Source organism: Bradyrhizobium sp. USDA 3240, assembly GCF_054063295.1.
Window position 1 is genome coordinate 6,232,682 of record NZ_JBSSGD010000002.1, and the last position, 228,786, is coordinate 6,461,467.

Consider the following 228,786-nt stretch of genomic DNA (forward strand, 5'->3'; position numbering starts at 1 on the left):
CGCGAGCGTCACGTTCTCCCGGATCGGCAGCTCCAGCACCAGTCCGGATTTCTTGCGATCCTCCGGTACGAGGTAAATCCCTTGCCTGATCGCATCGCGCGGCGAGGCGACGCCGACCGGCGTGTTGTCGATCCTGATCTCGCCACCCAGCAGCGGGTCGACGCCGAACACCGCGCGGGCAAGCGAGGTGCGGCCCGCGCCGACGAGCCCGGCGAGGCCGAGGATCTCGCCGCGCCGCACGGAAAGGTCGATCTGCCGGTCGGGAAAGGCCGTCGTCACAACGCCGGCGATATCGCAGCCGCCCGGCTGCGGCGTGTGCGCCGGCGGCGTGTACAGCGCCTTCAGGTCGCGGCCGATCATCAGGCGGATCATTGCCGCATGGCTCAGCTCGCTGCGCGACAGCTCGCCCACGGTGCGCCCGTCGCGCAGCACCACGACGCGATCGGCGCAGCTCATGATCTCGCCGAGCCGGTGAGTGATGTAGATCACCGAGATCCCGTGCGCCTTCAGGTCGGCAATCACCTCGAGCAGCCGTTCCGTCTCCGAAATCGTCAGGCTGGAGGTCGGCTCGTCCATGATGATCACGCGGGCATCGATCGAGAGCGCCTTGGCGATCTCAACCATCTGGCGCTCGGCGATCGACAAATTGTCGACCAGCGTGTTCGGCGTGAAATCGGCACCCAGCCGTTCCAGCAGCGGCTTCACGCGGGCGCGCATCTCAGCATTGTCGACCAGCTTCAGCGGGCCGCCGGCGAGCTTCTCGCGCCCGATGAAGACATTGGCCGCGACGTCGAGATTCTCGAACAGGTTCAGCTCCTGGTGCACAAAGGCGATGCCGGCGAGGGTCGCCTCGTTCACCGTCATCCGAGCGTGCTCGTTGCCGCCGATGCGGATCACGCCCGCGCTCGGCGCGATCACGCCGGCCAGCACGCGCATCAGCGTCGATTTGCCGGCGCCGTTCTCGCCGATCAGGCCCAGCACCTCGCCGCGGCAGACGCGCAAATTGACGTCGTCGAGCGCCCGGACTCCGGGATAGGTCTTGCTGATTCCGCTGAGTTCGAGCAGCGTTTCCGCCATTCGACATGTCCTCCTGCAGCCCGCCCGGCGGCCTGTGGCGGCCGGGCGGTGAAGCCGACTGAAGTTACTTTTTCAGCAGTTCCTTCAATTGCCCGGCGAACTCCGCGACGTTGGTCTTGCTGATCACCTTGGTCGGCACGATCAGCTTGCTGTCCTTCGGAATCCAGGATTTGTCGCCGTTCAGCGTCTTGACGATGTTGGTGGCGGAGAGATAGCCGAACTCGTAGGGCTGCTGCACGACCGTGGATTCGATCGTGCCGTCGGAAATGCCCCGGAGCGTCCGCTGGTCCTCGTCGAAGCCGACGATCTTCACCTTGCCGGCCTTGCCCGCGGCCTTCACCGCATCATAGATCAGCGGGGTCTCGTAGCTCCATAGGCCGGAGAGCAGCGCGATGTCGGGATATTTGACGAGCACGTTCTCCATGTTCGCCTTGGCCTTGGCGAAGTCCACCTGGTCGGTGAACACGTCGACCAGCTCGATCTTGGTGCCGGCGATCGATTCCTTGATGCCCTGTACGCGCTCGCGGGCGTTGTCGGCATCCATCGTTCCGACGAACAGCGCGATCTTGCCGCCGTTCGGCAGCGCCTTCTTGATCTCCTCGCCGGCCTGTCGCCCGGCTGCGACGTTATCGGTGCCGATGTAAGCGAGACGGTTGCTCTGCGGCGCGTCGCTGTCCGTCGTGATCAGCACGGTCTTGGCCGCGACCTTGTTGAGCTCTTCGGTTGCATGCGGCGCATCGTCGACCGAGATCGAGATGCCGGCGACGCCGCGCACCAAGAGGTCGTCCAACTCGCGCCGCTGGCCGGCCGCGGTGCCTTCGTTGGTGACGATCAACTCGATATTGTATTCCGGGTGCTCTTTCTGCGCCTTCTCAAGCCCGCGGCCCGCGATGGTCCAGAAGTCGGCGGCAACATTGGTCACCAGCGCGATGGTCTTTTTCTGCTGCGCCTGTGCTATCCCCGTTACCATCGCGAGCGAAGCTGCGCCCGCCAACAGCGGCACGATCAATCTTTTCATTGAGTCATTCATATGCACCTCCCTGTCGACACCCCCGGTGAGGGGATTTCACGCCCGGCGCTTTTCACGCCTTATTTTATTCACGTAACTAATAAATTAGCGCGACAAAATGTCCAGTCAAGGATGTTCATGTCTAGGACTTCACGCAATAATAGTGAGAAGGTGATGTATTTCCGCCGCTATCGACGCTTTTTGGCCAACATCTGAGTTGTATCCGTTGAATAATTTCATAAAGCGAATTAAAAAAGCCGGCATGAATGAGCAGTCCGAACCGCTGAGACGTGCTTCAAGTCTGGCCCGCGGATCGAACCGCGGCCGTCTCGTCGAAGTCTTGCGGCGTCAGGGGCCATTGCCGCGCGTCGAACTTGCCCGCAGCACCGGGCTGAGCTTCCCGGCCATTTCGGCCATCACGTCGAAGCTGATGGCGGAAGACCTGCTGTGCGAAGCCGAGACGGATGCCGCGACGTCGTTGCCGGACGATGCCGACGACGAGGATGCGGATGGGCTGAGCGGCCGCCGCCGCGGCCGGCCGGCGGTCCTGCTGACCCTGAACCCCGAGTTTGGCCGCATCATTGCCATCTCGCTCCGCATGAACCTGATCGAGACCTTGATCGCCGACTTCAGCGGCGCTGCCCTGGCGCAATCGCGGCTCGAGCTCACGACGCGTGGGCTCGATGCAGGCGCGTTGTGCGATCTCGTGATCGCGCAGATCGAGGCCATGCTCGATGAGACGGCCACGCCGCGGCATCGGCTGTTGGGAATCGGGATTGCGCTGCAGGGCATCGTCGATGCCGACGCCGGCCGGCATCTGTGGAGCCCGGCGCTGTCGATCACCGACGTCGATCTGGCGACCCCGGTCCGCGAGGCATTCGGCGTCGAAGTCGTGATGGCGAACGACGCGGTCGCGGTGGCGCTGGCCCTCGTGGCGGCCGAGCCGGCGCTGGCGCAGGGCCTCACGGCCACGCTCATGGTCGGTCACGGCATTGGCATGGGCATCGTCGTCGATGGTGAAGCGCGCTGGGGTGCCGGCGCGGGCAGCGAGATCGGCCACGTCAAGTTGACGCCGAACGGTCCGCAATGCCGCTGCGGTCAGCGCGGCTGCATCGAGGCCCATCTCGCCGACTATGCGCTCTACCGCGACGCCCGCACCTTTCTCGATCTGCCGCCGGCGGTGTCGCAGCAACCGTCCGAGGCGCAGATGGCTCTGTTGCGCGCGCGGGCACGCGCCGGCGATCCCCGTCTCGAACAGCTATTCCGGCAGGCTGGCTACGCGCTTGCTGAGGCGGTGGCCACGACGATCTCGGTGTTGCGCCCGCACCATGTGATCCTTGCAGGTCCCGGCCTGGAGGCGTTTGACATGATGCGCAGTGCCTATGAGGAGCGGCTCGAGCAGGCGGTGTTGCCGTGGCTGCTCAAGTCCACCGCCATCCATGTGCGTCCAAGCGAGTCGGCGACGATTGTCGACGGCATGGTGCGGCGGACGCTGCGGGTCGTGGACCGAAACCACATGGAGACGACCGAGTGAACCTCGGGAGCCGTGGCTCTTGCCTTGAGCCGCAGCAACGCAACCGACGCGCTTCAGGCGCCAAAGCGAGAGAATGCCAATGCAGGGTGCCATCTATCCAAGCCTCAAGGACCGGACCGTCCTGGTAACCGGTGGCGGTTCCGGCATCGGCGAGGCCATCGTCCGCCAGTTCATCAGCCAGGGCGCGCGGGTCGGATTCATCGATATCGATGTGACGTCCTCGGAGCAGCTGCTGTCCGATTTGGGAGCGCATGCCCGCGTGCACTTCGAGCACGCCGATCTGCGTGACATCGCCGCGCTGCGACGCGCGGTTGCCGGCATCCGCGAGGCGCTCGGGCCGATTACCATCCTGGTCAACAATGCTGCGCGCGACGACCGTCACGCGATCGAGGACGTGACGCCGGAATTCTGGGACGAGCGGATCGCCGTCAACCTGAAGCACCAGTTCTTCAGCGCGCAGGCGGTCGCACCCGACATGAAACAGGCAGGGGGCGGTTCGATCGTCAACATCGGCTCGGTGAGCTGGGTGATCGGTCAGGGCAACATGCCTTGCTACACCACTGCCAAATCAGCGGTTCAGGGCCTCACCCGCGCGCTGGCCCGCGATCTCGGGCCGCACAACGTGCGGGTCAACTCTATCCTGCCTGGATGGATCATGACCCGGCGGCAGCAGGATCTGTGGCTGACGCCCGAAGGCGTGGCCGAGCTGATGCAGCGGCAATGCCTGAAGCGCAAGCTCGTGCCTGACGACATCGCCCGTGTCGTCCTGTTTTTCGCCGCCGACGACAGCGGGGCCTGCACCAACCAGAGCCATATCGTCGACGGCGGCTGGGTCTAGCGACACCGTCCGCCGGCTTGTTGCTATGTCTTGGGAGCGGTCTGATGCGAACGCGTCAGATTGTCGGCCCACGCGTCGGCAATGTGGGGAAAGGTCAGATCCTGCTTGCGATCGAGCAGAAGTTCGAGCACGCGTGGCGGGGTCAATGGAAGTTCTTGGATGCGCTTGCCTGTGGCGTTTGCAACCGCGCATGCGACGGCCGCTCCGACATTCAGGATCGGCACCTCGCCGGCACCCTTGGTGCCGAGCGGTCCGATTGACGGCGCACCCTCGTAAAGGCTGATCTCCACCGGCACGACATCGAGCGCCAGCGGCACGCGGTAGGTCTCGAAACCGCTCTGGCAGACACGGCCGTTGCTGCCGATCGTGACTTCCTCGTGCAACGCGTAACCCAGCCCCTGCACGACACCGCCCTGGATCTGGCCATGGATGGCGCGCGGGTTCAGCGCGCGGCCGACGTCCTGCACCACGCGATAGCTGAGCACCTCGACATGTCCGGTTTCCGGATCGACGGCGACCTCGCAGTCGTGGACCGCGAAGACGGGGATGTCGATCGCGTCGATGAAATGTCCGGCGACGCAGCCCGGCATCGCCGGTACGCCGGCGCCGGTGAACGCGCCGGTGCCGGACACCGGGCCAGCCAGCGCCTGGGCACGGGTCGCGACCTCCGCGACCGTACGGCCGGAGCCCGGCGCGCCGGCGATCTCGATTCGGCCGTCGCGCATGACGAGATCATCGGGCGCAGCCTCGATCATCTCGCAGGCGACCTTCAAGAGTTTCGTGCGTACCTCCTGCGCTGCCGACAGGCTGGCCGCGCCGAGCGAAACGGTGGTGCGGCCGCCGCCGACGCCGACGTCATAACCGGCTGCATCGGTATCAGCGGCGCGGACGATCACATGCTCGGGCGCAATGCCGAGCGTGCTGGCCACGATCTGCGGCAGGCTCTGCATCATCGAGCCGGATCCGATCTCCACACCGGACGTGACCAGCGTCGCCGTGCCGTCGGCATTCATGTTCACCGTCGCCGCCGATGGTCCGACGAAGACAAACCAGGTGCCGACGGTGGTCGCGCGTCCATGGAGCCGGCCGTCGGTGCGCGCCGGCGGCGGCGCTGCCGCATCGCGCAGCGTATCCATCCGCTCGAGCATCGGGCCGAGCACGTCGCCTTCGAACGCCTGGCCGGTGGCGCCGAGATCCTTGTCGCCGAGCACGTTGCGGCGGCGGAAGGCGAGCGGATCCATTCCGATCCTTGCCGCGATCTCGTCGGTGTGGCGCTCCAGCGCAAAGGTGTTGTAGACCCCGTTGCAGCAGCGGAACGCGCCGTTCGGCGCCGTGTTGGTATAGACCGCACGCGACACCATGCGTACGCTTCCAAGCCTGTAGTTTCCGCCGAGCGTGTGCGCGGTCATGGTGGTCAGGAAGATCTGTTCGCCGCCATAGGCGCCGCAGTCCATCAGGACGACGGCCTCGCGCCCCACGATATCGCCCGCGCGCGTCACCGCCGAGCGGATGCGGATATCGGCGTTCTCGCGGAACAGGCAGGTCAGCATCTCCTCCTCGCGCGAATTGACGAGGCGCACCGGCTGGCCGCTGGCGCGGGCGAGCAGGGCGGCGAAAGGCTCAACGGCCAGATCGAACTTGAGACCGAAGCCGCCGCCGACCGGCGGCACCGTGACGCGGACTTGTGATGCCGGTACGCCCAGCAGGCGCGCGGTCGCATTGCGGACGCTCCAGGGAACCTGCGTTGACGTCTCGATGTGGAAGCGCCCATCCTCGTAGCTCGCGACGACTGCGCGCGGCTCGAAGGCTACGTGGTTCTGTCGGCCGACGCGAAAGCAGCTTTCGACGATCTCGACGTCGGGCCGGGCAAAGGCGGCATCGACGTCGCCGCGAACGACGGTCGCCTCCCAGGCGACGTTGCCGCCGCGCGCGCTGCCTTCGAGCAAGACCTCATAGCTGCGCCAGTCCGGATGAACCAGTGGCGCGCCCGATGCCAGCGCATCCGCCATAGTCAAGACTGCGGGGAATGGCTCGATCTCCACCTCGATCGCCGCGAGTGCGGCCTGCGCCTGCGCCAATGTGGCGGCTGCGACCGCGGCGAGCGGCTCGCCGTCGTAGCGGATGACGTCGCGGGCAAACAGCGGGTGATCGGCGATGCCGATCCCGATCATGCCGGGCGCATCGGCCGCCGTCACGATCGCACGCACGCCCGGCATGCGGGCCGCTCTGGACGTATCGAGACGAATGATCCGCCCCGCCGGCACGCCGGCGCGCAGCACCGCAGCATGCAGCATGCCCGGCAGGTACCGGTCGATGGTGTAGCGGGTGCGGCCACGCAGCTTGTCGGCGGCGTCACGCCGGCGCAGATCCATCGTCGCGGAAACGTCTGACATCCTTGCGCCCCCGATCATGCCGTGGCCAAGGCGAGCAGTGTCGCCTCGACGATGCGTTCATAGCCCGTGCAGCGGCAGATATTTCCGGTCAGCGCCATCAGGATGTCGTCACGGGTGGCATCCGGCCGGGTCGTCAGCAAATGCGTCAAGCTCACCACCATGCCGGGAAAGCACATGCCGCACTGGACGGCATCGCTGGCCTCGAGCGCGGCCTGAATGCGGTTCAGCATTCCCAGAGGTGCAAGGCCTTCGACGGTGCGGATCTCGCGGCCATCGGCCAGCGCAGCAGGCAGCAGGCACGAAGGCGTGGGCTCGCCGTCGATCAGCACCATGCAGGCGCCACAAAAGCCCTCGCGGCAGACAGGCTTTGCGCCGGTCAGATGCATCTCTTCGCGCAGGATATCGACCAGCGGGGTGGCAGGATCGGCCGCGCAGGATAGGCGATCGCCGTTGACGGTCAGGCTGAGTCCCATGTCATCTCCGCGCGTTCATGAGCCAAGTGCAGCGATCGCGGCGCGGCGGACGAGGCCGGGCAGCACGCTGACGCGATACCAGGCCGGCGCATCGACGCTGTCGCGGCCGACGAACTCGTCGGTCAGTTCGGCCGCACGACGCGCCGCTGCTGCGGCGTCGAGTGGATGTCCGATCAGCGCCGCTTCAAGGCGAGGCCAGCGGCGCGCGCTCGGTTCGACCGATCCGACCGCGATCCGCGCCGCCTGGACGCGGTTCGCCGCATCGACGCTGACCGAAAGACTGACGATGGCGACTGGATAGTCGCCGGCTCGACGCAGCGGCAGGCGGGCATGGGCCGTCTTGCGAGCCGCCCGCGTCACGATGATCCGTGTCACCAGGCGGCCGGGCGCGAGCGTTGATCGGACCGCGAGGAAATCCACCAGGCCGATGCGCTCGCGACCGTCGCGGTCGGAGATCTCGACATCGGCATCGAGACAAAGCAGCGCCGGCACGCAATCCGCCGCGGAAAATTCCGACGTCGCGAGATTGCCGCCGATCGTCGCCATTGCGCGGATCGCGGGGTTGGCGGAGCCTCCGGCGGCTGCTGCGAGGCCGGCAAATTCCGGAAGGTCGGCCAAGGCCGTCGCAAGCGCCGCGTGCGTGACCGCCGCGCCGATCTCGATGGCATCGCTGCCGATCCGAACCGCGGTCAGCTCGCCGATCCTTCCGATGGCGACATAATGGGTCCTGAGCGGCTCGTGCCGGATCGGCGATCGCATGATCCATGTGCCGCCGGCCAAGGGAGCGCCAGCGGCACCGTATTCGCTCAGCGCACCGAGTGCGGTGGCGAGCGATGGCGCGAGATAGATCGATGCCGGCGCATCGCGCGACGAGACCGGGATGTTCTCGATGGGAGAGCCTGACATCATTGCCGCCGCTCCTGCCGCAGGCGATCCAGCAGCACGCCTATGATGACGATCGCGCCGAGCACGACCATCTGGACGTATCCGTCGATCCGGGTGAGGTTCATGCCGTTGGAGAGAATGGTGATGAACAGGGCGCCGAGCACGGCGGTGCCGACACCGCCGCGGCCGCCCGCTAGGCTGGTTCCGCCGACCACGGCACCGGCGATCGCCTGCAGCGAGAGCGCGCCGCCGAGGTTCGGCTCACCCGATCCGGCTCGCGCCGTCATCATGATCGCACCGAGCGCGGCAAGTCCCGAGCACAGCACATAGGTCGCGACCAAAATGCGCTTGACCGGCATGCCGGCGACCGCCGCGGCACGCGGGTTGGTGCCGATCAGATAGAGCGACCGGCCGAACACGGTGCGGCCCAGCAGCAAATGAAGCGCGATGCCGACCGCGACGGTGATCACAATCGCCGCCGGCACGCCGAAGATGCTGCCGCTGTAGAAGATCTGCGAGAACGGTGCCGGCACGCCTTGCACCGGCCGCCCGGCTGAAAGCGTGGTCGCGATCCCGATCGCGATATTGTAGCTGCCCAGCGTCGCGACAAATGGATTGACCCCGAGCAGTGCGACGACCACGCCGTTGAAGAGACCGCACGTGATGCCGAGGGCGAAGCCGGCGCCGAGCCCGGCGAGCAGCACAGCCCCCGCGCCGTGGCCGGACGCCGTGGCGCCGGCCATCGCGAGCGCGCTGCCGACGCTGACCATCGACACCGTCGGGCCAAGGGCAAGATCGAAGCCGCGCGTCAGGATGACTACGGTCTGCGCCATCGCGAACAGCGCCAGATAGCTGGTCTGCTGTGCGATGTTGAGCAGATTGGCCGGCGACAGCACCCCGTGGTCGACCGCGGCGAAGCCGAGCAGCAGCACCACCAATGCAACCGGCAGGACCACGCTCCAGAGCCTATGGCCGAGCGTCAGCTTCGGTCGGTCGGTGTCCTTGGCGGCAACGGTCAACTCGAGGTCAGACACGCGGCTTGCTCCGTCGGCTGAGTTCGTCGAGCGCCACGGCTGCGACCATGATCACGCCGAGGAAGACCGGCTGGAGCCGCGAGTCGACGTGCAGGAGGTTGAGCGCGTTGCCCAGAATCGTGAGGAACAGTGCGCTGATGGCGACGATCTCGATGCGCCCGACGCCACCGCGCAGACTGACGCCGCCGATCACGGCGGCGGCGATCGATTGCAGCATCATGCGGTCGCCGCCAAAGCTTGCCTGACCGGAGCCGACCTGTGCCGTCAGCAGGATGCCGGTCAATGCTGCAAGAACGCTCGAGACCACGTAAGTGCCCACGATATGGCGCTGGATCGTCACGCCCGACACCACGGCGGCATCGACATTGCCGCCGATCGCGTAGACGTAGCGGCCGAACAGCGTGCGCCGCTGTGCAAACACCATCACCAGGATCACGATCAGCGCGACGTGGGCGGCGGTCGGCAGACCGAATGCCTGGGCGCGTCCGAAGCTTTTCACGAATACCTCCGGCATGCCGTAAACGGGGATGCCGTTGGTGATCATGAGGCCGACGCCGGCGGTGGCGGACATCGTGCCCAGCGTCACCACGAAGCCGGAGACCTTGAGCTTTGCCACGCAGAAGCCGTTGACGAGCCCGACCGCGACGCCGCAACCGAGCCCGGCCGCGACCCCGCTTGCGATGATGAGGACGTTGGAGCCGGGAAATGCGGCCGCGGCGGCCGCCATGGTCTTGGCGGTGACGACGCTCGCCAGGGCGACCACTGCGCCAACCGAAAGATCGAAGCCGCCCGCGATGATGACCAGCGCCTGGCCGCAGGCGACGATCGCCAGCAGCGAGGCGTTGCGCAGGATGTTGAGGACGTTGATGATGCCATAGAACTGTGCATCGACCGACGACATGCCGGCCACGAGCAGCACAAGCAGGGCCGGCAGCAACCCGATCCGGCCTGCGATCGATCGAAGGCTGACCAAGCCCCTCGGCGCTGCGGCGGCCAGGGCCGTGTTCATGCGACCTCCGCGGCGAGATGATCGCGGAAGAAGCTCGAAAGCACATTCTGCTCGGTCTTCGCGGCACCCGTCAGCTCGGCGGCGATGCGGCCCTGATGCATGACGTAGAGCCGGTTCGACAGCGCCAGCACCTCGGGCAGTTCGGACGACACCACGATCACGGCGGCGCCAGCCTCGACGAGACGCTTCATGAACTCGTAGACCTCGAGCTTGGCGCCGACGTCGATGCCGACGCTCGGCTCGTCGAACAGGAACACGGTCAGCTCGCGCGTCAGCGCGCGTCCCAGCATCACCTTCTGACGATTGCCGCCCGACAGGGCGCCGGCGCTCCGTTCGATGTTCGGCGGCCTCAGCTGCAGCTGCGTCATGATGCCCGCGATCGTCACGCGTTCGGCGGCCTGCCGTATGACGCCGAAGCGGGCGAAGGCGGGTAGGTCGAGCCCGGTCATCGATGCGTTCTCGCGGATCGGACGGGACAGCGCGAGCCCCTCGGCGATCCGGTTGGCGGGGAAGTAGGCAACGCCGCGCTTGAGGCTATGACTTGGCCTTGGAGATTCGTAAGGCGCGCCGTCGATCCGGATCGCGCCCGCTGACGCGCGCTCGATGCCGTAGATGGCGCGGATCAGCTCCGACTTGCCGCAGCCGACGAGGCCCGCGATGCCGGTGATCTCGCCGGCCCGGGCATGGAAATTGACCTCCCGGACGCTGCCGTCGGCGAGCGTCAGGTTCTCGACGTCGACCATCACCTTGTCCGGCTGATGGGCGATGGTGGGAAACAGCAGGTCGATGGTGCGGCCGGTCATCAGTTCCACGAGTTCGCCGTCAGTCGACTTCGCGGCATCGAGAGTCCGGATGTGACGGCCATCGCGCAGCACGGTCACACGGTCGGCAAGGGCGCGGATTTCGCGCATGCGATGCGAGACGTAGATCAGTCCGACATTCTGGCTCTTCAGGCGCGCGATCAGCTCGAACAGCCGCCCGGTTTCGCGTTCGGTCAACGACGCGGTCGGCTCATCGAGGATCAAGAGACGCGCGCGGCCGAGCAGCGCCTTGGCGATTTCGGCCATCTGCTGATGCGCGCGGGACAGATCGTCGATCCGTTGCGCGGGGTTGAGATCGAAGCCGAGCTCGTCGATAAGCGCCCTGGCGCGTTTGCGCATCTCGCGCGCACGCAACATTACGCCGCGCGTGATTTCGCGGCCAAGGAACAGGTTCTCTTCCACGGTGAGGCTCGGGATCAGCGAGAACTCCTGGAACACCGGACTGATGCCGATCTCTCGCGCGCGCTGCGGCGTCAGATGCCGGATTTCCTCGCCGCCGAAACGGAACGTGCCTTCGTCGGGGGGAAACGTGCCGGATACGACATTGATCAGGGTCGACTTGCCGGCGCCGTTCTCGCCGAACAGGACGTGAAGCTCGCCGGCACGGACATCGAGGTCGACGCGATCGAGCGCACGGACGCCGGTGAATCGCTTCGATATCCCTCGCAACTGAAGCAAGGGTTCGGCCGGCCTCGGGTCGATCTCGACGTTCATCCGCTTCTCCGTTGGCCGCGAGCCAGCAGGCGGGAGCACGCTCCCGCCTCGACCGTTCAGGCCGGCTGCTTGACCATGCCTACTTGGCCTTGACCGAATAGACCGGCGTCCAGCTTGCGGGCGCCAGCACGAGATCCATCTGCAATTTCGGCACAGTGGTCTTGTCGATCACCGTGGCCACCGGCTGGACCAGGCTCATGACCGGCTTCTTCTCGATCAGACGCACCGCCTGGTCGATCGCGATCGCGCCTTCGCCGACGGGATATTGGGTCGCGAAGGCGAGAATGTCGCCGCGGTTCAGCGCGTCGAGCATGGCCTGGTTTTCGTAGGACGACACGATCTTCAGGTCGCTTCGGCCGGCCTCGGCAACCGCGCCGATGGCAGCTTCGGCGGTGGGGGCGGTGCCCCAGATCACGTTCATGGCGGGATAGGCTTGCAATGCGTCCTGGATCAGCTGGAGTTGCACCGCGACACCGGAGTCGCCGAACTTCTCGGCCAGAATCTTGGCATTCGAATTCTTGGCGATGGCCTTCTTGAACCCTTCATTGAACGATTCCGCCCAGCCCGAGCCGGCCGGACCGGGGAATGTTACGATGTTGAGCTTGTCGCCGGGCTTGGTCTGCGCCAGCAGGCCGTCGCCGGTGACTTCGCCCATGGCGACGAAATCGACATAGTTGGCCGCGGGCAGTGCGTTCGGCGGCAGCGGATTGGTGACGCCGACCACCGGCACGCCCTTGGCCTTGGCCTCCTCGAACTTCTTGCTGAGGCCCGCGCCGGAGATCGCGCCGACGATGATCGCGTCCGGTCCGCTCGCCATGCAGTCATCGAATTGCGAAAGCTGCTTGGGCAGATTTTCGTAACCGCCGGCCTCGTAGAGGTTCATGTTGACGTTCATCGCTTCGGCCTGTTTCACGATGCCGTAGGCGACCGCGACCCAGAAACTATCCTTCATGTGCGGAAACAGCACGCACAGCCTGTAGGGCTTCTCGGCCTTCGGCAGCGGCGTGTAGTCCGCCGGTTTCGGCGTGCCGGATGACGCGTCGTAGACCTTCATGGGAAACCACGGTGTCTCGGTCCCGGCCGTCGCCGGCGTGGCGGTGCTGGCAAGGGCGAGGGCCGTGGCGATGCCGAGCACGGAGCGGATCGGCCACAGTCGATTGGAAGAAAGGCACGTCGTGATCGTCATAGCGCTATCCTCATGGTTTGAATGAAAGTGCAGGCGATGCAGGGGGACGGCTCGAATCCTCTTTGATGGTTAGACCGCGCCGTCTGCCGACGGCGCGGCTGCCGGTAACGATCAGCCCACCTTCCACATCGCGACCGAGCGCCGCTCGAACGCTTCGCGGAATTGACGGGTGGATTCGGGAAGCAGCGCGCCGGTGCCCCAGTCGAGGATCACCGCGTGCTTTCGGATCACGTCGAACGTGTTGATCTCTCCGCTGCGGTAACGCTGCGCCACCGTCTCCGGGTCGAGCCGGGCATTGGCGACGCGCTCCGAGCGGATCTTGGTCCGGAGCGAAGCGGTCGCGACCTTGTCGACCTCGTAATTGCAAAGCTCGGCGTCGATGGTGTGCACCACGACGCCATAGTCCTTGGCGGCACGCTCGACCGAGACATAGTCGTCCTTGATGTCCTCGATCACGAGGTTCGGATCGCGCTCCAGCGGATCGCCGAACCCGCCGCCGCCGGCGGTCGGACGCGAAAAGACGTCGCCTTCACCGATCGGCACGTCGGAGAAGATCGAGCCCAATCGCTCCTCGGCCGCGCTGCCGGCGCGCTTCAAGGTCAGGCCGTGCGGCATCGACGGCAGGCCGCCCTCGATGCCCCACACGATCGCGCGCTCGCGGTCGCAGATATAGGAGATCACGGTCTTCTCGGCCTGCAGCATCCGCGACGTCTTCACCACGCCGGCGCCGCCGCGCCATTTGCCGGGGCCGGGCGAGTCCTTGAGGATCTCGCATTCGGTGGTCAGGATCGGGTTGGCGCGCTCCTGGCCTTCGACCGGCTGCGACATCAGTCCGGTGCCGAAGCAGGCGGTGGTGACATTGCTGCCGTCCTTGCCGTTGCGGCCGCCCCAGCCGCCGGGCAGCCAGTCGTAGAACATGAAGATCGGCTTGTCGGCGCTGCGGGCGTCGAGACCGCCGGTGAGCAGATATTCGAGATTGAAGGCGCAGGCGAGCGCGCGCTCCGGCATCAGCTTCGACCACATTTCGTAGATCGAGTTCATGATCTTCTCGAACGGCATCAGGAAGCCGGTGACCGCGATCGGCCATTTGGCATCGACGATCGAACCTTCGGGAGCGATGATCTCGAAGCAGCGGTAGAAGCCGGAATTGAGCGGAAGATCGGGAAAGAAGGTCTTCATGCCGGCGGCGACCGCGGAAAAGGTCGCGCCGAACGCCGAGTTGTAGATCGAGCCGATGGTCGGATGGCTGCCGGTGAAGTCGTAGATCGCGCGGTCGCCCTTGATCGTCATCTTGATGCGGATCGGGATCATGCCTTCGCCGCCGGCCGGATCGCGGTCGATGTAGTCGACGGTTTCCCATTCGCCGTCAGGCAACGCTGCGATGCGCTGGCGGGCCGAGCGCTCGACATAGTCCTGCACGGCGGCAAGCCCGGTCTCGACGGTATCGCGGCCGTATTTGCCGACCAGACGCAGGATCTCGCGTTCACAGACTGCAGTTGCTTCGGCCTGTGCCTGAATGTCGCCGATGATCGAGGCCGGATCGCGGGTGTTGGAGGCAATCAGATGCGCGACGTCCTTGCGCAGGCCGTTCTTGTCGAACAGGCGGACCGGCGTGATGCGCAGGCCTTCGCGGAACATCTCGCGGGCGGCGACGTCGAACGACCCCGGCACGCTGCCGCCGACGTCCGACCAGTGCCCGTTGGACTGGCTGAAGGCGATGATCTTGCCGTCGGCGAAGATCGGACGGATCAGCCGCACGTCGGAAAAATGCGTGCCGCCGGCATAGGGATCGTTGATCGCGAAGACGTCGCCCTCATGCATGTCGCCTTCGAAATGGCGCATCACATCCTTGCAGGTAAAATGCAGCGTACCGACGTGGACGGCGATATCCTGGTTGCCTTGCGCCGCGCATTCGCCGTTGGCATCATGCAGCGCGCTGGAGAAGTCGCGATTGTAGATGACGAAGGAGTAGCAGGTCCGCAGCACCTGCTCGCCCATCTGGTCGACGCTGGTGATGAAGGAATTCTTCAGAACCTCGAAGGTCACGGGGTCGAGCGGGAGAGCTCCGGCCATGGTTCACTCCTTCACGCGGATGATGATGTTGAGATACTTGTCGACCTCGGCGGCGGCGCCGGGCGGCACCACGGTGGTCGCATCGAGCTGCTCGATGATTGCGGGGCCGTGAAAGGAGAAGCCGCAGGGCAGGTCGTCGCGCTGATAGACGGGCGTATCGAGCCCGCTGCCCTCGAACCAGACCCTGCGGCGGCCAATCGGCTCGGGGCTAGCGCCGGTCGGCTGGTGAACGGCAAATTCGGCCTTGGGAACCACGCCGACTGCCTTCAGATTGAGACGGAAGAAGCTGACCGGCGCGCTGTCGCGGCGGAAATTGTATTCGCGCTGGTGCTCGGCGTGGAAGCTGTGCACCAGGTCGGCGATTGCGCCGATCGGCAGCGGTGCGTTCACCGCGAGCGAACGCCACTGGCCACGGTACATCATGTCGATCGACCGCTGCAGCACGATGTCCTGCTGCGCGACGCCCTCATGGGTCAGCCGTGCGAGCGCGGCTTTCTCAAGTTCGGCGAACTGCGCTTCGATCTCGTCGGCATCGGCGTCGACCGCGTCGACCATGCAGCTCTGCGAGAAATCGTGCTGCATGTCGACGAGCAGGCATCCGAGCGCGGAGGTCACGCCGGGATTGGGCGGCACGATCACGACGGGAATCGCCAGCTCGCGCGCGACGTCGACGCCATGCAGCGCGCCGGCGCCGCCGAACGCCACCAGCGCGAAGTCGCGCGGGTCGTAGCCGCGACTGATCGAGATCAGCCGCACCGCATCCGACATGTTGGCATTGGCGACCTTGACGATGGCGTCCGCGGCCTCGTGCAGGCCGAGGCCGAACGGCTTGGCGGCGCCGCTCTCGACGGCCTTCCGCGCCAGCTCGGGGTCGAGCTTCACTTTGCCGCCGGCGAGGTCGGTGCCGAGCCGGCCCAGCGTCACGTTGGCGTCGGTGTTGGTCGGCTGGGTGTTGCCGTTGCCGTAGCAGGCCGGTCCCGGATGGGCACCGGCCGATTGCGGGCCGTTGCGCAGGGAGCCGGCCGGGTCGGTCCAGGCCAGTGAGCCGCCGCCGGCGCCGATGGTAAGCACCTCGATCGAGGCGAAGCGGATCGGGTAGCCGAATTCGATGTGCCAGTCCTTGGTGACGCGCGAGCGGCCCTCATAGGCGAGCGATACGTCGGTGGACGTGCCGCCCATGTCGAGGCCGATCGAATTGGGAAAACCGCACAGGCCGGCGATATAGCGGCTGGCGATAGCGCCGGCGGCGATGCCGGAGCCGGCGAGGCGCGCCGCGAAGTCCTTGACGCTTGCCGGCGTCATCACCCCGCCGCCGGTGTGCAGCAGCAGGAGATCGCGGGTGTAGCCCTCGTGGGCGAGGCGTTCGCCGAGCCGGCTCGTGTAGTTGACGACCACCGGGCTCACGACGGCGTTGGCGACCGTGGTCGAGAACCGCTCGTGCTCGAATATCTCGGGAAGCACCTGCGAGGAGATCGACACCGGAATGTCGGGCATCTCCGCCAGCAGGATGTCACGCATCGCGCGTTCATTGGCGCCGTTGAGATAGGCATTCATGAAGCAGACCGCGACCGCGGCGACGCCGCGACGCTTGAGAATACGGGCGACGTCGCGCGCAGCCTCGACGTCGAGCGGTTCGATCATCTTGCCGCCGGCATCGACGCGCTCGGGCACGGTCAGGCGATCGCGCCGCGGCACGTAGGGCCGGACAACGTCCTTGTAGGTGTCCCAGAGGTCTTCCTTGTTGGCGCGCCTGATCTCGATGACGTCGCGGAACCCCTTGGTCGTGACCACGGCGGTGCGGGGCAGGCGGCGGGTGATCAGCGCGTTGGTGGCAACCGTCGTGCCGTGCGAGAACAGCGCCACCCTGGCAAGATCGATGCCGGCCTTGGACACGCCGCCCATGATGCCATCGATCGGATCGCGCGTGGAGGAGGTCTTCTCGATGCGGATGAGACCGGTCGTCTCGTCCATAATGCAGATGTCGGTGAACGTGCCCCCGACATCGACAGCCACACGAAGGTCCTGCACCATGCGTCTTCCTTTCGAACAAGCGTTTCGCCGATCTTAGGCAGAGCGGCGGCCCGCCTTCTTGACGCTGAGCGCAGGAAGACTTGTGCGAGAGAGCGAACCGCATGGCGGGCCATGCGTGCCCGGACCGGCGGCGGGTTGCCCGGGAGGCGGTCAGGTTAACCGGTCAGGTGGGTGCGGTTGCGACGCCGTGTTCAGGCGTTGGCGGCGCGCGAGGTGGCGCGCGCCTCGCTCGGGGTGCAGCCGAACCGGCCGCGATAGTTGCGGCTGAATTGCGCCTGGTCGGCAAAGCCCCATTGGTAGGCGATTTCGGAGATGCTCTTGCGGCAGCTCGCATCGCGAAGCAGGGCGTCGCACATCGATAGCCGCTGATTGCGGATGTAGGCGCAGACGGTCAAGCCCTCGCCCTCGAAGATCTGGTGCAGATAGCGCAGCGAAATGCCGCAGCCGTCGGCGACCATCTGCGGCGTGAGCCGCATGTCGTCGAGGCGAGCGCGGATGAACTGCTCGCAGCGCAGCAGGTGACCATTGCGCACCGAAGACGAGTGGCCGGTCAGCACGCGGTCGTCGGATTCGATGGCCATCGCAAGCAGCTCGATGAGGTGCTTGCCCATCATCGCGCGCGCCGTCTCGTCCATTTCCTCGATCCGTTCACCGGAGAGGCGCAGCGTGTCGACGAACAGCGCGCCGACGCTGCGGCTGGCGTCGAATTGCAGCGTGGCGAGGCGCTCGGGCCGCGAAATCCGGCTGCGCAGCACCGCGCTCGGGATCTTCAGGCACCACAACGCCGTCGGATCCTGATGGCTGAACTCGTAGGGGAGGTGGCTGCGCTCGATCAGGAACGCGCCCGGTCGGCAGTGCACCACCTTGCCATCTTGCTCGAAGCGGATTTCGGCGAGCTCGGGCACCGTGATCAGGAAGGATTCCTCGCGCTCGCTCAGGAGGTGCCGTTCATGGCGCTTGTACAGCAGGCCGTTGGCGATGTTTCGCGAGACCGAGAGGGGGCCCATCGACCAGGCGCCGAGGCGCGCATTGAAGTCGCGGGTGCTCGGAAAGCGCAGGTCGAGCGAGTAATAAGTCTTCGAGACGACCTCCTGCCAGTATTGGCGGCGGGTCTGCAACGGGATGTTGTTGGTCGTGTAGGTGACTTGCATGTCTCACTCCCCGCCGCCGGCTGTGCCTCCGGTCGTCGTGTCCCGGCCAAAGTTTGGCGACGACTGCCGGACGGCGTCAAGTCGAATAAAACGGAAACAGATAGTCTAGATTTCGATCGCCTCCTCGGCCTGGTGCCGCTGATCCATGCTGACCGGGGGCCGGGCCGGCCCGACGCCCGCCACTGCAAAGCGCATGAAATCGCGGAACGCCATTGCGGCTTCGGACGGCTTGATGTCGCGCCGCCAGGCAAGACCTATGTCCATGCTGGGCACCTCGTCCTCGATGACGCGGGTCTCGATCCGCTGGCCCTCCAGCGACCAGGGCCGGTAGATCAGGTCGGAGAGAATGGCGATGCCCATGCCGCCCGCGACCATTGAGCGCACAGCTTCGACCGAGGAGGTGCGGAAGATCGTGTTCGGTTCGAGCGAGGCGTTGCTCCAATAGCGCATCGAGGTGTGCTTGGCCTCGTCGACGGTGAGCATGACGTAAGGATAGGTGGCGATGTCGGCGAGATGGACCCGCTCGGCGCGGGTCAACGGATGCTCGGGCGCAAGCCACAGGCGGCGCGGCGATCGCAGCAGCGTCTCGCTGGTCAGCTTGGCGTTGTCGCGCAGGTTCGAGACCAGCATCACCGCGAGATCGAGCGCGCCGTCGACGAGCGCACGTTCGAGCACGTCGCGCGGCGCCTCGAACAGCTCGATCGTGATGCCGGGAAAACTTGCCTGGAAGCGTTTCTGATGGCGCGGCAGGAAATAGCCCGACACGGTGTAGGTGACGCCGACGCGGACCGTGCCGAACAGCGGTCCCGCGGATATCTGGGTGTTCCGCACGGCTTCGGCGACGGCGGCGAGGATTTGACGGCCCTGGGACAGGAAGCGGCTGCCCTCCATGGTGACCGTCACGCCGTTCGGCGCACGCTCCAGCAGGCGGGCGCAGACGGTCGCTTCGAGCTGCTGAATGGCCGCGGTGACCGCGGATTGCGAGACGTTGAGGTCGATCGCCGCCTGGCTGATGCGCCCGGTTTCGGCGGCGGCGACGAAGTAGCGGATCTGTTTCAGAGAAACGGACATCGCGGTTGTTCCGATGTTGCCTAACTCATGAGCGGTGTTTCTCAGCCCGGCTGCATTCGTTGCAACTCTCGTGCCGACAGGTGCAGAGCGCGCGGTGACGTCGATATCAGGCGCGAGAGGCCGCAACCGTCGGCCTGGAGCCTGGAATACGCGCAGTCACCCCCGATCGGTGGCCGCGGTCTTTGGCGGATAGGCGAACGGCTGCCGGCGGCTACGCCAGCGCGCTGTGCAGCTTGCCCAGCAATTCCGACCGGCTCTTGCGGGCCGCAAGCGCCTGGTTCATGTCGACCTTGACGAACTTCACCGGCGTGTTGGGCTGCAGCTGGCCGATCAGATCCATGTCCGCGGCGATCACGGTCCCGACCATGAAGTAGCCGCCACCGGAGACTGCATCACGATGCAACACGATCGGTTCGGTGCCGCCGGGAACCTGGATCGAGCCGTAGGGATAGCAGGCATCGGTGATGTTGGACGGGTCGGAGCCGGCGCCGAACGGCGGTTCGCGCGGAACGAATTCGAGCGGCTTGCCGCCCTTGAAGCGGTAGCCGATCCGGTCGGCTTCTGGCGCCACCTTCCAGGTGTCGGAGAAGAAGCCGTTGCCGGCCGCCTCGGTGATGCGGTGCCAGTAGAGACCGGGCATGGCGCGTAGTTCCGTCGGCATCCCTGCCGGTTGCCCGCGCAGATCCCTGGCAACGCTGCGTCCATCCTTGCCCGTCGCGGCGGCAGTGCCGATTGGCAGTTCGTCGCCGGCCTCGAGCTTGCGGCCCTTGAAGCCACCGAGCGCGCCGAGCGCGTAGGTCGAGCGCGAGCCGAGCACAGTGGGCACGTCGATTCCGCCGGCGACTGCGATGTAGCCGCGCGCACCCTGCTTGAGGAAATCGAAGGAGAGGATCTGGCCGCGCTTCACCCTGAAGCTGGTCCAGGTTTCGCGCGGCTCGCCGTCGAGTTTCGGCGGCAGCTCGGCGCCGGTGATCGCGACGGTCGTGTCTGCGGTGAATTCGAGTTCGGGTCCCATGAACACGGCCTCGAGCACGGCAGCACCCGCGTCGTTGCCGACCAGCAAATTGGCCGCGACCAGCGCGTGACGGTCCATGGCGCCGGAGAGCGGGATGCCGATGTGATAATAGCCCGGACGTCCGAGGTCCTGGACGGTGGTCGCAAGACCCGGCTTCAAAACCTTAACGGCCATGGAGGACTCCATCGAGCTTGGCGTTGTAGGCATCAACGTCGCGGTTGAATTCGGTCAGCGAGAACGAGACGTCGCGGATCACAGGCGCAAAGCGGCCGGCGTCGACGTCGGCGACCGCCGCGTCATAGGCCGCCCGGTCGATCGGCTTCCACTTCACGATGTCGCCCGGCTTGAACAGGCACATGAAGTCGCGCAAATAGCTGATGTTCTGGTTGGGGTCATAGATCGGCATCGGCGTGATGCCGAACATCTGGTAGCCGCCGGCGCCGCGCACCGAGTAGATGCAGCTGAAGCAGCCGCCATGTCCGACGGTGAGCTTCGGCGTGTCGGTGCGCGGGCGCAGATATTTCGGCGCCTGAAGCTGCCGCTTGCGCTCGACCATCTGGTAGAGGAAGGGCAGGCCGGCGACGAAGCCGACCATCGAGACGAACCAGGGCGCGCTGGAATGCGCCTTGATGAAGGCGTCGACGCTATCGAGGCCGTTGATGCGCGCGGCGTATTCGAGGTCGGTCCCGTTCGGGTCCTGGTGACGCTCGCGGAAGCGCATCAGGGTCTCATGCGTCCAGGGATCGTTGTAGAGCACGGGAATCTCGATGATCCGCGTTTTGATCACCGGTTCCGATTTCTCGGATGCGGAATCCAGCCGCTTCAGCTCGGTCAGGAGATCGTCCGGCTTGATCTGATCCGGATCGAACTTGACCTGATAGGACGCGTTGGCGGGGCAGATCTCCGTGACACCCCTGATCTTGGCGTCGCGCACCGCATTGGTGATGAAGAGGCTCTTGAAAAAGGCCTCGAGCGACATCGCTTCGCCGACCTCGGCGAAAATGTGCTCGTCGCCGCCGAAGGAAAATCGAGTTTGCATGACTAGCGGCCTCCTGTTGCTGACGGGGCGGATTCTCTCGCCATCATGGCGCGACCTTCACGGCCGATGGCGGTTGAGCGGTGGCAAGGCCGGCGGCATGGGACTCCAGCCACGGTTCGAGCCATGCCGTATGGAAGCGTCCGGCCTTGACGTCGGCGTCGCGCGCCAGCGCCTGATGCAGGGGCTTTGTCGTGAAGATGCCTTCGACGCTGAGTTCGGCGAGCGCGCGCTCGAGCTTTCTGATCGCGCTCGGGCGATCCTTGTCGTGCACGATCAGCTTACCGAGCAGGCTGTCGTAGAAGGGAGGCACCGTGTAGCCCGCATAGAGCATGCTGTCGAAGCGCACACCGTCGCCGCCGGGAACGCTGAGCGCGCTCACCGTACCCGGATTGGGCAGGAAATTCCTGGCGGGGTCCTCGGCGTTGATGCGGACCTCGATCGAATGACCGCTGACGCGCACTTCGTTCTGACGAATGCGCAAGGGCTCGCCGCCGGCGATCCGGATCATCTCGCGCACGAGGTCGATGCCGGTGACCATTTCGGTGACGGGATGCTCGACCTGGATGCGGGTGTTCATCTCGAGGAAGTAGAATTCGCCGGTCCTGTCGTCGTAGAGATATTCGAGCGTCCCGGCGCCACGGTAGTTGACGGCCTTGGCCAGCGCCACGGCGGACGTGCAGAGCTTTTCACGCACCGCCTGGGTGAGCGAGGGCGAAGGGGCTTCTTCCCAGACCTTCTGACGGCGCCGCTGCAACGAGCATTCGCGTTCGAAGCAATGGATCACGTCGCGTCCATCGCCGAGCACCTGGACCTCGATGTGCCGTGCGCCTTCGATCAGCTTCTCGACATAGAGCCCGCCGTCGCCGAAGGCGGCGAGCGCCTCGGCCTGCGCCTGCGGCATCAGATGATGAAATTCCTCGGCGGAGCGCGCGATGCGAATGCCGCGTCCGCCGCCGCCGGCGGCGGCCTTGATCATGACCGGGAAACCGGTTTTCTCGACCAGCGCGAAGGCCGCCTCCGCCGACTCCAGCCGCCCCTGGCTGCCGGGCACGGTCGGCACGCCGGCCGAGGCGGCGGCCTCGCGCGCTGCGACCTTGTCGCCCATCAGCCGGATCGATTGCGCGGTCGGGCCGACGAAGATCAATCCGGCCGCTTCGACGGCGGCCGCGAACTCCGCATTCTCGGCCAGGAAGCCGTAGCCGGGGTGGATGGCGTCGGCACCGGCACCCTGCGCCGCAGCGAGGATTGTCGCCTGGTTGAGATAGGATTTTGACGCCTGCGGCGGACCGATATCGACCGACTCGTCGGCGAGCCTCACCGCGAGCGAATCCTTGTCGGCCTTGCTGTAGACTTGGACGGTCGCAATGCCGAGATCGCGCGCTGCGCGGATGATGCGCACCGCGATCTCGCCGCGGTTGGCTATGAGGAGCTTCTTGATCGCCATGGCTGGTCAGGGCTCAAACGTCGATTTCGGCGATTGGCTGGCCGGCCATCACGGCATCCTCATTCTCGGCCAGGAAGCGCACGATCTTGCCGGCGGCGCCGGCCTTCACCTCATTGAACGATTTCATCACCTCGATGAGCCCGATCGTGTCGCTCTCCGTGACGACGTCGCCGTCGTTCTTGTAGAACGGCTTGTCGGGGGCGGGCTTGCGGTAAAAGATGCCCGGGAGCGGCGAGAAGATCTGCTGCGTTGCCATGGTTTCCTCGTGGGTAATTGGTTTTCTTGCCGCGACGGCTCAGCGCGCGGTGAGATAGGGACGAACCGCTTCGCGGACGGCCTCCGCGATGGCGACGGCGTTCGGCGTGTCGGAGTGAATGCAGATCGAATCGGCGCCGACCACGATGTCGTTTCCCGCCACCGTGCGCGTCTTGCCCTCGTTGACGGCTCTCGCGCAGCGGGTGGCGGCCTCGGCCGGGTCCTTCGCCTCGTGCTCGCGCGTGATGATCAGGCTGCCATCGGCATTATAGTCGAGGTCGGCGTAGTATTCGGCGACGAAGGCGTGGCCGCGGCGCTCATAGACCTGCTGGTGCAGCGTTCCCTTCATGCCGAGCAGCGGCACCTTGTAGACATCGGCGGCGTCAGCCACGGCTTCGGCGATGTCCTCGTTGCGCGAGGCCATGCCGTAGAGCGCGCCGTGCGGCTTGATATGATTGAGCGCCAAGCCTTCGGCATCCAGGAACGCCTTGAGTGCGCCGATCTGGTAGAGCAGGCAGTTGGTCAGCTCCTCGCGGCTGATCTTCATCTCCCTGCGGCCAAATCCCTGCAGATCCGGCAGCGAGGGGTGCGCGCCGACCTTGACGCCGAACTGCTTGGCGAGCTGCACCGTCTTGCGCATGTGGTTGAAGTCGGAGGCATGAAAGCCGCAGGCGACGTTGGCGACGTCGATATGGGGCATCAATGCCTTGTCGTCGCCCATCTTGTAGAGGCCGTAGGCCTCGCCCATGTCGCAGTTGATCACGACCATCTCCTGATTTCCTTCCAACTGGCTTTGCATACGACCGTCGCGGCCGCCTGGGGTGCGTCCGGCGCACCCGGGGCGGCGCGTTGCCGGGTTACTTGGACACCAGATAATCGAGCGGGATCTTTTCCGAGATCGTCCACTGGTCGATCACCTTCGGCTTGCCGGCCTCGGTGTCGACGATCAGGTAACGGCCTTGGTTCTGGTGGTGGATGTCCTTGCTGAAGGTGCGCGGCCCGAACAGCGTGGACTCGTCTTTCATCTTCTCGAGCTCGGCCACGACGGGCGCCGCATCGGTCGATTTGGCGCGCTCGACCGCCTTGGCCCAGACATCGATCAGGACGTAGCCGGGATAGACGTATTGGCTGGACGGGTCGCCGCCGGTGACTTCCTTGTACTTCTTGTTGAACTCGTTGACTTTCGGGTTCGGATCGTCGCCGTAGACCGAGCCCTGCACGGGAACATAGAAGTTCGAGAGATCAGGAACGGCGTTCAACCAGTAGCTGCCGTCGACGCCCGAGCCGTTGAGGATCATCGACTTGATGCCGGCGGCGCGGATCTGCTTGATGGCGGAGACGGCGCCCGGCATCATCGTGCAGAGCATGATGGCGTCAGGTTCCTTCGGCAGGCTCTTGATCCGCGTGATCTGCGACGCGATCGAGGCATCGTCGTTCTTGAACGTGTCGCTGCCGACCAGCTTGGCCTCCTTCAGGCGCGGCAGCATCCAGTCGAAGCCGTCGCAAATGCCCTTGTTGTAGACGGTCCAGCTGTCGAGCAGCCGATAGAAGCTGCGCGCGTTCTTCTTGGTGTACGCCCATTCCGACATGGTTGCGCCCTGCACCGGTGCCAGCACCGAGGCCGAGAACGAGAACGGACCGACGCCGGGAATGCCGGCCTTGATCGATTCGGCGCAGAGGAAGAAGGAAACCTTGCCGGCCGCCTGCGCCTGCAGCGCCGCGGGCGCACCGTAATCGTAGTCGCAGGAGACGATCACGAGATCGGCGCCCTGGTCGAGCACCGCAAGGCCGGCTTTGGCACCTTCGGCCTGATCGGTCTTGGTGTCGGCAAACACCGGCTTGATCTTCTTGCCGAGCAGGCCGCCGGCCTTGTTGATCTCATCGATCCGGATCAGCGCCGCGTCCTGCGCCGGCTTGTCATAGGCCTGCATGAATCCGGATGCCGCGGTCGCAAAACCAACGACGATCTCGTCGGCCGCCTGGGCCGGCGTGAACCAGAGCGTGGATGCTCCGGCCAGAATGCCGAGTAATGTCGTAAAGCGCATATCCCACTCCTCCAATTTTACAAACGAGCGTCAGTGCAGTTCCTTCAGTGCGGTCTGGACGGGCCGGGTCAGGCGCCGCTGCAACGGCCATCGGCGCCAGGAGAACTCCCGGTTGCGGGTCAATCCCGTCGGCAGGTACATCAGGATCACGATGGTGATGATCCCGATCGCGATCTCTTGCACGCCGTTCGGCAGGCCGACGGTGTGCCCGCCCAGGCTGATGCCCTTCTCGAGATCGCGGAACAGCTCGATCAGCCCCGATATTGCGACCACGCCCGAGACGGCGCCGCTGAGGCTGTACATGCCGCCGACGACCAGCATCGACAGCGTGATGAAGGTGGTCCGCAGATAGAATGCGCCGGGATTGACGATGCTCAGGAAATGCGCGTACAGCGCGCCGGCGAGCCCGATGATGAAGGCGCTGACGACGAAGGCGATCAGCCGTTCGCGGACGATGTCGATGCCGGAGGCGCTGGCGGCGACCGCTTCGTCGCGCGTGGCGCGCAGCGCGAGCCCCGAGCGCGAGATCGAGTAGAGATAGGCGATCGCGATGGCCACGGCGCCGCCGATCCATGCGGTCCAGACATTCATGGTGGGCGGAATGCCGACGATCGAGCCTTGTCCGCCCGTCACCGAATCCCAGTTCGAATAGACGTTGTTGATGACGCCGAGCAGGCCGAAGGTCGCAATCGAGGCGGCAATGCCCGACAGACGCATGATGACGCGCCCGACGATCAGCGCGAACAGCGCGGCAAACAGGCCGGAAATCGGCGTCGCCACCCACATCGGCAGTTGCGCATGGAGCAGCCATGTCGGCAGGCCCTTGAGCGTGATCGACTTCATCACCGGCGGAATGGTGAGCCAGGCGGTCATGTAGGCGCCGAGGCACACGAAGCTGATATGGCCGAACGACAGCAGGCCCGAATTGCCGACGAAGACGTAGAGGCCGACCACCACCATGATGTTGATGAACATCTCGACCACGGTGCGGTTGAAGGCCCGGCTGCCGAACTGATAGGAGAGGGCGGCCATGATGAGCAGCGCCACGATCAGCACGATCGGCGTGATGATCGTTTGCCGGATGACGGACGGCCGCTGCGACATCGATCAGACCCTCTGCTTGGCGGATTTCGGTGCGAACAGGCCCTGCGGCCGCACCAGAAGGACGACGATGACGGCGCCGTAGACGAAAGCGTCGCGGAACACGCGGGCGTCGTGCGGCAGGGTCGCCTGGAACACGACGCTGGCCGCACCGATCAGGAAGCCGGCGGCAACGGCGCCGGGAATGCTGCCGAGGCCGCCGATAACGGTTGCGATGAACGCGATCAGCATCACGTTGGCGCCCATGCCGATGTCGGCGGTGCCGGAATTGGTCGCCAGGATCAGGCCGATCGCCGCCGCCAGGATGCCGCTGATGGCGAAGGCCAGCAGGATCACGCCGTTGGCGCGGACCCCGAGCATGCGCGCCATGGTGAAATTATCGGCCGCCGCGCGCATCTCGAGGCCGTAGCGCGTGCGCTTCAGGAACAGGACGAGGATCACAAGCACGGCCAGCGTGATGATGATGGTCACGACCTGGAGCATCGGGATGTGCGCGCCGAAGACTTCGACCGGCAGGCCGAGGCTCGGCCACAGCGTGATCGACTTCGGCCGGCTGGAAAACAGCATCAGCAGGACATGGCGGATGACGAAGCCGAGCGCGAAGGACGCGATCATCATCGTCGCCGGATTGGCGTTGCGGAAGCGGCGGAAGACGACGACCTCCGACAGGATGGACAGCGCAGCGCCGATCAGCAGCAGCAGCGGGATCAAAAGATAGAACGGCAACTGGCCGGCAAACACGATCGCCGCCGCATCGATCGACGGCCACAGCATGGCGAAGACGCAGAAGGCGATGAAATCGCCGTGGGCGAAATTGACGAGCCGCATGACGCCGAAGATCAGGGCGATGCCGAGCGCACCCAGCGCATAGAGGCTGCCGAGGCTCAGCGCGTCGAAGATGATCTGGAGCAGCTCGCGCATCTCAGTGATCTCCGAAGCCGAAATAGGTCTGCTTCAGGCGATCATCCCTGACCATATCGGCCGCGGGGCCCTCGAGCACGATGCGCCCGCCGCGGATCAGGACCATCCGTCCGCCCGTCATCATGGCGCGCGTCGAGCTCTGCTCGACGATCAAGAGCGTGAGTTTGCGCTGTGCTCGCAGCCGCAGCAGGATCTCGTAGACCTGGTCGATGATCTTCGGCGCGAGACCCAGCGACGGCTCGTCGATCGCCATGATGCGGGGCGCGGCCATCAGCGCGCGGCCGATGACCAGCATCTGCTGCTGGCCGCCGGACAGCATGCCGGCCGGGCTGTGGCGGCGCTCGGCCAGCATCGGGAATTCCTGGTAGACCCGATCCAGGTCGCCGGCGATTGCCTTGCGATCGGTGCGCATGCCGGTGCCGACCTTCAGATTCTCCTCAATCGTCAGCGCGCCGAAGACGTTGCGTCCTTCCGGCACCAGCGAAAACCCGCGCCGCGCGATGTCTTCGGGCGCGGCACCGGTGATCCTTGCTCCGTCGATCATGATGGAGCCGGAGCCCGGCGGCACGACGCCTGCGATGGCGTTGAGCAGCGTCGACTTGCCGGCGCCGTTGGGGCCGGTCACGAACAGGATTTCGCCTTCGTCGACCGTCAATGTTACGCCGCGGAGCGCCGTGAGGCGCCCGTAGCTGACCGTGATGTCGTCGACGACGAGTGCGGTCATGACGCCACGGCCGCTTCGGCTGCGACCGGTGGAATCAGTTCGTCGCGCTGCGTGCCCATATAGGCATGCCGCACGGCATCGCTGTTGCGGATCTGGGCGGGCGGGCCGACTTCGATGATCTCGCCGGAATCGAGCACGAAGATGCGCTCGCAGAGCTCCAGCACGAGGCCGATATTGTGCTCGATCAGCAGCACGCCGACATTGAGCTCGGATGCGATCCTGCGGATGATGCCGGCGAGCTCGTGGCTCTCATGCTCCGACATGCCTGCCGCCGGTTCATCGAGCAGCAGATATCGCGGCGTGCCCATGATGGCGCGACCGATGGCAACGCGGCGCTCGTCGGTATAGGGCAATGCGCCGGCAATGCTGTTGGCGAGATGCGAAATGCCGAGCCAGGCCATCACCCGCTCGGCCTCGCTGATCGCGTCGGGACGGCCCTGACCGAGGCCGACGCCGGTCACTTCCAGGTTGTCCATGACAGGCAGGTCGCGGAAAAGGCGGCCCGACTGGAAGGTCCGCGCCACGCCTTTGCGTCGCAGCATGTGCGCTGCAATGCCGTTGAGTGCTTCGCCCTCCAGCTCCACGGTGCCGGCGCCGACCGGCTGGAAACCGGTCAATACATTAATAAGGGTGGTTTTGCCGGCCCCATTGGGCCCAATCAGTCCGGCGATATGCCCCCGCGGCACAGCCAGTGTAACGTCGGACAGTGCCTTCAGGCCTTCGAATTGGACGCTGACACCGCGAGCGACCAATTCCAAACCTTCGGACATCATCTCAACGCCTTCTCACCCGGAACCGACGGATTGATCTTTTCGTTCCGTCGCGGGATTGTAAAATTCGAAATATCGTTCGCTGATATCGGAAATTTTTATGTCTCTGACGTTCCGTCAGGTTCGGCACTTCATCGCGACGGCGGAGAGCGGCCGCGTTTCCGCGGCCGCGGCGGCTCTGAACGTGACGCAATCGGCGGTCACGTCGTCCATCAAGGCGCTCGAGGCCGAGCTCGGCCTCGAATTGTTCGACCGCCATTCCAACGGCGTGACGCTGACGTTCGACGGCCACGAGTTCTTGCAGCGCGCCCGCGCGATCGAAGCGAGCGTGTCAGATGCGACACGGGGGCCGCATCGCTGGGGAACACAGGTTGACGGCACCGTGGACGTGGCCGTGAGCTATACCGTGGCCGGATATTTCCTGCCGCCATTGCTGACGCGGTTCTGGCGGTCCTTCCCGGGCATCACGGTCCGGCTGCACGAGTTTCAACGCGATGCGATCGAGCAGAGCCTGATCAGCGGCAGCGTCGATGCGGCCATCATGCTGATCGCGAACCTGCATGACCGGCACTCCATTCGCTCGCGGCTGCTGTTGCGCTCGGCGCGTCGCTTGTGGACATGCGTCAATCATCCGCTGCTGCGCAAGGACAACATCAAGCTGACCGACCTCGCGAGCGAGCCTTATCTCATGTTGACCGTCGATGAAGCCGAGCGCTCCGCAATGCGCTACTGGCAGCACACCGCGCACGTGCCCAACGTCATCTTCCGCACCCTGTCGGTGGAGGCCGTCCGCAGCATGGTCGCGACCGGGATGGGGATCACCATCCTGTCGGACATGGTCTACCGTCCCTGGTCGCTCGAGGGACATCGCATCGAGCTCAAGACGCTTGATGACGATGTCCATACCATGGATGTCGGGCTGGCCTGGAAGGGCAATGCGGCGCTTTCGCCGGCGGCCCGCGCCTTCTGCGAGTTCGTCGCCCATTCCTATCCCGGATCGGAGCCGTTCAAGCTGGACTAGCGGCCCGGAGAGGCGACACTCCAATTCAGCCATGGAATTATTCGACCGGATGGTCAATAAATGCTGGTTCGGACGCGGCCCCGCGCAAGTAGGGCGGTGGTCCCGGAATTTTGCCGTTGATTGACATTTCCTGCGATGGCCAGACGGCGGCCGATGGAACGGAAAGACATGGCCCGATCGCGCGCCAAGGATTACGACGACAAGCGCCTCTCGATGTTGCATCGCTCGGCCGAGCTGTTTGCCGCATCGGGCTATGTCGGCACGTCGATGAACACGATCGCGGATACGTGCGGCGTGTCGAAGGCGCTGCTCTATCACTATTACCCCGACAAGGAGGCGATCCTGTTCGACATCCTGTCGTCGCATCTCAAGACGCTCGTGGCGGCGGTTCGGAAGGCGAGCGCACAGGCCGGCGATCCGGTCGAGCGCTTCAGGACGATCGTGGCGACGTTGCTTGAGCTCTACCGGCATGCCGACGCCGAGCATCAGGTCCAGATTGCGAGCCTCAAGCTGCTGCCGAAGGACAAGCAGCAGCCGCTGCTTGCGAGCGAGCGCATCCTGGTCGGGATCATGTCGGATGCGCTCGCCGCGGCCGTGCCGGCGGCCAAGCAGAAGCGCGTCCTCAAGCCGCTGACGATGAGCGTCTTCGGCATGCTGAACTGGCACTATATGTGGTTTCGCGACGGCGGGCCGATGACCCGCGCCGAATACGCCGACTTCGTCGCGCAACTGGTGCTGGCCGGTGCCGCGGACGCCGCCCGGCCGCGCAACAAGGCAAAGCCCGCCGGCCGAAGCCGGCAGGCCGAGTTGCTCTGAGCTGCGCGTTATGCCCGCATCGCGTTCATCGTCAGAAGCTCGTAGGTCGCCGCGGTCTCACCGGTCCCTGTCGTGATCTCGACGTCCCAGCGCACCTCGCCATACTGCTTGTTGCGTGGCGTCTTCTCCTTCGCGGTCAGCCGCACCTGGATCTGCTCGCCCGGCTGCACGGGCTTGACGAAGCGCAGCGAGTCGAGACCGTAATTCGCCAGCACCGGTCCGTAGTCGGGATCGACGAACAGGCCGGCCGCGAACGACAGCAGCAGGTAGCCATGCGCGACGCGGCCGGGGAAGAACGGGTGCCCCTTGGTGGCTTCCTCGTCCATATGGGCGTAGAAGGTGTCGCCCGTGAAATGCGCGAAGTGCTCGATGTCGTCCAGTGTGATCTGCCGCGACTTCGAGACCAGCGTGCGGCCGATCTCGAGATCGTCGTAGTGATAGCGGAACGGGTGCAGATCACCTTCGAGCACCGGGCTGCCCTTGAACCAGCGGCCGGTGACGCCGCTCAGCATCGCCGGCGAGCCCTGCAACGCGGTGCGCTGCATGTAGTGCTGGAGACTGCGGACGCCGCCCAGTTCCTCGCCACCGCCGGCCCGGCCCGGTCCGCCGTGAACCATCTGCGGCATCGGCGAGCCATGTCCGGTGTGTTCGGTCGCGCAATCGCGATCGATGATTGCGACACGGCCGTGAAAACTGCCGATGCCGAACGCGAGCTCGGTCGCGGCCGGGATGTCGTGGGTGTAGACCGATGCGACCAGGCTGCCGCCGCCGCGATTGGTCAGCGCGATGGCCTGGTCGAGATCGTCATAGCCCATCACGGTGCAGACCGGCCCGAACGCCTCGATCTCGTGCACCGCAGTCGCGGCGAGCGGCTTGGAACAGTGCAGCAGCAGCGGCGGGACGAACGCGCCGCGTTTGGCGTCAGCGTCGACCAGCGCGAAATTGTCGGGATCGCCGGCCACCAGTTCGGCTTCGGTGCGAAGCTTCGCGACATGGGCAAGCACATCGCTGCGTTGGGCGAGGCCGACCAGCGGACCCATCCTGACCTTCTCGTTCTCGGGATTGCCGATCGTGACCTTGGCGAGACGCTCGCGCAGCGCCGTGACGACCGCGTCGATCTGCGCCGACGGCGCCAATGCACGGCGGATCGCGGTGCATTTCTGCCCGGCCTTGACCGTCATCTCCTTCGCCACTTCCTTGATGAAGAGGTCGAACTCCGGGGTTCCCGGCACGGCGTCCGGCGCCAGGATCGCGGCGTTGAGCGAATCCCGCTCGGCGATGAAGCGGACCGCTTCGCGCGCGACGACGGGATGCCGCTGCAGCTTTTGCGATGTGTCGGCGGAGCCGGTGAAGGACACCACGTCCTGGCAGGTGAGATGGTCGAACAGGTCGCCGGTCGATCCGACGATGAATTGCAGGACGCCTTCCGGCAGTGCGCCGGACTCTATGATCATCCGCACAAGTTCGTAGGCGATATAGGAGGTAACGGTCGCGGGCTTGGTGACGACGGGAACGCCGGCGAGCAGCGCGGGCGCCAGCTTCTCCAGCATGCCCCAGCACGGGAAGTTGAACGCGTTGATATGCACGGCCACGCCGTGCAATGGCGTGACGATGTGCTGACCGGCGAATGCGCCGCCCTTGGAGAGACCCTCGACGTTGCCGTCGAGCACGTACCTGGTGTTCGGAAGCTCGCGGCGGCCCTTGCTGGCATAGGCGAACAGCGTGCCGATGCCGCCATCGACGTCGATCATGGCGTCGGTGCGGGTTGCGCCCGCATGGAGCGACAGTCTGTAGAGCCGGTCCTTGTGCTGGCTCAGATAGTCGGCCAGCGTCTTCAGCAGGCCGGCACGCTGGTGGAACGACAGCTTGCGGAGATTCTTGCCGCCGACCGTGCGGCCATAGCCAAGGATCTCGCGCATGTCGAGATCGGTTCTGGTTGCGAGCGCCACCACGTCGCCGGTGACGGCGCTGCGAATCTCGGTAGCCGGTTCGGCTGTGCCGGACCACTTTCCGCGAACGAAGCTGTCGAGTTTCATGACGGTGTCTGCCGTCCGTACGCCGCTGGATTGAGGCTGTGTCATCGAAATCGAACCCTCTGACTTTGTGATCAATGATGCGTCTTGCCTTGCGGGCGGAACGTTCAATTCTAGGCGCGCCCGACAAAGCGCGGCGTGCGCTTTTCGAGGAACGCGGTGACGCCTTCGGCATAGTCCGCCGACCGGCCCGCGCGGCCCTGCAGGTCGCGCTCGAGATCAAGTTGCGCGTCGAGCGTGTTGGTCTCGGAGGCATCGAGCGCCTGCTTGATCAGCGCAAGACCATCGGTCGGCTGCGTCGCGAGAGAGGCGGCGAGGGCGTGGGCCTCCGCCATCAGGTCGGAATCCTCGACCACTCTCCAGATCATGCCCCATGTCTCCGCCCGCTCCGCGGAGATCGGTTCGGCGAGCATGGTCAACGCACGAGCCCGCGCTCCGCCGACGAGCCGCGGCAGGAACCAGGTGCCACCGGAATCCGGGACGAGGCCGAGCTTCGCGAAGGCCTGAATGAACTTGGCCGATCGTGCGGCGATCACGATATCGCAGGCAAGGGCCACATTCGCGCCAGCGCCCGCGGCCACGCCGTTGACGGCGCACACGACCGGCATCGGAACGCTGCGCAGCTTGCGCACCAGCGGGTTGTAGCATTTTTCGATCGGCATTGAGAGATCAGGCGTTTCGCCCGGCGTGAACACGCCGTCCGAAAGATCCTGCCCGGCGCAGAACCCGCGTCCGGCCCCGGTCAGGATCAGCGCGCGGCAGGACTTGTCCTGTTCGGCTGCAATCAGCGCGGCCATCAATGCGGCGTGCAGATCGGCGCTGAATGAATTCAGGCGGTCGGGCCTGTTGAGCGTCAGGACGCGATATCCGGCGCGGATATCGGTCAACACCAAATCGCTGACCATGATTGCCTCCCGTTGCGGCTTCTGATGACCGAGGTCGCATGACCTGCGACCGGATTTACTATTGACCGTCCGGTCAGTCAATTATAATTTATCCGCGCTCCGATGCGGACGGCGTGTTCGGGCTTATCGGAGCGAGGACAATTTTAGTCCCGGTCGCGAATTCGGGCGCGACAAAATCCATCAAGGTCGAAGGAATTTCGCGCGCGCTGTACCAGGCTGCGCATTTGCGAAGCTTAATGCGCGATGCTTGACACTTGTCAGATCGAGTCATCGGGGGAACCGGCGAAAGGTTCACGTTCAACGTGGCGTTGCATGGCCCCCATGCTCGGGTGTGGGCTGCCACAAATCAGCCGCATATGAACGGCGACTTCCGCCACCATGAGGGCGAGCCGATGACAATGCAGTCGGGCGATATCACAGGGTTTCGATTCTCGACCGCGCATTTCGGCGAGCGCGATCGCTTGCCGATCTTTCGCGAGCAGATCGGGCGGATGATCGTCAAGCTCGATCCGGAGCCGCTCGACGACGGCGCGTTTCATGCCGAAGCCAATGTGCGCGAATTGTCCGGGCTCGGCATCGGGTCCTGGGCATGCAGCAATCTCAAGATCGCAAGACCACGCGAACTGCTCGACGGCACCGACGATTTGGTGCTGACGATCGTCACGAGCGGCAGCACCCGCGCCTCGCAGCGCGGTCGCGATATCGAGCTCAGCCCGGGCCAGGCCGTGCTGCAGTCGAGCGCGGAAGCCGGCAACATAGTGGTGCCGGTGTCGCCGAGCCGCTTCGTCGGTCTCCGGCTGCCGCGCAACGCGCTCGCCTCGCTGGTCAACGATCCCGAAGACATGCTGATCCGCCCTCTGCCGGCGAACACCGAGGCGATGCGCCTCCTGGCGCTTTACATCAGGGAGCTCGACGACAGCTACCAGCTTTCGACTGCCGAGCTGCGCGGTGCCGTCGTCAAGCATCTGATCGATCTCGGCGCGCTGATCATCGGCGCCAACCGTGACGCGGCGGTTGCCGCGGAAGACGGCGGACTGGCGGCGGCCCGGCTTGCCGCGATCAAGGCCGACATCAGTGACAATCTCGGCTATGGCGACCTCACGCTGCCCGCGGTGGCTGCCCGGCTGAGGCTCACGCCGCGCCATATCCAGAGGCTGTTCGAGAGCGTGGGTTCAACTTTCTCGGAATTCGTGCTCGGCCAGCGCTTGGCGCGCGCGCATCATCTGCTGACCGATCCGCGCCACAGCCGCAGCGCCATCGGCACGATTGCGTTCGAAGTCGGGTTCGGCGACCTGTCCTACTTCAACCGCACCTTCCGCCGGCAGTACGGCGTGACGCCGTCGGATATCCGCGCGGTGCCGCGGCGTTCCTGACCGAACGTCTGAATTCCCGTTGTGCCGCCCGACCGCTCCTTACGGCTCTCCACAACCCGGCACCCGCCGGATCTGCTCGATCAGCCGCCGGTGACGCTCCGCGGTTAGCGTGCGCTCATTCGCGCACATCAGCATCGCAACGCATGCTGCCTGCGGCGCGGAGGGCCAAGCGATGGTGCCGTCGATCGCGCCGTCGCATTTGAGGTAGGCGTTCTTCGCATCCCAACGGATCGCGCTTTCCGGTGCTGGCGTTGCGGCGGCTGTCACGATCAGTGCCGTTCCGATCAACACGACCGATCGGGATATCCGCCGATATGATCCGCGCATGTCGCGTGTCCAATCCTTTTGAAGGTTGCTGACGATACAGGAGCGTCCAAGGCGGGCAATCATTAGCGGGCGGCCGATCTGCATACAATTCCGCCGTCGGGCAGCCATGCAGCGACAAATTCGATTCTCGTCGTCAACCGATGTCGCATATGTCCAAATCGCTGTCGCATCGGTCCGTGCGACATAACCCCTAAGCGCATAAAAGGCAGCTTCCGCGCGATCTTGCCTACGGGACGATCCGCTCAGGCCGGCGCCGGCATCGCGTGCATCGGCTCAAATTTCAGGACGTATCATGGCTCCGCCTCGCTTGATCGCCCGCCATCTCGCTCATCCGCGCGGCGTCTTCGGTCGTTTCGTTGGCGGCCTGATGAACCGGCACAACAGCCGGATGAACCGCTTTGCGCTGGAGTTGCTCGATGTGAAGTCCTCCGACCGCGTCGCCGAGATCGGGTTCGGCGGCGGCGTGACGCTCGCGCCTTTGCTCGACTGCGCTGCTCATCTGACGGCGGTCGATCGCTCCCAGGACGTGGTGGCATGGGCGACAGCGCGATATCGGACTGCGATTGACGCCGGGCGCGCCGACTTTCGGATCGGAGAAATCGAGGCCTTGCCGCTGGAGAGTGATCAATTCGACAAGGTGTGCAGCGTCAACACCGTGTACTTCTGGCGATCGCTGTCCATAGGTGCCAGCGAGATCAGGCGGGTGCTCAAGGCAGATGGCGTGCTCGCGCTCGGCTTCCTGCCGGGTGATGTGATGGAGCACCTGGGATTTCCCAAGGACATCTTCACTTTTCGAGCCGTCGACGATGTCAGGCATGCCTTGCGGGAAGCTGGATTTGGAACCGTCGAGATCCATCGTCCCGAGCCTGGCACGACGTGGAACGTGATCGTTGCGCAATAGGAAGAGTATGCTTGCCCTTCAACACCGTTCGCAGCGAAGGCCTCGGCTGCGCATGTATCGACATCGGATTCGAGGGAAAGATCACGATGCAGCGAACTTGTTCGGCTCCTGGCGCACTCATTCAGGAAGGATTGGGCTCATGTCGGCTTCACTCATTCGATCAGCATCAGTGATTCTCTGCCTTCTAGCGGGAATAGCGCCGATCGCCACCGAGGCCGCGAGTGCGAAACCTGTGCTCAGTATCGAGAACGGGTTCCAACAGACCGTTGCGGTCACGGCCGGGAGCGAACTCTCGTTCGGATCACCGCGGCAATCGCCGATCCGACCTGGCGGCACCGGCGCCGGCGAAATCACGATCTCGCTTGCGGCCGGCGCTGCCGCCGGTATTGCCAAGCTGCATGTTTTCGAGCGCAGTGCTGTCCCGATCGGTTTCACGGTGACGGCCTGGCAGGACCGGAAATCGATCGCGGTCGTCAAGCTTTGCGGTCACCTCGAGATGGACAGTTGGGTCGTGCTGCCGATCGAGACGACGCACGTCGACGTCTCCGATTTCTTCACGGTCAAGGACGGATGCGACTGACTGCCGCGAGTTTGCTTCCCCAATCAAGCGAGAAGGAATGACCATGCCTCCGATAGCCAAAGGGGTCCTTCTGGTCCTGCTTGCCGGGCTGCTGCCCTGGTGCGCGCGGGCGAATGACACGTCCGCTGCGCTCGAAACCGGGGGACTTCGCTTCAAGCAGGACCCCGATATCGTGATGCGTTCCGAGGATCTGTTCATCTCCGAGAAGCAGATCCGGATCGTCTACCGGTTCTTCAACACCTCGGCTGCCGACAAGACGATCATGATCGCGTTCCCGATGCCCGACATCGTCGGCAGGGAGGGGGACGAGAATATCGGGCTCCCGACCGACGATCCCGAGAACATCTTTGATTTCCACGTCACCGTCGAGGGCAGGGCGGCCGCGCCGCATCTCGAACAGACGGCGCTCGCGAACGATGTGGACCAGGCGGCGCTGCTGCGGAAGCTCGGAATTCCGCTGATGCCGATCAGGGGGCCTGCGGGCGAGCTGCTCGATAGGGTGCCGAAATCGAACTGGCCGGAGCTCGTCAAGCTCGGCGTCGGCGCAATCGAGACCTATGGGTCGGGTGGTCCGATGCAGGATCATCTGGTGCCGACCTGGACGTTGCGCTCGGCCTATACCTGGACGCAGACCTTCACTGCGGGTCGGGAGATCATGTTCGAGCAGACCTATCGTCCGAGCGTCGGCGGCTCGGTGCAGACGATCGTCGGCGCCGACAACTGGCGCAGCAATCCGGAAGCGCGGGAGTTTCTCGCGTCATATTGCATCGACGACGACTTGATCCGCACCATCGAGCGGGCGCGCGCGACCAGGCACGCTCCCTATCCCCCATTCAGTGAACGCTCGATTGCCTATGTGCTCTCGACCGGCGCCAACTGGGCGGCGCCGATCGGCGACTTTCACCTCACCATCGACAAGGGTGAGCCCAACAATTTCGTCAGCTTCTGCGCGGATGGCGTCAAGAAGACCGGATCGACCCGCTTCGAGGTCCGGCACACGAACTTCACCCCGTCGCGAGATCTGAAGATTGTCATCTTTGTTCCGAACCCGAACTAGCGCCGGCGGCGTTTCAACCATGACGAACACGCCCTGGATGGTCGTGATGCCGAGCCTGCGCCTGCTTCTCTGTATCGGTGGGTTGGCCGGCCCGGCATCGGCGCAGTCCACCGATCCGCATCATCCGACAGTGCTCGGCGTCGGCGTCAATCGCGCCAACATCACAAACGATGTCCGCGGTCATTACTACAGCTTCATGGCGGGGCCGGGCCATGTCGATGCCGAACTCGCCTTCAAGGAGATGGGCGTGTTCGGCCGTCCGCTGCCGCAGCATCTCAACTTCGACTTCTGGAATGCGGACGGCGTTCGGCTGTCTCACATCGAGGTCCTGTCCCAGGGCAGCGTTGCCCACCGGCACACCGATGCCGATCTGCCGGCGCGACAACGGATTAATGTGGCGGTCTCGACGCAATGGGGCGCGATCAAGGTCGGCGGCTACTACGAGATCGAGCTGAAAGGCGCCGTGGAGGCGGCAGCACCGGTCGGAGCCGACGTCAAGCCGGCAGAGCCCGAGCCGCTGGTGCGGCCGTGATCGAGCTATCACCAGCCATGTGCTGTCGCGCACACAGGACGATTCCAGGCGCCAATGCACGGCAACGTGTTTCACATTGTTGCCTAATGTCGCATATGTCCAATCCCCCGTCGCCTCAGTCCGAGCCTGCTGCTCATCGCGCGCATACAAGGCAGCCCCCGATGATCGTTGCGGCCGGCGATACCAGTCGATTGCGATGCATTGAGGCGACTTGAGACCATCGAGGAGAATATGATGAAGTTTGCACTTCGAGGATACTTTCTTGCGGTTGGTGCGAGCCTGGCATTGTCCAGCGCGGCCATGGCCCAGGATATCAGTGTTGCCGTGGTTGGGCCGATGACCGGCTCGGAGGCGAGCTTCGGTCAGCAGTTCAAGAACGGTGCTGACCTTGCCATCGCCGACATCAATGCGGCGGGCGGCGTGCTCGGCAAGAAGCTGAAGCTGGAGGTCGGCGACGACGCCTGTGATCCGAAGCAGGCGGTGTCGGTTGCCGAGAAGATGGCGGGTGCGAAGATTCCGTTCGTCGTCGGGCACTTCTGCTCGTCGACCTCGATCCCCGCCTCGGACGCCTATGCCGAGGGCAATGTGCTGCAGATCACGCCGGGCTCGACCAACCCGCTCTTCACCGAGCGCGGATTGTGGAACACGTTCCGCGTCTGCGGCCCGGATGACCAGCAAGGCATGGTCGCGGCCGCCTACATCATCAAGAACTACAAGACCAAGAACGTCGCGATCATCCACGACAAGACGACCTACGGCAAAGGCCTTGCCGACGAAACCAAGAACGCCATCAACGCGGCGGGCGTGAAGGAAAAGCTCTATGAAGCTTACACCAAGGGCGACAAGGATTTTGCCGCGCTGGTGTCGCGCTTCAAGAGGGAATCGATCGATTTCGTCTATGTCGGTGGCTACTACGCCGAGGCGGCCTTGATCCTGCGCCAGATGCGCGAGCAGGGCGTCAATGCCGTGCTGATGGGCGGCGACGCCTTGGTCGACAAGCAGTTCGCCGCGATTGCGGGTCCGCTTGCCGAGGGCTCGCTGTTCACCTTCTCGCCAGATCCGCGCAAGAAGGTGACCGCGGCCGCGACCTTGAAGAAGTTCAAGGACAAGGGCATCGATCCGGACGGCTACACGCTCTACAGCTATGCCGCGTTCCAGATCTGGAGCCAGGCCGTCACCCGCGCCCAGACCACGGACGCCAAGAAGATCGCAGCGACCATCAAGGGTGGACACTGGGACACCGTGCTCGGCAACATCAGCTACACGCCGAAGGGTGACATCACCCTGATCGACTACGTCGTGTACCGCCGCGACAAGGACGGCAACTACGCCGAGCTGCCGGCCGCCGGTCAATGATCGCTGGCCGCGACATCGGCGCTCCTCCCTGATCGATGTCGCGGCTGTGCCGGCTCACAGCGCCAACGGACCAACCCTCTGCCAGCCCCGAGGTGTTGGCGCTGTGATGCCTGGTCTGCGGCGGACAAGCTGCCCTAGGGCGGTTGCCGCATCAGTCACCGCATCGAGCTGATCCCGCAACAGCAATCCCGTTGAATCCAATCTCGATCGATCACGGCAACCCAAGAGCCAACAAGAGGCAACACGTGTCTGACATAAGCCTGAGCAATGGCGGCGGCCGCGGCGGTTCAGCCGATTGGCACGCCGCGGGACAATCCCAGGGGGTGTCCCATTCCTATCCGTTGCTGGTTCGCGATCATGGTTTGGCGACGGCGCTCAAGCTATTGGTCGAGACTTTGCCCTATGCGCTGGCGCGCTGGGGTGTGCTGCTGGCCTTTGCCGTAGCGTGCGCCATCTGGGCCGTGGTCGCGGTCGGCGGCGCGGTCTGGCTCGGTACCCATGTCGCCAGCGTGTTCGGCTATTGCTGGCTGCTTGGCATCCTGCTGCTCGGCGGATGGATCTGGGGCGCCATCCTTCGCTACACGCTTCACATGATCGCCTGCGGCCATGTCGCCGTGCTGACCGAGCTGATCACACGCGGCAGCATCGGCAACGGCACCGAAGGGCAGTTCGCCTACGGTCGCCGGATCGTGATGGACCGCTTCGGCGAGGTCGCGGTCCTGTTCGGGCTCAACGCGCTGATCCGCGCCGTGCTGCGCGCGTTTCACAATGCGCTCGATACGCTCGGCGATTGGCTGCCGGGACCCGGCATGAAGGCGATCGTCGGTCTGCTCAACACCATCCTGTCGGCCGCGACGCGCTATCTGGACAAGGTGGTGCTGTCCTACGATCTGGCGCGCGGCGGCGACGATCCGAGGCGCAACATCCAGGATGGACTGGTCTATTATTGCCAGAACGCCAAGCCGATCTTGGCGACGTCGGTCTGGATGGTCATCGTCGAGCGGATCCTGAGCATCCTGCTTTGCCTGCTGCTGCTGGTCCCCGCAGGGGTGGTGACGGTCTGGCTGCCTGAGGCCGTCAGGGAATATGGCGCCGTGGTCACCGTCTTCATCGCGGCCCTGCTGGCGGTGACGGTGCGCGCGGCATTCATCCAGCCGCTGTTCCTGATCTGCATGATGATCCGCTTTCACGCGCTGATCGAGAACCAGCCGATCAATTCGACCTGGGTCGGTTATCTCGACGGCCTCACAGACAAGTTCCGGCAGATCGGGCGCTGAGATCGGCGCGGGTGGTGCCGAAGTGCAATCCGGCCGACGCCTGATGCTGGCGGCATTTCGCAACGGAGATGTTCGGTGACCGACATTACGCTCGACAATAACGGCGTCAGGCTGGCTGCTTCGGTCGATGGCCCGCCGGACGGTGAACCGATCCTGTTTCTGCACGGCCTGTCGCTCAGCCGCGACACATGGCAGGAAACCGGCGGTCGGCTCAGGGATCGACACCGGGTCTGGACTATGGATTTCCGGGGGCACGGGCACTCGGATCGGGCCCCGAGCTACGCGCTCGCCGACTATGTTTCGGACGCGGAGACCGCATTGGCCGCAATCGGGCGTCCGGCGGTGATCGTCGGGCACTCGCTCGGCGGCTGTGTTGCCGGGGTGCTGGCACAGCGCGGCGATGCCGATGTGCGCGCCGCCTTCCTCGAGGATCCGCCATGGTATCTTGGCCAGCCGGGGGAGTGGGAGAAATCGGCTTTCCCAAGGCTGTTTTCGATCGTCAGCGCGCGTCAGGCCGCGTGGCAGCAGGCGCGCGCGCCACTCGGCACTTATCTGGCATTCCTTGCAGACTCTCCGACCCCCATGGGCGGGATCGGCCGCGATCATTTCGGCCCCCGTCACCTGTTGAGCCATGCGTCAGCGCTGCAGCGGCAAGACGGGCGCTACTGGGCGGACGGAAACGTTGCGACCTCCGTTCTTGCGGCGATTCCGACCGGGCGGGAATTCCTCTGTCCCGTCAGGATCATTCAGGCCGATCCTGGATGTGGGGCGGCATTGCTGGAAGACCACGACGCGCGCTTCGCGCACGACAATCCGCGTGCCGACATCGTTCGCTATGAGGGATGCGGCCATTCACCCCACCGCGCCATCGCGTTCGAGCAGCGCTTCGCGGCGGATCTGCAGGCATTCCTGTCGGGCCTGCGGCCGGCGTGAGCACGGGCGCGGCCGCCTCCATTCACGAACCGAAGACGGGTAGATCCATGCAAGAGACGTGCGGTTACGATCCGAACTATGTGATGGGGCGTTCGACCGCGGAGACCGACAGGCTCAAGCGCCAGTCGCAGCTCTACGATGCGTCCACATGGCAGCTCCTGAAGGAGGCCGGGCTCTCGCGGGGCATGAAGGTGCTCGATGTCGGAAGCGGCGCCGGCAACGTGTCCTTCATCGCCGCCGGCCTGGTCGGCGAGAGCGGGGCGGTCGTCGGGGTCGACAGCAACCCCGCCATCGTCGAGGAAGCCGCGGGCACGGCACGCTCGCTCGGCCTCGGCCAGGTCTCGTTCCGGGTCGGCGACATCAGCACGATCGAGCTCGACCGGGATTTCGATGCGGTCGTTGGCCGGCTCGTGTTGATCTATGTGAAGGATCCCGCGGCGCTCATTCGGCACTTGCTCGGGCACGTCAAGCCCGACGGCATCGTGGCGTTTCAGGATCTCGACTGGGGCGAGGGGCCGATCGCCAATCCGCCGTCGCCGCTGCTGTCGCAGGCGTGGGGCACCGTGAAGGAGATGTTCGCCCGGGCGGGCCTGAACAACCGCATGGGATTGTCGTTGCACGGCGCCTTCGTCGCGGCCGGGCTTGCCGCGCCGCGCATGAGCCTGTTTGCGCCGGCCGGAGGCGGGGAGGATTTCGACGGTTACGACTACATGGCGAGCGGCCTGCGCAGCAACCTGCCGCATATCGTCAAGCTCGGCGTCGCCACCGAAGCGGATCTGGCGCTGGACAGTTTTGCCGAGCGCTTGCGCACCGAGGTCGTCGCCATGCAGGGCGTCTTTGCGCTGCCGACCTTCGTCGGCGCATGGTCGCGCAGGCAGCCGGGCTGACCTCAGGCATGGCCAACGACCGCGTCGATGAACGTCGCGGCCAATTCCCTCAACTGCTTGCGGCTGTATCCGGCGCGTTCCATCACGGCCAGCCCGCGCGTGTACGTCACGATGACGCGCGCCAGCCGCTTCGCATCGGCCGCGCTGCGCTTGCCCAGCGCCGTGCCGAGGGCCTTGCCGATCAGCTGCTCGAGCCGCGTGAGCACATCCTGCACGCGCTGACGCACATCCGCGCTTGAGATGGCCGCGTCGAGCGCCGTGCGCGTAGTCAGGCAGCCGCGCGGCGGCGAGCCGTCCGTCATGTTGACGATGATCATGTCGAAGAAGTGCCTCAGCCCCGCCGCAGTGTCGCCCTGAGCCAGCGCGTTGCCGGCCGCCTCCAGGAATTGCCCGGTATACCGATCGAAGGCGCGCAGGAACATCGCTTCCTTGTCGCCATAGGCGTTGTAGAGGCTGCCGCGCTGTACGCCGGTCGCCTCCGCGAGGTCCTGCATGGTCGCGTCGTGCAGGCCCTTGCGCCAGAACACGTCGAGTGCGGTCGCGATCACCGCGTCCTCGTCAAACTGACGCACACCTACCATGCGATTCGCTCCACCGGATCATTCTTGACATACTTGTCAAGTTTGACGATCATGTCAAGAATGGTCTCTCGGGAGGTTCTCATGATCACCGCCGTCACGACGTTCAAATTGCCGAAGCCGGTCACGCGCGAGGAAGCGCGCAGCATCTTCCTGAGCACCGCACCGCTCTATCGCGACGTGCCGGGGTTGTTTCGCAAGACCTATGTGCTGTCCGAGGACGGCATGACAGCCGGAGGCATCTATTTCTGGAACTCGAGGGGTGAGGCGGAAGCGCTGTACACCGCTGCGTGGCGCGCCCGCGCCCGGGACAAATACGGCGCCGATCCGACGGTGACTTATTTCGAGAGCCCCGTGGTGGTCGACAATGTGGCCAAGGAGATTGTCACCGACAGGTAGCACCTGCGCAGCAACGGCGGAGGTGCTTCACAGCGCATTGAGCGCTCTGCGCGACGGGGCGAGCGGCAGCCATTCCGGAATCCGCCGCTTGGCGAGCCAGTATGGCCGCCAGATCGCGCGCCAGGTTGGGCGGTCGAGAGATGCTGTGCCCCATTTGCGTTGCGCCATGTCGATCCGCAACAGGTCGTGCGCATGCAGCCATTGGCGCGCTGCCCACCAAACCTCGCGCGGCACGGCGGTGTTTCGGATGCCCCTGAGCTCGGCGATCGCGGGTAGTGGATCGTCGAAGCGGACTGCAACCTTTAGGGTGGCGATGCGCCGTCCGCATCGCTGGACGCTCCAGAGCCGCGAGCGATTGTGTGCAAGATTGGCGCCGTAGGTGCGCAGGCAGTTCTGCATGACGTCGGCTTCCTCCGAGATACCCATGGTCGAATTCAGCGGGATGAAGTCGTAACCCTCGACGCGACCCGGCTGCAGCCACATATCTGTGATCTCCTGCGCGCCAAGGCTGACGTGCAGGGAGATCATTGTGTGCCACGCGTCGGCGGCCGCGAGCGCCGAACCGATCTGCATGTTCGGTGTCCATGTCCGGTCGATCAGCGCATGTCCCAGCGTGGTCGGTTGGCGGGAGAACCACGCCCACAGACTGAGGAGGCGCAGTCGCCCAGGATCGGTCCGCGGCGGCACCCGGACCAACTCGCGCGCGATCCAGACGGCGGCCTGCGCGTGCGCGACTTCGGCGACCGTAGCGACGGATTGCAGCCAGATCGGCGCGAGCTTCGGCAATTGCGGCAGATGGTTCGCGATCTGCCGGCGAAACAGCTCGTCATCGGGAAGTGCCGCGAGCGGACGTGTGAGCGCCTCCGGGGGCAGCCTTCGCAGCCACAGCGGAATGCCCGCCGCGGCTGCGGCATCCGGGAGGGAATGACCATCGATGACGCGCGCGAGCGCAGGCGCAGGATCGAGCCCGGTGCGCGGCACGGCCAGCGCAAACAGCAGTGCAGGAAAGCTTGTGGCAAGGTCGGCAAGACGCGTGTGTCGCACGGCAAGCGCGCGGATTCTTCCCTGAGCGTGTGGGTGATATCTCCGCAGCTGTCGTTCGAGCAGCGCAGAGCGTGTGGCCGCTCGACGAGAGGCCAGCAGATGCGGCAAGGTCATGACAATGGTTCCGCAGGCGCGGAGCCGTAAGGCCCGCGGCAGACTGGATTGCGTGTGGGTGTTGCGATTTCACCCGGGATTGATCCCGGGACGCGCGTCAAAAATCGCGCGGCGAACCCGGGAAGCGTGCAGACCTGAACATCGTCGCCTCCTGCATTGGAATTGCGGAGCGCTCCCATAGCCCATTTCCAACTGATAGGCAACGTGAAGTTGTCGATCGCATTTTAGCGATGCGTCGTGTGTGCAATGAGTCTCACCGCGCAGTTTGCGACCAAGGTCCCTTCACGATCCCGGTCAACGACGCTAGTCTTGCGGGAGGGGTTAACAAGAAACGTAGGTGGGAGACTCCAATGACCCAACAACAACCCTCCGGTTCCGCGCCGCTGACGCGCCGCAGGCTCGGCCGCACCGGCCTCGACGTTTCCATCCTCGGCTTCGGCACCGCGCCGCTCGGCGACCTCTTCGCGCGGCTCGACGACGCCACAGCGATCGCAGCCGCGGAGCGGGCGTTTGCGCTGGGCGTGAACCTGCTCGATTCCTCACCGCTCTACGGGCATGGTCTCGCCGAGCATCGCTGCGGCACCGCGCTGCGCCGCGTGGCGCGTGACGATATCGTGGTCTGCACCAAGGTCGGGCGCTGGATGGACGCGTTCCACGGCCGCGGCGACGGCTCGAACTTCGTCGGCGGCGCGCCACATCGCGCGGTGGTCGACTATTCCTATGACGGCACCATGCGCTCGGTCGAGCAGTCGCTGCTGCGGCTCGGCACCGATCATATCGACTTGCTGTTGATCCACGACGTCGACGTCTGGACCCATGGTACGGATGCGATCGAAGCCAGGTTCCGCGAGGCGATGGAGGGAGCCTATGTAGCGCTCGACAAAATGCGCGCCGAGGGCGTGGTCAAGGGGATCGGGATCGGCGTCAACGAGGCCGAGATGTGCGTGCGCTTCGCCAGGGCCGGTACATTCGACACCATGCTGCTCGCCGGCCGCTACTCGCTGCTGGAGCAGCCGGCGCTCGCCGAGTTCCTGCCGCTCGCGCAAGCCCAGGGCATCGGCGTGATGCTCGGCGGCGTGTTCAACTCCGGCATCCTGGCAACCGGCGCGGTTGCCGGCGCCAAGTACAATTACAAGGACGCGCCGCCCGACGTGATGCAGAGGGTGGCGGCGATCGAGCGCGTTTGCCGTGCGCGCGACGTGGCGCTGCCGACCGCCGCGCTGCATTTCGCGCTGGGTCATCCGGCGGTCGCGAGCGTCGTGCTCGGCGCACAGACGCCGCAGGAGGTCGAGCGCAACGCCGCCGCATTGTCGTCGCCCCTCCCCACCGCGCTGTGGCGGGATTTGAAGAATGAGGGGCTGCTCGACCAGCACGCGCCGGTGCCGGCATGATGCGGATCGATGCCCACCACCATGTATGGACCCTGGCGCGCGCCGATTACGGCTGGCTGACGTCCGAACGCGGGCCGATCTACCGCGACTTCGGCCTGCCCGATTTGATGCCGCATCTGGCCGCGGCCGGGATCGAAGGCACGATCCTGGTGCAGGCGGCGCCGACCGAGGCGGAGACGGCGTTCATGCTTGACGTCGCCAAAGGCACGGAGCTGGTGCGCGGCGTGGTCGGCTGGATCGACTTCGATGCTGACGACGCCGCGACGCGGGTCGACGCGATCGCCGGGCGCGAACTGCTGGTTGGCCTGCGGCCGATGGTGCAGGACATTGCCGACGACGACTGGCTGCTGCGGCCGGAACTGGCCGCACCGCTCGAGGCCATGGCGCAGTACGGCCTCGTGTTCGACACGCTGATATTGCCGCGCCATTTGCCGCGGCTCGTTCAGGTGGTCGATGGCCATCCGGACCTGCAATTCGTGCTCGACCATTTCGGCAAGCCGCAACTCGCAACCGGCGACATCGCGGCATGGAAGGACGACATCGCAAGCCTTGCCGCGCGGTCCAACGTCGTCTGCAAGCTGTCGGGCTTGGCGACGGAAGCAGCGCCGAACTGGCAGGTCGCCGATTTGCGCGAGGCCGTGGATCATGCACTGGCATGCTTCGGGCCGCAGCGGCTGCTGTGGGGTAGCGATTGGCCCGTCGTCAACCTCGCCGGCGGCTATGCGCACTGGTTCGCCGCCGCCGAGAGCCTGCTTGCTGATTTGTCAAGTGAGGCAAGAGCTGCGATTTTCGGCGGCAATGCGGCGCGGGTCTATTTGTCAAGCCGCGGGCGGCCAACATCCCGGAAATAGAGCGTGCGGCGCGCCAAATTTGATCCACAGCGCGCCTTGATGAATCATTCCGGGATGGTCCATAAGCGGCGTCCGCGCCATCGGTGATTTGGCGGCGCAACGGGGTGAGAGAGACAGGCGTGGCAAAGATCCATCATCAGATTGCGCAGGAGCTGGGCGTTCGCGACGAGCAGGTCGAGGCGGCGGTGACGCTGCTCGACGGCGGCGCCACGGTGCCGTTCATTGCGCGATACCGCAAGGAGCTCACCGGCGCGCTCGATGACGCCCAGCTCCGCACGCTGGAAGAGCGGCTGACCTATTTGCGCGAGCTCGAGGAGCGCCGCACCGCGGTGCTCAACTCGATCCGCGAGCAGGGCAAGCTCGACGCCGCGCTGGAAGCCCAGATCATGGCCGCCGACAGCAAGGGCCGCTTGGAAGACATCTATCTGCCGTACAAGCCGAAGCGTCGCACCAAGGCCGAGATCGCCAAGGAGGCCGGCCTCGAGCCGCTCGCCGACATGCTGCTGACGCAGCCGCAGAACGATCCGAACGAGGCCGCTGCGCCCTTCGTCAATGCAGAGAAGCAGGTCGCCGACGTCGCCGCGGCGCTGGACGGCGCGCGCGCGATCCTGGTCGAGCGCTTCGCCGAGGATGCCGACCTGATCGGCGCGCTGCGCGAGGAGATGTGGTCGAACGGCATCATGGCCTCGACCGTCCGCACCGGCAAGAAGACCGAAGGCGAGAAGTTCAAGGACTATTTCGATTTCTCCGAGCCGCTGCCGAAGCTGCCGTCGCACCGCATCCTGGCGCTGTTCCGCGGCGAGAAGGAAGAGATCCTCGACCTCGCGATCAAGCCGGAGGCCGAGGCGCCGGCGGTCGGCGTGCCCGGCCTCTACGAGCTCAGGATCATGAACCGCTTTGCGATCTCGAGCCAGGGCCGCAAGGGCGACAAATGGCTGAGCGAGACGGTGCGCTGGGCCTGGCGCACCAAGATCCAGATCCATCTCAACATCGACCTGCGGATGCGGCTGTGGACCGCGGCCGAGACCGAGGCGGTGCGTGTGTTCGCCTCGAATCTGCGCGACCTGCTGTTGGCGGCGCCGGCCGGCCCGCGCGCCACCATGGGGCTCGACCCCGGCTATCGCACCGGCGTCAAGGTCGCGGTGATCGATGCCACCGGCAAGGTGGTGGCGCATACGGCAATCTTTCCGCACGAGCCGCAACGGCGCTGGGACGAGGCGCTGGCCATTCTCGGCAAGCTCGCGATCGAGCATGGCATCGAGCTGATCGCCATCGGCAACGGCACCGCCTCGCGCGAGACCGACAAGCTCGCCGCCGAGCTCGTGAAGCGGCTGCCCGAGCGCAAGATGACCAAGATCGTGGTCTCCGAAGCCGGCGCGTCGGTCTACTCGGCTTCCGCCTTCGCCTCGAGCGAATTGCCCGACCTCGACGTCACCATTCGCGGCGCGGTCTCGATCGCGCGGCGCCTGCAGGATCCGCTGGCTGAGCTGGTCAAGATCGAACCGAAGGCGATCGGCGTCGGCCAGTACCAGCACGATCTCGGCGAGGCCAAGCTCGCGCGCTCGCTCGATGCAGTGGTGGAAGACTGCGTGAACGCCGTCGGCGTCGATGCCAACACCGCCTCGGTGCCGCTGCTTTCGCGGGTGTCGGGCATCGGCGCGGGGCTGGCGCAGAGCATCGTGCAGCACCGCGACGCCAACGGCCCGTTCAAGTCGCGCAAGGCACTGAAGGAGGTGCCGCGGCTCGGGCCGAAGGCGTTCGAGCAATGCGCCGGCTTCCTGCGCATCAGCAACGGCGAGGACCCGCTTGATTCATCCGGCGTGCATCCGGAAGCCTATCCGGTGGTGCGCCGTATCCTCGAAGCGACCAAGAGCGACATCAAGGCGCTGATCGGGAACGCCGACGTGGTGCGCGGGCTGAGGCCGCAATCCTTCGTCGACGACACTTTCGGTCTGCCGACAGTCACCGACATTCTGCGCGAACTGGAGAAGCCCGGCCGTGATCCGCGTCCGGCGTTCAAGGCGGCGGTGTTCAAGGACGGCGTCGAGGAGGTCAAGGATCTCAAACAGGGCATGATCCTCGAGGGCACCGTGACCAACGTCGCCGCCTTCGGCGCTTTCGTCGATATCGGCGTGCACCAGGATGGGCTGGTGCACATCTCGGCAATGTCGCGGAATTTCATCAAGGACCCGCGCGAGGTGGTGAAGCCGGGTGACATCGTCAAGGTCAAGGTGCTGGATGTCGAGGTCGCGCGCAAGCGCATCGCGCTGACCCTGCGGCTCGACGACGAGGTCGGACCGAAGAAGGACAATGCCGGACCGTCACGCGATTTCTCGCGCGGTTCGGCCAAGATGACGTCGTCGGCTCCGCGCAAGCCGCAGGAGCAGTCCGGCGGCGGCGCGCTCGCCGAGGCCCTGCGCCGCGCAGCCGAGAAGAGCGGACGCGGCAAGCCGACCTAGGCAGCGGCAAAGAGGCGGCGAGCCGAGCTCGCCGCCCTGTTTCAAATCGACCGCGTGACGCGTCTCGCCGAGTCGCCCGAGCTGACCCGTCATCCTGAGGTGCGAACTCTTGCGAGCCTCGAAGGATGCACGGCCCCATCTCTGGCTGATTCATCCTTCGAGGCCCGCTCCGCGGGCACCTCAGGATGACGGGGCGGAAGGGGCCGTCCTGGCTACAGCTTGCCGTCGGCAAGCCGCGCCAGCGCATCCGCGACACCCTTGCCGTAGGTCGGATCGGCCTTGCTGCAGTTCGCGACGTGCCGTTCCTGGACGTGCTTCGACGCCTGACCTACCTGGCGGGCGGTGTTGTCGAACAGCGCCTGCTTTTGTCCAGCATTCATCTTGCGGAATAGATCCCCCGGCTGTTGCCAGTGATCGTCGTCCACGCGGTGATCCCAATGTGCCGCGGCGCCGACAATCTCAAGCGGCGGCTCGTTCAGCTGCGGCTGGTCGGTCCACTCGCCATGGCTGTTCGGCCAATAGGTCAATGTCGCGCCCAGATTGCCGTCGGTGCGCATCGCGCCGTCGCGGTGATAACTGTGAAACGGGCATTTTGGCGCGTTGACCGGGATCTGGTGGTGGTTGACGCCGAGCCGGTAGCGTTGCGCGTCGCCATAGGAGAACAGGCGGGCCTGCAGCATCCTGTCCGGCGAATAGCCGATGCCGGGCACGACATTGGCCGGCGTGAACGCCGCCTGCTCGACCTCGGCGAAGAAGTTCTCCGGGTTGCGGTTGAGCTCGAAATACCCGACCTCGATCAGGGGATAATCCGCCTTCGGCCACACCTTGGTCAGATCGAACGGGTTGAACTTGAATGCGTTGGCCTGCGCGTCCGTCATCACCTGGATGAACAGCGTCCAGCGTGGGAAGTCGCCGCGCTCGATGCTGTTGAACAGGTCGCGCTGGTGGCTTTCGCGGTCCTTGCCGACCAGTGCCTCGGCCTCGGCGTCGGTCAGGTTCTGGACACCCTGGCGGGTGCGGAAGTGGAATTTCACCCAGACCCGCTCGTTGTTGGCGTTGATCATGCTGTAGGTGTGGCTGCCGAAACCGTGCTGATGCCGGAAGCTCTTCGGGATACCGCGCTCGCTCATGACGATGGTGACCTTGTGCAGCGCTTCCGGCAGCAGCGTCCAGAAATCCCAGTTCATGTCGGGGTCGCGCACGCCGGTGCGCGGATGCCGCTTGATCGCATGGTTGAGGTCGATGAAGCGCAGGGGATCGCGGAAGAAGAACACCGGCGTGTTGTTGCCCACCACGTCCCAATTGCCTTCATCGGTGTAGAATTTCAGCGCGAAGCCGCGGATGTCGCGCTCGGCGTCCGCCGCGCCGCGCTCGCCGGCAACGGTCGAGAACCGCGCGAACATCGGCGTCTGCTTGCCGGTTTTCGAGAAGATGCTGGCCTTGGTGTAGCGCGTGATGTCGTGGGTGACGGTGAAGGTGCCGTGCGCGCCGGCGCCCTTGGCGTGCATCCGGCGCTCCGGGATCACTTCACGGTGAAAGTGCGCCAGCTTTTCGATCAACCAGACATCCTGCAAAAGCGCCGGCCCGCGCGGACCCGCGGTCATGATGTTCACATTGTCGGCAACGGGCGCGCCGGAGGCGTGGGTCAGAAACGGTCTCTTGATCTCGTCGCTCATCGAAAGCTCCTTGCTGAGGTCAGCAATCGGCGTCCCGGCGCTGAGAGGAGCCGGGGTCAAAGACGATTGCATCGCAGGTGGGTTACGGCCGGCGCGACGGGGAGACCCGGTGATCGACAAATTGTGAACCAGATCCGCGATCCCGCCGCGACGACGTCGCTCCTTGGATGGGCGCAGGATTAAGAAACCCGGCGGATCGATTCAACGCGCGCCACCCGCTGATTCCAGCCAAATGTCCGTCGATCCCGGCCAACGCAGTCGCGGCCCGTGATCCAGCCATTTGCTGTATGTGCCGGCGCGTTCGCCAATCCTAAATCCGGCGTCAGAATCTGGCGCATTTGTCAGTTGAAGTCGGCCTCACGCTTGCGTCTTCTGATCATGCTCTGCATGCGGCGACACGAGGTTCGCTGCGGTCCCAATCAGGGAGGATTTCATGACGAACAGGCTCTTCACGGTTCTCACGGCGGCGACGCTCGCCATCAGTGTTGCGCTTGCACCCGTAGCCTTCGCCAGAGGTGGCGGCGGTGGCGGTGGCTTCGGCGGCGGCCATGGCGGCGGTTTTGGTGGCGCCATGGGCGGCGGCATGCACGGTGGCGGATTTGGCGGCGGAATGCATGGCGGTGGTTTCGGCGGCGGCATGCGCGGTGGAGGTATGGCCTTCGCCGCCATGGGCGGCGGCGGACATTTTGCCGGTGGGCATTTTGGCAGCGCGCGCTTCGTCGGCGCACCGGCGTTCGGCCCGCGATTCGCCGGCGCCGGATTCCACGGCTCGCACTTCTTCCATCATGGCGGCTTCTTCCACCACCATCACCGCTTCCATCGCTTCGCCTTCTTCGGCGGGCCTGGCGTCTATGCCGATTACTATGACGGCTGCTACCGCAGGGTATGGACGTCGTACGGGCTGCAATGGGTCAATGTGTGCGGGGACTATTGGTGATCGCCCAACGAACCGCACCGTTGTCGCGGCCGTCGCCAGGCGTTCCATCCAGCCCCGGAATGGGATAGTCTGGCGGCGACCGTTGCGGGGCACTCGGAGAGTTTGAGAACTCGGGGAGTTCAGGACAACTCGGAGAGTTCAAGAACATGACCGGAGCTCACCGCCGCATTCTCGTCGTCGAGGACGATCCGGAGACCGCCGGTCAGCTGGTCGAGGAGCTGACCACCAGCGGCTATGACGTGGATCTGGCTGCGAACGGCCGCGAGGCGCTGAGCCAGGGGGCGTCGCGGGACTATGCCGTGATCACGATCGATCGCATGCTGCCCGACATCGACGGCATCACGGTGATGCGCCAGATGCGCGACGACGGCATCGCGGTGCCGTTCCTGATCATCAGCGCGCTCGGCGAGGTCGATGATCGCGTGCGCGGCCTGCGCGCCGGCGGCGACGACTATCTGGTCAAGCCGTTTTCCTTTGTCGAACTGCTGGCGCGGCTGGAGGCGCTCGGCCGCCGCAGCGAGACCGTTGCCAAGGAGACCATCCTGCGGGTCGGCGATCTCGCGGTCGATCTGATCGCGCGGACGGCAAGCCGCCGCGGCCGCAAGATTCCGCTGCTGCCGAAGGAATTTCAGCTGCTCGAATACCTCGTGCGCAACGAAGGCCGCGTGGTGTCGCGCGCCATGCTGCTGCAGCACGTGTGGGATCTGCACTTCGATCCCTCGACCAACATCATCGACGTCTATGTCGGCCGGGTGCGCCGCAAGGTCGACGACCAGCAAGCCTATCCGCTGATCCACACGATCCGCGGCATCGGGTACTGCCTCCGTGCTCCTGGCTAAGACCCTCAGGTCGTCGACGTTTCGCCTGGCGTTGATCGCCATCGGTACGTTCGGCCTCATCGTGTCCGTGATCTTCGCCTATGTCTACTGGTCGACACTGTCCTATGTGCGCGACAGGTCCGACCGCGCAATCATGACCGAGCAGGCAAACCTCGACGATGCCTATGCGCGATCCGGCCGCGATGGCCTGATCGCGTTGATCGCGCAACGCGTCGCGAACAAGGGTCTCGCCGATCAGGTTTATCTGCTGGTCGGCCCCGGATCCGTCGTGCTCGCGGGAAATCTCACGCAATGGCCGGCAGATACCATTGGAGATGGATGGACGAAATTTCGAACCTCGCTGCCAGCGCTGCCTTCGGAAGCCGCGCTCGTGCGCGCCGTGACGAAGACCCTACCAGGCGGCGATCGGTTGCTGGTCGGCCGCGACATCAGCGATCTCGACGGCTTCATGGCGCAGATCAGGGCCGCGGGCATCGCGGTCGTCGTGCTGATCATCGGCCTTGCGGCTGCCGCCAGCATCGGGGTCACACGGCGAACGGTCGGCCGGATCGAGTCGATCAATGCGACCAGCCGCGCCATCATGCTCTCCGGCCTCGACCAGCGCATCCCGCTCCATGGCAGTCATGACGAATGGGATCGCGTCGCCGAGAATCTCAATCTGATGCTGGACCGGATCCAGACCCTGATGGGCGACGTCAAGCAGGTCAGCGAGAATATCGCGCACGACCTGCGCACTCCGCTGACCCGGATGCGCGGCCGGCTCGAGAAGGCCTATCACGCCCCGCGCAACGGGGAGGGCGATGCGGCGCTGATCGGCGACACCATCGCCGATCTCGACGCAGTGCTCGGGATGTTCGCATCGATCACGCGGATCTCCGAGATCGAGACGCGGGCGCGCAAGGGCGCGTTCCGTACCGTCAATCTGGTCGAGATCGCCGGCGAGGTGGTCGAGCTCTACGACGCCGCCGCCGAGGAGGTCACCACCCATCTCGATCTAGCGGGCGATCCGGCGGTATTGGTCACCGGCGATCGCGACCTCCTGTTCGACGCCATCGCCAATCTCGTCGACAACGCCATCAAGCACGGCCGTCCGGGCGGACGGGTGACCGTGACCTGCGACAACGACGAGGGTGAAGCGGTGATTTCAGTTGCCGATGACGGCCCCGGCATTCCGGCCGAGCAGCACGATCGCGTCTTCAAGCGCTTCTACCGGCTCGAGCAAAGCCGCTACACGCCAGGCAACGGCCTCGGCCTCAGCTTGGTCGCGGCGGTCGCGAGCCTGCACGGCGCGCGCATCGAATTGCGCGACAACGCGCCCGGACTGTTGTGCAGGCTCGTGTTTCCGTCGACGGAAGCCTAGGGTGGGTTAGCGCTGTCGCGAGAATGCGGACACACGGCTCACGACTCCGTTCACACACTCGCCGTCGTCCTGGCGAAGGCCAGGACCCATTACCCCGCGCTGGGGCCACGATCTCATTCACAATCAAATGCGGTGGTTATGGGTCCTGGCTTTCGCAGGGACGACGATGTGGTGAGAGCAGGTCAAAACCGCCCCGCCATCTCCGCGAGCCGGTGGTGCGCGGCCTCGCGGGCGGCATGGATCGGCTCCGCAGGTCCGGTGGTCGGACCGATCGGCACGAAGCGGACGTCGCTGATGCCGATGAAGCGCAGCGCTTCGCGCAGATAGGGCGTTGCCATGTCGATGCGGCCGCGGTTCATGCCGGTGACGAAGTCGCTGCCGCTGGCGACGATCACGACCGTCGGGCGGTCCTTGAGCAGCGGCAGATAGCCTAACGCCGAATCAAAGCGGAAGGTCAGGCCGGGCTGGATGATGACGTCGAGCCACTGCTTGAGCTTGTAGGGAATGGAAAAATTCCACATCGGCGTCGAGATCAGTACGCGGTCGGCCAGCGACAGCCGCAGCGCCAGCCGCTCCGCCATCGCAAAGGCGTCGTGTTGCGAATTGGTGAAGGTCTTGCCGCCGATCCGGGCGTATTTTGCCTCGAGCAGATAGCCCTCGAACTCCGGCAACGGCTCGCGCCAGAGATTCATCGCGTCGATTTCCCAATCCGGCCGCATCTCGCGGAAGCGATCGAGAAAGACGCGCGCGCCGGCTGCCGATTCCGAATCGGCGCGGGGAGAGCAGGCGACGTGAAGCAGCTTTGGCAATGTGTCCGCCTCTCAGCCGAGCGCCTTGATGACGGTGTCGGCGTTGGTCACGACGGAGACGTTCTGCAGGGCAAAATTGATCGCGGCGCTGTGCCAGTCGGCATTCATGGTCGAGCAGCAATCCTCCGGCACGATCATGAAATAGCCCTTGTCGGCGCCGGTGCGCGCGGTGTGCTCGACCGACATGTTGGTCCAGGCCCCGGTGTTGATGATCATGTCGCGGCCGGTTGCTTTCAGGATGGTCTCGAGCCGCGTGCCTTCCCAGGCGCTCATCCGCATCTTCTCGACCACGAAGTCGCCCGGACGCGGTTCGAGACCGGAGACCGGCGCCGCGCCCCAGCTGCCGCGCACCATTGCCTTGCTGTCGACCAGCCCTTCGAACAGCGGCGCGTTCAGTGTCACGCCCGGCGCGCCCGGCTCGACCACGAACCAGACATGGATGATGGCGACGCCGCGTGCCCGTGCGGCCTCGGCGACGCGGCGGACATTCTCGACGACATGCTGCTGTCGCGCGTGCGCAGGCGCACCGGACTCGGCGAACGCGCCGCCGTCCATGATAACGTCGTTCTGCATGTCCTGGATGATCATCGCGCAGCGCTGCGGATCGATCTGCATCTCGCCGGCGGCGAGATTGGGTGCAGGTGCGGACGATGCGGCATTCGTCGCGCCACGCTTGCCGCTCATATAGGGTTCATGGCGCGGCCCGACCTTGGCCGGGATCGCGTAGACCGAGTGGGTCGCGGTCAGATAGAGCGTGCGGAAATCGGCACCGCCCCAGGCGAGGTTGGCGACGAGCTCGGGCAGGCGGACCTTGCCGAGCAGGTCGCCAGCGGGTGAATAGACCCAAACGCCGCCCGGCGCGGTGACCCAGACATTGCCGCGCTGGTCGCACTTCATGCCGTCGGGCAGGCCCGGCTCGAGCTCGGAGCGGATGCCGGAGGCGAACACGCGCGGATTGCCGAGCGAGCCGTCGGCGCTGACGTCGAAGGCGCGGATCAGCGCCTGCACGGTGTCGTTGACATAGAGGATGCGCTCGTCGGGCGAGAAGCATAGTCCGTTCGGCTGCTCGAACAGATAGCGGTCGACCAGCAGTTTCGGCGCGCCGCCGCCGGGCGGCACGCGATAGACGCCCTGGAAGCCGAGCTGGCGCGGCCGCTCGACGCCATAGACCGGCATCCGGCCATACCAGGGGTCGGAGAAATAGATCGCGCCGGAGGAATGGACGCAGACGTCGTTCGGACTGTTGAGCTCCTGGTTCTCATAATGCGAGGCCAGCACCTCGCGTCGCCCGTCGGGCCGCTCGCGGATCAGCGAAGAGGTCGCATGCTCGCAGACAATCAGGTTGAGATCGGCATCATAGGTCATGCCGTTGCATTTGTTCGACGGACGCTTGATCTCGACCACGCCGCGCCGCGCATCCCACCGCCGTCGTACGTCGCCGGGCATGTCGGAGAACAGCAGGAAGTGATCGACCGGATGCCAGATCGGTCCCTCCGTGAAATCGAAGCCGGTGCCGACCTGGCCGACCGGTGCATACGGATCGATCAGGTCTTCGAACTCCGCGCGTAGCGTGACATGCGTCATCGCATCCGTCCTCGCTGTTACGCTGGAAACCAGCTGCGTTGCGGCAGGCTTTGCAGGACGGGCCCGGGCACCTGGTCGTGCAGGCGGCCGACCACCATGCCGCCCTCGATCTTCGCCGGGCGATCGTGCACCGGCAGCAGATAGCGCGAGCTCGACAGCAGCTTCTTGATCGCGGCCTTCTCGGCGCGCTTGCTGGTCCCATGGTTGCCAGTGGTGCGCGGCTCGGCGTCCTGGATCTCGTTGAAGGGAGTGACGATCTGGTCGTTGAAATCATAGATCACGTCGCCGCAGATCGTGGCGATGCCGTCGGCGGTGTGGACGTGGATGTTCATCGAGCCCTCGGTATGAGCGTTGGCGGCATCGCAATAGACGCCGGGCATCAGCTCGACCGGACCGGTGATTTCGAGGTCGAGGAAACGCAGCGCGCTCTTGGTGTGCAGGCGGTCGATCAAATGCTTGATGTCGGGTGCGGGATATTGCGGGTGCATCAGGCCGGAGACGGAATATTCCAGCTCCTTGCGGTTGACCACGACGGTCGTGTTCATCGGGAATAGATCGTCCTTGCCGGCATGGTCGATATGCAGATGGGTGTGGCAGACGAAGCGGACGTCGCCCATCCGCACGCCGTGACGGGCGAGCTGGTTCTCGATCATGTTCTCGTGGAACTGGAGACCGCGCATGCCGAGCGTCTCCATGATCTGGTTGGATCGGTAGCCGGTATCAACCAGCACGGGGTAGGGGCCGCCGAGGATCAGGAAACCGAGCGTCAGCACGCGGCGGGTGCGGCCGCAATTGTGCCCGAGCACGAGGAAGCTCGATTCCAGCTCGATATCGCCATAGTCCAGGATCTTGATCTCCAACGGCATCTTTCTCCCTCCCAATTCGTGTTCGTCGTTGTGTCCGTGCTCGCGGCGCTGTTATGGCCCGAGCCGATAGACCCGCGCCGCCGTCGTGCTGAAGATCGCCTCGCGCTGCTCGCGGCTGAGCCGCTCGGCGGCTGCCTTGAAGGCGTCGATGAGATCTCGGTAGCTGGTCCACAGCTTCTCGATCGGAAAGTTCGAGCCGAACAGGCAGCGGGCGGCGCCGAAGATCGCGACGGTGTCGATCACGACGCCGGCGATATGCGCGGCATCGTTGCGATGGATGAAGGTACCGAGCCCGGACAGCTTGGACACGACGTTGGGGCACTGCGCGAGCCGCGCCATGCCGGCGCGCCAGCCAGCGCGGCCCTGCGGCGACAGATCCTCCAGCATGCCAGCGTGTTGCAGGATGAAGGTCACGTCGGGGCAGGCTGCGGCGAGACCGGCGGCATCGGCCATCTGCGGCGCGAACACCTGCAGGTCGAAGCTCCAGCCGTAATCGGCGAGATGGCCGACATTGCGCCGGATGACCGGATCGGTGCAGAGATCGGGACGGGCCGCGAAGCGACAGAGCGGGTTTTCGTGCCAGTGCAGCTGCATGCGCACGCCGCGCACCAGCGGATAACGCTTCAGCCGATCGAGCTGCGGACGGACGTCGTCGACGGAGAAGTCGGCATAGGCGACGAGGGCGTGCGGCCAGCCGTGCTGGTCAGCGGTCTGCTGCACCCAGGCCGCCTCGTCCTCGAATTGACCGTTCGGCCAGTTGGTCTGGACATAGACCGAGCGGGTAACGCCGGTGCCCTTGAGGTCGTCGAGATATTCCTCGATCGGATAGTCGCGGCGGATAGGCTCGTAGGGGCCGAAGATACGCGGCTGCATCGGGCCGGACAGCCAGGCGAGATCGGCCTGACGCCAGATGTGATGATGCCCGTCGACAATACCGGTCACGCAGCTCTCCTTGTTGCAAGCGACAGCAGATGAGCGACGACTGCCGCGCTCGATCCGCCGTCCACGAGATCATCGACGAAGCGCTGGATCGCGATCAGCGCCTCGGTTTGCGGCTTGAAGCCGGGCGAGGTCGCCAGCGGCGTCAGCCAGCTCACCCGCCAGGCCCGGCGCGACAGTTTTGCGACGGCATCGCGTAGCGCGGCCGGATCGCCGCGTTCGAGGCCGTCGGAGACGATCACGACCGCGGCGCCGCGGGCATATCCACCGAACCGAGGCACAGCAAGAAACGCCTGCAGCGCGTCGCCGATGCGGGTGCCGCCGTCCCAGTCGCTGACCAGGAAGGAGGCCGCGTTCAGCGCCTGCTCGCGTCGCTTCAGCCGCAGCGCCGGCGTGACGCGGGTCAGCCTTGTGCCGAAGGTGAACACCTCCACATTGCCGGCCGCCTGCACCAGCACATGCGCCAGTCGCATGTTCTCCTCGGTGCGCGCCTTCATCGAGCCGGAGACGTCGATCAGGAACAGGATCTTGCGCGGACGCTGGCGGCGGCGCATCCGTCCGAGCCGCAGCACCTCGCCGTCATTGCGCACGCTGTCGCGTAAGGTACGACGCAGGTCGGCGAATGGGCCGCTGCGCGCACGCCGTCGTCGGTGGCCGCGGCGCCGCGGCAGCCGTTTTGCCGCCTCGCGCGCCAACCGGCGCAGCGGATCGCTGGTTGTGATCTGGGCAAAGCGGCGCTCGACCAGCGCCTCGGCGCGCGCCGCGGCGAGGCCGGATTCATTGGCCTCGTCGGCGAGTGGCGGCTCGTCCTCGCCGCGGCCTTGCTCCTGCAGGCGGACGGTCTCCTCGTCTTCGCCCTCGGCCTGCTCGATGGCATCAGCGCCCCGGAAATGGATGTCGAACAGCCGGTCATAGGTCGCGCGGCGCTCCGGCGGCGGCGCCAGCGTCGCGAGCCCGGCCCGGCGGATGTGCTCCAGGCTACGCGGTCCGAGCAGTTCGATCGCGGCGAGGAAGCTCGTCGTCTGCTCCGGCGCGACCAGGAAGCCGTTGGCACGCAGCAGCGCGACAAAGGTGACGAAGACCTGCGCGGCGCGGGGCAGCTTGAGATCGTCGCTCACGCGGCTGCCTCCGCAATGATCGCATCGAGCCGGGGTGAGATGAAATGCAGGTCCTCCTCGTCCTTCAGCGCGACGCCGATCGAGCGCCTGAAGGCATCAGGCCAGCGCGCGCCGCCCTTGTTGAGCAGGGTCGCGGCCTCGGCCCAGTCGACCGCCTCGGCAATGCCCGGCGCCTTGCTCAGCGGCTCGCGGCGCAGCCGGCCCACCGCCGCGACGACGGCGCGGGCGGTCGCCTCGGCGACGCTGGAGGCGCGCATCATCACGATGCGGGCCTCGCGCTCGGCGTTGGGATAGTCGATCCAGTGATAGACGCAGCGCCGCCGCAGCGCCTCGTGCAGGTCGCGCGTGCGGTTTGAGGTCAGCACGACCACGGGATGTTCGGCGGCGCGGATCGTGCCGCGCTCGGGGATCGAGATCTGGAAGTCGGAGAGGAATTCGAGCAGGAACGCCTCAAACTCCTGGTCAGCGCGGTCGATTTCGTCGATCAGCAGCACAGTCGCGTCGGGCGCGCGCAGCGCCGCCAGCATCGGGCGCTCGATCAGGAACGACTCGCCGTAGATGTCGATGCTCTCTTCGCCGGCTTGCCGGATCGCCAGCATCTGGCGCGGATAGTTCCACTCGTACAGCGCGGCCGATGCGTCGATGCCTTCATAGCATTGCAGGCGGATCAGCCGCCGGCCGAGCACGGCGGCGATCGCCTTCGCCGCCTCGGTTTTGCCGACACCCGGCGCGCCCTCCAGCAGCAGGGGCTTGCCGAGCGCGAGCGAGAGATAGGACGCCGTCGCGATGCCGTCGTCGGCGAGGTAATAGGCGGCGCGCAGCGCTTTCTCCAGCGCCTCGGGGCTGTCGATGCCGACGATGTTGCTGCGGACCGGCATGAAGTGACCTCAGCGCCGCGGTTGCGGCCGCGCGCCGCCCTGCGCCCGAATCGCGCGCAGCACCTTCTCCGGCGTGATCGGCAGATCGTCGATCCGGACGCCGACCGCATTGAAGATCGCGTTCGCGACGGCAGGCAGTACCGGATTGGCGCACATCTCGCCCGGTCCCTTGGCGCCGAACGGGCCGTCGGGTGCCGGGCGTTCCAGCACCGCGATGTCGTGCGGGCAGATGTCGCCGGGACCCGGCATCAGATATTCGACGAAATCGCGCGGGCCATGCACTGGCTCCGGATAATAGGGCTCCGGCGTCTCGTAGAGCGCGTGGCTGACGCCCATCCAGGCGCCGCCGACCAGCTGCTGCTCGACCAGCCGCGGATTGAGTGCGCGGCCGAGCTCATAGGCCGAGTCCATCCGGACCATGTCGACCTCGCCGGTCTCGTCGTCGACCTCGACCTCGGCGACGAGGCAGGCATGCGCATAACATGTCGCCGGCGACATCTCGCCCGTTTCAGGATCGACGTCGGACAGCGGCACCAGGAAGATGCCACGGCCGGAGATCGTCTTGCCCTGCTTGAACTGTGCGGCGATCGCGACGTCCTTGGTCGAGATCGAGCGGTGCGGTGCGCCCTTGACGTGGATATTTCCGCGGCCATCGGTCTCGAGATCGGCGGCGTTCACCTCCAGCTCCTCGGCGGCGGCCTCCATCATCACGCCGCGCGCTTCCCGCGCCGCCGCCATCACGGCGTTGCCGACGCGATGGGTGCCGCGCGAGGCGAACGAGCCCATGCAGTGCGGGCCGGTGTCGGAATCAGCAGTGTCGACATAGACGTCCTCGACCGGCACGCCGAGCGTCTCGGCGCAGATCTGCCGCGTCACCGACTTCATGCCCTGACCGAGATCGATCGAGGACAGTGCCACGGTGAACTTGCCGCTCGGGTTGGAATGCACCAACGCCTGGCTCGGATCGCCGCCGAGATTCATGCCGATGGGATAGTTGACCGACGCGATGCCGCGTCCGCGGTGCCTTGTCATGGTCAGCGCCTCCTGGTGCCGAAGACGGAAGAGAAGCGGGTGGCGCCGTGCGACGGCGCGCTCGGCCGCGGTGGCGGAGGTGATGTTGGCGGTGAGGGAGGCGGCGGAGGCGGCTCGCGGGTCGCGGCCGGCGCGCGGTCATACGTCGTGCGCTGCTGGGCCGGTGCGGCCACCGGTGCATGCGATTCCCGCGGCGTCAGCGTCACGGCGGCGCGGATCCCGCCACCATCCTTGCGCGACGACATCCGCTTGAACTCCTCGCGGAGCGGCCATTTCGCCTTCTCCGCGGCGACCTGCACGCATTCGATCAGCGCGGTGTTCTTGGCCTCGCGGCGGTGCGCCTTCATGTCGCCGTCGCGATACGCATTGAGAATCCGGAACTCCATCGGGTCCATGCCGACGAGATGGGCGAGCTTGTCCATCTGGCATTCGATGGCGAAATCCATCGCCGTGACGCCGAAGCCGCGCATCGCCGTCGCGGGCGTGCGGTTGGTGAAGACGCAGTAGACGTCGCCATGGACGTTCGGGATCGTGTAAGGGCCTGGCAGGTGCGCGGCGCATTTCACCGCCGCGTAGCTCGACAGCCGCGTATAGGCGCCGCTGTCGAAATAGGCCCGCAACTTGCGGGCGACGACGCGGCCGTCGCGCATCACGCCGTCCTTGATGTAGATGCGCTCGGCGCCGCGCGGCGGGCCGTATTGCATCTCCTCCTCGCGCCCGAACACGTAGCGCACCGGGCGCCCGGTCAGCATCGCGCCGAGGATGCAGAGCGGCTCGGTCAGGGTATCGACCTTGCCGCCGAAGCCGCCGCCGACAGTGCCGCCAATGAAGTGGAAGGTGTTGGAGGGCACATCGAGGATCTTGGCGCAGGTGTCGACCGAGAAGAACAGCGCCTGCGTCGAGGTGTAGACGATGTAGCGGCCGTTGGTGTCGGGCGCGGCGATCGAACCGTTGGTTTCGGTCGGCGCATGCTCGATCGGTGACATCTGGTAGCGCTGCTCCAGCACATGGTCGGCCGTGGCGAGCGCGCGGTCGGCGTCGCCGAAGCGCAACTGCTGGCGATCATAGGTCTCGTGATAAGTGAAGGTGTTCTTCGGATAGGTCTCGTTGACCACGGGCGCGCCGGGCTTCAGGGCATCCTCGACATCGAACACCGCCGGCAGCGGCTCATAGTCGATCTTCACCTTGGCAATGGCCTCAAAGGCCTCGCGCGGGCTGTCGGCGACGATCGCGACGATCGGCTCGCCCTTGTAGCGCACCTTGTCGACCGCGAGCGATGGCTCGTCGTCCTTGCCGAAATTGATCAGGCTGAGCAGCGTGTTCAAATTGTGCGGCACGTCGGAGGCGCGGATCACGCGCCGCACGCCCTGCGACCGCTCGGCTTCGGAGGTATCGATGCGGCGCAGTCGTGCATGAGAGTGGGCGCTGCGGACCACCTTCAGGTGCAGCATGCCCTGTAGCTTGTGGTCGTCGAAATAGGGCGAGGTGCCGGTGACATGGCCGAGCATGTCCTGGCGCTGCGTGCCCTTGCCGATTTCTTTCAGATTGTCGTCGCGCTCGTCGGCGAAGAGGTCCTTGCGCAATTCCAGCATGGCACTGTTTCCTTACGCGCGGGCCCGGCCGCCGGATGCGGCTGCCAGCACGGCGTTGATGATCGGCTCATAGCCGGTGCAGCGGCAGATATTGCCGGAGATCGCCTCGACGACCTCGGCGCGGCTCGGCTGCGGATTGCGGTCGAGCAGTGCTTTCGCGGCCATCAGCATGCCCGGCGTGCAATAGCCGCACTGCGCGGCGAAATTGTCGGCGAAGGCGCGTTGCAGCGGGTGGAGATTGGGGCCGTCCTTGATGCCGTCGAGCGTCTCGACCGAACGGCCGGCGACCGTTTCGGCAAGCGTCAGACAGGAGAGATGCAATTCGCCGTCGATCAGCACGCTGCAGGTGCCGCAGCCACCCTGGCCGCAGCCGAATTTCGGCGTCATGTCACCGATCAGCTCGCGCAGCGCGACCAGAAGGTTGGTGCCGCCGTCGACGAAGATCGCGACGTCACGACCGTTATGCTGGAATTGCAGAGGGGTCTTGGTCATGACGATCTATTCCTGACCGGACAACAGGCGCCGGAGGTGCACGCCGACGATCTCGCGACGATACCAGGCGCTGGCGAGCGCATTGTCGCCGGGCGAAGTTCCTTCGACCGCTGCCGCGGCGGCTGCGCTGATCGCGGAGGCGTCGAGCGCGCGGCCTTCCAGCGCGCGCTCGGCGGCGCGGGCGCGGATTGGCGTCGGCGCCATCGAGCCGAGCGCGACGCGGGCGCCGACGATTCGGCTGCCGTTGACCGGTAGATGGGCAGCGAGCGTGATCACTGCGCCGCCCTTGGGCTTGATCCGCGCGATCTTGCGGTAGCGGAAGGCCTCAGCGCTGCCGGGCTTGGCAAAGGAGATCGCGAGCACCAGCGTGCCGGCCTGCCGGTCGCGCGATTGCAAAAATTCCTCGATTGCGATCTCGCGGCCGCCGAGCCCCCCCTGCACCGACACGACGGCGTCGAGCGCGAGCATCGCGACCGTGAAGTCGCCGTACGGCACCGGCGCGAACAGATTGCCGCCGACCGTGCCCATGTTGCGCACCGCCGGTCCACCGATCGAGCGTGCAGGGGCGTGCAGGAAGCCGAGATCGCGCTCGGCCAGGATGCGCGCGAAGGTGACGCCGGCGCCGAGCACGATGCGCGAGCCGGCCGCGTCGATCCTTGTCAGCGCCTGGTCGCTGGCGCGCACGACGGTCGAGATCGAGATGTCGCCCTCGTTCAGCGCTCGCATCACCAACGTGCCGCCGCCGAGATAGCGCGCGCTGCGATCCGACGACAGCGCCGCCGCGGCGTCTTGGGTGCTGGTGAAGGTCTTCACCGTGACTGGCATGATGTCCTACCCCGCTTACGCGGCCTCCTTCAGATGTCGGCGGATGGCGTCGAAGCCGGCCTGGTAGATGTCTTCCGAAACCATCTGCGTGATGCGATCCCTGTCTTCGGTCCGCGTCACGAAGCGCGATTCCCAGTGCCAGAAGGTGCGGTCGCCGTCGGTGACCGGCAACAGGCGAACATGCGCTACGTAGTTGAACATCGGGACTGGCGTATCGAGCAGGCAGTAGCTGAAGCTCTGCTCCAGGTCGGACAGCGCCAGCAACTGTTCGCGCAGCTCGGAGCCGTCCTTCAGCTTGAAGCGCCTGACACAGCCGATCTTGTCGGACGGCTGCGCCCGCTCGATGCCGCTGGTCGCGACCGCCGGGTGCCAGCGGTCATGGCCGTTGAAATCGCGCAGCACGGCCCACACCGTATCGGTCGGTGCATCCAGGATCGTGCTTTTGACGATGTGCGGCACGGCCTATCCCCCGAACGCCCGCTTCAGCGCGTCGAACCCGCCCTGGAACACCCCGCCGCCGATATTGTTGACAAGCTCCGCCTCGCGCTCCGGCGCGCAGTCGAACTCGGCCGTCCATTCCATGAACGTCTGGTCGCCGTCGGTGACCGGCGTCAGCCGCAGCGTCGCGACGTAGTTCTCGACGCCCATCGGCGATTCCAGGATCGAGTAGGTGCAGAACATGTCGTAGTCGGACAGGCCAAGAAGCTTCTCGCGGATGCGATCGCCGTTGCGCAGGCGGAAATCCCTGACGCAGCCGATCTTGTCGGAGGGTTCGCCGCCCTCGATCCGGCTCTCCGCGATCGCGGGATGCCAGTTCGGCAGCCCGTTGAAATCGCGGACGCGAGCCCACACCCGGTCGTTGCGGGCGTTGACGACGGTGGAGACGTAAACCCGTGCCATGTTGCGAGCTCAGTCCTTCTTGCGCGGCGTGCGTTCGGGGCGCGGCTCGCCGCCGCCCTCGGGCGCTGCCGGTTTGGCGTCGCCGCCGCTCTTGCGTGCGGACTCCTTGATGCCTTGCATGTCTCGGGCCTCGCGGATCAGGCCGGGCATCTTGGCGAGGCTGCCGCCCTCGACGCCGATGTCGGAGAGGATCGAGTCGATCAGCGGCGCCTGCACCCGGTAACGCAGCGCCGAGTCGATCACCTCGTCGGTGGCGCTGCGGCCGGAGCCGTTGCCATTGCCATTGAGCCCGTCGACCTGGAGGATCCGAATGCCCTCGATCTTCTCCATCGGCTTGACGCTCTCGCGCACGATGCCCTCGATCCGGTCGAGCAGCTTGCGGCGGAACAGTGAGTAGCGGGCCTGGTCGGTCAGCACGTTCTCGGCCTCGTTGAGCAGGCGCTGCGCCTCGGCCTCGACCGTAGCACGGACCCGTTCGGCGCCGGCCGCGATCCTGGTTTCCTCGGCCTGCTTCTCGGCAAGCAGCACCTCGACGGTCTTGCGCCGCTTGGCAATCTCGCTCTCGCGCGCGGTGACGACACGCTCGGCCGCCTCGGTGGCGTGGACCCTGGCGTCCTCGGCGGCGGCGCGCGCCGCGGATTCCTCCAGCGACTTCTGGTGCAGCGCGATCGCCTTCTCCATCAAGGCGGTCTCGACGTCCTTCTCCCTGTTGACCTCGAGCTTGCGCAGCTCGCGTTCGCGGCCGACCCTCGCCTCGTCGAGACCGCGGTCGGAGGCGATGCGGGCGCGCTCGACCTCTTCACGCGCCGCGATCTCGGCCTCCTGCAGCGATTGATTGCGGGCGACTTCGAGCTGCTCGATCGAGCGGCGCCGTTCGATCCGCGCCGCCTCCAGTGCCTGCTCGCGGGTCACATCAGTGGTCTCGACCTCCTTGCGGGCCGTGATCTCGGCCTGCTTGACCTGCCGGTCGGCATCGATCCGCTCCGAGCGCTTGGCGGCGAGCGCGATCACGCGCTCCTCGTCGGCGAGCTCGATCGCTCGCTTCTGGTCGATGTTGAGCACTTCGCGGGTCCTGGAGGAGGTGATCCGCTCGCTCTCCAGTGCCAGCTCGACATCGATCCGCTGCCGTTCGACCGCGTCGCGGCGCTTCAGCTCGGCGGCCTCGATCGCTCCGGTGCGCTCGATCTCGAGCGCGCGGGTCTCGCGTTCGGCACGGATGCGCTGCGCGGCGACCGACTTCTCTTGCGAAATGCGTGCCGCCTCGATCGATTCGCGCGAGGCGATGTCGGCTTCCTCGATCGCGCGGGTACGTGCGATCTCGAGTGCCCGGACGTGCTCCTCCTGCGCGATCCGCGACGCCTCGGTGGCGTCGCGCGCGGTGATCCCGGCGATCTCGATCGCCTGGTTGCGCTCGATCTCGAGCTTGCGGGTGGTGTGGTCGGCGGCGATGCGCTCGGCGGCCAGCGTTTTCTCTCTGGTGATCCGGGCGGCCTCGACCGACTTCTGCGCCTCGATCTCGGCTTCCTGGATGGTTCGCACCTGCTGGATCTCCAGCGCGCGGGTCCGCTCGTCGGAGGCGATGCGCTCGACGTTGACCGTCATGGTCTGGGCGATGCGCGCCTTCTCGGTGGCCTCGCGGGCCGCTATCTCGGCTTCCTCGACCGCGCGGGTGCGCTCGATCTCGCGCCGGCGGGTCTCTTCCTCATTGGCAATGCGGGCGTCGGTGACGACACGGTCCTGCTGAATGCGGGCCTTTTCAATCGATTCTCGGGCGGCGATCTCGGCTTCCTCGACGGTACGCATCCGCTCGATCTCGCGCTGGCGCACCTCACGCTCTGATGCGATACGTGTGGTGTCGACCGAGCGCTGATTGGCGATCCGGGCCTTCTCGATCTCCTCACGCGCCAGCAATTCGCGTTCTTCGACCGCGCGGGTGCGCTCGATCTCCCGGTGCCGGGTCTCGCGCTCGGACGCGATCCGGGCTTCGGTGATGGCCTGCTCGTTGGCAATGCGCGCCTTTTCGATGGCTTCGCGCGCGGTGATCTGGGCCTGCTCGGCCTCGGTCTCGCGCAGCGCGCGCTCACGCGCGACCTCGGTGCGCTGCAGGGCGCGGCGCATCTCGATGTCGCGTTCCTGCTCGAGGCGGGCGGTCTCGCTCTCGCGCTCGATGTCCAGCGCCTGCCGCTCGGCCTCCAGGTTGCGGGAACGGATCTTGATCATCGAGTCCTGCTCGATGTCGTTGCGCAGCTTGCGCTTGGCCTCGATGTCCTCCATCAGGCGGGTGAGGCCTTCGGCGTCGAAGCGGTTCGAGGGGTTGAAATATTCGAGGTCGGTCTGGTCGAGATCGGTGATCGCGACCGACTCGAGCTCGAGGCCGTTTTGCGCCAGCGCTTCCGCGGCATTGGCCTTGACGCGGGCGACATAGTCGCCGCGCTGCTCGTGCATCTGCTCCATCGTCATCTCTGACGCAACCGAGCGGATCGCGGAGATGAACTTGCCGGAGAGCAGGGTGTGCAGCTGTTCGGGTTCCATGGTGCGGCGGCCGAGCGTGGCGGCGGCGATCGAGACGGCTTCGCGGGTCGCCTGCACCCGGACGTAGAAATCGGCCTCGATGTCGACGCGCATGCGGTCGCGGGTAATGACGGCATCCTGCCTGGAGCGCACGATCCCCATCGGCAGCACGTTCATGTTGACAGGCGTGTAGTCGTGGATGAACGGCAGCACGAAGGCGCCGCCATTGATCACCACACGTTCGCCGAGGAAACCGGTCCGGACGAAGGAGGTTTCCTTCGATGAGCGGTGGTAGAGCCAGTTCACCACATAGACGACGATGACGATCGCGACGATTGCGACGATGAGCCAGAGGATCAATTCACCGACCAGCATCCCCGACATCTCTTCCTCCCTTGGTCACGGCGCGTTAGCGCGCGCCGATCGCCTTGAACTTGCGAACCTGATCCGTCAGCGCCCGCTCGACCGGCAAGCGCTCCATCGAGGAGGCGCCGTAGAAGCCGTGGCAATTGCGGGTCTGCTTCATGATGAAATCGGCATCTTCGGGGTCCGCGATCGGGCCGCCATGCGCGAGCACGATGATGTTCGAATTGACGCTGAGCGCGGCCTCGGCCCAGGCTTCGATCCGGGCGGGGCAGTCGGCAAGCTTTGGCGCAGTCTGCGCGCCGATCGTCCCGCCCGTGGTCAGCCCCATATGGCAGACGATGATGTCGGCGCCCGCGATCGCCATCGCGGTCGCTTCCTGCTCGCTGAATACATAGGGCGTAGTCAGCATGTTCTTGTCATGCGCCTTCGCGATCATGTCGATCTCGAGCGCGTAGGACATCCCGGTCTCTTCGAGATTGGCGCGGAAGGTGCCGTCGATCAGGCCGACGGTCGGGAAGTTCTGCACGCCGGAGAAGCCGAGCGCCTTGAGCTGGTCGAGGAATAGATCCATGTCACGGAACGGATCGGTACCGTTGACGCCGGCGAGCACCGGCGTCCTCGTCACGACCGGCAGCACCTCGCCGGCCATCTCGACGACGATGGCGTTGGCATCGCCATACGGCATCAGCCCGGCGAGCGAGCCGCGCCCGGCCATGCGGTAGCGGCCGGAATTGTAGATCACGATCAGGTCGACGCCGCCGACCTCCTCGCATTTTGCCGACAGGCCTGTGCCGGCGCCGCCGCCGACGATCGGCTCGCCGCGTGCGATCATGGCGTGAAACTTCTTCAACAGCGCCGCGCGTTCAAACCTGGGCATGGGTCACCTCGCCACTCTCCGCCGGCCACCGGCGCGTCCGAGCAGCGGACGGAACGCGCTGACGATGGCGGCGGTGAACTCGGGATCGTTGATGTTGCGCTTGATGTGGATGATCTGCCGGTTGCCGGTCTGGCGCACGGTGCGTTCCAGCGCGCGAAACAACGCGGCGTCGGCATCGGGGTCCCAGAACGGCTGGCCGGGCGCATCGAGCGCGGAGACGCCGCCTTCGGCCAGAAAGAAACGCACCGGCCCGTCCATCTGGTTGAGGCGCTCGCCGATCCAGCGGCCCATGCGCTCGTTCTCTTCCGGCGTGGTCCGCATCAAGGTGACCTGCGGATTGTGGACATGGAATTTGCGCTGCCGGTAGCGCTCCGGAATGGAGTCGGGCGCGCCGAAATTCACCATATCAAGCGCGCCGACCGAGCCGACATAGGGCACGCGGCTCCGGATGATGGCGCCGAAGCGATCGTCGGTCGCCGGGAACACGCCGCCCATCAGCAGGTCGCAGACCTCGGTCGTGGTGAGATCGATGACGCCGGCGAGCTGGCCGGACTCGACCAGCTTCTCCATCGAGCGGCCGCCGACGCCGGTGGCATGGAACACGAGGCACTCGAAATCCTCACGGAGGTCAGCTGCGATCTTCTGCACGGCCGGCGTGGTGACGCCGAACATGGTGATGCCGATGGCGGGAAGGTGAGCGCCGGTATCGCGCGGCTTGCCGGCCTGCTCCTCGAGCCGCGCCTTGACCATGCCGACCACGGCATGGGCGCCGTTGCCGAGCACCGTGCGTGAGATCGAGTTGAGGCCCTGAACGTCGGTCACCGAATACATCATGGTGATATCGGCGGGGCCGACATAGGGACCGACGTCACCGGAGGCGACCGAGGAGATGATGAGTTTCGGCACGCCGACCGGAAGCGCCCGCATGCCTGGGGCGACCAGCGACGCGCCACCTGACCCGCCAGCGGAGATGATGCCGGCGACATTGCCCTGGCGGCGCAGCCATCGCTCGAACGCCTCCGCCATCGCCGTCACCGAGGCGCCGCGATCGGCGCCGAACACGCTCGCGCCGCCGCGGCCATGGTTCAACGCGATCTCTTGCGCGGTGACATCGCAGCTCGCCGCCTTGCCACTGGTCGAGACGTCGACCAGCCGAGTGCGCAGACCGCTGCCCGCGATGATGTCGCGGATGAAGCGCAGCTCCGCACCCTTGGTGTCGAGCGTGCCGACGACCAGCACGACGGGAGGCCCCGATGTCCTCGACGTCGCCGGTTCGCGCCGCGTGCGGGTCGTCTCCTCGAGACGCGTGACGGCGGCGGATTGTGTCCGCGCGGCGGCCTCGATGCGCGCGATCGGCACCGGCTGCGACCAGCGCGTCGGCAGCACGGGATTGGAGATGTAGATGCGAACCGGACCCTTGCGTTCCGGCTGTGGCGTGCCGGCCGCCTCAGCTTTTGTCGGCGCCGTCTCGGCATCGATGTCATCAGCGCCGTGGGTGCCGACACCGAGCAGCCGCTGCTGCAACTCGCGGTCGGTTGCGAGGCGAGCGGAGTCGATGATGCGGTTGATGCGGCCGTTGACCATGATGGCGACGTTCTGCGACACCGCGGTCGCCACGCCGATGTTCTGCTCGATGACCAGAATGGACATGTCGCCTTCATCGCCAAGGCGCAGCAGCATCTCCTCGACTTGCGCGACGATGACGGGCGCAAGACCCTCGGTCGGCTCGTCCATGATCAGGAGCTGCGGGTTGGTCAGCAGCGCGCGGGAGATCGCGAGCATCTGCTGCTCGCCGCCGGAGAGCTGGTTGCCGCCGTTGTTCTTGCGCTCGGCGAGGCGTGGGAAGGTGTCGTAGATGCGCTCGATGGTCCAGGCGCCGCGGCGCAGGCCGCCGGCGAGCGCAAGGTGTTCGTCGACCGTCAGCGAGCGCCACAGCCGCCGGCCCTGCGGCACGTAGCCGACGCCGAGCCGGGCGATCCGCGCCGGGTTCAACCGCGTGACTTCCTCGCCGCGAATCCGGATCGAGCCACCGCTGGCGCGGACCAACCCCATGATCGCCTTGCACAGCGTGGTCTTGCCCATGCCGTTGCGGCCGACCACCGAGAACACGCCCGAGTCGAGCGTGAGATCGACGCCCTGCAGCGCATGCGAATGGCCGTAATAGACGTCGAGGCCTTTGACTTCGAGCGCGGGCGCGGCGCGGCGGTCATTCATGGCCGCCTCCGAGATAGAGTTGCTGCACCTCGGGATCGGACTCGATCTCGCGCGGCAGGCCTTCCTTGAAGATGCGACCGTTGTGCATCATCGTCACGCTCTCGACGACGCGCAGCGCGACGTCCATGTCGTGCTCGATGATGATGTAGCCGATATGCGCGGGCAGCGAGGTCAGGATCTCGATCAGCTCGCGTCGCTCTGTCGGCGACAGTCCCGCCGCCGGCTCGTCGAACAGGATGAAGCGCGGTGCGCCGGCCAGCGCCAGCGCGATCTCGAGCTGCCGCTGCTGGCCATGCGCGAGCTCGGCGACGCGCTGGTCCTTGACGCCGGCAAGGTGCACGGCCTGCACCAGCGTCTCGGTCGCGTGCATCAGCGCATCGTTGTGCCCCGGGCGCAGCAACGAGAAGCGGCCGCGCGAGACGCCGCGGCAGGCGAGATAGACGTTGTCCTGCACGGTGAGGCCGGGGAATAGCGCCGAGATCTGGTAGGTGCGGCGCAGCCCGCGGCGGATGCGCTCGTAGGGCGGGAACTGGGTGATGTCCTCGCCGAAGAAGCGGATCGTGCCGGAGGAGGGCGGGAAGTCGCCGGTGATGCAGTTGAACAGCGTGGTCTTGCCGGCGCCATTCGAGCCGAGCACGGCGCGCCGTTCGCCGGGCCGTACGGTGATGGTAACGTCGGTCAGCGCCGCCAGTGCGCCGAACAGCCGGGTCACGCCGCGCAGCTCCAGCGCGGCGCCGGCGCCGACCACCGACAGCCGTTGCGCGACGCTATCCATGGCGGCCTCCGCCCGAACGTTGCGTCGGCGATGTGCTGCGGCGCCGCCAGCGTTCCCAGAGGCCGATCACGCCGTCGGACGACCAGAACACGATGGCGAGGAAGCCGAGCCCGATCAGCAGGCGGAACCGGTTGCCGTCGAGCCCGAACTTGATCAGCACGTCGAGCGCGAAAGTGCGTAGCAGCACGAAAATGAGCGCGCCGATGAACGGGCCGATCGGCCGCGTGATGCCGCCGACCACGGCGATGATCAGGACGTCGATGCAGGCGCCGACGCTGACCGAGCCGGGCGAGATCTGCCGGTAGTTCCAGACCTGCAGCACGCCGCCAAGTGCTGCGATGAAGGCCGCGAAGGCGTAGGCCGCGATGCGGTGGGCATTGGGGTTGAAGCCGAGGGCCGCCATACGGCGGGGGTTGTCGCGGACGCCCTGCAACGCGAGGCCGAACGGCGCGCGCGAGACGTACTGGACGGCGAAGTAGCAGATCGCGGCGACGCCGAGCGTCACATAGTAGAACGCGATATCGGCGCGCCAGTCGACGCCCCAGAAATGTGGCGTCGCGACGGTGTTGATGCCGGTATGGCCGTTGAAGATCGCCCAGTTCTGGTTGGTGAAGTAGTAGAACGCCGCGCCGATCGCCAGCGTGATCATGATGGTGTAGATGCCCTCGGTGCGCACTGCGAGCGCGCCGCCGAGCGTGCCGAACAGCGTCGCCAGCGCCAGGGCCATCGGCGTCGCCAGCCACCACGGCCAGCCGAGGCTGATATTGGCGTTGCCGCTCATGCCGAACACCGCGACCATGTAGCCGGCGAAGCCCGCGATGGTGAGCTGCATCAGGCTGACCATGCCGCCATAGCCGGCGAGGAACATCAGGCTCAGCGCGATGACGCCGAGGATCAGCGTGGTGGCGAAGATTTCGATCAGGAAGAATCCGTTGGCGATCAGCGGCATGATGACGAGGATCAGCGCGACCAGCCAGGCTGCCGGATTCTGGAATTCCGGCCAGGTGCGGATCAGGGCGCGGCGGGTCGCGTTAGCGGATGGGTCGGGGCGGAACTGGGTGCTCTGGAGCAACGACATCTCATCGCCTCGCGAGCAGGCCCTGCGGCCGCAGCGCCAGCACCACGACCATGATCAGGAAGGTGACGACGATGGCATAGGTCGGGATGTAGACCGAGCCGAGCTGCTCGGCGAGCCCGATGATGACGGCGCCGAGCGCAGCGCCCGGGATCGAGCCCATGCCGCCGACGATCACGACCACGAGCGAAGCCAGCAGGAAGCGCGTGTCCTCGCCCGGCGACAGCGACTGGAAGGTGCCGCCGACGACGCCGGCGATGCCGGCCAGTCCTGCGCCGAGTGCGAACACCAGTACGAACACCAGCTGGATCCGCACCCCGGTCGCGGCCAGGATGTCGCGGTCGTCGACCCCGGCGCGCACGATCATGCCGATCCGCGTACGATTCAGCGCCAGCCACATCGCGACGCCGATCACGACGGACGCCGCGAAGATCACCAGCCGCACCAGCGGATATTGCAGATAGACCGGCTCGCCCGATGATTTGATTGCGGTGAGCAGCGGCAGCTGCACCGGCCCGATCAGCCAGCTCGGGGTCTGGACCTGGTAGAAGTCGCCGCCGAACACCCAGAGCATCAAATCCGCGAACACGATCGAGAGCCCGATCGTCACCATGGTCTGCCTGAGGTCCTGACCCTCCATGCGGCGGAAGACGGCGAGCTGCAGGATCACGCCGACCAGCGCCGCCGCGATGAAGGCGACGATGAAGGAGAGGATCCACGATCCGGTCCAGGTGCTGATGGCGTAGCCGATATAGCCGCCGAACAGATAGAGCGAGCCGTGCGCGAGGTTGACATTGCGCATCAGGCCGAAGATCAGCGTGAAGCCGCTGGCCACCAGGAAATACAGCCCGCCGAGCGTGACGCCGTTCAGCACCGCGTTGAGGAACACGCGCTTGCGGCCGATCGCGGCCTCCAGCCCCGGCGGCCAGATTGCGAACACCAGCCACAGCAGCACCGCGACCGCGATGATCACGATCAGCGCCCAGGCCGGATGGCGTTCGATGAACCTGGCCATCTCCGTCGCGTTCCCTCTGGCGTCGCGACCGTCTGCCGGATCGCGTGTCCTTGCATCCTACCGAGGGCGAAAGCGGCGGATTTGATCGACAGTATCTTTTATCGTCTAGGTGGAACCTCCGTTACGGCCGCAACACCTTGGCGGCGCGGCGATAGTCGGTCGGGGCCATGCCGACATTGGCGGCGAAGAAGCGGGTGAAACCGCTCTGCGAGGAGAAGCCGAGATCGAAGCCGATATCGGCGATCGGCGCCTCGGTCGCGACCAGCGCATCCAGCGCCTGCTCCATGATCAGCGTGTTCATGTAGAGGTGAGGGGTGACGCCGGTTTGCGTCCGGAACAGCCTGTAGAAATGCGGCCGCGACAGGCCGGCTTCGCGTGCGATCGCATCGAGCTCGATCTCGGCGCCGGGGCTTTCCGACATCAGCCTGATCGATTTGCGGACCCGGAAATCGGTCACCGCGGCGGCGGCACGCGCGTCCTGCGCCGCCTGCCAGCTCTCCTCGTAGCAGGAGTCGATCAGCTGCCGGAGCTCGCAGTCGAGGCTGCGCAGCGATGGCGCGCCGCACACCAGTGCTGCGGTGCGGCGGATCAGCCGGTCGAGCGTCTCTGTGCGCGGAAAGAAGGTGCGGCCGAACCGCAGGCCCTGCGCACTCGCGGGCTGCGGCGCGAACCATTCGGCATTGACATAGAGCACGAAGAAGATCGCGCCGTGGTCCATGTCGGTCGGCAGAAAATTGTGCGGTTCCCACGGGTTGACCGCGACCACGGTGTCGTCCTTGAGCAGCAGGCGCTGCTCGGACACATCGATCTGCGCCGGCGTGCCGCCGACATGAAAGATCAGGTGCCCTTCGCGGTGCGCATGCACGTTGAAGGGACGGTTCAACTGATAGACCGTCGCGCGACCGAACCGGCCGTGGAAGACGGCAAGCGCCCTGCTCATGCCTCCCCTCCCGCGGGATGTTCTTGTCTTTTCGACAAGCGTTCATCATCCGCCCGCGGAAAGCAAGGGCGAGCAGGGCTCCTCGTGCAACCGCGCGCCTTGGTCACGGCTGGCTTGCTCGCACCTGCAACAAATACGTCAGTACTTCTTGCACTCCGGGATCGTGCGGCTCGGCAGGCCGATCTTGGCGAAAACCGCCGGATCGTAGCCCAGCGTCTGGTTGACGTTCGGGATCACCTTCACGACCTTGCTGAACAGCGCGCCCTTGCCGTCGTCGACCACCTCGGTGACAAAATTGGTGCCGATCGCCTGGCGGTTGGCGTCGAGCTTGATCTTGCCGTTCGGGGCGTCGATCTCGATCTTCGCCAGCGCATCCTTGAGCTTGGCCTGGTTGTTGGAGAGATCGCCATTGACCTGCCGCAGCGCCAGGATCAGCGCCATGGTCGAGCCGTAATAGTTGGTGGCGAGCAGCGACGGGCTCGGGAAGCGTTTGTTCTCCGGGAACGAGTCCTGATAGGCCTTCACGAATTTCTGCCAGGCGGGATCCTCCCAGGTATCGGCCTGGCCGCTGGCGGCGATGGTGCCGATCAGGGCGTTCTTGGCGCTGCCCTTCGACGACAGGATGGTCTGGTCGATCATGATCGAGCCGCCCATCAGATGCGCCTTGCCGCCGGCCTGCTGATACTGGTTGAGGAAATTGACGGCGTCGGCGCCGCCGAGACCGAGATAGATCGCATCGACATCGTCGGGAAGTGCTGCGATGACAGAGGCGAAGTCCTTGGTGCCGAGCGGCACCCATTGCCGGTTGGTGACCTGACCGCCGGCGCCGCAGAATTCGAGCACCAGGCCGAACACCTGGGTGTAGATGAAGGAGTAATCTTCACCGACGGTCGCGATCTTGCGATAGCCCTTGGTCTCGTAGGCGTATTTGCCGAGACCGACCTGCCACTGCGCGCCATCCATGTTGTAGCGGAAGAAGTTCGGTGCCGGATCGACATAGGTCGTCTCCTGCGCGCCGGAGGCGGCGTTGACGAAGGTCAGCTCCGGATGGGTCTTGGCAAAATTCTTCACCGCGATGCCTTCGTCGCCGGACAGCGGCGACAGCAGGATCTGCACCTTGTCCTGCTCGATCAGCTTGCGCACCGCGCGCACCGCGGAGTCCGGCGTCGCATCGGTCGAGGCCACGATGAATTCGAGCTCCTTGTCGCCGATCTTCTTGCCGAGCACGTTGAGCGCGGTCTGGTGGCCGCGCATGCCATCCTCACCGAGCACCGTGTAGGTGCCTTCGAGCGTCGCGGTGACGCCGACCTTGATCTTCTCCTGGGCGAATGCCGTGCCCGAAAGCAACAGGCTGCTCAACGCAATCAGTCCCAAACTGCCTTTCAACATCGCTCTCCTCCCTCTGTGTTGTCGCCGGCGTCCACATCGCCTGACGAAGGCCGATGGGTGTCCGGTTGTTGCCGGCAAAGCTAGCCGAAGGCAGGCACGGCGCGGATGTCGTCGCGGCGGGGGTGCTTAACGGGCAGTCTCATTTTGATTGTTGCGCCGCAGCGCGGTTCGCGGCGCAATGCCGCGGTTACTTGCTCGGTGTCATCACCCGCGCATGCGCATCCGGGTGATCCAGCATTCCAGAGGCGGCTGTGCTTGAGCCGAGAGGCCGCGGCTTCTCCGGTGTCGTCCCTGCGAAAGCAGGGACCCATAACCACCGCCTTGTGTGATGGAATTCGCTGGGGCCCCAGCATCGCACAATAACTGTACCCTGTGGTTATGGGTCCCGGGTCGCGCTTCGCTTGCCCGGGACGACACTGAATTTGCAGCAGCGTTCGAAACGTGACCCATACATCCGCTGCCGCGGGCGCGGAGCAGCAACGTGGTCCGAGCGTTCGCCTTGCTACAGCATGTGGTGGCCGGCGGCCTGTCCGCCGTCGACGTGGAGTACCTCTCCGGTCACAAAGCCTGCGCCATCGAGGTAGAGCACGGCGTCGACGATGTCGGAGATCTCTCCCATCCGGCCGACCGGGTGGAGCGCTGCCATCGCCGGATGCGCCTCCGCCGGGTGCATCGGGGTCTTGATGATCCCGGGCGACACTGCGTTGACGCGAATTCCGGTCCTTGCATATTCGATCGCGAGCGCGCGGGTTGCGGCGTTCAAGGCGCCCTTGGTCAGCGAGGCGAGGGCGGCCGGAACGCTGCTCATCGGCTGGTCGACGAGACTGGTCGTGATGGTGACGACGTGGCCGTGGCCCTGCTTGCTCATCAGCTCCAGCGCGCGCCGGGTCATGTTGAAGAAGCCCGTCACGTTGGTCGAGATGTAGCTCGCGTAGTCATCTTGCGTGTAGGCGGTGAAGGGCTTGGCCATGAAGATGCCGGCGTTGTTGACCAGCGTGTCGACACGGCCGAAGCGCTCCAGCGCCGCCTTGAACACGTGCTCCGCCGTCTCAGTTGCGCCGACGTCGCCCGCCACCGTGACGATATCCGCGTCAGTGGCCGGCTTGATCGAGCGCGAGGTCGCGACGACCCGGCAGTTGCGATCCCTGAAGGCCTGAACGATGCCGGCGCCGATCCCCTGCGATGCGCCGGTGATCACTGCGACTTTCCGCTCTGTGCTCATGATTGCGCTCCTTCAAAATTTCGCGCTACGCCGCGCCGCCTGCGGCGAGCGGGTTGTAGTCGCGGCTCTTGAACATCGTGTGGAGCTGCCGCCGCCTGATGCCGAGATTGCCGCCGTCGAAGATCGGCAGCGCGAGCGCGTCCTGCAGCAGGCCGCCGAACGGCGCCTCATGATCGTAGCTGTCGATCCCGACCACCCGCATCAGATCGGTGATGACCCGCACGGCGGCCTCGGAGCCGAAAATCTTGGCCTGCACCGCCAGCTCCTCGGCCGCCGGCGACTGGGTGTCGAGGGCGTGGCAGGCGCGCCAGCTCAGATAGCGCGCCGCCTCGATCGTGGTCTTGGCATCGGCGAGCGCGTATCCGACCGCCTGATGCTCGATGATGGGATGGACGCCGCCGCGTTTTTCGGTGCGGGCAAAATTGAGCGCGAACGCGAAGGCTGAGCGCATCAGCGCGACGCCGAAGATTCCGACCAGGGCCGCAGTGCCGGTGAATGCGGCCGCGGTCAGCGCCAGGCCGGCACCTTGCTGTCCGAGCAGATTGCGGTGTGGCGCCGCGACATTCTGCAAAGCAAACTGCGGCACGAGATGCGCGCGATGACCGATGCTGTCGATTGCACGTTCGAACACGAGGCCGTTCACCGGTCCTTGCACGGCAATGATCGAGATAGCGGCGTCCGGCGCTGCAGCCGAGTCGGTCCGGCACACGATGGTCAGAAGATCGGCACCCTCGCGATTCCAGCCGGTCGCCGAGGACACCCATTTCTTGCGACCGTTGATCAGCCAATTGTCGCCTTCGCGCCGGGCCGTGGTGCGGACGCCCTCGCCGGGCGGCGGCGAGGCGGCGTTGGCGCTGCCGCCCGGTTCGCTGGAGCAGAAGGCTGCGAGCGGCGCGCCGCTGGTCTTCAGGAACGGCGCGAGCAGCCGCTGACATTGCTCCGGCGTGCCGCCGAGCAGCAGTGGCAGCAGGCCGAGCACGCTGCCGAGCATGGTCAGCGTCACGCTCGGGTTCACGCTATAGAATTCCTCGGCCAGGATCGCCATGTCGATCATGCCGGCATTGTCGCCGCCCGCCGGCGCCGGAATGCACTTGCGCAGATAGCCGGCCGCCACCATCGCCTCGTAGGTCGGTTTGGTGGCGAGGAAGCGCTGCTCCGGCGTTGCCAGCTTTTCGGCGGCCCTGGCCTCGGCCAGCACCTCTCTGGCAAATTTGCGGGAGGCGAGTTGCAACTCGCGCTGCTGTGCCGTGAGCGTGAAATCGATTGCCATGCCAATGCCCTCCGTGTCGGCGGTTCGGGCTATGGCTATCGCGGCGTGGTCGGGAAATCTTGGACGGCAGTGCCCGATTTCTTGGCGGGGAGTGAACCTAATCTCGCCGCGCCTCAATGCGCGGCGGCGCGGCGGAATTCGCGCGGGGCGAGGCCATTGTGGCGCTTGAACAGGCGGTTGAAATGCGAGATGTCGCGGAAGCCCGCGGCAAAGGCGATTTCGGCAATAGTCTTGTGCGCTGAGGCCCGATCGAGCAGGGCGCGCGTGCAGGCGGCGATCCGCTGTTCGTTGACGTGTTCGCCGACGGAGCGGCCGGTGCTCGCAAACAGGCGGTGGACATAACGCTCGGAGCAGCGGAATTTCGTGGCCAGCGCGGGCGCACCGAGCTCGGGGTCGTCGTTGTGACGCGCAATATGGTCAAGCATCATCGACAGCAGGACGGGCGTATGCACGCGCTCCGCCGCCGTGTCGGCGAGGATGTCGGGTACGTGCGCGATCAGCTCGGCGATGTGCGTGCCGAGCATCGCCGGGGTTGTTGCGAGGCGACCGCCGCTCAGGCAGAGCTCGGCGTAGCTCGCCAGCGTCCGCGACAGCGCGCGGCCGGTTTCGGTCGCAGACAGGCCGAGCCGCGGGTGGTCGAACAGCGCGTCCGGCAACAGACGCCGCGGCACCGCAAAGCAGAACAGCTTGAAGTCATGCCGGTGGGCGATCTCGAACGGCTGCGTCGTATCGGCAACCGCGAGATCGCCGGGGGCGCTGATTTGCTCGTGGCCGCGCTGCGAGGTGCGCCCCAGCCCTTCGAGTTGGAGGTTGACGAAGCAAAGGTCGTCGGTGCTTGCAGCGATGTGCGAGGCGAGCCGGTGCACGATGTGCCCGCTCGCCGTGACCCGCGAAATCTGCAGCGGCGCGGCGTCGACTTTGCAGATCGCGCCGGCAAACGATTCCTCGGCAATCCGGCGCGGCTCGAGGCGCACGAAGGCAGCTGCGAGGTCGTCTGCCCAACTGCCGAAGGGTTGATCCGGACGGGCCGGCCTGGTCGACCATTCCATGTGCGCCTCGAATAGACCGTCACTGCGAAGGGCCCAGCGAGGCGAACGATATCGCCGGCCAAACCGGCGGTCAAATTCCGCCGGCGGCCTGTTTTCCCCGCAAAGTATGGCGCATGCATGCAGAGAACGACGGTTTCACTTCGTGGTGTAGCCGCCGTTGACCAAAATGGTCTGGCCGGTCATCCACCAACCGTCCGACACCAGGAGGCGAATCCAGGGCACGATATCCTTGATGTCGGTGAGACCGGTCTTCGAGAAACCGGACAGCGCCGCTGCCGATTTGTGATAGGCGACCGCATCCGCGCCTTCGGCCGGATAGAAGAACGGTGTGTCCATCGGGCCGGGGCCGATCGCGGTCACCGAGATGCCGCGTGCGCCGAATTCCTTCGATGCCGCGCGGGTGAAATGCTCGACCGGCGCCTTGGTGCCGGCATAGGCGGCATAGAACGGCGTGTAGGCACCGAGCAGCGACGTTACCAGCGTGCAGATCTTGCCGTTGTCGTTCACATGCCGGCCGGCCTCCTTGAGGAAGAAGAACGCGGACTTGGCGTTGACCGCGCTCATCGCGTCGTATTCGGCCTCCGAGATCTCGACCATCGGCTTCTTCAGCACCTTGCCGACGGTGTTGATGGCGATGTCGGCACGGCCGATCGCAGCGACGGCATCGGTGAACAGTTTTTCCATCGCGCCCGATGTCGTGAGGTTGGCCTGGAAGGCGACCGCATTGGCGCCGGCAGCCTTGATCGCGGCGACGGTTGCGTCGGCGTCAGCCTTGGTCGCGGCGCTGTTGTAGTGGATCGCGATCGCCTTCGCGCCGCGGGCCGCGAGATCGCGTGCGATCAGGCCGCCGAGGTTCTTGGCGCCGCCGGCGATGATGACGGTCTTTCCCTTGATGCTGTGGTCGGTCATGGCGTTCGCCTCTCCAGATCTCGCGGCCGCGCCGTGCGGCTGCTTTCTGGAGGCAACGATATCGTCTAGGATTTGCCGATAAAGCCGTGCATTCTGACCTCACTTGTCAGGAATAGCGAACAATCGGGGCGTTAATCGTGGACCGCATCGATCTCTTCCGCATTTTCGCCCGCGTCGTCGAGTGCGCGAGCTTTACGCGGGCGGCCGACATGCTGGGAATGCCGCGCTCGTCGGTGTCCTCAGCGGTCGCGGAGCTGGAGCAGCGTATCGGCGCCCGGCTGCTGCACCGGACGACGCGAAAAGTGTCGCCCACTCACGACGGCTCGGCATTCTACGAACGCTGCCTGCGCGTCGTCGCCGATGTCGAGGAGGCCGAGACCCTGTTCCGCCATGCCGCCGCCGAACCGTCGGGGCGGCTCAGGGTCGACGTGCCCGGGCGGATCGGACGCCTGATCGTCGCGCCGGCGCTCCCCGCTTTCCTTGATCGCTATCCGCAGATCGACATCGATCTCGGCGTCACCGATCGCGCCATCAACCTGATCGCGGACTCCGCCGATTGCGTCGTGCGCGTCGGCCCGCTCGGCGATTCCGGCCTGATCGCGCGGCCGCTCGGCAATCTCGTGCTGATCAATGTCGCGAGCGCGGGATATCTCGCGCGCCACGGCACGCCGCAGACGCCGGACGATCTCGGCGCGCATTGGGCGGTCAACTACGCCTCGCCCTCCACCGGTCGCATCGAGGAATGGGAATGGCGCGAGCAGGGCGCGTCGCGCGCCATCGCGATGCGCGGCCGCGTCACCGTCAACAGTGCGGAAGCCTATATCGCCTGCTGCCTGGCCGGCCTCGGCCTGATCCAGATTCCCGCCTACGACGTGAAGCGGCATCTCGATCGTGGAGAACTCGTTGAGGTCATGCCGCAGCATCGCGCCACGCCAATGCCGATGACCTTGCTCTATCCGCACCGCCAGCATCTGTCGCGGCGGCTGCAGGTGTTTGCCGATTGGCTGACGGCACTGCTGAAAGAGCAGCTGCTGGTCGCGGGTTAGAACTTCAGCGTGATGCGGGCCCGGAAGCCGCGGCGCGTTATCGCCTGCTGTTGCCGGCGCGGGACGAGGTCGTCCTTGTCGCGCGCTTCACCTCGGCCTTGGGCTGGAAAAACAGGCCGGGCATCACCGAGACCAGTCCGAAGGTCATTCCGAGGAATGCCAGGAACGTATCGAGGTAATTGATCTCCATTTCAGTTGTCTCCATTCGGCTTGCACCGGGCTGGCCCGGTGCAATGCGTGCGTTGAACCTAGATATGGTCCGGTACATTTCTCGGTACAATAGAAACATTGATCTCGGAGCAATACTTTCATTGCTCCGCGCCTAGGCCGCAATCCGGGCCTGCTGCGGGTGCCGCTGCTCTATGGCCTTGACGGAGTTTTCGAATGCCTTTTCGAGGACGCTTCTGCCGATCGACCCGAGCACGAGACCGAGGATCCATCCCTTCAGATTCTTGCCCTCGCGCACCACGACCACGTCAATGTCGGTCGTGCCATCGGACTGCCGCGCGGAGTTGTAGGAGTGGCCCGACCTGCCGCCCCACACATTGGAGTCGGTCGTCGTCAGGATAACATGGTCTGGGTCGGACCAGTCGTAATGCAAGCGCTCCCAGATGCCGTTCGAGCCCTCGGTCACGTCAGCATCCGTGGGGCCGCGATGATGCACCTTGAGATAGGCGTCGGCACTGTTGCCGAACAGCTTGGAGCGGCCAGGCCCGAAGTCGGTGAGGCCTGCGACGTACTGCTCCGGCGTCAACCTGGTCGTCCGATGAAGGTGGATCGTGGACATCTGTGGCTCCTGCACCTTTGATGGAAGGCTCCGACCGCTGTGCCCACTAGTTGGAGAGCGTGCCCGACTTGCGGACAGTCACGCTGTCGCCGTTCCGGCTGATCTCCACTGCGCCTGCCTGGTTCGGCGTCGAGAGCAGGGCACGCTGACCGGGCGCCAGCACCGAGACGAAGCGGACCGGCGTGCCGGCCTCGCCCTGTGAGAGGGTGGTCACGACGCGATATCCGTCGGGCTCGACCGTGTAGTAGGCGACGCCGGACACGTCGCCCAGATGGATGCTTTGGGCCTCGATCGGCCGGAGCCCGCGCGCCTCTGCGGCGCCAAGCGAGGCGCCAAGTGCGGCGAAGGTGATGGCTGTGGCGAGAATTGTGCTGCGGATCGACATGGGATCCTCCGTTGGCTTGAGTGTCAGAACCTGGGCGGCGAGCGATTGCCCGTCTGCTCCCTTGCCGGAGGAGATGGTGAGGCTATGATCATCGATCAAACAGATAGGATCGATAATGGCCATCGATGCCGTCAATTTGGGTCGAATCGACCTGAATCTGCTTGTTCATCTCAATGCGCTGCTCACCGAACGGAGCGTCACCCGGGCGGCAGGCTCCGTCGGCATTGGCCAATCCGCGATGAGCCACAATCTCGCCCGCCTGCGCGAACTGTTCGATGACGAGCTGCTCACGCGGGGCGCCGATGGCATGCGCCTCACCCCGCGCGCGATGACCTTGCTCGATCCGGTGCGGACCGCGCTCGCACAGGTCGAGGCGGTGCTGCTGCGCGAGAAGACCTTCGATCCGGCCACCGCGGTGCGAACGTTCAGGCTCGGCCTGTCGGACAGTATGGAAATCCTGATCGTGCCGCGCCTTCTGGCGCGCATGCGCGAAATCGCGCCGGGCATTCACCTGCGGCTCTACAACGTTGATACGTCCCGGCTGCTCGATGATCTCGACGCCGACGAAGTGGATCTCGCGCTCTCCTACGGGCCGATCCAGCAAGGACAATTGCATCACAAACAGCGCGTGCTGTTCACCGAGAGCTTCCTTTGCATGTTCAATGCGGAGAAGACGGGTATCACGCCGCCCATCTCGCTCGAGGACTACATCCGGCTTCCGCACGTGCTGACCAGCCTGCGGCCGGGGCGCACCGTGCGCGGCTCTGTCGATGAGGCGCTCGAAGAGCTCGGCCTGCAGCGGTCCGTTGCGCTGACCACGCCGCGTTTCCTCACCGTGCCGTATCTGGTGGCGCAGGCGCCCGTGATCGTCACCATGGGCGCGCGGCTGGCCCGCCGCTTCGCGGCCGATCTCGGGCTCAGCCTCAGTCCGCCGCCGGTGAAGGTGAAAGACGTCACGGTGTCACTGCTGTGGCATGCGTCCTACCATCACGACCCGGCCCATGTCTGGTTACGGGACCAGTTGGTCCAACTGGTCGCCGAACTGTGAGCCGGCACGGCGGGCGCGCCTGGAGCAGCGCGCCCCGGCCTCGTCAGAACTTCTGCGTGATGCCGGCATAGAAGCCGCGGCGCGGGCCGTATTGCGGCGCGAACACGCCGATGCCGGAGCCGTCGCGGATCTGGTAGACGGTGTCGAACAGGTTGACGACGTCGAAGCGCAGCGTGGTCGGTTTGTTCGGCGCGACGATGTTGAAGTCGTGCGAGACGCCGAGGTTGACCTGCGCGTAGGGCGGCACGGTGCCCGTATTGGCGAAGCCGTCGCGCAAGCCTGAGCCGTAGATCACCGACGCGCTGAATTTCGTGTCGCGCCATTGGTACCAGCCGCCGACCGATGCGGTTAGCGTCTGAGCATGGTCGGTGTTGACGTAATTGTTGGCGATGTAGGCCAGCTCGTCAGGATCGAACAGATATTGGTTGGAGACGACCTGGGTGGCGACCTGCCTTGCGATCGCGACGTTGCCGTAGAGATGCAGATTGTCGTGATCGTAGCGCGCGGTCAGCTCGACGCCTTCGTTGGTGCCTTTCGCATAGTTAAAGGCGGTCAGGACGTAGGCCTGGCCGAACTGGCCGTCGTCGAGCAGATCGGTCGCGATCTTGTAATAGGCGTCCATGCCGACCTCGAGGCCGGGGATCGCATAGACTTTCTGCGTCACGCCGACGTCGAACACGTGCGAGCGCTCCGGCAGCACGGGGTCATTGGCGGTAGTCGCCGGCTGCGCGGTCGTGTTCTGCACCAGCGCGAGGTTGGTCGGCGCCGCCAGCACCTGCTCGGGCGGCGTGAAGTTGCGGGCATAGCCGGCATGGAAGGTCGTGCCGTCATAGGACTTCCATGTCAGGCTGATCCGCGGGCTCAGCTGGTTGGCATCGACATATTGCCACATCTGGTCGAAGCGCAGGCCGGCATTGAGCGTGAGCTGGTTGGTAATCTTCCACTCGTCGGCGATGTAGGTGGAGAACAAATATCCGGTCTTGGCGCTGGAATCGAACACCGAGAGCGGCGCATCGATCGGGTTGCCGAAATCGTCGAGCGGCAGCACGGTCGAGCCGTTGTTGACCAGCGAGCGTTCGGCGCTGACCGCGATGCCGAACTTCAGCGTATGCGCGAAGCCCAGCCTGTAGGAGGTGTCCTCCTGGATGCCGTTGATGAAGCTCTGGCGATACACGTCGGACGCGACGCCGTTGAAGACGAGATCGCCGACTGGATCCGGCATGAAGTGCAGCTGGCTGTAGCGATTGAAATAGGCGACCTGATAGTCGAACCCGTCGCCCGACTTCTGATAGGCCACGACGTTGAACTGGTTGAATTCGCGTTGCCGTTCGTTGAGCAGCGCGGAATCGAAGTTCGAGACGCCGAAGGCGGTGAAAGCCGGAGCCTGGCCGGGATTGTTGGGGATCTGATAGGCGCCGTTGGAGACGCCGCCGATATAGGTCAGCCGGCTGGTCGGATCGATCGCGGTCGAGACATAGGCAAAACCCTTCTCCTGGTCGGTCCGGTCGTGGATGGCGTTATAGGCCGGCGTCGGGTTCTCGATGCCGACGTCGCTGCCGAAATAGCGGCCGGAGACGTAATACTGCGTCTGTCCAATCGTGCCGCCGTAGTCGACGCTGGTGGTGAAGGTGCCGTGGCTGCCGCCATACACGCTGACGCTGCCGGAATTGTTGAAAGCATCGGTCTTGGTCTGGATGTCGAGCACGCCGGCGGTGCGCAGGCCATACTGCGCCGGCAGCGCGCCCGTGATCAGCGCCATGCTGCCGACAATCCCGGTGTCGATGATCTGGCCGAAGGCACCGACGCCGTCCGGCAGCATGATCCCGTTGATGCGGTATTGCAGGTTGGCATGCTCGTTGCGCACGTGCAGCTCGCCGCTTGCGGCGGAGTCCTGCGAAACCCCGGGCGCCTGCAGCAGCGCCTTGTCGAGCGTGGTGTTGGTCCCCTGTGGCAATGCCTCGAGGGCTTGCCGGCTCATCTGATAGCTGTTGGCGCCGCTGGGTGCCAGCAGCGCGGCGCGGGCCTGGTCGAGCCGCGTGTTCTGGCTTGCGACGGCTTGCGCCTGGGTCTGTTCCGGAGATTCCGGCGTCGCCGATACCGCGCCGGTTCTGCGCGCGCGGTGGCCGCCGCCGCTCGCAACGCGCGTCTTCGGCTTGTTCGGTCCGGACGGCGCGGTGTGGCGTTGCGGCGCCGTCACCGTGATGTCGGGAAGTGTCGTTGTCGGCGCGGTCGTCTGCCCGAATGCGGCGCCGTTGATCCCGCAGATCAAGAGCGATGCTGCTCCGGCAGCGGCGCGTCGTTTCATAATTCCTGACATGTTGGTTCTCGATCTCACGAGGCTGCGATCCGGATCCTCACTGAAGGACGCGGTCGAGCCCGCCGTCGATGCGCGACGGCGAAATTTCCCATTGATCAAACGGCAGCCGAATGGTGGCCGCGTTCGACGTTCAGTCGTGCAGGGAGTTCAGGAGATCGGAGGCGCGCGCGGCTGATAGTGCAGCCGGCCGATGTCGAGCGGCGCCGCATAATTGTCGATCTGCCAGGAGAGCAGAGCGACGGCATCGGGCAATTGGAGTGGTGGCAACGCCTGCGTCGACGTCGCCGTGCTCGTCATCGCTACGACGGCGCAGATCGCGCAGAGATCTACGGCCTGATCGGAATCAGGATTCGAACGAGGCTCGTCGCGCGAGGCGTTCTCGATATGCGCCGCGAACGACGCTGTCGCCTGTGCCGGCGCAATGGCATGGAAATGGCCGAACGACAGCACGAACTGGATCGACAGCGCCAACAGCGCCAGCCGAGCCCCGTGCCTGATGTTCGAACGAAACCACTTCATGACGACGCCATTTCCGCGTCGAGAGGTCAGAAGGCCGATAGACGGCGCCTGCGACGCGGTGTCGCACAGTTTCGAAAACGTGCCAGCCTGTCAATCCGCATTGCCGGGCAATGCGATCAATTTCCAGGCGATCGGGCGATCTTGCAACATCGCGACGTTGGCAAATGGGGGCCCGGCTTGCGCCGCGCCCCCATTCCTCACTCCACGATCGCGGTCACCACGCCGGCACCGACGGTGCGGTTGCCTTCACGGATCGCGAAGCGCGACCGCGCTTCGAGCGCGATCGGCTTGTTGAGCTCGATCGTGAACTCGGCGCTGTCGCCCGGCATCACCATCTCGGCGCCGTCGGCGAGCTGGACGGTGCCGGTGACGTCGGCGGTTCGGAAGTAGAACTGCGGACGATAGTTGGCGAAGAACGGCGTGTGCCGGCCGCCTTCGTCCTTCGTCAGCACATATACTTCCGCGCGGAAGGTCCGGTGCGGCGACGCACCACCCGGATGCGACAGCACCTGACCCCGCTGCACGAGAGCCTTGTCGACCCCGCGCAGCAGGCAGCCGACATTGTCGCCGGCCTGCCCCTGGTCGAGGATCTTCCGGTAGCTCTCGATGCTGGTCACGACCGACTTGCGGGTCTCGCCGAGGCCGACGATCTCGACCTCGTCGCCGATCCTGATCGTGCCGCGCTCGACGAGCCCGGTCACCACGGTGCCGCGGCCCGCGATCGACTGCACGCCCTCGATCGGCATCAGGAACGGGCGATCCTTCGGCCGCTCGGGCAGCTCGATAAAGCTGTCGAGCGCCTCGAACAGTTCGAGGATCGCCTGATCCGCCAGCGGACCGTGCTCGCCGCGCAGCGCGGCCATCGCCGCACCGCGCACGACCGGCGCGTTGTCGCCGTCGTACTGGTACTTCGACAGCAGGTCGCGCACCTCGATCTCGACGAGATCGACCAGCTCCGGATCGTCAGCGACATCGCACTTGTTCAGGAACACCACGATGCGCGGCACGCCGATCTGGCGCGCCAGCAGAATGTGCTCGCGCGTCTGCGGCATCGGTCCGTCGACGGCGGAGACGACCAGGATCGCGCCGTCCATCTGCGCCGCGCCGGTGATCATGTTCTTCACATAATCGGCGTGGCCCGGGCAGTCGACGTGCGAGTAGTGGCGCGCCGCCGTCGAGAACTCGACGTGGCTCGTCGCAATGGTCAGGATCTTCGTATCGTCACGCGTACCTTGCGCTGCCGACGCCTTGGCAACGTCCTGGTAGGAGACGAACGCGCCCCAGCCGTGATCGGCTGAAACCTTCGTCATCGCTGCCGTCAGCGTCGTCTTGCCATGATCCACGTGGCCGATCGTGCCAACATTGCAGTTGGGCTTGAGGCGGATGAACTTCTCTTTGGCCATGGGACACCTGTGGTGTTCGAGCTCCCGTGCTGGGTTTGCACGACTCGTGGCACCGCGAGAGCCCGTTCGGCGCCAGGAGCCGCTTCCGCTCCGGGCTGCCTTCCAATGTCAGGTGTGACGTGAGGTCAGGTCCAAAGCAGAATGGCGGCGGACGAGGGCATTAGCCCTCCCGTCATCAGCATCGATGCTCGCTGTGACTGCCGCATGTTGGAAACCTGGGTCGCTCTTTCTACAAAAGGAGGCGAGTACATAAGGGGTGACCGCGCGATTGGCAAGAGGTGGGGTCGTCGCAGCCAAGAGCCGCGCTGGCATTGTCGACCTCCGACGAGTATAGTTCGCGGGCACAAGTGACGGTCTCCCGAATGTCGATCTTCGCAAGCAAATCCGGTCTCGCCATCACCGCCGCAGTGCTCTGTCTCGGCGCCCAGCAGGCCAATGCCCAGGCCGGCCCGGTGCGCTACTGGACGCCGGGCTCGCTGTTCGGCTTCGGCGGCAGCCTGGCCGATGGCCAGAAGGCGGACACCTACGGCAACTTTCCAGGTTTTGACGCCACCGCCCCGCAAGGCGGCGACTTCGCGTATCTGAACGGCCGTCCGGATGGCTGGTTCATCGGCGGCGAAGGCGGCCGTGTCGGCTGGAACACGCTCGGTCAATCGGCGGCGTTCGGCTCGCTCGAATATCAGGGCGCGCTGGTCGGCTACAATTTCAAGGGCGTCGGCGATACGCCGGTGACGTTCTTCGCCGGCTTCGACTCGTTGAAATACAATCCCCCCGGCGCCGGTGGTCCGCTGGCGCCGTTCAGCGGCAATCCCGGCGTCAACGCCGGATATACCGCACGTGCGGGACTGGAGTTCCGCCCGACCTCGAATGTCACCCTGTCGTTCGGGGCTGGTTTTACCCAGCAAGGGGCGGAGCGCATGGACAGCGACATCCATTCGCAGCTGCTGCCCGGCCAGTCTCCGGTTCTGTTCGGCGGCCGCTAGCGCGAAGCCCGCAGCCTGACGGTAGCGCGTCAGCGCAAGACCACAGGGTTGCGATCCTGATCCAACCAGAACTTCAATCAGAACCAAGAAGGCTCGAGCTCGCGAGCACAGTCAGGATCGTACCATGGACATGCAAGGCAAGATCGCACTCGTCACCGCCGCGGCATCGGGTGCCGGCCGCGCCGGCGCGCTCATTCTCGCACGCGAGGGTGCCGCGGTCGCGGTGGTCGACCAGAACGAGGCCGGCGCGAAGGCGGTGGTCGAGAAGATCAAAAAGGGCGGTGGACGTGCGCTGGCGCTGGCCGGCGATCTGCGCGACGACAAGTTTTCGCGCGATATCGTTGCTGCGACCGTGAAGGAGTTCGGCGCGCTCGATTGTGTCTGGAATCACCTCGGCATTCCCGGTCCGTCTGTGATCGACGATCTGGAAGGCTGGGATCTCAGCGTCGATCTCAATCTGCGCTCGCAACTGATCACCACCAATGCAGCGCTCGGGCAGATGACGACGCGGCGCAAGGGCAGCATCCTGTTCACCGCATCGACCTCGGGCCTGGTCGGCTCGCCATGGAGCCCGACCTATTCGGCGGCCAAGGCCGGCGTGATCGGTCTCGCGCGGGCGCTCGCCAAGCGTCACGCCAAGGACGGCGTGCGCGTCAATGCGATCTGCCCGGGCGCGATCGATACGCCGATGCTGCGGGTGTTCGTCAACCGGCCCGACCAGCCGGGCCACAACGAGGCCGATCCTGAGGAATTGATCAAGGCCGCGGTCACCCGCAATCCGATGGGCCGTGCGGCGCGCCCGGAGGAGATCGCCGAGGTTGCGGTGTTCCTGCTGTCGGACAAGGCCTCGTTCGTCACCGGCATCGCGATGCCGGTCGACGGCGGGACGGTGGCGTAGCGTCGCTTCTCAGAAAACCGTCCTAGAACTTCGCCCTGATGCCGGCATAGGCGGCGAGCGGCATGCCGGGCACGAAGGTGCGGGGATCGCTCAGCTGCGCCATCAAATTGGGCAGACCGCCAGCGCTGGCAAAGCCGCCCGTTTGGTAGAACGCGCCGCTCAGATAGTAGTGCTGGTTGAATACGTTGTTGATCAGGCCGAACACCTCGATGTTCTTCGTGAGCTGATACGACGTGTGCAGATTGACGACGGAGTAGGCCGGCACCTTCGGGCTCTGGTTGGTGTCGTCGTGGATGATCCACTGGCTACCCACGACGTTGAGGTCGGCGCCGACCTTCCACGCATCGGTCACGTTGTAGTCGACGCCGGCCTTGAAGCGGTGCGCGGGAATGCCCGGAATGTGGTCGCCCGGCATGACGTTGACGAATTGTGCGCCGGCGTCGTTGGTCAGGGCATTCGGATTGTTCGGCGAAGACAGTGTAACCGCGCTTCGATAGGTGGCGTCGACATAGGTGTAGTTGGCATAGGCGTTCCAGCGATCGATGCGATAGTCGAGCTTGGCCTCGATGCCCTGCCGCAAGGTCTGCCCAGCATTCTGGAAGAAGCCGAAATTGTTGACGCCGAGCGGGCTCGTCACCTGGATGATGTCGTCGTCGGACAGGGTGTGGAACACGCCGAGGCCCCAGCTCAGCATGCCGGTCCTGGCGTCGCGGCCCCAGCTACCGCGCAGGCCGGCCTCGACGGTGTGCGACACCACCTGCTTGAGCGGCGGATCGGCCACCAGGAAGGTGTCGATCATGCAGGGATGGTTGGGATCGGAGCAGCCGAGTTCCAGCGGCGTCGGTGCGCGGTTGGCCTCCGAATAGCCGGCATAGGCGGTGAGGTTGGGAGTGATCTTGAAGGTGCCGCCGATCACCGGGTTGAAGCGCTGGAAGTGGTTGCTGCTGTTGAGCAGATCGTTGGTCCCGGTCTGGTCCTTCAGGTCGATCTGGGCATAATTGAACCGTCCACCGGCCGTGACCGAGAACCGGTTCGTCACATCGAACGTGTCGGTGAGATAGACGCCGGTGTAGGTGTTGGTGGCGCGCAGGTCGACCGGGCTGAGACCGGCGTCTGGCTGATTGATGAAGACCCCGGTGCCGGTCACGAACAGGTTGTTCGGGTCGACCGTTCCGAGTTCGCTGGACGCCGTGAACTTGGTGTTGCCATGGTCGACGCTGACGCCCATCACGACGTGGTTGTCGTGCCCGAACAGCCTGTCCGCGTTGGTCAATTGGGCCGTGCCACCATAGCTGTTGGTCGCAACCTGGTTACGGTCGATCTCGCCGAGGAAAGCGTTGCCCAGCGTGTTCGGAGTTGCGGGACCGTCTGCCGGACCGAAAACCGGGAGGCCGTCGCCGATGCACAAAGTGGTGGGGTCGTCGCATGGCGCAACGTCGGTGCCGTTGCCGTCGACATGGGACTGTCGGAAGCCGCGGAAGTAGGCGTTGCCCTGGAACGACCAGGTGTCCGAGAAATTATGGCTCAGCGTGGCGTTGACGAAGGCCAGCTGCAGCAGCGTCGACTGCGGCCAGGTGTAGACGCTGGACCAGCGCTGGTTGAGCATCTCGACCGGCGTTGCGGCGACGTTGCCGAGCAGATTGCTGGCGCCGGTGAAATTGACGTGGAATTCGGTGTCGTCGTTGCGCGCGCCGATGTCGACATACATCCGGTTGACGTGAGACTGATTGGCGTAATCGCGCCATCCGCGGTCATAGGCGGATTCGAACGCCGCATAGGCGGAGATGTTGTCCCTCTGGCCGCCGGCCTGCACGCTGCCCTGCACGCGCCCGTAAGAGCCGCCGAACAGTTCCGCCTCGGAGCCCTGATAGGTGAAGCCGTTCTTCATCTGGATGCTGAGCGCACCGCCGATTGCGTTCAGGCCGAAGATTGGGTTGTTGGGCACCAGCGACACCCGGTCGATGGCCTTTTCCGGGATGAAATCCCAGTTGACCACGTCGCCCCAGGATTCGTTGATGCGGACGCCGTTCTGATAGACCGCGATGCCCTGCGGCGTTCCCTGGACCGGCGAGGCGACGAAGCCGCGGTAGTCGAGATTGCGCTGGAACGGGTTGCCGGTCTGGTCGGTCAGCGTGACGCCGGGCAGCTTGCGATTCACCGAGTCGAGAAAGTTGGTCGAATAGTTGCGGCTGAAATCCGCCGAGGTCAGCACCTCGGTGTTGGACGGGATCTTGTCGCGGTCAAGCAGGCTCGAGTCGCGGTCGGAGGGGCTCGGGACGCCGGCGCCGCCCTCGGGCGCCGCCGCGGTTTGGGCCGGTGCGGCCCGGGTTCGGGCGGATCGCGAGGTCCGCGCCACCGGCCGGGAGGCGGGCTTGATGCTGCGCGTCCCCGAAAGCGGCGAAGGGGCAATCACGGTGACGGGCGGCAGTTCGGTCGGGGCGGAGGTTTGGGCCTGCACCATCGTCAGCGGCGCTGCGGCTCCGATGGCGGTGAGCACGGCCGCAGCGCCGCGCGTCGTGACCGAACCAGACAAAAATCGTGTTGCCGTACGCAACAACGCACCAGCCATAACGCCCACCCTGTTGTCCCGGTTCGACTTTTATCCCCGACGAACCTTGGCTTCGAGACTGCGGGAGCGCTTTGGCTTTGGCAAACAAGATGTGTCCCGGAGGTTCGGGATTCTTTTCCATCTGCAATCGGGAAAAATTCCCGATGCCGGTCGACGGACGCGCCAGCCGTTCGCGCGGCGGCGATTTTCGCCGGTGGTGTGGACACTTATGCCCAAGAGGCAGGCATTCCGCCTCCTGGGCAGCGGCGGCAGGTCAGTCCTTGAACTCGCAGCCGAGCCGGTGCAGGGCCTCATCGACCCAGCGGCGGTCGCTGGTACCGGCGAGGATTTGCTGGATGGCCTTCTCCTCGGTTGCCTTCTTGGCCTCGGTCAGCTTGCAGACGGCCTCGGCGTCGTCATGCGGCACGCAGAGCACGCCGTCATCGTCGGCCACGATGAGATCGCCGGGCTCGACGATCATGCCGTCCATCGAGATCGTGCAATTGATCTCGCCCGGGCCGTCCTTGTAGGGGCCGCGATGGGCGACGCCGGCGGCGAACACCGGGAACGATCCGGCGCGGATCGCGCCGGCATCGCGGATCGAGCCGTCGATCACGAAGCCCGCGACGCCCTTCTTCTCCGCCAGCGTCGACATGATCTCGCCGATGATGGCGTTGACCAGGACACCGCCGGCGTCGACCACGATCACGTCGCCCGGCTGGGCCAGGTCGATCGCCTTGTGCACCATCAGATTGTCGCCGGGCCGGGTCTTCACCGTCAGCGCCGGGCCGCCGAGCCAGCCGCCCGCATGCATCGGCCGCAGCCGGTTGGTGCCCGCGATCCGCGACATCACATCGCTGATATTGGCGACCGGCAGCGTGCGGTAGCGCGCGACGAGGTCGGGCGACACTTTCCGCTTCGCCTTGTGAATTGCAAATCCTATGGCCATCGGTGTTCTCCGGTGTGTTGTCGGCGCGGGCGTTCAATGTGCGCGGCGGTCGAGATGGGCGTTGAGGCGGGGATAGACGCGGCGGGCGTTGCCCTCGAAGATCTTGGCCTTGTCCGCAGCGCTCAGCGGCAGCGCATCGATGTAGCGGCGGGTATCGTCGAAGTGATGTCCCGTTTCAGGGTCGATGCCGCGCACCGCGCCGACCATCTCGGAAGCAAACAGGATGTTCTCGACCGGGATCACACGGGTCAACAGCTCGATGCCGGGGAGATGATAGACGCAGGTGTCGAAGAACACGTTCTTCAACAGATGCTCCGACAGCGGCGGCAGCTTCATGTCCTGTGCGAGGCCGCGGTAGCGGCCCCAGTGATAGGGCACCGCGCCGCCGCCATGCGGGATGATGAACCGCAGGGTCGGGAAGCGCTTGAACAGGTCAGAGGTCAGGAACTGCATGAAGGCGGTGGTGTCGCCGTTGAGGTAGTGCGCGCCGGTGCCATGGAAGCACGGATTGCAGGACGAAGAGACATGGACCATCGCCGGTACGTCGAGCTCGACCATCTTCTCATACAGAGGATACCACCATTCATCTGATAGCGGCGGATCGCACCAATAGCCGCCGGCGGGATCGGGATTGAGGTTGCAGCCGACGAAGCCGAGCTGGGTCACGCAACGCTCGAGCTCCTCGATGCAGTTTTTGGGCTGCACGCCCGGGCTCTGCGGCAGCTGGCAGACGGGGACGAAGTTCTGCGGAAACAGCGTGCAGACCCGGTGCACCAGGTCGTTGCAGATCGTGGTCCATTCGCGGCTGGTTGCTTCCTTGCCGACATGATGCGCCATGCCGGCGGCGCGCGGCGAGAAGATGGTGACGTCGGTGCCGCGCTCCTTCTGCAGGCGGAGCTGCGCACCCTCGACGCTGGTGCGGATCTCGTCGTCGGTGATGCCGAGATTGGTGGTGAGCGGCCGGCGTGATTTATCGGCGAGGCCGGCGAGCTGCTTGTCGCGGAAGATCTGCAGCTTGGCCGGCTCGGTGGTGTAATGGCCGTGACAGTCGATGATCATGGTTGCGTCCTTAGTAGGTTTTTCAGTGTGCGGCGGATGACGGGATCGCGCCCGTCAATTCCGTCTCGCGCGGTTTGACGCGCATGGTGGCGGCGATGGCGGAAGCGACGAACAGGAAGCCGGCGATGCCGACCAGCGCCCAGGAGAAGCTTCCGGTGGAGTCCTTGATCAGCCCGATGCACCACGGGCCGATCAGCCCGCCGAACTGCGCCAGCGTGTTGACCATGGCGATCGCGGCGGCGCCGGCCGCGCCGGTCAGCAGCGAGGCGTTGATGCTCCAGAACAGCGGATTGCCGGCGTTCAGGCTGAAGCCGACGATGCAGAGGAACACGAAGGCCAGCACCGGGCTCGCGACATAGGCGCTGCCGAGCATGGCGACGGCGGCGAGCAGATAGACGGCCGCGAGATGAAACTTGCGGTCGCCGGTCTTGTCCGAGCTGCGGTTGACCACGATGGTGCCGACGACGCCGAGCAGCGGCGGGATCGCCGACAGGAAGCCGACCTCGATGTTGCTGAGATTGCCCATGCCCTTGATGATCTGCGGCAGCCACAGCAGCAGGCCATAGATCCCGACCAGCGCGCAGCCGAACAGCGCCGCCAGCAGCCAGACCCTGATATCGAGCACGCATTCGATCAACCTGTGCTGCCCCTGTTGTTCGATCTCGGCCCGCTCGGCGGCGAGCTCGCCTTCCAGCCAGGCGGCCTGCTCTTTGGTGAGCCAGTTCGCCTTGGCGGGACGGTCGGTCAGATAATAGAGCGTGAACAGGCCGAGCAGAATGGTCGGCACGCCCTCGGCGATGAACATCCATTGCCAGCCATGCAGGCCGGACGCGCCGTCGAGGAAGGTCATGATGCTGGTCGAGATCGGCCCGCCCAGCACCGCGGAGAACGAGCCGGCGATGATGTAGCCGGCGACCGCGCGGGCGCGATAGCGCGCGGGGAACCAATAGGTCAGATAAAGCACCACGCCGGGCATGAAGCCGGCTTCCGCGACGCCGAGGCCGAACCGCATCACATAGAGGCTGAGCGGATTCCAGACAAAGGCGGTCAGCGTAGCGACGAGGCCCCAGGTGACCAGGATCCGCGCCAGCCAAATCCGGGCCCCGAGCCAGTGCAGCATCAAATTGCTCGGCACCTCGAGCACCATGTAGCCGAGGAAGAAGATGCTGGCGGCAAAGCCGAAGATCGCGGGGCTGAGGCCGAGATCCTTGTTCATCGTCAGGCCGGCGTAGCCGAGATTGATGCGGTCGAGATAGTTGAAGAACATCATGGCGAAGAGGATCGGGATCAGCCGCCAATAGACCCGGCGGATGGTTTGCTGTTCGAGCTCGCTGACGGACGCTTGGCCCATTGGAATCCTCCTTGCTTCTTGTTATCGCGCTTGTGATCCGAACCGGGCGGAGCGCCTGTTATTCGCGGCGATTTCGCATGGCTGACCGGCTGCGCGTGTTGCCCCTTGGAGCATCGGCGTTTTGCCGCCAAGATCGGGAAACGGCCGTGGGAGGTCAAATACCGCTTTGACCCATCACTTATAGGGAAACGGAATAAGCGATGGATTACAGGCAGCTTCGCTACTTCATCGCGGTCGCCGAAGAGCTCAGCTTCAGCCGCGCCGCCAAGCGGCTGCATGTCAGCCAGCCGCCGCTGAGCACGCAGATCAAGGCGATGGAGGAGGAGCTCGGCACCCAGCTGTTGTCGCGGACGCGGCGTGCGGTCGAACTCACCCAGGCCGGCCAATTGCTGCTGGAGCACGCACGGCGTGCCGTCAGCGAGCTCGACCTCGCGTCGGAGACCGTGCGCCGCGCAGCGCGCGGGGAAGCCGGTGCGGTCCGTGTCGGCTTCACCGACTCGGTTCCGATGCTCGAGATGTTCGCCGAACTGTTCCGCGGTTTCCGCGGCAGCTATCCGCGGGTGAAGATCGAACTCAGGCACATGTCGACGGCGAAACAGCTGCAGGCGCTCGCCGACGCCGAGCTCGACGTCGCGATCATGCGGCCGCCGCTGGATTTCCGGCCGGCGGCCGATCTTCAGGTTCACGTCGTCTGGCGCGACCGCTTGATGGTGTTCCTGCCGATCGATCATCCGCTGGCTGCAGCGCCCGGCAAGCTTAGCGTTGCCGACCTTGCCGAGCACGAATTCGTCGGCATGGCGGAGAGCGGCTGCGGCGTCGGCGACCAGGCGGCGATGCTGTGCCGGCGCGCCGGCTTTGCGCCGCGGATCGCGCAGGAGGCGCATGAACTGCGCACGGTGCTCAGCCTCGTGGCGGCCGGGATCGGACTTTCGATCTTGCCATCATGCTACCAGCAGGCCGGCGTCATGAACGTGGTCGCGAAAGCGCTGGACACGCCGGATGCGGAGAGCCGCATGCTGGTGGCGATGCGTTCGAACGCCTCGCTCTTGCCGCGACGCTTCGTCGAATGCGCGCTGCAGGCGGCGTCGCGAAGCGCACCGCCGCTGGTCCCCGAGGTCGCTGCGGCGATCCGCTGATCGAGCCGTGCCGAAGGCGATCGCGCGTGCCTGAGAAGGCGACCTGCCGTGCGTGGCACGAGGCGGTCCGCGCCCCATACTTTCGTCGGCCGTAGTCTCCCGGAATGCAGTCTGGCGTCGCTCTTGCATACTTCAATGCAAGGTGCTGGGGCGCCGATTCGTGGTGTTTCGCCGGCAACGGCAATGTCGCCGGCGAACGGCAAGTGATGCGCGCCCGCAGCTGGATCGACACTTGCGGAGACTACACCATGCACGCCATCACGCGTGCGGCACTGCTTGGGACGATGTGGTTGACATCGCCGACCCTGGCGCGCGACGACGGCCGCTACGCCAATTCACCTCTGAAACCCTGGTTTGAAAGCCTGCACAGCGGTTACGGACAATGCTGTTCCGACGCCGACGGATCTGTGGTCGCCGATCCGGACTGGGAATCGGACCACGGCCATTATCGCGTGCACATCGACGACGAATGGGTCGTGGTGCCGGACGAGGCCTTGATCACCGAGCCGAACAAGATCGGCCGAACCATGGTGTGGAAGCACTATATCGACGGCCACCCGCGCGTGCGCTGCTTCATGCCGGGCAGCATGACTTGAGGGGTCTCACTCAGGCCCGCGGCGCATGAGGAAGCGCGTCACCACGCCGCCGAGCGTGGTGTGGTCGAGCGGTGCGGTGAGCGATGCCTTGGCGGTTTCGACCACGGCGTCGGGCGCGAGGCCGCGGCGCAGGTCGCACAGCGCGTCGGCGTAATCGGCGCTGAATTCCGGATGCGGCTGCACCGACAGCGTCGTGCCGTTGGCATAGAGCAGCCCGGCATGCGGGGTGAACTCGGACGCCATGATGGTGCGCGCGGAAGCGGGCGGGGTGATCACCTGGTCCTGATGCGAGGCGGCCGCCGCGATCGTCTCGCCCGCGAGCAGCCCGTTGTCCGGCGCCAGCTGGTAGACGTGGCGGCCGATGCCCCAGCCCTTCTCGGATTTGCGCACGGTGCCGCCGAGCGCCTGCGCGATCAGCTGATGGCCGAAGCAGACACCGACCATCGGAACGCGCGTGTCGTGGGCTGTGCGCACGAAGGCTTCGAGCGGCGCGATCCAGGCGACATCGTCATAGACGCCGGCTGCCGATCCCGTGATCAGGATGGCATCCAACGTGGCTGGATCCGGAAGCGGCTCACCGTTGGCGACGCTGACGACGTCGCAGGCGATCGATGGATCTGAAGTCGCCACCATCCGCCGGAACATCTGCGGATAGCTGCCGTGGCGCTCGCGGAATTGCGGACTGACGAGCCCGGTTTCGATGATGGTGATGCGGGGCATGGAACGCGCAGATGAATGAGCGGGGATGATCCAGCCTTTACTCCGAAAGCGCTGACGGCCACAAGCCGCGCGCGGCGACCGCCGTTCAATTCCGTGACGGCGCCGCCGCGTCGATCGTTGCGGTGTGCTGCGCCGCCGGCGTCGTGCTTTCGATCGCCGGCGTGGTCGCGAGGATCGCAGGCTCGGTGCGGTAGCGCGGCAGTTGGTCCTCGAGCGAGTAGCCGACGCAGAGCGCAAGGCTCGACCATACCGCCATGCTGAAATACAGCGACATCCAGGCGATCTCCTCGCGCCACTCAGCGATGTCATGGGTCACGACCCACCGCCTGCTGACGTCGCGCAGGCCCTCGAGCGGATGCAGCAGGGTGCCGCCGGCGGCGAGATTGGCGCGCCAGCGGTTCAGATACATCGGGACGTCGACGGTCATCAGGAAGGCGAGGAAGGCGGCGATGCCGACGATCGCGACGATGAGGGCCCAGCGCACCGGGCCGTGAAACTCGGGCAGCAGCCGGCACAGCGCGATCCCGACCAGGAAGAACACCACCGCCCAGATCGAGTTCTCGATCGCGTTGCAGAGATAATGGGTGGTCAGCACCGCATACCAGGAGAAGCATTCCGCGATCACGATCAGCGGCACGATGATCCAGGCGATGTTGATGGTAGTCTCGGCGCCGGTCATGGTGCCGAGTTGATACAGGATGATCGCCCATTGCGCGGCGAAGCAGACCTCGGCGACGGTGGCGACGGTGCGGCCGACCACGACGCTCGACAGCCAGGTGTCGAACAGGCAGATGCGCTGCACGTCGGCGCGCGGCAGCACCGAGCGGAACGCGCAGCCGAACACATAGGCCGCGCAGAGCAGCAGCATCAGGCCGATGCCGGACGTGTTGCTGAAGCTGCCGCTCGACTGCTCATGGAACTGGCGGTACAGCGCGAACCAGATCGCGATGTTGGCGGCGCTCACGAGGCTCAGGAAGCCCCACCACCGGACCACTGGATTCGACCAAGCCAGCGAAACCGGCCGCGCCCGCCACTCCATGCTCATTCACCGCTCCGCGTGTAACCGAACTGATATTGAATTGTAGTAATTCTGTCATAGAAGGCAGCGAATCACGACTAAAAAATGCGTGTGGCCCCGGGGGCCGGGCGGCTCCGATTGTGACAGCGTTTGTGACAGCGCGGCGTTTGTGACAGTGAGCGGCCCACGAAACCTCCTCTCGTCATTCCGGGGCGCGCGAAGCGCGAGCCCGGAATCCATTCAACCGCAGCACGGCGGCCCGATGGATTCCGGGCCTGCGCCTTCGGCGCATCCCGGAATGACGATGGGAGAGACCAGACCCTCCAGCCTTCGCGATAGTGATCGAAGTCAACGCCCGCGCCGGGTAGGCAGGCGTCGCGCGATCATCTATTGAACGGCCTTCCTTTTTCGGGCCGAACCCGCACGGGCTGGCTTCAACCGAAGGCGCCTCGTGACGACGGACATGACGGCCAGCTACGATCCGCTGTTGCGCCGGATTCACTGGGCGACGGCGGTGCTGTTCATCGCGGCAATGCTGATCGGGCTCTATTGCGGGCTGCAGCCGGCGGGGACGTCGCCGCGGCGCGAACTGCTCGAGGTGCACAAGTCGCTCGGCGTCACGCTGTTCTTCCTTGCGATCCTACGGCTGATGGTGCGGGCCGCGACCACGGCGCCGCCGGAGCCGGGCTCGTTCTCACCGCTGGTCAGGATCGCGGCACGGCTCAATCACTGGGCGCTCCACGCCATCCTGTTCGTGATGCCGGTGACCGGATACATGTTCTCGTCGGCCGGCGGCTATTCGCTGCGCTATTTCTGGACCTTCAGTTGGCCGCGCCTGTTCGCCGACAACAAGGCGGTCGCGGAGGCCGGCGAGCTCACGCATGGCCTGCTTGCCTACTTCGTTTATGCGGTGGTCGCGCTGCATATCGCCGCGACGCTCTGGCATGTCGTCGTCAAGAAGGACGAGACGCTGGCGCGGATGTGGCCGCGCGCGAGCCGCCATCCGTCCTGACGCGGCGATCGGCCTTCAGCCGCGCAGCGCGGTCTCCGGAATGGTGCGGCGGACCACCTCGCGCATCGCGAAGCTGGAATGGATGCGGGCGACGCCCGGCATCCGCGACAGATGCTGCTTGTGGATGCGCTCGAAGTCGGCGATGTCGCGGGCGATGACCTGCAAATGATAATCGTCGCTGCCCGACATCAGATGGCAGGACACGACGTCGGGGCAGCGCGCGATCGCGGCCTCGAAGGCTGCGAGATAATCCTCGCTCTGCTTCTCCAGCGTGATGGTGACGACGACGGTGGTCACCAGGCCAAGCGCTGTCGGCTCGAGGTCGACACGGTAGCCGCGGATCACGCCGATCTCCTCGAGATGACGGATGCGCCGCGCGCAGGCGGTCGGCGACAGCCCGACCTTCTCGGCGAGCTCGATCTGGCTGGCGCGCGCATCGGCGACCAGCTCGGCAAGGATTCTGAGATCGATACGATCGAGACCGTCCACGCAGTTTTCCTTCGAAGGCTGAGCTGGAAACGAAGGATATGGGCGTATCCGCATGTGCACAAGCCGGAATTCGCTGAGAAACACCGTGTGACGAGGAATAGCCTTGAGGCTAAGGGAAACGAATCCTTCAAGGAGCGGACCATGCGCATCGGCGTGCCCAAGGAAATCAAGGTCGAGGAATATCGGGTCGGGCTGACGCCTGCCTCGGTGCGGGAATATGTGGCGCACGGCCACGAGGTCGTGGTCCAGCGCGGCGCCGGTGACGGCATCGGTGCCGGCGATGACGTCTACACCCAGGCCGGCGCACGGATTGCCGACACCGCCGAGGAGGTGTTCGCGGTCGCCGAGATGGTCGTCAAGGTGAAGGAGCCGCAGCCGTCCGAATGGAGCAGGCTGCGCGAGGGCCAGATCCTCTTCACCTATCTGCATCTCGCGCCCGACGTGCCGCAGACCACGGGGCTGATCGCCTCCGGCTGCACGGCGGTCGCCTATGAGACTGTGACCGATGCACATGGCGGGCTGCCGCTGCTCGCGCCAATGAGCGAAGTCGCGGGCCGGCTCGCGATCGAGGCCGCCGGCGCTGCGCTGCGCAAATCCGCCGACGGCATGGGCAAGCTGCTCGGTGGCGTGCCAGGCGTTCCGCCGGCGCGCGTTGCGATCATCGGCGGCGGCGTGGTCGGCACCCACGCGGCACGGATGGCAGCAGGCCTCGGCAGCGACGTCACCATCCTCGACCGCTCATTGCCGCGGCTCCGCGCGCTCGACGACCTCTTCCTCGGCCGCGTCCGCACCCGCTACGCCACGCTGGAAGCGATCGAGCAGGAGGTTTTCGCGGCTGACGTTGTGATCGGCGCGGTGCTGGTGCCCGGCGCCAGCGCGCCGAAACTTGTCTCGCGCGCACAGCTCGCAGGCATGAAGCGCCGTGCGGTGCTGGTCGACGTCGCGATCGACCAGGGCGGCTGCTTCGAGACCTCGAAGGCGACCACGCACCAGGCGCCGACCTACCTGGTCGACGACATCGTGCATTATTGCGTCGCCAACATGCCGGGTGCGGTGCCGGTGACCTCGAGCCACGCGCTCAACCACGCCACCTTGCCATTTGGCCTGGCGCTGGCCTCGAAGGGACTGCGCGCGCTGGTCGAGGATCCGCATCTGCGCGCCGGCCTCAACGTCCATCGCGGCCGCATCACCAACCGCGCCGTGGCCGAGAGCCAGCATCTGTCGGCCGTCATGCCGGAGGAAGCGCTGGCGTCGTAGGAATTTCGACCCGCATTTGTAGCCCGGATTGCGCGGAGCCTGTGATCGGGCGCGCGTTCGCGCGACCCGTTGGCTCCATCCGGGCTACGGCGCCACATCCGTCAGTTCTTTCAGCCGGCTCTGCATGACTTCAATGATCTGCGCGCGCTTGGCCGCGATTCGTTCGATTGGCCCGCCGATGCCGATCGCGAGCGGCGCGCGTCGCTTCGGCAGGGGAACGAGCATGCCGATTGTGTTTGCGCCCGGCGTCGTGCGGCCGCTCGACTCGGAAAAGCCGCGGCGGCGGATGCGCTCGACCTCTTCCAGAAAGGCCGCTTCGCGAACGCGCGCCGACTGACTGGGCTCCTCGGCGTTATTGCGACGGATGATGCCGCGAATTTTGGTGTTCGGCATCTGGCTCAGCAGCACGTGTCCGAGCGCGGTGCGAACCATCGGTCGGATTTGACCGGCATTTGCAATGAACTGAAGCTGATTGCCGCCGGGGACAACGTGCAGATACCGCATCCCGGCGGCGCCAGCCTGTTGTCCAAGCATGACGGTTTCGCCGCCCGTCGCGGTCCAGAGTTCCTCCATCAGATCGGTGAGCTTTGTGTCACGGAACGGAGAACGACGGATCCAATCGCCAAGCAGATTGACCCGGTAGCTGGGGATGAAACGCCGGGTTCGTCGGTCGTATTCAAGGTAGTTCAGTTCGACGAGACTGCGAAGCAGCACTGACGTGCTCGATTGAGGCATCTCCAGCGCGGCAGCTATCTCGGTCACGGAAGCAGCCCGCTTTCTTTCCCGAAAGAACTCCAGAACCGCAAACGACCGCATGGCCGATTTGACGATGGCCGTCTTGTTCGCGTTCGGCATGGCTGTCTCCGCGGCGGGGCAACGACCGCGCCTCCATCACATATGTGATGTTAGGGCAAAACTGCTTCACTTGACGACAACTTTGGCACAGATTGGCGCCAATTCGATCAAGCCGCATGGAAACGCGGAGAGCAGGGGAAGGCGGATGCCCGGACGGAGTTTGCTCGAGAAGATCTGGGACCAGCATGTCATCGCCCGCCTCAGCGAGGACACGGACCTCCTTCATATCGACCGCCATCTGCTGCACGATCTCGGCGGCTCGCGCGGCCTGCTCGATCTCAAGAGCCGTGGCCTCAAGGTTCACAATCCCGAACTGACGTTTGCGACGCCGGATCATGCGTTGTCGACGGCGCCCGGCCGCGCCGGAACCAGCAAGATCGGACAGGAATTGCTGGCCGCGCTGCGGACCGAGACGGCGGCGAGCGGCATCACGCTGTTCGATGTCGATCAGCCCGGCCAGGGCATCGTCCATGTCATCGGGCCGGAGCTCGGCTTGAGCCTGCCGGGCGCGACGATCGTCTGCGGCGACAGCCACACCTGCACCCATGGCGGCCTCGGCGCGCTCGCCTTCGGCATCGGGTCGAGCGAGCTCACCCACGTGCTGGCGACGCAGGCGCTGATCCAGAAGCGTCCGAAGACGCTGCGCGCGCGCTTCGAGGGCAAGCTGCCGCTCGGCGTCACCGCCAAGGACATGATCCTCGCACTGATCGGGCATATCGGTGCGGCCGGCGGCACCGGCTACGCGGTCGAATATGCCGGCAGTGCGATCCGCGAACTGCCGATCGAAGGACGGCTGACGATCTGCAACCTCTCGATCGAGCTCGGCGCCAAGATGGGCATGGTGGCGCCCGACGAGAAGACATTCGAATTCCTGTGCGGCCGTCCCTATGCGCCGCAGGGCGGGATGTGGGATCTCGCGGTCAAGGCGTGGCGCGAACTGCCGAGCGATCCCGATGCGGTGTTCGACCGCGAGGTCGTGATCGATGTCGAAAAGATCATCCCGCAGGTGACCTGGGGCATCAGCCCCGAGCACGTCGTCGGCGTCGATGGCCTCATTCCCGATCCGCAGTCGGTCGACGATCCGGCGCGGCGCGCCGCGATCGAGACCGCGCTCGAGTATATGGGCCTGCAAGGCGGTGCGCCGATCGCCGGCACGCCGGTCGACTGGGTGTTCATTGGCTCCTGCACCAACAGCCGGCTCAGCGATCTGCGTGCCGCGGCCGAGGTCGCGCGCGGCCGCAAGGTTGCCGCCGGGGTCCGCGCCTGGGTGGTGCCGGGCTCGGAGAACGTCAAGCGCGAGGCGGTCGCCGAAGGGCTCGACAAGATCTTCATCGAGGCCGGCTTCGAATGGCGCGAGCCGGGCTGCTCGATGTGCCTTGCCGCCAATGGCGAGGTGGTGGCGCCCGGGCAGCGCTCGGTCTCGACCTCGAACCGCAACTTCGTCGGCAGGCAGGGGCCACGGGCACGCACGCACCTGGCGAGCCCCGCGAGTGCGGCGGCCTCGGCCATTGCCGGTGCGATCGCCGATGTCAGGATGCTGGGGCGCTAGACGATGCCGAAACCGTTCAACAAGCTCACCGCGACCGCTGCGCCGATCATGCGCGCCAATATCGATACCGATGTGATCATCCGGATCGAGCGCCTGGTCGGCAATTCGATCCGCGGCACGCTCGACAAATGGGCGTTCGGCTCGCTGCGCTATCTCGCCGACGGCTCGGAGAATCCGGATTTCATCCTCAACCGCGAGCCGTACCGGGAGGCCGAGATCCTGGTAACCGGACCGAATTTCGGCTGCGGCTCGTCGCGCGAGGGCGCGGTGTGGTCGCTGCAGGAGCGCGGCATCCGCGCCGTCATCGGCTCCGGCTTCGGCGACATCTTCTTCGCCAACTGCTTCCAGAATGGAATCCTGCCCGTCATCGTCGACAAGGCGGTGGTCGATCAGCTCGCCGCCGACATCGAGGCGACGCAGGGCGCCGGCAAGGTCTCGATCGACCTCGAGGCACAGACCATCGTCTCGCCGTCGGGCGCGCGGCATTCCTTCGAGATCGACCCGCGGCGGCGCGAAGGACTGTTGAAGGGGCTCGACGAGGTGGCGCTGACGTTGCAGCGCGACGACGAGATCCACGCCTTCCAGGCTTCCGACCGCACGGCGCGGCCCTGGATTCATTTTCAGAGAACACCCGCTTCAAGGACATCGGCATGAGCACGCAATCCAACATGGTCAAGGTCGCCGTCGTCGGCGGCGAGGGCATCGGTCCCGAGGTCACCGCGCAGTCGCGCCGCGTGCTCGAGTGGTTCGCGGCCAAACGGAACGTGCCGATGACCTTGCGCGAGGCGCAATACGGCCTGATCCCGTATCTGGCGACCGGCAAGGTGCTGCCCGAGGACACCGCTGAGGCGATGGACGAGGCCGACGCCATCCTGTGGGGCGCGACCGGTGGTCCCGAGACCACCGAAGTGCCGGCGGCCGCGCGCAAAGCCGGCAGTCTCTTGGGCCTGCGCAGCAAGTACGACCTCTACGCCAATCTGCGGCCGATCGTGGCGAGCCCGGCGCTGTCGGCGTCGGCGCCGCTCAAGCCCGAGGTGCTCGACGGCGTCGATTTCGTCATCATCCGCGAATTGACCAGCGGCATCTATTTCGGCGAGCCGCGCGGCATCGAGACCTTGCCGGACGGCCAGCGCCGCGGCTTCAACACCGAGCAATACACCACGAACCAGATCCGCCGCGTGGCGCGCTCGGCGTTCGAGCTGGCGCGAACCCGGCGCAACAAGGTCTGCTCGGTCGACAAGGCCAATGTGCTGGAGACCAGCGTGGTCTGGCGCGAGGAGGTGATCAGGCTGCACAAGGAGGAATTCTCCGACGTCGAGCTGACCCATCTCTATGTCGACAACGCCGCGATGCAGATCGTGCGCGAGCCGCGGCAGTTCGACGTCATGGTGACCGGCAACATCTTCGGCGACATCCTGTCCGACTGCGCGGCGATGGCGTCCGGCTCGCTCGGCATGCTGCCGTCGGCCTCGCTCGGCCCGGTCGATCGCTTCGGCCGGCGCAAGGCGCTGTATGAGCCTGTACATGGCAGCGCCCCCGATATCGCGGGCAAGGGCGTCGCCAATCCGCTCGGATCGATCCTCAGCGTTGCGATGCTGCTGCGCCTGACGCTGAATCGCCCCGAGGATGCCGACCTGGTGGAAAAGGCGGTGCAGAGTGCGCTTGCCTCCGGCGCACGAACGGCCGACATTGCGGAAGCGGGTGCGAAGAAGCTGTCGACCGTCCAGATGGGCGACGCGGTGCTCAGCGCGCTGGACAAGATCTCGGCCAAGGAGCACGCGTGATGCCTGATGTCGCCATGCCCCACATTTCGCGGCGGTCGGCCCTGACGGTGATCGCCGCGGGTGGCGCGGCGCTGGCGACCGGGCGTGCATGGGCGCAGGCGGCCACCGGCCGCGCGATCTATCCGGTCGCGGTGCCGGTCTATCAGACGCAGTTCGTTGCTGACCGCATCGGTTACTTCAAGGAAGCCGGGCTCGACTGCAAGCTGGTGCAGGGCGGCAGCGGTGTGAAGACCCGCGAGATCATCGCCTCCTCGCAGGGCGATATCGGGATCGGCGACGTCACCCATCCGATGCAGCTGACCAATCACGGCCGTGCTGCGCGCGTGCTGCTGCCGGTCGACACACGGTCGAACTCGGTGATGTTCATCCTGCGCAAGGATCTGAAGGACCAGGGCATCAACTCGCTAGAGGCCTTCACGCAATGGAAGCGGCCCGACGGCCGCAAGCCGATCGTCTCGGTCTCTTCGCTCGGCGGCACCAACCACGTCTGGGCGTCCTACTACATGGAAACCATGGGGCTCGACGACAAGGTGACCTGGATCGGCACCGGCAATGTCGACACCATGCTGGGGTCGCTGAAATCGAAGCAGGTCGATATCCTGGTTTCTTCGCTGTCGCTGCTCAACGAGGCGCAGCAGCAGGGCTGGGGCGAATTGCTGTTCGACGGCACTGATGAAGCGATCTGGAACAAGCATATCGGCGGCAAGGTGCCGGTGACCGCGCATTTCACCCTGCAGGCGACCATCGACAAGGATCCGGCCAAAATGCAGGCCTATGTCACCGCGCTGTGGCGCGCCTCGCAATGGATCAAGACCCACAAGGCGACCGAGGTCTACGATGCCATCGAGCCTTATGTCGGCAGCACCTCGCGCGACGCCAATCTGCTGGAGATCACTGCGATCCAGAAGGTCGCGGACTATGAGGGCTCGATCGACGCGGCGAGTTTCGCGCGCGGCGAGAAGGTCTGGTTCCGCGAGATGACCGGCATCAAGCCGCTCAAGATCGCCGACGTGGTCAACGCCAATCTCATCGACGCGGCGCGAAAGGCCTATCCGGGTTGAGCGCGCTCGAGACGAGCGCAACCGTATCGCCGCGCGCCTCGGCCGACCGCCGCGTCGAGGTCAAGGGCCTGAGCAAGTCGTTCCAGCTTGCGAAGACCACGATCGAGGCGGTGCGCGACGTCAGCTTCGACGTCCGCCGCGGTGAGTTCGTTGCGCTGCTCGGCCCGTCCGGCTCCGGCAAGAGCACGGTGCTCAACATGATCGCCTCGCTGATCCGCCCGACCGGCGGCGAGATCCTGATTGATGGCAAGCGCGTCGTCCCCGGCAAGGCGACGCCGGATGTCGGTTACGTGTTCCAGCGCGACACGCTGTTCCCGTGGCGGACCGTCGCCGACAATATCGGCTATGGGCTGGAGCTATCGGGCGTGCCGGCGCAGGAACGGAAAGAGCGCATCGCGCAATGCGTCGCGCAGGCCGGGCTGAAGGGATTCGAGAGCGCGTATCCGTCGGCGCTGTCGGGTGGCATGCGGCAGCGCGCGGCGCTGATGCGGACCCTGATCGTCGAGCCGCAGATCCTCCTGATGGACGAGCCGTTCGGCGCGCTCGACACCCACACCAAGATTGACATGCACGAGGTGCTGCTCCGGATCTGGGAGCGCGAGCAGCAGACCGTGCTGTTCGTGACCCACGATCTCGGCGAGGCGCTGACCTTGGCCGACCGCATCATCCTGTTCTCGGCGCGGCCGGGCCGCATCAATGACATGTTCGAGGTCGACTTCGCGCGCCCGCGCGACGCGGTGAAGGTGCGCGAGACCCCACGCTATGCCGAACTGTTCCAGCACATCTGGCACTCGCTCGGCGAGGAATTCGTCAGGGGTCGCAGCGCATGAGACGATACAGCACGCTCGGCACCATCGGCTGGCAGGTCCTGATCTGCGCAATCGTGCTGTCGATCTGGCAATGGGGCTATGATCTGCGCACCAAACTGCCGTGGCTGGTGCCCGATCTGCTCGACCCCTACTTCATCTCGAAGCCGTCGATGATCTTCGACAACTTCCTGATCCAGAGCTGCCTGACCTCGAAGCTCGGCGTCGTCAACGGCTGGTTCAACGGCGAGTTCGCGAAGTGCCTGGCGCGCAACGAGAACAATCTCTGGGCCGCGACGGCGATCACCCTGAAGAACACCTTCTACGGCTTCGTCGCCGGCGTGGTCTCTGGCTTCGTCGCCGGGCTGATCCTCGGGCGATCCGATCGTCTCAGCGCGATCTTCCAGCCCTTCATCACGGCGGTGAATTCGATCCCGCGGATCGCGCTGGCGCCGATCATCGTGCTGGCGTTCGGGATCGGCGACATGTCGAAGATAGTCACCTCCTGGATCGTCGTGGTGTTCCTGGTGTTCTTCAACACCTTCGAGGGCGCGCGTTCGATCGACGAGGGTTTCACCAATGCGGCGCGCCTGCTCGGCGCCAGCGAGTGGCAGATCACGCGCACCGTGGTGATCCCCTCGACCATGGCCTGGGTGTTCGCCTCGCTGACGCCCGCTATCTCGTTCGCACTGATCGGCGTGATCGTCGGCGAGTTCATCGGCGCCGAGCGCGGCATCGGCCGCCTCATCATCGAGTCCGAGGCGCGTGGGGAAGCGTCGGGCATGATGGTCGCGGTCGTGGTCTTGATGCTGGTCGGCGTCGGGCTGTCGGCGATCATCTGGCGGCTGCAGGCCTATCTGTTGCGCTGGCAGCGGCACCGCAGCGCCGAATAGGTCTGCGGCACGGCGTTTTGGCATGTGGGGCTACCGGCCATCGGGTGGCTGAGCCGGGGGCGGCGGTATAAAAGCGCGTGGTGGCCGGCGCCGTAAGCTCCGGCCGATCCATGGAGAGCCGTCTCTTGGCCCTGATCTCGAGCCTCGATGCCCACAAATATCTGCGCGCGTCGCTGACCGCGTGCAGCTGGAAGGTCGGCTGGCGCTCGCTGCTGTTGCGGGCCTATGACGATCCCACCGAGGCCAACGAATTCGTGACCCCCGCGACGCGTGACCTTCTGATCGTGCTGGTCACCGGCGGCGCCTGCGATGTCGAGGTGCGTTATCGCGGCAACTGGCAGCGGTTTCGCTCCGAGGTCGGCCATATCGGCATGACGGCGCCGGGCGAGGCCGCGTCGCTGCGCTGGCGCGGCGACACCACCCACAGCACGTTGCAGCTTCATCTGCCCGTGGCGACGCTCGACCGTGTCGCGCAGGACCTGCCGCAGCGGCGGCCGACGGGGCCGGTATTGCCGAGCGGCCTCGGCACCGTCGATCCGCTGGTCAGCCAGATCATGCTCAGTCTTGACCAAGCGTTCAGGGCCGGCGCACCCGATCTCTACGCCGAGACCGCGGCCGAGATGCTCGCCGCGCATCTGCTGGTCCGTCACGGCCGGTTCGATACCCAACCGCAGACCTGTGGCAACAGCGGTCGGCTGCGCCAGGTCGATGCGTTCATGCGCGACAACCTCGCCGCTTCGGTCAGCCTTGAGATGCTGGCACAGGAGGCCGGCGTCAGCCGCTTCCATCTGCTGCGGCTCTACAAGAAGCAGTTCGGACAGACGCCGCTGCGGCGGCTCACTGAACTGCGGATGGAGGAAGCGAAGCGGCTGCTGAAGCACGGCGACGAGCCGGTGACGGCGATCGCCGCCAAATGCGGCTATGAGAACCCGTCGCATTTCGCCACCGCGTTTAGGCGGGTCGTCGGCGTGTCGCCGGCCGCCTACCGGCGATAATCCGCCATTCAGCGGAATGTGAGCGGTCGCGGCAATTGCGCGGGCGCCACGGCAATCCCGCGAGAGACGATCGAGCCCAGCGCTGTCATATGCCGTTCCGCCGGACGGAATCTCGCTGGGTGCAGAATGGCCTATGTTCTCAAGATAAATGGCGCGTCGCATACGGTCGACGCGGACGGCGACACGCCGCTGTTGTGGGTGCTGCGCGACGTGCTGCAGATGACCGGCACCAAGTTCGGCTGCGGCATGGCGTTGTGCGGCGCCTGCACCGTGCATCTTGACGGCGCCGCGACACGTGCCTGCATCACCACGATCGACAGCGTCGGCGATGCCGTGATCACGACGATTGAGGCGATCGGCCAGAGCGACGCCGGCCGCAAGGTGCAGCAGGCCTGGCTCGATCTTGACGTCGTGCAGTGCGGCTATTGCCAGTCCGGCCAGATCATGTCGGCGACCGCGCTCTTGATGTCCAATGCGCACCCGAGCGACAGCGACATCAATGATGCGATGTCGGGCAATGTCTGCCGCTGCGGCACCTACAACCGGATTCGCGACGCGATCAAGCTTGCCGCCGGAGCAAAGCCATGACGCTGACCTTTGCTCACCGCGTGGACACCGCAGCGCTCTCGCGCCGCACATTCCTGACGGCAAGCGCGACTGCGGCCGGAGGCCTGGCGCTGGCGTTCATCGTGCCTAATCGGTCCGAGGCTGCGAGTCCGGTTGCCGAGGGCGGAGCACTGAACGGCTTCGTCCGGATCGAGCCGGACGGACGCATCCATCTCACCATTCCAATGGTTGAGATGGGGCAGGGCACCTACACTTCGCTTGCGATGCTGCTCGCCGAGGAACTCGAGGTGAAGCTCGACAGCATCGTGCCCGAGCACGCACCGCCGAATGACGCGCTCTATGCCAATCCGATCCTGCATGAGCAGTCGACCGGACTGTCGGCCTCGACCCGCGGCTTCTGGCTGCCGCTGCGCCAGACGGGCGCGGCGGCGCGCATCATGCTGGTGACCGCGGCGGCGCAGCGCTGGAAGGTCGATCCGGCCCAATGCACCGCCGCGGACGGCGTGATCCGCGATCCCTCAGGCCAGCGTTCGCTGGCCTATCGCGAGGTCGCTCTGGCGGCGGCGCAAATCAAGCCGCCGGCGCCCGACCAGATCAAGCTGAAGGCGCCCGGTCAGTTCACGCTGATCGGCACCTCGCCGAAGCGGCTCGAGGCCGCTGGCAAGGTCAGCGGCCGCACGCAATTTGGCATCGATGCGATCGTGCCGGGGATGAAGTTTGCTGCGATTGCGATCTCGCCGGTCGGTGGCGGCAAGCCGAAGCAGGTGAACCAGGCCGCCGCGCTGGCGGTCAAGGGCGTCCGCCAGGTCGTCGTGATCGATGAGGCCGTCGCCGTCGTTGCCGACCACACCGGTGCGGCGAAGAAAGGATTGGAGGCCGCGGCGATCCAGTGGGACGACGGTCCGAATGCGCAGATCAATAGCCAGGGCATCGTCGCGCAGCTCAAGGCTGGATCGCAGACGTCGGGCGTCATCGCGCGGAACGACGGCAATGTCGAGCAGGCCTTCGCCAATGCCAGCAAGCGGTTCGATGCCGTCTACGAGCTGCCGTTCCTGGCGCATGCGGCGATGGAGCCGATGAACTGCACGGTCCACCTCCGCAAGGACACCTGCGAGATCTGGGTCGGCACCCAGGTGCCGACGACGACGCAGAGCAGGGTGGCTGCATTGACCGGACTGCCGAAGGACGCGGTCATTCTGCACAACCAGTTTCTCGGCGGCGGTTTTGGGCGGCGGCTCGAGCCCGACGGCACGCTGCTCGCCGTCAAGATCGCCAAGCATGTCGACGGCCCGGTCAAGGTGATCTGGAGCCGCGAGGAGGATATCCAGCACGATATCTACCGGCCCTATTACTACGACCGGATATCGGCTGCGGTCGACATATCAGGCAATCCGGTCGCGTGGCACCATCGGGTCTGCGGCTCGTCGGTGGTGGCGCGCTTTGCGCCGCCGCTGTTCAAGAACGGGCTGGACTTCGACGCGGTAGAGGGCGCCGCCGAGCCGCCCTATGCGTTTCCCAACATCCTGGTCGACTATGTGCGCGTGGAGCCGGCCGGCATCACGACCGGCTTCTGGCGCGGCGTCGGTCCGGTCCACAACGTGTTCATTATCGAGAGCTTCATCGACGAGCTGGCGTTCGCGGCCAGGCAGGACCCCGTCGACTACCGGCGCCGCCTCTTGTCAAACAATCCGCGCGCGCTCGCGGTGCTCAACCTCGCCGCGGAGAAGGCCGGCTGGGGGCAGACGATGCCGGCCGGCAAGGCGCGCGGCATCTCGCTGCAGTTCGCGTTCGGCAGCTATCTGTCGCAGGTCGCCGAAGTCGCGGTCGATGCAAACGGCAAGGTCAAGGTCGAGCGGATTGTCTGCGCGGTGGACTGCGGTATCGCCGTGACCCCGAGCATGATCGAGGCACAGGTGCAGAGCGGCACGATCTTCGGGCTGACCGCGGCGCTGCGCGGCGCGATCACCATCAAGGACGGCCGAGTCCAACAGTCCAATTTCGACAGCTATCCGCCGATGCGGATCGACGAAGTTCCGCGGATCGAGACGCACATTGTGCCGAGCAGCGAAAATCCCGGAGGCCTCGGCGAAGCCGCCACGGCAATCGTCGCGCCGGCGGTAACCAATGCGATCTTCGCGGCGACCGGGCGGCGCATCAGAAAACTGCCGATCGAGGAGGTCTGAGCATCGCGGCCACGCGGGCCGCGATGCATCGGTGAGAGTTCACGGCCAAGGGTTCATGGTCGAGGGGGCACGGCGGAGAGTTCGCGCTGCGGTTCCGACGGCGAGGTCTCGCCGTCGAGCCAATCCTGCTCCTTGGCCAGCGCGCGCCAGGCCGCTTCCATGCGCTTGAAGCGGTTGTAGGTCGGCTCGTCGTCGGCGCGCTCGGCAAGCTGCGCGCAGTTCTCCGCATTGTCGAGGAAGTGCTGCGATTGCTTCATGGAACGTCCTCCTGTTGATGAGGACGTGGGCCATCAAATCGGGCTATTCAACGCGTGGAACATGAGCATTTCGCCACACAGGTGAATGTCTGTTCAGCGAGGTTCCCTGTGCGATGTTCCGCATCAGCGCCGGAGCGTGCGGCATAGGAACGGTTTGTCGCACCCGACGTTCCTCCTCCACATCGCCACTCGAGGAGGAGAGACGTTATGAGAAAGTATCTGTTTGCCGCGGCCATGGTGACCGCGATCGCATCGCCTGCATTCGCCGATGAAATCGGTGTTCGTGCCGGCCCCGTCGGCGCCGGCGTGACCGTCGGCGAGTCGCATGAATATCGCGACCGCGATCGTGACCGCACCACCGTGATCAAGGAGCGTGAGCCGCGCAGTGACCGGACCACGGTGATCAAGAAGCAGGACGAGTTCGGCAATCGCAGCAAGACCGTGATTCATCACGACGACGATTGATCGCGCTTGCTTGACGTGAAGATGAAAGTCTGCCGCTGACTTCGTCGCGGCAGACTTTCATTTGCCGCGAGTCTTCTGCCGTCATTCCGGGGCGACGCATAAGCGTCGAGCCCGGAATCCATCGAACCGCATCTCGAGCTGATAAATGGATTCCGGGCTCGCGCCAAGCGGCGCGCCCTCAGGTGCGCAATTGCGCACCGGGGAATGACAGGGTGGCCTATGTCACCGGCGCCGGGTTGAACAGCGTGAGATCGTTGTGGATGCCCCAGCGGTCCGACCACGGTTTGGTCCGCCCGCTCGCGACGTCGAGGATCAGGCGGAACAGGTCCCAGCCGGTTTCCTCGATGGTCTTCTCGCCGGTCGCGATGCAGCCGGCGTCGAAATCGATCAGGTCCTTCCAGCGCCGCGCCAGCTCGCTGCGGGTCGCGACCTTGATGACGGGCGCGGCGGCAAGGCCATAGGGCGTGCCGCGGCCTGTCGTGAAGACCTGCAAGGTCATGCCGGAGGCGAGCTGCAAGGTGCCGCAGATGAAGTCGCTCGCCGGTGTCGCGGCGAACAGCATGCCCTTCTGCCGCGCCTTCTCGCCCGGCGACAGCACGCCCGCGATCGGGCCGGAGCCAGATTTCACGATCGAGCCGAGTGATTTCTCGACGATGTTGGCGAGCCCGCCCTTCTTGTTGCCCGGCGTGGTGTTGGCGCTGCGGTCGGCGCCGCCGCGGGCGAGATAGGCGTCGTACCACGCCATCTCGCGGATCAGCGCGCGGCCGACATCCTCGTTGACGGCGCGGCGGGTCAGAAGCTGGATCGCGTCGCGCACCTCGGTTACTTCCGAGAACATCACGGTCGCGCCGGCGCGAACCAGCAGGTCGGCGGCGAAGCCGACCGCGGGGTTCGCGGTAACGCCGGAGAACGCATCGCTGCCGCCGCATTGCAGGCCGATCACAAGATCGGCGGCCGGGCAGGTCTCGCGCGTGCGGGCGTTGAGCACCTTCAGGCGGGTCTCCGCCTGCGTCATGATGGCATCGACGATTGCGCCAAAGCCGTCAAAGGCTTCGTCCTGCATCCGCACGATGGCGTCGCTGACGCCTTCCGGCACCAGTCGTTCCGGCGCGAGCTTCTCGCAGCCGAGGCCAATGACCAGGATCTCGCCGCCGAAATTCGGATTGAGCGCGAGGTTCTGCAGGGTGCGGATCGGCACCACGGCGTCGGGTGCCGTGATCGCGACGCCGCAGCCATAGGCGTGGGTCAGCGGCACGACGTCGTCGACGTTGGGATATTTCGGCAGCAGCTCGGCGCGGATGCGCTTCACCGCGTATTCCATCGTGCCCTTGACGCATTGCACGGAGGAGGAGATGCCGAGGATGTTCTTGGTGCCGACCGAGCCATCGCAATTGCGAAAGCCCTCGAACGTAAAGCCTTCGAGCGGCGGCAGCGTCGGCGGCACCGCGGTTGCGATCTCGAGCTGATCGAGCGGCGGCGCGTCGGGCATGCGGATGCGCGCCTCGTCGACCCATTCGCCGGCCAGGATCGGCGACAACGCATGGCCGATCACCTCGCCATAGCGGATGATCGCTGCGCCCTCGGCGATGTCTTCCAGCGCCGTCTTGTGGCCCTGCGGCACGAAGGCGCGCAGCGTCAGGCCGCAGGGGAAGCGGGAGCCGGCCGGCAAGCCGAAATCATTCACGACGATCGCGACATTGTCGCGCGCGTTGAGCTTGATGTAGCGGGGCTGTGCCTTCGCGCCGATCGACTGGTCCATGACGCTCTCCTGAAATTACGGAACCGTAGGGTGGGTTGGGCGAAGCCGTAACCCACCTTGCTTGTTCGGTCGTCAACATGGCGGGTTACGCTGACGCTAATCCACCCTACGAACCTCAACCCGGGAACGTATAGGCCGTCTTCACCGTGGTGTAGAACTCGCGGGCATAGGCGCCCTGTTCGCGCGCGCCGTAGCTCGAGCCTTTGCGGCCGCCGAACGGCACGTGGTAATCGACGCCGGCGGTCGGCAGGTTGACCATCACCATGCCGGCCTCGCTGTTGCGCTTGTAGTGCGAAGCGTATTTCAGGCTTGACGTGCAGATGCCCGAGGCGAGACCGAACTCGGTGTCGTTGGAGATCGCCAGCGCTTCCTCGTAATCCTTGGCGCGGATCACGCAGGCGACCGGGCCGAAAATCTCCTCACGGGCGATCCGCATCTGGTTGGTCGCCTCGGTGAACAGCGCGGGCTGCAGATAGAAGCCGGGCGTCTCGCGGTTCAGCAACTCGCCGCCCCAGTGCAGGCGGGCGCCTTCGTCCTGGCCGATCTTGATGTAGCGCAGGTCCTGGTCGAGCTGGCTCTGGTCGACGACAGGGCCGACATGCACGCCGCTCTTCAGCGCGTCATCCACCGAAAGGCCCTTCATCCGCTCGGTCATCGCGGCGACGAAGCGGTCGTGAATCCCCGCGGTGACGATCAGGCGCGATGAGGCCGTGCAGCGCTGGCCGGTCGAGAAATAGGCGCCGTTGACGGCGACCTCGACCGCGACCTTGACGTCGGCATCGTCGAGCACGACCAGCGGATTCTTGCCGCCCATCTCGAGCTGGAACTTCTTCATCGGATTGGAGAGCACGCAGGCCTGCGCGATCTTGCGGCCGGTCTGCACCGAGCCGGTGAACGAGATCGCGGCAACATCGGGATGATCGAGCAGGGTCTGGCCGACCACCGAGCCCGAGCCGACCACGAGATTGAACACCCCGGTCGGAATACCGGAGCGCGCGATGATCTCGGACAGCGCGTGCGCGGAGCCTGGCACCAGCTCGGCCGGCTTGAATACCACCGAATTGCCGTAGCAGAGCGCGGGCGCGATCTTCCAGGCCGGGATTGCGATCGGGAAATTCCACGGCGTGATCATGCCGATGACGCCCACCGGCTCGCGGGTGATCTCGACATCGAGACCGGGGCGCACCGATGCACCCTTCTCGCCCATCAGCCGCAGCGCCTCGCCGGCGAAGAACGCAAAGATCTGCCCGGCGCGCGCCACCTCGCCGATGCCTTCGGGGAGCGTCTTGCCTTCCTCGCGCGCCAGCAGGCGGCCGAGTTCTTCCTTGCGGGCGAGGATTTCGACGGAGATTTTGGTCAGCGCGTCAAAGCGCTCCTGCGGTGTCGAGCGCGCCCAGGCCGGGAAGGCGGCCTTCGCCGCGGCGATCGCCTTCTCGGTCTGCGCCTTGTCGGCCTTGGCGTATTCGCCGACCACGTCCTTGGTGTTGGAGGGGTTGATGTCCCGCGTAATGCTTGTTCCGTCGATCCATTCGCCGGCGATGAAGTTCTTCTGGTGAGCGGTCATGTTTCCAACCTTTCTTGTTAGCGTACGAGGCAGGGACGCTTGTCGTCGAAGGTCCACCCCTGGATCAGGAACTGCATAGCCAGCGCGTCGTCGCGGGCGCCGAGGCCATGCTGCTTGTATAGCGCGTTCGCCGCCTCGATGGCACCGCGATCGAGCTCGATGCCGAGGCCGGGCCGGTCCGGGATCGCGATCTTGCCGCCCTTGATCTGCAGCGGCTCTTTGGTCAACGCCTGGCCGTCCTGCCAGATCCAGTGGGTGTCGATCGCGGTCACCTTGCCGGGCGCGGCAGCGCCGACATGGGTGAACATCGCCAGCGAGATGTCGAAATGGTTGTTGGAGTGCGAGCCCCAGGTCAGGCCGTTGTCGCGGCAGGTCTGCGCCACCCGCACCGAGCCCTGCATGGTCCAGAAATGCGGATCGGCCAGCGGAATGTCGACCGCCCCGAGCCGCAGCGCGTGGCTGAGCTGGCGCCAGTCGGTCGCGATCATGTTGGTTGCGGTCGGTAGTCCGGTGGCGCGGCGGAACTCGGCCATGATCTCGCGGCCGGAGAAGCCGGCCTCCGCGCCGCAGGGGTCCTCGGCATAGGCCAGTACGCCATGCATGTTGCTGCAAAGCCGGATCGCCTCATCGAGCGACCAGGCGCCGTTCGGGTCGAGCGTGACGCGCGCGTTCGGAAAGCGTTTTGCAATTGCGGTGACGGCCTCGATCTCGTCTTCGCCCTTGAGCACGCCGCCCTTGAGCTTGAAATCGGCAAAGCCGTAATGCGCCTGCGTGGCTTCGGCGAGGCGCACGATCGCCTCCGGCGTCATCGCTGCCTGATGGCGCAGGTTGAACCAGTCCGCCTTGCCGGTCTCACCTTCCACATAAGGCAGGCTGGTCTTCCTGCGATCGCCGACGAAGAAGAGATAGCCGAGCGTCTCGACGCTTGCGCGCTGCTGGCCTTCGCCGAGCAATGCCGCGACCGGGAGATTGAGATGCTGGCCGAGCAGATCGAGCAGCGCGGATTCCACCGCCGTCACTGCATGAATGGTGACGCGCAGGTCGAAGGTCTGCTTGCCGCGGCCGCCGGCATCGCGGTCGGCGAAGGTCTGGCGCATCGACGCCAGGATGTTGTTGCACGCGCCGATGGTCTGGCCGACGACGAGGTCGCGGGCGTCCTCGAGCGTCTTGCGGATCTTCTCGCCGCCCGGCACCTCGCCGACGCCGGTGTGGCCGGAATTGTCGGTGAGGATGACGAGATTGCGGGTGAAGAACGGCGCATGTGCGCCGCTCAGATTGAGGAGCATGCCGTCGCGGCCGGCGACCGGGATCACCTCCATCGCCGTGACGACGGGGGCGCCGGCAAAGCCGGTGCGGATCGTGTCTTGAATCATCTGCTCCTCCCTTGGTCGTTGGCCGTTCGGCCTATTCCGCCGCCTGCTGGGTCGCGGCCTGCGGCAGCTTTGCCACCAGCGCCGCGAGCTCGGCGATCTCCTGTTCGGTGAGATCGGTCAGCGGCGGCCGCACCGGGCCGGAATCGCGGCCGATCACTTTCATGCCGGCCTTGATGATCGACACTGCATAGCCCTTCTTGCGGTTGCGGATCGCGATCAGCGGCAGGATGAAATCCTTCAGGCCTGCATGGATGGTCTGATGATCGCGCCGGCGAACCGCGGCGTAGAACTCGGTGGCGAATTCCGGCACGAAGTTGAACACCGCCGACGAATAGGTCGTGACGCCCATGTCGAGATAGGGCAGCGCAAAGGTTTCCGCGGTCGGCAGGCCGCCGATATAGGTCAGGCGATCGCCGAGCCTGGTGTAGACGCGGGTCATCAGCTCGATGTCGCCGATGCCGTCCTTGTAGCCGACGAGGTTCGGGCAGCGCTCGCAGAGGCGCGCCAGCGTATCGGGCTGCAGGATCGCATTGTCGCGGTTGTAGACGATGACGCCGATCTTGACCGACGCACACACCGCCTCGACATGCGCCGCGAGGCCGTCTTGCTCGGCATGGGTGAGATAGGGCGGCAGCAACAGCAGGCCGTCGGCGCCGGCCTTCTCGGCGCCGACAGCGATCTCGCGGGCGATTGCGGTGCCGTAGCCGGTGCCGGCCAGCACGGGAACGCGGCCCTTGGTCTCTTCGACCGCGATCTTCACGACATGCGGAACTTCAGACGGCGTCAGCGAGAAGAATTCGCCCGGTGCCGCCGGCCGCGAACAGGCCGGCGACGTCATAGCCGCACAGCCAGTCCATGTTGGCGCGATAGGTCGCTTCTTCGAACGAATAGTCCGGCTTGAACGGGGTTACGGGAAAAGACAGGAGGCCGCCACCGATTCTCGCGGCCATTTCCCGAGGGGTCATCTTGCTCATGGCGCCACTCCTTGAATGATGTTGGGATAAGGGATGCGCGAGCAGCGCGCGTCCATGGTCGAATTCTTAGGGAATGCTTCGATGCGCGTCCAAGCCAAACGCGGTATCGAGCGATACACAATCTGCATCAATCGCCGCGCAGGTGCGGGGCGGCGATTTCGGTTGCGATCTCGATCAAGGACGGCAGCAACTGGTTCTCATGATCGCGCCGCCACACCATGAACAGCTCGACCGGCACCGGCGTGCGCAGCTTCAGTGGCTTCAGCTTGACGTCCGCGATCTTCAGGCTAGCGGCGGCCTCCGGCACGATGGCGACGCCGAGCCCGGCGCGAACCATCGCGAGGATCGAGTGGATCTGGCTGAGATGTTGCACATAGCGCGGCAGCACGTCGGCGCGCGTGAACAGCGACACCAGCAGATCGTGGAAGTAGCGCGCCTCATAGGGCGAATACATCACGAAGGGCTGGTCGTCGAAATCCTTGATGCTGACGGTGTCGGCTGTGGCCAGCGGATGCTTCTTCGGGATCGCAGCGAGCAGCGGCTCGGCCACGACGCGCCGGCTGGCGAACTCCGGCCGCGCGATCGGCGGGCGCAGCAGGCCGGCATCGATCTGTCCGGTGGTGAGCGCCTCGAACTGATCGCCGGACACCATCTCCTTCAGCGAAAAATCGACCTCGGGCAGGCGGGAGCGGGCGGCTGCGATCAGATCGGGCAGGAATCCATAGGCGGCCGCGGCCGTGAAGCCGATCTTGAGCGAGCCGGTCTTGCCGAGCGCGATGCGGCGGGCGACCTGCGCGGCGGACTCCGCGAGCTTGAGGATGCGCCGCGCCTCCGGCAGGAAGCTGCGTCCCGCCGGGGTCAGTCGCACCGAACGGCTGGTGCGTTCCAAGAGCGGCGCGTCGATGATGTGCTCGAGAACCTGGATCTGCCGGCTCAGCGGCGGCTGCGTCATGTTGAGCCGCGCCGCGGCGCGGCCGAAGTGCAATTCCTCGGCCACCGTGACGAAACAGCGGAGCTGGTTCAGGTCGAACATCGATGCTAGCCTGGAATGGATCGGTCGAGGATTTGTACGTTCTAGCATCGATGCCTCCCGCTGGCCAAGAAGACAAAAAAGCAGACAAACAAGAAGACAAAGACGGCGGCCGAAGCCGCCGTTTTGGGTTTGTGCCCAACTCCATCCCCGTCTTTGCGAGCGAAGCGAAGCAATCCATCGCGCGGCATATGCGGAACCATGGATTGCTTCGTCGCTGTCGCTCCTCGCAATGACGGGCGATAGACGTCGGCGGCCCGGTCAGGCCGCCTTTAGCTGCACCCGCTTGATCTCGCCGACGATGAACAGATAGGCGATCGCCGCGACCAGAGCGTTGGCGCCGACGAACACCAGCGCGCCGTTGAATGAGCCGGTGGCGGCGAGGATGTAGCCGATGATGATCGGCGTGGTGATCGAGGACAGATTGCCGAAGGTATTGAACAACCCGCCGGAGACGCCGCCGGCTTCCTTCGGCGAGGTGTCGGAGACGACCGCCCAGCCAAGCGCGCCGATGCCCTTGCCGAAGAAGGCGAGCGCCATGAAGCCGATCACCAGCGCCTGGCTGTCGACGTAGTTGCAGGCGATGATCACCATCGACAGCAGCATGCCGCCGACGATCGGGATCTTGCGCGCGATGGTCAGCGAGCCGGTGCGGCGCAGGAGGTAGTCCGAGATCACGCCGCCGAGCACGCCGCCGACGAAGCCGCACAGCGCCGGCAATGTCGCGACGAAGCCGGCCTGCAGGATCGAGAGCCCGCGCTCCTTCACCAGGTAGACCGGGAACCAGGTCAGGAAGAAGTAGGTCAGCGTGTTGATGCAGTACTGGCCGATATAGACGCCGAGCATCATGCGGTTGGCGAGCAACTGGCGGATGTGGTCCCAGCCGGGGCCGCTGTCGTGTGCCTTGCCGGCCTTCGCCGCATCCATGTCGACCAGCGCGCCGCCCTGCTTGATGTAGTCGAATTCGGCCTCGTTGATCCCAGGATGGTCCTTCGGCTCGTAGATCGTCTTGATCCAGGCGATGCCCATGATGATGCCGAGCCCGCCCATCACGTAGAACACGTGGCGCCAGCCGTATTCGTGCGCGATCCAGCCCATCAGCGGTGCGAAGATCACGGTCGCGAAATACTGTCCGGAGTTGAAGAACGCCGATGCGGTGCCGCGCTCATTGCCGGGGAACCAGGCCGCGACGATGCGGGCATTGGCCGGGAACGATGGCGCTTCAGCGAAGCCGACCAGGAAGCGCAACCCGAACAGCAGCACCACGGCGGCGCCCGCGGAGAGGAACCCGGTCAGTCCCTGCATCGCGGTGAAGATCGACCAGACGATGATGCTGATCGCATAGACCCATTTGGAGCCGTAGCGATCGAGCAGCCAGCCGCATGGTACCTGCGCGATCACATAGGACCAGCCGAAGGCCGAAAACACGTAACCCATCGCGACGGGGTCGAGATGCAGTTCCTTGGAGAGGGCAGGGCCGGCGATCGAGAGCGTGGCGCGATCGGCATAGTTCACGGTGGTGACGAGAAACAGCATCGTCACGATCAACAGCCGGACGCGGGATCGCCGCGCGTCCGTGGCGGACACAATTGCGCTCATTCGCGCCTCCTTAAGATTTCCTCGGGGTCTGTCCTAGAGAGATGACGGCAATGGGTCCAAGCCAAACGGGTATTGATCGATGCCGATTTTGAATGGATCGACCCGGTGTCATTCCACCTTCGCCGCTCTTGCTTCGGTTCCTAATTAGTGTACTATAAGTACAGTTATTGAGGGAGCGAAGCGTCGCGCCCTGCCGATCGAGGTCGAATGCGCATGACCACGCTACGCGACTATGAGGTGTTGGAGGCAGGCAGGGTGACCTTGCAGGACGGCGCGGTGTTTCCGCAGCTTGCGCTCGCCTACAAGACCTACGGCACGCTGAACGCGGCCAAAGACAACGTCATCCTCTATCCGACGTCGTTCGCCGCGCAGCATTACGACATCGAATGGCTGGTGCAGCCGGGCGGGGCACTCGATCCCGAGCGCTACTTCATCATCATCGCGAACCTGTTCGGCAATGGCCTGTCGTCTTCGCCGTCGAATTCGAGCGAGCTGCTCGGCGACGCACCGTTCCCGGCCTTCACCTATCATGACGCCGTCGCCATCCAGCGTCGGCTGCTGGTCGAGCGGTTTGGCGTGACCAAGCTCGTGCTGGTCTACGGCTGGTCGATGGGCGGCATGCAGGCCTATCACTGGGCCGCGCGCTATCCCGACATGGTGGAGCGTGCAGCGGTGGTCTGCGGCAGCGCGCGGTGCTCGCCTTACAATCATGTCTTCCTCGAAGGTGTGAAGGCTGCGTTGACCACCGACCCGGCCTACCAGGATGGCCGCTTCGTCACCAAGCCGACAGCGGGCCTTCGCGCGATGGGGCGTGTCTATGCCGGCTGGGCGATGTCGCATGAGTTCTATCGCGAGGAAGTCTGGCGCGAGGCCGGCTTCAACTCGCTGGAAGACTACCTCGCGGGATCGTGGGACGGTGCCTTCGCGCGGCGCGATGCGAACAATCTGCTGGCGCAGATTGCGATCTGGCAGGCCGGCGACATCAGCCGTTGCGACGAATTCGGCGGCGATCTCGACCGGGCGCTGGCCGCGATCAAGGCCCACGTGCTGCTGATGCCCGGGCGCACCGACCGCTATTTTGACCCGCGCGACAACGAGGATGAGCTCGGCCGCCTGGTCAATGCCCGCTCCGCGGCGCTGCACGCAATCCCTTCGATCCACGGGCACCGCGCCGGCAATCCGGTCAACAACGCCGAAGACCGCGCCTTCATCAACGCCGAAATCTCGGCGCTCCTGCAACGCTGACAGGTGAGACGACCATGAGCACCGCAGAGACCAGTGATACCGGACCTCGCCTCAAGCCGCTCAACCCGCTGACCTTGCGCGATCTGTCGACCAAGTCGAACCTTGCCGGTGCGGTGCGCGCGGCAAGCCATTACGGGATGATCGCTGTGGTCGGCGCGCTGATCTGGTTGGTCTCGTCGCATTACGGCTTGCTATGGGCGTTGCCGCTGATTGCGATCCAAGGCTATTTCGTCGCGTTCTTGTTCATGGTCGTGCACGAGACCGCGCACAAGACGGCGTTTCGCAGTCACGCACTCAATCTTGTGGTCGGCAACCTGTCGGCCTTCATGATCGGATTGCCCTACCAATATTACTGCCTGTTTCACTGGGACCATCATCGCTACACTCAGGATCCGGAGAAGGACCCGGAGCTGATCGTTGGTCCCAAGCCCGCGTCGGACACCCAGCTCGCAATCGCCTATTCGGGACTATTGCAGGTGCTGGTCCGGATTCGGCTGATGTTTCGGCATGCCCTCACCGGGAAGGTGATCGTGCCGTGGATTCCGCAGCACAAGCGCACCGCGATCGTGCTTGAAGCCCGGCTTTATCTTGCAGGCTACCTGCTGTTGCTCGCGGCATCGCTCGCACTGCACAGCGCGATCCTGCTCTTTGTGTGGATCGTGCCGCTGCTGGCCGGTCAGCTCATCCTGCGCCCGTATCTTTATGCAGAGCACACCGGTTGCGAGCGGACGCGGAGCGCGTTCGAGAACACGCGCACCACGATGACAGGCCGGATCATGAAATGGTTCGCCTGGAACATGCCCTATCATGTCGAGCATCATGCCTATCCGACGGTGCCGTTCCATGCGTTACCGAAGCTGAATGCCATCGTCGATGGCCACATCATGTATCGCGGCAGCAACTACCGCGCCGTGACGCGTGAGACCTGGGCCTGGTTCCGCCGTCAGCGGCAGCGCTCTGCGTGATATTCACGCGTCGGCGTGCGGCCGCAGCACCAGATTGACGAGGTTGCGGGCATAGGCCGGCGTCAGCGGCTTGATGCCGAAGACATAGCGGTAGAACAGACTGCCGTAGATCGCGTCATAGATATCGCCGGGCACGCCCGGCGCGCTGATACTGCCGTCCTTCTGGCCGGTGGCGATGATTTCCAGCATCCTGGCGCGGCGAAGGCCGAGGTAGCGCTCATAGAACAGTTCGGCCGTGCCGGTCTGCGAGATGCATTCCGAGATCACCGCGAGCTGTACCCGCCCGAACTCACCTTGCAAGGCCTCGACATAGGTCGCGACATGTCGGCGGATGCGGGCCACCGGATTGCCCGCTTCGGGCAGCGGCACCGCGCGCGAGGCCTGGTCGAGGAATGCATCGATCAGCAAGGCCTCGCGCGACGGCCACCATTTGTAGATCGTCATCTTCGAGACGTTGGAGTGTCTCGCGATCGCGTCGATGGTGGTGGCGGCAAGGCCGGTGGTCGCCATCAGCGCATAGGCGCTGTGCAGGATCGCGGCCGTGGTCGCGGCGGAACGTGGCCGGCCGCGCCGCCCCGTTGTCGTATCCTCCGTCTTCGCCCTGCTTCCCGCCATGGCCGGGATTGGTATCCTGCTTGAATCATTGCGCTGCCTGCGGGCATAGCATGAAATCGCGCGCTGTTTCAGATCATCGCCGCCGCTGATACGGTACAATTCGCCAGCGAAGGCTCAGCCCAACTGCTCATTGAACAGGAGTATCCCGTGAAGGCCGTCTACAGTGATCTGCACCGCAGCCATGATCCGCAATTCTTCCTGGTCCGCGGTGTGGTCCAACGCACCACCGAGCAGCCCGAGCGCGCCGACCGCCTGTTGGCGGGCCTGAAGGCCGGCAAGCACACGCTGATCGAGCCGACCAAATTCGGGCGGGGGCCGCGGGCGCGGGTGCACAGTCCGGAATATCTGAGCTTTCTCGCCGATGCCTGGGACGAATGGTCGGCGCTCGGCAATGCCGAGCCGGAGATGATCGCGAACATGCATCCGGTGCGCAACGCCGGTACGTATCCCACCCACATTGTCGGCAAGCTCGGCTGGCATACGGTCGACACCGCGGCGCCGATCGGCCCCGGCACCTGGGCCGGTGCCTGCGCCTCGAGCGACGTCGCGGTCACCGCCGCGCAGATGGTGCTCGATGGCGAGGACGCTGTCTACGCGCTGTGTCGTCCGCCCGGCCACCACGCCTATCGCGATCTTGCCGGCGGCTTCTGCTTCCTCAACAACAGCGCGATCGCGGCCGAGCATCTGCGCCAGAAGCACGAGCGTGTCGCGATCCTCGATGTCGACGTGCATCACGGCAACGGCACGCAGGGCATCTTCTACGAGCGGGGAGATGTCTTCACCGTCTCGATCCATGCTGATCCGTCGTTCTTCTATCCGTTCGTCTGGGGCTATGCGCATGAGCGCGGCGCCGGGCCCGGCCTCGGCACCAATCTCAACATTCCCCTCGCCAAGGGCACTGGCGACGACGACTACATCAAGGCGCTCGCGGCCGCGGAGAAGGCGATCCGCTCCTTCGCGCCGACCGCGCTCGTGGTCGCGCTCGGTCTCGACGCCTCCGAGAAGGACCCGCTCGCGGGCCTCGCCGTCACCACCGACGGCTTCCGCCGGATCGGCGAAGCGCTGGCCCGGTTCGGCCTGCCGACGGTGCTGGTGCAGGAGGGCGGCTATCTCTCCGACATCCTCGGTGCCAATCTGACGGCGGTGCTCGGCGGATTCGAAGCCGCGCGCTAGCCCGGTTTCGAACGATGCGGCCACCGGTTCGCGTGAAGAAAGCCCGTCAAATCAACGGTCTGGAGCATCGATTGTGATGGATCAGAACCGATGCCCCCGCCGTGCGCCGCACAACAAGGCGTCGTGGAGTTGCACGTTTGCAACCAAAGGCGGATCATGCCGTTGGTATCCGGCGGTGGCCTATGATCCTGCCTGGCGGCATCTGCCGTCCGGGCGGGCAGCAACGCGAGGACGGCCATGAGCGATCTGCTCCGCATCGCCATCGTCGGGTTCGGGGAGATCGCGTGCCGGCAGCACGTGCCTGCGATCGCCAAGACATCAGGCGCTGCACTCGTCGCCGTGGCCGATCCGGCCAAGAGCCCATCCGGCCTGCCGCATTTCCGCGATCTGCAGGAGTTGTTGCGCGACGGGCCGGAGATCGATGCGGTTGCGCTGTGCACGCCGCCGCAGGCGCGTCACGCGCAGGCCGCTACGGCGCTCGCCGCCGGCAAGCATGTGCTGCTGGAGAAACCGCCCGGGTCTACGCTCAGCGAACTCACGCCGTTGATCGCGGCCGCGCATGAGGCGGGCCGGACATTGTTTGCGACATGGCACTCGCGCTACGCACCCGCGGTTGGACCGGCGCGGAAACTGCTCGCCGGCCGCACGATCAACAAGGTGACGATCATCTGGAAGGAAGACGTCCGCGTCTGGCATCCGGGCCAGACCTGGATCTTCGAGGCCGGGGGCTTCGGCGTGTTCGATCCCGGCATCAACGCGCTGTCGATCCTGACCGAGATCCTGCCGCGCCAAGTCTTCGTCAGGAGCGCGATGTTGGACGTTCCTACCAACCGGGAGGCGCCGATTGCCGCGGCAATCGAGCTGTCCGATGAGAACGGCCTGCCGATCCACGCCGAATTCGATTTCCGCCAGACCGGTCCGCCGAGCTGGGACATCCTGTGCGAGACCGAGGCCGGGCCTGTGACGCTGTCGAAAGGCGGACGGCAGCTGCGCGACGGCAACAGGTTGGTGGTCGATGCCACGGACGAAGAGTATCCCGCGCTGTATCGCCGCTTTGTCGCGCTGACGTTGGATGGAAAATCCGACGTCGACCTCGCGCCCTTGCGGCTCGTCGCCGATAGCTTCATGCTGGGGCGACGGCGCCTTGTCGAGGCGTTCGGGGACTGACGATGACATCAGCCAGCATCGCTCGCGTGCCCTTCGGCACATTGCCTGACGGCACCGTGGTCGAGCGCGTGACGCTGCACGGCGAACACGGCTTCGAGGCCAGCATCCTCACCTTCGGCGCCACGCTGCAAGCGCTGCTCGTGCCCGATCGCGGCGGGCATTGCGACGACGTCGTGCTGGGCCATGACGAATTCGACGGCTATCTCGCGCAGCGCAAATTCTTCGGCGCGACCATCGGGCGCTACGCCAACCGGATCGCCGCCGCGCGCTTCGTGCTCGATGGCGAGACGGTGAATCTCGCCGCCAACAACGGCCCCAACGCGCTGCATGGCGGCCTGCAGGGCTTTGATCGCAAGCTGTGGCGGGTTGTCGAGCTCACCGATGAACCGGAGCCAACGCTGGTGCTGGAGCGCGAAAGCCTGCATGGCGAAGAGGGCTATCCGGGCAATCTTCAGACCCGGGTCACCTATCGGGTGCGCGCCCCGATGGAACTCGCGGTCACCTACGAGGCGACCACCGACCGGCCGACTTACGTCAACCTCACCAATCACAGCTTCTTCAATCTCGACGGCGCGCGCTCGGGTACGCAGATCCTCGATCACAGGCTGACGATCGCCTCAGATCAATACCTTGCGGTAGACGCCACGGCGATCCCGTTGCCAGAGCCGCCGCGGCCGGTTGACGGCACGCCGTTCGACTTCCGCAAGCCGACCGCGATCGGCGCACGGATCAGGATGAATGATGAGCAGCTGCGGCTCGGGCGCGGCTATGACCACAATTTCTGCCTGGCCTCGGGGACAGGCGCTCGCCTCGCGGCGCGCCTCGAGGCGCCGCACAGCGGCCGCGTGATGGAGCTGTTCACCGATCAGGCGGGGTTGCAGTTCTATTCCGGCAATTTCCTCGACGGCTCGAGCGCCGGCAAGGGCGATCGGCTGTATCGCCAATCCGACGCGCTCTGTCTGGAGCCGCACGCCTGGCCGGATACGCCGAACCGGCCCGACTTCCCGTCGGCGCGGCTCGATCCCGGGCAGATCTATCGCCGTACCGCGATCTATCGATTCTCGACCATGTGAGTGACGCCATGACCGACCGTGCCGCCGAGCCGCTGATCGAACAGGTGCCGACATCGGTGCTATCAGCCGAGCGCTGTCATCTCGGCGAGGGCCCGACCTATGACGCGGCGACCGACACCGCATGGTGGTTCGACATCCGCGAGCGCCGCCTGTTCGAGCATCGCTTCGCAAGCGGCGCCACCGTGATTCACGAGCTGCCGAAGATGGCGAGCGCGTTGGCGCGGATCGATGGCGAGCGGCAGCTCATCCTCGCCGAGGATGGGCTTTACGTCCGGCAGGTCGCCGGCGGCCGGCTGGAGCTGTTCGCCGCACTCGAAGCCGATAATCCGGTGACGCGCTCCAACGATGCGCGCGTGCATCCGTCGGGGACGTTCTGGCTCGGTACGATGGGGCGTCAGGCCGAGCACGGCGCCGGCGCGATCTACGCGCTGCATCACGGCCGCATCACGCGGCTCTATCCCGGGATCACGATCCCCAATGCGATCTGCTTCTCGCCCGCAGGCGATGTCGGCTATTTCGCGGATACTGCGACCAATGTGCTGCATCGCGTCCCGCTCGATCCATCGACGGGACTGCCGACCGGCGAGCCGGTCGACCTGATCAGACATCAAGGCACCGGCGGGCTCGACGGCGCGATCGTCGATGCCGATGGGATGATCTGGAACGCGCGCTGGGGCGGTGGCTGCGTCGATGTCTACAACCCCAGCGGCCGGCATTTGCGCTCGCTGAAGGTGCCGGCGAAGCAGTCGAGCTGCCCGGCCTTTGTCGGCCGCGATTTTGCGCGCGTGCTCGTTACGTCGGCGTGGCAGGATATGGATGAGGCCCAGCGCGCGGCCGATCCCGGCCACGGCCAAACCTTTCTGCTCAATGCCACGGCACGCGGTCGTGCCGAGCCCGACGTCAGACTGACCTGAATGCGGGTTTGGCGCCGCGTTGTTGACGCGACCTGAATATTTGGACGATAGTACAAATATGGTCCGCAAACCTGCCAAGTCCGGCGCGAAAGCCGACGCCAAGGTCGCCAGCACCCGCAAGCCGAACATGCGCGAGGCGATCCTCGCCGCGGCGGAGGAATTGTTCTCGACCTACGGCTTCAACGCCGTCTCGGTCCGCGACATCGCGCAGGCGGCCGGCGCCAATCCCGGCAGCGTGACCTATCACTTCAAGACCAAGGACGGCCTGCTGCTGGAGATCTATCGGCGGCATTGCGGCCCGATGAACCGGCGGCGCTCGGAGCTGTTGGCGGCGGCGCGGCGGGTGCGCGACCTGCAAGACCGGCTGGAGGCGATCGTGCGCGCCTATGTGCTGCCGGCCTTCACCTCAGGCAGCGATCTTGGCGGCGGCGGGACGCGATTCACGCGATTGCGCGCGATCATGTCGGCCGAGGGCAACGAGGTCGTGCGCAAGATCATCGCGCAGACCTTCGACGACACCAGCCATGCCTTCATCGACGCGATCCATGAAAGCCTGCCGAACATTCCACGTACCGATCTGGTCTGGCGCGGCCACTTCCTGCTCGGCGCGCTCTACTACACGCTGGTGACGCCGGAGCGCGTCTCGCGCCTGTCGCGCGGCAGCGCCGACGGCACCGATGCCGGCCATGCCATCGAGGAACTGGTGCGCGCGACGGTTGCCGCGCTGCAGGCCACACCGGTCGATCAACCAGCGCCCGTGCCGCGCAAGGCCGCAAGCGTGAATCCAGGGCGCGCGCTGACCTGACCCCCGCGGAGTTCGTCGCCATGGAGAAATTTCGGCTGCGCACGGTGCTTGGCAATCACCCGCACGTGCGGGCGGTGAAGCGCGGTGAGCTGCGCTCGGAGCTGTTCTATCTCGACTTCACCGAGTTCACGCCGACCAACGCCGCGTTCAAGCCAATGGTGCGCGAGCAGGCGTTTGACGTCTGCGAGATGGCGATCGTGACCTATCTGATGGCGAGGGCGCACGGCAAGCCGCTGGTGCTGCTGCCGGCTGCGATGGTCGGTCGCTTCCAACATGGCCATGCGCTCTATCGCGCCGACCGCGGCACGCTCATGCCTGCCGAACTCGAAGGCAAGCGGGTCGGCATCCGCTCGTTCACCACGACGACCGGCGCATGGATGCGCGGCATCCTTGCCAACGATCATGGCGTCAACCTCGACCGGATCGACTGGGTCACCTTCGAGGACCCGCATGTCGCCGAATATCTCGACAGCACCGAACGCGCCCCGAAGGGCAGAACCATCATCCAGATGCTGAAGGACGGCGAGCTCGATGCCGTGCTGGGCGAGACCTCGGGCGATCCGGCGCTCAAGCCGTTGTTCGCCGATCCGGCCGCAGAGGCTGAGCGGTGGTACGCACGGCATGGCGTTGTGCCGGTCAATCATCTGGTGGTGGTGACGAGGCAGCTTGCGACGTCGCGCCCGGACGTGGTGCGTAGCCTCTATGAACTGCTCAAGCGCGCCAAGGTGAACGCCGGTCCGGCCGATGTGCCGGACCTGCTGCCGTTCGGCGTCGAGGCGAACCGCAAGCCGCTCGAACGGATGATCGACTATTGCGTCCAGCAGGCGCTGATACCCCGGCGCGTCGCGGTCGACGAGTTGTTCGACGACACAACATGGGACTTGAACTGATGACAATCTCCAGCGATCCGCGGCAGTGGCGGGTCGGCATGCTCGGCTATGGCGAGGTCGGACGCATCCTCGCCGAAGACCTGCGCAAACAGGGCGTCAAGGTCGTGGCCTACGACATCAAGCTCGACCGCGAGGCGGGCGCGCCGCTGCGTGCGCATGCGGCGGAGACCGGCGTGGCGCTTGCGCAGTCCCATGCCGATCTCGCGTCGCGGGCCGATTTCATCATCTCGGCGGTGACGGCGAGCCAGGCAGTGCCAGTGGCCGAGGCCTGCGCGCCCGCTATCCGGAACGGCACCTGGTTTCTCGATTTCAATTCGGCCTCGCCCGGCGCCAAGCAGCGCGCGGCGGCCCACATCGATGGCGCCGGCGGCCGTTATGTCGAGGGCGCGGTGATGACCTCGCTGCCGCCGTACCGGATCAAGGTGCCGCTGCTGCTCGGCGGCGAAGGCGCGCGCGAGCTGGCGCCGCTTTTGGTCGAGCTCGGCTTCGCGGCAAAGGTCGCGAGCGACGAGCTTGGCGTGTCCTCGGCGGTCAAGATGTGCCGCAGCATCATGATCAAGAGCCTTGAGGCCATGGTGATCGAGAGCTTTACCACCGCACGCGCCTATGGCGTCGAGGACGCGGTGCTCGCCTCGCTCAAGGAGACCTTTCCGGGCATCGATTGGGAGAAGCAGGGCGCCTATTTCTTCCAGCGGGTGATCGAGCATGGCCGGCGGCGTGCCGAGGAGGTGCGCGAGGTGGCGGAGACCGTGCGTGAGGCCCACCTGACGCCATGGTCCGCGTCCGGCACCGCCGAGCGGCAGGGCTGGATCGCCGATCTCGCCGACGAAGGCGTGTTCGGGCCGAAGGGAACGCCGGACTTCGCCCGCAGCGCCGACTGGCGCACCGAGGCCGACCGGATTCTCGCACGCATCAAGCCCTGAAATATCGCCCGGAGAATCCGCCGCGTTCCCTGCCGACGCGCAATGCGCTATTGCTCCGTGAACAGTTTTGGTCTGGAGCAATCCCATGAAGAATTCCGGCAAGGTCGTCGCCATCACCGGGGCGGCGCGCGGCATCGGCAAGGCCTGCGCAGCGCGCTTCCTGTCCGATGGCGCCAGGGTCGTGATCTCGGATGTCGACCCTGCGGGGCTGGTCCACGCCGCCCAGGAGCTCGGACATGAGGATCGGTTGCGGGCCGTCGAGGCCGATGTCAGCAAGCGCGCCGATGTCGATCGTATCGTGGCTCACGCGGTGAAGGAGTTCGGCCGGCTCGACGTCATGGTCAACAATGCCGGCGTCGCGCGCAACCGCGACTTCCTCGACATCAGCGAGGCCGAATTCGACGACGTGATGGGGATCAACCTCAAGGGCGCGTTCTTCGGCGTCCAGGCTGCGGCGCGTCAGATGATCGCGCAGGGCGGTGGCGGCGTCGTCGTCAACATGTCCTCGGTCAACGCGTTGCTCGCGATCCCCTCGCTTGCGACCTATGCGATGTCGAAGGGCGCGATGAAGCAGCTCACGTCGGTGGCCGCCGTGGCGCTGGCGCCGCACGGCATTCGCGTCGTGGCGGTCGGGCCCGGCACGATCCTGACCGAGATGGTGGCGACGGCGATCTTCTCGTCGGAGGACGCGCGGCGCAGCGTGCTGTCGCGCACCCCGGCCGGGCGCTGCGGCGAGCCGAGCGAGGTTGCCTCGGTCGTGGCGTTCCTCGCCAGCGACGATGCCTCCTACATCACCGGCCAGACCATCTATCCCGACGGCGGTCGGTTGATCCTCAACTACACGGTGCCGGTCAACGAGAAGAAGTAGGCGGCAGGTTCGATCGCGAGCGCATCGCCAAAATATCGAAAACAACCCCATGCAAAGTAGCCGGCGGCTGCCCGGCGTTCGACACGGCAACTTGACATGTCGGGCAAATCGGCGGTATTATTCTATTATTCAGAAATAGCGTGAGCGGCATCCCATCCTCACCTGTCATCGCCCGGTTTAACCGGGCGATCCAGTACGCCGCGGCCCATCGGCTCAAGAACGACCGCCTCTGGAATACTGGATCGCCGGTCGAGCCGGGCGATGACAGCGTGTTGCGTGGCAACGACGACGGGGGATGGACCACCGCTGTTACCGCACTCTCAGCTGTCATTATCCGCGAAGGCATGCGTGGGTGATGACACCGGCTGGCTACCGGCCCTGGAACCGCGGCTTGCGCTTTTCCATGAAGGCGTTGCGGCCTTCGCGGAAATCCGCGCTGTCCATGCAGTCGATGCCGATCTGCTTGATCGCGGCCATGTCGCGATCGGCGGGATCCTTCAGCACCTGTGCGATAGTGATCTTGGCGGCCTTGATCGCCAGCGGCGCGTTGCCCGAGATCGTGCGCGCGATCTCCATGGTCGCATCCCACAACTCGGCCTCCGGCAGCACGCGATCGACGAGGCCGATCCGCAGCGCTTCGGCGGAGTCGATCCGCATGCCGGTATACATGATCAGCCGCGCCCAGGACGGGCCGACCAGCGACACCAGATGGCGCGCAGCCCGTCATAGCCATAGGCGATGCCGAGCTTGGCGGCGGGAATGCCGAACTGGCCGCTCGTGCCGGAGATGCGGATATCGGTCAGCATCGCGACCTGCATGCCGCCGCCGAGGCAGAAGCCGCGGATGCAGGCGATGGTCGGCTTCGGGTAGTCGGCGAGCAGGGCGCGCTGGGCGGCGCTGCGCCGTGAATATTCCTCGGAAGCTTCCGCGTTGTGCCTGGTCTTCTCGAACTGGCTGATGTCGGCGCCGGACACGAACGCCTTGTCGCCGGCGCCGACCAGGATCACGACACGGACAGCCGGATCGTCGCGCAACGCGGTCAGCGCCTCGCCGAGCCCTTCCCACATCTCCAGCGACATCGCGTTGCGCTTGTCGGGATTGTTGAAGGTGATGACGCCGACGCCGTCGACCACGCTTTGCAGGATCTTGCCGTCGGCAAGCGACTTGTCTGAGATGGTTGGCATATGAGGATCCGGTCTGATTTCGGCCAAGGCTGGTTTCAAGGTTGAGGCTACGATCAAGGCTAGCACCCGGTTGCGAGCCGAGGCAGGCCGTTTCGAGCACGGCGCGATTGCATCGGCGTGCGGCAGCTCTCCCGGTAGTTGTACGGCTTGCAAAATAAACTGCCGCGTAAGGGTTGCGCCATAGAGTGCGCCGCCCGCGCTCTGTCCCGGCTTAACTTTTCCCTAGTGTTTCGACGGTACGACTGTACGCACCTGCGCGCCAGGACGATGCGCGACGCGCTGGGACGCAACCCGCAGCCTTCCCGCTGGTATCGCGTCGGTAACGGATGTCCCCGCCACCAGACCGACCACGAATGTCGGTCAACCCCAGACCTCCGTGCACTCAGATCGCCTCGGGCGAGGTCCAGTCGTGTCTGTCGAAAAGTTTCTCAAGCAACGCGCGGTGAGGATCATCGTCAACGGCAGTTACACGCTGCCGAACTGGTACGATGCGCAGGGCAAGCTGCGCACCTTCGCCTGCCGCACCACGCGCGTCTCGCCGTTCCGGATGATCGTGGACGTGCCTGTCGTCGGCAAGGTCGGCGACCGGCTGACGTCGTATTTCGAGGAGTTCGGCAAGTTCGAAGGCTGCATCACCGACACGATGAGCGGCAGCTTCCTGGTCGAGCTCGAGATGACGCATGCCAGGCGCGAGAAGTTCGCCGACAAGCTGACCTGGATCGAGAAGAAGCAGAAGGATCCGAGCGTCCGCGAGGCGCGCAACAATCCGCGTTTCGTGCCCGTCGCGCCGCATGCCATGCTGACGCTGGCGGACGGCACCATGCAGAGCTGCTTCATCATCGACATGTCGCTGTCGGGCGCGGCGGTGTCCTCCGAACTGCAGCCGCCGATCGGCATGCCGCTGGCGATCGGCGCCTGCGTCGGCCGCGTGGTCCGGCATCTGCCGAACGGCTTCGCCATCAAGTTCGTCGAGACCTACAAGCAGGGCGATCTCGGCCGCCTGATCGCGCGCAAATCCAAGGACCTGCTGGTGGTGTCCGCCGACGCGGATCCTGTTGCCTAGGGCGTGTAATCATAAATCTGGTACGCGCGTCCAGAGATCGCGAGGTCCGAGTTGTCCTCCAAAGCAGACATCGACGGACGCCTAAGTGATGTCCGCTCAGGGCCAGAAGCCGACATCGCAGCAATTGGAATAGCACCGCGCATGAGACGGGCCTCAATTTCAAGTTTCCTGCCGTGTGATCGGGATCGAAGAGGCCGGGATTGCTTCTATTGAGGCGTCCCTTTGGGACATACAGTCTGACTTACAGAGGGAGCCGTCTGAGCTGCAATGGCACAAAGTACATATCCTTCTTGGGTCTCTCTCGCAGCCTGACAACCAGGGACGAGGAGGAGTGGATGGTAAAATGTTGGTTCGGGGTCTAATCTAGTGAGCAATTGGCCTTGCTAATCGGGTTCTCGACTGCACCATGAGCTGCATACCCCGGCGGGGGTGCCATGAAGTCAATTGCTCACGCGGCTCCGGCCGTCGACGTCCAGGCAGCACCGAAGCTCCACAAGCGCAATGTCGCGCTGGACCGTGCGCGCACCTTCCTGACGCTGGTCGTGCTGCTGCATCACGCCGTGATCCCCTACACCTATTTCGGGCACACCGACCCGACATCGTGGATCGGCTTCGACTGCGTGGTGCTCGCCACCGACAGCTTCTTTATGGCGATGTTCTTCTTCCTGTCCGGGTTGTTCGTCTGGCCGGGGCTCGGCCACAAGCCGTGGCTGACCTTCCTACGCGACCGGCTGCTGCGGCTCGGCCTGCCGTTTGTGATCTGTGCGGTCACCGTCATTCCCATCGCCTATTACGCGATCGCGCTGCGCGAGACGCCGGAGCTGACCTTCTCCGAGTTCTGGTGGAAGACCATGATTTTCGGGCCCTGGCCGAGCGGGCCGATCTGGTTCGTCTATGTCCTGATGACCTTCGACCTGACGGCAAGCCTGCTATACCGGGTGTCGTCGCGTCTGCTCGATCCAATCAACCGGCTGTCGATCAAGGGATTTGATCATCCTTGGAAGTTCGGGCTGTTTCTCGTCGTCGTCAGTGCCATCGTCTACGTGCCGTTGCTGGTCCGTTACGGTCCGTACTATTGGTTCGAGTTCGGACCGTTTTCGGTGCAGGCCAGCCGCGTGCTGCTGTATGCGGCCTATTTCTTCGTCGGCGCAGGCATCGGTGCCGCAAACTTCGAGAGCGGCCTGCTCAGCGCGCACGGACGGCTGACCGAGCGGCGCTGGTTCTGGACCGGCATCACCGTGATCCCCTACGGCCTGATGTGGGTGATGATCTACATCAAGCGCGAGATCATCGGTAACCCCAATCCGCTGCCGGGCTGGTATCTTTCGATCTATGGCACCTTCTTCGTTCTGTTCAGTGCCTCGATCCTGTTCGCGATCCTGGCCTACTTCCTGCAATCGAAATCGTCGGGCCCGACGCTGCTCGACCGCATACAGAGCGACGCCTACGGCATGTTCCTCGTGCACTATCCGATCGTGCTGTGGCTGCAATACTGGCTGTTCGATTTCGACCTGCCGGCGACCGCCAAGGCCGCGATCGTGTTCTTCGGCACCGTTGCGTTGAGCTGGGCCGCCACGGCCATGCTGCGCAAGCTGCCGGGCGCCAAATACGTGCTGTAGCGACGCCGCGATCTTCGGGTCAAAAGACGACGTGGGCCAACGTCGCCCGGAACGTCCGCTCTGGGCCATTTACAGATATGAGCCGCCGTTCTTCGATCACGTCGTTAGCGCGACCAACGACCCCGCTGAATTCCGATGAAAGCGTATTTTGCGCTGTAACTAAGTGGCTCGTCGAGCTAGGTTGTGCGCGAGAATACAATGCGAAGGTCATTCCCTCTCCTCAATTTAGGGATTTAACGACCATGCCATCATCCAAATCATCCAGCAGCCCAAGCCGCCGCCTCGTACTCCAAACGCTCGCTGCGCTGCCCATGATTTCTATGCCGCTAGTCGCCAGTGTGCGGACGGCCGTCGCGCAGACAACAATCGCCACCGGGGCCGGGTTTTCGTTCGCGGCGGTCGGGGATACCCGACCGATGATGTACCTTCCATTGAAAGAGGGGCAGCCGGACCTGAACAAATTCTTCGTCGAAATGTTCGGGTTGGTCATGCCGGAAAAGGTCGCTGAAGCGGTGGTGGCGAGGGATGTGAAGATGATCTTCGATCCGGTTACCAAAGAGCTGATTAAGGTAATCATGCCGTTCGCGTCGAAGACGGAAGTCATGACACTGACAGTGGATAACGGTTGGGTCACCGAGGCGTCTGTTGAGGACACTAAACTGCTTCCCGGGGTGCATCGGACGATGTTCCGGCTTCAGGGCGGCGAATGGGTGACACGTGAAATCGTGAAGGACGTTCAGTCCGGGCGCGCCAAATTCGTGGTCAATAGTGGCGACGCGGTCTGGTGGGGCAATCAGGGCCTAACCGTCAACGACAGCCCATACTGGAAGCGGGTGAACGACACGATGTTGAAGAAGCTGCCCGTGCCAGACGACGAGATGCGCGCAGCCGGGTTGGACGGGCGCTTTTTCATGAGTGTGGGCAATCACGAGGTATGGGCGGACCCCAAGATTGAGGGCGTTCTCTCGGCCGTGCCGTATTTGAAGAAATTCGGCGTAACGCCCGAAAACCTCATTTACAAATTCGACTTCAAAGGTACCCGCTTTATCTATCTTTGGAGCGGCAAGTACGACTACCGTTCGCCTTCGCTTTGGGACGCCGATCGGCCAAAGTATGCCGAACAGATGATGCAGCTTCAGAAGTGGATGGACGAAGCCAAGGCCAATGGCATTCGTAAGGTCTTTATTGTCTTCCACTATCCTGTGTTTGCGCGGTCTGGCTTAGGTCCAATCCCGGCCCCCGACAATCCGCACAAGGTGATCGCGTCGTATGCCAAGGACATGGAGGTGGTCGTGTTGAACGGGCACGTCCACACCACCGAAATCTACGAGGTAGATGGCGTAAAGTATCTGATGCTGGGCGGTGGCGGCGCGGAACAGGACCCAATCCTTCCCGGTCGCACGAGCATCAAGGTACCCGCTGACTATCCACCGGACCTCTACTGGAAGGGACAGGCACCGAAAGAGGAGTACAATTACGTGCTTCTCGATGTCCAACCCGGCCAGAAGACGAAATTCACCCTCAATCGGTTCAGGCCGTGGTCGGCAGAGCCATTCGGGGCTGAGGAACTCTTCAAGTGAGCCGGAAGCAGGCGTTAACGGGAGTGAGGTTCTGGCGACAGCTCTTCTGATCATTCACGGATTGATCGCAGTCGCACTACTTGGCGCGATAACTCACCAGACTTTGGCAGCATGGGCATCGGCGGATAAGCGACCGCCTTCATTCTTTGGCCGCTTTCGTTCCGTGCCGTCCGCCTTGTTTGCAAACGCTGTGGTCGCTCTGTATGTGGCCACAACGCTGCTGGGTGGGATCATCTACCTTTATTTCCGTGTGGATGTCAGACCCGAGTTAGAGCGCGCGGGTCACTGGCACGTACTCGGCTTCTTCGACCTCAAGGAGCACTTCGCAGCTATCGGATTGGCGTTGTTGCCCGCCTACTGGGTATGCTGGCGACGGCCGCTTGACGATGAACCTGCCCAAACACGCGCCGCGCTCACTTCGATCCTTGCCTTTATTGTCTGGTGGGGCTTTCTGACCGGCCACGTCGCCAACAATATCATGGGTTTCGGCTTATGACGTCATCGGCCTCGTTTCGCCGCTTTGCATTTGCGTTCGGGACGACATTCGCCATCCTTTACGTGGTCGCACTCGCAAGGGATGTTGCGCTGTTCACCGTTTTTCCCTCGCTAGGCGTTGTCCTTGCGGGCACGCATCATACACGAGACGTCGCCGACCCCGCGATGGGCTTCCTCGCACCGGCGATCTACTGGTATGGCTGGGCAGCATCGGCTGCACTCGGGGCATTGATGCTCGGCTTTGTTGCCGCGCTGTTACCCGGGCGGTGGACGCGAGCCATCTGGCGGGGATGGGTATGGTTGGCTCCCGCGCTCTCGATGATCGCGTGCGTCTATCTCACACTTCCCTGGTTTCGGTTCTGACTGGGCTTGACTTCCGCTCCGGGGCAGATCCGGAAGAACTCGGGTTAAGCTTCTCAAGTCCACTTCACCCCCAAGGAGCGGGCATGGAGCGGGCATGCCGGTCGGCCGCTCAGGGCCAGGAGGAGACATTTCCCCGGTGCTGCGCGGGGCGGCCTAGAGGCCGCCCCCACCATGCCGATCATGAATACATGTTATTTTGCCATCGCCGTCCTGGCAGCCTCGATTTTCGCCTTCACGGCATCGAGATTGAAACTCGCGCCTTTCTGCATCGGCGGAAACTCGATCGCCGTCATCGCCAGCTTTTCCACCTGCTGCTGAACAAACACAAAGCGCCAGAATTCGAATTTGAACCAGTCGAAGTATTGTTGCGCGCCGTATTTGGTCCCGCTATCGGGCCATCCCGTTCGCTCGAAAGGATCGAGGCGAAGGTTAATCAGGTAGGGCACGTCAGGCTTGGTTTTTTCACCCAGCCAGCCTCCAGGCTGGTCGATGAAGCGATACTTGTAGTCGTCGATGCGCACGGCACCCAGCTCGCTTTCCCCGAAGTACCAGATTTCGTGCCGGTTCGACGGCCCCTTGCCGGTAATCATGTCCATCTGGTTATAGCCGTCCAGATAACATTTGTAGGTCGTGTCACCGATCTGCTTGCCCTTCTTCAGCTCTTCGACAATGTTCGGGTTGCCGGCCGCCGCAAGGAGAGTCGGAAACCAGTCCAGCCCGGAGATGATGCCGTTCTCGACCTTGCCCGCCGGCACTTTGCCCGGCCAGCGGATCATCGCCGGCGCGCGGAAGCCTCCTTCCAAGACCGTGCCCTTGCTCTGCGCGAATGGCGTCTGTCCACCATCAGGCCAGGTGAATACCTCGGTGCCGTTGTCGGTAGTGAAGATCACGATGGTGTTGTCGTCGACGCCCATGTCCTTGAGTTTCTTCATCACGATGCCGACGTCGTCGTCGAGTTGCGCCATGCCGGCCTCATGGATGGACCAGCCGTTCTTGGAGTTGCGCAGCGCTTCGTACTTCGGCGACAGATGGGTGACGATGTGCATGCGAGTCGGATTGAGCCACAGGAAGAACGGCTTGTTGTCGGCCTTGGCCTTGTCGATGAACTTGAGCGCAAAGTCGCGGATTTCGTCGTCCACGGTTTCCATCCGCTTGGGATAGAGCGTGCCCGCGTCCTCGATCTTCTGTTTGCCGACCTTGCCCCAGCGCGGATCCACACTGGCGTCGTCGACATTGGTCGCATAACAATGGAGCATGTTGCGTGGACCGACGGTGTTCAGCAACTCCTGAGGATAGGCGGGGTGCGCTGGATCTTCCATCGCATCGAGGTGATACAGGTAGCCGAAGAACTCGTCGAAACCGTGCACCGTCGGCAGAAACTCGTTTTTGTCACCGAGGTGGTTCTTGCCGAACTGGCCGGTGGCGTAGCCCATTCCTTTCAGAGCGGTAGCGATGGTTACGGCCTGCGCGGGTATGCCTGTGGGTGCGCCGGCCTGGCCGACCGTGGTCATCCCGGTCCGGATCGGCAGCTCGCCGGTGATGAAGTTGGCGCGGCCCGCTGTGCAACTCGCCTCGGCGTAGTAATCGGTGAACAGCATGCCCTCGGCGGCGATCTGATCGAGATTCGGCGTCCGGCCCGCCATCATGCCGCGGTGGTAGGCGCCGATATTCCAGATGCCGATGTCGTCACCCATGATGACGACGATATTGGGCCGCTGTCCGGCCGGCGCGGGCACCGGGGCCGACGTTGGTTGCTGCGCTTGCGCGAAGCTTGTCGCACCAACGGCAGAGAGTGCTGAAGCGGCGACGAGCGAACTACCGCTCAACAACAGATCGCGGCGTTTCAATCCTGCGCTGGTGGGTCCCGTGCTCATCTCAGGCTTTTCCGGAATCGTATCGTTACTCATGACGTGATCCTCTTCCTGGTGATGCACCTGAAGCCGACATGGCTTGCTGAGGTGTCGATCGGCTCGGCATGACGCGCGGCCGGACGATAGCGGCGGCAGTAGCTGGGGGCGCAAAGATGCGAGCCGCCTTTAAGCACCTTGCGCGGAATCCTGAGGTTCGGCTGACCAGAGTCGTAGCTCGCGCCCTCGGGCCCGCCGCGAGGATTTTGCGGGATGCAGCAGGCTTTCGGGGCGTCTGCGTCGTGCCTCTGTGAATACCAATCGGCCGTCCATTCCCAGACATTGCCGATCATGTCATGAAGGCCGTAGCCATTGACCGGGAATGCGGTGACGGGCGAGGTGCGTTCGAAGCCATCAGCCACCAGATTCTGGTGCGGGAAATTGCCCTGCCAGGTATTCGCCATGTGCCTGCCGCCGGGAAGTTGCTCGTCACCCCATGCGAATTCCGCGCCGTCGAGTCCGCCGCGCGCGGCAAACTCCCATTCGGCTTCGGTCGGCAAGTCCTTGCCAGCCCACGCCGCGTAGGCCTCAGCATCACGATAGGCAATGTGGACCACGGGATGATCGTCGAGGCCGCTGATCGAACTGCGGGGGCCGTATGGCCGGCGCCAGTTGGCGCCAAATTTGAAACTCCACCATTGTGACCAGTCGCGCAAATCGACCGGATGCTTCGGTGGCGTGAAAACCAGCGCGCCTGCCTTGAGCATGTGCGGCAGTGCGCCCGGATAGTCCTTTGCGTCAGGCCGCGTCTCCGCGAGGGTCACGTAGCCTGTTGCGTTGACGAACTTGCGAAAATCGCGATTGGTGACCGGCGTTGCATCCATCCAAAAGCCGCTCACCGAGACGCGATGGACCGGCGCCTCTTCGGCATAGTGCCTGTCGGACCCCATGCGGAACATGCCGCCCGGAATCCAGATCATGCCCCTTTGGTCGGGCCCATCCGACAAAGGTACGCCTGCCGCAACGCCAACGTCGTGCATGAGCCGCCCGCAGTGAACGAGATTCAAGGTTACCAACGCCGCCCCGAGCAAGAAGCTCTCGGCAGCTTTCTAGCTCGCCGATTGCTTCGGGGAACGGTTTAACGCCTTGGTCAGTCAAAGACGATCGAGTATCTGAAGCGCGACTACAAAGCGTCTGCGAACCAGACAAGGTAAGATGCTTCCAGCAACGCATCCCTCTTATGTTGATCCAGATCAATCGAGTCGGGTCGCGTCCTTATCAAGAGCCCCTGACGACTATGCAAAAACTGCCAAGGCTGTGGCGTCATGGACACAGCCTTTCAACAAAAAGGCCGGCTGAACGTAAGTATTCCGATTTCGCATGGACCAACGGCAGCGTCAGCTTACTCTTTCCGAGTTTCTACCCCGCCGGAGCAATGGCGGGATCGCGAGAGTCGGGGGATCGACGATGTGGTACCTTGGACCGGGTTTGCGACGCAGATTTTTTTCGCAGTGGCATTTGAGTGTTGCGGCGCTTGCCGTTCTGCTGTTGCTTCCCACCCCAGAGGCTCGCGCCGATGAAAACGGCATCAGCTTTTGGGTACCCGGATTTTTTGGCAGCCTCGCGGCTGTTCCTCAGCAGGCACCGGGCTGGTCGGTGACCTCGATTTATTATCACACCTCTGTTTCCGCCGGCGCCGACGTGGCGCGGTCGCGCGAAATCACGCTCGGTCGCTTTCCCGCGAATCTGACAGCCAACGTGAGCGCGAACGTCAATGCGAATGTGAACCTTGGCTTTCTAGCCGGGACTTATACTTTTGCGACACCGGTGCTTGGTGGTCAGGCCTCTGCCACCCTGTTGGCAGCCTACGGATCCAACTCCACCTCGCTCGCTGGATCGCTTGTGGGGACATTGACGGGACCGGGAGGCGCCACGTCTCCTTTCTCCCGGTTTGACAGCATCGACAGCTCGCTCATTGCATTTGGCGACCTGATCCCGCAGTTCGCGCTGCGCTGGAATGCCGGTGTCAACAATTACATGACGTACATTACCGCTGACCTCCCGGCCGGCGCCTACCAGTCGACCCGCCTAGCGAATTTGGGGATTGGGCACTGGGCAATCGACGCGGGCGGCGGCTACACCTATTTCGATCCAAAGACCGGGCACGAATTTTCGGCGGTGCTGGGATTCACCTACAACTTCGTCAACCCCTCCACTGAATATCAAAGCGGCGTCGACATGCACCTCGACTGGGGCGCGTCGCAATTCCTGACCAAGCAGTGGCAGGTCGGCCTCGTCGGTTACCTCTATCAGGGGCTCGGATGCGACAGCGGCTCCGGCGATCGCGTCGGCTGCTTTCGGTCGCGCGTGGCCGGCGTCGGCCCGCAGGTCGGCTACATTTTCCCGGTGGGGGACATGCAGGGATATCTGAACCTGAAGGGCTACGGCGAATTCGCCAATGAAAATCGGCCGGCAGGCTGGAACGTCTGGCTGACGTTCAATCTTCAGCCCGCGGCGCCAACGCCGCCGACATCCACAAGGCCCAGATTCACAAAGTAGCAGCGCCGGTGACGCTGCCACCGGCGCCGCGCTGAAGGATCAATCTGGCGCGGCGGTAGCAACGCAATCAGCGAATAGACACTCCGCAGGCGTGCGGACATGTCCGAGTTGGGTCAAAAGGCGACATCCCAGTGGTCGGGGCCGCGAGTCCGCTTTACTGCTCGAAAGCGGACATCCTGAATTTATGAGTACGCACCCTAACCTGCGGCTGCGCGTCCGATTCGCGCTACGTCAGCTCTTCCGGATCGTCGGCCGCGCGCATCCGCGCGATATCGTCCTCGGTCGCCGCCGCGCCGGCCGCCGCGATCGCGATCTCGCGCGCCAGATTGGTGCATTCGGCCCACAGCAGGAAGAACACCAGCGGCGGCCGCTCGCGCGCCTCGAGCATCTGCCGGCAGCGCTCGGCGGCGCCATCGAGCGCCCACCACTGTCGGGCGACGACCATGACCTTGCGGAAGCTGCGCAGCGTGCCGGAGAATTTTTGCGGATCGGCACCCACGATGGCGCCGCAATGGTTCAGCCAGTTCAGCGCCGCATAGATTGCGATGCCGTAATCCTCGATCGCCGTTCCCGTGAAATCGACGACGGTGTTGTCATGCGCGCGCTGGCGCAGGAAGGCATCGATCATCTCGGCCTGGTGCGCCGGATCGACCAGCAGCGAGGTGTCCTTCCGCGGCACCATCGGGAGATAGCGCATCGCCTCGAGCCGCGTGTGCTCCCAGATCGCCCTGACATCGCCGAGCAGGTCGCCGGGCTTGCGCTTGCAGGCCGGATAGACCAGCACGCCATTATCGGCGAGATCGAGATAGCGCGGCACTACCTTGTCGAGTGCGGCGAGAAACGCGCAGGGATCGGTGAGGCCGCGCAAGTCGCTGGCGGCGTCGTCCGTCTGTGCAGGCCTGTTGCCGCGTGTCCAGCCGAAGTTGGCCATCCCCGGACGCCCCGATCTCAACCTCGCCATCAGGTTAAATGGAAAATGCGGCGATGCAAATGCGGCATTTGCCGCTGCGCGGCCGTGCGTGTCCGCTGCTGCCGGTTGACGCGGGAGACCGCCGTGCCTAGCTCATGGTTAATGGTGCGCAACGCGGGTTGCTGCCGCTTTCGGGACCTATCGCCGTGACCGCTTCTGATCGCCAGTCGCATTGGCAGACCGTCTATCTGACCAAGGGCGAGCAGCAGGTGAGCTGGTCGCAGGCCGATCCGCAGCCATCGCTGCGCCTGATCGAATCCGCCGCGCCAGGCCGCGAGGCGTCGATCATCGACATCGGCGGCGGGGCTTCGCGCCTCGTCGATGCGCTGCTGGCGAGTGGCTTTCATGATCTGACCGTGCTCGATCTCTCCGAAGCTGCGCTGGCAAGCGCGCGGCAACGAATCGGCGCGGCCGGCGCGGTGGTGCGCTGGGTTGCCGACGATGCGACGGTCTGGCAGCCGCCGCACGCCTTCGACGTCTGGCACGATCGCGCGGCGTTTCATTTCCTCGTCGCGGAGAGCGACCGCGCGGCCTATCTCGAAAGACTGCATCGCGGCGTCAAGCCAGGCGGCCACGCCGTGATCGGCACCTTCGCGCTGGACGGTCCGGAAAAATGCAGCGGCCTGCCGGTGCAGCGCTATGATCCGGCAACGCTCAGCCGGACCGTCGGTCCGGCCTTCGAGTTGATCGCGCATGAGGCGCACCGGCACGTCACGCCCTCGGGCGCGACGCAGTCGTTCCAGTTCAGTGTGCTGCGGTGCAGGTGAACGGCCGCGGAAGGAGAAGCGAGATGACGGAAGGGCCACGGGCGATCGGCGAGATCGCGAGCTATCACGCCCATGTCTATTACGACCCCACCACCAGCCGGGGCGAGGCCGAACGCCTGCGCAACTGGATGGGCGAGCGCTTCCTGGTCACGCTCGGGCGCTGGCACGACGTCAAGGTCGGCCCGCATGATCAGGCGATGTATCAGGTGGCGTTTGCGGCCGAGCTGTTTCCGACCCTGGTGCCGTGGCTGATGCTGAACCACGGCAGCCTGAGCATCCTGGTCCATCCCAACACCACCAATCCGCGCCGCGATCATCGCGACGATCCGCTCTGGATCGGCACGCCGCTTGCCGTCCATGCCGACAAGCTGCCCGAAGACGCCGAAATGGAGCACGCGCCGGCCCCGAACACGTCGCCGACATTACGTCCCTGAGCGCCATCTCCGGATGGGTAAAGATTGACGCAATTGCGTTACAGCCAAGTCGTTTCAAACTCATCGCGTTTTGCAACGTGAGGTTAAGCCGGCATTCCTAGGCTTACCCGACATTTCAGGGTCGGGCGCCTTAGGCATGTTCTTTTCGTTTCGAAGCTGGTCACTGTGGCGGGTGGTCGGGCCTCTGCTCGCCATCGTGCTGCTGCTGGGCAGTCTGTCCGCCGGCAGCCTGCAGGTGATGTCCGCGGTGCGCGCCTATGTGGCGGGCGAGAGCCTGTGGTCGAAGGGGCAGAAGGACGCCATCTACTACCTTCAGACCTATGTCAGCACCGGCGCGCCGCTCTATCTGCAGAAGTTCGATGCCGCGATCGCGGTGCCGCTGGCCGATCGCACGGCGCGGCGCGCGCTGGAAGCGCCCGGCAACAACGACGCCGTGGCGAGGGCCGGCTTCGCCAAAGCGGGCAATCATGACGACGACATCGGCGGCCTGATCTGGCTGTTCAAATATTTCCGCACGATGCACCACGTGGCCGGCGCGGTGACGGCCTGGCGCAACTCGGATGCGTTGCTCGATCAGCTGATCGAAATCAGGAACGAGGCCGCGAGCGACGTCGCGCTGCATGATCCCTCGGCTGCGACTATCAAACACTGGGCCGAGCGGATCGGTGCGGTCGACGCCGCGCTGAGCACGCTCGCCGTCGATTTCTCCGACCAGTTGGGGAAGGCGTCGCGCCAGGTCTCCGCGCTGCTGCTGCTGGTCAATCTCGTGATCGCGGCCGGCCTTGCCGGCATCGTGCTGTTCCACACAAGGCGGATGCTGTGGCGCCGCTGGCTTGCCGAGACCGCGCTCGCGGTCGAGAAGGAGCGCGCCCAGCTCACGCTGGCCTCGATCGGCGACGCGGTCATCGTGACCACGCAGGACGATCGCGTCGGTTACATGAACGGCGCCGCGCAGCGGCTGATCGCGCCGGGGCGGGACGTGACCGGATGGCAGCTTTCATCGCTGTTCAACATTGCCGAGCAGCCGGTGCAGGGATCGTTCCAGAGCACCGATGCCGACGACGAGAGCCGGCCGCAGCAGCGGCTCCTGGTGCGGCCGGATCATTCCAGCGTGCCGGTCTCGGTGGTCGAGACCCCGATCGTCCATGCCGGTGAGCCGGCCGGCCGCGTCATGATCATTCACGACATGACCGCCGAGCGGCGGCTGGTCGAGGAACTGGCATGGGCTGCGTCCCATGACGCGCTCACCGGCCTTGCAAACCGGCGGCAATTCGAGTTCGAGCTGCACAAGGCGATGTCGGGCTCGCCGGTCGTGGGCGCCGATCTGATGCTGATCGACCTCGACCAGTTCAAGATCGTCAACGACACCTGCGGCCACATGGCGGGTGACCGGCTGCTGAAGCAGGTGGCGAAGATGCTGGCCGCCGAGGTCGGCGACAGCGGGCTGGTTGCGCGTCTCGGCGGCGACGAATTCGGCATTCTGCTGCGCGACGATGGCTCCGCCACGCACGACGTTGCGGCCGATGTCGCGGAGCGGATCAGGGCGGTGGTCGAGCAGTCGAGCTTCGTCCATGAGGGCTCGAGCTTCCGGATCAGCGCGAGCATCGGCCTGGTCGCGCTTTGCGACAGCGCCGGCGTGCAGGACGCGCTGCGGCTTGCCGACGTCGCCTGCTTCCTCGCCAAGGACAAGGGACGCAATCGCGTCCAGGAGCACCGTCCGTCCGATACCGGCATGGCGGTGCGCGTCGCCGAGATGAGCTGGGTCAATCGCATCCGCAAGGGATTGGACGAGGGGCGCTTCTGCCTCTACGAGCAGGAGATCCGCCCGGTCAACGGTGCGCTGAGGGGCAACGAGCGGCGTGAACTGCTGCTGCGGCTGCGCGACGAGAACGGTGCGCTGGTGCCGCCCGGCAGCTTCCTGCCCGCGGCCGAACGCTACGGGCTGATGCCGCTGATCGACCGCTGGGTGGTTCGCCGCGCCTTCGAGATCATCGCCGAGCGCAAGCACCACCCACGCAGGGTGGCGAGCTACGCCATCAATCTTTCCGGCGCCACGATCGGCGACGGCGACTTCGTCGACTTCGTCGCCGAGCTGTTTGCGCAGCATGATTTTTCGCCGGCATTGGTGTGTTTCGAGATCACCGAGACCAGCGCGATCTCGAATCTCGATGAGGCGCAGACATTCATCGCGCGGTTGCGCGAGATCGGCTGCAGCTTCTCGCTCGACGATTTCGGCACCGGCATGTCCTCGATCGCCTATCTGAAGCACCTGCCGGTCGACATCATCAAGATCGACGGCTCGTTCGTGAAGGAGATCCTGAACAGCAAGGTCGATCGCGCGATGGTCGAGATGATCACCAAGACCGCGAAGATCATGCAGAAGCAGGTGGTCGCCGAATTCGTCGAGAGCCTCGCGATCCTGGACGAACTGCGCCTGATCGGGGTCGACTACGCCCAAGGGTACGCCATCGGGAAGCCGGTTCCGGTGCTCACCCTCCGGGAAGAAAAGATCGCCTGAGTCGCCGAAATTGTCCCGAAACGGGACTTTTTCGGCCATTTCGCCCCGCCCGGGGCTGATTCGCCGGCACTTTCCATCCGAAAAACGTTTAAAAATCCTGTCGTTGCCCGCTTCGTCTCGATTATGCCTTACTCTAATTCCCTGATATGATGTGCGAACGGTGAATCCAACGTGGGCCGGGTAACAGGCCCCAGAGCACCGACTTGGGGATGATGGGTCAACGTACGACGAAAGCAGCCGCGCGTAAGTCGAACCGCGGCGTGTCTCTGGTGGGCAGCACGGCGTTCGCCGTGACCGCGCTCGTCCTGTCGTCTGGCCTTGCCGCCTGGATGGTCGGCATCGACCCGACCGCATGGCTGCATGGACCGGCACTCGCCAACACCACCGCCTCGCTGAATTTCGACGATCGCTTCGGCTCTCGCTCCACGATCAACACGGCCTCACTCTATTATCCTCTGCGCCGCGGGTTCCGTTCGAGCCGCGGCGATTTCGATTCCGAGTTCGGTCAGATCGAGGACGCGCTGTCGGGCCAGCTGCGTGACACCCAGACCGAACTGCCGGCCAGCCAGCCGGCGACGGCATCGGTCGCGGCCACGACCTCGACCGCAGCTTCCGCCGTGCCGATGCCGCGATCGCGGCCGGTCGAGGCCAATCTGCTTGCGCGCAACGATCAGCCGCTGCCGCCGCAGGCGCCGGTGCAGCAGGGCGACAACCGGACGTTCCTGCAGAAGATCGCCGACATGATGCCGGGCAAGCTGCAGCTGGCCTCGATCGATCCGAATGATGGCCTGTTGTCCGGCCCAAGCCTCGATCTCGGTGCGCTCGGTTATGACAGCACCACGGCGGTCTACGACATCACCGGCCGTATCGTGTACATGCCCGACGGCACGAAGTTCGAAGCGCATTCGGGGCTCGGCAATCTGCTCGACGATCCGTCGCATGTGACCGCCCGCAACGCCGGTGCAACGCCGCCCGGCGTCTACGAGATGAAGCCGCGCGAGAAGTTGTTCCACGGCGTGCCCGCGCTGCGCATGACCCCGGTCGATGGCAGCGATACGTTCGGGCGTGTCGGCCTGCTCGTGCACAGCTACATGCTCGGGCCGAACGGCGACTCCAACGGCTGCATCTCGGTCAAGCATTACGACAAATTCCTGCAGGCCTATCGCAGCGGCTCGATCAAGCGCATCGCCGTCGTGGTCAGCATCAAGGACGTCAAGTCGGCCTCGACCCGCGCGGCGTCGAACTCGTAGGCCGCGAGCGCCGTCGCCAGCGCCGCTGGCGACAGATCCTGTGCTGGCCGCGGAAGATAGCTAGCCGATCTCTTTCCTGACCGTCGCCGCGGCGTCACACATCGCCTTCAGCTTTCCGAATGCGACGTGCCGCGGCATGTACTTCATGCCGCAGTCCGGCGCGACCACCAGTCGCTCCGCCGGCACATGCTTCAGGCCGTTGCGAATGCGATCGGCGACGACGGCTGCGGATTCGATCTCGGGATTGCCGAGGTCGAGCACGCCGAGCATGATCTTCTTCGAGGACAGGTCCCTGAGTACGCCGAGATCGAGCTTCGGCTGGGCCGCCTCGATCGATATCTGGTCGGCGATGGTCTCATCGAGTTCGGCAAGGAAGGAATAGCCGGCCGGCTTGGTCGAGCCCGGCACGACAGCTGCATAACCGAAGCAGAGATGCACCACGGTCGGGATGGTGATGCCCTCGAGCGCGCGATTGATCGCCTTCACCGCATAGCGCCTGGCGAGATCCGGATTGTTGCGCACCCAGGGCTCGTCGAGCTGGATGACGTCAGCGCCGGCCTTCTCGAGGTCGCGCGCCTCCGCGTTGACGGCGGCGGCGAAAGCCATCGCGAGCTCTTCGTCGTCCTTGTAGAACTCGTTCTTCGCCTGCTGGCTCATCGTGAACGGGCCGGGCAGGGTGATCTTGGCGGCACGGTCGGTGTTCTTGCGCAGGAACTGCATGTCATGCAGCTCGACCGGGCCGTTGCGCTTCACCGGGCCGACGACCCGCGGCACCGGCGTCTGCGTGCTGCCGGTGCGCGCCGTGATGACAGCGGGATTGTCGGCATCGACGCCCTCAAGCGCGGTGGCGAACCGGTTGGAGTAGCTTTCGCGTCGGATCTCGCCATCGGTCACGATGTCGATGCCGGCGCGCTCCATGTCCCTGATCGCCACGATGGTCGCGTCGTCCTGGGCTTCCTCGAGATGCTCGGCCGGCAGGCGCCACATCGCGTGCATGCGGGTCCGTGGCACCGACTTCGACAGCATGGCGCGATCGACCAGCCATTCCGGCTGTGGGTAGCTGCCGACGACGGTGGTCGGCAGCAGATGCCTGGGCAGGTTCATGATATCCTCCTTCTTGTTGTTGTGCGGCCCAATCAGGCCGCGCGCGTTGCGGTTGCCGCAGCTTCGTCCTTCACCGGGTTGCGCAGCACGCCGATGCCGGAAATCTCGACTTCGACGACGTCGCCATCCTTCATCCACAGCGGTGGCGTGCGATAGGCGCCGACGCCGCCGGTGGTGCCGGTAACGATGACGTCGCCCGGCACCAGCTCGGTGAAGGTCGAGCAGTAGGCGATCAGGGTCGCGGCGTCGAACACGAGGTCCGAGATCGGCGCGGCCTGCACCTCGACGCCGTTGAGGCGGGTTGCGATGTGCTGCTTGGTGATGTCGGGAAGCTCGTCGGTCGTCACCATCCAAGGTCCGAAGCCGCCGGTACCGACGAAATTCTTGCCGGGCGCGAATTGCGAGGTGTGGCGCTGCCAGTCGCGGATGCTGCCGTCATTGTAGCAGGCATAGCCGGCGACATGGCCGAGCGCAGCCTCGCGCGAGATGCGGCGGCCGGCCTTGCCGATGATGACGGCCATTTCGCCCTCATAGTCGAACCGCTCCGACTCCAGCGGCCGGATCATCGGCTGCCCGGCGCCGACCTGGCTGTTGGCAAAGCGGGTGAAGATCATCGGATACGGCGGTGTCGGATGGCCGCTCTCGGCAAGATGCGTCGCATAGTTGACGCCGATGCAGAATATCTTGTCGGGATCGGGCACGGTCGGCAGCAGCTCGACATCCTTGAGCGCATAGTCGGGGCGCTCGCCCTGCAGCTTCTTCAGTTCATCCAGCGAACCCGTCGTCAGCAGCGCCTTCAGCGTCGGCTGCGCCTTCAGCCGCTTGCTGGCGTCGATCAGCCCCGCGTCGGTCACGATGCCATAGCTCGCCGTATTCGCCGCCTTGAAACTTGCGATCTTCATGGTCTCTCACTCTCTTCGATCGAGGAAACATAGGACTGGATGGGAAGCGCAATCTCGCCGTTGCGCATCGGAACGCATTGCGGCGGAAAATCCTGGCGGAAGCGAGCGCCGTTCGTTTCCGCGCGTTCGAGGAAGCGCTCGAGATGCGCCATCGCACCGGTCGGCAGATCGTGCAGCACCAGCAGCGTCCACGGCTGCGCGCGGCATTGGTCGAGCGCGCGGTCTGCCCAGCCGTCTGGATCGTCCCAGTCGCGCGGTATCGCGTTCCAGAGCACGCAGCTGTGCTTGTTGAGGGCGAGATAATCGACCACGGAGGGTTTTAGCAGCCGATCGTCGAGATTGCCGCCGCCGCCAAACGGCCGGAACCAGCGGTTGGGATGCGCGAGCTCGCCGATCGCGGCTTGCGTTCGGCCGATCTCACGCTGGGCCGTCTCCGCGCCGGGCTGCCGGCCCAGCGGCACGCTGTGCGTATAGGTGTGGTTGCCGATCCAGTGGCCTTCGTCGCGTGCGCGAGCAGCGAGGCGGCGACGTGCGGGGTCGTCGAGCTTCTCGCCGATCACGAAGAACGTAGTCTCGATGCCGCGTTCGCCAAGGATATCGAGTACCCTCGGTGTGACGTCGGGCTCTGGTCCATTGTCGAACGTCAAGGTCAGGTCGAACACGTCGCGATCCCCTATGTCGCCGGCTGCATCGCGCTGGGCCCGACCTCGTCGGCCGTGCGCTGGCCGGCGCGCGTTCCGGTCTGCCAGATCGCGGCCTTGCGCTCGACCCAGCGGATCGCGGCGTTGAAGGCGATCGCCATGAACAACACCAGCAGCACGCCGGCGAAGACGTGCGGGCTGTCGAGAATGGTGCGGTAGCGCGAGATCAGATAGCCGATGCCCGCCGACGAAATCAGCATCTCCGAGACCACCACGCCGACGATGACGAGCGCACCGCCGACCCGCAGGCCCGACAGCACGGTCGGGATCGCCGCGGGGATGATGACGCGGACCAGCCGCCGGCTCAGCGTCGCGCCCATGCTGCGGGCGGCGAGCAGCAGTTGCGGGTCGATGGTCTGAATTCCGGCAGCGGTCGCCAGCATGGTCGGCAGGAAACCGTAGATCGAGGCGAAGGCGATCTTGGACTCCGAGCCGATGCCGAGCCACACCGTGAAGACCGGATAGAGGATCACGAGCGGTACCGCATAGAGGCTCGAGACCATCGGCATGATCAGCAGGCGCGGGCGCGGCAGGCTGCCGACGATGGCGCCGAGCAGGATGCCGCCGCCACAGGCGAACGCCATTGAGACCGCGACCTCGTAGAGCGTCACCGCAAGCGCATGGCCATATTCGGCGGCCTCGTTCCAGCCAGCGAGTAGCGTGGAGGACAGCGACGGCAGGAACAATTCGGGGATCAGACCGGTGCGCGGCAACAGCTCCCATAGCACGAGCAGGCCGATGACGATCAGATGGCGAAGTGTTTTCGCGCTCATCGCTGTCTCACGCCGATTTGCGGATGTGGCGCCAGATGCGGTCGCGCAGCGCACCGAAGGCGTCGCCGCTCAGCATCTCGTAGGTCCGTGGCCGCGGCAAATTGACGTGGAGCTGATCGACGATGCGGCCGGGCCGCGGCGACATCACGATCACCTCGTCGGCCAGATAGACCGCCTCGGTCAGGCTGTGGGTCACGAACACGACCGTCTTGCCGGTCGCAGCCCAGATCCGCAGCAGCTCGTCGCCCATCGTCATGCGGGTCTGCTCGTCGAGCGCGGCGAACGGTTCGTCCATCAACAGCACCGGCGGATCCTGCACCAGGCCGCGCGCGATCGAGACGCGTTGCTTCATGCCGCCCGAAAGTTCGTGCGGGTGGCGCTTGCCGAAACCTTCGAGGCCGACCAGCTTGAGCGCGTCCTGCGCCTTGGCCCGGCGCTCCGCCTTGGCGACGCCGCGCAGCGCCAGCGGAAACTCGACATTGTCTTCCGCCGTCAACCACGGAAACAGGCTGGCTTCCTGGAACACGACGCCGACGCGGTTCGGGTCCGGCTGCGGGATCGGCGCGCCGTTGATGGTGATGGTGCCTGAGGTCTGCGTACGCAGCCCGGCCATCATCATCAGGAGCGTGGACTTGCCGCAGCCGCTCGGGCCGACCAGCACGACGAAGCGCCCCGGCTTGATGTCGAGCGAGACATCCTCCAGCGCGACGACGTCCTGGGACCCGGTCCGGAACACCTGGCCGACATTCCTGACCTCGATCGCGCCGGCGCGCGACGCGGGCTTCAACGGTGTCACGTTCGCCAATGGCTGCATCGTGTTTCCACCCATCTGATCAGTTCATTGAAGGTCATGGCGATCGCGGCGACCATGACGACGCCGGCGAGCAGCTGCTTCATCTGGAAATTCTCGCCCCAAGTCGCGATCTGGTGACCGATGCCGTCGCGCGAGGCGTACATTTCGGCGAGGATCACGCCGGTGAGGTTGAAGATCATCGAAATCCGCAATGCTTCCAGCAGCACCGGCAGCATGCTCGGCAGGTAGACGCGGAATGCGGTCTGCGTGCGTGTGGCGCCATAGGAACGGGCCACCGTCAGGTGCTCGATCTTGACCGATTCCACGGCCGTCGTGGTCGACATGATCACGATGAAGATCGTCGAGAAGAAGCCGAAGCCGACCTTTTGGGCGAAGCCGACGCCGAACACCAGGATGAACATCGGCAGGAAGATCGATTTGGGGATGCTGAAGGCGAAGAACAGCAGCGGCTTTGCGACATCGGCAAAATAGCGGTTCTCCGCGATCAGGAAGCCGATCAGCGCCCCCATCGGTACCGCGAGCGCGAACGCGGCCAGCACCTCGGTGGCGGTCACCATCAGGTCGGTCCGGACGCTCGATCGCTGCAGGAGGTCGCCGAGCGTCAAAAGCGTGTCCGATGCCGACGGCAGCAGGCGCGGATTGACGAGCCCGGTCCGCGACAGGATCTCCCACAGCGCGAAGCTCGCGATCACGATCGCGATCCGGGCGAGCTTGATGGTGAGGGTGGCCTGCATCTTATGGCTTGGTCGGAACCGGCTTGAACCTGGTCGAGATCACATCCTCGACCGGAACGATGTCTTTCAGTCCGCCGAGCTTGGCGAGGTCGAGCGACAGCTGCACCGCCGCCGGCACATTGGCCGCGCCCATGTTGCCGTCGGTCTCGAGCTTCATGATGGTGTTGTCGTATTCCATCGCGGCGATCTCGGCCGGCATCTCATAGAGGTCGGCGATCAGCTTCACGGTGACGTCGCGGTTGGCGCGCATGTATTGCACGGCGCCATAGAGCGCGTTGACGGCCTTCTGCACCACGTCCGGCTTGGCCTCGGCGAACTTGTCGAGCACGATCCAGCCTGCGGTGAGGTTCGGCGGCGCCGCGGTCGCATAGTCGAGGATGGTCTTCGCTTCGCCCGATTTGGCGACCTGGAAGCTGAGTGGTGAATAGACCACGGCGGCATCGACATTGCCGGCGAGCAGGTTCGGCACCAGGCCGCCGCCGCCGACCGGCACGCGGGTGAAGTCGATCTTCCGGTCCTGGATGGTCCAGAGTGCCAGCAGATCGGAGCCGGAGCCGGCCGCGGTGATCCCGACCTTCTTGCCGTTGAGATCCTTAACCTCGAGCGTCGATTTGGCCGGCACCATCAGCTGCCAGCCGAAATTGCCCATCGCGGCATTGGCGACGATCCGCGACATCACGCCCTTCTTGCGGCCGGCAGACACCAGCGACGGCGGATCGAGGATGATGTCGGCTGCGCCCGCGGCCATGCCCTCGAAGGTCTCGGCGCCGCTGCGGTAGACGGTCAGCTCGGCCTTGATGCCTTCCTTCTCGAACAGCTTCTGCCGGACCGCGGTCTCGGCGATCGTCGTCGGCCAATAGGTCTTGGTGGGCAGGCCGACGCGGATCGTGTCAGCAGCATAGGCCGGGCCGGCCAGCAAGGTGGTGGCGATCAGGGTTGCCAGCGCGCGGCGACGCGTGATGTTCATGGTGTTGTTTCTCCCGGAAATCTATTGTTGTTATTTTCGGCGCGCTTTGCGCCGGAGAGTCACGTCTTGCCGTTGACCTCCGCAATACGCGGAGCGGCGAGCTCGACGAATTCCTTGGTGATGCCAAAGTGCTTTGACAATGCGCGAACTGCCGCATCCGCATCGCGCGCCAGAACGGCGTCCACAATCGCGGCGTGCTCGGCGTGGACGTCGCGCGCCCTGCCGACCTCGCGGCGGATCGAAAGCCGCCGATAGCGCTCGCTCTGCTCATGCAGCACGTCGCGGAAGCCGAGCAGCCATTGCGAACCGCAGGCGTTGACCAGCGCGCGATGGAAGATGCGGTGACGGACCACCCATTCCTCGTAGTGCACGGTTGGATCGTCAGGGTAGCGATGGGGAACGGCCTTGAGCGATTCCCAGGCGGCCGCGACCGAGGCGAGCCAGGCATTGTCGCCGCGCTCGATCGAGCGCCGGATCGCGAGTCCCTCGATGTCGATCCGGGTTTGCGTGACGTCGGCGAGGTCGGCGAGCGAGACCGGGCAGACGCGAAAGCCGCGCTGGTCGGAGGCTTGCACCAGACCGTCAGCCACCAATCGTGACAACGCCTCGCGGACGGCGGCAAGGCTGACCGAAAACTGCTTGGCGAGGCCGGCGATGTGCAGCTTCTGGCCCGGAAGCAGCCGGGTCGACAGGATGTCGGCCCGCAGCCGCTCCTGAACCGCCGATGTCAGGCTTCGCGGCCCTTCGCCGGACAAGCCCTCGCGAAAACTCAACCCGATATTCACGCGCGATAGACTGGCTGACGGCCGCATTGCCGTCAATCGAAAATCGATTTTTTGCGTAACTCCAATCAATTTTTTCTGCTATGTATACCAATGTAGGGAATTATGATTGATTTTCAGTGTGAATTGCCGATATCTTGAAGATAATGTATACATAATGAATTCAAAAGACGGAGGATCGCTTGCCAAAACCCTTTCCAATGAACGCGTGGTACGCAGCAGGCTGGGATGCCGAGATCAAGCACGCGCTGTTGCCGCGGACGATCTGCGGCAGGCATGTCGTGATGTACCGGAAGGGCGACGGCGAGGTCGTGGCGCTGGAAGATGCCTGCTGGCATCGCGTCGTGCCGCTCTCCAAGGGCCGGCTCGACGGCGATACCGTGGTCTGCGGCTATCATGGCCTGAAATACAATGCTCAGGGCCGCTGCACCTTCATGCCCTCGCAGGAAACCATCAATCCGTCGGCCTGCGTGCGCGCCTATCCGGTCGTCGAACGCCATCGTTTCATCTGGCTCTGGATGGGCGATCCCGCGCTCGCCGATCCCGCGCTGGTGCCCGACATGCACTGGAATCACGATCCGGCATGGGCCGGCGACGGCAAGACCATTCACGTCAAATGCGATTACCGCCTGGTCGTCGACAATCTGATGGACCTGACCCACGAGACCTTCGTGCACGGCTCGAGCATCGGCAATGATGCGGTCGCCGAAGCGCCGTTCGACGTCGCCCATGGCGAGAAGACCGTCACCGTCACGCGCTGGATGAGGGGCATCGAGGCGCCGCCGTTCTGGGCCAAACAACTACAGAAGCCGGGTCCGGTCGACCGCTGGCAGATCATCCGCTTCGAGGCGCCGTGCACCGTCAACATCGACGTCGGCGTCGCGCCGGCCGGATCGGGCGCGCCGGAGGGCGATCGCTCGCAGGGCGTCAACGGCTATGTGCTCAACACCATCACGCCGGAGACCGAGAAGACCTGCCACTATTTTTGGGCCTTCGTCCGCAATCACCGCATCACCGAGCAGCGCCTCACGAGCGAAATCCGCGACGGCGTCGCCGGCATCTTCCACGAGGACGAGATCATCCTGGAGGCGCAGCAGCGCGCGATGGACGAGAATCCGGACCGTGTGTTCTACAATCTCAACATCGATGCCGGCGCGATGTGGGCGCGGCGCGTCGTCGACCGCATGGTGGCGAAGGAAACTCCGCCGCAGCAGTTGCAGGCGGCGGAGTAGCCGGGCCATGGCGGAACGCGAAGCCGATCGCTCAGTGTCGCACACGGTGCGGGCGCAGCTCGCGCTGCGCGACCTGGTTCTCTCGGGCCGGCTGCGGCCGGGCGAGCGCATCTCGGAGCTGCAGGCGGTCGAGATCACCGGGGTGTCGCGCACGCCGGTCCGGATGGCGCTGGTCCGGCTGGAGGAGGAAGGCCTGCTGGAGGCGATCCCGTCCGGCGGCTTCATGGTCAAGGCATTTTCCGAGCGCGACATTCTCGATTCGATCGAGCTGCGCGGCACGCTGGAGGGGCTCGCCGCGCGCTTTGCCGCCGAGCGCGGCGTGTCGTCGCGCGATCTCGAGCCGCTGAAAGAGTGTCTCAACGAGATCGACGGCCTGGTGCGGCAGGATCCGATCTCGGTCGAAGCGTTCTCGTCCTATGTCGCGCTCAATGCGCGCTTCCATGCGCTGCTCACCGAGCTGTCGCGCAGTCCGCCGCTGATCCGGCAGATCGACCGCGCCTCGGCGCTGCCGTTCGCCTCGCCGAGCGGCTTCGTGATGGCGCAATCGGCCTTGCCCGAGGCACGCCAGATCCTGCTGATCGCGCAGGATCATCATCGCGTCGTGGTCGACGCCATCGAGAACCGCGAGGGCGCGCGCGCCGAAGCGATCATGCGCGAGCATGCCCGGCTTGCGGCTCGCAATCTGCGGCTGGCGCTGCGCAACCGCACGCACCTTGATCTGCTGCCGGCGCTGGCGCTGGTAACGACCGGCTGAACGGAGCGTACCATGCGATTTATTGACACCTGGACGTCAGCCACGCTGCTCGCTGTGCGCGACCTCACGCCCGGTATCCGCGAATTCCTGCTGCGGCCGGACGATTTCACCGGCGCGCCCTATCCCGTCGGCAGCCACATCAACGTCGGCGTCACCATCGAAGGCCAGCCGCAGACCCGGTCCTATTCGCTGGTCGGCGAAGTCGATCTGCAAGGTTTCCGGATCGCGGTGCGGCATGCGCCGGATTCCCGCGGCGGCTCGCGCTACATGTGGTCGCTTGTGCCGGGGGCACGGCTTACCATCACGCTGCCCGCCTCGCTGGTGCAACTCGACTGGACGCGGCGGCAATTCTGCCTGGTCGCGGGCGGCATCGGCATTACGCCGATCGTCGGTGCGGCCGAGGCGCTGGTCCGCCGCAATGCCGGCGTGACCTTGCACTATGCCGTGCGCACGCGCGGCGATGCGGCGTATCTCGATACGCTCGAGCGTCTGCTCGGCGACCGCCTCATCGTCCATGCCGGTGACGAGGGCAGACGGCTCGACCTCGACAGCGTCTTCGTAAGGCTACCGCAGGATACGATGACGTTGTTCTGCGGCCCGATGCGGATGCTGGATGCGGCGCGGCGCGCGTGGGAAGCCTCCGGCCGGGCGATGACCGATCTGCGTTACGAGACCTTTGGATCGAGCGGGCTGCTGCCGACCGAGGCGTTCCGTGTCCGGCTCAGGGGTGAGGGGACCGAGTTCGTGATCCCGCGCGACCGCTCGATGCTGGACGTGCTCAACGAAGCCGGCCATGAGGTGATGAGCGACTGCCGGCGCGGCGAATGCGGCGTCTGCGCGATTGACGTGGTCGCTGTCGACGGCGAAATCGACCATCGCGACGTCTTCTTCAGCGACCATCAGAAGCAGGCGAGCGGCAAGATCTGCGCGTGCGTCTCGCGTGCCCGCGGCACCATCACGGTCGACACTCTGCATCGCGCCGACGCGCCGTGATGTGCCCGATCGGCTACGCCGCGTGCACCGAGTGCTGCGGATTGCGATCGAGCAGCGCGGAGATATCGCTGCCCGACATCGGCCGGCCGATCAGATAGCCCTGCACCTCGTCGCAGCTGGTCTGGCGCAGATATTCGAGCTGATCGGCGGTCTCGACGCCTTCGGCCACGACGCCGATCTGCAGGTCCTGCGCGAGGCCGATCACCGATTTGACGATCGCGGCGCAATCCGGCTGGGTCAGCATGTCCCGGATGAAGGATTGATCGATCTTGATGCGGCTGAACGGCAGCTTGCGCAGATAAGTCAGCGACGAGAAGCCGGTGCCGAAATCGTCGAGCGCGACCGTCAGGCCGAGCTCGAGCAGCCCGTTCAGGATCGCGGCCGCCGATCCGTATTTCGAGATCAGCATCGATTCGGTGATTTCGATCTCCAGCCGGTTCGGCGCGACATTGGCGTCGGCAAGCGCCTCGACGATCGTCTGCAGGATGCCGACGTTCTGGAACTGGACCGCGGAGAAATTCACCGCGATCCTGATGTCGTCGGGCCAGTGCGACAGCATCGCGCAGGCACGGCGGATCACCCACTCGCCGAGCTGGTGGATCAGTCCGCTCTCCTCGGCGATCGGAATGAAGACGTTCGGCGGGATCAATCCGCGGGTCGGATGCTGCCAGCGCAACAGCGCCTCGAAGCCGGTGACGCGGCCTTTGCGGATGTCGAGGAACGGCTGGTAGACCAGAAACAGCTGGTCCGCCTCGATGGCCTGTTCCAGGTCGTGCTGCAGGGCGCGGCGGTCGCGCGCCGACTGGTCGTCGCTGGCCTCGAAGAAGCAGATGGTGCCGGGACCGGATTTCTTCGCCCGGTACAGCGCGATGTCGACATGCTTGAGCAGTTCGTGGGACGTGTTGCCGTCCCGTGGCGCGAGCCCGATGCCGATGCTGATGGCGCTGGTGATCTCGAATCCGTCGATCGGGAACGGATCGGCAAAGGCCGCGACGAACCGCTCGGCGATCGCGAGCGCATCCTCGGGCCGCGTCAAATTGGACATGATCAGCGCGAACTCGTCGCCGCCGATCCGTGCGACATGTTCGGCCGCGCGCGTGCAGCGCTGCAACCGGGCCGCAAGCTGCACCAGCAGCTCGTCGCCTGCCGGATGGCCGAACCTGTCGTTGATCTCCTTGAGGCGATCGAGATCGAGCAGCAGCACCGCGAATTCCTCGCCCGAGCGCTCCAGCCGGCTCAGCGCGCCATTGAGCGCCTCGTTGAAGGCGACGCGGTTCGGCAGATGCGTCAGCGGATCCTGCCGCACCGTCCGTTCGGCGTCGTGCTGGGCGATGATGCGGCGCCTGAACTCGAATGCGTTGAGGAAGACGCCGCGCAGCAGCACGGAGCCGTAGACCAGGACGAGGACGGCCATCAGGAGATAGATGAAGTCGCCGTCCCTGCCGAGGCAGATCGCGGTGCCGGCGAAGATCGGCCCAGTGAAGGCAATCGCGGCGATCGGGATGGTGGAGAAAGCGAAGGCGCCGCCGGCCAGCATGCCGGCGCAGAGACAGGTGATCACCAATTGTGCGCCGCTCGATGCGCCGGCGAAGAAGGCGACCGGGACGACGCCCCAGGCGGCGCCGAGCGCGAAGGCATTGCGCACCAGCCGGTACATGGTTCGGCGCGATACGAATTGCGGCTTGGCGATGCGGCGCGAGGCGCGGGCCTGCAGGCCGAAGAACAGCGCCGCGCTGCTGACGGCGGCGGCCCACACCAGCGCGAAGGCCCAATCCGGCGATTGCCACAGCGCAGCTGCCAGCACCAGCGCGTTGCAGGCGTTGGCCAGCATGATGCCGAAGGAATAGCCGAGCACGAGCGAAACCTGCTCGGCGCGGATGTGGCCGGCAAGCGCTTCGTCGGTCGGTGGTGCGCCGAAGGCCGCGAGGTCACCCGCGAACAGGGCCGCGAAATATGATCTGAGATCGATACGCATCTCACTACATTGCCTGCGCGTCACCACGTCGCCTGCGTGGTTTGACCATGCGCAGGGACCAAGAATTCTCTGCAAACCTTTGACAAACTATGAACTATTGGAACGAACCGTGCCACGGCGGGCTCACGTTTTGGTTCCCGCCGGCAGGCATTGCTAACAAATCGATAGAAATGCGTGACGGGTGTCACGGACCGGCAGATATTGCCCAGCGCTACGCTGCTTGATCGCCCGCCAGTTTTTCGCAATGAGTTGGGTTCCCGCGAACGGCAAGAACCAGAAGGTGCGCATGAGCCTCCCGATCACGAACCATGATCCCGGGTTTCGGATCACGCGGGCCAGCCACGTCGTGCTGACCGTCCGTGACCTCGCAGCGAGCCGGCGGTTCTATGAGGAGGTGATCGGGCTGATCCTGACCGCGGAGGAGGGCGATGCGCTCTATTTCCGCGGCGTCGAGGAGGCCTGTCATCACAGCCTTGTGTTGCGCAAGGGCGGAGACGCCGTCTGCGCGCGGCTCGGCCTGCGGGTGTTCAGGGATGATGACCTCGACCGGCTCAAGGCCTTCTTCGAAGCGCATGGCTGCGCGGCCGCCTGGGCCGAGGTGCCCTACCAGGGCCGCACGCTGCGGGCGACCGATCCGGCCGGCACGCCGCTCGAGTTCTGCGCGACCATGCCGGTCGAGCCGCGCATGATCACCAAATTCACCCGCCATGCCGGCGGCTCGGCGCTGCGGCTCGATCATTACCAGGTGCTGACGCCGGAGGTGCGCAAGGCGTGCGAGTTCTACACCGCGGCTGGCTTTCGGCTCAGCGAGTATATCGCGCCCGCCGGCACGTTCGATCTGCGCGGGGTGTTCCTGCAGCGCAAAGGCAATCCGCACGACATCGTATTCTTCAACGGCACCGGACCGCGGCTGCATCATTTCGCGTTCCTCGCGCCCGAGGTCCATCATCTGCTGAACGCCTGCGATCTCGCCGGCGAGCTCGGCTATGGCGCCGCCGTCGAACGCGGCCCCGGGCGGCACGGGCCGGGACACGCGATGTATGTCTACATGCGCGATCCCGGCGGGCACCGGGTCGAGCTGTTCAACACGCACTATCAGATCATGGACATCGAGAACGAGCCGATCGGTTGGGACCCGTCTGATCACAAGATATCGTTCCCGTGGGGCCTGCCGGCGCGGCAGGCCTGGTTCGAGGAGGCGACGCCGTTCGAAGGTGTTGCGATCCGCGAGCCGCAAATGAAGCCGAAGCCGTTGACGCTCGAGAGCTACCTCGCGAAGTAGCATGTCGATGTCAGCGAACCCCGGGTATGATCCCCTGTATGACGCGGCCATCGTCGGCCTCGGGCCGGTCGGCGCCATCTTCGCCAACCTGCTCGCGAAAGCCGGCCTGAGCGTCGCGGTCGTCGAGCGCACTGCCGACATCTACGACAAGCCGCGCGCGATCACGCTCGATCACGAGGCGCTGCGCGTGCTGCAGGCGATCGGGCTCGGCGATTTCATGGAGCAGGCGATCGCCCCGCATAACGGCTCGCATTATCTCGGCGTCGACGGCGAGATCATCAAGATCTTCGACCCGATGCCGCCGCCGTATCCGCTCGGCTGGATTCCGAATGTGACCTTCGTGCAGCCCGACGTCGAACAGGCGCTGCGCGACAAGCTCGCCGAATATCCGCAGGCCGACGTTTTCCTTGCGGCCGCCGGCGTGGCGCTGGAGCAGGACGAGCGCGCGGTGACGTTGACCGCGCGGCGCGAGCAAGGCGACGAGTTCCCGATCCGCGCGCGCTATCTGATCGGCTGCGACGGCGCCAACAGTTTTGTGCGCAAGCAACTCGGTATCGGCCTCGACGACCTTGCGTTCGATGAATGGTGGATGGTGGTGGACACGCTGACCAGCGACCCCGCCAAGCGGCCGGCCAGGAGTTTTCAGTACTGCTGGCCGTCGCGGCCGGGCACCTTCGTGCCGGGGCCGCGTAATCTGCGGCGCTGGGAGATCAAGCTGTTGCCGGGCGAGGATCCCGAGGCGTTCGGTGCACCCGACAATGTCGTGACGCTGCTGAAGGGCTTCACCGACATTTCCGACCTCACGATCTGGCGCTCGGCGGTCTATCGCTTCCACGCGCTGCTCGGCCAGCGCTGGCGCGACCGCCGCGTGCTCCTGATGGGCGATGCCGTGCACCAGACGCCGCCGTTCCTCGGCCAGGGGCTGTGCGCCGGCATCCGCGATGCCGTGAACCTTGCCTGGAAGCTGAGGCTGGTTCTCCGTGGCGACGCCGACGAGACGCTGCTCGACAGTTACGAGATCGAGCGCAAGCCGCATGTCCGCGCCGTCGTCGCCAGCGCCAAGGAGTTCGGCAAGATCATCGGTGAACTCGATCCGGCGGTTGCCGCCGAACGCGACGTCCGGCTGCGCGCCGACCTGAAGGCCGGCAAGGCCGAAACCATCCGGCAGAAATTCATCCCCGATCTCGTCTTCGGTCTGATCGCGCCCGATGATGTGCTTGCCGGGCGGCTGTTCGTGCAGCCGCATGTGCGTGCGCCGGACGGGCGGACATGCCGGCTCGACGATCTGCTGAATCCGGAATTTGCGATCGTGACGGCGGCCTCAGAGCCGATGGCGTGGCTGTCGGAGGCGTCCCGTGCCGCCTGGCAGCATCTCGCCGGCGAGCGTGTCGTCATCGCCACGTCAGGTGAAAGCAGCGATACCAACGGCATTCTGAGCGTGGTCGAGCGCGACGAGCTGTTCGCCGACTGGATGCGGCAACATGGCGCCGCCGCGGTGATCGTGCGGCCCGACCGTTACGTGTTCGGTGCCGCCGGCAGCGCCGGCGAGCTCAATATGCTCGTCGGGCACCTGCTCGACGGTCTCGGTGCGAGACGTTCCTCAGTCCCTGCGACATCGATCACTTCTTGATGTCGGCGGCGACCAGCACGCGATGACCGTGCAGCAGCTCCTGCAGGGCCTGCAGGGCAGCGACGCCGCATTGAGTGTCCTGTTCGCCATTGCCGCCGCTCAATCCGATGCCGCCGACCACTTCGTCATCGACGACGATCGGAAAGCCGCCGACGAACACGGCAAATTTTCCGTCAAAACTCCACTGGATGCCGAACGCCTCGTTGCCAGGCAGGGCGGGTCCGTTCGGTGGCTGGTTGAACAGATGGGTGGAACGCTTGTGTCCGGCCGCGGTGAACGCTTTGTTCCAGGCAATCTGCGGGCCGGTGATCCGCGCGCCGTCCATCCGCTCCAGCGCCAGCGGATAGCCGCCGTCGTCGGTCACGCAGACCGTTTCCGCAACGCCGATCTCGGTGGATTTGCGGATCGCGGCCGCGATCATATGGCGGGCTTCGGCAAGCTCAAGTTTGAAAGACTGTCTCATCGCTATCTTCCGGGATTGGAGTGGGCGGTCGACCGCGGCTCAGGTGCCGCGGTAGACCGTCTTGATCTGGGTGTAGAATTCGAGGCCGGTGCGGCCGGATTCGCGGAAGGTAGAGGTGCTCGACCGCTTCAATCCGCCGAACGGCGCGTTGATCAAATTGCCCGTCGTCGTGCGGTTGATCTTCACCGTTCCGGACTGGATGTCATTGGCGAAATCATGCATCGCGCGCGGATTGCGCGTCACGATCGCGGCGGACAGTCCATATTCGCTGGCATTGGCCGTGGCGATCGCGTCAGCGTAGCTGTCGACCTCGATGATCGCGATGACCGGGCCGAAGATCTCCTCGCGCGCGATCGTCATGTCCTGGGTCACGTCGGTGAAGATCGCCGGTGAGACGAAGTACCCGCCGTCATAGCCGGCGCCGCTGAGCCGGTCGCCGCCATGGAGGTGCGTCGCTTCCTTCTTCCCGATTGCGACGTAGCGCAGCACGGTTTCGAGTTGCCTCGCCGTGGCCAGCGGCCCCATCTCCATTCCGCTGGCGAGGCCGCTGCCGATCTTGATCGACTTCACTTTGGTGAGCAGCTTCGCGGTGAACTCGGCCCGCACCTGCTTCATGACCAGGACGCGGCTGGTGCCGGTACAGGCCTGGCCGGCCAGCGACAGCCCGCCTTTGACGGCCAGATCGACCGCCAGATCGATGTCGGCGTCGTCCATGACGATCAGCGGGTTCTTGCCGCCGAGTTCCATCTGCGTGCGGGTCGTGAAGCTGACCGCGCGGCAGATCTGCTCGCCGGCGGAGGTCGACGCCGGTGAAGGAAATCGCGCGAATGACCGGCGGCTCGGTGATCGCAGACCCGATCTCGCCGGCCTTGCCGGTGATGAAGTTGAGCGCGCCGTTCGCCAGACCCGCCGCAATCAGCGCCTCCGCGAGGCGATAGCCGCTGAGCGGCGCATCGGACGACGGCTTGAACACCACCGTGTTGCCGTTGATGAGAGCCGGCGCGATCTTGCGCGCCGGGATGGAAATCGGAAAATTCCAGGGCGTGATCACGGACACGACGCCGAGCGGCTCGCGCAACGTATAGACCGTCATGTCCGCATCGTCGTTCGGAAACACCTCGCCGGTGAGCGACTGCCCCTCGACGGCATAGAACCGCAGGGTCTGCGCCGAGCGCAGCACCTCGTCGCGGGCGAGGCCGAGCGATTTGCCCATTTCCCGCGTCATCTCCCGTGCAATGTGATCTGCGCGCGCCTCGAGATGATCGGCGGCCCGGCTCAGGATCGCGGCGCGTTTGGAGATCGGCGTCCGCCGCCAGCCTTCGAACGCGGCGACCGCGGCATTGACGGCCGCTTGCGCATCGGCGGCGGTCGATTCCTGGAAGCGGCCGACCAGGTCGCTGGTGTCGGCGGGATTGGTGTTCGCGAACAGTCTGCCGGAGGCGGTTGGGATCCGCTCGCCGGCGATCAGGTTCGGGAATTCCTCGATCCCTGCGCTGCCCTCCGCGGAAGGAGGCGCGTTGCGCATCGTCGTTTCAGCTATCGTCACAGGATTCTCCTCAATGCCAGATCAGGACCGCGCAGACGGTCGACACCGCGAGCCCGGTCAATACGGGGACCATCGCGGTCCGCACGATCTGGAAGACGGGGACGCGCGCGAAGCCGGCCACTGCGATCAGCGACGACCAGGCCACCAGGGTGCCGCCGCCGGTCCACACCGCGCCCATCTGGCCGATCGCGGCGAGCGTCGCGGGCTCCATCCCGACCGACGGTGCCAGCGCGCCCGACAGTGAGCCGGTCAGCGGCAAGCCGGCAAAGCCCGAGCCGTCGATGCCGGTGATCATGCCTGATATCAGGATGCCGAAGGCGACGAAGAACTCGTTGCCCGGTATCCAGGCTTGCGCGGTCTGGATCAGTTCGAACAGCAGGCTCGGCGCCTGGGCCACGGGCACGCCGAGGATCGGCGCAGACAGGCTCGGCTCGGCGCCGAGAAAGAAGAAGCCCGCGATCGGCAGCACGGAGCCCATCGCCTTGAATGCGAAGACGAAACCTTCGGTGACGTGGTCGGCGCTGGTGTCGAGGAATCTGCGCAAATCATCGGTGATGAAGGATGCGCAGATCATCAGGATCGCGGCGACGCTGCCAACCAGTGCGGCAGCGTCGCCGCCCTTGAGGTCGTGGCCGATGCCGAGCTTGGCCAGCACCATCACGGCGATGACGCAGAGGAAGGCGAGCGGGGTCGCAACCGCAAAGAATTTCGACTAGCCTTCGCGGCGGGTCGGCACCCGGGAGAGCTCCTTGTCGATCTGCGCCTGGGTCGCCAGCGGCGGCTGGCAGCCGGCGGTGCCGCGCGCGATCTCCGCCTTGTCGAACGTGCCCTCCTGCTCCAGCCGCGCCAATTCGCCGTTGCTCGACTGCGCCTGCCAGCGCTCCAGCAGCCTCTCGTCGGCTTTGGTGATCGATTTGCGGATCGAAAGGTAGGCGAGCGTCAACGCGATGCCGCCGGTGATGAGGGACAGCACCAACGCGCGGTCCGCGACGGTGGCGGCGCTGACGGCGGCGCCGGCCGCCTTGGCGCTGATCCCGGGTGCGACGCCGATCACGTAGTCTGACGACAGCGCCATGCCCTGTCCGGCGATCGCGATCGCAATGGCCCCGCCGAGCGGCGACAGGCCGGCCGCAATCGCAGCCGGCAGCAGCACCGCGGAGACCAGCGGCACTGCCGGCGTCGGCCAGAAGAACAGCGAGATCACATAGGTGATGGCGGCAAGCACGAAGTAGGCGGTGTGTCCGGTCTTCATCACGGCGCGGAACGGCTCGACCATGCGAATGTCCGAGCGCAGCACCTTGAGCGCGTTCAGCAGCGCCGTCATCAACGCGATCACCAGGAAGATGTTGAACAGCTCCTTGGCGGCGGTGAAGCTCGCGTTGAACACGCTGGCGAGTGCCGCGACCGGGCTGTGCGTCCAGGCAAGCGCGACCAGGAGTGTCGCGATCACCGACGGCACCACGACATTGGCGCGCCAGATCATAGTGAGAACGATGACGGCGACGCCGAGCAAATAAACCCAATGTGCGGCGACGATCGGAGCGTGCTGCATGGTTGTTGCTTCCCCCTCTAATGCGACCGGTAATGTATACTGTATTCCGCTATAGCAAGCGCAAATTGCGAGCCGGCGATCCGTTCGTCGCAGCGGGTGGAAGCATCTTCGCCGGCGATTTGTGCAAAAAATGCCTGAAATCTTAGCAATCCTGTGCCAAGGGGCTGGGTGAGATAGAAGACAAGGAACCCTGTCTTCGGTGTTGACAGTCGACATTTTAGTATACAGTATACCGAAATGGCCGGCCAAAATACAACCAATGGCCCGTTGCCGGCCGGCGATTTCTTCACGGCACAGGAGCGCCACGATGCAGAAGCTGATGGATCACGTGGAATGTCGAGCGGCCCTCGAAAATGCCATCAAGGGAAAGAGCGCCAACAAGGCTCCGTTCAGCGTGGCCTGGGCGAGCGGCAAGCTCAGCCGCGCGCATCTCGCGCGCTGGGCCGAGAATCACTACCACTATGTCGGTCCGTTCGCCGACTACCTCGGCTACATCTATGCGCGGATGCCGGAGCAGTATCAGGAAGCCAAGGACTTCCTGCTCGCCAATATGTATGAGGAAGAGATCGGCGGCGACCGTCACACCGATCTGCTGATCCGCTTCGCGGAGGCCTGCGGCACCACCGCGGCGCGGATCAAGAACCCCGACAACATGACGCCGACGACGCGCGGGCTGCAAAGCTGGTGTTATGCGGTCGCGATGCGCGAGGACCCGATCGTCGCCGTGGCCGGCCTCGTGGTCGGTCTGGAGTCGCAGGTCCCCTCGATCTATCGCAAGCAGACGCCGACCCTGCGCGAGAAGTACAAATTCACCGACGAGGAAGTCGAGTTCTTCGACCTTCACATCGTCTCGGACGAGATTCACGGCGAGCGCGGCTATCAGATCGTGCTCGAGCACGCCAATACGGTCGAGCTGCAGCAGCGTTGCCTCAAGATCTGCGAGATCGGCGCACAGATGCGGCTGCTCTATACGACCGCGCTGTACCATGACTATGTCGCGAGCGACATTCCGCTGGCGGAGCTCGATCTTGCCAGCGGCGTCTCCGCTGAAGAACGCGTGCTGTTGCAGGCCTGAGCCGCGGGGAGCAGCGGCGCGATGCCCAACGTCATCTTTCGCCGCAACGGCGAAACCTTTGTCGGCGAGGTCAAGGAGAACACCAATCTCGTCGTCCGCGCCGGTATCCGCCAGTTTCCCTATCCCAATTTCCTTTACGGCTGCGGGATGGGGAAGTGCGGGAAGTGCGCGTCGCTGATCATCAAGGGCGGCGAGCACTTGCCGGAGCCGAATTGGAAGGAAAAGAAGCGCCTCGGCGCCAGGATCGAGCAGGGATATCGCCTCGCCTGCCAGCTCTGGCTCACGCATGACGTTGAACTGTCGCAGGAGGCAGCGCCGCTGGTCGACGTCGTCGCGCCGGTCGGCGCCGCGGTTGGGAGGAGGTGACGGATGTATGTGATACTGACGAGCAAGCCGGGGCAGTTTCGCACCGAGATCACCGGGGGCCTGCGGCCGCTCGCGGCCTATGACTACCTGTTCTACGGCATCAGGAAAGCGACGTTCGTGATTGCCGAGCTGGTCGAGGAGACCAAGGTCAGGGTGATCGACGAGGCCTGGTCGCCGCAGATCGTGAACGAGGTGCCCTCGAAATTCCTCGAGAAGTTCGAGACGCCGGAGCGGGCGCTGAACGAACTCGAGCACCTCATCACATTCGGTCACATGGATACCAAGCTGCGCAAGCGCTGAGCGGATGGCGGGATGATCGAAGTCACGTTTCTGACCAATGGCGGGAAGACCGTCACCGCCGCCGAGAACAGCAATCTGCTGCGCGTCTCGCTGCGCGAGCAGGGCGGCATTCCGTTCAAATGCGGCGGCGGCCTGTGTGGAACCTGCAAATGCCTGATCGAGAAGGGCATCGAGAACACCGATACGATCAAGCCGAAGGAGCGAAAACATCTCACCGACGCGCAGTTCGCCGCCGGCTACCGGATGGCGTGCCAGACCTTTCTCACCGGCAGCGTGAGCGTGTCGTGGGTGCCGAAGGCGGCGGCGCCGGCGGCTCGACCTGTAGCTGTTGACGGCGAATGAGCGCGGCTTGATGGCATGCAGCCGGCGGTCTAAATACGCAACAGCGGTCATTCGGCCAGGACTCTGGCAGCTCGCTGGGCCTCCGGTGTCCATGCATTGAGCGAAGCGCGGCCGGACAGGTCGGTTCATGGCAGGCAAGCTCGGAAGCTCCAAACGTCTCGGCGACGACTACCTCTCCCTCCACGGCAAGGTCATCGAGGAGCTGCGGCAGGCGATCCTGAGCCGGCGGCTGAAGCCCGGCGAGCGGCTGGTCGAGGGCCGCCTCGCCGATGAGCTCGGGGTGTCCCGCAATCCGGTGCGCGAGGCGATTCGCGTGCTGGAGTCGGAGGGGCTCGTCGAGGTGACCGCGCGGCGCGGTGCCTCCGTCATCACGATGAGCGATGAGGAAGCGCGCGAGACGGTCGAAGTCCGCGCGCTGCTCGAGGGACAAAACGCGCGCCTGGCTGCGCGTCGCCGCGAAGAGAGCATCATCAAGCGGATCGCGGCGGTGTTGAAGCAGGGCAACGAGGCGGTCGCGGGACGGCGCTACGACCTGTTGTCGGATCTCAACCAGCAGTTCCACCATGAACTGGCGGAGGCCGGCCGCAACCGCGTGCTGGCGGATCTGCTGAAGCGGCTGCGCGAACGCACGGCGATGCTGTTCTCACCAACAGATCCGGTGCGCCAGGCGCGGACCTGGGATGAGCACGCCGCGATCCTGCGCGCGATCATCGCCGGCGACGAGCGCGCCGCCGCGACGCTTGCCGCCGAGCACGTGATGCGGGCCGGCGCGGATTTTCTCTCCAGCCTCCATGTGCCCGATGAGGAGACCTCGCTGGAGGCGGCGTCGGCGAAATACGGCCTGCCGTCCGGCTCACGCGTGGATCAAACGACGACCAAGCCGGCGCGCCGGAACCAGCAGCGCGCCGCTACGCGTCGGCGAAAGGTGGAGAGCTGAACGCGCCCGCGTTGATAGTTTGCGGCGCGCCGATCCCGCGCTCAAAGGTCCGGTGGTACCGCTGCGGATCGCCGGCCAACTTCTTGACCGTATCCGTCACGCTCGCTACGTCTTTTCCCAATGCCGGGCAGGGGCGCAACCCTGCCGGCCGCGCCGCATGGCCGGGGGAAACCAATGAACAACAACAATCATGGCGCGTCGACCAACGACGTCGCCGAGTATGATTACGTCATCGTCGGCGCCGGCTCGGCCGGCTGTGTGCTTGCCAACCGCCTGAGTGCCGACGGCAAGCATTCGGTGCTGCTGCTCGAGGCCGGGCCGAAGGACACCAACATCTGGATCCATGTCCCGCTCGGCTACGGCAAGCTGTTCAAGGAAAAATCCGTCAACTGGATGTACCAGACCGAGCCTGAGCCCGGTCTGAATGGACGGCAAGTGTTCCAGCCGCGCGGAAAAGTGCTCGGCGGTTCCAGCTCGATCAACGGCCTGCTCTATGTGCGCGGCCAGCATGAAGACTATGACCGCTGGCGGCAGCGCGGCAATGCCGGCTGGGGTTTTGACGACGTGCTGCCCTACTTCAGGAAGGCCGAGGATCAGCAGCGCGGCGGCGACAAATATCACGGCGCCGGCGGCCCGCTGCCGGTGTCGGACTGGCGGCATCACGATCCGCTGTCGGAAGCCTTCGTGCATGCCGCGGCCGAGGTCGGCATCCCGACCAATCCGGATTTCAACGGCGCGACCCAGGAGGGCGCGGGCTTCTTCCAGACCACGACGCGGCGCGGCCGGCGCTGACCCGCGGCAATCTGCATGTCGAGACCTCGGCGCTGGCGCAACGCATCCTGTTCGATGGCAAACGCGCGAGCGGCGTCGCCTACAAGCAGAACGGACAGTTGCGCACGGCCAAGGCGCGCAAGGAGGTGCTGGTGTCGAGCGGCGCGTACAATTCGCCGCAATTGCTGCAGCTCTCCGGCATCGGCCCCGCCGATCTGTTGAAACAGCATGGCATCGAGGTTCTGCTCGATGCGCCCGGTGTCGGTAACGATTTGCAGGATCACATGCAGGTGCGCATCGTCACGCGCTGCGCCCAGACCGTCACGCTGAACGACGTCATCAACAATCCGGTGCGCCGCGTCATGGCCGGCCTGCGCTACGCGACGTTGCGCAAGGGGCCGCTGACGATTGCCGCCGGCACCTCGGGTGCGTTCTTCAAGACCAGTCCGCGGCTGGCGTCGCCCGACATCCAGATCCACTTCCTGCCGTTCTCGACCGACAAGATGGGCGAGAAGCTGCATCCGTTCTCGGGCTTCACGGCGTCGGTCTGTCAGCTGCGCCCGGAGAGCCGCGGCTCGCTGAAGATCCGGAGCGCGGACCCGAGCGTGCCGCCGGAAATCCGCATCAACTACCTGGCGACCGAGACTGATCGCCGCGCCTTCATCGACGGCATCCGCATCCTGCGCAAGATCCTGGCCGCGCCGGCGCTGAAGTCCTACTCGGTCGGCGAGGTCGATCCCGGCGCCAAGGTGGTGAGCGACGATGATCTGCTCGATTTCTGCCGCCGTACCGGCAGCACCGTCTATCATCCGACCTCGACCTGCCGGATGGGCAACGATGCGCTCGCGGTCGTCGATCAGCGGCTCAAGGTGCGCGGTGTCGAGGGCCTGCGCGTGGTCGATGCGTCCGTCATGCCGGACCTGATGTCGGGCAACACCAACGCGCCGACGATCATGATTGCGGAGAAGGCGTCGGACATGATTTTGGAGGATGCAAGGTAAGATGTGATCCGTCATCCTGAGGGGCGCGTAGCGCGTCTCGAAGGATGCACGGCCACAGACGGGCCGTCGACCCTTCGAGACGACCGCTGCGCGGTCTCCTCAGGGTGACGGTGACAAAGTGGGCTGCGAGCCGCTAACCCGGGCCACGAGGCTTCACCCCTTATACGCGCGCACCCGTGCGACCATCTGCTCGACATGGGCGATCGGCGTCTCCTGCAGGATGCCGTGACCGAGGTTGAAGATCAGTCGCCCCTTGCCGAAATTCTCCAGCACATCGTCGACCGCGCGGTCGAGCGCGGCGCCGCCGGCAATCAGGGCCAGCGGATCGAGATTGCCCTGCACCGCGACGCGGCTCTGGACGCGCTCGCGGATCATCGACGGCTCCGCGGCCCAGTCGATCGAGACGGCATCGACGCCGGTTTGCTCGACATAGGCCGGCAGCATGCCTGCCGCGCCGCGCGGGAAGCCGATGATCCGGGCACCGGGGACCTGCTTGCGCACCCCGGCAACGATGCGCCGGGTCGGCTCGATTGACCAGCGGGCGAACTCGCGCGGCGGCAGCACGCCGGCCCAGGTGTCGAAGATCTGCAGGCAGTCGGCGCCGGCCTTGAGCTGGCCGACGAGGTAGTGGATCGAGTTCTCGACCAGGACGTCGATGATTTTGGCGAAGGCGTCCGGATGGCGGTAGGCGAGCATCCGCGCCGGCGCCTGGTCCGGGGTACCCTGTCCGGCCACCATGTAGGTCGCAACCGTCCATGGCGCGCCGCAGAAGCCGATCAGCGTGATCTCGGGCGCAAGCTCGCGCCGGACGCGGCGCAGGGTTTCAAAGACCGGCTCGAGTTGGTCGAAATTGGCCTCGGTTGCGAGCGTCGCGATCTCGCCGGGGGTTGCCAGCGGATCGAGCCGCGGCCCTTCGCCGGCCTCGAAGCGCACCGAGCGGCCGAGCGCATAGGGGATCACCAGGATGTCGGAGAAGATGATCGCGGCGTCGAAGTTGAACCGGCGGATCGGCTGCAGCGTGATCTCGGTGGCGAATTCGGGCGTGAAGCAGAGATCGAGGAAGCCGCCGGCCTTGGCGCGCAGCTCGCGATATTCCGGCAGATAGCGGCCGGCCTGCCGCATCATCCAGAGCGGCGGTACGGCTTGCCGGTGGCCCGACAGGAGGTCGATGAGCGGCTTCTTGGTGGGATCCTGGGGCACGCGAAAGTTCCTGATCAAGGTCCAAATTTGGCCCCTGATACACGCTGCGGCGCAATGGGCCAAGGCGATACTCAAGCCGGTTCTGGAACCCCGGCTTGCGGAGGCGCGTTGCACGGCGGGGCTGGAGGATACTTTCCCGGCCTCCGATCCGGTCAGCGCCACGCAACCCGCGTCGTCGAAGCACGACGGCAATCCGGACAATTAGCTGGTAAATCCCAGCGATTGCTAACCACGATGCGAACGGGTTCAGTTATCCGAGGAGCGGCTCACCGCGCAGCGGCGGCTCGAAGCGCACGCGTGACATGTTTGCGGGCGGCCTCGATCAGCGAACCGCCCGCATATCGCGATGCCCTGGAACAGCTAGACCGGGCCGCCTTCGGGGCGCTGGACCCGCTCGAATTCGAAGGTCACGCCGAGCCGGCGCTCCAGGCGCCAGACCAGAATGCAGTGCCGCGGGATCGGTTCGCTCTCGATCTCGAGATCGAACGCGAACGGAATTGCGACATCGCCTTCGACAGCGAGCCCCGCGCCGCCGGTCGAGATGTTGAGCACAAGGCATCCGACGCTGGTGTTGCGGAAGAAGATCGTTCCGCGCTTCATCAGGGGCGTTCGCTGGCTGTCGGTCTTGTATCTTCTTATTGTTGCACTCACGGCAGTCTCCTACCCCCGATGTGATGCCGGCTCGCGATCGTCTCCCCGGAGAACGCTCTAGTTCACCAGCACGGCGCCGTCGCAGCGGATGCCCAGCACCCAGACGTCGACCTGGCCGAGCCCGATGCCGAGCGTCGAGAGCAGGGACGCCAGCACCTGATCGATCGGGCTCGTCACGCCATTCAGGATGCCCATGACGAGCGCGCCCAGTCCCGGGACCGGAAGCCCGAGCGGGCCGACGTTGATGGTGAGCGAGAGGTCGCCGAGCAGGCTTGAGGTGAGCGACGTGAGGAAGTTGGTCGTCGTCACCGTCTTCTTCGTCCCGGACTGGATGTCGCTGTAGCTGAAATTGACGTTGGTCGGCGTGGTGTTGCCCATGCCGACATGGGCGCGGCCGGTGACGGTGATGAGACCAAGATTGACCAGCAGCGCGGGTGGCGGATTGGGCTTGGTCGTGAAGTTGGTCATGTCGGCAACGGTGACGTTGCCGATCCAGGCGTCGACGATCCCCGGCGTCACGCCGATCGTGACCTGCGAGGTGTTGATGTTCGGATGGCCGCACGACACCGTGTTGAGCGTCGCGGTGCCCGAGGCGACCTCGACATAGACCGGGAGGTTGATCGCCGAAACGCTGCCGGAGCCGAGCACATTGACCGTCGCCAGGATCCTGGTCTGCGCGGTGTGGACGCTCACGCCCTGGGTGCCCATCGCGATCCAGCTCGAGCCGACCGGACGCTCGCCGACCGTCGCGATCACGGACACGTTGGCGATACCGGGCAGCCCGAAATTGACCGAGGTTGCGATCTGATTGCTGCCGTTGGCGATCTGCGCGACAGTGTTGATGAGGTCGAAAACCGAAACGCTGGCGCCGACCTTCGGTTTCTGGCCCACCGTCAGGTTGGCAAATGGGCCGAGGTCGATCAGGGTGCCCGGCGAAACCTTGGTTGAAGAGCCGGTGACGGCCTGGGAGATCGTCGACAGCGCGGTCGTCGCCGCGTTCGCGCCGTTGGTGATCTGCTGTGTGGTCAGCGCCGCCGCCATGAGATCGCTGACCTTGACGTTGCTGCTCAAGAGGTCGCTATAGGTGACGCCGGTCAGGTTGATCCGGGTCGCCAGCGCCGACAGGAAGTCGAGTGCGTCGATCTTGGCGCTGATCAGCGAATTGTAATCCATCACCGAGAGCGACAGTGTGGTGCCGAGCATCGAGCCGAGCAGCGCATTGATCACGCCGCCATTGACCGAGAGCAGCCGCGAGCCGATCTCGAACGTGGCCATTTCGGTCGATGTCGCGGTGGCGGTCGTCGTGATGTTGAAGCTGCTCGCGCCGGTGATATAGCGCGCGAAGTAGAGCGGGGTCTTGGTCGTCAACGTGACGCGCGCGGCGTTCGGAATGCCGACCGCAGGGGTCACGAAGCGGGACTGCGGCGCGACGGCGCTGTTGGCGACGTAGGTCCCGGTCTCGACCTTGACCAGTGCGCTGGCCGGATAGTTGTTCTGCGTCACCGTCGCGGAGGCGGCGTTGACCGGATTGCTCAGATTGGCGGCAGCGACGATCGCGGCGAGGTCGGCGGTGCTCTGGGTCTTGCGCCGGTCGGCGAAGATCGTGCCGAGATCGATGGCAAGCCCGGCGCACCCGATCAGGAGCGTCATCAGGCCGGCCGAGATCATCGCGAAGTTTCCTCGTTCGTCGGCGCCGAAGCGCCGCATCAGCATGAGGATGCCGCTCATGCTAGAAGCCCCCGTACTGGATCGCAGCGGAGCGGACGATGGTGCTCGCCGGTGCCGGGACGAAAGGCAGCTTGTAGATGAAGTTGCCGGCCGCGTTGTAGTTGACCGTCACGACGTAGACGTTGGAGTTCAATGGGGACGGTGCGGCATTGACGGTGAGATTGCTGGCCACGAGCAGCGGGTAGGTCGATGCGTTGGCGGTGACGTAGTTCGTCGCGAGGCTGTTGCGTTCTGTGTCGGTAATTCCGGCGATCGACGACCGCGCCGCTTCGGCGGCGAGCTGCTGGACGCCATGCACCATCGCGAGATACGAACCGAATACAATGATGCCGAAAATGAAGGCGAGAAACAGCGGCAGCATCAGCGCAAATTCGACAGCAGAAGCGCCGCTTCGACACCGAAATAACCTGGTCATGGCACACCTCGAAACGCAATCTAGGGCGCCACGTTGCGAGGCTTTGATTAAGGAAAACTATGAAAACGCTTCCGCGAATCAGGGACGTCAATTCGGATCAATGGGAGCGTTCAAACTTATTGGGTGGGCGACACGTTATGGGGCGATCAGAATCTTTGATGCCGTGTCCGCAGAAATCCGGGGTCCGATGGTGTCGAGGTGCTGCGTGCGGGTGCAGATGCAGTCATCCGATACCGTAGCACTACGTGGCAATGCACGTAACAATACATAAGACCAGCAATTTCAATAGCATCGCGGCAAATTGAAACTAAACGAAAGTGCAACCAAATGTTAGTATAGCTGAATCACATACTGGAGAACGTATTTGCGTCCCGTGCTGAGATTGGAGGGCTCGCGATGCACAGACCACGTCAGCATTTGAATATTCCTACAGAGATCGTTCGCACCGTCGTTGCGATCGCAGAGACGGGAAGTCTATCGAAGGCCGGCGAGCGTCTCGGCCTCAGCCAGCCGGCGATCAGTTCGCAGGTCAAGCGACTGCAGAGCCTGGTCGGCGGCGCGCTCTTCGTCAGAACGGCGAACGGCACCACGACGACGGAGCTCGGCAAGGTTGCCGTGCAGCAGGCAAGGCGAATCCTCGAAGCGAACGACCAACTGCTTCGGCTCGGCGGCAATCACGAAGGACCGCAGCCGCTGCGGCTCGGAATAAGCACGATGCTCGCCGAGGAATTCCTCAAGCTGCATCCGGCCGACGCACTCGCCGACGTTCTGCTTCACGCCGACATGTCGCCGATCGTCATCCGAGGACTGATCGACGGCTACATCGACATCGCCTTCGTCTACAGCAACCCCTCGCTGGAGAACGAAGACGAGGTGACGATCGCCGCCGAGGCCGACGAGCGTTCGGTGTGGGTACGATCACGCGATTTTGTCCTGCGGCCGGGCGCTCCGATCCCGATCCTGGCGTGGCCGGGTGACGACTGGATGATCCGGACGCTCACCAAGCACAACATCACGTACAAGATCGTGTTCAGGAGCCCGAACCACCAGCTGCGACTGGACGCCGCACGGGCCGGATACGGCCTGACGGCATGCCCCGAGCGGATGATCCCGTCCTCGCTGATTTCGGCGAAGGACTATTATCTCCCGGAGCTTCCGGTGCAGAAGCGCCTGCTGTGTGTTCGCCCGGGTCTCGAGGGAAGCCGCGCGACGGCGATGGTGCAGCGGTTGTCCAGCCTGTTCTTCAGCGGCGCGAAGCCGATGCGTCAGGTGAGCAACATGTAATCCGGCGCCGCCGGGCTCCGGCGGCACCGATCAGTAGTGCGGTGGGCGCTCGTTGGCGGGGCCCGGCGCCTGGCGTTCGGCCTCCTGAAGCCGGTCGCGCAACTCGGCGAGCTGGCGTGTCAGCGCGTCGATCTGCTTCCATTGTGCCGTGATGGTCTGGTTCAGCGTCTCGATGGCTTCGTCCTGGTAGGTCAGGCGGACCTCCAGCGCATCGATCCGTTCGCTCAGCTTTGCCGCGTCATTCATGCACGGCATCCTCGTGCCCACGCGCGCGCAGGCCGTGGCCGAGCGCGACCCGTTCGTCGAACACAAAGCAGTCGCCGCGCCAGCGGCTGTCTTGCCGGGGCGTTTCCTCGAGATATTTCAGGATGCCGCCCTTGAGGTGATAGACCTCGCTGAAGCCTTGCGCGAGCAGATAGGCGCTGGCCTTCTCGCAGCGGATGCCGCCGGTGCAGAACATGGCAATCCTGCGGTGCTTCGCGGGATCGAGCTGCCGCGCGGCAAATTCCTTGAACTGTCCGAAGCTCGCGATTTTCGGATTGCCCGCGCCTTCGAAACTGCCCATCGCGACCTCGAACGCGTTGCGGGTGTCGAGCACCATGATGTCGGGCGAGGCGATGAGTTCGTTCCAGTCGGCGGCGTCGACATAGGTGCCGACCTGCCGCGTCGGATCGACGGTCGTGTCGCCGAGCGTCACGATCTCCTTCTTCAGCCGCACCTCAAGCCGCTGGAACGGCATCTGCGCGGCTTCGGAGAATTTCAGCTCGAGGTTGTCGAGGCGACCGCCGAACAGCGGCCCGTCCTTGAGCTCCGCGACGAGGCCATCGATGGCTTCGTCGCTGCCGGCGATGGTGCCGTTGATGCCCTCATGCGCGAGCAGCACGCTGCCCTTCAGATCGAGGTCGGTGCAGAGCGCGCGCAGCGGCTCGCGCAGGGCGCGGAAATCGGGCAGCGCGGCGAACTGGTAGAAGGCGACGACCTTGAGCGGCATGGCCGGGGTTTATCAGGCCGGCTAGATCGGCGAAACCCCGCAAAGCCATGCATTATCGGGATAATTCCTCTGGCATACCATGCATTGCCCTGCCGGGGATGAATGTGCCATGTACTCCGCATCCCCTTGGCATCCACCCGCCGCAGCAGCATCAGACCATCACGATCAAGCGAGCTCTCCGTTATGAGGAATTTCCACTTCGCCGGCCGTTCCACGGTCCACGCCCAGAACGCGATGGTTGCAACGTCGCATCCGCAGGCGGCACTGGTGGCCATCGAGGTGATGCGCGCGGGCGGCACGGCCGCCGACGCCGCGGTTGCGGCCTGCGCGCTGCTCGGCGTCATCGAGCCGCAATCGACCGGCATCGGCGGCGACTGCTTTGCGCTGATCCAGCCGAAGGGCGAGGGCAAGATCACGGCCTATAACGGCAGCGGCCGGGCGCCGATGGCGGCCACCGCCGAGTGGTACCTCGAACGCAAGATCCATTCGGTGCCGCTGACCTCGGCGCATGCCGTCAGCATTCCCGGCGCGATCGACGCCTGGGATGTGATCCTCAGGGATCACGGCAAGTTCGGCTTCGACCGGCTGTTGCAGCCCGCGATCAAGGCCGCGGAAGAGGGCTATGTCGTCGCTCCGCGCATTGCCTTCGACTGGAAGAACGGTTTTGAGAAGCTGAAGAACGGCACCAACACCGAGCGCTATCTGCTGCCGCACGGCAAGCCCGCGGTCGCCGGCGACGTGATCTGCCAGCCCGAGCTCGGCAAGACGCTGCGCGCCATCGCGCAAAAGGGCCGCGACGCCTTCTATAGCGGCGAGATCGCCGCCGACATGGTCGACACGCTGCGCGGCATCGGCGGTCTGCACACGCTGGAAGACTTTGCGGCGCATTCGACCGAGGCGACCGCGCCGATCGGCACGATGTACAAGGGCTACGACGTCTGGCAGTGCCCGCCGAACGGCCCCGGCATCACCATGCTGGTCATGCTCAACATCCTGTCGCGCTTCGACCTGACCAGGTTCAAGCCGCTCAGCATCGAGCGCTTCCACCTCGAGGCCGAGGCGGCGCGCATCGCCTACATGATGCGCGAGCAGTATATCGGCGATCCCCAGCACGCGCATGTCGATGTTGCCGGTATCCTCTCCAAGGAGTTCGCCGACGAGCACATCAGGAACATCCGGATGGACGCCCTGCTCGAACTGCCGAACGTGGCGCCGCCGATGAATCCCTCGACCGTCTACATCACGGTGGTCGACAAGGACCGCAACGTCTGCTCCTTCATCAACTCGATCGCGCATTCGTTCGGCTCGGCGATCGTCTCCAACAAGACCGGCGTCCTGCTGCAGAACCGCGCCGGCGGCTTCCGCATCCAGCCCGGCCATCCGAACTGCATCGCGCCGGGCAAGCGTCCGCTGCACACCATCATCCCGGCGCTGGCCACAAAAAACGGCCGCGCGGTGATGCCGTATGGCGTCATGGGCGGGCAGTATCAGCCGGTCGGCCAGACCCGCGTGCTGACCAACATGCTCGACTATGGCTGCGACATCCAGGAGGCGATCGACATGCCGCGCGGCCTGCATTACGAGGGCGTCTACCAGCTCGAGGACAGCGTGCCGGCGGAGACCGTCGAAGGCCTGAAGAAGATCGGCCACAAGACCACCAGCGTGGTCGCGCCGCTCGGCGGCGGCCAGGGCATCTGGATCGATTGGGAGAAGGGCACGCTGACCGGCGGCTCCGATCCGCGCAAGGACGGCTGCGCGCTCGGCTACTGATTGTCGCAGGCAGCAGCGCCGGATATGCGTTGAGGAACAAGCTGTTCTCGCAGGGATTGGTGCTGGAAGCCCTTTCCCGCGAGGCCCGTCATCAGCTCCCTCGATTCAGATAATACTGACCAGGCCGATTTGCGCGGCGGCGTCTCGCCGTGGTTTGTCGCCGCAACGCCACCGCCGCGTCCGACGCTATCGGAAAATCTCGGCTGCGATGCGCTTGTCGTCGGCGCCGGGATCACCGGCTCGCTGGTCGCCGAGCGTCTGACCCGTCAGGGGCTGAATGTCGTCATTGTTGATCGAGAGCGTCCGGGCCGGGGCAGCACTGTAGCCAGCACGGCGATGTTGTTGTGGGAGATCGACCGCCCGCTTGTCGAGCTGACCGCGCGATGTATGGCTTCGATCGGGCTGCGCGCGCCTATCGCGCTAGCCTCGATGCCGTGACCGGTCTGATCTCGCTGGTTCGTGACCACAAGCTGCCCGGAGAGATCAGAAAGAAGCGCTCGCTCTATCTGGCGGCCGGCAGCTCTGCAGCCGAATTGCTTGATGAGCATCGGCTCCGCCGCCGCGCCGGCCTGCCCGGCGAGTTCCTCGATCATGGACAACTGCTCGAGAGCTACCGGATAGCGCGCGCCGGCGCGATCGTCTCGCCCGGCGCGGCGGATGTGGATCCGCTTCAACTTGCCCGCGGGCTGCTCTACCTCGCACTCGCGCGCGGTGCGCGGCAGTTCGATGCGGAGGCCATAGCCTTCGATCCGGCGGGCGAAACGGTGACCGTGGGATTCGAGAATGGTCGCGAAATTGCCGCGAAGGCCGTCGTGCTGGCGACCGGCTATGTGATGCCGGACATCGTTCGGTCTACGATCCAGACCGTGTCCTCGAGCTGGGCGATTGCGACCACACCGCAGCCGCAGAACATCTGGAAGGACGGCGCGCTGATCTGGGAGAACGCCAAGGATTATCTTTACGCCCGGACGACGCCGGCGGGCCGCATCATCATCGGTGGCGAGGATAGCGATGAGGTCATCGCGGCTGATGCCCGCGACCGCTTGATCCCGGAGAAGGCGCTGCGGCTCGTGCAACGTCTCGCCGCGCTCTGGCCGTTCGCCGCAACGGAGATCGAATACCGCTGGGCCGGGACGTTCGACAACACGAGCGATGGCCTGCCGCTGATCGGTCCTGTGCCCGGCGCGAAGCGCGTCTATGCGGCGTATGGCTATGGTGGCAACGGCATCACCTTTTCCTATCTGGCGGCGCAACTGATCGGCGATCTCATCGCAGGCGGCAGCTCGCCGTTGCTCGATGATTTCGCGCTGGACCGCGATGGCGGCATGGCCGGTCACTGAAAAACGGCTAGGGAATTGCCGCGCGCTGGGCTAGAGACGGCGGTCGTTCATGAGAGGTGCAAGATGCGATCTTCACGACGCACGATCATCACGACTGCATTCGCCGGCCTGGCGGCGGCAGTCTCCACGTCCGTTGCCGGCAGGACGGCAATGGCCCAAACCGCAGGAAAGCCCATGACCACAGCTTCAGGCCTCCAGATCATCGACAGCAAGGTCGGCACCGGCGCCTCGCCGAAGACCGGCCAGACCTGCGTCATGCACTATACCGGCTGGCTCTACGAGAACGGCCAGAAAGGCAAAAAGTTCGACTCCTCCGTCGACCGCAACGAGCCGTTCGAGTTTCCGATCGGCCAGGGTCACGTGATCAAGGGGTGGGACGAGGGTGTCGCCACCATGAAGGTCGGCGGCAAGCGCACGCTGATCATCCCGCCGAACCTCGGCTACGGCGCGCGCGGCGCCGGCGGCGTGATCCCGCCGAATGCCACGCTGATGTTCGACGTCGAACTGCTTGGCGTAAAATGACCTGATGGCCGTCAAGTGACCGGCCCATGACAAAAGGGGCGCAGCGATGAAGATTTCGATCCTCGACGATTATTTCGACACGCTGCGCACCCTCGATTGCTTCCGCAAGCTCGACGGCTACGACGTCACGATCTGGAACGACCATGTCCAGGACGTCGACGCGCTCGCCGAACGGCTGCGCGACACCGATGCGCTGGTGCTGATCCGCGAACGCACCCAGATCCGCACCCCGTTGCTGGAGCGGCTGCCGAAGTTGAAGCTGATCAGCCAGCGCAGTGTCTACCCGCACATCGACATCGACACTTGCACGCGGCTCGGCATCATCGTGTCGTCGGGCCAGCATGCCGATACACCGTCTTATGCCACCGCCGAATTCACCTGGGGCCTGATCCTCGCCGCGATGCGCGCGATCCCGCAGCAGATGGCGGCGCTGAAGGCCGGCAAATGGCAGATCGGCGTCGGCCATACGTTGCGCGGCAAGACGCTCGGCATCTACGGCTATGGGCGCATCGGCGCCGTGGTCGCGGGCTACGGCAAAGCGTTCGGCATGAACGTGCTGGTCTGGGCGCGCGAGACGGCGCTGGCGAAGGCGCGCGCCGACGGCTACGAGACCGCCGCCAGCAAGGCCGATTTCTTTGCCCGCTGCGACGTGCTGTCGCTGCATATGCGGCTGGTCGACGCGACGCGCGGCATCGTCAAGGCGGACGATCTCGCGCGGATGAAAGACACCGCGCTGATCGTCAACACCAGCCGCGCGCCGCTGATCGAGCCCGGCGCACTGGTCAACGCGCTGCGCGCCGGCCGGCCCGGCATGGCCGCGGTCGACGTCTACGAGAAGGAGCCGCTGCGCGACACGTCGGACCCGCTGCTCAACATGGACAATGTGGTCTGCACGCCGCATCTCGGCTACGTCTCGCGCGACGAGTACGAGATCCAGTTCACCGACATCTTCGACCAGATCGTAGCCTATGCCGCGGGCGCGCCGACCAATGTCGTCAATCCGGATGTGTTGACACATCCGGATGTGCTGGCACATCCCCGCCCGCGCGGCTGATTGATAGGGGCATGAAAAGGACCGGCCGAACGGACCGGTCCTTCTCAAAAGCTGATCGCCTGCAGATTAGAGCTTCTTGTTCGCTGCGGCCGCGGCCCTGTTCACGGCATCCTTTGTGATCTCCTTGGCGTCGCCGAGTGCCTTCTGGCCCTTGCCCTTGGCTTCCTGGATCGCGCCTTCGCCCTGCATCTCCTCAGATCCAGTGGCTTCGCCGATCTTCTGCTTGGCCTTGCCCATCGCCTCGTTGGCGGTGCCCTTGATCTTGTCGGTCGTGCTGCCCATCAGTCTCTCCCTTCAAATCCATTGAAACTTCGCGGCGGCAACGCGCGGTAGCGCGGGAACGTTCCTATTTTCCGCTCGCCTGCGCGGCTGCTTTTCGGTAGCGTTCAGCGCACGAAAACTTGACCAACGAAAGCAAGAACGATGAGCGGTTCCCACGATCACACCCATTCTCACGACCACGATCATCACCATCACGACGACGAGCGCTGGAAGCACGACGGCGTCCGGGTGATTCCGGGTAACCAGCTCGATCCGAACGTGCCGTCGACTGCCGGCATGGACCGCAAGGCCGCGATCAATTTCGCCCGGGTCGGCGCGCAGAAATTGTGGGCAGGCACCGTCAGCATCAAGCCGGACGCCAAGACCGGCGCGCATCATCACGGCCATCTCGAAAGCATCATCTATGTCGTGAAGGGCAAGGCGCGGATGCGCTGGGGCGAGAAGCTGCAGTTCACCGCCGAAGCCGGTCCCGGCGATTTCATCTTCGTGCCGCCCTACGTGCCGCACCAGGAGATCAACGCCAGTCCCGACGAGGTGCTGGAATGCGTGCTGGTGCGTTCCGACGGCGAGGCGGTCGCGATCAATCTCGACATCGAGCCGGTCGAGAAGCCGGAGAACGTGCTCTGGGTCGATCCGGTGCACCGGCATCCCGACGAGAAGAAGTAACGGGCCCCGTCATTCCCGGGGCTCGCGAAGCGAGAGCCCGGAATCCATCGGGCCGCAGCGTTGGTGCATGAACGGATTCCGGGCTCGACGCTGCGCGTCGCCCCGGAATGACGACAGAGCAGGGAGGCCAGCATGACGCTCGTTCGCTACGAGAGCGCCGACCACGTCGCGACCATCACGATGACGCGCAGCGATAAGCACAACGCGCTCAACAACGCGTTGTGTACCGAGCTGCGTGACGCCTGGCTGCGGTTTCGGGACAGCGACGATCGTGTGGCGGTGCTGGCTTCGGCGGAGGAAAAGTATTTCTCGGTCGGCGCCGATGTTGGTGATCTCCCCGCCAACATGTGGCACGCCGTGCCTGGCCTCGGCGTCGAGCTGGACAAGCCGGTGATTGCAGCGACATCCGGCTGGGTCGTGGGTGGCGCCTTCGTGCTGGTGCAGATGGCCGATCTGTGTGTGGCGTCGGAGACGACACGCTTCATCTACCCCGAGGGAAAAATCGGCACCACCGCGGGCGGCGTCTCATCGGTGATGGCGCGGATGCCGCACAAGATCGCGATGGAGTTTCTGCTGGTCGGCGACGAGATGTCGGCGGAACGCGCCTTCCAGATCGGTTTCGTCAACAAGGTCGCATCGAAAGGTCAGCACCTCGCGTTGGCACAGCAGATGGCTGCGAAGATCGCCGGTAATGCCCCGCTGGTGGTCCGCGCGTTGAAGAAGCTGGCTCGCGAGGCGATGCCGAAGGGACCGCTGGAAACCGTCGCGGATGCGCGGCGGTTGCTCGATGAGGTCAGGGACAGCGAGGATCTCAAGGAGGGCGTGAAGGCCTTCGCTGAGAAGCGGAAGCCGAGGTTTACGGGGAAGTGACGCAGTCATTCCGGGGCTCGCGAAGCGAGAACCCGGAATCTCGAGGTTCCGGGTTCGACGCTCGCGCGTCGCCCCGGAACGACGGGCTCAAGCAAACACCCGGTGATCGATCGGCCCGTTCGGCACCACATAACCGTAGCGCGTATTCGACGGCTCTACGCCGGCCTTCTCATACTGCGCCTTCATCGTCGCGAAGCGGTCGCCCTTGATGTCGAGCATCGCGCGCTTCGGCTGGATGTTGTAGAGTCGGGCGTTGTTGTCGCCGAAGATCGCCGTCTTCACCGGTCCGTCGGCGGGCCCGAGCGGCGCGTAGCCGAACTTCTTCTGCATCACTTCGGGGATCTCGAGCCGCCTCAGGCCCTCGATCTGCCATTGCGGCGCGCCGGTCCACAGCGCGTCGGTGCCCCAGCAGACGTGGTCGACGCCGAGGCCCTTGATCAGGGTGCCCATCAGCGCGGCGCAGACATTGGGCTCGGCGACCAGCGTGGTCGCGAACAATTGCCCGACATCGCCGTAGACATTGTTGACGCCGTACTGTGCCGGGATGTCGGCGAGGTCGGAGGTCCAGGCGATGCGGCCGGTGCGCTCGAATTCGGCCAGCGCCACCTTGGGATCGCCTCCGACATGGCGGTAGGCCGAGTGGTAGATCACGAAGTTGAGTTGCGGCCAGTCCTTGGCCGCCTGGCCGACATCGGCAACGTCGGCGAAGCCGCGCAGGTTCGGATACTGCTTCTCGATCCCGGGCGGGAACAGTCCCTTGTGCACGCAGACATTCTTGATGCCCGCCTTCACCATCTTCTCATAGCCCTTGTAGGCGACCTTCTCGTCGTCCAGCCGCCACGGATAGCGGCTGATCTCCTTGTGGGTGTTGTCGCCGATCGTGTAGCCCTTGCAGGATTCCGGCTTTAGCGCCAGCGCGGCATCGAGCTTGTCGAGCCAGCCGGGCTGCCCGGGCGTGAAGATCGCGTGGCAGAATACGCGGCGCGAGCCGGCCTCGTCGTTCATCTTCTTGCGCGCATCGGCCATCTGCTCGTTGGTCAGGAACCAGTCCTGCTCGATGTCCGACGGCGCCGAGGAGATCAACGCGATCTTGGTGTCGGAATCAAGAAACATCTCCTTCTTGTAGTTGTTGAACTTCAGATCCTCGATGGTCTGCTCGTGATCGTTGAGCTCCTTGTTCCAGCCGGCCTTGCCGACCGCCTTGCGCATTTCCACAAAGCCCATGATGCGAGTGTCGTCGCGCAGGAAATGCGTGTGCATGTCCATGATGAACTGGTCTTTCAGTCCGTTGGCGCGCTCTTGCGCCATCGCCGGCGTTGCGGCCTCGGCCGGCGTCACGTCGAACAGCGCGCCATAGACCTGGTTCATCGCGACAAAGGAAGCGGCCATGCCGGCCGCGGTCTGAAAGAATTTTCGGCGATCGAGACCCTGCTTGCCGCCGAGGTCGTCGGCCATCGCCAGCAGACGTGCCTCAACCTCGCGCTGCCGTTCGTTCTGCGGGTCGGGATAGAACTCGTCGCTGGAGACGATCTGGGTCGGGATCGGCGTTTGGTACTGGCACAGTTCGGAGGGCATCAAGGCGGCAAGTTCTTCGTCGGTGAGATTGCTGCTCATTCTTCGCTCCCGCATCTCGCCGGATTTTTCGGTCGGACCGCGGCGGAGACTAGGACCAAGTCCGTCCGTCGTCCGCGCCGATTGCCGGAAACGGCGTTCACAAAATCGTGCGCTGTATTCTCTGTCATTGCGAGGAGCGTATGCGACGAAGCAATCCATACTCTTGCTGCAAGTGGCGCCATGGATTGCTTCGCTTGCGCTCGCAATGACGGTTGTGGATGCTAACGTCTTGCAAAACCCGAGGGGCCGAACGAAGCCCCATCGTTCAGAGGGAGGCAAACCATGATGCCAGCAGACCATTCGCGGCGCACCATCATCACAGGCATCGGCGTCGCGACGGCAGCCGGCGTGCTCGGCGCGGCGGCGGCGCAGGCCGCGACCGCAGTTCCTGCCGAGGGCGAAATATGGAGCAACGAATACTGGGCGAAGAAGGGTGACATCCCGCTGTGGATGTTCCGCAAGCGGATCGGCGCGCCGAAACCGGGCGAGCCGGCGCGGCCCGTGGTGTTCTTCGTCCACGGCTCGTCGGTGACGTCGAGGGCGTTTGACCTCACAGTGCCTGGCAAGGGCGAGTATTCGCTGCTCAACGTCTTTGCGCGCTACGGCTTCGATTGCTGGACCATGGATCACGAGAACTACGGCAAGTCGGGCCGCACCTCGGGCAATGCGGATATTGCGAGCGGCGTCGAGGATCTGAAGGCGGCGGTCGAGGTGATCGCGCGCGAGACCGGCGAGCGGCGATATCACTTCATCGGCGAATCCTCCGGCGCACTGCGGGCAGGCGCGTTCGCGATGGCCGCGCCCGAGCGCATCGATCGCTTGGTGTTCGCCGCCTTCACCTACAAGGGCGAGGGCTCGCCGACACTGGCGAAGCGCGCCGAGCACGTTGCCTATTACCGCAGCCACAACATGCGCAAGCGCGACCGTGACATGATCCGCTCGATCGCGACCCGCGACAGGCCCGGCACGTCGGACCCCGCCGTGATGGAAGCGCTGGCCGATGTCGAGATGCAGTTCGGCGACCAGATCCCGACCGGCACCTATCTCGACATGACCGCCAATCTGCCGGTGGTGCATCCGGAGAAGGTGCTGGCGCCGGTACTGCTGGTTCGCGGCGAGTATGACGGGATCGCGGCGGTGCCCGATCTCGAGGAGTTCTTCAACAAGCTGCCGAATGGCGACCGGCAGTTCGTCATCCTGCCCGGCACCGCCCATTCGGTTGCACTGGCCACCAATCGCGAACTGTTCTGGCATGTGACGCGGGCATTCCTGACCATGCCGACGCCGATCGTGACCTAGGCGGCCTGCGTCAGGACGCCGCAAGAAAAATTTGCGCGGCGATGTCGGGATTCGGCTATCCGGTTCGTCCTCGGGGCACAACCCCGCCAACAGGAGTTCTCTCGTGGCTAATCCTAAAATGATCTTCGTCAACCTGCCGGTCAGCAATCTCGCCCGTGCTACCGCCTTCTATGAGGCGATCGGCGCGACGAAAAATCCGCAATTCTCCGACGACACCGCCTCCGGCATGGTGATCTCCGAGACCATCCACGTCATGTTGCTGACGCACGACAAGTTTCGGCAGTTCACGCCGAAGGCGATCGCCGACGCGAGGACCACGAGCGAGGTGCTGATCTGCCTGTCCGCCGAGAGCCGCGAGGCCGTCGACGGCTATGTGACCAGGGCGAAGAGCGCGGGCGGCACCGCCGATCCGTCGCCGCAGCAGGATTACGGCTTCATGTACGGCCGCAGCTTCGAGGATCTCGATGGGCACATCTGGGAAGTGATGTGGATGGATGTCGAGGCTGCGATGAAGGCGCAATCCGCGCCGGCCACCGCCTGAGCCGCCGCACAATGCGGGCATTCGAAGCCGGCCGTGACCGACAGTCGGCAATCCGCTTGACGGATTGAGACAGCGCTTCAGGCTGCGGAAATGCCGTCCGGCCGGGCTTCGGTCATGGCTTGGACGGCTTTTCTCCCCTGCGGCAGGTCGGCTTGCCGGCAGCCTGGGACCGGAAAGTTCAGTTCGACCGTGGTGCCGCCGCCTGGTGTCTCGCAAAGGGAAACGGTGCCGCCGTGGGTGGTCATCACCTGGGAGACAATCGCAAGCCCCAGTCCTGTTCCTTCCGCGCGGGTGTTGCCGCGCTTGAAGGGCTCAAGCAGCAGTTCGGGCTGACCGAGTTGGAGCCCCGATCCGTAGTCAATGACGCTGAGCCGCGCCGGTGCTCCGACCTCGATGAGGACGGAGCCACCTGCGCTACCATGAGTCACGGCGTTTCGGATCAGGTTCGAGAGCGCGACGGCGATCGCGGTTTCGGAGCCCCGCACCCAGATCGGGTGACGAGGCTCGGTGAACTCGACATCGCTTCCGTTCTTCAACGCCATCGGCACGTGCTCGGCCGCAACCCTGCGCGCAAGCGCCGCAAGATCCATTTCGATCAGTTCGGCGGGTTCTGCGGAGATGCGCGCCAGCTGGAGCAGCATGGTGACGATCGACGACAGCTTCTGGTTCTCGGCGATCAGCCTCGCACGCAATGGAGCGTCCTCGACCTGCTCGAGTATGGTGCGCGCATTGGTCAAGGGCGTACGCAGCTCGTGTGCCGCATTCGACAGGAAGTTTCGCTGCGATTTCGAAGCGACGTCTATTCGCGATAGCGCGCGATTGAAAGCCGCGACCAGAGGCAAGAGCTCGGCCGGCGCATCTTGTTCCGGCAAGCGTCGGCCATCCGAAACCCCATCGATCATCTCGGCGGCCGCCGCGACGGCCCGGACGGGGCGCGCGATGAGCGTCGGCACGAAGACCATCGCGGTAAACGCCGTCGCCGCCAGGACCAGGATTATGGGGAGTGCGACAATCGTCGCATCGGTGAGCATTCCGGTCGTCAGCTGCGCCGCCGTATAGGCCACGCCACCGGTTTCGATCCACACCTCACCCACGGGCGTATTTCTGACGACCGCCATCTTCCTCAGATTGGTGGTTTCGCCGTCAAACGCGTAGGCGATGAAACTCGTCCCGTCACGCGATGTCTGGGTCTTTTGCGGACGCCACTTCGGGATAGGGCCGTAGCTGACCTCTCCACTCTTGTCGGACACGACATACCAGAATGTCGGGAAATTGCGGGTGATCTCGTCCAGCCTCGAGGTCCGCTTGAGCGCCAGTTGCCCGGTCTCGTTGCGGATGACGGCTTCCTTCAACGCATCGGCGACGTCGGCGGCGGCCCAGGTGCCGTCATCGTCGCCGCCAAATCGGATCAGAAGCGCTGCCGCGCAGAGCAGCATGATGGTCGTCACGGCGCCGATCAGCGTCGCGGACAGCACCGCGATCGAGCGATGGACGCGCTTGAGCCTTTGCCACTTCAACATCATCATTCGCCACTCAAGAGATATCCGAGGCCACGCACCGGCTTGATGACGACCTTGCAGTTGGCCGCGCGGAGCCGCCGGCGCAGCCGCGAAACGTGAGCCTCGATCGCGTTTGATTGAATCTCGTCATCAAAGCTGTAGGCGGCAACTTCAAGGGTCTCGCGCAGGACGACGCGCCCGATGCGCCGGACCATCGCTTCCAGAATCGCCAGTTCACGCCGCGGCACAACAATCGGCGCGTGATCGACGCAGACCTCGCGATTGAGCACGTCGTAGCTCAGATTGCCGATGCGAACGATCGCTCCTCTATCGAGAAAGAGACGTCGCAGCACCGCCTTGGCTCGGGCAATCAGCTCGATCGGCTCGAATGGCTTGGCCACATAGTCGTCCGCCCCGTCGTCGAGGGCGCGCGCAATATCGAGGGGGTCATCGAGCGCCGTCAGCACGATCGTCGCGGGGCTCGGCTTCTGCTGCTTCAGGTCGCGCAGCAAAGCCAAACCGTCGCCATCCGGCAGTCCGCGGTCGATCACGACGAGTTCAAAGCTTCGCACGGCGACTGCGGCGCGACCCTCCTCGAGCGTCGTGACCATGTCGGATGCGCCGAAGGCCGTAGCCAGGGTATCCCGCAGCCATGGCCCAAGCTGGGGGTCATCCTCCACGACCAGAACTCGCACCGCATTCTCCCAAGTGTGACTAAATGTTTCTATCATTACAGGCGGATTACAATAAGATTACGGCCGGCAAGAAAACCGCGGTGTCCACACGAATGCATTGATGTGATTGGCCTTTTCCATGTGACTCTAGAGGCATTCTCGAACGGCAGCGGTGATCGGATCGACGCCTGATGAGGGTCAGTCCGAAAGACTCGATCAGGGGCGCCGCACACATCAGTGCTCCGGAGCCGATCAGCGTCATGACAGCGCACGGGCTTTCGCATGCGCATCCCCTCTCAGCGATTTCCCGGCCAGAGACGTCGATCAACATGACCGGCGAATGACGGCGCGTCGGCGCGCGCAGGAATAAGTCGACAGAGGCGGAGTCACGTCAGGCTGTCGTAATGGTCGCTGTGAAAAGCATGGCGGACAACGCGGCTCGCATCGCGCTTTCCGATCTCCTTCCCCAGGCTTCCGAACGATATGCCGGTCGATTTTGCGTTCTCAGCGATGGCCAAGCGGTCGGATCGCAGCCCGGCGTCTTGGCGCCGTCCGTTCAATCGATGGCTGGAGGGAGTAGAGGCAGGGTGGTCGGTACCACTGCTGCTGGTTTGCTTCGTCGGCATCTGGACGGTGTATCTATCGGTCGCCTATCACGGCGCCGGCCTGCATCCGGACGTGCTGGAGACCTGGACGTATGGCCGGCATTTCGCATGGGGTTATCCCAAGCATCCGCCGCTGATGGGGTGGACGACCGGGGCGTGGACCTCGGTCTTTCCGCTCACCGACTGGTCGCTGCAACTGATGGCGATGACGAATGCGGCGTTGGCCTTGTGGTTCGTCGATCTGATCGCAAGAAGGTTCGTGACCGGGCACAAGCGCCTGGTCGTGCTGCTCCTGCTGATGCTGACCCCGGCATACCAGTTTCACGCACAGCGCTTCAACGCCAACGCGGTGTTGCTCGCGGTCTGGCCGCTTGCGACCTACTGCTTCCTGCGCGCCTTTGAAACCAGGACGCCGCTCTGGGCAATTGCTGCGGGTGCCACGGCATCGCTTGCAATGCTGGGCAAGTACTATTCGATTTTTCTGATCGCGAGCTTCGCGTTGGCGGCAATTCTCCATCCCTTGCGACGAGCCTATTTCACGTCCAGTTCGCCCTGGATCTCCACTGCCGTCGGGCTGATCGCGCTATCTCCGCATCTGCACTGGTTGGCCACGACAGGCGCGGAGCCTGTCCACTATGCCGCGACGCATGTGGGGACCGGTTTCCCTTCGTCGCTGCGGGATGCCGTCAATTTCCTGTTGGGCCTTGCCGCGGCAACAAGTGTGTCCGCCGTGACGTGGGCGATGATAACAGGGTATCGAATCAAGCGCCTTCCTCGGGATTTTGCGGCGGCGGATCCCACCCTGAAGCTGCTCGGCCACGTCGCGATCGGCACGATCGCTCTTCCTTTCATCACGTCCATATTGCTCGGCACCGACTTGCCGTCGCTATGGGCGCTTCAAGGATTGTTCTTGTTCGCCGTGCCCCTCGTGTGCAGCACGCGTTACCCGATCGAGCGGTTCTATACGGTCAATGCAGCGCTGCTGGTTGCCGGAATAGCGATCGTCGCTGCCGTGCTGGCAGCCCCGGCCCATGCGATCTACCGCAATAGCTACGGCTATGAGGAAGGGCGAAACGTCTATCACCAGGCGGCAGACAAACTCACTCGGCTGTGGCACGAGCAGATGGGCACGCCGCTGTCGATCGTCGGCGGCAACGACAGCCTCGGGGTCGCGGTGGCCTTCTACAGCTCCGATCACCCGCATTATGGCGATCCTTACGCCTACCAATATTCATTGGCATTGCCTCGCGAGGTGACGCCGGAGCGCGGCTGGGCGGCGCTCTGTTTCGATGACCAGGACGATTGTCTTGAATGGACCGCGCGAATGGCGATTCACGCCGGACGCTATGTCAAACGCGAGTTTTCCGTTCAATCGAGCCTGTTCGGAATTCCAGGCGTCAAGCGAAACCTCGTTGCATTCCTGGTGGCGCCGCGTCGTGAGCCGGACGATGCACCGCCAAGCCTTGTCAACGATGCCGGTCAGGGCGGAGGACATGTCTCTCCGCAAATAGATCCGCCGCGCCGCGCGGAGTCGGATGTCGCGCTGCCGGAAAATCAGCCGCCAGGAAATGCGCCGCAGACGAACGATCCAGGAGCCAACATGCTGGTGCATCATGGAGCAGCAAAGCTCTTCGTCTTGATGCGCTGATCAAGCTCATCCCCGGAATGCCGGCCGTGACGATCGCGCGCGTAATCTTGCGGTAATCGGCCCCCGCTTTATCGTCGGCGGGGTCAAGGGCGTCATATCACGAAGGATAGCGGTCCATGCTTATCAGGTTGATTTGCATCAGCCTCGGCGTTTGCGCCATCATCGGCGCCACCGCGGTCGCGCAGACATCTCCATCAACGACCGGTTCAACTCACCCGGCCCCCGCAACACGAGCGTCGATCAGTCGTGCCGACAAGATCAACCTCAATACCGCTCCTGTCAGCGAGCTGGTGAAGCTTCCGCACCTCAGCGTGCGCGGCGTCACTGCGATCACGGAGGCGAGAGCAAAGTCAAAGTTCAGGGACTGGAATGATTTCGTGGCCCGGCGGGTTGTGCCGCGATTCGTCAGGAGCGAGCTCAAGGAGCTCGTGACGTTCTAGAGGGCTCTGTCGATCGCTGCCGAGGGGCGGGCGCGGTTGTTGAACGCGAACAAGGATATGTTTCAATGAAACGAGTAGCTGTTTTTGCGACCATGGCGGTGATCGCTGTGGGATGTCTTGCGTCGACCGAGGCCACGGCAGGTGGCCGGCGGGGAGATGCGGTCGCCGCCGGCATCGTCGGCGGCCTGGCCGTCGGCGCGCTGTTGGGCTCCACCATGGCTGTGGGTGCGGCTCCGGCCTATGTCTATGAGAGGGACTATTATTCGCCGCCCCCCGTCGTCCACTACCATCGTCACGTGTACGAATACGGCGACGAATATCCGGGCGGATATGATTACGGTTATCGATCCGGGTACCGGGAAGGCTACTCGGACGGCTATTGGGACAACGATTGAATGGAGATCAGCGTCGTCGCTGATCCGGTCGCTCGACGGTGCGGGTCCGGGCGAGCGGCCCCGTCCTAGTAACTGATCCGCAGCCCCACGCCGCCGTGAACCGTGTTGCCGACCGGCTGAGGCCCGGCGGTGCCGTTGAGGAAGATATCGGCGATCCAGCCCTTGGTGATGCGGAAGCCGACGCGGCCGCCATATTCGAACCAGCCCTGGTTGCCGATCGTCGGCACGATGGTGCCATCGCCGGTGACGGTGGCGACGATGCCGGAATGGGTGGCGAAGGATTGCACCCAGCCGCCATTGATGTTGGTTTCGATGTTCGATCCGAACAGATGCGTCCACTGGCCGCCGATCTTGACGAGGCTGGTGCGATCGGTGCCGTCGGCGATGGTGGCGTCGAACGGATTGAAGGCCATCGCGGGATCGCTGTAGCCCTTGACCCGCTGCCACAGCTGCCAGACTTCGACCGAAGCCGCGACCTCGTCGCGTGCCGACAGCCGGTTGATCCAGCCCGCGCGCCCGTACACGCCGTAATTCTCGCTCGATGTCTGGCCGGTGACCGACACCGGGCCGAGGCTGGTCGCGTAGCTGCGGGTGTAGCGCACCTTCTCCGACGGCGAGAGGATGGTGCCGATGTCGAAGAACGGACGTGACGAGCCCCAGTCGACGAAGTCATAGCGCAGCGCCAAGGCGCCGATCGGCGCGCTGGTGACGTTGTAGCCGCCCTCGCCATACTGCGTGTAGGCGATGCCGGCGAGCAGCGACAAATTCGGCGTAATGGTCTTGCGGCCATGGATGCCGGCCGAGAACGAGCCCGCCGAGCCGAAGGCACTGATGCAGTCGTCGCAATTGACCTGCTCGTTGACGCCGAGCAGCACCGATCCGAGCACGCGGTTGGTGATCATCTGGTTGAAGCGCTGGTCAGCGAGGTTGTTGATCGAACTGCCGCTCGACGGCGCGCCGGTGATCGGTGTCGGCGACGGGCTGGGCGTTGGTGTCGGCGTGGGGACGGGCGTGGGTGTCGGCGTTGGCGATGGTGTGGCAGTCGGTGTCGGTGTCGGCGTGGGGGTCGACGTACAGTTCGGCGATGCTGAAAACGAATCCGGATTCGAAGTGCAGTTCGGCGTCGGAGACTGCGCCTGAGCCGGCGCAGCCCACGCCTGCAGCATCGCGAGCGACAGCGCCATTGTCAGCGCCGCCGACAGGATCAAATGATGGATGCGCCGTAGCATGCTCACCGTCCGCACAGCATGCCGGTCGGGTCGTCGACCGGCGGCGTCACCGGCGAGGCATCCGCGAACTGGGTGACGGTGCAGAGGCCCGCGGCCTGGGTGCAGGTCGCGGCGAAGGTCCATGGCGGATTGTTGGTCTTCTGGATCGTGGTGCGGCCGCCGCTCGAGGTGATGATCGCGGTGTCGCCGGGTTGGGTCAGATCGAAGCATTGCCGGTTCGACGTACACACCGTCGATGCGCCTTCCTGCAACACCACGGTGGTCTTGCCGCGCTGCGACAGGATGTCGAGCACCGTGCCGCGAACGCCGATGGTCGCAAGCGGCGTCGTGATCGTGTAGGCGGCCTTGTTCGAGTGGCCGGTGACGAAGCGGAACGCTCCCGAAGTCAGGCGGATCGCAACATCGCGATAGTGATGCTCGTCGTCGAACACGGTGCGATCGAGCTTGAGCGAGGCGTTCGGTCCGAGCGACAGGTTGGTGCTGTCGGCCATCACCAGCCGCGCGGCACTCTCGAGGCCGGTGCGCACCGTCTCGTCGCGCAGCAGCGCGTCGCCGACATTGATCGGGCTGGTCGCGGCCGCAACGCGGACGACCTCGTTCTTCACCATGGCCGCTTCGCCGACGCGCGTTTGCGCCTGAACGGGATGAGCCGTCAATGCGACCGCAAGACCGAGTGCAAGTACGGAGAAAAAGCTGTGGCGCGAATTCATTGCAATACCGATCGACCTAACCCTCTCATCGTACCGGATCGCGGACGCAGCTGATATTGTATAATTGTCACAAGCCGTGTTGAGTTGCGCCGGATGGTGAGGGTCGATGGATTCGAAAATGCTCGCGGCTGCGGACATCAACGTGAGATTTGATCACACTCGTCACATACATCACACTCGCGGCCGTCGTAGCTCACACTTCGCTCACACTGGTTCCCCTCGCAGCGTGCTCGTCCTTTGATCACCGCATCCAAATCTCCTTCTGTTCTGCGGCGTCCCGCCGCGCGCACGGCGATCGTCGCATCCATCATCTTCATCGTCGCCCATGTCGTGCTGCTGCTCGGGATCACCACACCGGACAAGCTCTATTTCGATGAAGTGCATTATGTGCCGGCGGCGCGCCAGATGCTGTTGCCGGTGGTCGAGGGCCCGATCCTCAACCCGATGCATCCGCCGCTCGCCAAGGAGATCATCGCGCTGTCGATCAAGGCGTTCGGCGACGTGCCGCTCGGGTGGCGCTATCCCGCGGCGCTGTTCGGTGCGCTCGCGCTGGTCGCCGTCTATCTTGGCGGGCTCGCGCTGTTCGCGTCGCAGGAGCGCGCCATCGCGGCCGTGCTGCTCGCCTTCTTCAACCAGATGCTGTTCGTGCAGGCGCGGATCGCAATGCTGGATATTTTTGCGCTCGCCTTCTGTCTGTTCGCGATCGCAGCCTTCATCCAAGGCTTCAGGCAGAAGCGGCCGCAGTCTGCCTTCGTGCTGACGGGCGTATTCGCAGGGCTTGCCTGTGCCTGCAAGTGGAGCGGGTTGTTCATGCTCGCAACCTGCATCGCGATCGTCGCGGTGATCCGCCTGATGCAGGGCTGGCGCACGCGCTTCGCCGACGCCGATGCGGAGGACTGGTACCGGCCGGACCTGTGGCCGGACTTCCGTCTCTTTCACTTCATCGGCTGTTTCGTGCTGATCCCGGCGGCCGTCTATCTCGCGAGCTTCGTGCCGCTGTACGGGTTCTCGCTCACCGACCTCGTCGAGGCACAGCGCCGCATCTTTGCCGACAACACCACGACCGCGATCGCGGGCCACACCTACATGAGCTCGTGGCCGTCCTGGCCGTTCCTGGTGCGTCCGGTCTGGTATCTGTTCGAGAAGGTCGGCGACGACAGCTTCGCCGCGATCGTGTTTCTCGGTAATCCGCTGGTGCTATGGCCGGCGTTGATCGCGCTGATCGTCGCGCTGCGCGACTGGATCGTGACCCGCAGCCGCGATGCGTTTCTGGTGCTGGCGTTCTATCTCGGCCCGTATCTCGCCTGGGCGCTGCTGCCGCGCACGCTCGGCTTCAACTACTACTACCTGCCGGCCGCGACCACTGCGAGCTTCGTGCTGGTCTATGCCTTGACGCGGACGGGCGTGCCGCGCTGGCTGTTGTGGGCCTTCGTGGCGGTCGGATGCGCGGGCTTCATCGCGATGCTGCCGATCACGGTTGCCGCCATCGGGACGTCGATGGCGACCTTCAATCGGCTGATGCTGTTCCAGAGCTGGATTTGAATCTCTCTGAAAACAAGCGATCCGCCTGCCGGGCGTGGCAAGCGGATCGGAAGTTGGGGAGATTACTGCGACGCCGTCTTGGTATCCATGTTGACGACCTGCACGCGACGGTTGGTCGGGTCCATCGGCGCGCTCGGATCCTTCGGCCGGGTCTTGCCGTAGCCGACGGTCACGAGATCAGAGCCGTTCAGGCCGTAATGCTCGACCAGATAGTTCTTGATGGTGTCGGCGCGGCGCTCCGAGAGATCCTGGTTGTAGGCCTCGCTGCCGATCGCATCGGTGTGGCCGGCGACGACGAAGGTCGAGCCCTTCATGCTGGCATCCGCCAGCGCCTTGCCGAGCTCGTGTACCGCCTGGGTCGAGCCCTTGGCGATCTCAGCCGAGTTGTAGTCGAAGTGAATCTCCAGATCGATCTTCGGCTTGTGGGCGGCGATGTCGGCGATCTCCTGGCGTTCGCCCAATGACAGCGAGCGGGTCTGCCGGTTGCGAACGGTGTTGAGGAAGCTCGTCTCCTTGGCGGAGGCGGCCGGGTCGACCTGCGTGCCGGCGGAGAGGCCGCGGGTGGCCGACTTCGGCTTCAGCGCATTGAGGATCTGGGCGGCCGGAACGGTGTCGCTGCCGGCCAGTGCGACGCCCGCCGTCATCGACAGCGCAGCGCCGATCGTCAAAAGAGACAGGGAAAAGGAGCGGGTCATGGTTTTCGTCCTTAAATGTCAAGCCAGCCAATCGGGCTGCTATCGTTTTGATGCTGGGAACCTAGGACCGGTTCAAAGCCGGGAATGTGATCCAGATCACGGAAGAGTGTCCGAGGCCCGTGCCGCGCCAGGCAGGGGCCGGCGACGGAGAGGAGAGCATCTTGGCCCACGTCAATCGCGTCCTCCGCTCCATCAACGACGAAGGCGCCTCGCGCTGTGTCGATATCTTCGTTCGCCCGGAAGGGACCATCGGCTTCGAGGAATATCGGCGGGACGTGGAAGACGGCCGCGGCTGGTTTCCTGTTGGCGGTCATTCGTCCCGGGTCTTTCATGAGGAAACCGCCGCGCTGGATGCAGCGATGGTGGACGTTCCCTGGTTGCGGCGCGCCGTTGGATCGCAGTAGCCGGTCCGAAGCGCCCTCAATGTCGAGAGGCGATGATCATGCAGAGCTGATTTCCCTCGCGCGGCTCTCCACAGCAGCGCGAATCTCACTACATTGCTCGGGCAATGCCCCGCGCCGCCGAACCCTTATCCCTGAACAATGCCGCCGCCCGCCATATCTGGCTGCGCGCGCAACGGCTCGATACAACGGCACCGTTCGGGGAGGGGGCGTCGGCCGTGGCGGCGGCCGTCGACCATCTCGGCTATGTGCAGATCGACACCATCAACGTGATCGAGCGCTGCCATCACCACATCCTGTTCACCCGGATTCCGGACTATCGCCGCGCCGACCTCAAGCAGGCGCAGAGCCAGGACAAGAGCGTGTTCGAGTACTGGACGCACGCGCTGTCCTACGTGCCGTCCAAGGACATCAACATCTTCTTGCCGGCGATGAAGGCGCACAAGCGCGAGGGCCATAAATGGTTCTCGTCGGTGACGCCGTCGGATACCCGCAAGGTGCTGCGGCTGCTGCGGGCCGGTCCGCTGACGATCCGCGACATCGAAGACGACGTGCTGACCGAGAAGGAGCATCTCTGGCAGAGCCGCAAACCCTCCAAGCGCGCGCTGCAACTCGCCTTCTATGGCGGCGTGGTCACGATCAGCGAGCGCGCCGGCATGCTGAAGACCTACGAGCTGACGGCCCGGCATTTCGGCTGGGACAAGCCGCCGAAGCCTGCACCGGCCTCGGTGCGGATCGCCTATCTGCTCGACCGCGCGCTGCGCTCGCAGGGCATCGTCAGCCTGGATTCGATCTGCCATCTGGACGCGCCGAGCAAGAAGGCGGTGCGCAGCCTGATCGAGGCGAGGGTGCGCCGCAAGGAGCTGGTTCGGATCGCGCTCGATGGAGCCGGCAAGCAGGAGCATTGGGCGCGGCCCGAGGTGCTGGAAGCGACCGGCGAGGGTGATCCCGCTCTGGTTCACATCCTCTCGCCGTTCGATCCGCTGATCATCCAGCGCAAGCGCACCGAGCTGTTCTTCGGCTACGGCCACCGCTTCGAGGCTTATGTGCCGAAGGAGAAGCGCCTGTTCGGCTATTTCGCGCTGCCGGTCTTGGTCGGCGACGACATCGTTGCCGCCCTCGACCTGAAGACCGACCGGCAGAACCGGAAGCTGCTGATGCAGAAATGGAGCTGGGTCGGCAACGGCAAGAAGCAGGCGGCGCGCAAGGAGCTGAAGCGCCGCATCGAGGAGGAGCTCGACCGCTTCGAGCGCTTCCAACTCGCCGAGTAAGGTTGGCTTTCTCCATTCGTCATTGCGAGCGGAGCGAAGCAATCCATCTCACCATTTGCGGCGCTATGGATAGCTTCGCGGAGCCTGTCATCGAGCGCGCGTTCGCGCGACCCGTTGGCTCGCAATGACGCCGTGGAAAACGCCCGGGTTCCCATCTGGCCTGTGTGCTATGAGTTTTTGCCATTGCTCAAGGCCGGGCCACCCAATAATCGTCAAGGCAAGCAATAGCTTTGGGGGAAACAGATGAGCCAGGCCGCAACCGCTGCTGATCGCGGCGCCCGCAGCGAGATCGAGACGTCGACGATCCGCGCGATCTCCTGGCGGCTGATCCCGTTCCTGATCCTGGCCTACTTCTTCTCCTATCTCGACCGCGTCAATCTCTCATTCGCCGCGCTGCAAATGAATGCGGAGCTGAAGTTCTCGCCGGTGGTGTTCTCGTTCGGCGCCGGCATCTTCTTCATCGGCTATTTCATCTTCGAGGTGCCGAGCAATCTGGCGCTGGAGCGGTTCGGCGCCAGCAAGTGGATCGCCCGCATCATGGTGAGCTGGGGCATCCTCTCGGCCTTGATGGCGGCGGTGTATGACGAGCACAGCTTCTATGCGTTGCGCTTCTTCCTCGGTGTCGCCGAGGCCGGCTTCTTCCCCGGCATCATCCTCTATCTCACTTACTGGTACCCGGCCGAGTATCGCGCACGCTTCCTCGCCGCTTTCGCGCTCGCGGTGCCGATTTCGACCGTGATCGGCGCCCCGATCTCCGGCCTGTTGCTCGGGCTCGACGGCGTGATGGGGCTGAAGGGCTGGCAGTGGCTGTTCGTCATCGAGGGCATCCCCTCGGTGCTGCTCGGCATCGTCACCTGGTTCTATCTCACCGACCGGCCGGAGAAGGCCGATTGGCTCTCGGCCGAGCAGAGGGCCTGGCTGAAGGCGAAGCTCGATGCCGAGGTCGCGGCCAAGCAGGCGGCGCAGCACTTCACGCTCGGCCAGGCGCTGTCCTCGCCGAAGGTGCTGGCGCTCAGCGCGATCTATTTCGGCTTCGTCGCCTCGCTCTACGGCATGCAGTTCTGGCTGCCGCAGATCGTCAAGGCCTTCGGTCTCACCAACGCGCAGACCGGCTTCGTCACCGCGATCCCCTATGCGTTCGGCACCGTCGCGATGATCCTGTGGGCACGCCGTTCCGACGCCACCCGGGAGCGCGTGTTTCATGTCGGCGCGCCGCTGTTGCTCACGGCGCTGGCGCTCGCCGTCTCCAGCTACATCACCGATCCTACCATGACCATGGTGGTGCTGACGGTGGCCGCGATCGGCGTGTTCTGCACCTTCGCGGTGTTCTGGACGCTGCCGACCGCCTGGCTGTCAGGCACTGCCGCCGCCGGCGCGATCGCGCTGATCAACTCGATCGGCAACCTCGCCGGCTTCGGCGGGCCCTATCTGATCGGCTGGGTGAAGGAGACAACCGGCAGCACGTCGACCGGCCTCCTGGTGCTGTCGCTGCTGCCGCTCGCGGCCGGCCTTCTGGTCTTCCTCGGCAGCCACGAAACCAAGACCGAGTTTGCGAGCGCGAAGTAGGGTAACGCGAGCGCCGAGACGGCTGCGTAGGATGGGTAGAGCGCAGCGAAACCCATCATCTTGCAGCGCGGATCGAAGTCGATGGGTTTCGCTGCGCTCTACCCATCCTACATTTCTTGGCTGCTGCTTAGACCGGGTATCGCCACTTCAGCGCACGGCGCACGAAGAAGATCGCAATCAGCGTGACGCCGAGCGCGGCAAGCCATGCCCACATCAGGATGCCGCCCTGCGCCAGGGCGTAGCGCTCCGAGCATGTCAGTGCCACCAGAAGGCCGATGAGCCCCGCGCCGGACCAATAGAGCGGCGAACGCAGCATCCCAGTCGCGGCGCGCTCGGCCGCACGTTCGCGCGCTCTGCCGGTGAACCAGATCCAGACGCCGATGAAGGCAAGGGCCAAAATCCATGACATGGCGGCAACCTCGCATGCCGCAGCTTCCGTGACCGTAAAAGGCAGGAGTCAAAGTCGAGGTGTCGGGGCGAAGGAGACCGATTTCTGCCTATCCTCACGAATTGGTTATCACTGACGAATATTGACATTTATCAGTGATAAATCGATACTCTTCATCAGTCGTCAGCCTGATGGAGATTTCAGATGTTCGTTCGTTCCGTTTTGTCGAGCTATTACAGGCTCTTGACCGGAGCAACGCTGGCTTTCGCGGTGTTCGCGCTGACCGGCTGCAATGAAAAGGCAGCCGAAAACGCCGATCCGGGACGCCCCGTTCTGGTGGCGACCGTGCATTACGAGGCTGAAACCCCTGAGCGCAGCTTTGTCGGCACCATCAAGCCCCGTATCGAAGCCGATATGGGCTTTCGGGTTGCCGGCAAGGTGGCCAAGCGGCTGGTCGAGGTCGGACAGACAGTCGACGTCGACCAGCCCTTGGCCACCCTCGACGAGGTCGACCTGAAGCTGCAGGCCGAGCAGGCGGAGGCGGAGTTCCGCGCCGCCACCGGCGTGTTGGCGCAGGCCGCGGCCGCCGAGCAGCGCGCCAAGGACCTGAAGGCCAAGGGCTGGGCCACCGATGCGGCGCTCGATTCCGCCAAGGCCGCCGGCGACGAGGCGCGGGCGCGGCTGAACCGCGCCGAGCGCTCGGTCGAGCTGACTAGGAATTCCCTCTCTTATGCAACGCTGGTGGCCGACACGAGGGGTGTCGTCACAGCGACCATGATCGAGCCCGGCCAGGTGGTTGCCGCGGGCCAGGCCTCGATCCGTGTCGCCCGACTTGGCGAGAAGGAAGCTGTCGTCGCGATCCCCGAGACGCTTCTTGCTCGTGCCAGGTCGGGCGTTGCCACGGTGACGCTGTGGTCGGATGCCAAGAAGACCTATGCCGCGAAGCTGCGCGAGGTCGCGCCGCAGGCCGATCCCGCCACCCGCACCTATCTCGCAAAATTCTCGCTGCCGGATGCCGACGAGACCGTCTCGCTCGGCATGACCGCAACGCTGACCCTGGCCGACAAGGCGACCGAGCGGGTCGCCAAGCTGCCGCTGTCGGCGCTGTACAGCCAGGGCGGCGATCCCTCGCTCTACATCGTCGACGACAAGGGCGAGGTCGCGCTCAAGCCGGTCAAGGTGAAGGCCTATGAGAGCAACAACGTCGTCATCTCCGGCGGCGTCGACGATGGCGCCAAGGTGGTCGCCCTCGGCGTGCAGAAACTGGATCCGAGCCAGAAGGTTCGGGTCGTCTCGTCGCTGTCGTTCTAATCAATCGTCCGTCATTGCGAGCGAAGCGAAGCAATCCATCTCGCCGCAAAACAAGTGTGGATTGCTTCGTCGCTGACGCTCCTCGCAATGACGGGTGCAGCGAAATCGGTTCAGGGACCTGGAGAGTTCGATGAAGCGCTTCAACCTTTCGGCCTGGGCGGTCAGCCATCCGACGCTGGTGCTGTTCCTGATGATCATCCTCGGCGCCGCCGGCTACTTCTCCTATCAGAAGCTCGGTCGCGCCGAGGATCCGTTCTTCACCGTCAAGGTGGTGAATGTCTCGGTGATGTGGCCGGGCGCGACCTCGCAGGAAATGCAGATGCAGGTCGCCGATCCGATCGAGAAGAAGCTGCAGGAGCTGCCGTTCTTCGACAAGGTGCAGACCTATTCCAAGCCGGGCTTCACCGCGATGCAGGTCTCCTTCAAGGATTCGACCTCGCCGAAGGACGTGCCCTATCTCTTCTATCTCATCCGCAAGAAGCTGGTCGACGTGCAGGGCGAGCTGCCCTCCGGCATTCTCGGGCCCGTGGTCAACGACGAGTTCTCCGACGTCGATTCGATCCTCTATATGATGACCGGCGACGGTGCCGATTACGCGCAGCTCAAGAAGGTCGCGGAAGGCTTCCGCCAGCGTCTGCTGAAAGTGCCTGGCGTCACCAAGATCGACCTTTACGGCACCCAGGACGAGCGCATCTTCGTCGAGTTCTCGCATGCCAAGCTTGCGACCCTCGGCATCACGCCGCAGGCGCTGTTCGATTCGCTCGCCAAGCAGAACAACGTCACCCCGGCCGGCACGGTCGAGACCTCGTCGCAGCGCGTGCCGCTGCGCGTCACCGGCGCGCTTGACGGCGTCAAGGCGGTTGCCGAGACGCCGGTCGAGAGCAACGGCCGCGTGTTCCGGCTCGGCGATATCGCCACCGTCAGCCACGGCTATGTCGATCCGCCGAGCTTCAGGGTGCGTCAGGAAGGCAAGCCCGCGCTCGGGATCGGCGTCGTCACCGCCAAGGGCGCCAACATCCTCGAGCTCGGCAAGGAGGTCCAGCAGGCGACCGCCGAGTTCCTGAAGGCGGTGCCGCAGGGCATTGACGTCCAGCAGATCGCCGATCAGCCCAAGGTGGTCGAGCACGCCGTCGGCGAGTTCGTGCACTCCTTCGTCGAGGCGCTCGCGATCGTGCTGTTCGTCTCCTTTGTCGCGCTCGGCTGGCGTACCGGCATCGTGGTGGCGCTCTCGGTGCCGCTGGTGCTCGGCATCGTCTTCATCGTGATGAATGCGATGTCGCTCGATCTGCACCGCATCACGCTCGGTGCGCTGATCATTGCGCTCGGCCTCCTAGTCGACGACGCCATCATCGCGGTCGAGATGATGGTGGTGAAAATGGAACAGGGCTGGGATCGCATGAAGGCGGCGTCCTTTGCCTGGGAATCTACCGCGTTTCCGATGCTCACGGGGACGCTGGTCACAGCCGCTGGCTTCCTCCCCATCGGCTTTGCCAATTCGGCGGTCGGCGAATATGCCGGCGGCATCTTCTGGATCGTGGCGATCGCGCTGGTCGCTTCCTGGTTCGTCGCGGTGATCTTCACGCCCTATATCGGCGTCAAGCTGCTGCCGAACATCAAGGTGCACCAGAACCACGATCCACACGCGATCTACGAGACGCGGATGTATCGCGGCCTGCGCCGCGTGGTGCAGTGGTGCGTCGATCACCGCATCAAGGTGGTGGTGGCGACCGTCGGCGTGTTCATTGCCGCGATCGTAGGCTTCGGCCACGTCCAGCAGCAGTTCTTCCCGCTGTCGGAGCGGCCCGAGCTGTTCCTGCAGCTCCGTCTGCCGGAAGGTACCGCCTTCAATGTCACCGAGAAGGCGGTGAAGCAGGCCGAAGGGCTGTTGAAGGATGACCAGGACATCCAGACCTACACGGCCTATGTCGGCCAGGGCTCGCCGCGCTTCTGGCTCGGCCTCAACCCGCAGCTGCCGAACGAGGCCTTTGCCGAGATCGTCATCCTTGCCAAGAACGTCGAGGCGCGCGAGCGCGTCAAGGCGAAGATCGAGCAGGCCGCCGCCGATGGCGCGCTGAACGAGGCGCGGGTCCGGGTCGACCGCTTCAATTTCGGTCCGCCGGTCGGCTTCCCGGTCCAGTTCCGCGTGATCGGGCCCGACGCCAACAAGGTGCGCGACATCGCCTACCAGGTGCGCGAGGTGATGCGCCAGAACAAGAACGTCAAGGACGTCCAGCTCGACTGGAACGAGCAGTCGCCTTACCTGAAGCTCGTCGTCGACCAGGATCGGGCGCGCGCGCTCGGCCTGACCCCGCAGGATGTCTCGCAGGCGCTGGCGATGCTGATCTCGGGCGCGCCGGTCACCACGATCCGCGACGGCATCGAGAAGGTCGGCGTGGTGGCCCGTGCGGTGCCGTCCGAGCGGTTCGATCTCGGCCGCGTCGGCGATCTCACCATCACCACGCGCAACGGCGTGGCGGTGCCGCTGCAACAGATCGCCAAGATCGAGTATGCACATGAGGAGCCGATCCTGTGGCGGCGCAACCGCGACATGGCGATTACGGTGCGCTCCGACGTGGTCGACGGCGTGCAGGCGCCCGATGTCACCAACCAGATCGCGCCGAAGCTGAAGGACATCCAGGCCCATCTCGAGCCGGCCTACCGGATCGAGCCGGGCGGGGCGTTCGAGGAATCCGCCAAGGGCAATGCGTCGATCTTCATCCTCTTCCCGGTGATGGTGATGGTGATGCTGACGCTCTTGATGATCCAGCTGCAGAGCTTCTCGCGCCTGACCCTGGTGTTCCTGACCGCGCCGCTCGGCATCGTCGGCGCCTCGCTCGGGTTGAACGTTGCCAACCAGCCGTTCGGCTTCGTGGCGCTGCTCGGCCTGATCGCACTCGCCGGCATGATCATGCGCAACGCGGTGATCCTGGTCGACCAGATCGAGAGCGACGTGGCGTCCGGCCTGACCCGGCGCGAGGCGATCGTCGAGGCCACCGTCCGGCGCGCCCGGCCGGTGGTGCTGACCGCGCTCGCGGCGATCCTCGCCATGATCCCGCTGTCGCGCTCGGCGTTCTGGGGCCCGATGGCGATCACCATCATGGGCGGTTTGTTTGTTGCGACTTTCCTGACCTTGCTGTATCTGCCGGGCCTTTACGCCCTCTGGTTCCGCAAGACCCTCGAGGAGAGCGGCCCCGAGCAGACCGATACTGCGCCGCAGCATGCGGGAAAAGGACAACTCGCATTTCCACTTGCTGAAGCGGCCGAATAATTGAAGATTGAGCAGGCCAACATGACGCTGATCTCGGAACATAGCGAAACCGACACCCGCGAGCGGATTCTCGTGGTGGCGGAGCGCTTGTTCCGGCAGATCGGCTACCAGAAGACCACGGTCGCCGACATCGCCAAAGAGCTGCGGATGAGCCCCGCCAACGTGTATCGCTTCTTCGATTCGAAGAAGTCGATCCACGAGGGCGTGGCGCGCGGCCTGATGGGCGAGGTCGAGATCGAGGCGCAGCGGATCGCGCGATCCGAGGGGCCGGCCGCGACGCGCTTGCGCGAGATGATGACGACCATCAACCGCATGAACACGGAGCGCTATGTCGGCGATTCCAAGCTGCACGAGATGGTCGAGATCGCGATGCAGGAGGACTGGGAGGTCTGCACTGCTCATATGGAGTTGATCGCCATGACCATCGGCGAGGTGATCGCGCAAGGCGCCGCCTCGGGCGAATTCGAGGTCAAGGACCTGGAGCTTGCCGCGCTGTGCGCCTGCACGGCGATGATGCGGTTCTTCCACCCGCAGATGATCGCCCAATGCGCAGCCAAGCCGGGCCCGACCATCGACCAGATGATCGATTTCGTGATCGCCGGCCTGTCGCCGCGCGCCCGCGCCAATTGAGCGCCGGCACTGACGTTTTCGTCAGTTGACTCTTCCGTCATTTATCTCATTCGTCATTCCGGGGCGCGCGTAGCGCGAGCCCGGAATCCATAATCACCATCGTGAGTATGGATTCAGGGCCTGCGCCTAACAGCGCATCCCGGACTGACGAGCGTTGAAAACGAGAGAGAAGCCAGCGTGACCGCCAAAGATCTGCATTTCTACGAGCCGAAGAACGGCCACGGCCTGAAGCACGACCCGTTCAACGCCATCGTGGCGCCGCGGCCGATCGGCTGGATCTCGTCGCGCGACAAGGGCGGCAACGTCAACCTCGCGCCCTACAGCTTCTTCAACGCCTTCTGCTACACCCCGCCGATCATCGGCTTCTCCTCCACCAACTGGAAGGACAGTGTCGCCAACATCGAGGACACCGGCGAGTTCGTCTGGAACCTGGCCACGATGGATCTCGCCAAGCACATGAACGCGACCGCTGCGCATGTCGCGCGCGATGTCGACGAGTTCAAGCTTGCAGGGCTGACGCAGGTCGCCGGCAAGCTCGTCAACGTGCCGCGCGTTGCCGAGAGCCCGGTGTCGTTCGAATGCAAGGTGAGCCAGATCATCCAGCTGCAGGGCGCCGACGGCAAGAAGGCCGAGGCCTGGCTGACGCTCGGCGAGGTCGTTGCCGTCCACATCGACAAGGCCTTCATCAAGGACGGCGTCTATCAGACCGGTCTCGCCCACCCGATCGTCCGCGCCGGCCGCCGCGGCGACTACTTTGAGATCAAGCCGGAAAACATGTTCGAGATGATCCGGCCGGATTAGCACTTCTTCTCCCTCGCCCCGCTCTGGCGGGGAGGGGGCGGGGTGAGGGGCTGCTTCCACGAATTGTGATCGTCGTGAGACCTGTACCCCCTCACCCGGAACGCATCTGTCGATGCGTCATAGCCGAAGCTCAGCTTCGGCGTTCTTTGGGACGGCCGCCGAAGGCGGCCTATGCCTCTCCCCGCAGGCGGGGCGAGGTAAGGGGTGCCACACGCCGCGACGCCTGCCCACACCACAACAATGTGAAATTTCCGCCGGCAGTGATGAAAAACCGTCACTCGCAACCTCCGAGCGAGCAGTCTAACCTCCCGCGCGCCAGGCCGGATCAACGGCCGGCCAACAGAGTGGGAGGATGCGATGACACGCCAACCGCGGAGCAATCCAACAGAAGAGCGGCGCGATCCGAACGTTTCACGACGAACGCTGGTCCAGGGATTGGCGGTGGGGGCGGCCGCTGCCGCAGCCGGCGTCGGCAGCGCGCTGGCCCAGAACGCGCCCGCGCCGGTCGGACCGCCGACAACCATCACCAGCCCGCCGCGCGATTTCAGTCCGCGCGGTGCGCCGACCACCTATTTCTGGGACCCCGACATCATCGCGGTCGATCCGTCCTTCGACGACCTTGCCCAGCCCAACACCTCGATCAAGCGCCTCCATACCGGGCTGTTGTGGGCTGAGGGCCCGGCCTGGAGCTCGCAGGGCCGCTATCTGCTGTGGAGCGACATCCCCAACAACCGGCAGATGCGCTGGTCGGAGGATGACGGCCATGTCAGCGTCTTCCGCACGCCGTCGAACTACTCGAACGGCAATTCGTTCGACTTCCAGGGCCGCCAGCTCTCCTGCGAACATCTCACCCGCCGGGTGACGCGCTACGAGAATGACGGCACTGCGACCGTGCTCGCCGATAACTATCAGGGCAAGCGGCTGAACTCGCCGAACGACATCGCCGCGCATCCCGACGGCAGCTACTGGTTCACCGATCCGCCCTATGGCGGCCAGCTCTACGAGGGTGAGCCTGACGCGGCCGGTGGCCCGAGCAACGCGGCCGGCAAGCTCAACCCGCGGATCGGGCAGCCCGCGGGCTTCGCGCCGGCCAAGCGCGAACTGCCGACCAATTGCTATCGCATCGATCCCTCGGGACGGATCGATGTCGTGGTGACCGAGGACCAGGTGCCGGATCCGAACGGCATCTGCTTCTCGCCGGACTACAAGAGGCTCTACGTCGTCTCGACCGGCAAGGGACCGGGCGACACCGGCCCGGGCGGCAAGGGTGACGTCTTCGTGTTCGATGTCGGCGCCGACAACAAGCTCTCTAACGGCAAGCGGTTCAGCGATTTCACGATCGACGGCGTGAAATGCGGGCCGGACGGCATCCGCTGCGACGTCAACGGTAATGTCTGGTGCTCGAGCAATGCCGGCCGCGCGGTCGGTTACAACGGCGTGACGGTGTGGTCGCAGGAAGGCAAGCTGCTCGGCCGCATCCGACTGCCCGAGGTCTGCGGCAACATCACCTTCGGCGGCCCCAAGCGCAACCGCCTGTTCATGGCCGCAAGCCAGTCGCTCTACGCGGTCTATACCGCGACCCAGGGTGCCGGGCCGGCGTAAAGTATCCGCGCAGGACACTGCGCTCCCTCTCCCGCTTGCGGGGGAGGGTTGGGGTGGGGGCTCTCTCCGCGAGTCGCAACGTGGAGAGAGCCCCACCCGCATCGCATCTTCGATGCGATGCGACCTCCCCCGCAAGCGGGAGAGGTGTAGGCAGAAACCGCCGCCACCCCCGGCTACCTGATTGTCGCAGCTCAGCTTTCGGAACTGAACGCGTGGCCTGCCGTTAACAAACGGCGGCTCGGCCGCGTCAATTTCGCTTTATTTGCAGGGCGAAGTGTTCACCCGTGACGGCACTTTCCGCTAGGATCATGCCACCGCTGCGCCGATCCATGAGGGCCCCACCATGAGCTTCCGCCGCGATTACCTTTCCAAGCCGATCTTCTCCTGGGCGCGTGGCGTGCTTCCGACCATGTCGGACACCGAGCGCGAGGCGCTGGAAGCCGGCGACGTCTGGTGGGACGCCGATCTCTTCACCGGCAATCCCGACTGGTCGAAATTGCTGGCATTCGCGCCGGCCAAACTGACCGACGAGGAAAACGCCTTCCTGCATGGCCCGGTCGACGAGCTCTGCGCGATGCTCGACGAGTGGAAGATCAATTGGGAATGGCGCGACCTGCCGCCTGAGGTGTGGAGCTTCATCAAGGCCAAGAAATTCTTCGGCATGATCATCCCGAAGGAATTTGGCGGCCTCGGCTTCTCGCCCTATGCGCATTCCGAAGTGGTGCGCAAGATTTCCTCGCGCTCGCTGACCGCTGCCGTCACCGTGATGGTGCCGAACTCGCTCGGGCCGGGCGAACTCCTGATGCGCTTCGGCACCAAGGAGCAGCAGGACAGATGGCTGCCGCGCCTCGCAGCGGGCCAGGACATTCCCTGCTTCGGGCTGACCAGCCCGGAGGCCGGCTCGGACGCCGCCTCGATGATCGACAGCGGCATCATCTGCAAGGGCAATTTCGAAGGCCGCGAGGTGATCGGGCTCAAGCTCAATTGGCACAAGCGCTACATCACGCTAGGTCCGGTCGCGACGCTGCTCGGCCTCGCCTTCAAGGCCTATGATCCGGATCACCTGGTCGGCAGCGAGGAAGAGCTCGGCATCACGGTCGCGCTGATCCCGACCCATCTGCCCGGCGTCTCGATCGGCCATCGCCATCTGCCTGCGATGCAGGTGTTCCAGAACGGCCCGAACTGGGGCAAGGACGTCTTCATCCCGCTCGACTACATCATCGGCGGCCAGGAGCGCCTGGGGCAAGGCTGGAAGATGCTGATGACGGCGCTCGCTGCCGGCCGCGGCATCTCGCTGCCGTCGCTGTCGGCCGCCGGCGCCGCCTATGCCGCGCGCACCACCGGCGCCTATGCCCGTATCCGCGAACAGTTCGGCATTTCTATTTCCAAGTTCGAAGGCATCGAGGAGCCGCTGGCGCGCATCGCTGGCACCGCCTACCTGCTCGACGCCGCGCGGCGGCTGACCTGCGCCGCGCTGAACGAGGGGCATCACCCCGCCGTCATCTCCGGGATCATGAAGCTGCACGCCACCGAGCGGATGCGGATTGCGATCGACGACGCCATGGACATCCATGGCGGCAAGGCCGTGATCGACGGGCCGCAGAACTATCTCGGCGGGCTCTACCGTTCGGTGCCGGTCGGCATCACGGTCGAGGGCGCCAATATCCTGACCCGCAATCTGATCGTGTTCGGGCAGGGCGCGATCCGCGCGCATCCTTATCTGTTGCAGGAGATGAACGCGCTCAGCGAGACCGATCGTGACAAGGGGCTGACTGCGTTCGACACCGCATTCTGGAAGCATGTCGGCCACAGCTTTGCGACCATGTTCCGCGCCTGGGGCCGCAGCTGGACCTTTGGCCTGTTTGCTCCGGCGCCGGATGCCGGTGATGCAACGGAGTTCTATCGCCAGCTCTCGCGCTATTCGTCGGCGTTCGCGCTGTGCGCCGACATGGCGCTACTCACCCTCGGCGGCGCGTTGAAGCGCAAGGAAATGCTCTCGGCGCGCTTCGGGGACATCCTGTCCGAGCTTTACTTGCTGTCTGCCGCGCTGAAACGCTGGCAGGACGAGGGGCGGCAGAAGGAGGATCTTCCCGCGCTCCAATGGTGCATGGCATCAGGCTTCAAGACCATCGAGAACCGCTTTGCGGAAATCCTCGCCAATCTGCCGAACCGCCCGGTGGCATGGATGTTGAAATTCCTGATCCAGCCGTTCGGCGCGCGTGTTACGGGTCCGTCGGATCGCGTCGTGCATCTCTGCGCCCAGCTCGTGCTGTCGCCGTCGGCGGCACGCGATCGCCTGACACCGGACCTCGCCTTTGTCGAGGATGACGGCGGCATTGCCCGGCTGGAAAAGGCCTTCCGGCTCGTCACGGAGGCCGAGGATGCGGCCAAGCAGCTGCGCGCGGCGCGGCTGCATGACTGGAAGGAGGCCGTCAAGAAAGGCGTCATCACCGAGGCCGACGGCGAGAAGCTCGCCGCCGCTCACGAGGCCGTGGCCAAGGTGATCGAGGTCGATGATTTTGCGCCGGAGGCGCTGTCGCCGATTTACAAGAAAACCGCCGACGTGCATCAGTTCTTCCAGGAGCTGGGTGAGCAGAGGGCGGCGAGCTGATGGCGCGACCAGTCTTTATCGTCGACGGCAGCCGGACGCCGTTCCTGAAGGCGCGTTCCGGCCCAGGCCCGTTCACCCCGGTCGATCTCGCCGTGCAATGCGGCCGGCCGCTGCTGGCACGGCAGCCTTTCGCGCCCACAGCCTTCGACCAGGTCATCCTCGGCTGCGTCAACGTGATCGCCGACGAGATGAACCCGGCGCGGGTCGCTGCACTCCGGCTCGGCATGGGCGAGCAGATGGTCGCCTTCACGGTGCAGATCAATTGCGGCTCCGGCATGCAGTCGATCGATACCGGTTATCGCTACATCCGCGAGGGCATCTCCGATCTGATCCTCGCCGGCGGCGCCGAAGCGCTGAGCCACGCGCCGCTGGTCTGGCCCAATTCCGGCGTGCGCTGGTTTGCCGGCTTTGCCGGCGCCAAGGGCTTAGGCGCCAAGATCGCCGCCGCGTTGAAGGTGAAGCCGAGCTACTTCAAGCCGATCATCGGTCTGGAGCGCGGGCTGACCGACCCGATCACCGAGCTCAACATGGGGCAGACCGCCGAGAAGGTCGGTCATCTCTTCGGCATCACCCGTGCGCAATCCGACGCTTACGCCGCCGAGAGCCATCAGCGGCTGGCCAACGCGCAGAAGCAAGGTTTCCTCAAGGGCGAGGTCGAGACCGCATTCTCCCGCGACGGCAAGTTCTACGACCATGACGACGGCGTCCGCCCGGACTCGACAGCCGAAACGCTGGCAAAGCTGAGGCCGGTGTTCGAGCGCCCCTGGGGTCAGGTCACCGCGGGCAATTCCTCGCAGATCACCGATGGCGCGTCCTGGGTGATCCTGGCATCCGAGACTGCGGTCGCAAAGCACGGGCTGACGCCGAAGGCCGTCATTCTCGACAGCCAGTGGTCGGCGCTGGATCCCTCGATCATGGGTCTTGGTCCGGTGCTGTCGGCGAGCGCACTGCTCAAGCGCAACGAAATGACATTGCAGGACGTCGAGACCTGGGAGCTGAACGAGGCCTTTGCGACCCAGGTGCTGGGTTGCCTTGCAGCCTGGAACGACGACAAATTCTGCCGCGAGATTTTGGGGCTTGATGGCGCGGCCGGCGAGATCGACCGCGCAAAACTCAACGTCGACGGCGGCGCGATCAGCCTCGGCCATCCCGTCGGCACTAGCGGCAACCGCATCGTGCTGCACCTGGTCAATGCGATGAAGCGGCTCGGCACCCGGCGCGGCGTCGCCACCGAATGCATCGGTGGCGGGCAGGGCGGCGCGATGTTGATAGAGACGGTGTGATCATGGATTCACGGATCATGGACGTCCTCGCCGACCGCGTGCTCGAGCTCGGGCCGAAGCCGGCCGCCGATAGCCCGTACAGGAATTTCAAGCTGACGCGTGACGAGGACGGCATTGCCTGGCTGCTGTTCGACCGCGCCGGCACCAGCGCCAACACGCTGTCCGCCGATCTGCTGGAGGAGCTCGATACCATCGTCGCGTCGCTGGAGAACCAGCGTCCGGCCGGTCTCGTCGTGCGCTCGGCCAAGACGAGCGGCTTCATCGCCGGTGCCGACGTCAATGAATTCCGGGGCGCCAGCGACCCCCGCGCGGTCGAGACCGAGATCGGCCGCGCCCATGCGGTGATCGACCGGCTCGAGGCGCTGCGCGTGCCCTCGGTCGCCGTGATCCATGGTTTCTGTCTCGGCGGCGGCCTCGAGGTCGCGCTGGCCTGCCAGATGCGGATCGCGATCGACGATGCCAGGTTCGGCTTTCCCGAGGTGATGCTCGGCCTGCATCCCGGCCTCGGCGGCACCGTGCGCTTCACCGAGCTGGTCAACCCGATGCAGGCGATGACCTTGATGTTGACCGGCAAGACGATCGACGCGCGCCGCGCCAAATCGCTCGGCTTGGTCGATGCCGTGACGCAAGAGCGCCACGTCCGCAACGCCGTGAAGGACGCGGTGTTCGGCCGGCTGAAGCGCGCCAAGCCGGGCGTGCTCAACTCGATCCTCAATCTCGCGCCGGCGCGGGGCTTGCTCGCCTCGCGGATGCGCAGCGAGGCCGAGAAGGCCGCGCCGCGCGCGCACTATCCCGCCCCCTACGCGCTGATCGATCTCTGGGAGAAGCATGCCGGCAACCGCTCGGGAATGCTGAACGCCGAGAAGACGTCGTTCGCCAATCTGATGGTGACGCCGACGGCGCAGAATCTGATCCGCGTGTTCTTCCTGCGCGAACAGATGAAGAAGGCGGCAGGCCCCGGCAACAAGGTGCAGCACGTGCATGTCATCGGCGCCGGCGCGATGGGCGGCGACATCGCGGCCTGGTGCGCCAACCAGGACATGCGCGTCACGCTGGCCGACATGAAAGCCGAGCCGATCGCGGGCGCAATGAAGCGCGCTGCGGATCTGTTCGGCAAGATCATGCGCAGGAAGATCGACCAGCGCGATGCGCTCGACCGGCTGATCCCCGACATGGACGGCGAGGGCGTCCGCAACGCCGATCTGATCATCGAGGCGGTGCCGGAAAAGCTCGAGTTGAAGCAGAAGGTCTATGCCGGCCTCGAGCCGAAGCTGAAGCAGGGCGCGATCCTCGCCACCAATACGTCGAGCATCCCGTTGCAGGATCTGCGCACCACGCTGGCACGGCCGGAGCGGCTGCTCGGCCTGCACTTCTTCAATCCGGTGTCGCGGCTGCAACTCGTCGAGGTCGTCAGCCATGACGGCACCGATGCCGCGATGCTCAAGGAAGCGCTCGCCTTTGTCGGCGCCATCGATCGTCTGCCGCTGCCGGTGAAGAGCTCGCCGGGCTTCCTCGTCAACCGCGCGCTGACGCCCTACATGCTGGAAGCGATGATGATGCTGGACGAGAAGACCGATCAGCGCCTGATCGACGCGGCCGCCGTCGAGTTCGGCATGCCGATGGGGCCGATCGAGCTCGCCGACCAGGTCGGCCTTGATATCTGCCTCGATGTCGGCGACATGCTGCGCTCGAAGTTCGGCGACACCCTGCCGCCGACGCCGGCATGGCTGCGCGAGAAGGTCGCCAAGGGTGAACTCGGCCGCAAGACCGGCAAGGGCTTCTACATTTGGAAGGACGGCAAGGCGGAGAAAGCGCCGTTGCCGGAGACCGGACCGAAAGTGAGCGACGAGATGATCGACCGCCTGGTGCTCCCGATCTCCAATGTCTGCGTCGCCGCCCTGCGCGAAGGCATCGTCGACGACCCCGATATGGTCGACGGCGCGATGATCTTCGGCACCGGCTATGCTCCGTTCCGCGGCGGTCCACTCAACTACGCGCGCACGCGCGGCGTCGACAGCGTCGTATCCGCGCTGCGCGCGCTGGCGCAGAAGTTCGGCGATCGTTTCGCACCCGATGCAGGCTGGGAGACCTTCAAGTGACCGACACCCAAGCGCCCGAAACGCACGTTCACGCGCCGCCGATCAGCGGCAACGAGCCACAGGGCGATCTCTGCATCCGCACGCTGGCGATGCCGGCCGACACCAATGCCAATGGCGACATCTTCGGCGGCTGGCTGCTCAGCCAGATGGACGTCGGCGGCGGCGTGTTCGCCTCCAAGCTCGCGAAGTCCCGCACCGTGACGGTCGCGATCGAGGCGATGAATTTCCGCAAGGCAGTCTATGTCGGCGATCTCGTCTCGGTGCACGCCAATCTCGTGCGCGTTGGCCGCACCTCGATCACGGTGCATCTCGAAGCCTGGGTGCTGCGCCGCCGTGAGCAGCAGTCGATCCTCGTCACCGACGGCAATTTCACCTACGTCTCGATCGACGAGCAAGGCCATCCGCAGCCGATCCAGCGCGATGGTGCGACGATCTCGACCTGAGGTTTTCCGCGCGAAGGCGCTGCTGATTCGGCGCGAGGGAGAACACGTCGAAACTGAGACAGGAGCGCGGCTCGATTGCAAAGCCGGCGCTTCGTGTCGCAAACAAATCAAGGAACAAACAGACGGTGATGCCGTTGTCGGCCCGGAATCAACCGAGGCCGACAATGTCTGACTGCTACGTCATCGAAGTGAGTTCACAGACCGCGGGTATTGTGGTGCGCGATAGCGGTGGTTACGCGTTTTTTGCAGCCTCGCACCGCTTCCACGCCCTCGAAGGCCAGATTTTCCGCAATGCACGCGAGGCCGAGCGCGCCGCGCGACGGCTTGTCACTGGGCAAGATCTGCAGCTGGCCTCCTGATATGGAGGCAGGCGGCGCGTCATTTGCGCGCGCCGCGAGAGTCTGTATTGATGCATCCGAACTCACGGAAATGTTTTTCGGATGTCGCAGACACAAGGCCGCGCGTCGCAGACACAAAACAAAGCACTGCTGTTCGATATCGACGGCACGCTTGCCGACACCGATCCGCTGCATCTGGCGGCGTTCAACCAGGTGCTCGGTCCCCATGGACACAGCTTCGATCACGCGCGCTTCGGCAAGGAGCTGCAAGGCTTCTCCAATGCGTCGATCGGCGAGCGCTTCCTCGCCCACGAGCCGGTCGACCGCCGCGCCAGCATCCTCGGCGAGAAGGAGCGGATCTTCCGCGAATTGGTCTCCGGCCAGATCGTGCCGGTGCCGGGCTTGATGGCGCTGCTCGAGGCGGCCGATCGCGCCGGCGTGCCGATGGTGGCGGTGACCAACGCGCCGCGCGCGAATGCCGAACTGCTGCTCGCGGGACTGGGCATCGCGCACCGTTTCAAGGCGCTCGTGATCGGCGATGAATTGGCGCACGGCAAGCCGCATCCATTGCCGTATCTCGAGGGGCTGCGCCTCGCGGGCGCGCAGGCACAGGCTTCGCTCGCGTTCGAGGATTCGCGCTCCGGCATCCAGTCCGCGACGGCGGCTGGCATCGCGACGATCGGGATGCGAACTGGGCTCGGTCATGCCGATCTGCTCGCGGCTGGTGCGGTCGCCAGCGCGGCGGCATTCGACGATCCGGATTTGACCAGCCTGGTCGCGTCGGCGATGGGGTGGTGAGAAAGGTGCCGAAGCGTGCCGCCTCCGCAATGCTGCAGCGCAGTTCTTAACCCCGGCAATGCTTGCTCGTTGACCTCCATGCCGATCGGTCGCACCATAGGCGACTCGCCGTTTCAAGGGGGCCGCCGTGGCCGGACTCTCCCATCGCCAGACTGAAATCCTCAACATCGCACGCGCATTCGGCCGGGTCATGGTCGAGGACCTTGCCAAGCGGTTCGAGGTGTCGGCGCAGACCATCCGCAAGGACCTCAACGATCTCTGCGACGAGCGGTCGCTGACCCGCATCCATGGCGGCGCGATCATCGCCTCGGGCGTCGAGAACCTCGCCTATGAGGCGCGCCGCTTCGTCGCCGCCGAGGAGAAGAAGGCGATTGGCGCCGCCGCGGCCGCGCGGATTCCGAACGGCTGCTCGCTGTTCATCAATATCGGCACCACGACGGAAGAGGTCGCGAGCGCGCTGACCTCGCATGAGGACCTCTTGGTCATCACCAACAACCTCAACGTCGCGATGCTGCTGTACCGTCATCCGCGCATCGAGGTGGTGGTGGCCGGCGGCACGGTGCGCCGCGCCGACGGCGCCGTGGTCGGCTCGACCGCAACGCAGCTGATCGGCCAGTTCAAGGTCGATTATGCGATCATCGGCGCGTCGGCGATCGACGAGGAGGGCGCGCTGCTCGACTTCGACTATCGCGAGGTGCAGGTGGCGCAGGCGATCATCGCCAACGCGCGTAACGTGATGCTGGTGTCGGACGCGACCAAGCTCCGCCGCAGCGCGCCGGTGCGGATCGCACATATGAGCCAGATCCAGACCTTCGTCACCGATTCGCCGTTGCCCGCGGGCCTCGCCAACATCTGCCACAGCCGCGGCATCGAGGTTGTCGTCGCGATGGACAAGCCGGCGGTCGATATCGATGACAACGGCGCCGAAGCCGCACCCGCGACGCTGCGCAGCGCGTAATTCGCATTCTCTCGCTGTCGTCGCCCGGCTCGCCGCCTCCGCTAAAGCTTCGGCGCGCCTGAGAGCGAAAGCCTCGTCGAAGCCTTGGCGTAGACGGGACCGGGCGATCCAGTACTCCAGAGACGTTCGCGCTTGAGCCGCGACGCCGCGGCGTACTGGATGCCCCGCTGAAGCGGGGCATGACAGCTGAACGCGGCGAAGCCGCACGCACAGCTCTCTCCCCGTCACCCTGAGGTGCGAGCGGAGCGAGCCTCGAAGGGTCGACGGCCCTGCTGGTGGCCGTCGACCCTTCGAGACGCGCTACTCGCTCCCCAGGGTGACGGGTTCAGCAGGAGAGTTCGGCGTGATGGCGACAAATTAGCGAACCCGCTGCCCCCGCCACGATCAATCCGCCCAAAAAATCCCCAGCAAAAGTTCCCTATTTTCACTTTGCTTTCGTTTTCGGTTGTGATCTACTCCAATCCGAAAGTAAAACCGTCAAAGCGAAAACGGTTGCCGGGGGAAGCGTTCTTTGGACCGAATTTACGACCTCGCCATCATTGGAGGCGGCGTTAATGGCTGCGGCATCGCGCGCGATGCGGCGGGCCGGGGCAATTCTGTTTTCCTCTGTGAAATGAATGATTTGGCCAGCGGCACGTCGTCCTGGTCGACCAAGCTCGTGCATGGCGGCCTGCGCTATCTCGAGTATTACGAGTTTCGTCTGGTGCGCGAGGCGCTGATCGAGCGCGAGATCCTCTGGCAGATCGCGCCGCATATCATTCGTCCGCTGCGTTTCGTTTTGCCGCACCATTCGGGCCTGCGCCCGGCCTGGCTGCTGCGGCTCGGCCTCTTCCTCTACGATCATATCGGCGGCCGGCACCTGTTGCCCGCGACGCGCTCGCTCGATCTGACTCGCGACGTGGTCGGCAAGCCGCTGATCCCCGGCCGTTACACCAAGGGCTTCGAATATTCCGATTGCTTCGTCGACGACGCGCGGCTGGTGGCGCTGACTGCACGCGATGCCGCCGATCGCGGCGCTGAGATTCGCACGCGCACCCGCGCGGTCGAGATCAGGCAGATCGACGGCGTCTGGCACGTCACGGTCGAGGACGGCGCCACCGGCGCGCGCGACACCATCAAGGCGCGCGTGCTGGTCAACGCCGGCGGTCCCTGGGTCGAGCAGGTGCTGGCCACCGGCGCCGGCGTCGACGCGCGGGCCAAGGTGCGGCTGGTGCAGGGCTCGCATATCGTGGTGCCGAAACTCTACGACCACGACCGCGCCTACATCTTCCAGAATGCCGACGGCCGCATCATCTTCGTCATTCCCTACCAGAACGATTTCTCGCTGATCGGCACCACCGATCGCGACTATGACGGCGATCCGGCCAAGGTGAAGGCGACGCGCGAGGAGATCGAGTATCTCTGCGCCTCCGCCAGCGAATACCTTGCCAAGCCGGTGAAGCCCGAGGACGTGGTCTGGAATTACTCCGGCGTGCGTCCGCTCTATGACGACGGTGCGAGCGAAGCCAAGGCCGCGACCCGCGACTACGTGTTCGAGCTCGATACGCCCGGCGGTGCGCCGCTACTGTCGATCTATGGCGGCAAGATCACCACCTATCGCCGCCTCTCCGAAGAGGCGCTGGAGCGGCTGTCGCCCTATCTGCGCGGTGCGAAAGCGCAGGAAGGCTGGACCGGCAAGGCGCCGCTGCCCGGCGGCGACATGGATGTCTCCGCGGTCGCGGCGCTGAGCGCCGAGCTGGTTCGCAACCATCCGTTCCTCGCGCAGTCCCACGCCAACCGTCTCGCACATGCCTATGGCACACGCGCCAGCAAGGTCCTGGGCAATGCGGCAACGGCTGATGATCTCGGCCGCTCCTTCGGCGCCACCTTGACGGAGAGTGAAGTCCGGTACCTGATGGCGAACGAATGGGCGCGGACCGCGGAAGATGTCGTCTGGCGACGATCCAAGCTGGGCTTGCGGATGACGGCGGGTGAAATCGCCGCGCTCGACGAGTGGATGGTCGCCAACCGCGTGTCCGGTGAACGTCCCCTCCGCGAAGCGGGAGGACGGGCATGAGCGTTACACTGCAGAATGTCACGCGAACCGTGGATGGCATCCAGACCATCCGCGACGTTTCGCTGACGCTGGAGCGTGGCACGCTCAGCGTGCTGCTCGGGCCGACGCTGTCGGGCAAGACCTCGATCATGCGGCTGCTCGCCGGCCTCGACAAGCCGACCACCGGCCGCGTGCTGGTCGACGGCAAGGACGTCACCGGCGCCGACGTGCGGCAGCGCTCGGTGGCGATGGTCTATCAGCAGTTCATCAACTATCCCTCGCTGACGGTCTACGAGAACATCGCCTCGCCGCTGCGGGTGCAGGGCAAGCCGAAGGCCGAGATCGAGCAGCGGGTGGCGGAGGCGGCCAGTCTGTTGCGGCTCGAGCCCTATCTGAAGCGCACGCCGCTGCAGCTCTCCGGCGGTCAGCAACAGCGCACCGCAATTGCGCGCGCGCTGGTCAAGGGCGCCGACCTCGTGCTGCTCGACGAGCCGCTCGCCAATCTCGACTACAAGCTGCGCGAGGAGCTGCGTGCCGAGCTGCCGCGGATCTTTGAGGCATCGGGTGCGATCTTCGTCTATGCCACCACCGAACCGTCGGAGGCGCTGCTGCTCGGCGGCGACACGGTGTGCATGTGGGAAGGCCAGGCGCTGCAGACCGGCGCAACGCCGAAGGTCTACCGCCATCCCGACACGCTGCGGGTCGCGCAGGTGTTCTCCGATCCGCCGCTCAACATCATCGGCATCGAGAAGAAGGACGACCGGGTGATCTATGCCGGCGGCGAGCAGGCGCCCGCGGCCGGGCTGTACGCCAATCTGTCTGACGGCACGTACAAGATCGGCTTCCGTGCGCATCAGCTCGAGGTCGGGAGCGTCGTGCCCGGCCGCCACAAATTCTCCGCCACCGTGACGGTGACCGAGATCACCGGGTCGGAGAGCTTCGTGCACGTCCATGTCCATGGCTCGAATTGGGTCGCAGTGCTTCACGGCGTGCACGAATATGAACCCGGGCAGGTGCTCGAAGCCGCGATCGATCCCGAAAACATCTTTGTGTTTGACGCCGCTGACCGCCTGGTCGCGTCGCCCGCGACCGCGTTCGCAAGCGAACTGTATGGCAGTTCGCTTGCAGCAAGCGCGTCAGCCCGCAAGAGCAATTGAGGGAGATGCCCGATGGCTCGCATTGACCTCGTCGATCTCGCGCAATCCTACAGCGGCAACGACGCGCCGCTGGAATCCTTTGCGCTGAAGCCGGTGACGATGACCTGGCGGCAGGGCGGCGCGTATGCGCTGCTCGGGCCCTCCGGCTGCGGCAAGACCACGCTGCTCAACCTGATTTCCGGGATCGTGACGCCGTCGCGCGGCAAGATCCTGTTCGACGGCCAGGACATCACGCCGCTGTCGACCCAGAAGCGCAACATCGCGCAGGTGTTCCAGTTTCCTGTCATCTACGACACCATGACGGTCGGCCAGAACCTGGCCTTCCCGCTCAAGAACCGTGGCGTCGCCAAGGCCGAGGTCGATGCCCGGGTCAGGCAGATCGCCGATTTGCTTGACCTCACGCCATACCTCAACCGCAAGGCGACGCGGCTCACCGCTGACGCCAAGCAGAAGATCTCGCTCGGGCGCGGCCTGGTTCGCTCCGACGTCGCCGCCGTGCTGTTCGACGAGCCGCTGACGGTGATCGATCCCGAGCTGAAATGGCAGCTGCGCTCCAAGCTGAAGGCGCTGCATCGCGAGCTCGACCTCACGATGATCTACGTCACCCACGACCAGACCGAGGCGCTGACCTTTGCCGATACCGTCGTCGTCATGCACGACGGCCGCGTGGTCCAGAGCGGCACGCCGGCCGAACTGTTCGACAAGCCGGCGCACACCTTCGTCGGTTATTTCATCGGCTCGCCCGGCATGAACATCGTGCCTGCCGAGGTCTCGGGCCACGAGGCGCGGATCGACGGTCATGTCATCGGCCTGCATCGAAACTATGGTGTGCTGCCGGCCGGCAAGAAGATCGAGATCGGCGTGCGGCCTGAATTTGTCGATGTCGCGGCGCCCGCGTCGGGGCTGCTGTCGGCCACCATCGAGCGGATTGACGATCTCGGCCGCATCCAGTTCGCCCGCGTCCGCGTCGGCAACACCAAACTCGCGGCGCGCGTGCCGCCGGGCTTCTCGATCTCCGGCGATACCGCCGGCCTGATCTTCAATCCCGCCAACGTCCACGTCTATGCCGACAGCCATTTGGTCGAAGGGGTCGCCTGATGGACAAGACCATCAACCAAAAAGCCTGGTTCCTGGTGCTGCCGGTGTTCCTGGTGGTCGCGTTCTCGGCGGTGCTGCCGCTGATGACCGTCGTGAACTATTCGATGCAGGACACCTTCGGCAACAACCAGTTCTTCTGGAACGGCGTCGGCTGGTTCAAGGAGCTGCTCGATCCCTCGACCGATCTCGGCGGCCGCTTCCTGGCCTCGCTCGGCCGCAACCTGTTCTTCTCCGCCGTGATCCTTGCGATCGAGGTGCCGCTCGGCATCGTCGTCGCGCTGTCGATGCCGCGCGAGGGCTGGAGCGTCGCGGCCTGCCTCGTCATCCTCGCGCTGCCGCTGCTGATTCCATGGAATGTGGTCGGCACCATCTGGCAGATCTTCGGCCGGCCGGATATCGGCCTGCTCGGCTATGTCCTGAACCACCTCGGCCTCAACTACAACTATGTCTCCAACGAGGTCGACGCCTGGGTCACGGTCATCGTGATGGACGTCTGGCACTGGACCAGCCTCGTCGCGCTGCTCTGCTACGCCGGCCTGAAGTCGATCCCCGACGCCTATTACCAGGCGGCGCAGATCGACGGCGCCTCGCGCTGGGCGGTGTTCAAGGCGATCCAGCTGCCGAAGATGAACCGCGTGCTGCTGATCGCGGTGCTGCTGCGCTTCATGGACTCGTTCATGATCTACACAGAGCCGTTCGTGGTCACCGGCGGCGGTCCCGGCAACTCGACGACCTTCGTCTCGATCGAGCTCGTCAAGATCGCGCTCGGCCAGTTCGACCTCGGCAAGGCCGCGGCGCTGTCGCTGGTCTACAATTTGATCATCCTGATCGTGTGCTGGGTGTTCTACACCGTGATGACCAATGCCGGCTCCGAGCGCCCGGTCAAGCAAGGAGCGGCGTGATGCATTCGATCCCTGGCCGCCGCCTGATCATGGCGCTGTTCCTGATCTTCCTGCTGTTGCCGATCTACTGGCTCGTCAACATGAGCTTCAAGACCAACGCCGAGATCGTCTCGACGATGACGCTGTGGCCGCATACGCCGACGCTGCAGCACTACCGGCGCATCTTCACCGACGAGAGCTGGTATTCCGGCTACATCAACTCGCTGGAATATGTCGTCATCAACACCGTGATCTCGATCGCGGTGGCGCTGCCGGCGGCGTATGCGTTCTCGCGCTACCGTTTCCTCGGCGACAAGCATTTGTTCTTCTGGCTGCTGTCCAACCGCATGGCGCCGGCGGCGGTCTACGCGCTGCCGTTCTTCAACCTGTATTCGGCGATCGGCCTGTTCGATACGCCGTGGGCGGTCGCGCTCGCGCACTGCATCTTCAACGTGCCGCTGGCGGTGTGGATCCTCGAAGGCTTCGTCTCCGGCGTGCCGCGCGAGATCGACGAAACCGCCTTCCTCGACGGCTATTCGTTCCCGCGTTTCTTCATCAAGATCCTGGTGCCGCTGATCGCGAGCGGCATCGGCGTCGCCGCGTTCTTCTGCTTCATGTTCTCATGGGTCGAGCTGCTGCTGGCGCGCACGCTGACCTCGGTGCAGGCCAAGCCGATCGCAGCGATCATGACGCGCACGGTCTCGGCTGCCGGCATGGATTGGGGTCTGCTTGCCGCGGCCGGCGTGCTCACCATCATCCCCGGAGCACTCGTGATCTGGTTCGTCCGCAATTACATCGCGCGCGGCTTCGCGCTCGGCCGGGTCTAGGAGGCGCTCATGGACAGCATCGCATGGATGGCATGGACCTGGCCCACCGCGGTCTTCTTCGTGCTGCTTGCCTCTACGCTCGGGATGATGACCTGGCTCGGGATCGCCTATCCGGAAGCCGAGCGGGTCGGCGTGCTGCGCATTCCGACCACGCGCGGCGACCGTCTGTTCGTCTCGCTGGTGCTGGCGGCGGTGATCCATTTGCTGTGGATCGGCCTCGTCGGCACCGATCCGATTTTCACCCTGCCGATCGGGGAGGGCGTCGAGATTTCGAGCCTGTGGCTCGGAACGGTAATTTCGCTTCTTTCAGCCGTGGTGATCTTTCGCACCGTCTGAAGAACGCGAAAAAGAGCAGATCCGGGGTCTACCCGGGCCTGATTTAGTCGCTGCAACCGGAGGAATCTAATGCGACATTTACCAATGACTAGAGATAAGCTTTTGACGATGACCAGCGCGGTCGCGCTCGTCGCAGCATCGGTCACTCTTGTCGCGCCGGCCCGCGCCGACGAGGCGGCCGCGAAGAAGTGGATCGACAGCGAATTCCAGCCGTCGACCCTCTCCAAGGACGACCAGATGAAGGAGATGCAGTGGTTCATCAAGGCCGCTGCCCCCTTCAAGGGCATGGAGATCAACGTCGTCTCCGAGACCCTGACGGTGCACGAATATGAATCCCGCACGCTCGCCAAGGCGTTCGAGGAGATCACCGGCATCAAGGTCAAGCACGACATCATCCAGGAAGGTGACGTCGTCGAGAAGATCCAGACCCAGATGCAGTCCGGCAAGAACGTCTATGACGGCTGGATCAACGACTCCGACTTCATCGGCACCCACTTCCGTTACGGCCAGGCCGTCGACCTGACCGATTGGATGAAGGGCGAAGCCAAGGACGTCACCGATCCGATGCTCGACATCGACGACTTCATCGGCAAGTCGTTCACGACGGCACCGAACGGCCACCTCTATCAGCTGCCCGACCAGCAGTTCGCGAACCTCTACTGGTTCCGCTACGACTGGTTCACCAACCCGGAATACAAGGCCAAGTTCAAGGCCAAGTACGGCTACGATCTCGGCGTGCCGGTGAACTGGTCGGCCTATGAGGATATCGCCGAGTTCTTCACCAACGACGTCAAGGAGATCAACGGCGTCAAGGTCTACGGCCATATGGACTATGGCAAGAAGGACCCCTCGCTCGGCTGGCGTTTCACCGACGCCTGGCTGTCGATGGCCGGCAACGGCGACAAGGGCCTCCCGAACGGCCTGCCGGTCGACGAATGGGGCATCCGCATGGAAGGCTGCCGTCCGGTCGGCTCGTCGGTCGAGCGTGGCGGCGACGTCAACGGCCCGGCATCGGTCTACTCGATCGTCAAGTATCTCGACTGGATGAAGAAGTATGCTCCGCCGCAAGCGCAGGGCATGACCTTCTCCGAGTCGGGCCCGGTGCCTTCGCAGGGCAACATCGCCCAGCAGATCTTCTGGTACACCGCCTTCACCGCCGACATGGTGAAGCCGGGGATTGCCGTGATGAACGCGGACGGTACGCCGAAGTGGCGTATGGCTCCGTCGCCGCACGGTTCGTACTGGAAGGACGGCATGAAGCTCGGCTACCAAGACGTGGGTTCGGCCACGCTGCTGAAGTCGACCCCGGTTGATCGCCGCAAGGCGGCTTGGCTCTACCTGCAGTTCATCGTCTCCAAGACGACGAGCCTGAAGAAGAGCCAAGTCGGTCTCACCTTCATCCGTGAATCCGACATCTGGGACAAGTCGTTCACCGAGCGTGCGCCGAAGCTCGGCGGCCTGATCGAGTTCTACCGCTCGCCCGCGCGCGTGCAGTGGACCCCGACCGGCAACAACGTGCCCGACTATCCGAAGCTCGCTCAGCTCTGGTGGCAGAACATCGGCGATGCGTCGTCCGGTGCGAAGACGCCGCAAGCTGCGATGGACGCGCTCGCCGCGGCCCAGGATTCGGTGATGGAGCGTCTTGAGAAGTCCGGTGTGCAGGGTGCCTGCGGACCGAAGCTGAACAAGAAGGAAACCGCTGAGTACTGGTACAAGAAGGCCGAGAAGGACGGCACCATCGCTCCGCAGCGCAAGCTCGCGAACGAGAAGCCGAAGGGCGAAACGATCGACTACGACACGCTGATCAAGTCGTGGCCGGCGAGCCCGCCGAAACGCGCCGAAGCTAAGTAAGGCGGCAAGGCGTACCAGCCCACGCCATCCGCAAACTGCAAAAGGCCGGGAGCAATCCCGGCCTTTTTTGCTGGATCTGTGGCTGTGGAGACCGGTTCAGGATTGTGCTCAAATGACGCGATGAGGTCATCATGCGTCTTGTTGTCATCGCATCATGATCGGGGAGTTTCGTCATGCGCATGACTTTTCGTTGCGATCCGCGGCTTGCCGATCATCTGCCGCGGCCGTCCCCGGCCCGCAGCGCGTTGCCCGATTGGCTGCGCGCAATGCCGGCGAAGGCGCATTCCGACATCCACGACCGCGAGATCCGCACGGTCAAGCAATGCCCGCCCTTTGTCGATGCGATGGCCCACGGGGTCATGATCCCGCTGCCCTGCGATGTCAGGGTCGAGCGTGGCGCCTTCGCCTGGGACTGGGACGTTCCGGAGCCCGCAACGCAGGGCCATCCGCGTGCACCGCTCAGCTTTCATCCCGTCGCGCAATTCGCCGGTGCGCCGTTTGCCAACGGGCAGGCTGCGCTGAAATTCAACAGTTTCTGGACCATCGAGCTCGAGCCGGGCTGGTCGCTGTTCGCGACGCATCCGGTCAATCGCGACGACCTGCCGTTCCGGGTGATCTCGGGGCTGGTCGACGCCGACCGGTTTCACGACGGCGGCATCAATTTCCCGGCGGTCTGGATCCAACCGGATTTCGAGGGCGTATTGCCGAAGGGGACGCCGGTCGTGCAATGCTTCGCCGTGCCGCGCGCGACGCCCGAACTGGTGTTCGAGGCCTTCGACGATGCGCACCGCGCAGCCTATTCCAAGGTCGTCGGCGAGGTGCTGGCCGCACCCAATGTCTATCGCAAGCATTTCCGCGCCAAGCGCGGCCGGCTAGTCACCTAAGGCCGCACGCAGCGCGCGCTCATCGAGCCACAGCCGGCCGTGCGGGGCCGAGGTCAACGCCATCGCGATCGATCCGAACAATTGCGGACGCAAGGCATAGGCGCGCGCGAAGGCATGCATCGCGGCGTCGGGCTCGCCGCTCTCCTGCAGCGTGATCCCCAGATTGAGCGCCGCTTCGGCGTAGTCCGGCTTGATCTCGATCGCTTTGCGATAGGCGCGTGCGGCGCCGTCGTGATCGCGCAGATCCTGCCTTGCGACGCCGAGATCGAACCACGCCGAGGCCGGCGCGGCGCTCGCAACGGCGCGCTCGAGCAGGCTCACCGCACCGGCGAGGTTACCAGCCTCCCAAGCCAGCCGGCCAAGTCTTGCATTGGCTTCCTGATGCTTGGGGATGGCCTTGAGGATCGCCTCCCAGGCCTCGCGGGCCTGCGCCTTGCGGCCGGCCAGCTCCAGCGTGCGCGCCTTCTCGACGAAGGCCTCGCGTTGCGGCTTGAGCGCGATGGCACGGTCGAGATGCGTCAACGCCGCATCGAATTCGCCGCCGCTGCGGGCGAGGCGCGCCGCGAGCAGCCGCGCCGCGGCATTGTCGGGGCGCCGCGCCAGGCTGGTCTCGACATGCCTGCGGGCCGGTGCGATCTCGCCTTTGGCGAACAGCACGGCGGCGAGCAAATGACTCAGCATCGGCTCGCCCGGCTGGCGCGCAAGGCCGCGCTCGCAGAGCTCGATCGCCTCGCCATGCCGGCCGCCATTGAACGCGACAGTGGCGCGTCGAACGATATCCTCGGCGTTGTCCTTGCTCATTCCCGTGCGCGACCGTGTTCAGGCTTGCTCGATGCGGTCCATGCTATGCGGCGCCGGAGATCATGACCAGCGCTTACCGCGTCGCGGACTCGCCGGCTGCCGCGCGCATTTGCATGTACGCCTGGTGGTGCGCCAGCGTCAGTTCCTGGCTGACATGCGACAGCTCGGTAGCGGCGGCTTCGGCAGCCTCGCCCGCGGGCTGGGCGACGCGCACGAACATCCCGGTCTCGTAGGTGCGAACGGCCTCGCGCCAATCCTTTGAGCCCACCAGATGCGCCGCCAACTCCACCGCATCCAGCATCGCGGCGTTGACGCCTTCACCGCCGAACGGCGACATCAGATGCGCGGCATCGCCGAGCAGGGTGATGCCTGGGCGGTTGGTCCAATGATGCCCGACCGGCAGCGCGTGGATCGGCCGCAGTGCGAATTGATCGTTGCTGGCGCGGAGCAGGTCGAGCAGGGCATCGGCCCATCCGGCGAATTCGCCGAGCAGCGCGTGACGCATCGCGGATGGCGAGGTGACGTCGAACCGCCGCTCGGCCCATTCGACGGGCACGCGGAAGATCGCATAGCCGCGCAGATGCGCATTGCCGTTGCGCAGGACCATCAGGCTGCGGCCCGGCGCTCTCGGCGCCCATCTTGCCGCGGCCGACCAACTCCGACAAAGCAGGGTGCTGCGTGTCGACATCGTCGATGCCGAACTCGATGAAGGTCAACCCGCTGTATTGCGGCTGATAGCGCGACACCAGCGGCCGCACCCGGGACCAGGCGCCGTCGGCGCCGACCACGAGATCGAACGGCCCTTCGCGTGCACCGTCGAAGACGAGATCGTACTGGCCGTCATCGCGCAGCGCGACCTCGCGCAGGCCGCAGCCCCAGGCTATGGTATCCGGCGGCAGCGATTGCAGCAGCAGGTCGCGCAGCGCCGTACGGTCGACCTCCGGACGGTCGCCGGTCATATCGTCATCCCCGAGCAGCAGCCGGCCATCGCTGGCGTAGAGCCGGCTGCCCTGATCTTCGTAACGTGCGATGCGCAGGAAGCCGTCGGTGAGCCCGGCGC

At 65.0% G+C, this 228,786-nt stretch carries 212 protein-coding genes and 5 pseudogenes (2 of these 217 only partly in view); 107 read left to right on the forward strand and 110 right to left on the reverse strand.

What is annotated here, in order from left to right:
* On the reverse strand, positions 1-1,077 hold the 5' portion of the coding sequence (locus ACVIGA_RS30180; protein ID WP_456668858.1) for a sugar ABC transporter ATP-binding protein. It extends 450 nt beyond the left edge of the window; the window shows 1,077 of its 1,527 coding nt (coding positions 1-1,077); its start codon is at positions 1,075-1,077; its stop codon lies beyond the left edge, outside the window.
* Between the two features lie 64 nt (positions 1,078-1,141).
* Positions 1,142-2,107 (reverse strand): sugar-binding protein, encoded by a 966-nt coding sequence (locus ACVIGA_RS30185; protein WP_456668859.1) that lies wholly within the window; start codon positions 2,105-2,107, stop codon positions 1,142-1,144.
* 241 nt (positions 2,108-2,348) lie between these two features.
* On the opposite strand from ACVIGA_RS30185, the gene ACVIGA_RS30190 reads away from it, so the two are divergent.
* Both ACVIGA_RS30190 and ACVIGA_RS30195 read left to right on the forward strand, forming a co-directional pair.
* Entirely contained in the window at positions 2,349-3,620 is a 1,272-nt protein-coding gene (locus tag ACVIGA_RS30190; RefSeq protein ID WP_223969638.1) for an ROK family protein, read from the forward strand.
* Between the two features lie 79 nt (positions 3,621-3,699).
* The gene (locus ACVIGA_RS30195; RefSeq protein WP_092124364.1) at positions 3,700-4,458 is read left to right on the forward strand and encodes an SDR family NAD(P)-dependent oxidoreductase; all 759 of its coding nucleotides are present in this window, start codon (positions 3,700-3,702) and stop codon (positions 4,456-4,458) included.
* 23 nt (positions 4,459-4,481) lie between these two features.
* On the opposite strand, the gene ACVIGA_RS30200 is transcribed toward ACVIGA_RS30195, so the two are convergent.
* The 21 genes from ACVIGA_RS30200 to ACVIGA_RS30300 form a co-directional block, all read right to left on the reverse strand.
* Positions 4,482-6,851, reverse strand: coding sequence for a xanthine dehydrogenase family protein molybdopterin-binding subunit (locus tag ACVIGA_RS30200; protein ID WP_456668860.1), 2,370 nt, complete (start codon positions 6,849-6,851; stop codon positions 4,482-4,484).
* 14 nt (positions 6,852-6,865) lie between these two features.
* Positions 6,866-7,324, reverse strand: a complete 459-nt coding sequence (locus tag ACVIGA_RS30205; protein WP_456668861.1) for a (2Fe-2S)-binding protein — start codon at positions 7,322-7,324, stop codon at positions 6,866-6,868.
* A gap of 15 nt (positions 7,325-7,339) precedes the next feature.
* The gene (locus ACVIGA_RS30210; protein WP_456668862.1) at positions 7,340-8,233 is read right to left on the reverse strand and encodes an FAD binding domain-containing protein; all 894 of its coding nucleotides are present in this window, start codon (positions 8,231-8,233) and stop codon (positions 7,340-7,342) included.
* Positions 8,230-9,243, reverse strand: coding sequence for an ABC transporter permease (locus ACVIGA_RS30215; protein ID WP_456668863.1), 1,014 nt, complete (start codon positions 9,241-9,243; stop codon positions 8,230-8,232). Before ACVIGA_RS30215 ends, ACVIGA_RS30210 begins: the two co-directional genes overlap by 4 nt.
* On the reverse strand, positions 9,236-10,252 hold the full coding sequence (locus tag ACVIGA_RS30220) for an ABC transporter permease (protein ID WP_456668864.1): 1,017 nt from the start codon (positions 10,250-10,252) through the stop codon (positions 9,236-9,238). Before ACVIGA_RS30220 ends, ACVIGA_RS30215 begins: the two co-directional genes overlap by 8 nt.
* The gene (locus tag ACVIGA_RS30225) at positions 10,249-11,787 is read right to left on the reverse strand and encodes a sugar ABC transporter ATP-binding protein (RefSeq protein WP_456668865.1); all 1,539 of its coding nucleotides are present in this window, start codon (positions 11,785-11,787) and stop codon (positions 10,249-10,251) included. Before ACVIGA_RS30225 ends, ACVIGA_RS30220 begins: the two co-directional genes overlap by 4 nt.
* Positions 11,788-11,866: 79 nt before the next feature.
* A complete protein-coding gene (gene torT, locus ACVIGA_RS30230) occupies positions 11,867-12,973 on the reverse strand; it encodes a TMAO reductase system periplasmic protein TorT (protein WP_456668866.1) in 1,107 nt (368 codons plus the stop codon).
* Positions 12,974-13,084: 111 nt separating this feature from the next.
* A complete protein-coding gene (locus ACVIGA_RS30235; protein WP_456668867.1) occupies positions 13,085-15,046 on the reverse strand; it encodes a hydantoinase B/oxoprolinase family protein in 1,962 nt (653 codons plus the stop codon).
* A gap of 3 nt (positions 15,047-15,049) precedes the next feature.
* Complete coding sequence (locus ACVIGA_RS30240; protein WP_456670920.1) at positions 15,050-17,074, reverse strand: hydantoinase/oxoprolinase family protein; 2,025 nt, start codon at positions 17,072-17,074, stop codon at positions 15,050-15,052.
* A gap of 194 nt (positions 17,075-17,268) precedes the next feature.
* Positions 17,269-18,228, reverse strand: a complete 960-nt coding sequence (locus ACVIGA_RS30245; RefSeq protein WP_456668868.1) for an AraC-like ligand-binding domain-containing protein — start codon at positions 18,226-18,228, stop codon at positions 17,269-17,271.
* Positions 18,229-18,333: 105 nt separating this feature from the next.
* Positions 18,334-19,299 (reverse strand): LysR family transcriptional regulator, encoded by a 966-nt coding sequence (locus ACVIGA_RS30250; protein ID WP_456668869.1) that lies wholly within the window; start codon positions 19,297-19,299, stop codon positions 18,334-18,336.
* Between the two features lie 211 nt (positions 19,300-19,510).
* A complete protein-coding gene (locus tag ACVIGA_RS30255; protein WP_456668870.1) occupies positions 19,511-20,488 on the reverse strand; it encodes a 5-oxoprolinase subunit C family protein in 978 nt (325 codons plus the stop codon).
* Positions 20,478-21,353: a 5-oxoprolinase subunit B family protein gene (locus ACVIGA_RS30260; RefSeq protein ID WP_223969624.1), complete on the reverse strand. Its 876-nt coding sequence runs from the start codon at positions 21,351-21,353 to the stop codon at positions 20,478-20,480. The genes ACVIGA_RS30255 and ACVIGA_RS30260 overlap by 11 nt, the downstream gene beginning before the upstream one ends.
* 43 nt (positions 21,354-21,396) lie before the next feature.
* The gene (locus tag ACVIGA_RS30265; RefSeq protein ID WP_456668871.1) at positions 21,397-22,797 is read right to left on the reverse strand and encodes an acetyl-CoA carboxylase biotin carboxylase subunit; all 1,401 of its coding nucleotides are present in this window, start codon (positions 22,795-22,797) and stop codon (positions 21,397-21,399) included.
* Between the two features lie 13 nt (positions 22,798-22,810).
* Positions 22,811-23,053 carry an acetyl-CoA carboxylase gene (locus tag ACVIGA_RS30270; RefSeq protein ID WP_456668872.1) on the reverse strand — a complete coding sequence of 81 codons (243 nt, stop codon included), beginning with the start codon at positions 23,051-23,053 and terminating at the stop codon, positions 22,811-22,813.
* Positions 23,054-23,092: 39 nt separating this feature from the next.
* Positions 23,093-23,821: a LamB/YcsF family protein gene (locus ACVIGA_RS30275; protein ID WP_223969621.1), complete on the reverse strand. Its 729-nt coding sequence runs from the start codon at positions 23,819-23,821 to the stop codon at positions 23,093-23,095.
* Positions 23,822-23,909: 88 nt separating this feature from the next.
* A complete protein-coding gene (locus ACVIGA_RS30280; RefSeq protein ID WP_456668873.1) occupies positions 23,910-25,097 on the reverse strand; it encodes an ABC transporter substrate-binding protein in 1,188 nt (395 codons plus the stop codon).
* A 30-nt stretch (positions 25,098-25,127) separates the two neighbouring features.
* Complete coding sequence (locus tag ACVIGA_RS30285; protein ID WP_456668874.1) at positions 25,128-26,201, reverse strand: branched-chain amino acid ABC transporter permease; 1,074 nt, start codon at positions 26,199-26,201, stop codon at positions 25,128-25,130.
* 3 nt (positions 26,202-26,204) lie between these two features.
* Positions 26,205-27,119 (reverse strand): branched-chain amino acid ABC transporter permease, encoded by a 915-nt coding sequence (locus ACVIGA_RS30290; RefSeq protein ID WP_456668875.1) that lies wholly within the window; start codon positions 27,117-27,119, stop codon positions 26,205-26,207.
* A gap of 1 nt (position 27,120) precedes the next feature.
* Positions 27,121-27,843 carry an ABC transporter ATP-binding protein gene (locus ACVIGA_RS30295; protein ID WP_456668876.1) on the reverse strand — a complete coding sequence of 241 codons (723 nt, stop codon included), beginning with the start codon at positions 27,841-27,843 and terminating at the stop codon, positions 27,121-27,123.
* Positions 27,840-28,613, reverse strand: coding sequence for an ABC transporter ATP-binding protein (locus ACVIGA_RS30300; RefSeq protein WP_456668877.1), 774 nt, complete (start codon positions 28,611-28,613; stop codon positions 27,840-27,842). Before ACVIGA_RS30300 ends, ACVIGA_RS30295 begins: the two co-directional genes overlap by 4 nt.
* 100 nt (positions 28,614-28,713) lie before the next feature.
* Here ACVIGA_RS30300 and ACVIGA_RS30305 point away from each other — a divergent pair, with 100 nt between their 5' ends.
* Positions 28,714-29,634 carry a LysR substrate-binding domain-containing protein gene (locus ACVIGA_RS30305; RefSeq protein ID WP_456668878.1) on the forward strand — a complete coding sequence of 307 codons (921 nt, stop codon included), beginning with the start codon at positions 28,714-28,716 and terminating at the stop codon, positions 29,632-29,634.
* A gap of 168 nt (positions 29,635-29,802) precedes the next feature.
* Positions 29,803-30,450 (forward strand): TetR family transcriptional regulator, encoded by a 648-nt coding sequence (locus tag ACVIGA_RS30310; RefSeq protein WP_456668879.1) that lies wholly within the window; start codon positions 29,803-29,805, stop codon positions 30,448-30,450.
* A gap of 8 nt (positions 30,451-30,458) precedes the next feature.
* Here the strand turns inward: ACVIGA_RS30310 and paaZ are convergent, their stop codons facing one another.
* Positions 30,459-32,486, reverse strand: a complete 2,028-nt coding sequence (gene paaZ, locus ACVIGA_RS30315; RefSeq protein ID WP_456668880.1) for a phenylacetic acid degradation bifunctional protein PaaZ — start codon at positions 32,484-32,486, stop codon at positions 30,459-30,461.
* A gap of 110 nt (positions 32,487-32,596) precedes the next feature.
* Positions 32,597-33,388, reverse strand: coding sequence for a 2-(1,2-epoxy-1,2-dihydrophenyl)acetyl-CoA isomerase PaaG (gene paaG / locus ACVIGA_RS30320; RefSeq protein ID WP_456668881.1), 792 nt, complete (start codon positions 33,386-33,388; stop codon positions 32,597-32,599).
* Positions 33,389-33,780: 392 nt separating this feature from the next.
* On the opposite strand from paaG, the gene ACVIGA_RS30325 reads away from it, so the two are divergent.
* On the forward strand, positions 33,781-34,761 hold the full coding sequence (locus tag ACVIGA_RS30325) for an AraC family transcriptional regulator (protein ID WP_456668882.1): 981 nt from the start codon (positions 33,781-33,783) through the stop codon (positions 34,759-34,761).
* Between the two features lie 39 nt (positions 34,762-34,800).
* Here the strand turns inward: ACVIGA_RS30325 and ACVIGA_RS30330 are convergent, their stop codons facing one another.
* Positions 34,801-35,172: a hypothetical protein gene (locus ACVIGA_RS30330; protein WP_456668883.1), complete on the reverse strand. Its 372-nt coding sequence runs from the start codon at positions 35,170-35,172 to the stop codon at positions 34,801-34,803.
* A gap of 223 nt (positions 35,173-35,395) precedes the next feature.
* Between ACVIGA_RS30330 and ACVIGA_RS30335 the strand changes: the two genes are divergently transcribed.
* The 8 genes from ACVIGA_RS30335 to ACVIGA_RS30370 all read left to right on the forward strand — a co-directional run bounded on the left by ACVIGA_RS30335 (position 35,396) and on the right by ACVIGA_RS30370 (position 42,611).
* Complete coding sequence (locus tag ACVIGA_RS30335) at positions 35,396-35,989, forward strand: class I SAM-dependent methyltransferase (protein WP_456668884.1); 594 nt, start codon at positions 35,396-35,398, stop codon at positions 35,987-35,989.
* A 232-nt stretch (positions 35,990-36,221) separates the two neighbouring features.
* Positions 36,222-36,569 (forward strand): hypothetical protein, encoded by a 348-nt coding sequence (locus ACVIGA_RS30340; protein WP_456668885.1) that lies wholly within the window; start codon positions 36,222-36,224, stop codon positions 36,567-36,569.
* Positions 36,570-36,606: 37 nt separating this feature from the next.
* On the forward strand, positions 36,607-37,626 hold the full coding sequence (locus ACVIGA_RS30345; protein WP_456668886.1) for a DUF4424 domain-containing protein: 1,020 nt from the start codon (positions 36,607-36,609) through the stop codon (positions 37,624-37,626).
* Between the two features lie 19 nt (positions 37,627-37,645).
* Positions 37,646-38,158 (forward strand): hypothetical protein, encoded by a 513-nt coding sequence (locus ACVIGA_RS30350; protein WP_456668887.1) that lies wholly within the window; start codon positions 37,646-37,648, stop codon positions 38,156-38,158.
* Between the two features lie 234 nt (positions 38,159-38,392).
* Positions 38,393-39,514 carry a branched-chain amino acid ABC transporter substrate-binding protein gene (locus ACVIGA_RS30355; protein ID WP_456668888.1) on the forward strand — a complete coding sequence of 374 codons (1,122 nt, stop codon included), beginning with the start codon at positions 38,393-38,395 and terminating at the stop codon, positions 39,512-39,514.
* 245 nt (positions 39,515-39,759) lie between these two features.
* On the forward strand, positions 39,760-40,791 hold the full coding sequence (locus ACVIGA_RS30360; protein WP_456668889.1) for a hypothetical protein: 1,032 nt from the start codon (positions 39,760-39,762) through the stop codon (positions 40,789-40,791).
* A gap of 75 nt (positions 40,792-40,866) precedes the next feature.
* Positions 40,867-41,724, forward strand: a complete 858-nt coding sequence (locus tag ACVIGA_RS30365) for an alpha/beta fold hydrolase (RefSeq protein WP_456668890.1) — start codon at positions 40,867-40,869, stop codon at positions 41,722-41,724.
* Between the two features lie 47 nt (positions 41,725-41,771).
* Complete coding sequence (locus ACVIGA_RS30370) at positions 41,772-42,611, forward strand: class I SAM-dependent methyltransferase (RefSeq protein ID WP_456668891.1); 840 nt, start codon at positions 41,772-41,774, stop codon at positions 42,609-42,611.
* Between the two features lie 2 nt (positions 42,612-42,613).
* On the opposite strand, the gene ACVIGA_RS30375 is transcribed toward ACVIGA_RS30370, so the two are convergent.
* Positions 42,614-43,159: a TetR/AcrR family transcriptional regulator gene (locus ACVIGA_RS30375; RefSeq protein WP_456668892.1), complete on the reverse strand. Its 546-nt coding sequence runs from the start codon at positions 43,157-43,159 to the stop codon at positions 42,614-42,616.
* Between the two features lie 114 nt (positions 43,160-43,273).
* Between ACVIGA_RS30375 and ACVIGA_RS30380 the strand changes: the two genes are divergently transcribed.
* Positions 43,274-43,588: a monooxygenase gene (locus tag ACVIGA_RS30380; RefSeq protein WP_456668893.1), complete on the forward strand. Its 315-nt coding sequence runs from the start codon at positions 43,274-43,276 to the stop codon at positions 43,586-43,588.
* 27 nt (positions 43,589-43,615) lie between these two features.
* Here ACVIGA_RS30380 and ACVIGA_RS30385 read toward each other — a convergent pair whose 3' ends face one another.
* Positions 43,616-44,632, reverse strand: a complete 1,017-nt coding sequence (locus ACVIGA_RS30385; protein ID WP_456668894.1) for a hypothetical protein — start codon at positions 44,630-44,632, stop codon at positions 43,616-43,618.
* 464 nt (positions 44,633-45,096) lie between these two features.
* On the opposite strand from ACVIGA_RS30385, the gene ACVIGA_RS30390 reads away from it, so the two are divergent.
* From ACVIGA_RS30390 to ACVIGA_RS30400, 3 genes are all read left to right on the forward strand, one after another.
* Complete coding sequence (locus ACVIGA_RS30390) at positions 45,097-46,137, forward strand: aldo/keto reductase (RefSeq protein WP_456668895.1); 1,041 nt, start codon at positions 45,097-45,099, stop codon at positions 46,135-46,137.
* Positions 46,134-46,988: an amidohydrolase family protein gene (locus ACVIGA_RS30395; RefSeq protein WP_456668896.1), complete on the forward strand. Its 855-nt coding sequence runs from the start codon at positions 46,134-46,136 to the stop codon at positions 46,986-46,988. The genes ACVIGA_RS30390 and ACVIGA_RS30395 overlap by 4 nt, the downstream gene beginning before the upstream one ends.
* Before the next feature lie 119 nt (positions 46,989-47,107).
* Entirely contained in the window at positions 47,108-49,447 is a 2,340-nt protein-coding gene (locus tag ACVIGA_RS30400; RefSeq protein ID WP_456668897.1) for a Tex family protein, read from the forward strand.
* A 212-nt stretch (positions 49,448-49,659) separates the two neighbouring features.
* Here the strand turns inward: ACVIGA_RS30400 and ACVIGA_RS30405 are convergent, their stop codons facing one another.
* Positions 49,660-51,123, reverse strand: a complete 1,464-nt coding sequence (locus ACVIGA_RS30405; protein WP_456668898.1) for a catalase — start codon at positions 51,121-51,123, stop codon at positions 49,660-49,662.
* A 433-nt stretch (positions 51,124-51,556) separates the two neighbouring features.
* On the opposite strand from ACVIGA_RS30405, the gene ACVIGA_RS30410 reads away from it, so the two are divergent.
* The 3 genes from ACVIGA_RS30410 to ACVIGA_RS30420 all read left to right on the forward strand — a co-directional run bounded on the left by ACVIGA_RS30410 (position 51,557) and on the right by ACVIGA_RS30420 (position 54,259).
* Positions 51,557-52,060 carry a hypothetical protein gene (locus ACVIGA_RS30410; protein WP_456668899.1) on the forward strand — a complete coding sequence of 168 codons (504 nt, stop codon included), beginning with the start codon at positions 51,557-51,559 and terminating at the stop codon, positions 52,058-52,060.
* Between the two features lie 146 nt (positions 52,061-52,206).
* Positions 52,207-52,899, forward strand: a complete 693-nt coding sequence (locus ACVIGA_RS30415) for a response regulator transcription factor (protein WP_456668900.1) — start codon at positions 52,207-52,209, stop codon at positions 52,897-52,899.
* A gap of 307 nt (positions 52,900-53,206) precedes the next feature.
* A complete protein-coding gene (locus ACVIGA_RS30420; RefSeq protein ID WP_456670921.1) occupies positions 53,207-54,259 on the forward strand; it encodes a sensor histidine kinase in 1,053 nt (350 codons plus the stop codon).
* A gap of 182 nt (positions 54,260-54,441) precedes the next feature.
* Here ACVIGA_RS30420 and ACVIGA_RS30425 read toward each other — a convergent pair whose 3' ends face one another.
* From ACVIGA_RS30425 to ACVIGA_RS30540, 24 genes are all read right to left on the reverse strand, one after another.
* A complete protein-coding gene (locus ACVIGA_RS30425) occupies positions 54,442-55,068 on the reverse strand; it encodes an FMN-dependent NADH-azoreductase (RefSeq protein WP_456668901.1) in 627 nt (208 codons plus the stop codon).
* Positions 55,069-55,080: 12 nt separating this feature from the next.
* Positions 55,081-56,652: an isochorismatase family protein gene (locus tag ACVIGA_RS30430; RefSeq protein WP_456668902.1), complete on the reverse strand. Its 1,572-nt coding sequence runs from the start codon at positions 56,650-56,652 to the stop codon at positions 55,081-55,083.
* A gap of 17 nt (positions 56,653-56,669) precedes the next feature.
* Positions 56,670-57,518 carry an MBL fold metallo-hydrolase gene (locus tag ACVIGA_RS30435; RefSeq protein WP_456668903.1) on the reverse strand — a complete coding sequence of 283 codons (849 nt, stop codon included), beginning with the start codon at positions 57,516-57,518 and terminating at the stop codon, positions 56,670-56,672.
* Positions 57,519-57,569: 51 nt separating this feature from the next.
* Positions 57,570-58,460: an amidohydrolase family protein gene (locus tag ACVIGA_RS30440; RefSeq protein ID WP_456668904.1), complete on the reverse strand. Its 891-nt coding sequence runs from the start codon at positions 58,458-58,460 to the stop codon at positions 57,570-57,572.
* The gene (locus ACVIGA_RS30445) at positions 58,457-59,575 is read right to left on the reverse strand and encodes a vWA domain-containing protein (RefSeq protein ID WP_456668905.1); all 1,119 of its coding nucleotides are present in this window, start codon (positions 59,573-59,575) and stop codon (positions 58,457-58,459) included. Before ACVIGA_RS30445 ends, ACVIGA_RS30440 begins: the two co-directional genes overlap by 4 nt.
* Positions 59,572-60,453, reverse strand: a complete 882-nt coding sequence (locus ACVIGA_RS30450; protein ID WP_212017331.1) for an AAA family ATPase — start codon at positions 60,451-60,453, stop codon at positions 59,572-59,574. The genes ACVIGA_RS30445 and ACVIGA_RS30450 overlap by 4 nt, the downstream gene beginning before the upstream one ends.
* 9 nt (positions 60,454-60,462) lie before the next feature.
* Complete coding sequence (locus ACVIGA_RS30455; protein ID WP_021075858.1) at positions 60,463-61,485, reverse strand: xanthine dehydrogenase family protein molybdopterin-binding subunit; 1,023 nt, start codon at positions 61,483-61,485, stop codon at positions 60,463-60,465.
* Between the two features lie 2 nt (positions 61,486-61,487).
* Positions 61,488-63,077 (reverse strand): xanthine dehydrogenase family protein molybdopterin-binding subunit, encoded by a 1,590-nt coding sequence (locus ACVIGA_RS30460; RefSeq protein WP_456668906.1) that lies wholly within the window; start codon positions 63,075-63,077, stop codon positions 61,488-61,490.
* A gap of 12 nt (positions 63,078-63,089) precedes the next feature.
* Positions 63,090-63,569 carry a (2Fe-2S)-binding protein gene (locus tag ACVIGA_RS30465; protein WP_223969589.1) on the reverse strand — a complete coding sequence of 160 codons (480 nt, stop codon included), beginning with the start codon at positions 63,567-63,569 and terminating at the stop codon, positions 63,090-63,092.
* Between the two features lie 6 nt (positions 63,570-63,575).
* A complete protein-coding gene (locus ACVIGA_RS30470; protein ID WP_456668907.1) occupies positions 63,576-64,394 on the reverse strand; it encodes an FAD binding domain-containing protein in 819 nt (272 codons plus the stop codon).
* 15 nt (positions 64,395-64,409) lie between these two features.
* Positions 64,410-64,853 (reverse strand): SRPBCC family protein, encoded by a 444-nt coding sequence (locus ACVIGA_RS30475; protein ID WP_456668908.1) that lies wholly within the window; start codon positions 64,851-64,853, stop codon positions 64,410-64,412.
* A 3-nt stretch (positions 64,854-64,856) separates the two neighbouring features.
* On the reverse strand, positions 64,857-65,294 hold the full coding sequence (locus ACVIGA_RS30480; protein WP_092124412.1) for an SRPBCC family protein: 438 nt from the start codon (positions 65,292-65,294) through the stop codon (positions 64,857-64,859).
* 9 nt (positions 65,295-65,303) lie between these two features.
* Positions 65,304-68,189 carry a flotillin domain-containing protein gene (locus ACVIGA_RS30485; protein ID WP_456668909.1) on the reverse strand — a complete coding sequence of 962 codons (2,886 nt, stop codon included), beginning with the start codon at positions 68,187-68,189 and terminating at the stop codon, positions 65,304-65,306.
* Positions 68,190-68,214: 25 nt separating this feature from the next.
* Positions 68,215-69,048, reverse strand: a complete 834-nt coding sequence (locus ACVIGA_RS30490) for a phosphoenolpyruvate hydrolase family protein (protein ID WP_456668910.1) — start codon at positions 69,046-69,048, stop codon at positions 68,215-68,217.
* Positions 69,049-69,051: 3 nt separating this feature from the next.
* Complete coding sequence (locus ACVIGA_RS30495) at positions 69,052-71,262, reverse strand: Tm-1-like ATP-binding domain-containing protein (protein ID WP_456668911.1); 2,211 nt, start codon at positions 71,260-71,262, stop codon at positions 69,052-69,054.
* A complete protein-coding gene (locus tag ACVIGA_RS30500; RefSeq protein ID WP_456668912.1) occupies positions 71,255-72,037 on the reverse strand; it encodes an ABC transporter ATP-binding protein in 783 nt (260 codons plus the stop codon). Before ACVIGA_RS30500 ends, ACVIGA_RS30495 begins: the two co-directional genes overlap by 8 nt.
* Positions 72,030-73,115, reverse strand: a complete 1,086-nt coding sequence (locus tag ACVIGA_RS30505; RefSeq protein WP_456668913.1) for a branched-chain amino acid ABC transporter permease — start codon at positions 73,113-73,115, stop codon at positions 72,030-72,032. Before ACVIGA_RS30505 ends, ACVIGA_RS30500 begins: the two co-directional genes overlap by 8 nt.
* Before the next feature lies 1 nt (position 73,116).
* On the reverse strand, positions 73,117-74,127 hold the full coding sequence (locus ACVIGA_RS30510) for a branched-chain amino acid ABC transporter permease (RefSeq protein ID WP_212315780.1): 1,011 nt from the start codon (positions 74,125-74,127) through the stop codon (positions 73,117-73,119).
* Positions 74,128-74,248: 121 nt separating this feature from the next.
* Positions 74,249-75,067, reverse strand: coding sequence for a helix-turn-helix transcriptional regulator (locus ACVIGA_RS30515; RefSeq protein WP_223969580.1), 819 nt, complete (start codon positions 75,065-75,067; stop codon positions 74,249-74,251).
* Positions 75,068-75,205: 138 nt separating this feature from the next.
* Entirely contained in the window at positions 75,206-76,456 is a 1,251-nt protein-coding gene (locus ACVIGA_RS30520) for an ABC transporter substrate-binding protein (RefSeq protein WP_456668914.1), read from the reverse strand.
* A 502-nt stretch (positions 76,457-76,958) separates the two neighbouring features.
* Positions 76,959-77,678 (reverse strand): SDR family NAD(P)-dependent oxidoreductase, encoded by a 720-nt coding sequence (locus ACVIGA_RS30525; protein WP_456668915.1) that lies wholly within the window; start codon positions 77,676-77,678, stop codon positions 76,959-76,961.
* A gap of 25 nt (positions 77,679-77,703) precedes the next feature.
* Positions 77,704-78,948: an acyl-CoA dehydrogenase family protein gene (locus ACVIGA_RS30530; protein WP_456668916.1), complete on the reverse strand. Its 1,245-nt coding sequence runs from the start codon at positions 78,946-78,948 to the stop codon at positions 77,704-77,706.
* 113 nt (positions 78,949-79,061) lie between these two features.
* Positions 79,062-79,997: a helix-turn-helix domain-containing protein gene (locus ACVIGA_RS30535; protein ID WP_456668917.1), complete on the reverse strand. Its 936-nt coding sequence runs from the start codon at positions 79,995-79,997 to the stop codon at positions 79,062-79,064.
* 135 nt (positions 79,998-80,132) lie between these two features.
* A complete protein-coding gene (locus ACVIGA_RS30540; RefSeq protein WP_456668918.1) occupies positions 80,133-80,906 on the reverse strand; it encodes an SDR family oxidoreductase in 774 nt (257 codons plus the stop codon).
* Between the two features lie 137 nt (positions 80,907-81,043).
* Between ACVIGA_RS30540 and ACVIGA_RS30545 the strand changes: the two genes are divergently transcribed.
* Positions 81,044-81,952, forward strand: coding sequence for a LysR family transcriptional regulator (locus tag ACVIGA_RS30545; RefSeq protein ID WP_456668919.1), 909 nt, complete (start codon positions 81,044-81,046; stop codon positions 81,950-81,952).
* Between the two features lie 37 nt (positions 81,953-81,989).
* Here the strand turns inward: ACVIGA_RS30545 and ACVIGA_RS30550 are convergent, their stop codons facing one another.
* The 3 genes from ACVIGA_RS30550 to ACVIGA_RS30560 all read right to left on the reverse strand — a co-directional run bounded on the left by ACVIGA_RS30550 (position 81,990) and on the right by ACVIGA_RS30560 (position 83,247).
* The gene (locus ACVIGA_RS30550; RefSeq protein WP_375776606.1) at positions 81,990-82,142 is read right to left on the reverse strand and encodes a hypothetical protein; all 153 of its coding nucleotides are present in this window, start codon (positions 82,140-82,142) and stop codon (positions 81,990-81,992) included.
* 132 nt (positions 82,143-82,274) lie between these two features.
* Positions 82,275-82,739, reverse strand: a complete 465-nt coding sequence (locus ACVIGA_RS30555; protein WP_456668920.1) for a hypothetical protein — start codon at positions 82,737-82,739, stop codon at positions 82,275-82,277.
* 46 nt (positions 82,740-82,785) lie between these two features.
* Positions 82,786-83,247, reverse strand: coding sequence for a hypothetical protein (locus tag ACVIGA_RS30560; protein ID WP_456668921.1), 462 nt, complete (start codon positions 83,245-83,247; stop codon positions 82,786-82,788).
* Here ACVIGA_RS30560 and ACVIGA_RS30565 point away from each other — a divergent pair.
* Positions 83,240-84,172 (forward strand): LysR family transcriptional regulator, encoded by a 933-nt coding sequence (locus tag ACVIGA_RS30565; protein ID WP_223969570.1) that lies wholly within the window; start codon positions 83,240-83,242, stop codon positions 84,170-84,172. The genes ACVIGA_RS30560 and ACVIGA_RS30565 overlap by 8 nt on opposite strands.
* A 43-nt stretch (positions 84,173-84,215) precedes the next feature.
* Here ACVIGA_RS30565 and ACVIGA_RS30570 read toward each other — a convergent pair whose 3' ends face one another.
* The 3 genes from ACVIGA_RS30570 to tuf form a co-directional block, all read right to left on the reverse strand.
* Positions 84,216-86,489 carry a TonB-dependent receptor gene (locus ACVIGA_RS30570; RefSeq protein ID WP_456668922.1) on the reverse strand — a complete coding sequence of 758 codons (2,274 nt, stop codon included), beginning with the start codon at positions 86,487-86,489 and terminating at the stop codon, positions 84,216-84,218.
* Between the two features lie 147 nt (positions 86,490-86,636).
* Entirely contained in the window at positions 86,637-87,008 is a 372-nt protein-coding gene (locus ACVIGA_RS30575; RefSeq protein WP_456668923.1) for a hypothetical protein, read from the reverse strand.
* A gap of 197 nt (positions 87,009-87,205) precedes the next feature.
* Positions 87,206-88,411: an elongation factor Tu gene (gene tuf / locus ACVIGA_RS30580; protein ID WP_456668924.1), complete on the reverse strand. Its 1,206-nt coding sequence runs from the start codon at positions 88,409-88,411 to the stop codon at positions 87,206-87,208.
* Between the two features lie 362 nt (positions 88,412-88,773).
* Between tuf and ACVIGA_RS30585 the strand changes: the two genes are divergently transcribed.
* Together ACVIGA_RS30585 and ACVIGA_RS30590 are read left to right on the forward strand one after the other, a co-directional pair.
* Complete coding sequence (locus tag ACVIGA_RS30585; RefSeq protein ID WP_456668925.1) at positions 88,774-89,394, forward strand: hypothetical protein; 621 nt, start codon at positions 88,774-88,776, stop codon at positions 89,392-89,394.
* A 124-nt stretch (positions 89,395-89,518) separates the two neighbouring features.
* The gene (locus tag ACVIGA_RS30590; RefSeq protein ID WP_456668926.1) at positions 89,519-90,292 is read left to right on the forward strand and encodes an SDR family NAD(P)-dependent oxidoreductase; all 774 of its coding nucleotides are present in this window, start codon (positions 89,519-89,521) and stop codon (positions 90,290-90,292) included.
* A 22-nt stretch (positions 90,293-90,314) separates the two neighbouring features.
* On the opposite strand, the gene ACVIGA_RS30595 is transcribed toward ACVIGA_RS30590, so the two are convergent.
* From ACVIGA_RS30595 to ACVIGA_RS30610, 4 genes are all read right to left on the reverse strand, one after another.
* Positions 90,315-92,789 (reverse strand): TonB-dependent receptor, encoded by a 2,475-nt coding sequence (locus tag ACVIGA_RS30595; protein ID WP_456668927.1) that lies wholly within the window; start codon positions 92,787-92,789, stop codon positions 90,315-90,317.
* 325 nt (positions 92,790-93,114) lie between these two features.
* Positions 93,115-93,789 (reverse strand): RraA family protein, encoded by a 675-nt coding sequence (locus tag ACVIGA_RS30600; RefSeq protein ID WP_223969563.1) that lies wholly within the window; start codon positions 93,787-93,789, stop codon positions 93,115-93,117.
* Positions 93,790-93,822: 33 nt separating this feature from the next.
* Positions 93,823-94,848: an amidohydrolase family protein gene (locus tag ACVIGA_RS30605; protein ID WP_456668928.1), complete on the reverse strand. Its 1,026-nt coding sequence runs from the start codon at positions 94,846-94,848 to the stop codon at positions 93,823-93,825.
* A gap of 22 nt (positions 94,849-94,870) precedes the next feature.
* The gene (locus ACVIGA_RS30610; RefSeq protein WP_456668929.1) at positions 94,871-96,199 is read right to left on the reverse strand and encodes an MFS transporter; all 1,329 of its coding nucleotides are present in this window, start codon (positions 96,197-96,199) and stop codon (positions 94,871-94,873) included.
* Positions 96,200-96,399: 200 nt separating this feature from the next.
* Here ACVIGA_RS30610 and ACVIGA_RS30615 point away from each other — a divergent pair, with 200 nt between their 5' ends.
* Together ACVIGA_RS30615 and ACVIGA_RS30620 are read left to right on the forward strand one after the other, a co-directional pair.
* Entirely contained in the window at positions 96,400-97,335 is a 936-nt protein-coding gene (locus ACVIGA_RS30615; RefSeq protein WP_456668930.1) for a LysR substrate-binding domain-containing protein, read from the forward strand.
* Between the two features lie 248 nt (positions 97,336-97,583).
* The gene (locus ACVIGA_RS30620; RefSeq protein ID WP_456668931.1) at positions 97,584-97,931 is read left to right on the forward strand and encodes a hypothetical protein; all 348 of its coding nucleotides are present in this window, start codon (positions 97,584-97,586) and stop codon (positions 97,929-97,931) included.
* Between the two features lie 6 nt (positions 97,932-97,937).
* Here ACVIGA_RS30620 and ACVIGA_RS30625 read toward each other — a convergent pair whose 3' ends face one another.
* Positions 97,938-98,651 (reverse strand): type 1 glutamine amidotransferase, encoded by a 714-nt coding sequence (locus ACVIGA_RS30625; protein ID WP_456668932.1) that lies wholly within the window; start codon positions 98,649-98,651, stop codon positions 97,938-97,940.
* Between the two features lie 85 nt (positions 98,652-98,736).
* Positions 98,737-99,690, reverse strand: a complete 954-nt coding sequence (locus tag ACVIGA_RS30630; RefSeq protein WP_456670922.1) for a hypothetical protein — start codon at positions 99,688-99,690, stop codon at positions 98,737-98,739.
* A gap of 442 nt (positions 99,691-100,132) precedes the next feature.
* Here ACVIGA_RS30630 and ACVIGA_RS30635 point away from each other — a divergent pair, with 442 nt between their 5' ends.
* On the forward strand, positions 100,133-100,681 hold the full coding sequence (locus tag ACVIGA_RS30635; RefSeq protein WP_456668933.1) for a cytochrome b: 549 nt from the start codon (positions 100,133-100,135) through the stop codon (positions 100,679-100,681).
* Positions 100,682-100,696: 15 nt separating this feature from the next.
* On the opposite strand, the gene ACVIGA_RS30640 is transcribed toward ACVIGA_RS30635, so the two are convergent.
* Complete coding sequence (locus ACVIGA_RS30640) at positions 100,697-101,224, reverse strand: Lrp/AsnC family transcriptional regulator (RefSeq protein WP_456668934.1); 528 nt, start codon at positions 101,222-101,224, stop codon at positions 100,697-100,699.
* A gap of 87 nt (positions 101,225-101,311) precedes the next feature.
* Here ACVIGA_RS30640 and ald point away from each other — a divergent pair, with 87 nt between their 5' ends.
* Positions 101,312-102,427, forward strand: coding sequence for an alanine dehydrogenase (gene ald, locus ACVIGA_RS30645; RefSeq protein WP_456668935.1), 1,116 nt, complete (start codon positions 101,312-101,314; stop codon positions 102,425-102,427).
* A gap of 84 nt (positions 102,428-102,511) precedes the next feature.
* On the opposite strand, the gene ACVIGA_RS30650 is transcribed toward ald, so the two are convergent.
* Positions 102,512-103,282, reverse strand: a complete 771-nt coding sequence (locus ACVIGA_RS30650; RefSeq protein WP_456668936.1) for an IclR family transcriptional regulator — start codon at positions 103,280-103,282, stop codon at positions 102,512-102,514.
* A 145-nt stretch (positions 103,283-103,427) separates the two neighbouring features.
* Here ACVIGA_RS30650 and leuC point away from each other — a divergent pair, with 145 nt between their 5' ends.
* The 9 genes from leuC (at position 103,428) to ACVIGA_RS30695 (ending at position 113,120) form a co-directional block, all read left to right on the forward strand.
* Complete coding sequence (leuC, locus tag ACVIGA_RS30655) at positions 103,428-104,831, forward strand: 3-isopropylmalate dehydratase large subunit (protein WP_456668937.1); 1,404 nt, start codon at positions 103,428-103,430, stop codon at positions 104,829-104,831.
* A 3-nt stretch (positions 104,832-104,834) separates the two neighbouring features.
* Positions 104,835-105,485 (forward strand): 3-isopropylmalate dehydratase small subunit, encoded by a 651-nt coding sequence (gene leuD / locus ACVIGA_RS30660; protein ID WP_456668938.1) that lies wholly within the window; start codon positions 104,835-104,837, stop codon positions 105,483-105,485.
* Positions 105,482-106,615 carry a 3-isopropylmalate dehydrogenase gene (gene leuB / locus ACVIGA_RS30665; protein ID WP_456668939.1) on the forward strand — a complete coding sequence of 378 codons (1,134 nt, stop codon included), beginning with the start codon at positions 105,482-105,484 and terminating at the stop codon, positions 106,613-106,615. The genes leuD and leuB overlap by 4 nt, the downstream gene beginning before the upstream one ends.
* Positions 106,615-107,676 carry an ABC transporter substrate-binding protein gene (locus ACVIGA_RS30670; protein WP_456668940.1) on the forward strand — a complete coding sequence of 354 codons (1,062 nt, stop codon included), beginning with the start codon at positions 106,615-106,617 and terminating at the stop codon, positions 107,674-107,676. Before leuB ends, ACVIGA_RS30670 begins: the two co-directional genes overlap by 1 nt.
* Positions 107,673-108,506, forward strand: a complete 834-nt coding sequence (locus ACVIGA_RS30675) for an ABC transporter ATP-binding protein (RefSeq protein WP_456668941.1) — start codon at positions 107,673-107,675, stop codon at positions 108,504-108,506. Before ACVIGA_RS30670 ends, ACVIGA_RS30675 begins: the two co-directional genes overlap by 4 nt.
* Positions 108,503-109,375 carry an ABC transporter permease gene (locus ACVIGA_RS30680; protein ID WP_456668942.1) on the forward strand — a complete coding sequence of 291 codons (873 nt, stop codon included), beginning with the start codon at positions 108,503-108,505 and terminating at the stop codon, positions 109,373-109,375. Before ACVIGA_RS30675 ends, ACVIGA_RS30680 begins: the two co-directional genes overlap by 4 nt.
* Positions 109,376-109,500: 125 nt before the next feature.
* A complete protein-coding gene (locus tag ACVIGA_RS30685) occupies positions 109,501-110,370 on the forward strand; it encodes a helix-turn-helix domain-containing protein (protein WP_456668943.1) in 870 nt (289 codons plus the stop codon).
* Between the two features lie 126 nt (positions 110,371-110,496).
* Complete coding sequence (locus ACVIGA_RS30690) at positions 110,497-110,958, forward strand: (2Fe-2S)-binding protein (protein ID WP_456668944.1); 462 nt, start codon at positions 110,497-110,499, stop codon at positions 110,956-110,958.
* Entirely contained in the window at positions 110,955-113,120 is a 2,166-nt protein-coding gene (locus tag ACVIGA_RS30695; protein WP_456668945.1) for a molybdopterin cofactor-binding domain-containing protein, read from the forward strand. Before ACVIGA_RS30690 ends, ACVIGA_RS30695 begins: the two co-directional genes overlap by 4 nt.
* 53 nt (positions 113,121-113,173) lie before the next feature.
* On the opposite strand, the gene ACVIGA_RS30700 is transcribed toward ACVIGA_RS30695, so the two are convergent.
* Complete coding sequence (locus ACVIGA_RS30700) at positions 113,174-113,377, reverse strand: hypothetical protein (RefSeq protein ID WP_456668946.1); 204 nt, start codon at positions 113,375-113,377, stop codon at positions 113,174-113,176.
* Between the two features lie 207 nt (positions 113,378-113,584).
* Between ACVIGA_RS30700 and ACVIGA_RS30705 the strand changes: the two genes are divergently transcribed.
* The gene (locus ACVIGA_RS30705; RefSeq protein WP_223969544.1) at positions 113,585-113,842 is read left to right on the forward strand and encodes a hypothetical protein; all 258 of its coding nucleotides are present in this window, start codon (positions 113,585-113,587) and stop codon (positions 113,840-113,842) included.
* Positions 113,843-114,059: 217 nt separating this feature from the next.
* Here ACVIGA_RS30705 and garD read toward each other — a convergent pair whose 3' ends face one another.
* From garD to ACVIGA_RS30735, 6 genes and pseudogenes are all read right to left on the reverse strand, one after another.
* Positions 114,060-115,601: a galactarate dehydratase gene (garD, locus tag ACVIGA_RS30710; RefSeq protein WP_456668947.1), complete on the reverse strand. Its 1,542-nt coding sequence runs from the start codon at positions 115,599-115,601 to the stop codon at positions 114,060-114,062.
* A 115-nt stretch (positions 115,602-115,716) separates the two neighbouring features.
* Complete coding sequence (locus ACVIGA_RS30715) at positions 115,717-117,165, reverse strand: aldehyde dehydrogenase family protein (RefSeq protein WP_456668948.1); 1,449 nt, start codon at positions 117,163-117,165, stop codon at positions 115,717-115,719.
* Positions 117,166-117,182: 17 nt separating this feature from the next.
* The gene (gene gudD / locus ACVIGA_RS30720) at positions 117,183-118,538 is read right to left on the reverse strand and encodes a glucarate dehydratase (protein WP_456668949.1); all 1,356 of its coding nucleotides are present in this window, start codon (positions 118,536-118,538) and stop codon (positions 117,183-117,185) included.
* 31 nt (positions 118,539-118,569) lie between these two features.
* Positions 118,570-119,512, reverse strand: a pseudogene (gene kdgD / locus ACVIGA_RS30725) (5-dehydro-4-deoxyglucarate dehydratase).
* 127 nt (positions 119,513-119,639) lie between these two features.
* Complete coding sequence (locus tag ACVIGA_RS30730) at positions 119,640-120,545, reverse strand: LysR substrate-binding domain-containing protein (protein WP_375776577.1); 906 nt, start codon at positions 120,543-120,545, stop codon at positions 119,640-119,642.
* A gap of 258 nt (positions 120,546-120,803) precedes the next feature.
* Positions 120,804-122,141 (reverse strand): MFS transporter, encoded by a 1,338-nt coding sequence (locus ACVIGA_RS30735; protein WP_456668950.1) that lies wholly within the window; start codon positions 122,139-122,141, stop codon positions 120,804-120,806.
* Positions 122,142-122,354: 213 nt separating this feature from the next.
* Between ACVIGA_RS30735 and ACVIGA_RS30740 the strand changes: the two genes are divergently transcribed.
* Positions 122,355-123,386 (forward strand): alpha/beta fold hydrolase, encoded by a 1,032-nt coding sequence (locus tag ACVIGA_RS30740; RefSeq protein ID WP_456668951.1) that lies wholly within the window; start codon positions 122,355-122,357, stop codon positions 123,384-123,386.
* 14 nt (positions 123,387-123,400) lie between these two features.
* Positions 123,401-124,351 carry a fatty acid desaturase gene (locus tag ACVIGA_RS30745; RefSeq protein WP_456668952.1) on the forward strand — a complete coding sequence of 317 codons (951 nt, stop codon included), beginning with the start codon at positions 123,401-123,403 and terminating at the stop codon, positions 124,349-124,351.
* A 3-nt stretch (positions 124,352-124,354) separates the two neighbouring features.
* On the opposite strand, the gene ACVIGA_RS30750 is transcribed toward ACVIGA_RS30745, so the two are convergent.
* Positions 124,355-124,966 (reverse strand): TetR/AcrR family transcriptional regulator, encoded by a 612-nt coding sequence (locus tag ACVIGA_RS30750; RefSeq protein ID WP_456668953.1) that lies wholly within the window; start codon positions 124,964-124,966, stop codon positions 124,355-124,357.
* Positions 124,967-125,113: 147 nt separating this feature from the next.
* Here ACVIGA_RS30750 and ACVIGA_RS30755 point away from each other — a divergent pair, with 147 nt between their 5' ends.
* The 9 genes from ACVIGA_RS30755 (at position 125,114) to ACVIGA_RS30795 (ending at position 133,135) form a co-directional block, all read left to right on the forward strand.
* Positions 125,114-126,139: a histone deacetylase family protein gene (locus ACVIGA_RS30755; RefSeq protein ID WP_456668954.1), complete on the forward strand. Its 1,026-nt coding sequence runs from the start codon at positions 125,114-125,116 to the stop codon at positions 126,137-126,139.
* Positions 126,140-126,376: 237 nt separating this feature from the next.
* Positions 126,377-127,306 carry a Gfo/Idh/MocA family protein gene (locus tag ACVIGA_RS30760; RefSeq protein WP_456668955.1) on the forward strand — a complete coding sequence of 310 codons (930 nt, stop codon included), beginning with the start codon at positions 126,377-126,379 and terminating at the stop codon, positions 127,304-127,306.
* 2 nt (positions 127,307-127,308) lie between these two features.
* Complete coding sequence (locus tag ACVIGA_RS30765) at positions 127,309-128,379, forward strand: aldose epimerase family protein (protein WP_456668956.1); 1,071 nt, start codon at positions 127,309-127,311, stop codon at positions 128,377-128,379.
* 35 nt (positions 128,380-128,414) lie between these two features.
* Positions 128,415-129,293, forward strand: a complete 879-nt coding sequence (locus tag ACVIGA_RS30770) for an SMP-30/gluconolactonase/LRE family protein (RefSeq protein WP_456670923.1) — start codon at positions 128,415-128,417, stop codon at positions 129,291-129,293.
* 58 nt (positions 129,294-129,351) lie between these two features.
* Positions 129,352-130,098 carry a TetR/AcrR family transcriptional regulator gene (locus tag ACVIGA_RS30775; RefSeq protein ID WP_456668957.1) on the forward strand — a complete coding sequence of 249 codons (747 nt, stop codon included), beginning with the start codon at positions 129,352-129,354 and terminating at the stop codon, positions 130,096-130,098.
* 20 nt (positions 130,099-130,118) lie between these two features.
* On the forward strand, positions 130,119-130,988 hold the full coding sequence (locus ACVIGA_RS30780; RefSeq protein ID WP_456668958.1) for a hypothetical protein: 870 nt from the start codon (positions 130,119-130,121) through the stop codon (positions 130,986-130,988).
* Positions 130,988-131,911: a DUF1932 domain-containing protein gene (locus ACVIGA_RS30785; RefSeq protein WP_456668959.1), complete on the forward strand. Its 924-nt coding sequence runs from the start codon at positions 130,988-130,990 to the stop codon at positions 131,909-131,911. Before ACVIGA_RS30780 ends, ACVIGA_RS30785 begins: the two co-directional genes overlap by 1 nt.
* Positions 131,912-131,996: 85 nt before the next feature.
* Complete coding sequence (locus ACVIGA_RS30790; protein WP_456668960.1) at positions 131,997-132,779, forward strand: SDR family NAD(P)-dependent oxidoreductase; 783 nt, start codon at positions 131,997-131,999, stop codon at positions 132,777-132,779.
* Positions 132,780-132,919: 140 nt separating this feature from the next.
* Complete coding sequence (locus ACVIGA_RS30795) at positions 132,920-133,135, forward strand: hypothetical protein (RefSeq protein ID WP_456668961.1); 216 nt, start codon at positions 132,920-132,922, stop codon at positions 133,133-133,135.
* Positions 133,136-133,148: 13 nt separating this feature from the next.
* Here ACVIGA_RS30795 and ACVIGA_RS30800 read toward each other — a convergent pair.
* Positions 133,149-133,963 (reverse strand): annotated as a pseudogene (locus tag ACVIGA_RS30800) (enoyl-CoA hydratase).
* A 409-nt stretch (positions 133,964-134,372) separates the two neighbouring features.
* Between ACVIGA_RS30800 and ACVIGA_RS30805 the strand changes: the two are divergent.
* From ACVIGA_RS30805 to ACVIGA_RS30820, 4 genes are all read left to right on the forward strand, one after another.
* Complete coding sequence (locus tag ACVIGA_RS30805) at positions 134,373-135,026, forward strand: PilZ domain-containing protein (protein WP_456668962.1); 654 nt, start codon at positions 134,373-134,375, stop codon at positions 135,024-135,026.
* A gap of 434 nt (positions 135,027-135,460) precedes the next feature.
* The gene (locus ACVIGA_RS30810; protein ID WP_456668963.1) at positions 135,461-136,645 is read left to right on the forward strand and encodes an acyltransferase family protein; all 1,185 of its coding nucleotides are present in this window, start codon (positions 135,461-135,463) and stop codon (positions 136,643-136,645) included.
* A 242-nt stretch (positions 136,646-136,887) separates the two neighbouring features.
* Complete coding sequence (locus tag ACVIGA_RS30815) at positions 136,888-138,225, forward strand: metallophosphoesterase family protein (protein WP_456668964.1); 1,338 nt, start codon at positions 136,888-136,890, stop codon at positions 138,223-138,225.
* A gap of 61 nt (positions 138,226-138,286) precedes the next feature.
* Complete coding sequence (locus ACVIGA_RS30820) at positions 138,287-138,721, forward strand: hypothetical protein (RefSeq protein WP_456668965.1); 435 nt, start codon at positions 138,287-138,289, stop codon at positions 138,719-138,721.
* Between the two features lie 553 nt (positions 138,722-139,274).
* On the opposite strand, the gene ACVIGA_RS30825 is transcribed toward ACVIGA_RS30820, so the two are convergent.
* Both ACVIGA_RS30825 and ACVIGA_RS30830 read right to left on the reverse strand, forming a co-directional pair.
* Positions 139,275-140,990, reverse strand: coding sequence for an arylsulfatase (locus ACVIGA_RS30825; protein WP_456668966.1), 1,716 nt, complete (start codon positions 140,988-140,990; stop codon positions 139,275-139,277).
* Positions 140,987-141,970, reverse strand: coding sequence for a formylglycine-generating enzyme family protein (locus ACVIGA_RS30830; RefSeq protein ID WP_456670924.1), 984 nt, complete (start codon positions 141,968-141,970; stop codon positions 140,987-140,989). Before ACVIGA_RS30830 ends, ACVIGA_RS30825 begins: the two co-directional genes overlap by 4 nt.
* Before the next feature lie 427 nt (positions 141,971-142,397).
* On the opposite strand from ACVIGA_RS30830, the gene ACVIGA_RS30835 reads away from it, so the two are divergent.
* Positions 142,398-143,489 (forward strand): SphA family protein, encoded by a 1,092-nt coding sequence (locus tag ACVIGA_RS30835; protein ID WP_456668967.1) that lies wholly within the window; start codon positions 142,398-142,400, stop codon positions 143,487-143,489.
* Between the two features lie 226 nt (positions 143,490-143,715).
* On the opposite strand, the gene ACVIGA_RS30840 is transcribed toward ACVIGA_RS30835, so the two are convergent.
* Entirely contained in the window at positions 143,716-144,420 is a 705-nt protein-coding gene (locus ACVIGA_RS30840) for a hypothetical protein (RefSeq protein WP_456668968.1), read from the reverse strand.
* A gap of 185 nt (positions 144,421-144,605) precedes the next feature.
* Between ACVIGA_RS30840 and ACVIGA_RS30845 the strand changes: the two genes are divergently transcribed.
* From ACVIGA_RS30845 to ACVIGA_RS30860, 4 genes are all read left to right on the forward strand, one after another.
* Entirely contained in the window at positions 144,606-145,226 is a 621-nt protein-coding gene (locus ACVIGA_RS30845) for a class I SAM-dependent methyltransferase (RefSeq protein ID WP_456668969.1), read from the forward strand.
* A gap of 23 nt (positions 145,227-145,249) precedes the next feature.
* Positions 145,250-145,660 (forward strand): DOPA 4,5-dioxygenase family protein, encoded by a 411-nt coding sequence (locus tag ACVIGA_RS30850; RefSeq protein WP_456668970.1) that lies wholly within the window; start codon positions 145,250-145,252, stop codon positions 145,658-145,660.
* Between the two features lie 136 nt (positions 145,661-145,796).
* Complete coding sequence (locus ACVIGA_RS30855; RefSeq protein WP_456668971.1) at positions 145,797-148,178, forward strand: putative bifunctional diguanylate cyclase/phosphodiesterase; 2,382 nt, start codon at positions 145,797-145,799, stop codon at positions 148,176-148,178.
* A gap of 290 nt (positions 148,179-148,468) precedes the next feature.
* On the forward strand, positions 148,469-149,428 hold the full coding sequence (locus ACVIGA_RS30860; RefSeq protein ID WP_223969517.1) for a DUF2778 domain-containing protein: 960 nt from the start codon (positions 148,469-148,471) through the stop codon (positions 149,426-149,428).
* 60 nt (positions 149,429-149,488) lie between these two features.
* On the opposite strand, the gene ACVIGA_RS30865 is transcribed toward ACVIGA_RS30860, so the two are convergent.
* The 8 genes from ACVIGA_RS30865 to ACVIGA_RS30900 are packed head-to-tail and all read right to left on the reverse strand — an operon-like array spanning position 149,489 to position 156,196.
* Positions 149,489-150,532 carry a uroporphyrinogen decarboxylase family protein gene (locus ACVIGA_RS30865; RefSeq protein WP_456668972.1) on the reverse strand — a complete coding sequence of 348 codons (1,044 nt, stop codon included), beginning with the start codon at positions 150,530-150,532 and terminating at the stop codon, positions 149,489-149,491.
* Positions 150,533-150,564: 32 nt separating this feature from the next.
* Positions 150,565-151,434, reverse strand: a complete 870-nt coding sequence (locus ACVIGA_RS30870) for a fumarylacetoacetate hydrolase family protein (protein ID WP_456668973.1) — start codon at positions 151,432-151,434, stop codon at positions 150,565-150,567.
* Entirely contained in the window at positions 151,431-152,096 is a 666-nt protein-coding gene (locus ACVIGA_RS30875) for a polysaccharide deacetylase family protein (RefSeq protein ID WP_456668974.1), read from the reverse strand. Before ACVIGA_RS30875 ends, ACVIGA_RS30870 begins: the two co-directional genes overlap by 4 nt.
* Before the next feature lie 11 nt (positions 152,097-152,107).
* Positions 152,108-152,908, reverse strand: a complete 801-nt coding sequence (locus tag ACVIGA_RS30880) for an ABC transporter permease (protein ID WP_456668975.1) — start codon at positions 152,906-152,908, stop codon at positions 152,108-152,110.
* Between the two features lie 7 nt (positions 152,909-152,915).
* Positions 152,916-153,722, reverse strand: coding sequence for an ABC transporter ATP-binding protein (locus tag ACVIGA_RS30885; protein WP_456668976.1), 807 nt, complete (start codon positions 153,720-153,722; stop codon positions 152,916-152,918).
* Entirely contained in the window at positions 153,701-154,456 is a 756-nt protein-coding gene (locus ACVIGA_RS30890; RefSeq protein WP_223969511.1) for an ABC transporter permease, read from the reverse strand. Before ACVIGA_RS30890 ends, ACVIGA_RS30885 begins: the two co-directional genes overlap by 22 nt.
* A gap of 1 nt (position 154,457) precedes the next feature.
* Positions 154,458-155,423, reverse strand: a complete 966-nt coding sequence (locus tag ACVIGA_RS30895; protein WP_223969510.1) for an ABC transporter substrate-binding protein — start codon at positions 155,421-155,423, stop codon at positions 154,458-154,460.
* A gap of 59 nt (positions 155,424-155,482) precedes the next feature.
* A complete protein-coding gene (locus ACVIGA_RS30900) occupies positions 155,483-156,196 on the reverse strand; it encodes a GntR family transcriptional regulator (protein ID WP_456668977.1) in 714 nt (237 codons plus the stop codon).
* A 191-nt stretch (positions 156,197-156,387) separates the two neighbouring features.
* Between ACVIGA_RS30900 and ACVIGA_RS30905 the strand changes: the two genes are divergently transcribed.
* The 3 genes from ACVIGA_RS30905 to ACVIGA_RS30915 are packed head-to-tail and all read left to right on the forward strand — an operon-like array spanning position 156,388 to position 159,184.
* Positions 156,388-157,437: an aromatic ring-hydroxylating dioxygenase subunit alpha gene (locus ACVIGA_RS30905; protein ID WP_456668978.1), complete on the forward strand. Its 1,050-nt coding sequence runs from the start codon at positions 156,388-156,390 to the stop codon at positions 157,435-157,437.
* Between the two features lie 7 nt (positions 157,438-157,444).
* Positions 157,445-158,191: a GntR family transcriptional regulator gene (locus tag ACVIGA_RS30910; protein WP_223969507.1), complete on the forward strand. Its 747-nt coding sequence runs from the start codon at positions 157,445-157,447 to the stop codon at positions 158,189-158,191.
* A gap of 12 nt (positions 158,192-158,203) precedes the next feature.
* On the forward strand, positions 158,204-159,184 hold the full coding sequence (locus ACVIGA_RS30915; RefSeq protein WP_456668979.1) for a PDR/VanB family oxidoreductase: 981 nt from the start codon (positions 158,204-158,206) through the stop codon (positions 159,182-159,184).
* 13 nt (positions 159,185-159,197) lie between these two features.
* Here ACVIGA_RS30915 and ACVIGA_RS30920 read toward each other — a convergent pair whose 3' ends face one another.
* Entirely contained in the window at positions 159,198-161,159 is a 1,962-nt protein-coding gene (locus ACVIGA_RS30920) for a putative bifunctional diguanylate cyclase/phosphodiesterase (RefSeq protein ID WP_456668980.1), read from the reverse strand.
* 286 nt (positions 161,160-161,445) lie between these two features.
* Here ACVIGA_RS30920 and ACVIGA_RS30925 point away from each other — a divergent pair, with 286 nt between their 5' ends.
* Positions 161,446-162,441, forward strand: a complete 996-nt coding sequence (locus tag ACVIGA_RS30925) for a VOC family protein (protein WP_456668981.1) — start codon at positions 161,446-161,448, stop codon at positions 162,439-162,441.
* 1 nt (position 162,442) lies between these two features.
* Positions 162,443-164,071, forward strand: a complete 1,629-nt coding sequence (gene mhpA / locus ACVIGA_RS30930) for a bifunctional 3-(3-hydroxy-phenyl)propionate/3-hydroxycinnamic acid hydroxylase MhpA (protein ID WP_456668982.1) — start codon at positions 162,443-162,445, stop codon at positions 164,069-164,071.
* Here mhpA and ACVIGA_RS30935 read toward each other — a convergent pair.
* The 5 genes and pseudogenes from ACVIGA_RS30935 to ACVIGA_RS30955 all read right to left on the reverse strand — a co-directional run bounded on the left by ACVIGA_RS30935 (position 164,061) and on the right by ACVIGA_RS30955 (position 167,632).
* A complete protein-coding gene (locus ACVIGA_RS30935; protein ID WP_456668983.1) occupies positions 164,061-164,534 on the reverse strand; it encodes a GlcG/HbpS family heme-binding protein in 474 nt (157 codons plus the stop codon). The genes mhpA and ACVIGA_RS30935 overlap by 11 nt on opposite strands.
* Before the next feature lie 39 nt (positions 164,535-164,573).
* Positions 164,574-165,449, reverse strand: coding sequence for an aldehyde dehydrogenase family protein (locus ACVIGA_RS30940; RefSeq protein ID WP_456668984.1), 876 nt, complete (start codon positions 165,447-165,449; stop codon positions 164,574-164,576).
* Positions 165,352-166,059: pseudogene (locus tag ACVIGA_RS30945) on the reverse strand (aldehyde dehydrogenase family protein); the annotation flags it as partial. The pseudogene ACVIGA_RS30945 and the gene ACVIGA_RS30940, both read right to left, overlap by 98 nt.
* Before the next feature lie 31 nt (positions 166,060-166,090).
* Entirely contained in the window at positions 166,091-166,741 is a 651-nt protein-coding gene (locus ACVIGA_RS30950) for a hypothetical protein (protein WP_456668985.1), read from the reverse strand.
* Positions 166,742-166,792: 51 nt separating this feature from the next.
* The gene (locus ACVIGA_RS30955) at positions 166,793-167,632 is read right to left on the reverse strand and encodes a hypothetical protein (RefSeq protein ID WP_456668986.1); all 840 of its coding nucleotides are present in this window, start codon (positions 167,630-167,632) and stop codon (positions 166,793-166,795) included.
* A gap of 307 nt (positions 167,633-167,939) precedes the next feature.
* Here ACVIGA_RS30955 and ACVIGA_RS30960 point away from each other — a divergent pair, with 307 nt between their 5' ends.
* The 6 genes and pseudogenes from ACVIGA_RS30960 to ACVIGA_RS30985 all read left to right on the forward strand — a co-directional run bounded on the left by ACVIGA_RS30960 (position 167,940) and on the right by ACVIGA_RS30985 (position 172,424).
* Entirely contained in the window at positions 167,940-168,707 is a 768-nt protein-coding gene (locus ACVIGA_RS30960) for a TenA family transcriptional regulator (RefSeq protein WP_456668987.1), read from the forward strand.
* A gap of 21 nt (positions 168,708-168,728) precedes the next feature.
* Positions 168,729-169,073 carry a 2Fe-2S iron-sulfur cluster-binding protein gene (locus ACVIGA_RS30965; RefSeq protein ID WP_456668988.1) on the forward strand — a complete coding sequence of 115 codons (345 nt, stop codon included), beginning with the start codon at positions 168,729-168,731 and terminating at the stop codon, positions 169,071-169,073.
* A gap of 3 nt (positions 169,074-169,076) precedes the next feature.
* Entirely contained in the window at positions 169,077-169,373 is a 297-nt protein-coding gene (locus ACVIGA_RS30970; protein ID WP_456668989.1) for a ferredoxin, read from the forward strand.
* Positions 169,374-169,385: 12 nt separating this feature from the next.
* Entirely contained in the window at positions 169,386-169,715 is a 330-nt protein-coding gene (locus ACVIGA_RS30975) for a 2Fe-2S iron-sulfur cluster-binding protein (RefSeq protein ID WP_456668990.1), read from the forward strand.
* A 127-nt stretch (positions 169,716-169,842) separates the two neighbouring features.
* A complete protein-coding gene (locus tag ACVIGA_RS30980; protein WP_456668991.1) occupies positions 169,843-170,652 on the forward strand; it encodes a GntR family transcriptional regulator in 810 nt (269 codons plus the stop codon).
* A 174-nt stretch (positions 170,653-170,826) separates the two neighbouring features.
* Positions 170,827-172,424 (forward strand): annotated as a pseudogene (locus tag ACVIGA_RS30985) (GMC family oxidoreductase).
* Between the two features lie 153 nt (positions 172,425-172,577).
* Here the strand turns inward: ACVIGA_RS30985 and hemE are convergent.
* Entirely contained in the window at positions 172,578-173,624 is a 1,047-nt protein-coding gene (gene hemE / locus ACVIGA_RS30990) for a uroporphyrinogen decarboxylase (RefSeq protein WP_223969501.1), read from the reverse strand.
* Here hemE and ACVIGA_RS30995 point away from each other — a divergent pair.
* Complete coding sequence (locus tag ACVIGA_RS30995) at positions 173,593-173,829, forward strand: hypothetical protein (RefSeq protein WP_456668992.1); 237 nt, start codon at positions 173,593-173,595, stop codon at positions 173,827-173,829. The two genes, hemE and ACVIGA_RS30995, sit on opposite strands and share 32 nt — an antisense overlap.
* A gap of 155 nt (positions 173,830-173,984) precedes the next feature.
* Here ACVIGA_RS30995 and ACVIGA_RS31000 read toward each other — a convergent pair whose 3' ends face one another.
* Genes ACVIGA_RS31000 through ACVIGA_RS31010 form a run of 3 tightly spaced genes read right to left on the reverse strand, consistent with a single transcriptional unit; the run spans position 173,985 to position 176,418 of the window.
* On the reverse strand, positions 173,985-174,275 hold the full coding sequence (locus ACVIGA_RS31000; RefSeq protein WP_223969500.1) for a PilZ domain-containing protein: 291 nt from the start codon (positions 174,273-174,275) through the stop codon (positions 173,985-173,987).
* A 57-nt stretch (positions 174,276-174,332) separates the two neighbouring features.
* Positions 174,333-176,003 carry a pilus assembly protein TadG-related protein gene (locus ACVIGA_RS31005; RefSeq protein ID WP_456668993.1) on the reverse strand — a complete coding sequence of 557 codons (1,671 nt, stop codon included), beginning with the start codon at positions 176,001-176,003 and terminating at the stop codon, positions 174,333-174,335.
* 1 nt (position 176,004) lies between these two features.
* On the reverse strand, positions 176,005-176,418 hold the full coding sequence (locus ACVIGA_RS31010) for a TadE/TadG family type IV pilus assembly protein (protein WP_456668994.1): 414 nt from the start codon (positions 176,416-176,418) through the stop codon (positions 176,005-176,007).
* A 396-nt stretch (positions 176,419-176,814) separates the two neighbouring features.
* Here ACVIGA_RS31010 and ACVIGA_RS31015 point away from each other — a divergent pair, with 396 nt between their 5' ends.
* Positions 176,815-177,702, forward strand: a complete 888-nt coding sequence (locus ACVIGA_RS31015; RefSeq protein WP_223969497.1) for a LysR family transcriptional regulator — start codon at positions 176,815-176,817, stop codon at positions 177,700-177,702.
* Positions 177,703-177,732: 30 nt separating this feature from the next.
* On the opposite strand, the gene ACVIGA_RS31020 is transcribed toward ACVIGA_RS31015, so the two are convergent.
* Together ACVIGA_RS31020 and trhO are read right to left on the reverse strand one after the other, a co-directional pair.
* Positions 177,733-177,948: a SlyX family protein gene (locus ACVIGA_RS31020; RefSeq protein ID WP_050401697.1), complete on the reverse strand. Its 216-nt coding sequence runs from the start codon at positions 177,946-177,948 to the stop codon at positions 177,733-177,735.
* Positions 177,941-178,693 (reverse strand): oxygen-dependent tRNA uridine(34) hydroxylase TrhO, encoded by a 753-nt coding sequence (gene trhO / locus ACVIGA_RS31025; RefSeq protein ID WP_456668995.1) that lies wholly within the window; start codon positions 178,691-178,693, stop codon positions 177,941-177,943. Before trhO ends, ACVIGA_RS31020 begins: the two co-directional genes overlap by 8 nt.
* A gap of 183 nt (positions 178,694-178,876) precedes the next feature.
* Between trhO and ggt the strand changes: the two genes are divergently transcribed.
* The 5 genes from ggt (at position 178,877) to ACVIGA_RS31050 (ending at position 183,379) form a co-directional block, all read left to right on the forward strand.
* A complete protein-coding gene (gene ggt, locus ACVIGA_RS31030) occupies positions 178,877-180,463 on the forward strand; it encodes a gamma-glutamyltransferase (protein ID WP_456668996.1) in 1,587 nt (528 codons plus the stop codon).
* Positions 180,464-180,592: 129 nt separating this feature from the next.
* Entirely contained in the window at positions 180,593-180,901 is a 309-nt protein-coding gene (locus tag ACVIGA_RS31035) for an FAD-dependent oxidoreductase (RefSeq protein ID WP_456668997.1), read from the forward strand.
* Positions 180,847-181,803: an NAD(P)/FAD-dependent oxidoreductase gene (locus ACVIGA_RS31040; RefSeq protein WP_456668998.1), complete on the forward strand. Its 957-nt coding sequence runs from the start codon at positions 180,847-180,849 to the stop codon at positions 181,801-181,803. The genes ACVIGA_RS31035 and ACVIGA_RS31040 overlap by 55 nt, the downstream gene beginning before the upstream one ends.
* 63 nt (positions 181,804-181,866) lie before the next feature.
* Positions 181,867-182,325, forward strand: a complete 459-nt coding sequence (locus ACVIGA_RS31045; RefSeq protein WP_173641166.1) for an FKBP-type peptidyl-prolyl cis-trans isomerase — start codon at positions 181,867-181,869, stop codon at positions 182,323-182,325.
* Positions 182,326-182,371: 46 nt separating this feature from the next.
* Entirely contained in the window at positions 182,372-183,379 is a 1,008-nt protein-coding gene (locus ACVIGA_RS31050) for a D-2-hydroxyacid dehydrogenase family protein (protein WP_456668999.1), read from the forward strand.
* Between the two features lie 66 nt (positions 183,380-183,445).
* Here ACVIGA_RS31050 and ACVIGA_RS31055 read toward each other — a convergent pair whose 3' ends face one another.
* The gene (locus ACVIGA_RS31055) at positions 183,446-183,661 is read right to left on the reverse strand and encodes a CsbD family protein (RefSeq protein ID WP_456669000.1); all 216 of its coding nucleotides are present in this window, start codon (positions 183,659-183,661) and stop codon (positions 183,446-183,448) included.
* A gap of 141 nt (positions 183,662-183,802) precedes the next feature.
* Between ACVIGA_RS31055 and ACVIGA_RS31060 the strand changes: the two genes are divergently transcribed.
* Together ACVIGA_RS31060 and ACVIGA_RS31065 are read left to right on the forward strand one after the other, a co-directional pair.
* Positions 183,803-184,327, forward strand: a complete 525-nt coding sequence (locus ACVIGA_RS31060) for a cupin domain-containing protein (protein ID WP_076866333.1) — start codon at positions 183,803-183,805, stop codon at positions 184,325-184,327.
* 132 nt (positions 184,328-184,459) lie between these two features.
* Positions 184,460-185,197 carry an enoyl-CoA hydratase/isomerase family protein gene (locus ACVIGA_RS31065; protein ID WP_456669001.1) on the forward strand — a complete coding sequence of 246 codons (738 nt, stop codon included), beginning with the start codon at positions 184,460-184,462 and terminating at the stop codon, positions 185,195-185,197.
* An 87-nt stretch (positions 185,198-185,284) separates the two neighbouring features.
* Here the strand turns inward: ACVIGA_RS31065 and ACVIGA_RS31070 are convergent, their stop codons facing one another.
* Positions 185,285-186,811, reverse strand: a complete 1,527-nt coding sequence (locus ACVIGA_RS31070) for an amidohydrolase family protein (RefSeq protein WP_456669002.1) — start codon at positions 186,809-186,811, stop codon at positions 185,285-185,287.
* A 282-nt stretch (positions 186,812-187,093) separates the two neighbouring features.
* Here ACVIGA_RS31070 and ACVIGA_RS31075 point away from each other — a divergent pair, with 282 nt between their 5' ends.
* Both ACVIGA_RS31075 and ACVIGA_RS31080 read left to right on the forward strand, forming a co-directional pair.
* On the forward strand, positions 187,094-188,110 hold the full coding sequence (locus ACVIGA_RS31075; RefSeq protein ID WP_456669003.1) for an alpha/beta hydrolase: 1,017 nt from the start codon (positions 187,094-187,096) through the stop codon (positions 188,108-188,110).
* Between the two features lie 118 nt (positions 188,111-188,228).
* Positions 188,229-188,651, forward strand: coding sequence for a VOC family protein (locus ACVIGA_RS31080; RefSeq protein WP_456670925.1), 423 nt, complete (start codon positions 188,229-188,231; stop codon positions 188,649-188,651).
* A gap of 77 nt (positions 188,652-188,728) precedes the next feature.
* On the opposite strand, the gene ACVIGA_RS31085 is transcribed toward ACVIGA_RS31080, so the two are convergent.
* Together ACVIGA_RS31085 and ACVIGA_RS31090 are read right to left on the reverse strand one after the other, a co-directional pair.
* Positions 188,729-190,174, reverse strand: coding sequence for a sensor histidine kinase (locus ACVIGA_RS31085; RefSeq protein WP_456670926.1), 1,446 nt, complete (start codon positions 190,172-190,174; stop codon positions 188,729-188,731).
* Positions 190,174-190,845 (reverse strand): response regulator, encoded by a 672-nt coding sequence (locus ACVIGA_RS31090; protein WP_050401724.1) that lies wholly within the window; start codon positions 190,843-190,845, stop codon positions 190,174-190,176. The genes ACVIGA_RS31085 and ACVIGA_RS31090 overlap by 1 nt, the downstream gene beginning before the upstream one ends.
* 462 nt (positions 190,846-191,307) lie before the next feature.
* On the opposite strand from ACVIGA_RS31090, the gene ACVIGA_RS31095 reads away from it, so the two are divergent.
* The 3 genes from ACVIGA_RS31095 to ACVIGA_RS31105 all read left to right on the forward strand — a co-directional run bounded on the left by ACVIGA_RS31095 (position 191,308) and on the right by ACVIGA_RS31105 (position 193,912).
* Positions 191,308-193,077, forward strand: a complete 1,770-nt coding sequence (locus ACVIGA_RS31095) for a glycosyltransferase family 39 protein (protein ID WP_456669004.1) — start codon at positions 191,308-191,310, stop codon at positions 193,075-193,077.
* Positions 193,078-193,193: 116 nt separating this feature from the next.
* Positions 193,194-193,517, forward strand: coding sequence for a hypothetical protein (locus ACVIGA_RS31100; RefSeq protein WP_456669005.1), 324 nt, complete (start codon positions 193,194-193,196; stop codon positions 193,515-193,517).
* Between the two features lie 65 nt (positions 193,518-193,582).
* On the forward strand, positions 193,583-193,912 hold the full coding sequence (locus ACVIGA_RS31105; RefSeq protein ID WP_456669006.1) for a hypothetical protein: 330 nt from the start codon (positions 193,583-193,585) through the stop codon (positions 193,910-193,912).
* 65 nt (positions 193,913-193,977) lie between these two features.
* Here ACVIGA_RS31105 and ACVIGA_RS31110 read toward each other — a convergent pair whose 3' ends face one another.
* Positions 193,978-195,141 carry a hypothetical protein gene (locus ACVIGA_RS31110; protein WP_456669007.1) on the reverse strand — a complete coding sequence of 388 codons (1,164 nt, stop codon included), beginning with the start codon at positions 195,139-195,141 and terminating at the stop codon, positions 193,978-193,980.
* Between the two features lie 2 nt (positions 195,142-195,143).
* Positions 195,144-195,851 (reverse strand): FecR family protein, encoded by a 708-nt coding sequence (locus ACVIGA_RS31115; protein WP_456669008.1) that lies wholly within the window; start codon positions 195,849-195,851, stop codon positions 195,144-195,146.
* Positions 195,852-196,088: 237 nt separating this feature from the next.
* Here ACVIGA_RS31115 and ACVIGA_RS31120 point away from each other — a divergent pair, with 237 nt between their 5' ends.
* On the forward strand, positions 196,089-197,393 hold the full coding sequence (locus ACVIGA_RS31120; RefSeq protein ID WP_456669009.1) for a phospholipid carrier-dependent glycosyltransferase: 1,305 nt from the start codon (positions 196,089-196,091) through the stop codon (positions 197,391-197,393).
* Positions 197,394-197,455: 62 nt separating this feature from the next.
* Here the strand turns inward: ACVIGA_RS31120 and ACVIGA_RS31125 are convergent, their stop codons facing one another.
* Positions 197,456-198,088 (reverse strand): OmpA family protein, encoded by a 633-nt coding sequence (locus ACVIGA_RS31125; RefSeq protein ID WP_456669010.1) that lies wholly within the window; start codon positions 198,086-198,088, stop codon positions 197,456-197,458.
* Between the two features lie 161 nt (positions 198,089-198,249).
* On the opposite strand from ACVIGA_RS31125, the gene ACVIGA_RS31130 reads away from it, so the two are divergent.
* From ACVIGA_RS31130 to ACVIGA_RS31140, 3 genes are all read left to right on the forward strand, one after another.
* Positions 198,250-198,492: a hypothetical protein gene (locus tag ACVIGA_RS31130; protein ID WP_223969481.1), complete on the forward strand. Its 243-nt coding sequence runs from the start codon at positions 198,250-198,252 to the stop codon at positions 198,490-198,492.
* Positions 198,493-198,596: 104 nt separating this feature from the next.
* Positions 198,597-199,760: a winged helix-turn-helix domain-containing protein gene (locus ACVIGA_RS31135; RefSeq protein WP_456669011.1), complete on the forward strand. Its 1,164-nt coding sequence runs from the start codon at positions 198,597-198,599 to the stop codon at positions 199,758-199,760.
* Positions 199,761-200,003: 243 nt separating this feature from the next.
* A complete protein-coding gene (locus ACVIGA_RS31140; RefSeq protein WP_456669012.1) occupies positions 200,004-201,326 on the forward strand; it encodes an MFS transporter in 1,323 nt (440 codons plus the stop codon).
* Between the two features lie 127 nt (positions 201,327-201,453).
* Here ACVIGA_RS31140 and ACVIGA_RS31145 read toward each other — a convergent pair whose 3' ends face one another.
* Entirely contained in the window at positions 201,454-201,735 is a 282-nt protein-coding gene (locus tag ACVIGA_RS31145; RefSeq protein ID WP_456669013.1) for a hypothetical protein, read from the reverse strand.
* A gap of 183 nt (positions 201,736-201,918) precedes the next feature.
* Here ACVIGA_RS31145 and ACVIGA_RS31150 point away from each other — a divergent pair, with 183 nt between their 5' ends.
* From ACVIGA_RS31150 to ACVIGA_RS31245, 20 genes are all read left to right on the forward strand, one after another.
* On the forward strand, positions 201,919-203,025 hold the full coding sequence (locus ACVIGA_RS31150; protein ID WP_456669014.1) for an efflux RND transporter periplasmic adaptor subunit: 1,107 nt from the start codon (positions 201,919-201,921) through the stop codon (positions 203,023-203,025).
* 130 nt (positions 203,026-203,155) lie between these two features.
* Complete coding sequence (locus ACVIGA_RS31155) at positions 203,156-206,293, forward strand: efflux RND transporter permease subunit (protein ID WP_456669015.1); 3,138 nt, start codon at positions 203,156-203,158, stop codon at positions 206,291-206,293.
* A 21-nt stretch (positions 206,294-206,314) separates the two neighbouring features.
* Positions 206,315-206,923 (forward strand): TetR/AcrR family transcriptional regulator, encoded by a 609-nt coding sequence (locus ACVIGA_RS31160; protein WP_223969475.1) that lies wholly within the window; start codon positions 206,315-206,317, stop codon positions 206,921-206,923.
* 177 nt (positions 206,924-207,100) lie between these two features.
* A complete protein-coding gene (locus ACVIGA_RS31165) occupies positions 207,101-207,724 on the forward strand; it encodes a flavin reductase family protein (RefSeq protein WP_375776522.1) in 624 nt (207 codons plus the stop codon).
* 357 nt (positions 207,725-208,081) lie between these two features.
* The gene (locus ACVIGA_RS31170; protein WP_456669016.1) at positions 208,082-209,326 is read left to right on the forward strand and encodes an SMP-30/gluconolactonase/LRE family protein; all 1,245 of its coding nucleotides are present in this window, start codon (positions 208,082-208,084) and stop codon (positions 209,324-209,326) included.
* Positions 209,327-209,669: 343 nt separating this feature from the next.
* A complete protein-coding gene (locus ACVIGA_RS31175; protein ID WP_456669017.1) occupies positions 209,670-211,937 on the forward strand; it encodes an acyl-CoA dehydrogenase in 2,268 nt (755 codons plus the stop codon).
* Complete coding sequence (locus ACVIGA_RS31180) at positions 211,937-213,220, forward strand: acetyl-CoA C-acetyltransferase (protein WP_456669018.1); 1,284 nt, start codon at positions 211,937-211,939, stop codon at positions 213,218-213,220. The genes ACVIGA_RS31175 and ACVIGA_RS31180 overlap by 1 nt, the downstream gene beginning before the upstream one ends.
* Positions 213,221-213,222: 2 nt before the next feature.
* Positions 213,223-215,319 (forward strand): 3-hydroxyacyl-CoA dehydrogenase NAD-binding domain-containing protein, encoded by a 2,097-nt coding sequence (locus ACVIGA_RS31185; RefSeq protein WP_456669019.1) that lies wholly within the window; start codon positions 213,223-213,225, stop codon positions 215,317-215,319.
* An 89-nt stretch (positions 215,320-215,408) separates the two neighbouring features.
* On the forward strand, positions 215,409-215,762 hold the full coding sequence (locus ACVIGA_RS31190; protein ID WP_097673013.1) for an acyl-CoA thioesterase: 354 nt from the start codon (positions 215,409-215,411) through the stop codon (positions 215,760-215,762).
* 164 nt (positions 215,763-215,926) lie between these two features.
* Complete coding sequence (locus tag ACVIGA_RS31195) at positions 215,927-216,121, forward strand: hypothetical protein (RefSeq protein ID WP_097672944.1); 195 nt, start codon at positions 215,927-215,929, stop codon at positions 216,119-216,121.
* A gap of 81 nt (positions 216,122-216,202) precedes the next feature.
* Entirely contained in the window at positions 216,203-216,898 is a 696-nt protein-coding gene (locus ACVIGA_RS31200; RefSeq protein ID WP_456669020.1) for an HAD family hydrolase, read from the forward strand.
* 127 nt (positions 216,899-217,025) lie between these two features.
* Entirely contained in the window at positions 217,026-217,856 is an 831-nt protein-coding gene (locus tag ACVIGA_RS31205; protein WP_456669021.1) for a DeoR/GlpR family DNA-binding transcription regulator, read from the forward strand.
* 511 nt (positions 217,857-218,367) lie between these two features.
* A complete protein-coding gene (gene glpD, locus ACVIGA_RS31210) occupies positions 218,368-219,912 on the forward strand; it encodes a glycerol-3-phosphate dehydrogenase (RefSeq protein WP_456669022.1) in 1,545 nt (514 codons plus the stop codon).
* Entirely contained in the window at positions 219,909-221,048 is a 1,140-nt protein-coding gene (locus ACVIGA_RS31215) for an ABC transporter ATP-binding protein (protein WP_456669023.1), read from the forward strand. The genes glpD and ACVIGA_RS31215 overlap by 4 nt, the downstream gene beginning before the upstream one ends.
* 12 nt (positions 221,049-221,060) lie before the next feature.
* Positions 221,061-222,146, forward strand: a complete 1,086-nt coding sequence (locus ACVIGA_RS31220; RefSeq protein ID WP_176533190.1) for an ABC transporter ATP-binding protein — start codon at positions 221,061-221,063, stop codon at positions 222,144-222,146.
* Positions 222,146-223,048, forward strand: a complete 903-nt coding sequence (locus tag ACVIGA_RS31225) for a carbohydrate ABC transporter permease (RefSeq protein WP_223969462.1) — start codon at positions 222,146-222,148, stop codon at positions 223,046-223,048. Before ACVIGA_RS31220 ends, ACVIGA_RS31225 begins: the two co-directional genes overlap by 1 nt.
* Entirely contained in the window at positions 223,048-223,854 is an 807-nt protein-coding gene (locus tag ACVIGA_RS31230) for a carbohydrate ABC transporter permease (protein ID WP_021075985.1), read from the forward strand. Before ACVIGA_RS31225 ends, ACVIGA_RS31230 begins: the two co-directional genes overlap by 1 nt.
* Before the next feature lie 9 nt (positions 223,855-223,863).
* Positions 223,864-224,190 carry a DUF2160 domain-containing protein gene (locus ACVIGA_RS31235; RefSeq protein WP_456669024.1) on the forward strand — a complete coding sequence of 109 codons (327 nt, stop codon included), beginning with the start codon at positions 223,864-223,866 and terminating at the stop codon, positions 224,188-224,190.
* Between the two features lie 108 nt (positions 224,191-224,298).
* Positions 224,299-226,041, forward strand: coding sequence for an ABC transporter substrate-binding protein (locus tag ACVIGA_RS31240; RefSeq protein ID WP_212316430.1), 1,743 nt, complete (start codon positions 224,299-224,301; stop codon positions 226,039-226,041).
* A 173-nt stretch (positions 226,042-226,214) separates the two neighbouring features.
* Positions 226,215-226,925: a hypothetical protein gene (locus tag ACVIGA_RS31245; RefSeq protein ID WP_456669025.1), complete on the forward strand. Its 711-nt coding sequence runs from the start codon at positions 226,215-226,217 to the stop codon at positions 226,923-226,925.
* Here the strand turns inward: ACVIGA_RS31245 and ACVIGA_RS31250 are convergent.
* The 3 genes and pseudogenes from ACVIGA_RS31250 to ACVIGA_RS31260 form a co-directional block, all read right to left on the reverse strand.
* Positions 226,914-227,726, reverse strand: coding sequence for a tetratricopeptide repeat protein (locus ACVIGA_RS31250; RefSeq protein ID WP_456669026.1), 813 nt, complete (start codon positions 227,724-227,726; stop codon positions 226,914-226,916). The genes ACVIGA_RS31245 and ACVIGA_RS31250 overlap by 12 nt on opposite strands.
* Before the next feature lie 73 nt (positions 227,727-227,799).
* A complete protein-coding gene (locus ACVIGA_RS31255) occupies positions 227,800-228,333 on the reverse strand; it encodes an FAD-dependent oxidoreductase (RefSeq protein ID WP_456669027.1) in 534 nt (177 codons plus the stop codon).
* Positions 228,334-228,433: 100 nt separating this feature from the next.
* Positions 228,434-228,786: pseudogene (locus tag ACVIGA_RS31260) on the reverse strand (FAD-dependent oxidoreductase) (its annotated part continues 184 nt past the right edge of the window); the annotation flags it as partial.

Bases quoted from the DNA above. Each gene is read 5' to 3' on its own strand.
- ACVIGA_RS30185 (WP_456668859.1), bottom strand. From the start codon at position 2,107: ATGAATGACTCAATGAAAAGATTGATCGTGCCGCTGTTGGCGGGCGCA.
- ACVIGA_RS30190 (WP_223969638.1), top strand. From the start codon at position 2,349: ATGAATGAGCAGTCCGAACCGCTGAGACGTGCTTCAAGTCTGGCCCGC.
- ACVIGA_RS30195 (WP_092124364.1), top strand. From the start codon at position 3,700: ATGCAGGGTGCCATCTATCCAAGCCTCAAGGACCGGACCGTCCTGGTA.
- ACVIGA_RS30200 (WP_456668860.1), bottom strand. From the start codon at position 6,851: ATGTCAGACGTTTCCGCGACGATGGATCTGCGCCGGCGTGACGCCGCC.
- ACVIGA_RS30205 (WP_456668861.1), bottom strand. From the start codon at position 7,324: ATGGGACTCAGCCTGACCGTCAACGGCGATCGCCTATCCTGCGCGGCC.
- ACVIGA_RS30210 (WP_456668862.1), bottom strand. From the start codon at position 8,233: ATGATGTCAGGCTCTCCCATCGAGAACATCCCGGTCTCGTCGCGCGAT.
- ACVIGA_RS30220 (WP_456668864.1), bottom strand. From the start codon at position 10,252: ATGAACACGGCCCTGGCCGCCGCAGCGCCGAGGGGCTTGGTCAGCCTT.
- ACVIGA_RS30225 (WP_456668865.1), bottom strand. From the start codon at position 11,787: ATGAACGTCGAGATCGACCCGAGGCCGGCCGAACCCTTGCTTCAGTTG.
- torT (WP_456668866.1), bottom strand. From the start codon at position 12,973: ATGACGATCACGACGTGCCTTTCTTCCAATCGACTGTGGCCGATCCGC.
- ACVIGA_RS30235 (WP_456668867.1), bottom strand. From the start codon at position 15,046: ATGGCCGGAGCTCTCCCGCTCGACCCCGTGACCTTCGAGGTTCTGAAG.
- ACVIGA_RS30245 (WP_456668868.1), bottom strand. From the start codon at position 18,228: ATGCAAGTCACCTACACGACCAACAACATCCCGTTGCAGACCCGCCGC.
- ACVIGA_RS30250 (WP_456668869.1), bottom strand. From the start codon at position 19,299: ATGTCCGTTTCTCTGAAACAGATCCGCTACTTCGTCGCCGCCGCCGAA.
- ACVIGA_RS30255 (WP_456668870.1), bottom strand. From the start codon at position 20,488: ATGGCCGTTAAGGTTTTGAAGCCGGGTCTTGCGACCACCGTCCAGGAC.
- ACVIGA_RS30260 (WP_223969624.1), bottom strand. From the start codon at position 21,353: ATGCAAACTCGATTTTCCTTCGGCGGCGACGAGCACATTTTCGCCGAG.
- ACVIGA_RS30265 (WP_456668871.1), bottom strand. From the start codon at position 22,797: ATGGCGATCAAGAAGCTCCTCATAGCCAACCGCGGCGAGATCGCGGTG.
- ACVIGA_RS30270 (WP_456668872.1), bottom strand. From the start codon at position 23,053: ATGGCAACGCAGCAGATCTTCTCGCCGCTCCCGGGCATCTTTTACCGC.
- ACVIGA_RS30275 (WP_223969621.1), bottom strand. From the start codon at position 23,821: ATGGTCGTGATCAACTGCGACATGGGCGAGGCCTACGGCCTCTACAAG.
- ACVIGA_RS30280 (WP_456668873.1), bottom strand. From the start codon at position 25,097: ATGCGCTTTACGACATTACTCGGCATTCTGGCCGGAGCATCCACGCTC.
- ACVIGA_RS30285 (WP_456668874.1), bottom strand. From the start codon at position 26,201: ATGTCGCAGCGGCCGTCCGTCATCCGGCAAACGATCATCACGCCGATC.
- ACVIGA_RS30290 (WP_456668875.1), bottom strand. From the start codon at position 27,119: ATGCGCGAGCTGCTCCAGATCATCTTCGACGCGCTGAGCCTCGGCAGC.
- ACVIGA_RS30295 (WP_456668876.1), bottom strand. From the start codon at position 27,843: ATGACCGCACTCGTCGTCGACGACATCACGGTCAGCTACGGGCGCCTC.
- ACVIGA_RS30300 (WP_456668877.1), bottom strand. From the start codon at position 28,613: ATGTCCGAAGGTTTGGAATTGGTCGCTCGCGGTGTCAGCGTCCAATTC.
- ACVIGA_RS30305 (WP_456668878.1), top strand. From the start codon at position 28,714: ATGTCTCTGACGTTCCGTCAGGTTCGGCACTTCATCGCGACGGCGGAG.
- ACVIGA_RS30310 (WP_456668879.1), top strand. From the start codon at position 29,803: ATGGCCCGATCGCGCGCCAAGGATTACGACGACAAGCGCCTCTCGATG.
- paaZ (WP_456668880.1), bottom strand. From the start codon at position 32,486: ATGAAACTCGACAGCTTCGTTCGCGGAAAGTGGTCCGGCACAGCCGAA.
- paaG (WP_456668881.1), bottom strand. From the start codon at position 33,388: ATGGTCAGCGATTTGGTGTTGACCGATATCCGCGCCGGATATCGCGTC.
- ACVIGA_RS30325 (WP_456668882.1), top strand. From the start codon at position 33,781: ATGACAATGCAGTCGGGCGATATCACAGGGTTTCGATTCTCGACCGCG.
- ACVIGA_RS30330 (WP_456668883.1), bottom strand. From the start codon at position 35,172: ATGCAGATCGGCCGCCCGCTAATGATTGCCCGCCTTGGACGCTCCTGT.
- ACVIGA_RS30345 (WP_456668886.1), top strand. From the start codon at position 36,607: ATGACCATGCCTCCGATAGCCAAAGGGGTCCTTCTGGTCCTGCTTGCC.
- ACVIGA_RS30350 (WP_456668887.1), top strand. From the start codon at position 37,646: ATGACGAACACGCCCTGGATGGTCGTGATGCCGAGCCTGCGCCTGCTT.
- ACVIGA_RS30355 (WP_456668888.1), top strand. From the start codon at position 38,393: ATGAAGTTTGCACTTCGAGGATACTTTCTTGCGGTTGGTGCGAGCCTG.
- ACVIGA_RS30370 (WP_456668891.1), top strand. From the start codon at position 41,772: ATGCAAGAGACGTGCGGTTACGATCCGAACTATGTGATGGGGCGTTCG.
- ACVIGA_RS30380 (WP_456668893.1), top strand. From the start codon at position 43,274: ATGATCACCGCCGTCACGACGTTCAAATTGCCGAAGCCGGTCACGCGC.
- ACVIGA_RS30390 (WP_456668895.1), top strand. From the start codon at position 45,097: ATGACCCAACAACAACCCTCCGGTTCCGCGCCGCTGACGCGCCGCAGG.
- ACVIGA_RS30395 (WP_456668896.1), top strand. From the start codon at position 46,134: ATGATGCGGATCGATGCCCACCACCATGTATGGACCCTGGCGCGCGCC.
- ACVIGA_RS30405 (WP_456668898.1), bottom strand. From the start codon at position 51,123: ATGAGCGACGAGATCAAGAGACCGTTTCTGACCCACGCCTCCGGCGCG.
- ACVIGA_RS30410 (WP_456668899.1), top strand. From the start codon at position 51,557: ATGACGAACAGGCTCTTCACGGTTCTCACGGCGGCGACGCTCGCCATC.
- ACVIGA_RS30415 (WP_456668900.1), top strand. From the start codon at position 52,207: ATGACCGGAGCTCACCGCCGCATTCTCGTCGTCGAGGACGATCCGGAG.
- ACVIGA_RS30430 (WP_456668902.1), bottom strand. From the start codon at position 56,652: ATGACGCATGTCACGCTACGCGCGGAGTTCGAAGACCTGATCGATCCG.
- ACVIGA_RS30435 (WP_456668903.1), bottom strand. From the start codon at position 57,518: ATGCCGTTGGAGATCAAGATCCTGGACTATGGCGATATCGAGCTGGAA.
- ACVIGA_RS30450 (WP_212017331.1), bottom strand. From the start codon at position 60,453: ATGCCGGTCCGCAGCAACATCGTCGGCATCGACAGCCCCGAGGCGCTG.
- ACVIGA_RS30455 (WP_021075858.1), bottom strand. From the start codon at position 61,485: ATGACAAGGCACCGCGGACGCGGCATCGCGTCGGTCAACTATCCCATC.
- ACVIGA_RS30460 (WP_456668906.1), bottom strand. From the start codon at position 63,077: ATGCTGGAATTGCGCAAGGACCTCTTCGCCGACGAGCGCGACGACAAT.
- ACVIGA_RS30465 (WP_223969589.1), bottom strand. From the start codon at position 63,569: ATGACCAAGACCCCTCTGCAATTCCAGCATAACGGTCGTGACGTCGCG.
- ACVIGA_RS30470 (WP_456668907.1), bottom strand. From the start codon at position 64,394: ATGCCAGTCACGGTGAAGACCTTCACCAGCACCCAAGACGCCGCGGCG.
- ACVIGA_RS30480 (WP_092124412.1), bottom strand. From the start codon at position 65,294: ATGGCACGGGTTTACGTCTCCACCGTCGTCAACGCCCGCAACGACCGG.
- ACVIGA_RS30485 (WP_456668909.1), bottom strand. From the start codon at position 68,189: ATGTCGGGGATGCTGGTCGGTGAATTGATCCTCTGGCTCATCGTCGCA.
- ACVIGA_RS30490 (WP_456668910.1), bottom strand. From the start codon at position 69,048: ATGCCCAGGTTTGAACGCGCGGCGCTGTTGAAGAAGTTTCACGCCATG.
- ACVIGA_RS30495 (WP_456668911.1), bottom strand. From the start codon at position 71,262: ATGAATGACCGCCGCGCCGCGCCCGCGCTCGAAGTCAAAGGCCTCGAC.
- ACVIGA_RS30500 (WP_456668912.1), bottom strand. From the start codon at position 72,037: ATGGATAGCGTCGCGCAACGGCTGTCGGTGGTCGGCGCCGGCGCCGCG.
- ACVIGA_RS30505 (WP_456668913.1), bottom strand. From the start codon at position 73,115: ATGTCGTTGCTCCAGAGCACCCAGTTCCGCCCCGACCCATCCGCTAAC.
- ACVIGA_RS30510 (WP_212315780.1), bottom strand. From the start codon at position 74,127: ATGGCCAGGTTCATCGAACGCCATCCGGCCTGGGCGCTGATCGTGATC.
- ACVIGA_RS30515 (WP_223969580.1), bottom strand. From the start codon at position 75,067: ATGAGCAGGGCGCTTGCCGTCTTCCACGGCCGGTTCGGTCGCGCGACG.
- ACVIGA_RS30520 (WP_456668914.1), bottom strand. From the start codon at position 76,456: ATGTTGAAAGGCAGTTTGGGACTGATTGCGTTGAGCAGCCTGTTGCTT.
- ACVIGA_RS30525 (WP_456668915.1), bottom strand. From the start codon at position 77,678: ATGAGCACAGAGCGGAAAGTCGCAGTGATCACCGGCGCATCGCAGGGG.
- ACVIGA_RS30530 (WP_456668916.1), bottom strand. From the start codon at position 78,948: ATGGCAATCGATTTCACGCTCACGGCACAGCAGCGCGAGTTGCAACTC.
- ACVIGA_RS30535 (WP_456668917.1), bottom strand. From the start codon at position 79,997: ATGGAATGGTCGACCAGGCCGGCCCGTCCGGATCAACCCTTCGGCAGT.
- ACVIGA_RS30540 (WP_456668918.1), bottom strand. From the start codon at position 80,906: ATGACCGACCACAGCATCAAGGGAAAGACCGTCATCATCGCCGGCGGC.
- ACVIGA_RS30550 (WP_375776606.1), bottom strand. From the start codon at position 82,142: ATGGAGATCAATTACCTCGATACGTTCCTGGCATTCCTCGGAATGACC.
- ACVIGA_RS30555 (WP_456668920.1), bottom strand. From the start codon at position 82,739: ATGTCCACGATCCACCTTCATCGGACGACCAGGTTGACGCCGGAGCAG.
- ACVIGA_RS30565 (WP_223969570.1), top strand. From the start codon at position 83,240: ATGGCCATCGATGCCGTCAATTTGGGTCGAATCGACCTGAATCTGCTT.
- ACVIGA_RS30560 (WP_456668921.1), bottom strand. From the start codon at position 83,247: ATGGCCATTATCGATCCTATCTGTTTGATCGATGATCATAGCCTCACC.
- ACVIGA_RS30570 (WP_456668922.1), bottom strand. From the start codon at position 86,489: ATGTCAGGAATTATGAAACGACGCGCCGCTGCCGGAGCAGCATCGCTC.
- ACVIGA_RS30575 (WP_456668923.1), bottom strand. From the start codon at position 87,008: ATGAAGTGGTTTCGTTCGAACATCAGGCACGGGGCTCGGCTGGCGCTG.
- tuf (WP_456668924.1), bottom strand. From the start codon at position 88,411: ATGGCCAAAGAGAAGTTCATCCGCCTCAAGCCCAACTGCAATGTTGGC.
- ACVIGA_RS30585 (WP_456668925.1), top strand. From the start codon at position 88,774: ATGTCGATCTTCGCAAGCAAATCCGGTCTCGCCATCACCGCCGCAGTG.
- ACVIGA_RS30590 (WP_456668926.1), top strand. From the start codon at position 89,519: ATGGACATGCAAGGCAAGATCGCACTCGTCACCGCCGCGGCATCGGGT.
- ACVIGA_RS30600 (WP_223969563.1), bottom strand. From the start codon at position 93,789: ATGGCCATAGGATTTGCAATTCACAAGGCGAAGCGGAAAGTGTCGCCC.
- ACVIGA_RS30605 (WP_456668928.1), bottom strand. From the start codon at position 94,848: ATGATCATCGACTGTCACGGCCATTACACCACCGAGCCGGCCAAGCTG.
- ACVIGA_RS30610 (WP_456668929.1), bottom strand. From the start codon at position 96,199: ATGGGCCAAGCGTCCGTCAGCGAGCTCGAACAGCAAACCATCCGCCGG.
- ACVIGA_RS30615 (WP_456668930.1), top strand. From the start codon at position 96,400: ATGGATTACAGGCAGCTTCGCTACTTCATCGCGGTCGCCGAAGAGCTC.
- ACVIGA_RS30620 (WP_456668931.1), top strand. From the start codon at position 97,584: ATGCACGCCATCACGCGTGCGGCACTGCTTGGGACGATGTGGTTGACA.
- ACVIGA_RS30625 (WP_456668932.1), bottom strand. From the start codon at position 98,651: ATGCCCCGCATCACCATCATCGAAACCGGGCTCGTCAGTCCGCAATTC.
- ACVIGA_RS30630 (WP_456670922.1), bottom strand. From the start codon at position 99,690: ATGGAGTGGCGGGCGCGGCCGGTTTCGCTGGCTTGGTCGAATCCAGTG.
- ACVIGA_RS30635 (WP_456668933.1), top strand. From the start codon at position 100,133: ATGACGGCCAGCTACGATCCGCTGTTGCGCCGGATTCACTGGGCGACG.
- ACVIGA_RS30640 (WP_456668934.1), bottom strand. From the start codon at position 101,224: ATGCGGATACGCCCATATCCTTCGTTTCCAGCTCAGCCTTCGAAGGAA.
- ald (WP_456668935.1), top strand. From the start codon at position 101,312: ATGCGCATCGGCGTGCCCAAGGAAATCAAGGTCGAGGAATATCGGGTC.
- ACVIGA_RS30650 (WP_456668936.1), bottom strand. From the start codon at position 103,282: ATGCCGAACGCGAACAAGACGGCCATCGTCAAATCGGCCATGCGGTCG.
- leuC (WP_456668937.1), top strand. From the start codon at position 103,428: ATGCCCGGACGGAGTTTGCTCGAGAAGATCTGGGACCAGCATGTCATC.
- leuD (WP_456668938.1), top strand. From the start codon at position 104,835: ATGCCGAAACCGTTCAACAAGCTCACCGCGACCGCTGCGCCGATCATG.
- leuB (WP_456668939.1), top strand. From the start codon at position 105,482: ATGAGCACGCAATCCAACATGGTCAAGGTCGCCGTCGTCGGCGGCGAG.
- ACVIGA_RS30670 (WP_456668940.1), top strand. From the start codon at position 106,615: ATGCCTGATGTCGCCATGCCCCACATTTCGCGGCGGTCGGCCCTGACG.
- ACVIGA_RS30680 (WP_456668942.1), top strand. From the start codon at position 108,503: ATGAGACGATACAGCACGCTCGGCACCATCGGCTGGCAGGTCCTGATC.
- ACVIGA_RS30690 (WP_456668944.1), top strand. From the start codon at position 110,497: ATGGCCTATGTTCTCAAGATAAATGGCGCGTCGCATACGGTCGACGCG.
- ACVIGA_RS30695 (WP_456668945.1), top strand. From the start codon at position 110,955: ATGACGCTGACCTTTGCTCACCGCGTGGACACCGCAGCGCTCTCGCGC.
- ACVIGA_RS30700 (WP_456668946.1), bottom strand. From the start codon at position 113,377: ATGAAGCAATCGCAGCACTTCCTCGACAATGCGGAGAACTGCGCGCAG.
- ACVIGA_RS30705 (WP_223969544.1), top strand. From the start codon at position 113,585: ATGAGAAAGTATCTGTTTGCCGCGGCCATGGTGACCGCGATCGCATCG.
- garD (WP_456668947.1), bottom strand. From the start codon at position 115,601: ATGGACCAGTCGATCGGCGCGAAGGCACAGCCCCGCTACATCAAGCTC.
- ACVIGA_RS30715 (WP_456668948.1), bottom strand. From the start codon at position 117,165: ATGACCGCTCACCAGAAGAACTTCATCGCCGGCGAATGGATCGACGGA.
- gudD (WP_456668949.1), bottom strand. From the start codon at position 118,538: ATGATTCAAGACACGATCCGCACCGGCTTTGCCGGCGCCCCCGTCGTC.
- ACVIGA_RS30730 (WP_375776577.1), bottom strand. From the start codon at position 120,545: ATGTTCGACCTGAACCAGCTCCGCTGTTTCGTCACGGTGGCCGAGGAA.
- ACVIGA_RS30735 (WP_456668950.1), bottom strand. From the start codon at position 122,141: ATGAGCGCAATTGTGTCCGCCACGGACGCGCGGCGATCCCGCGTCCGG.
- ACVIGA_RS30740 (WP_456668951.1), top strand. From the start codon at position 122,355: ATGACCACGCTACGCGACTATGAGGTGTTGGAGGCAGGCAGGGTGACC.
- ACVIGA_RS30745 (WP_456668952.1), top strand. From the start codon at position 123,401: ATGAGCACCGCAGAGACCAGTGATACCGGACCTCGCCTCAAGCCGCTC.
- ACVIGA_RS30750 (WP_456668953.1), bottom strand. From the start codon at position 124,966: ATGGCGGGAAGCAGGGCGAAGACGGAGGATACGACAACGGGGCGGCGC.
- ACVIGA_RS30760 (WP_456668955.1), top strand. From the start codon at position 126,377: ATGAGCGATCTGCTCCGCATCGCCATCGTCGGGTTCGGGGAGATCGCG.
- ACVIGA_RS30765 (WP_456668956.1), top strand. From the start codon at position 127,309: ATGACATCAGCCAGCATCGCTCGCGTGCCCTTCGGCACATTGCCTGAC.
- ACVIGA_RS30775 (WP_456668957.1), top strand. From the start codon at position 129,352: ATGGTCCGCAAACCTGCCAAGTCCGGCGCGAAAGCCGACGCCAAGGTC.
- ACVIGA_RS30780 (WP_456668958.1), top strand. From the start codon at position 130,119: ATGGAGAAATTTCGGCTGCGCACGGTGCTTGGCAATCACCCGCACGTG.
- ACVIGA_RS30785 (WP_456668959.1), top strand. From the start codon at position 130,988: ATGACAATCTCCAGCGATCCGCGGCAGTGGCGGGTCGGCATGCTCGGC.
- ACVIGA_RS30790 (WP_456668960.1), top strand. From the start codon at position 131,997: ATGAAGAATTCCGGCAAGGTCGTCGCCATCACCGGGGCGGCGCGCGGC.
- ACVIGA_RS30810 (WP_456668963.1), top strand. From the start codon at position 135,461: ATGAAGTCAATTGCTCACGCGGCTCCGGCCGTCGACGTCCAGGCAGCA.
- ACVIGA_RS30815 (WP_456668964.1), top strand. From the start codon at position 136,888: ATGCCATCATCCAAATCATCCAGCAGCCCAAGCCGCCGCCTCGTACTC.
- ACVIGA_RS30825 (WP_456668966.1), bottom strand. From the start codon at position 140,990: ATGAGTAACGATACGATTCCGGAAAAGCCTGAGATGAGCACGGGACCC.
- ACVIGA_RS30830 (WP_456670924.1), bottom strand. From the start codon at position 141,970: ATGCACGACGTTGGCGTTGCGGCAGGCGTACCTTTGTCGGATGGGCCC.
- ACVIGA_RS30835 (WP_456668967.1), top strand. From the start codon at position 142,398: ATGTGGTACCTTGGACCGGGTTTGCGACGCAGATTTTTTTCGCAGTGG.
- ACVIGA_RS30840 (WP_456668968.1), bottom strand. From the start codon at position 144,420: ATGGCCAACTTCGGCTGGACACGCGGCAACAGGCCTGCACAGACGGAC.
- ACVIGA_RS30850 (WP_456668970.1), top strand. From the start codon at position 145,250: ATGACGGAAGGGCCACGGGCGATCGGCGAGATCGCGAGCTATCACGCC.
- ACVIGA_RS30855 (WP_456668971.1), top strand. From the start codon at position 145,797: ATGTTCTTTTCGTTTCGAAGCTGGTCACTGTGGCGGGTGGTCGGGCCT.
- ACVIGA_RS30865 (WP_456668972.1), bottom strand. From the start codon at position 150,532: ATGAACCTGCCCAGGCATCTGCTGCCGACCACCGTCGTCGGCAGCTAC.
- ACVIGA_RS30870 (WP_456668973.1), bottom strand. From the start codon at position 151,434: ATGAAGATCGCAAGTTTCAAGGCGGCGAATACGGCGAGCTATGGCATC.
- ACVIGA_RS30880 (WP_456668975.1), bottom strand. From the start codon at position 152,908: ATGAGCGCGAAAACACTTCGCCATCTGATCGTCATCGGCCTGCTCGTG.
- ACVIGA_RS30885 (WP_456668976.1), bottom strand. From the start codon at position 153,722: ATGCAGCCATTGGCGAACGTGACACCGTTGAAGCCCGCGTCGCGCGCC.
- ACVIGA_RS30890 (WP_223969511.1), bottom strand. From the start codon at position 154,456: ATGCAGGCCACCCTCACCATCAAGCTCGCCCGGATCGCGATCGTGATC.
- ACVIGA_RS30895 (WP_223969510.1), bottom strand. From the start codon at position 155,423: ATGAACATCACGCGTCGCCGCGCGCTGGCAACCCTGATCGCCACCACC.
- ACVIGA_RS30910 (WP_223969507.1), top strand. From the start codon at position 157,445: ATGGCGGAACGCGAAGCCGATCGCTCAGTGTCGCACACGGTGCGGGCG.
- ACVIGA_RS30915 (WP_456668979.1), top strand. From the start codon at position 158,204: ATGCGATTTATTGACACCTGGACGTCAGCCACGCTGCTCGCTGTGCGC.
- ACVIGA_RS30920 (WP_456668980.1), bottom strand. From the start codon at position 161,159: ATGCGTATCGATCTCAGATCATATTTCGCGGCCCTGTTCGCGGGTGAC.
- ACVIGA_RS30925 (WP_456668981.1), top strand. From the start codon at position 161,446: ATGAGCCTCCCGATCACGAACCATGATCCCGGGTTTCGGATCACGCGG.
- mhpA (WP_456668982.1), top strand. From the start codon at position 162,443: ATGTCGATGTCAGCGAACCCCGGGTATGATCCCCTGTATGACGCGGCC.
- ACVIGA_RS30935 (WP_456668983.1), bottom strand. From the start codon at position 164,534: ATGAGACAGTCTTTCAAACTTGAGCTTGCCGAAGCCCGCCATATGATC.
- ACVIGA_RS30955 (WP_456668986.1), bottom strand. From the start codon at position 167,632: ATGCAGCACGCTCCGATCGTCGCCGCACATTGGGTTTATTTGCTCGGC.
- ACVIGA_RS30960 (WP_456668987.1), top strand. From the start codon at position 167,940: ATGCAGAAGCTGATGGATCACGTGGAATGTCGAGCGGCCCTCGAAAAT.
- ACVIGA_RS30965 (WP_456668988.1), top strand. From the start codon at position 168,729: ATGCCCAACGTCATCTTTCGCCGCAACGGCGAAACCTTTGTCGGCGAG.
- ACVIGA_RS30970 (WP_456668989.1), top strand. From the start codon at position 169,077: ATGTATGTGATACTGACGAGCAAGCCGGGGCAGTTTCGCACCGAGATC.
- ACVIGA_RS30975 (WP_456668990.1), top strand. From the start codon at position 169,386: ATGATCGAAGTCACGTTTCTGACCAATGGCGGGAAGACCGTCACCGCC.
- ACVIGA_RS30980 (WP_456668991.1), top strand. From the start codon at position 169,843: ATGGCAGGCAAGCTCGGAAGCTCCAAACGTCTCGGCGACGACTACCTC.
- ACVIGA_RS30995 (WP_456668992.1), top strand. From the start codon at position 173,593: ATGAGCGGCTTCTTGGTGGGATCCTGGGGCACGCGAAAGTTCCTGATC.
- ACVIGA_RS31005 (WP_456668993.1), bottom strand. From the start codon at position 176,003: ATGAGCGGCATCCTCATGCTGATGCGGCGCTTCGGCGCCGACGAACGA.
- ACVIGA_RS31010 (WP_456668994.1), bottom strand. From the start codon at position 176,418: ATGACCAGGTTATTTCGGTGTCGAAGCGGCGCTTCTGCTGTCGAATTT.
- ACVIGA_RS31015 (WP_223969497.1), top strand. From the start codon at position 176,815: ATGCACAGACCACGTCAGCATTTGAATATTCCTACAGAGATCGTTCGC.
- ACVIGA_RS31020 (WP_050401697.1), bottom strand. From the start codon at position 177,948: ATGAATGACGCGGCAAAGCTGAGCGAACGGATCGATGCGCTGGAGGTC.
- trhO (WP_456668995.1), bottom strand. From the start codon at position 178,693: ATGCCGCTCAAGGTCGTCGCCTTCTACCAGTTCGCCGCGCTGCCCGAT.
- ggt (WP_456668996.1), top strand. From the start codon at position 178,877: ATGAGGAATTTCCACTTCGCCGGCCGTTCCACGGTCCACGCCCAGAAC.
- ACVIGA_RS31040 (WP_456668998.1), top strand. From the start codon at position 180,847: ATGTATGGCTTCGATCGGGCTGCGCGCGCCTATCGCGCTAGCCTCGAT.
- ACVIGA_RS31045 (WP_173641166.1), top strand. From the start codon at position 181,867: ATGCGATCTTCACGACGCACGATCATCACGACTGCATTCGCCGGCCTG.
- ACVIGA_RS31050 (WP_456668999.1), top strand. From the start codon at position 182,372: ATGAAGATTTCGATCCTCGACGATTATTTCGACACGCTGCGCACCCTC.
- ACVIGA_RS31055 (WP_456669000.1), bottom strand. From the start codon at position 183,661: ATGGGCAGCACGACCGACAAGATCAAGGGCACCGCCAACGAGGCGATG.
- ACVIGA_RS31060 (WP_076866333.1), top strand. From the start codon at position 183,803: ATGAGCGGTTCCCACGATCACACCCATTCTCACGACCACGATCATCAC.
- ACVIGA_RS31065 (WP_456669001.1), top strand. From the start codon at position 184,460: ATGACGCTCGTTCGCTACGAGAGCGCCGACCACGTCGCGACCATCACG.
- ACVIGA_RS31070 (WP_456669002.1), bottom strand. From the start codon at position 186,811: ATGAGCAGCAATCTCACCGACGAAGAACTTGCCGCCTTGATGCCCTCC.
- ACVIGA_RS31075 (WP_456669003.1), top strand. From the start codon at position 187,094: ATGATGCCAGCAGACCATTCGCGGCGCACCATCATCACAGGCATCGGC.
- ACVIGA_RS31080 (WP_456670925.1), top strand. From the start codon at position 188,229: ATGATCTTCGTCAACCTGCCGGTCAGCAATCTCGCCCGTGCTACCGCC.
- ACVIGA_RS31085 (WP_456670926.1), bottom strand. From the start codon at position 190,174: ATGATGTTGAAGTGGCAAAGGCTCAAGCGCGTCCATCGCTCGATCGCG.
- ACVIGA_RS31095 (WP_456669004.1), top strand. From the start codon at position 191,308: ATGCCGGTCGATTTTGCGTTCTCAGCGATGGCCAAGCGGTCGGATCGC.
- ACVIGA_RS31100 (WP_456669005.1), top strand. From the start codon at position 193,194: ATGCTTATCAGGTTGATTTGCATCAGCCTCGGCGTTTGCGCCATCATC.
- ACVIGA_RS31105 (WP_456669006.1), top strand. From the start codon at position 193,583: ATGAAACGAGTAGCTGTTTTTGCGACCATGGCGGTGATCGCTGTGGGA.
- ACVIGA_RS31110 (WP_456669007.1), bottom strand. From the start codon at position 195,141: ATGCTACGGCGCATCCATCATTTGATCCTGTCGGCGGCGCTGACAATG.
- ACVIGA_RS31115 (WP_456669008.1), bottom strand. From the start codon at position 195,851: ATGAATTCGCGCCACAGCTTTTTCTCCGTACTTGCACTCGGTCTTGCG.
- ACVIGA_RS31125 (WP_456669010.1), bottom strand. From the start codon at position 198,088: ATGACCCGCTCCTTTTCCCTGTCTCTTTTGACGATCGGCGCTGCGCTG.
- ACVIGA_RS31135 (WP_456669011.1), top strand. From the start codon at position 198,597: ATGCCCCGCGCCGCCGAACCCTTATCCCTGAACAATGCCGCCGCCCGC.
- ACVIGA_RS31140 (WP_456669012.1), top strand. From the start codon at position 200,004: ATGAGCCAGGCCGCAACCGCTGCTGATCGCGGCGCCCGCAGCGAGATC.
- ACVIGA_RS31145 (WP_456669013.1), bottom strand. From the start codon at position 201,735: ATGTCATGGATTTTGGCCCTTGCCTTCATCGGCGTCTGGATCTGGTTC.
- ACVIGA_RS31150 (WP_456669014.1), top strand. From the start codon at position 201,919: ATGTTCGTTCGTTCCGTTTTGTCGAGCTATTACAGGCTCTTGACCGGA.
- ACVIGA_RS31155 (WP_456669015.1), top strand. From the start codon at position 203,156: ATGAAGCGCTTCAACCTTTCGGCCTGGGCGGTCAGCCATCCGACGCTG.
- ACVIGA_RS31160 (WP_223969475.1), top strand. From the start codon at position 206,315: ATGACGCTGATCTCGGAACATAGCGAAACCGACACCCGCGAGCGGATT.
- ACVIGA_RS31170 (WP_456669016.1), top strand. From the start codon at position 208,082: ATGACACGCCAACCGCGGAGCAATCCAACAGAAGAGCGGCGCGATCCG.
- ACVIGA_RS31175 (WP_456669017.1), top strand. From the start codon at position 209,670: ATGAGCTTCCGCCGCGATTACCTTTCCAAGCCGATCTTCTCCTGGGCG.
- ACVIGA_RS31180 (WP_456669018.1), top strand. From the start codon at position 211,937: ATGGCGCGACCAGTCTTTATCGTCGACGGCAGCCGGACGCCGTTCCTG.
- ACVIGA_RS31185 (WP_456669019.1), top strand. From the start codon at position 213,223: ATGGATTCACGGATCATGGACGTCCTCGCCGACCGCGTGCTCGAGCTC.
- ACVIGA_RS31190 (WP_097673013.1), top strand. From the start codon at position 215,409: ATGCCGGCCGACACCAATGCCAATGGCGACATCTTCGGCGGCTGGCTG.
- ACVIGA_RS31195 (WP_097672944.1), top strand. From the start codon at position 215,927: ATGTCTGACTGCTACGTCATCGAAGTGAGTTCACAGACCGCGGGTATT.
- ACVIGA_RS31200 (WP_456669020.1), top strand. From the start codon at position 216,203: ATGTCGCAGACACAAGGCCGCGCGTCGCAGACACAAAACAAAGCACTG.
- ACVIGA_RS31215 (WP_456669023.1), top strand. From the start codon at position 219,909: ATGAGCGTTACACTGCAGAATGTCACGCGAACCGTGGATGGCATCCAG.
- ACVIGA_RS31220 (WP_176533190.1), top strand. From the start codon at position 221,061: ATGGCTCGCATTGACCTCGTCGATCTCGCGCAATCCTACAGCGGCAAC.
- ACVIGA_RS31225 (WP_223969462.1), top strand. From the start codon at position 222,146: ATGGACAAGACCATCAACCAAAAAGCCTGGTTCCTGGTGCTGCCGGTG.
- ACVIGA_RS31230 (WP_021075985.1), top strand. From the start codon at position 223,048: ATGCATTCGATCCCTGGCCGCCGCCTGATCATGGCGCTGTTCCTGATC.
- ACVIGA_RS31235 (WP_456669024.1), top strand. From the start codon at position 223,864: ATGGACAGCATCGCATGGATGGCATGGACCTGGCCCACCGCGGTCTTC.
- ACVIGA_RS31240 (WP_212316430.1), top strand. From the start codon at position 224,299: ATGACCAGCGCGGTCGCGCTCGTCGCAGCATCGGTCACTCTTGTCGCG.
- ACVIGA_RS31245 (WP_456669025.1), top strand. From the start codon at position 226,215: ATGCGCATGACTTTTCGTTGCGATCCGCGGCTTGCCGATCATCTGCCG.
- ACVIGA_RS31250 (WP_456669026.1), bottom strand. From the start codon at position 227,726: ATGAGCAAGGACAACGCCGAGGATATCGTTCGACGCGCCACTGTCGCG.
- ACVIGA_RS31255 (WP_456669027.1), bottom strand. From the start codon at position 228,333: ATGGTCCTGCGCAACGGCAATGCGCATCTGCGCGGCTATGCGATCTTC.